Annotated in this window: 198 protein-coding genes and 6 pseudogenes (1 of these 204 running past the window's edge); 106 read left to right on the top strand and 98 right to left on the bottom strand. The window is 73.1% G+C overall.

Translation table 11 applies throughout. The features are described 5' to 3' along the window. Window positions 1-306: 306 nt before the first annotated feature. From ACZ4VF_RS14725 to ACZ4VF_RS14715, 3 genes and pseudogenes are all read right to left on the bottom strand, one after another. Window positions 307-966, bottom strand: a complete 660-nt coding sequence (locus ACZ4VF_RS14725; RefSeq protein ID WP_467926592.1) for a hypothetical protein — start codon at window positions 964-966, stop codon at window positions 307-309. Window positions 967-1,081: 115 nt separating this feature from the next. Then, a pseudogene (locus ACZ4VF_RS14720) lies at window positions 1,082-1,171 on the bottom strand (BBE domain-containing protein); the annotation flags it as partial. A 609-nt stretch (window positions 1,172-1,780) separates the two neighbouring features. Further along, window positions 1,781-2,422 carry an FAD-binding oxidoreductase gene (locus ACZ4VF_RS14715; RefSeq protein WP_467926122.1) on the bottom strand — a complete coding sequence of 214 codons (642 nt, stop codon included), beginning with the start codon at window positions 2,420-2,422 and terminating at the stop codon, window positions 1,781-1,783. A 189-nt stretch (window positions 2,423-2,611) separates the two neighbouring features. Here ACZ4VF_RS14715 and ACZ4VF_RS14710 point away from each other — a divergent pair. Continuing rightward, a pseudogene (locus ACZ4VF_RS14710) lies at window positions 2,612-2,683 on the top strand (transposase); the annotation flags it as partial. Between the two features lie 64 nt (window positions 2,684-2,747). Here ACZ4VF_RS14710 and ACZ4VF_RS14705 read toward each other — a convergent pair. Continuing rightward, a complete protein-coding gene (locus tag ACZ4VF_RS14705; RefSeq protein ID WP_467926121.1) occupies window positions 2,748-3,620 on the bottom strand; it encodes an SDR family oxidoreductase in 873 nt (290 codons plus the stop codon). A gap of 174 nt (window positions 3,621-3,794) precedes the next feature. Between ACZ4VF_RS14705 and ACZ4VF_RS14700 the strand changes: the two genes are divergently transcribed. Next, window positions 3,795-4,169, top strand: a complete 375-nt coding sequence (locus ACZ4VF_RS14700; RefSeq protein ID WP_220499035.1) for a winged helix-turn-helix transcriptional regulator — start codon at window positions 3,795-3,797, stop codon at window positions 4,167-4,169. A 336-nt stretch (window positions 4,170-4,505) separates the two neighbouring features. Here ACZ4VF_RS14700 and ACZ4VF_RS14695 read toward each other — a convergent pair whose 3' ends face one another. Next, complete coding sequence (locus tag ACZ4VF_RS14695; RefSeq protein WP_467926120.1) at window positions 4,506-5,093, bottom strand: PadR family transcriptional regulator; 588 nt, start codon at window positions 5,091-5,093, stop codon at window positions 4,506-4,508. Between the two features lie 96 nt (window positions 5,094-5,189). Here ACZ4VF_RS14695 and ACZ4VF_RS14690 point away from each other — a divergent pair, with 96 nt between their 5' ends. The 16 genes from ACZ4VF_RS14690 to ACZ4VF_RS14615 all read left to right on the top strand — a co-directional run bounded on the left by ACZ4VF_RS14690 (window position 5,190) and on the right by ACZ4VF_RS14615 (window position 22,782). Then, complete coding sequence (locus ACZ4VF_RS14690; protein ID WP_467926118.1) at window positions 5,190-6,056, top strand: SDR family NAD(P)-dependent oxidoreductase; 867 nt, start codon at window positions 5,190-5,192, stop codon at window positions 6,054-6,056. Beyond that, complete coding sequence (locus tag ACZ4VF_RS14685; RefSeq protein WP_467926117.1) at window positions 6,056-6,883, top strand: SDR family NAD(P)-dependent oxidoreductase; 828 nt, start codon at window positions 6,056-6,058, stop codon at window positions 6,881-6,883. Before ACZ4VF_RS14690 ends, ACZ4VF_RS14685 begins: the two co-directional genes overlap by 1 nt. A 205-nt stretch (window positions 6,884-7,088) precedes the next feature. After that, on the top strand, window positions 7,089-7,694 hold the full coding sequence (locus tag ACZ4VF_RS14680; protein WP_467926116.1) for a TetR/AcrR family transcriptional regulator: 606 nt from the start codon (window positions 7,089-7,091) through the stop codon (window positions 7,692-7,694). Continuing rightward, entirely contained in the window at window positions 7,688-8,008 is a 321-nt protein-coding gene (locus ACZ4VF_RS14675) for a hypothetical protein (protein WP_467926115.1), read from the top strand. Before ACZ4VF_RS14680 ends, ACZ4VF_RS14675 begins: the two co-directional genes overlap by 7 nt. Window positions 8,009-8,739: 731 nt before the next feature. Continuing rightward, entirely contained in the window at window positions 8,740-9,573 is an 834-nt protein-coding gene (locus ACZ4VF_RS14670; RefSeq protein WP_467926113.1) for a PIG-L family deacetylase, read from the top strand. A gap of 464 nt (window positions 9,574-10,037) precedes the next feature. Then, window positions 10,038-10,634, top strand: coding sequence for a hypothetical protein (locus tag ACZ4VF_RS14665; protein WP_467926112.1), 597 nt, complete (start codon window positions 10,038-10,040; stop codon window positions 10,632-10,634). A 39-nt stretch (window positions 10,635-10,673) separates the two neighbouring features. Further along, window positions 10,674-11,414, top strand: a complete 741-nt coding sequence (locus ACZ4VF_RS14660) for a YcnI family protein (protein WP_467926110.1) — start codon at window positions 10,674-10,676, stop codon at window positions 11,412-11,414. 370 nt (window positions 11,415-11,784) lie between these two features. After that, the gene (locus tag ACZ4VF_RS14655; protein ID WP_467926109.1) at window positions 11,785-12,543 is read left to right on the top strand and encodes a hypothetical protein; all 759 of its coding nucleotides are present in this window, start codon (window positions 11,785-11,787) and stop codon (window positions 12,541-12,543) included. Between the two features lie 199 nt (window positions 12,544-12,742). Further along, a complete protein-coding gene (locus tag ACZ4VF_RS14650) occupies window positions 12,743-13,381 on the top strand; it encodes a sigma-70 family RNA polymerase sigma factor (RefSeq protein ID WP_467926108.1) in 639 nt (212 codons plus the stop codon). Between the two features lie 182 nt (window positions 13,382-13,563). Next, entirely contained in the window at window positions 13,564-14,643 is a 1,080-nt protein-coding gene (locus ACZ4VF_RS14645; protein ID WP_467926106.1) for an ABC transporter substrate-binding protein, read from the top strand. 2 nt (window positions 14,644-14,645) lie between these two features. Beyond that, complete coding sequence (locus ACZ4VF_RS14640; protein ID WP_467926105.1) at window positions 14,646-15,719, top strand: FecCD family ABC transporter permease; 1,074 nt, start codon at window positions 14,646-14,648, stop codon at window positions 15,717-15,719. Continuing rightward, complete coding sequence (locus tag ACZ4VF_RS14635) at window positions 15,716-16,525, top strand: ABC transporter ATP-binding protein (protein ID WP_467926104.1); 810 nt, start codon at window positions 15,716-15,718, stop codon at window positions 16,523-16,525. Before ACZ4VF_RS14640 ends, ACZ4VF_RS14635 begins: the two co-directional genes overlap by 4 nt. Window positions 16,526-17,154: 629 nt before the next feature. Then, entirely contained in the window at window positions 17,155-18,573 is a 1,419-nt protein-coding gene (locus tag ACZ4VF_RS14630; protein WP_467926103.1) for an MFS transporter, read from the top strand. 14 nt (window positions 18,574-18,587) lie between these two features. Next, complete coding sequence (asnB, locus tag ACZ4VF_RS14625; RefSeq protein ID WP_467926101.1) at window positions 18,588-20,414, top strand: asparagine synthase (glutamine-hydrolyzing); 1,827 nt, start codon at window positions 18,588-18,590, stop codon at window positions 20,412-20,414. An 11-nt stretch (window positions 20,415-20,425) separates the two neighbouring features. Then, complete coding sequence (locus tag ACZ4VF_RS14620; RefSeq protein ID WP_467926100.1) at window positions 20,426-21,700, top strand: cytochrome P450 family protein; 1,275 nt, start codon at window positions 20,426-20,428, stop codon at window positions 21,698-21,700. Between the two features lie 149 nt (window positions 21,701-21,849). Further along, entirely contained in the window at window positions 21,850-22,782 is a 933-nt protein-coding gene (locus tag ACZ4VF_RS14615; protein ID WP_467926099.1) for an L-tyrosine/L-tryptophan isonitrile synthase family protein, read from the top strand. 139 nt (window positions 22,783-22,921) lie between these two features. Here ACZ4VF_RS14615 and ACZ4VF_RS14610 read toward each other — a convergent pair whose 3' ends face one another. The 11 genes from ACZ4VF_RS14610 to ACZ4VF_RS14560 all read right to left on the bottom strand — a co-directional run bounded on the left by ACZ4VF_RS14610 (window position 22,922) and on the right by ACZ4VF_RS14560 (window position 34,091). Continuing rightward, window positions 22,922-23,821 (bottom strand): TauD/TfdA dioxygenase family protein, encoded by a 900-nt coding sequence (locus ACZ4VF_RS14610; RefSeq protein WP_467926097.1) that lies wholly within the window; start codon window positions 23,819-23,821, stop codon window positions 22,922-22,924. 56 nt (window positions 23,822-23,877) lie between these two features. Next, the gene (locus tag ACZ4VF_RS14605; protein WP_467926096.1) at window positions 23,878-24,246 is read right to left on the bottom strand and encodes a 4Fe-4S dicluster domain-containing protein; all 369 of its coding nucleotides are present in this window, start codon (window positions 24,244-24,246) and stop codon (window positions 23,878-23,880) included. Continuing rightward, window positions 24,243-25,865, bottom strand: coding sequence for an FAD-dependent oxidoreductase (locus ACZ4VF_RS14600; RefSeq protein WP_467926095.1), 1,623 nt, complete (start codon window positions 25,863-25,865; stop codon window positions 24,243-24,245). The genes ACZ4VF_RS14605 and ACZ4VF_RS14600 overlap by 4 nt, the downstream gene beginning before the upstream one ends. Beyond that, complete coding sequence (locus tag ACZ4VF_RS14595; protein ID WP_467926093.1) at window positions 25,862-27,226, bottom strand: LLM class flavin-dependent oxidoreductase; 1,365 nt, start codon at window positions 27,224-27,226, stop codon at window positions 25,862-25,864. The genes ACZ4VF_RS14600 and ACZ4VF_RS14595 overlap by 4 nt, the downstream gene beginning before the upstream one ends. Window positions 27,227-27,337: 111 nt before the next feature. Then, window positions 27,338-28,306, bottom strand: coding sequence for an ABC transporter permease (locus ACZ4VF_RS14590; protein ID WP_467926092.1), 969 nt, complete (start codon window positions 28,304-28,306; stop codon window positions 27,338-27,340). After that, a complete protein-coding gene (locus ACZ4VF_RS14585) occupies window positions 28,303-29,151 on the bottom strand; it encodes an ABC transporter ATP-binding protein (protein WP_467926091.1) in 849 nt (282 codons plus the stop codon). The genes ACZ4VF_RS14590 and ACZ4VF_RS14585 overlap by 4 nt, the downstream gene beginning before the upstream one ends. Before the next feature lie 4 nt (window positions 29,152-29,155). Next, entirely contained in the window at window positions 29,156-30,199 is a 1,044-nt protein-coding gene (locus ACZ4VF_RS14580; RefSeq protein ID WP_467926089.1) for an ABC transporter substrate-binding protein, read from the bottom strand. Between the two features lie 483 nt (window positions 30,200-30,682). Next, on the bottom strand, window positions 30,683-31,912 hold the full coding sequence (locus ACZ4VF_RS14575; protein ID WP_467926088.1) for an acyl-CoA dehydrogenase family protein: 1,230 nt from the start codon (window positions 31,910-31,912) through the stop codon (window positions 30,683-30,685). A gap of 13 nt (window positions 31,913-31,925) precedes the next feature. After that, the gene (locus ACZ4VF_RS14570; RefSeq protein WP_467926087.1) at window positions 31,926-32,495 is read right to left on the bottom strand and encodes a winged helix-turn-helix domain-containing protein; all 570 of its coding nucleotides are present in this window, start codon (window positions 32,493-32,495) and stop codon (window positions 31,926-31,928) included. A gap of 488 nt (window positions 32,496-32,983) precedes the next feature. Then, a complete protein-coding gene (locus ACZ4VF_RS14565) occupies window positions 32,984-33,145 on the bottom strand; it encodes a hypothetical protein (RefSeq protein WP_467926086.1) in 162 nt (53 codons plus the stop codon). Between the two features lie 4 nt (window positions 33,146-33,149). Then, window positions 33,150-34,091: a LysR family transcriptional regulator gene (locus ACZ4VF_RS14560; protein ID WP_467926084.1), complete on the bottom strand. Its 942-nt coding sequence runs from the start codon at window positions 34,089-34,091 to the stop codon at window positions 33,150-33,152. Window positions 34,092-34,228: 137 nt separating this feature from the next. Between ACZ4VF_RS14560 and ACZ4VF_RS14555 the strand changes: the two genes are divergently transcribed. From ACZ4VF_RS14555 to ACZ4VF_RS14535, 5 genes are all read left to right on the top strand, one after another. Further along, window positions 34,229-34,309: a putative leader peptide gene (locus ACZ4VF_RS14555; protein ID WP_351611030.1), complete on the top strand. Its 81-nt coding sequence runs from the start codon at window positions 34,229-34,231 to the stop codon at window positions 34,307-34,309. 181 nt (window positions 34,310-34,490) lie between these two features. Further along, on the top strand, window positions 34,491-35,627 hold the full coding sequence (gene sfnG / locus ACZ4VF_RS14550; protein WP_467926083.1) for a dimethylsulfone monooxygenase SfnG: 1,137 nt from the start codon (window positions 34,491-34,493) through the stop codon (window positions 35,625-35,627). 41 nt (window positions 35,628-35,668) lie between these two features. Further along, window positions 35,669-36,226, top strand: a complete 558-nt coding sequence (gene ssuE, locus ACZ4VF_RS14545) for an NADPH-dependent FMN reductase (protein ID WP_467926082.1) — start codon at window positions 35,669-35,671, stop codon at window positions 36,224-36,226. After that, window positions 36,223-37,419 (top strand): SfnB family sulfur acquisition oxidoreductase, encoded by a 1,197-nt coding sequence (locus tag ACZ4VF_RS14540; RefSeq protein ID WP_467926080.1) that lies wholly within the window; start codon window positions 36,223-36,225, stop codon window positions 37,417-37,419. Before ssuE ends, ACZ4VF_RS14540 begins: the two co-directional genes overlap by 4 nt. Before the next feature lie 53 nt (window positions 37,420-37,472). Beyond that, window positions 37,473-38,642 carry an LLM class flavin-dependent oxidoreductase gene (locus ACZ4VF_RS14535; protein WP_467926079.1) on the top strand — a complete coding sequence of 390 codons (1,170 nt, stop codon included), beginning with the start codon at window positions 37,473-37,475 and terminating at the stop codon, window positions 38,640-38,642. Window positions 38,643-38,831: 189 nt separating this feature from the next. Here the strand turns inward: ACZ4VF_RS14535 and ACZ4VF_RS14530 are convergent, their stop codons facing one another. Beyond that, window positions 38,832-40,295 (bottom strand): PAS domain-containing protein, encoded by a 1,464-nt coding sequence (locus ACZ4VF_RS14530; RefSeq protein ID WP_467926078.1) that lies wholly within the window; start codon window positions 40,293-40,295, stop codon window positions 38,832-38,834. A gap of 383 nt (window positions 40,296-40,678) precedes the next feature. On the opposite strand from ACZ4VF_RS14530, the gene ACZ4VF_RS14525 reads away from it, so the two are divergent. The 9 genes and pseudogenes from ACZ4VF_RS14525 (at window position 40,679) to ACZ4VF_RS14485 (ending at window position 50,063) form a co-directional block, all read left to right on the top strand. Beyond that, a complete protein-coding gene (locus ACZ4VF_RS14525) occupies window positions 40,679-42,052 on the top strand; it encodes an ATP-grasp domain-containing protein (protein ID WP_467926076.1) in 1,374 nt (457 codons plus the stop codon). Further along, a complete protein-coding gene (locus ACZ4VF_RS14520) occupies window positions 42,049-44,079 on the top strand; it encodes a PEP/pyruvate-binding domain-containing protein (RefSeq protein ID WP_467926075.1) in 2,031 nt (676 codons plus the stop codon). The genes ACZ4VF_RS14525 and ACZ4VF_RS14520 overlap by 4 nt, the downstream gene beginning before the upstream one ends. Window positions 44,080-44,087: 8 nt before the next feature. Beyond that, the gene (locus ACZ4VF_RS14515) at window positions 44,088-45,464 is read left to right on the top strand and encodes an MFS transporter (RefSeq protein ID WP_467926074.1); all 1,377 of its coding nucleotides are present in this window, start codon (window positions 44,088-44,090) and stop codon (window positions 45,462-45,464) included. 483 nt (window positions 45,465-45,947) lie between these two features. Continuing rightward, window positions 45,948-46,673 (top strand): peptidylprolyl isomerase, encoded by a 726-nt coding sequence (locus tag ACZ4VF_RS14510; RefSeq protein ID WP_467926072.1) that lies wholly within the window; start codon window positions 45,948-45,950, stop codon window positions 46,671-46,673. Window positions 46,674-46,731: 58 nt separating this feature from the next. After that, a complete protein-coding gene (locus tag ACZ4VF_RS14505) occupies window positions 46,732-47,142 on the top strand; it encodes a RidA family protein (protein WP_467926071.1) in 411 nt (136 codons plus the stop codon). A 138-nt stretch (window positions 47,143-47,280) separates the two neighbouring features. Continuing rightward, window positions 47,281-47,486: pseudogene (locus tag ACZ4VF_RS14500) on the top strand (IS5/IS1182 family transposase); the annotation flags it as partial. A gap of 95 nt (window positions 47,487-47,581) precedes the next feature. Beyond that, window positions 47,582-48,004 carry a hypothetical protein gene (locus tag ACZ4VF_RS14495; RefSeq protein ID WP_467926591.1) on the top strand — a complete coding sequence of 141 codons (423 nt, stop codon included), beginning with the start codon at window positions 47,582-47,584 and terminating at the stop codon, window positions 48,002-48,004. A 406-nt stretch (window positions 48,005-48,410) separates the two neighbouring features. Continuing rightward, a complete protein-coding gene (locus ACZ4VF_RS14490; protein ID WP_467926070.1) occupies window positions 48,411-49,634 on the top strand; it encodes a PP2C family protein-serine/threonine phosphatase in 1,224 nt (407 codons plus the stop codon). Between the two features lie 27 nt (window positions 49,635-49,661). After that, window positions 49,662-50,063, top strand: coding sequence for an STAS domain-containing protein (locus ACZ4VF_RS14485; protein ID WP_467926068.1), 402 nt, complete (start codon window positions 49,662-49,664; stop codon window positions 50,061-50,063). A gap of 88 nt (window positions 50,064-50,151) precedes the next feature. On the opposite strand, the gene ACZ4VF_RS14480 is transcribed toward ACZ4VF_RS14485, so the two are convergent. From ACZ4VF_RS14480 to ACZ4VF_RS14470, 3 genes are all read right to left on the bottom strand, one after another. Continuing rightward, the gene (locus ACZ4VF_RS14480; protein ID WP_467926067.1) at window positions 50,152-52,959 is read right to left on the bottom strand and encodes a SpoIIE family protein phosphatase; all 2,808 of its coding nucleotides are present in this window, start codon (window positions 52,957-52,959) and stop codon (window positions 50,152-50,154) included. A 71-nt stretch (window positions 52,960-53,030) separates the two neighbouring features. Further along, window positions 53,031-53,720, bottom strand: coding sequence for a DUF3291 domain-containing protein (locus tag ACZ4VF_RS14475; RefSeq protein WP_467926066.1), 690 nt, complete (start codon window positions 53,718-53,720; stop codon window positions 53,031-53,033). A gap of 32 nt (window positions 53,721-53,752) precedes the next feature. Further along, window positions 53,753-54,538: a helix-turn-helix transcriptional regulator gene (locus ACZ4VF_RS14470; RefSeq protein ID WP_467926065.1), complete on the bottom strand. Its 786-nt coding sequence runs from the start codon at window positions 54,536-54,538 to the stop codon at window positions 53,753-53,755. 432 nt (window positions 54,539-54,970) lie between these two features. On the opposite strand from ACZ4VF_RS14470, the gene ACZ4VF_RS14465 reads away from it, so the two are divergent. Next, window positions 54,971-55,849: an alpha/beta fold hydrolase gene (locus tag ACZ4VF_RS14465; protein WP_467926063.1), complete on the top strand. Its 879-nt coding sequence runs from the start codon at window positions 54,971-54,973 to the stop codon at window positions 55,847-55,849. Here the strand turns inward: ACZ4VF_RS14465 and ACZ4VF_RS14460 are convergent. Then, window positions 55,836-56,237, bottom strand: a complete 402-nt coding sequence (locus ACZ4VF_RS14460; protein ID WP_467926062.1) for a hypothetical protein — start codon at window positions 56,235-56,237, stop codon at window positions 55,836-55,838. The genes ACZ4VF_RS14465 and ACZ4VF_RS14460 overlap by 14 nt on opposite strands. Before the next feature lie 275 nt (window positions 56,238-56,512). On the opposite strand from ACZ4VF_RS14460, the gene ACZ4VF_RS14455 reads away from it, so the two are divergent. From ACZ4VF_RS14455 to ACZ4VF_RS14445, 3 genes are all read left to right on the top strand, one after another. Then, complete coding sequence (locus ACZ4VF_RS14455) at window positions 56,513-56,710, top strand: hypothetical protein (protein ID WP_467926061.1); 198 nt, start codon at window positions 56,513-56,515, stop codon at window positions 56,708-56,710. A 226-nt stretch (window positions 56,711-56,936) separates the two neighbouring features. Further along, on the top strand, window positions 56,937-58,415 hold the full coding sequence (locus ACZ4VF_RS14450) for a serine/threonine-protein kinase (protein ID WP_467926060.1): 1,479 nt from the start codon (window positions 56,937-56,939) through the stop codon (window positions 58,413-58,415). A gap of 93 nt (window positions 58,416-58,508) precedes the next feature. Next, window positions 58,509-59,363: a condensation domain-containing protein gene (locus tag ACZ4VF_RS14445; protein WP_467926058.1), complete on the top strand. Its 855-nt coding sequence runs from the start codon at window positions 58,509-58,511 to the stop codon at window positions 59,361-59,363. A 111-nt stretch (window positions 59,364-59,474) separates the two neighbouring features. Here the strand turns inward: ACZ4VF_RS14445 and ACZ4VF_RS14440 are convergent, their stop codons facing one another. Then, the gene (locus tag ACZ4VF_RS14440; RefSeq protein WP_467926057.1) at window positions 59,475-60,071 is read right to left on the bottom strand and encodes a TetR/AcrR family transcriptional regulator; all 597 of its coding nucleotides are present in this window, start codon (window positions 60,069-60,071) and stop codon (window positions 59,475-59,477) included. A 104-nt stretch (window positions 60,072-60,175) separates the two neighbouring features. Between ACZ4VF_RS14440 and ACZ4VF_RS14435 the strand changes: the two genes are divergently transcribed. The 3 genes from ACZ4VF_RS14435 (at window position 60,176) to ACZ4VF_RS14425 (ending at window position 62,555) form a co-directional block, all read left to right on the top strand. Further along, window positions 60,176-60,493 (top strand): putative quinol monooxygenase, encoded by a 318-nt coding sequence (locus tag ACZ4VF_RS14435; RefSeq protein ID WP_467926574.1) that lies wholly within the window; start codon window positions 60,176-60,178, stop codon window positions 60,491-60,493. Between the two features lie 77 nt (window positions 60,494-60,570). Beyond that, window positions 60,571-61,482 carry an NADP-dependent oxidoreductase gene (locus ACZ4VF_RS14430; RefSeq protein ID WP_467926056.1) on the top strand — a complete coding sequence of 304 codons (912 nt, stop codon included), beginning with the start codon at window positions 60,571-60,573 and terminating at the stop codon, window positions 61,480-61,482. A gap of 206 nt (window positions 61,483-61,688) precedes the next feature. Then, window positions 61,689-62,555: an alpha/beta fold hydrolase gene (locus ACZ4VF_RS14425; protein WP_467926054.1), complete on the top strand. Its 867-nt coding sequence runs from the start codon at window positions 61,689-61,691 to the stop codon at window positions 62,553-62,555. Between the two features lie 67 nt (window positions 62,556-62,622). Here the strand turns inward: ACZ4VF_RS14425 and ACZ4VF_RS14420 are convergent, their stop codons facing one another. Beyond that, window positions 62,623-63,903 carry a glycoside hydrolase family 6 protein gene (locus tag ACZ4VF_RS14420; RefSeq protein WP_467926053.1) on the bottom strand — a complete coding sequence of 427 codons (1,281 nt, stop codon included), beginning with the start codon at window positions 63,901-63,903 and terminating at the stop codon, window positions 62,623-62,625. A gap of 41 nt (window positions 63,904-63,944) precedes the next feature. Beyond that, window positions 63,945-64,910 (bottom strand): glycoside hydrolase family 6 protein, encoded by a 966-nt coding sequence (locus ACZ4VF_RS14415; protein ID WP_467926052.1) that lies wholly within the window; start codon window positions 64,908-64,910, stop codon window positions 63,945-63,947. Between the two features lie 429 nt (window positions 64,911-65,339). Between ACZ4VF_RS14415 and ACZ4VF_RS14410 the strand changes: the two genes are divergently transcribed. Then, window positions 65,340-66,353: a LacI family DNA-binding transcriptional regulator gene (locus ACZ4VF_RS14410; RefSeq protein WP_467926051.1), complete on the top strand. Its 1,014-nt coding sequence runs from the start codon at window positions 65,340-65,342 to the stop codon at window positions 66,351-66,353. Window positions 66,354-66,431: 78 nt separating this feature from the next. Here ACZ4VF_RS14410 and ACZ4VF_RS14405 read toward each other — a convergent pair whose 3' ends face one another. Next, window positions 66,432-68,096, bottom strand: coding sequence for a glycoside hydrolase family 43 protein (locus tag ACZ4VF_RS14405; RefSeq protein WP_467926049.1), 1,665 nt, complete (start codon window positions 68,094-68,096; stop codon window positions 66,432-66,434). A gap of 369 nt (window positions 68,097-68,465) precedes the next feature. Here ACZ4VF_RS14405 and ACZ4VF_RS14400 point away from each other — a divergent pair, with 369 nt between their 5' ends. The 3 genes from ACZ4VF_RS14400 (at window position 68,466) to ACZ4VF_RS14390 (ending at window position 72,633) form a co-directional block, all read left to right on the top strand. After that, window positions 68,466-70,112 carry a glycoside hydrolase family 27 protein gene (locus ACZ4VF_RS14400; RefSeq protein WP_467926048.1) on the top strand — a complete coding sequence of 549 codons (1,647 nt, stop codon included), beginning with the start codon at window positions 68,466-68,468 and terminating at the stop codon, window positions 70,110-70,112. A gap of 116 nt (window positions 70,113-70,228) precedes the next feature. After that, entirely contained in the window at window positions 70,229-71,596 is a 1,368-nt protein-coding gene (locus ACZ4VF_RS14395) for a glycoside hydrolase family 43 protein (protein ID WP_467926573.1), read from the top strand. Between the two features lie 338 nt (window positions 71,597-71,934). Continuing rightward, window positions 71,935-72,633: a phosphatase PAP2 family protein gene (locus ACZ4VF_RS14390; protein WP_467926047.1), complete on the top strand. Its 699-nt coding sequence runs from the start codon at window positions 71,935-71,937 to the stop codon at window positions 72,631-72,633. A gap of 7 nt (window positions 72,634-72,640) precedes the next feature. Here ACZ4VF_RS14390 and ACZ4VF_RS14385 read toward each other — a convergent pair whose 3' ends face one another. From ACZ4VF_RS14385 to ACZ4VF_RS14285, 21 genes are all read right to left on the bottom strand, one after another. Further along, window positions 72,641-73,966, bottom strand: coding sequence for a glutamate-1-semialdehyde 2,1-aminomutase (locus ACZ4VF_RS14385; protein WP_467926045.1), 1,326 nt, complete (start codon window positions 73,964-73,966; stop codon window positions 72,641-72,643). A gap of 7 nt (window positions 73,967-73,973) precedes the next feature. Beyond that, window positions 73,974-74,525: a dTDP-4-dehydrorhamnose 3,5-epimerase family protein gene (locus tag ACZ4VF_RS14380; protein ID WP_467926044.1), complete on the bottom strand. Its 552-nt coding sequence runs from the start codon at window positions 74,523-74,525 to the stop codon at window positions 73,974-73,976. Further along, complete coding sequence (locus ACZ4VF_RS14375) at window positions 74,522-75,742, bottom strand: polysaccharide pyruvyl transferase family protein (RefSeq protein WP_467926042.1); 1,221 nt, start codon at window positions 75,740-75,742, stop codon at window positions 74,522-74,524. Before ACZ4VF_RS14375 ends, ACZ4VF_RS14380 begins: the two co-directional genes overlap by 4 nt. After that, window positions 75,739-76,686 carry a glycosyltransferase family 2 protein gene (locus ACZ4VF_RS14370; RefSeq protein ID WP_467926041.1) on the bottom strand — a complete coding sequence of 316 codons (948 nt, stop codon included), beginning with the start codon at window positions 76,684-76,686 and terminating at the stop codon, window positions 75,739-75,741. The genes ACZ4VF_RS14375 and ACZ4VF_RS14370 overlap by 4 nt, the downstream gene beginning before the upstream one ends. Further along, complete coding sequence (locus tag ACZ4VF_RS14365) at window positions 76,683-77,990, bottom strand: hypothetical protein (protein ID WP_467926040.1); 1,308 nt, start codon at window positions 77,988-77,990, stop codon at window positions 76,683-76,685. The genes ACZ4VF_RS14370 and ACZ4VF_RS14365 overlap by 4 nt, the downstream gene beginning before the upstream one ends. After that, entirely contained in the window at window positions 77,987-79,240 is a 1,254-nt protein-coding gene (locus ACZ4VF_RS14360; protein ID WP_467926571.1) for a DUF4910 domain-containing protein, read from the bottom strand. Before ACZ4VF_RS14360 ends, ACZ4VF_RS14365 begins: the two co-directional genes overlap by 4 nt. Window positions 79,241-79,281: 41 nt before the next feature. After that, window positions 79,282-80,307, bottom strand: coding sequence for an NAD-dependent epimerase/dehydratase family protein (locus ACZ4VF_RS14355; RefSeq protein WP_467926038.1), 1,026 nt, complete (start codon window positions 80,305-80,307; stop codon window positions 79,282-79,284). Window positions 80,308-80,310: 3 nt separating this feature from the next. After that, window positions 80,311-80,958, bottom strand: a complete 648-nt coding sequence (locus ACZ4VF_RS14350) for a PIG-L deacetylase family protein (RefSeq protein ID WP_467926037.1) — start codon at window positions 80,956-80,958, stop codon at window positions 80,311-80,313. After that, the gene (locus ACZ4VF_RS14345) at window positions 80,955-81,749 is read right to left on the bottom strand and encodes a sugar phosphate nucleotidyltransferase (RefSeq protein WP_467926036.1); all 795 of its coding nucleotides are present in this window, start codon (window positions 81,747-81,749) and stop codon (window positions 80,955-80,957) included. Before ACZ4VF_RS14345 ends, ACZ4VF_RS14350 begins: the two co-directional genes overlap by 4 nt. Further along, window positions 81,746-82,999, bottom strand: a complete 1,254-nt coding sequence (locus ACZ4VF_RS14340; RefSeq protein WP_467926035.1) for a class I SAM-dependent methyltransferase — start codon at window positions 82,997-82,999, stop codon at window positions 81,746-81,748. The genes ACZ4VF_RS14345 and ACZ4VF_RS14340 overlap by 4 nt, the downstream gene beginning before the upstream one ends. Continuing rightward, entirely contained in the window at window positions 82,996-84,204 is a 1,209-nt protein-coding gene (locus ACZ4VF_RS14335) for a glycosyltransferase (protein WP_467926033.1), read from the bottom strand. The genes ACZ4VF_RS14340 and ACZ4VF_RS14335 overlap by 4 nt, the downstream gene beginning before the upstream one ends. 2 nt (window positions 84,205-84,206) lie before the next feature. Next, complete coding sequence (locus ACZ4VF_RS14330; RefSeq protein ID WP_467926032.1) at window positions 84,207-85,433, bottom strand: O-antigen ligase domain-containing protein; 1,227 nt, start codon at window positions 85,431-85,433, stop codon at window positions 84,207-84,209. Between the two features lies 1 nt (window position 85,434). After that, window positions 85,435-86,979: a right-handed parallel beta-helix repeat-containing protein gene (locus tag ACZ4VF_RS14325; RefSeq protein WP_467926031.1), complete on the bottom strand. Its 1,545-nt coding sequence runs from the start codon at window positions 86,977-86,979 to the stop codon at window positions 85,435-85,437. 8 nt (window positions 86,980-86,987) lie between these two features. Further along, on the bottom strand, window positions 86,988-88,940 hold the full coding sequence (locus ACZ4VF_RS14320) for an alginate lyase family protein (protein WP_467926029.1): 1,953 nt from the start codon (window positions 88,938-88,940) through the stop codon (window positions 86,988-86,990). Continuing rightward, the gene (locus ACZ4VF_RS14315; protein WP_467926028.1) at window positions 88,937-91,138 is read right to left on the bottom strand and encodes a bi-domain-containing oxidoreductase; all 2,202 of its coding nucleotides are present in this window, start codon (window positions 91,136-91,138) and stop codon (window positions 88,937-88,939) included. Before ACZ4VF_RS14315 ends, ACZ4VF_RS14320 begins: the two co-directional genes overlap by 4 nt. A gap of 17 nt (window positions 91,139-91,155) precedes the next feature. Beyond that, window positions 91,156-93,090 (bottom strand): asparagine synthase (glutamine-hydrolyzing), encoded by a 1,935-nt coding sequence (asnB, locus tag ACZ4VF_RS14310; RefSeq protein ID WP_467926027.1) that lies wholly within the window; start codon window positions 93,088-93,090, stop codon window positions 91,156-91,158. Between the two features lie 2 nt (window positions 93,091-93,092). Beyond that, window positions 93,093-94,655: a Wzz/FepE/Etk N-terminal domain-containing protein gene (locus ACZ4VF_RS14305; protein ID WP_467926025.1), complete on the bottom strand. Its 1,563-nt coding sequence runs from the start codon at window positions 94,653-94,655 to the stop codon at window positions 93,093-93,095. Next, complete coding sequence (locus tag ACZ4VF_RS14300) at window positions 94,652-96,049, bottom strand: Wzz/FepE/Etk N-terminal domain-containing protein (protein ID WP_467926024.1); 1,398 nt, start codon at window positions 96,047-96,049, stop codon at window positions 94,652-94,654. The genes ACZ4VF_RS14305 and ACZ4VF_RS14300 overlap by 4 nt, the downstream gene beginning before the upstream one ends. Then, window positions 96,046-97,311 (bottom strand): glycosyltransferase family 4 protein, encoded by a 1,266-nt coding sequence (locus tag ACZ4VF_RS14295; protein WP_467926023.1) that lies wholly within the window; start codon window positions 97,309-97,311, stop codon window positions 96,046-96,048. The genes ACZ4VF_RS14300 and ACZ4VF_RS14295 overlap by 4 nt, the downstream gene beginning before the upstream one ends. Beyond that, complete coding sequence (locus tag ACZ4VF_RS14290; RefSeq protein WP_467926021.1) at window positions 97,301-98,617, bottom strand: nucleotide sugar dehydrogenase; 1,317 nt, start codon at window positions 98,615-98,617, stop codon at window positions 97,301-97,303. The genes ACZ4VF_RS14295 and ACZ4VF_RS14290 overlap by 11 nt, the downstream gene beginning before the upstream one ends. Window positions 98,618-98,690: 73 nt before the next feature. Beyond that, window positions 98,691-100,169, bottom strand: coding sequence for a sugar transferase (locus ACZ4VF_RS14285; RefSeq protein ID WP_467926020.1), 1,479 nt, complete (start codon window positions 100,167-100,169; stop codon window positions 98,691-98,693). Window positions 100,170-100,830: 661 nt separating this feature from the next. Here ACZ4VF_RS14285 and ACZ4VF_RS14280 point away from each other — a divergent pair. Further along, window positions 100,831-102,756, top strand: coding sequence for a flavin-containing monooxygenase (locus ACZ4VF_RS14280; RefSeq protein WP_467926019.1), 1,926 nt, complete (start codon window positions 100,831-100,833; stop codon window positions 102,754-102,756). Between the two features lie 57 nt (window positions 102,757-102,813). Here ACZ4VF_RS14280 and ACZ4VF_RS14275 read toward each other — a convergent pair whose 3' ends face one another. Beyond that, entirely contained in the window at window positions 102,814-103,824 is a 1,011-nt protein-coding gene (locus ACZ4VF_RS14275) for a hypothetical protein (protein ID WP_467926018.1), read from the bottom strand. A gap of 311 nt (window positions 103,825-104,135) precedes the next feature. On the opposite strand from ACZ4VF_RS14275, the gene ACZ4VF_RS14270 reads away from it, so the two are divergent. Both ACZ4VF_RS14270 and ACZ4VF_RS14265 read left to right on the top strand, forming a co-directional pair. After that, window positions 104,136-105,116, top strand: a complete 981-nt coding sequence (locus ACZ4VF_RS14270) for a LysR family transcriptional regulator (RefSeq protein WP_467926017.1) — start codon at window positions 104,136-104,138, stop codon at window positions 105,114-105,116. Window positions 105,117-105,319: 203 nt separating this feature from the next. Then, window positions 105,320-106,891 (top strand): M4 family metallopeptidase, encoded by a 1,572-nt coding sequence (locus ACZ4VF_RS14265; RefSeq protein WP_467926015.1) that lies wholly within the window; start codon window positions 105,320-105,322, stop codon window positions 106,889-106,891. A gap of 11 nt (window positions 106,892-106,902) precedes the next feature. Here ACZ4VF_RS14265 and ACZ4VF_RS14260 read toward each other — a convergent pair whose 3' ends face one another. Continuing rightward, the gene (locus ACZ4VF_RS14260) at window positions 106,903-107,373 is read right to left on the bottom strand and encodes a winged helix-turn-helix transcriptional regulator (protein WP_467926014.1); all 471 of its coding nucleotides are present in this window, start codon (window positions 107,371-107,373) and stop codon (window positions 106,903-106,905) included. 111 nt (window positions 107,374-107,484) lie between these two features. Between ACZ4VF_RS14260 and ACZ4VF_RS14255 the strand changes: the two genes are divergently transcribed. After that, a complete protein-coding gene (locus ACZ4VF_RS14255; protein WP_467926013.1) occupies window positions 107,485-108,750 on the top strand; it encodes an MFS transporter in 1,266 nt (421 codons plus the stop codon). Window positions 108,751-109,449: 699 nt separating this feature from the next. Beyond that, window positions 109,450-111,519 (top strand): SpoIIE family protein phosphatase, encoded by a 2,070-nt coding sequence (locus ACZ4VF_RS14250; RefSeq protein WP_467926011.1) that lies wholly within the window; start codon window positions 109,450-109,452, stop codon window positions 111,517-111,519. 280 nt (window positions 111,520-111,799) lie between these two features. On the opposite strand, the gene ACZ4VF_RS14245 is transcribed toward ACZ4VF_RS14250, so the two are convergent. Further along, the gene (locus tag ACZ4VF_RS14245; RefSeq protein WP_467926570.1) at window positions 111,800-113,860 is read right to left on the bottom strand and encodes a galactose-binding domain-containing protein; all 2,061 of its coding nucleotides are present in this window, start codon (window positions 113,858-113,860) and stop codon (window positions 111,800-111,802) included. A 238-nt stretch (window positions 113,861-114,098) separates the two neighbouring features. On the opposite strand from ACZ4VF_RS14245, the gene msrA reads away from it, so the two are divergent. Beyond that, entirely contained in the window at window positions 114,099-114,623 is a 525-nt protein-coding gene (gene msrA / locus ACZ4VF_RS14240) for a peptide-methionine (S)-S-oxide reductase MsrA (protein WP_467926010.1), read from the top strand. Window positions 114,624-114,635: 12 nt separating this feature from the next. On the opposite strand, the gene ACZ4VF_RS14235 is transcribed toward msrA, so the two are convergent. The 5 genes from ACZ4VF_RS14235 to ACZ4VF_RS14215 all read right to left on the bottom strand — a co-directional run bounded on the left by ACZ4VF_RS14235 (window position 114,636) and on the right by ACZ4VF_RS14215 (window position 120,616). Continuing rightward, entirely contained in the window at window positions 114,636-115,667 is a 1,032-nt protein-coding gene (locus ACZ4VF_RS14235) for a fatty acid desaturase family protein (RefSeq protein WP_467926008.1), read from the bottom strand. Window positions 115,668-115,999: 332 nt separating this feature from the next. Beyond that, complete coding sequence (locus tag ACZ4VF_RS14230; RefSeq protein WP_467926569.1) at window positions 116,000-117,316, bottom strand: phosphatase PAP2 family protein; 1,317 nt, start codon at window positions 117,314-117,316, stop codon at window positions 116,000-116,002. 132 nt (window positions 117,317-117,448) lie between these two features. Continuing rightward, complete coding sequence (locus tag ACZ4VF_RS14225; RefSeq protein WP_467926007.1) at window positions 117,449-118,405, bottom strand: alpha/beta fold hydrolase; 957 nt, start codon at window positions 118,403-118,405, stop codon at window positions 117,449-117,451. Window positions 118,406-118,989: 584 nt separating this feature from the next. Continuing rightward, window positions 118,990-119,145 carry a hypothetical protein gene (locus ACZ4VF_RS14220; RefSeq protein ID WP_467926006.1) on the bottom strand — a complete coding sequence of 52 codons (156 nt, stop codon included), beginning with the start codon at window positions 119,143-119,145 and terminating at the stop codon, window positions 118,990-118,992. A gap of 82 nt (window positions 119,146-119,227) precedes the next feature. Beyond that, window positions 119,228-120,616, bottom strand: coding sequence for a hypothetical protein (locus ACZ4VF_RS14215; RefSeq protein ID WP_467926004.1), 1,389 nt, complete (start codon window positions 120,614-120,616; stop codon window positions 119,228-119,230). A gap of 219 nt (window positions 120,617-120,835) precedes the next feature. Between ACZ4VF_RS14215 and ACZ4VF_RS14210 the strand changes: the two genes are divergently transcribed. The 4 genes from ACZ4VF_RS14210 to ACZ4VF_RS14195 all read left to right on the top strand — a co-directional run bounded on the left by ACZ4VF_RS14210 (window position 120,836) and on the right by ACZ4VF_RS14195 (window position 124,845). Further along, a complete protein-coding gene (locus ACZ4VF_RS14210; protein ID WP_467926003.1) occupies window positions 120,836-121,531 on the top strand; it encodes a type 1 glutamine amidotransferase domain-containing protein in 696 nt (231 codons plus the stop codon). A gap of 112 nt (window positions 121,532-121,643) precedes the next feature. After that, window positions 121,644-121,880, top strand: coding sequence for a hypothetical protein (locus ACZ4VF_RS14205; RefSeq protein WP_467926001.1), 237 nt, complete (start codon window positions 121,644-121,646; stop codon window positions 121,878-121,880). Further along, on the top strand, window positions 121,880-124,330 hold the full coding sequence (locus tag ACZ4VF_RS14200) for a heavy metal translocating P-type ATPase (RefSeq protein ID WP_467926000.1): 2,451 nt from the start codon (window positions 121,880-121,882) through the stop codon (window positions 124,328-124,330). Before ACZ4VF_RS14205 ends, ACZ4VF_RS14200 begins: the two co-directional genes overlap by 1 nt. Beyond that, complete coding sequence (locus ACZ4VF_RS14195; protein WP_467925999.1) at window positions 124,327-124,845, top strand: copper chaperone PCu(A)C; 519 nt, start codon at window positions 124,327-124,329, stop codon at window positions 124,843-124,845. Before ACZ4VF_RS14200 ends, ACZ4VF_RS14195 begins: the two co-directional genes overlap by 4 nt. A 204-nt stretch (window positions 124,846-125,049) precedes the next feature. On the opposite strand, the gene ACZ4VF_RS14190 is transcribed toward ACZ4VF_RS14195, so the two are convergent. Beyond that, window positions 125,050-126,438, bottom strand: coding sequence for an alkaline phosphatase PhoX (locus tag ACZ4VF_RS14190; RefSeq protein ID WP_467925997.1), 1,389 nt, complete (start codon window positions 126,436-126,438; stop codon window positions 125,050-125,052). Window positions 126,439-126,985: 547 nt separating this feature from the next. On the opposite strand from ACZ4VF_RS14190, the gene ACZ4VF_RS14185 reads away from it, so the two are divergent. Next, window positions 126,986-127,204: a hypothetical protein gene (locus ACZ4VF_RS14185; RefSeq protein ID WP_467925996.1), complete on the top strand. Its 219-nt coding sequence runs from the start codon at window positions 126,986-126,988 to the stop codon at window positions 127,202-127,204. Window positions 127,205-127,208: 4 nt separating this feature from the next. Here the strand turns inward: ACZ4VF_RS14185 and ACZ4VF_RS14180 are convergent, their stop codons facing one another. After that, window positions 127,209-127,916: a B3/B4 domain-containing protein gene (locus tag ACZ4VF_RS14180; protein ID WP_467925995.1), complete on the bottom strand. Its 708-nt coding sequence runs from the start codon at window positions 127,914-127,916 to the stop codon at window positions 127,209-127,211. 404 nt (window positions 127,917-128,320) lie between these two features. Beyond that, complete coding sequence (locus ACZ4VF_RS14175; RefSeq protein ID WP_467925993.1) at window positions 128,321-129,157, bottom strand: EamA family transporter; 837 nt, start codon at window positions 129,155-129,157, stop codon at window positions 128,321-128,323. A 115-nt stretch (window positions 129,158-129,272) separates the two neighbouring features. Between ACZ4VF_RS14175 and ACZ4VF_RS14170 the strand changes: the two genes are divergently transcribed. After that, window positions 129,273-129,851 carry a helix-turn-helix domain-containing protein gene (locus tag ACZ4VF_RS14170; RefSeq protein ID WP_467925991.1) on the top strand — a complete coding sequence of 193 codons (579 nt, stop codon included), beginning with the start codon at window positions 129,273-129,275 and terminating at the stop codon, window positions 129,849-129,851. Window positions 129,852-129,952: 101 nt separating this feature from the next. Here ACZ4VF_RS14170 and ACZ4VF_RS14165 read toward each other — a convergent pair whose 3' ends face one another. From ACZ4VF_RS14165 to ACZ4VF_RS14145, 5 genes and pseudogenes are all read right to left on the bottom strand, one after another. Continuing rightward, window positions 129,953-131,194, bottom strand: a complete 1,242-nt coding sequence (locus tag ACZ4VF_RS14165) for a cytochrome P450 family protein (RefSeq protein ID WP_467925989.1) — start codon at window positions 131,192-131,194, stop codon at window positions 129,953-129,955. Continuing rightward, window positions 131,191-131,451 (bottom strand): amidohydrolase family protein, encoded by a 261-nt coding sequence (locus ACZ4VF_RS14160; RefSeq protein WP_467926567.1) that lies wholly within the window; start codon window positions 131,449-131,451, stop codon window positions 131,191-131,193. Before ACZ4VF_RS14160 ends, ACZ4VF_RS14165 begins: the two co-directional genes overlap by 4 nt. 276 nt (window positions 131,452-131,727) lie before the next feature. After that, window positions 131,728-132,330: pseudogene (locus tag ACZ4VF_RS14155) on the bottom strand (amidohydrolase family protein); the annotation flags it as partial. Next, window positions 132,327-133,214 (bottom strand): NAD(P)-dependent oxidoreductase, encoded by an 888-nt coding sequence (locus ACZ4VF_RS14150; RefSeq protein ID WP_467925988.1) that lies wholly within the window; start codon window positions 133,212-133,214, stop codon window positions 132,327-132,329. The gene ACZ4VF_RS14150 and the pseudogene ACZ4VF_RS14155, both read right to left, overlap by 4 nt. Continuing rightward, window positions 133,211-133,549: an antibiotic biosynthesis monooxygenase family protein gene (locus tag ACZ4VF_RS14145; RefSeq protein WP_467925987.1), complete on the bottom strand. Its 339-nt coding sequence runs from the start codon at window positions 133,547-133,549 to the stop codon at window positions 133,211-133,213. The genes ACZ4VF_RS14150 and ACZ4VF_RS14145 overlap by 4 nt, the downstream gene beginning before the upstream one ends. Before the next feature lie 289 nt (window positions 133,550-133,838). Between ACZ4VF_RS14145 and ACZ4VF_RS14140 the strand changes: the two genes are divergently transcribed. Then, complete coding sequence (locus ACZ4VF_RS14140) at window positions 133,839-134,486, top strand: superoxide dismutase (RefSeq protein WP_467925985.1); 648 nt, start codon at window positions 133,839-133,841, stop codon at window positions 134,484-134,486. Window positions 134,487-134,626: 140 nt separating this feature from the next. Beyond that, window positions 134,627-135,004, top strand: a complete 378-nt coding sequence (locus tag ACZ4VF_RS14135) for a (2Fe-2S) ferredoxin domain-containing protein (protein ID WP_467925984.1) — start codon at window positions 134,627-134,629, stop codon at window positions 135,002-135,004. Between the two features lie 345 nt (window positions 135,005-135,349). Here the strand turns inward: ACZ4VF_RS14135 and ACZ4VF_RS14130 are convergent, their stop codons facing one another. Continuing rightward, window positions 135,350-135,928, bottom strand: a complete 579-nt coding sequence (locus ACZ4VF_RS14130; protein ID WP_467925983.1) for a histidine phosphatase family protein — start codon at window positions 135,926-135,928, stop codon at window positions 135,350-135,352. 583 nt (window positions 135,929-136,511) lie between these two features. Between ACZ4VF_RS14130 and ACZ4VF_RS14125 the strand changes: the two genes are divergently transcribed. The 3 genes from ACZ4VF_RS14125 to ACZ4VF_RS14115 all read left to right on the top strand — a co-directional run bounded on the left by ACZ4VF_RS14125 (window position 136,512) and on the right by ACZ4VF_RS14115 (window position 138,794). After that, complete coding sequence (locus tag ACZ4VF_RS14125) at window positions 136,512-136,724, top strand: hypothetical protein (protein ID WP_467925982.1); 213 nt, start codon at window positions 136,512-136,514, stop codon at window positions 136,722-136,724. A gap of 575 nt (window positions 136,725-137,299) precedes the next feature. Beyond that, a complete protein-coding gene (locus ACZ4VF_RS14120) occupies window positions 137,300-137,686 on the top strand; it encodes a DUF2267 domain-containing protein (protein ID WP_467925980.1) in 387 nt (128 codons plus the stop codon). Window positions 137,687-137,840: 154 nt separating this feature from the next. Further along, a complete protein-coding gene (locus ACZ4VF_RS14115) occupies window positions 137,841-138,794 on the top strand; it encodes a quinone oxidoreductase family protein (protein WP_467926566.1) in 954 nt (317 codons plus the stop codon). Window positions 138,795-138,802: 8 nt separating this feature from the next. Here ACZ4VF_RS14115 and ACZ4VF_RS14110 read toward each other — a convergent pair whose 3' ends face one another. Further along, window positions 138,803-139,777: a trypsin-like serine peptidase gene (locus ACZ4VF_RS14110; RefSeq protein WP_467925979.1), complete on the bottom strand. Its 975-nt coding sequence runs from the start codon at window positions 139,775-139,777 to the stop codon at window positions 138,803-138,805. Window positions 139,778-139,925: 148 nt separating this feature from the next. After that, window positions 139,926-140,825 (bottom strand): endonuclease/exonuclease/phosphatase family protein, encoded by a 900-nt coding sequence (locus tag ACZ4VF_RS14105; RefSeq protein WP_467925978.1) that lies wholly within the window; start codon window positions 140,823-140,825, stop codon window positions 139,926-139,928. A gap of 996 nt (window positions 140,826-141,821) precedes the next feature. On the opposite strand from ACZ4VF_RS14105, the gene ACZ4VF_RS14100 reads away from it, so the two are divergent. Beyond that, window positions 141,822-143,891 carry a SpoIIE family protein phosphatase gene (locus ACZ4VF_RS14100; protein ID WP_467925976.1) on the top strand — a complete coding sequence of 690 codons (2,070 nt, stop codon included), beginning with the start codon at window positions 141,822-141,824 and terminating at the stop codon, window positions 143,889-143,891. Between the two features lie 316 nt (window positions 143,892-144,207). Here the strand turns inward: ACZ4VF_RS14100 and ACZ4VF_RS14095 are convergent, their stop codons facing one another. From ACZ4VF_RS14095 to ACZ4VF_RS14085, 3 genes and pseudogenes are all read right to left on the bottom strand, one after another. Further along, on the bottom strand, window positions 144,208-145,227 hold the full coding sequence (locus tag ACZ4VF_RS14095) for a sigma-70 family RNA polymerase sigma factor (RefSeq protein ID WP_467925975.1): 1,020 nt from the start codon (window positions 145,225-145,227) through the stop codon (window positions 144,208-144,210). A 127-nt stretch (window positions 145,228-145,354) separates the two neighbouring features. Beyond that, the gene (locus ACZ4VF_RS14090; RefSeq protein ID WP_467926565.1) at window positions 145,355-146,338 is read right to left on the bottom strand and encodes a threo-3-hydroxy-L-aspartate ammonia-lyase; all 984 of its coding nucleotides are present in this window, start codon (window positions 146,336-146,338) and stop codon (window positions 145,355-145,357) included. A 159-nt stretch (window positions 146,339-146,497) separates the two neighbouring features. Next, window positions 146,498-146,713, bottom strand: a pseudogene (locus tag ACZ4VF_RS14085) (DSD1 family PLP-dependent enzyme); the annotation flags it as partial. Between the two features lie 289 nt (window positions 146,714-147,002). Here ACZ4VF_RS14085 and ACZ4VF_RS14080 point away from each other — a divergent pair. The 5 genes and pseudogenes from ACZ4VF_RS14080 to ACZ4VF_RS14060 all read left to right on the top strand — a co-directional run bounded on the left by ACZ4VF_RS14080 (window position 147,003) and on the right by ACZ4VF_RS14060 (window position 150,227). After that, on the top strand, window positions 147,003-147,878 hold the full coding sequence (locus tag ACZ4VF_RS14080) for an asparagine synthase-related protein (protein WP_467925974.1): 876 nt from the start codon (window positions 147,003-147,005) through the stop codon (window positions 147,876-147,878). Further along, on the top strand, window positions 147,835-148,146 hold the full coding sequence (locus tag ACZ4VF_RS14075; protein ID WP_467925972.1) for an asparagine synthase-related protein: 312 nt from the start codon (window positions 147,835-147,837) through the stop codon (window positions 148,144-148,146). The genes ACZ4VF_RS14080 and ACZ4VF_RS14075 overlap by 44 nt, the downstream gene beginning before the upstream one ends. Window positions 148,147-148,258: 112 nt before the next feature. Then, on the top strand, window positions 148,259-149,038 hold the full coding sequence (locus ACZ4VF_RS14070) for a thioesterase II family protein (RefSeq protein WP_467925971.1): 780 nt from the start codon (window positions 148,259-148,261) through the stop codon (window positions 149,036-149,038). Window positions 149,039-149,042: 4 nt separating this feature from the next. Continuing rightward, window positions 149,043-150,015 (top strand): annotated as a pseudogene (locus ACZ4VF_RS14065) (hypothetical protein). Further along, on the top strand, window positions 150,012-150,227 hold the full coding sequence (locus tag ACZ4VF_RS14060; RefSeq protein WP_467925969.1) for an MbtH family protein: 216 nt from the start codon (window positions 150,012-150,014) through the stop codon (window positions 150,225-150,227). The pseudogene ACZ4VF_RS14065 and the gene ACZ4VF_RS14060 overlap by 4 nt, the downstream one beginning before the upstream one ends. 60 nt (window positions 150,228-150,287) lie before the next feature. Here ACZ4VF_RS14060 and ACZ4VF_RS14055 read toward each other — a convergent pair whose 3' ends face one another. Next, the gene (locus ACZ4VF_RS14055; RefSeq protein ID WP_467925968.1) at window positions 150,288-150,788 is read right to left on the bottom strand and encodes a peptidylprolyl isomerase; all 501 of its coding nucleotides are present in this window, start codon (window positions 150,786-150,788) and stop codon (window positions 150,288-150,290) included. A gap of 115 nt (window positions 150,789-150,903) precedes the next feature. Continuing rightward, on the bottom strand, window positions 150,904-151,977 hold the full coding sequence (locus ACZ4VF_RS14050) for an NAD(+)/NADH kinase (RefSeq protein ID WP_467925966.1): 1,074 nt from the start codon (window positions 151,975-151,977) through the stop codon (window positions 150,904-150,906). A 251-nt stretch (window positions 151,978-152,228) separates the two neighbouring features. Here ACZ4VF_RS14050 and ACZ4VF_RS14045 point away from each other — a divergent pair, with 251 nt between their 5' ends. Further along, window positions 152,229-152,936 carry a DUF4232 domain-containing protein gene (locus tag ACZ4VF_RS14045; RefSeq protein ID WP_467925965.1) on the top strand — a complete coding sequence of 236 codons (708 nt, stop codon included), beginning with the start codon at window positions 152,229-152,231 and terminating at the stop codon, window positions 152,934-152,936. Between the two features lie 39 nt (window positions 152,937-152,975). Here the strand turns inward: ACZ4VF_RS14045 and ACZ4VF_RS14040 are convergent, their stop codons facing one another. Next, window positions 152,976-153,839 (bottom strand): alpha/beta fold hydrolase, encoded by an 864-nt coding sequence (locus ACZ4VF_RS14040; protein ID WP_467925963.1) that lies wholly within the window; start codon window positions 153,837-153,839, stop codon window positions 152,976-152,978. 97 nt (window positions 153,840-153,936) lie between these two features. Here ACZ4VF_RS14040 and ACZ4VF_RS14035 point away from each other — a divergent pair, with 97 nt between their 5' ends. Both ACZ4VF_RS14035 and ACZ4VF_RS14030 read left to right on the top strand, forming a co-directional pair. Beyond that, complete coding sequence (locus ACZ4VF_RS14035) at window positions 153,937-154,356, top strand: winged helix-turn-helix transcriptional regulator (protein WP_467925961.1); 420 nt, start codon at window positions 153,937-153,939, stop codon at window positions 154,354-154,356. 139 nt (window positions 154,357-154,495) lie between these two features. After that, window positions 154,496-156,310 (top strand): sigma-70 family RNA polymerase sigma factor, encoded by a 1,815-nt coding sequence (locus tag ACZ4VF_RS14030; RefSeq protein ID WP_467925960.1) that lies wholly within the window; start codon window positions 154,496-154,498, stop codon window positions 156,308-156,310. Here the strand turns inward: ACZ4VF_RS14030 and ACZ4VF_RS14025 are convergent. Further along, on the bottom strand, window positions 156,305-157,042 hold the full coding sequence (locus ACZ4VF_RS14025; RefSeq protein WP_467925959.1) for an AraC family transcriptional regulator: 738 nt from the start codon (window positions 157,040-157,042) through the stop codon (window positions 156,305-156,307). The genes ACZ4VF_RS14030 and ACZ4VF_RS14025 overlap by 6 nt on opposite strands. 54 nt (window positions 157,043-157,096) lie before the next feature. On the opposite strand from ACZ4VF_RS14025, the gene ACZ4VF_RS14020 reads away from it, so the two are divergent. Continuing rightward, window positions 157,097-158,296 (top strand): MFS transporter, encoded by a 1,200-nt coding sequence (locus tag ACZ4VF_RS14020; protein ID WP_467925957.1) that lies wholly within the window; start codon window positions 157,097-157,099, stop codon window positions 158,294-158,296. On the opposite strand, the gene ACZ4VF_RS14015 is transcribed toward ACZ4VF_RS14020, so the two are convergent. After that, window positions 158,263-159,087: a CAP domain-containing protein gene (locus ACZ4VF_RS14015; RefSeq protein ID WP_467925956.1), complete on the bottom strand. Its 825-nt coding sequence runs from the start codon at window positions 159,085-159,087 to the stop codon at window positions 158,263-158,265. The two genes, ACZ4VF_RS14020 and ACZ4VF_RS14015, sit on opposite strands and share 34 nt — an antisense overlap. 658 nt (window positions 159,088-159,745) lie before the next feature. Then, window positions 159,746-159,940 (bottom strand): DUF2795 domain-containing protein, encoded by a 195-nt coding sequence (locus tag ACZ4VF_RS14010; RefSeq protein WP_014670942.1) that lies wholly within the window; start codon window positions 159,938-159,940, stop codon window positions 159,746-159,748. A 182-nt stretch (window positions 159,941-160,122) separates the two neighbouring features. On the opposite strand from ACZ4VF_RS14010, the gene ACZ4VF_RS14005 reads away from it, so the two are divergent. Both ACZ4VF_RS14005 and ACZ4VF_RS14000 read left to right on the top strand, forming a co-directional pair. After that, the gene (locus ACZ4VF_RS14005; RefSeq protein ID WP_467925955.1) at window positions 160,123-160,287 is read left to right on the top strand and encodes a hypothetical protein; all 165 of its coding nucleotides are present in this window, start codon (window positions 160,123-160,125) and stop codon (window positions 160,285-160,287) included. 9 nt (window positions 160,288-160,296) lie between these two features. Beyond that, window positions 160,297-160,620, top strand: coding sequence for a DUF2795 domain-containing protein (locus ACZ4VF_RS14000; RefSeq protein WP_467925953.1), 324 nt, complete (start codon window positions 160,297-160,299; stop codon window positions 160,618-160,620). A gap of 146 nt (window positions 160,621-160,766) precedes the next feature. On the opposite strand, the gene ACZ4VF_RS13995 is transcribed toward ACZ4VF_RS14000, so the two are convergent. The 4 genes from ACZ4VF_RS13995 to ACZ4VF_RS13980 form a co-directional block, all read right to left on the bottom strand. After that, window positions 160,767-161,477, bottom strand: a complete 711-nt coding sequence (locus tag ACZ4VF_RS13995) for a type 1 glutamine amidotransferase domain-containing protein (RefSeq protein ID WP_467925952.1) — start codon at window positions 161,475-161,477, stop codon at window positions 160,767-160,769. 63 nt (window positions 161,478-161,540) lie between these two features. After that, entirely contained in the window at window positions 161,541-163,127 is a 1,587-nt protein-coding gene (locus tag ACZ4VF_RS13990) for a succinic semialdehyde dehydrogenase (protein WP_467925951.1), read from the bottom strand. A 7-nt stretch (window positions 163,128-163,134) separates the two neighbouring features. Continuing rightward, window positions 163,135-164,061: an acetoacetate decarboxylase family protein gene (locus ACZ4VF_RS13985; protein ID WP_467925949.1), complete on the bottom strand. Its 927-nt coding sequence runs from the start codon at window positions 164,059-164,061 to the stop codon at window positions 163,135-163,137. A gap of 104 nt (window positions 164,062-164,165) precedes the next feature. Beyond that, complete coding sequence (locus tag ACZ4VF_RS13980; protein WP_467925948.1) at window positions 164,166-164,741, bottom strand: TetR/AcrR family transcriptional regulator; 576 nt, start codon at window positions 164,739-164,741, stop codon at window positions 164,166-164,168. Between the two features lie 109 nt (window positions 164,742-164,850). On the opposite strand from ACZ4VF_RS13980, the gene ACZ4VF_RS13975 reads away from it, so the two are divergent. Further along, a complete protein-coding gene (locus ACZ4VF_RS13975; RefSeq protein WP_467925947.1) occupies window positions 164,851-165,339 on the top strand; it encodes an alpha/beta fold hydrolase in 489 nt (162 codons plus the stop codon). A gap of 224 nt (window positions 165,340-165,563) precedes the next feature. Continuing rightward, entirely contained in the window at window positions 165,564-166,484 is a 921-nt protein-coding gene (locus ACZ4VF_RS13970) for an NAD-dependent epimerase/dehydratase family protein (protein ID WP_467926564.1), read from the top strand. Here ACZ4VF_RS13970 and ACZ4VF_RS13965 read toward each other — a convergent pair. Both ACZ4VF_RS13965 and ACZ4VF_RS13960 read right to left on the bottom strand, forming a co-directional pair. Next, on the bottom strand, window positions 166,448-166,720 hold the full coding sequence (locus ACZ4VF_RS13965) for a helix-turn-helix domain-containing protein (protein WP_467925945.1): 273 nt from the start codon (window positions 166,718-166,720) through the stop codon (window positions 166,448-166,450). The two genes, ACZ4VF_RS13970 and ACZ4VF_RS13965, sit on opposite strands and share 37 nt — an antisense overlap. Window positions 166,721-167,171: 451 nt before the next feature. Further along, window positions 167,172-168,146 (bottom strand): alpha/beta hydrolase, encoded by a 975-nt coding sequence (locus tag ACZ4VF_RS13960; protein ID WP_467925944.1) that lies wholly within the window; start codon window positions 168,144-168,146, stop codon window positions 167,172-167,174. Window positions 168,147-168,726: 580 nt separating this feature from the next. Between ACZ4VF_RS13960 and ACZ4VF_RS13955 the strand changes: the two genes are divergently transcribed. From ACZ4VF_RS13955 to ACZ4VF_RS13925, 7 genes are all read left to right on the top strand, one after another. After that, window positions 168,727-170,232, top strand: a complete 1,506-nt coding sequence (locus ACZ4VF_RS13955; protein WP_467925943.1) for a purine-cytosine permease family protein — start codon at window positions 168,727-168,729, stop codon at window positions 170,230-170,232. 34 nt (window positions 170,233-170,266) lie between these two features. Beyond that, window positions 170,267-170,824, top strand: a complete 558-nt coding sequence (locus ACZ4VF_RS13950) for an isochorismatase family protein (protein ID WP_467925941.1) — start codon at window positions 170,267-170,269, stop codon at window positions 170,822-170,824. A gap of 842 nt (window positions 170,825-171,666) precedes the next feature. After that, window positions 171,667-172,059: an SseB family protein gene (locus ACZ4VF_RS13945; protein WP_467925940.1), complete on the top strand. Its 393-nt coding sequence runs from the start codon at window positions 171,667-171,669 to the stop codon at window positions 172,057-172,059. A 189-nt stretch (window positions 172,060-172,248) separates the two neighbouring features. Beyond that, window positions 172,249-173,139 carry a pyrroloquinoline quinone biosynthesis protein PqqB gene (gene pqqB / locus ACZ4VF_RS13940; protein WP_467925939.1) on the top strand — a complete coding sequence of 297 codons (891 nt, stop codon included), beginning with the start codon at window positions 172,249-172,251 and terminating at the stop codon, window positions 173,137-173,139. Window positions 173,140-173,314: 175 nt separating this feature from the next. Then, window positions 173,315-173,929, top strand: coding sequence for a DUF1326 domain-containing protein (locus ACZ4VF_RS13935; protein ID WP_467925937.1), 615 nt, complete (start codon window positions 173,315-173,317; stop codon window positions 173,927-173,929). Beyond that, window positions 173,926-174,684, top strand: a complete 759-nt coding sequence (locus tag ACZ4VF_RS13930; protein ID WP_467925936.1) for a DUF2182 domain-containing protein — start codon at window positions 173,926-173,928, stop codon at window positions 174,682-174,684. The genes ACZ4VF_RS13935 and ACZ4VF_RS13930 overlap by 4 nt, the downstream gene beginning before the upstream one ends. Before the next feature lie 427 nt (window positions 174,685-175,111). Continuing rightward, complete coding sequence (locus ACZ4VF_RS13925) at window positions 175,112-175,624, top strand: GNAT family N-acetyltransferase (RefSeq protein WP_467925935.1); 513 nt, start codon at window positions 175,112-175,114, stop codon at window positions 175,622-175,624. 64 nt (window positions 175,625-175,688) lie between these two features. On the opposite strand, the gene ACZ4VF_RS13920 is transcribed toward ACZ4VF_RS13925, so the two are convergent. Further along, the gene (locus tag ACZ4VF_RS13920; RefSeq protein ID WP_467925934.1) at window positions 175,689-176,339 is read right to left on the bottom strand and encodes an HAD family hydrolase; all 651 of its coding nucleotides are present in this window, start codon (window positions 176,337-176,339) and stop codon (window positions 175,689-175,691) included. A 237-nt stretch (window positions 176,340-176,576) separates the two neighbouring features. Between ACZ4VF_RS13920 and ACZ4VF_RS13915 the strand changes: the two genes are divergently transcribed. From ACZ4VF_RS13915 to ACZ4VF_RS13905, 3 genes are all read left to right on the top strand, one after another. Then, window positions 176,577-178,070 carry a hypothetical protein gene (locus ACZ4VF_RS13915; protein ID WP_467925932.1) on the top strand — a complete coding sequence of 498 codons (1,494 nt, stop codon included), beginning with the start codon at window positions 176,577-176,579 and terminating at the stop codon, window positions 178,068-178,070. Window positions 178,071-178,193: 123 nt separating this feature from the next. After that, window positions 178,194-179,510, top strand: a complete 1,317-nt coding sequence (locus tag ACZ4VF_RS13910; RefSeq protein WP_467925931.1) for an AAA family ATPase — start codon at window positions 178,194-178,196, stop codon at window positions 179,508-179,510. A 245-nt stretch (window positions 179,511-179,755) separates the two neighbouring features. Next, window positions 179,756-180,958 carry a vWA domain-containing protein gene (locus ACZ4VF_RS13905; protein ID WP_467926562.1) on the top strand — a complete coding sequence of 401 codons (1,203 nt, stop codon included), beginning with the start codon at window positions 179,756-179,758 and terminating at the stop codon, window positions 180,956-180,958. 410 nt (window positions 180,959-181,368) lie between these two features. Here ACZ4VF_RS13905 and ACZ4VF_RS13900 read toward each other — a convergent pair whose 3' ends face one another. From ACZ4VF_RS13900 to ACZ4VF_RS13885, 4 genes are all read right to left on the bottom strand, one after another. Beyond that, window positions 181,369-181,767, bottom strand: coding sequence for a MarR family winged helix-turn-helix transcriptional regulator (locus tag ACZ4VF_RS13900; RefSeq protein WP_467925930.1), 399 nt, complete (start codon window positions 181,765-181,767; stop codon window positions 181,369-181,371). Window positions 181,768-181,841: 74 nt separating this feature from the next. Then, entirely contained in the window at window positions 181,842-182,192 is a 351-nt protein-coding gene (locus ACZ4VF_RS13895; protein ID WP_467925928.1) for a VOC family protein, read from the bottom strand. A 178-nt stretch (window positions 182,193-182,370) separates the two neighbouring features. After that, complete coding sequence (locus ACZ4VF_RS13890) at window positions 182,371-184,680, bottom strand: ABC transporter permease (protein WP_467925927.1); 2,310 nt, start codon at window positions 184,678-184,680, stop codon at window positions 182,371-182,373. Next, complete coding sequence (locus ACZ4VF_RS13885) at window positions 184,677-185,384, bottom strand: ABC transporter ATP-binding protein (protein ID WP_467925926.1); 708 nt, start codon at window positions 185,382-185,384, stop codon at window positions 184,677-184,679. Before ACZ4VF_RS13885 ends, ACZ4VF_RS13890 begins: the two co-directional genes overlap by 4 nt. A 140-nt stretch (window positions 185,385-185,524) precedes the next feature. On the opposite strand from ACZ4VF_RS13885, the gene ACZ4VF_RS13880 reads away from it, so the two are divergent. After that, window positions 185,525-186,370 carry a sensor histidine kinase gene (locus ACZ4VF_RS13880; RefSeq protein ID WP_467925924.1) on the top strand — a complete coding sequence of 282 codons (846 nt, stop codon included), beginning with the start codon at window positions 185,525-185,527 and terminating at the stop codon, window positions 186,368-186,370. Then, window positions 186,367-187,071, top strand: a complete 705-nt coding sequence (locus ACZ4VF_RS13875; protein ID WP_467925923.1) for a response regulator — start codon at window positions 186,367-186,369, stop codon at window positions 187,069-187,071. Before ACZ4VF_RS13880 ends, ACZ4VF_RS13875 begins: the two co-directional genes overlap by 4 nt. Window positions 187,072-187,340: 269 nt before the next feature. Here the strand turns inward: ACZ4VF_RS13875 and ACZ4VF_RS13870 are convergent, their stop codons facing one another. Genes ACZ4VF_RS13870 through ACZ4VF_RS13855 form a run of 4 tightly spaced genes read right to left on the bottom strand, consistent with a single transcriptional unit; the run spans window position 187,341 to window position 191,510 of the window. Next, window positions 187,341-188,372 carry a LacI family DNA-binding transcriptional regulator gene (locus ACZ4VF_RS13870; protein WP_467925922.1) on the bottom strand — a complete coding sequence of 344 codons (1,032 nt, stop codon included), beginning with the start codon at window positions 188,370-188,372 and terminating at the stop codon, window positions 187,341-187,343. Continuing rightward, window positions 188,369-189,274: a carbohydrate ABC transporter permease gene (locus ACZ4VF_RS13865; protein ID WP_467925920.1), complete on the bottom strand. Its 906-nt coding sequence runs from the start codon at window positions 189,272-189,274 to the stop codon at window positions 188,369-188,371. The genes ACZ4VF_RS13870 and ACZ4VF_RS13865 overlap by 4 nt, the downstream gene beginning before the upstream one ends. After that, window positions 189,271-190,197 carry a carbohydrate ABC transporter permease gene (locus tag ACZ4VF_RS13860; RefSeq protein WP_467925919.1) on the bottom strand — a complete coding sequence of 309 codons (927 nt, stop codon included), beginning with the start codon at window positions 190,195-190,197 and terminating at the stop codon, window positions 189,271-189,273. Before ACZ4VF_RS13860 ends, ACZ4VF_RS13865 begins: the two co-directional genes overlap by 4 nt. Next, window positions 190,194-191,510: an ABC transporter substrate-binding protein gene (locus ACZ4VF_RS13855; protein WP_467925918.1), complete on the bottom strand. Its 1,317-nt coding sequence runs from the start codon at window positions 191,508-191,510 to the stop codon at window positions 190,194-190,196. The genes ACZ4VF_RS13860 and ACZ4VF_RS13855 overlap by 4 nt, the downstream gene beginning before the upstream one ends. A 236-nt stretch (window positions 191,511-191,746) precedes the next feature. On the opposite strand from ACZ4VF_RS13855, the gene ACZ4VF_RS13850 reads away from it, so the two are divergent. The 13 genes from ACZ4VF_RS13850 to ACZ4VF_RS13790 all read left to right on the top strand — a co-directional run bounded on the left by ACZ4VF_RS13850 (window position 191,747) and on the right by ACZ4VF_RS13790 (window position 205,830). After that, a complete protein-coding gene (locus ACZ4VF_RS13850; protein WP_467925916.1) occupies window positions 191,747-193,768 on the top strand; it encodes a beta-galactosidase in 2,022 nt (673 codons plus the stop codon). 109 nt (window positions 193,769-193,877) lie between these two features. Then, window positions 193,878-195,440 carry a glycosyl hydrolase 53 family protein gene (locus tag ACZ4VF_RS13845; protein WP_467925915.1) on the top strand — a complete coding sequence of 521 codons (1,563 nt, stop codon included), beginning with the start codon at window positions 193,878-193,880 and terminating at the stop codon, window positions 195,438-195,440. A gap of 191 nt (window positions 195,441-195,631) precedes the next feature. Further along, window positions 195,632-195,919, top strand: coding sequence for an ArsR family transcriptional regulator (locus tag ACZ4VF_RS13840; protein ID WP_467925914.1), 288 nt, complete (start codon window positions 195,632-195,634; stop codon window positions 195,917-195,919). A gap of 746 nt (window positions 195,920-196,665) precedes the next feature. Continuing rightward, the gene (locus ACZ4VF_RS13835; protein ID WP_467925912.1) at window positions 196,666-197,625 is read left to right on the top strand and encodes an SMP-30/gluconolactonase/LRE family protein; all 960 of its coding nucleotides are present in this window, start codon (window positions 196,666-196,668) and stop codon (window positions 197,623-197,625) included. A gap of 64 nt (window positions 197,626-197,689) precedes the next feature. Next, window positions 197,690-198,151: a fluoride efflux transporter CrcB gene (gene crcB, locus ACZ4VF_RS13830; RefSeq protein WP_467925911.1), complete on the top strand. Its 462-nt coding sequence runs from the start codon at window positions 197,690-197,692 to the stop codon at window positions 198,149-198,151. Continuing rightward, a complete protein-coding gene (locus tag ACZ4VF_RS13825) occupies window positions 198,148-198,558 on the top strand; it encodes a DUF190 domain-containing protein (protein ID WP_467925910.1) in 411 nt (136 codons plus the stop codon). Before crcB (ACZ4VF_RS13830) ends, ACZ4VF_RS13825 begins: the two co-directional genes overlap by 4 nt. After that, window positions 198,555-198,929: a fluoride efflux transporter CrcB gene (crcB, locus tag ACZ4VF_RS13820; RefSeq protein ID WP_467925908.1), complete on the top strand. Its 375-nt coding sequence runs from the start codon at window positions 198,555-198,557 to the stop codon at window positions 198,927-198,929. The genes ACZ4VF_RS13825 and crcB (ACZ4VF_RS13820) overlap by 4 nt, the downstream gene beginning before the upstream one ends. A 73-nt stretch (window positions 198,930-199,002) precedes the next feature. Continuing rightward, window positions 199,003-199,839, top strand: coding sequence for an undecaprenyl-diphosphate phosphatase (locus ACZ4VF_RS13815; RefSeq protein WP_467925907.1), 837 nt, complete (start codon window positions 199,003-199,005; stop codon window positions 199,837-199,839). Window positions 199,840-200,011: 172 nt separating this feature from the next. Further along, on the top strand, window positions 200,012-200,689 hold the full coding sequence (locus tag ACZ4VF_RS13810; protein WP_467926561.1) for a FadR/GntR family transcriptional regulator: 678 nt from the start codon (window positions 200,012-200,014) through the stop codon (window positions 200,687-200,689). After that, window positions 200,686-202,134 (top strand): amino acid permease, encoded by a 1,449-nt coding sequence (locus tag ACZ4VF_RS13805; RefSeq protein ID WP_467925905.1) that lies wholly within the window; start codon window positions 200,686-200,688, stop codon window positions 202,132-202,134. The genes ACZ4VF_RS13810 and ACZ4VF_RS13805 overlap by 4 nt, the downstream gene beginning before the upstream one ends. Before the next feature lie 41 nt (window positions 202,135-202,175). Beyond that, window positions 202,176-203,192 (top strand): asparaginase, encoded by a 1,017-nt coding sequence (locus ACZ4VF_RS13800; protein WP_467925904.1) that lies wholly within the window; start codon window positions 202,176-202,178, stop codon window positions 203,190-203,192. Between the two features lie 239 nt (window positions 203,193-203,431). Next, window positions 203,432-204,841 (top strand): aspartate ammonia-lyase, encoded by a 1,410-nt coding sequence (gene aspA, locus ACZ4VF_RS13795; protein ID WP_467925903.1) that lies wholly within the window; start codon window positions 203,432-203,434, stop codon window positions 204,839-204,841. 59 nt (window positions 204,842-204,900) lie between these two features. Further along, the gene (locus tag ACZ4VF_RS13790; RefSeq protein WP_467925901.1) at window positions 204,901-205,830 is read left to right on the top strand and encodes a glutaminase; all 930 of its coding nucleotides are present in this window, start codon (window positions 204,901-204,903) and stop codon (window positions 205,828-205,830) included. A 463-nt stretch (window positions 205,831-206,293) separates the two neighbouring features. On the opposite strand, the gene ACZ4VF_RS13785 is transcribed toward ACZ4VF_RS13790, so the two are convergent. Next, window positions 206,294-207,469 (bottom strand): D-alanyl-D-alanine carboxypeptidase family protein, encoded by a 1,176-nt coding sequence (locus ACZ4VF_RS13785; protein WP_467925900.1) that lies wholly within the window; start codon window positions 207,467-207,469, stop codon window positions 206,294-206,296. A gap of 122 nt (window positions 207,470-207,591) precedes the next feature. Continuing rightward, window positions 207,592-208,740 (bottom strand): transcription termination factor Rho, encoded by a 1,149-nt coding sequence (gene rho, locus ACZ4VF_RS13780; RefSeq protein WP_467925899.1) that lies wholly within the window; start codon window positions 208,738-208,740, stop codon window positions 207,592-207,594. A 457-nt stretch (window positions 208,741-209,197) separates the two neighbouring features. Between rho and ACZ4VF_RS13775 the strand changes: the two genes are divergently transcribed. From ACZ4VF_RS13775 to ACZ4VF_RS13760, 4 genes are all read left to right on the top strand, one after another. Further along, window positions 209,198-210,490: a cytochrome P450 family protein gene (locus tag ACZ4VF_RS13775; RefSeq protein WP_467925897.1), complete on the top strand. Its 1,293-nt coding sequence runs from the start codon at window positions 209,198-209,200 to the stop codon at window positions 210,488-210,490. Window positions 210,491-210,517: 27 nt separating this feature from the next. Then, the gene (locus ACZ4VF_RS13770; protein ID WP_467925896.1) at window positions 210,518-211,462 is read left to right on the top strand and encodes a collagen-like triple helix repeat-containing protein; all 945 of its coding nucleotides are present in this window, start codon (window positions 210,518-210,520) and stop codon (window positions 211,460-211,462) included. Window positions 211,463-211,579: 117 nt separating this feature from the next. Beyond that, on the top strand, window positions 211,580-212,050 hold the full coding sequence (locus ACZ4VF_RS13765) for a hypothetical protein (protein WP_467925895.1): 471 nt from the start codon (window positions 211,580-211,582) through the stop codon (window positions 212,048-212,050). 74 nt (window positions 212,051-212,124) lie between these two features. Continuing rightward, complete coding sequence (locus tag ACZ4VF_RS13760) at window positions 212,125-212,898, top strand: class I SAM-dependent methyltransferase (protein WP_467925893.1); 774 nt, start codon at window positions 212,125-212,127, stop codon at window positions 212,896-212,898. Here the strand turns inward: ACZ4VF_RS13760 and ACZ4VF_RS13755 are convergent. The 5 genes from ACZ4VF_RS13755 to ACZ4VF_RS13735 form a co-directional block, all read right to left on the bottom strand. After that, window positions 212,868-213,611, bottom strand: a complete 744-nt coding sequence (locus ACZ4VF_RS13755) for a GntR family transcriptional regulator (protein WP_467925892.1) — start codon at window positions 213,609-213,611, stop codon at window positions 212,868-212,870. The genes ACZ4VF_RS13760 and ACZ4VF_RS13755 overlap by 31 nt on opposite strands. A gap of 343 nt (window positions 213,612-213,954) precedes the next feature. After that, entirely contained in the window at window positions 213,955-214,923 is a 969-nt protein-coding gene (locus tag ACZ4VF_RS13750) for an acetylxylan esterase (protein ID WP_467925891.1), read from the bottom strand. Window positions 214,924-215,124: 201 nt separating this feature from the next. After that, window positions 215,125-215,709, bottom strand: coding sequence for an Rv1733c family protein (locus tag ACZ4VF_RS13745; protein ID WP_467925889.1), 585 nt, complete (start codon window positions 215,707-215,709; stop codon window positions 215,125-215,127). Between the two features lie 337 nt (window positions 215,710-216,046). After that, window positions 216,047-216,799: a ferredoxin reductase gene (locus ACZ4VF_RS13740; protein WP_467925888.1), complete on the bottom strand. Its 753-nt coding sequence runs from the start codon at window positions 216,797-216,799 to the stop codon at window positions 216,047-216,049. After that, window positions 216,792-217,397, bottom strand: coding sequence for a sulfite oxidase-like oxidoreductase (locus ACZ4VF_RS13735; protein WP_467925887.1), 606 nt, complete (start codon window positions 217,395-217,397; stop codon window positions 216,792-216,794). Before ACZ4VF_RS13735 ends, ACZ4VF_RS13740 begins: the two co-directional genes overlap by 8 nt. 273 nt (window positions 217,398-217,670) lie before the next feature. Between ACZ4VF_RS13735 and ACZ4VF_RS13730 the strand changes: the two genes are divergently transcribed. Continuing rightward, window positions 217,671-218,399, top strand: coding sequence for a GNAT family N-acetyltransferase (locus tag ACZ4VF_RS13730; RefSeq protein WP_467925885.1), 729 nt, complete (start codon window positions 217,671-217,673; stop codon window positions 218,397-218,399). A 148-nt stretch (window positions 218,400-218,547) separates the two neighbouring features. Here ACZ4VF_RS13730 and ACZ4VF_RS13725 read toward each other — a convergent pair whose 3' ends face one another. Then, the gene (locus ACZ4VF_RS13725) at window positions 218,548-218,946 is read right to left on the bottom strand and encodes a MarR family winged helix-turn-helix transcriptional regulator (protein ID WP_467926560.1); all 399 of its coding nucleotides are present in this window, start codon (window positions 218,944-218,946) and stop codon (window positions 218,548-218,550) included. A gap of 126 nt (window positions 218,947-219,072) precedes the next feature. Here ACZ4VF_RS13725 and ACZ4VF_RS13720 point away from each other — a divergent pair, with 126 nt between their 5' ends. Together ACZ4VF_RS13720 and ACZ4VF_RS13715 are read left to right on the top strand one after the other, a co-directional pair. Continuing rightward, window positions 219,073-220,155 (top strand): ABC-2 transporter permease, encoded by a 1,083-nt coding sequence (locus ACZ4VF_RS13720; RefSeq protein WP_467925884.1) that lies wholly within the window; start codon window positions 219,073-219,075, stop codon window positions 220,153-220,155. A 206-nt stretch (window positions 220,156-220,361) separates the two neighbouring features. Beyond that, the gene (locus ACZ4VF_RS13715; protein WP_467925882.1) at window positions 220,362-221,183 is read left to right on the top strand and encodes a putative protein N(5)-glutamine methyltransferase; all 822 of its coding nucleotides are present in this window, start codon (window positions 220,362-220,364) and stop codon (window positions 221,181-221,183) included. 242 nt (window positions 221,184-221,425) lie between these two features. Here ACZ4VF_RS13715 and ACZ4VF_RS13710 read toward each other — a convergent pair whose 3' ends face one another. Beyond that, window positions 221,426-223,280: the 3' portion of a SpoIIE family protein phosphatase gene (locus tag ACZ4VF_RS13710; protein ID WP_467925881.1), read on the bottom strand. The gene runs 224 nt beyond the window's last position; the window shows 1,855 of its 2,079 coding nt (coding positions 225-2,079); its start codon lies off the right edge, out of view; the stop codon is at window positions 221,426-221,428.

Below are 223,280 nucleotides of genomic sequence, written 5' to 3'. Positions count from 1 at the left end.
GTTTGCGTGTGCTGGGGCCCGACCACCCCGACACCCTGCGCGCCCGGGGTCATCTCGCCTGGTGGCGGGGAGAGGCGGGGGATGTGATCGGCGCCGCCACGGCGACTGCAGAGCTGCTGCAGGACCAACTGCGTGTGCTGGGGCCCGATCACCCCCACACTCTGCGCACGCGGGGCCAGCTCGCCCGGTGGCGGGGGGAGATGGGGGATGTGATCGGCGCTGCCACAGCATGTGCGGGGCTGCTTCAGGACCAACTGCGGGTACAGGGACCCAACCACGCGGACACGCTCGCCACCAGTCGGAGCCTTACCCGATGGGAGTGGGAAGCCTGCGGCTAGTGTGATGCGCCGGAAATCGGGGGCTTAAGTCTCTTGCTATTACGGGTGGCGGGGGTGACCTTGGCGAGGTAGTCGGCGAGGGATGTGAGGATCTCGTCGGCGGTCTTGGTCCAGGTGAAGGGCCTGGGGTTCTCGTTCCACGAGTCGACTTCTTCGGCAGCACGCGCAGAGCCATCACGGTGCCTTCGGCGCCGAAGGAAACCGGACCCCACAGCGGTGCCGTGGTGCTGGTCAGGTAGGTGTCGCGTAGCTCGTACGCCCGGTTCCGGTATGCCTCCACCTGTCCCTTGACCAGCAGGTCGTACAGTTCCTCGGCCATCCCTGAGAACGCCTCGACACGGATCCGGTTGAGTCGGAACACTTGATCGGTTCCGACGTAGACCGTCGGGCCTATCTGGTGCCGCGCGTCCCGGACGCTGGACGAACCGGCGAAGGTCTGCTGCTTGTAGTGCTTGTGGCCCTGCTTGTCGGTCAGGTATTGGGCGATTTCGGTGCCCGCTCCGGCGAATGCCAGCTGGCCTGCCGCTCCTGTGCGCGCGAGCAGCTGGCCGTACCAGCCAAGCTCCTTGCGGGGGATGAGGAACCCGTCCTGGATTCGTTCGCCGTGGCCGTCGACAGGTACCTTCACCGCGCCGGCGTAAGCGGGGTTCCGTTCCGACAGAACCGCGTCCGCGCTCCCTCGCCCTGTGGCCGGCCTCCCGGGCAGCAGTCCTTCGCCCGGCGCCTGCAGAGCCGAACAGCTGCTCCGGGTCGTAGGTGGTCTTGACGCGTTGCATCCTGGGGTGGTTCTCGCCGTGGTAGGCCACCTGCCATTCGGTGAGTTCGGGGCCCATTCCGTTGGTGTAGCCGCCGGTGCCGAGGTGGGGCTGCAAGGTGGCGTGGGTTTCGCGCAGCCAGTCGAGTCGGCGGTCGATGGGGGTGCGGTCGGTGAAGTGGTGCCAGTAGGGAGTGGTATTGCACGACGCCGACGGCAGCCCGGTGCGGGAAGGCGGTCGCAGCCGAGGGCCGGTCGCCGACCGCGCCACCGAGGGCGTCGACGAGCAGGCCGCTGGCCCCGCCCACACCGGTGAAATCGTGCAACTGCCCCAGAGCTGCGGCCATCTCGGTCGCGGATGCCGGACTGAGCAGCTCCCGCACGATGTGTGACTTGGCAGCGAAGGCGACCCGGGGGCCGAACGTGCCTCCGCCCCAGCGGTCGGCTTCGCAGGCGGCCCGGGTGTAGTCGCAGGGAACGATCACTCGGCCATTCTCGGGGCGGCCCACCTCAGCGGCCAGACGGTCCAGCACCGGTTCGAGGTCGGCGGGTGTGCCGATGAAGGTTCCGGTCACGGCGGGCAGTGCGGGCATGCCGGAGTCGCTGAGCTGCTCGAAGGCGCAGGTCACGTTACGTGGTGTCGCCGGGTCGGCGTTCCATGCCGTCCAGCCTTCGATGACGGCTGCGGTCATGGTGGGGGGCCAGGTGAGCATGAACCTGACGTAGGTGAGGTCGCGGATGTCCTCGGTGGCGTACTCCAGGCGGTGACCACGCCATAGTTGCCTCCGCCTCCGCCGCACAGGGCCCGGAACAGGTCGTCGTCCGGGGACGGTGAGTCGGCGCGGACGCGGCGGATGCGTCCGTCGGCGGTGACGATCTCCACTTCGCGCAGGTGATCGCAGGCCAGGCCCCATGCTCTGGTGAAGGCGCTCAGTCCGCCGCCGAGGGTGATGCCGGCCAGGCCGATGGTGGGGCACCGGCCGAGCGGCAGCCCGGCTGCGGCCGCGGCCAGCGCCAGGTGTGCCTGCCCGCCCTTGACGCCAGCGCCGAACCGTGCCCGCCCTCCGCCGACGGTGGTGGAGTTCAGGGAGCTGACGTCGAGCACGAGGCCGTGGCCGTGGCCGGTGGAGTATCCGGCGTAGCTGTGTCCGCCGGAGCGCAAGGCCAGCGGAATGCGGCCGGCCTTGGCGAAGTTCACGCGTTCGACCACGTCGTGGACGCCGGCCGGGTAGACGATCGCCTGGGGCCGGATGTCGTCGAAGCGTTGGTTGACCAGCAGCCGGGCCTGCTCGTAGGCGGCCTGCTCCGGCGTGAGCAGCACGCCCCGCATTCCGGCCTTCAGGGCCGGCCAGTCCGCATCGGACGCGCCGGAGGCGGCCGTCCGCCGGATGGCGGGGGCGTGTACCCGGGCGCTGCGCAGGGCGGACAGGGTGTGGATGTCGGTGAGTACCGGGTAGTCGAACGGGAGCGGCCGGGGGCCGACCTGGTCGGGCGGGGAGATGAAGCCGCCGTCTACCCCGAACACCTCGTCCAGCGCATCCGGCGCGGCCTACGGCAGGTCCAGTACCGCAGCGAACTCATAGACGGCTGACTCGCCGAGACCGGCCTGACGAGCAGACCCACCTGAGCAACCCGGCCGCCTCACGAGTTCGACCTCAGTGATGCAGGGCGGCCGCGAGAGCCTCGGCCAGGGTCACGGGCGGGCGGCCGATCAGGCGGCGCAAGTCGCCAGAGTCGGTGTACATCTCGCCGCGGTTCATGCCGCGGTCAGCGTCAGCGAGGACCTCCGCCAGCTCGGCGGGTAGGCCGGCGGCGGCCATTACCTGGGCGAGGTCGGCCACCGGGAGGTCGGCGTAGGTGACCTGCTTTCCGGCCGCAGCGGAGATCGCGGCGGCGAGCTCAGTCAGGGTGAAGGATTCGTCGCCGCCGAGCTCGTACACGGCGCCGGTGTGGCCTTCAGTGGTGAGGACGACCGCTGCGGCCTCGGCGTAGTCGGCGCGGGACGCGGCGCTGATCCGCCCCTCGCCCGCGGCGCCGACGACCGCGCCGTTCTGCAGGATCTGCGGCAGTTGGCTGGTGTAGTTCTCCAGGTACCAGCCGTTGCGCAGCAGCACGCTGGGGATTCCGCGGTCCCGCAGATACGCCTCGGTCTCGCCGTGCGTGGCACCGATGACGGTGGTGGCCGTGTCCGCGTGCGTCGTGCTCGTGTACGCCACTAGCGACACGCCTGCGGACGCCGCGGCGTCGATCACGCGGCGGTGGTTGGCGACCCGCTCGCCCACGGGGACCGAGGCCGAGATCAGCAGCAGCCTGTCCGCCCCCGCGAATGCCTCGGCCAGGCCGTCGGTGTCCGCGAAGTCGGCGCGGCGTACCGTGATGCCGCGGTCGGCCAAATCCTTGATCCCGGCGATGTCCCGGCCGGTCGCGATGATGTCCGCGGCCGGGGTCCCGCGCCGCAGCAGTGCCTCGACGGTGAGCCTGCCCAGCTGGCCGGTGGCTCCGGTGACGACGATCGGCATGATGGTCATTCCTTCCTTCCGCGCGTGCCTTGCACGCCTGCCGCGGTCCGTCCGCCGCGGGATGGAACACAGAATGACCTGCACACTCTCTGTTGGGGAGTAGCCACTTCTTGGTAGGGTACTTACCGCAGCGAAAGCATCGAGGTGAGCCGTATGGCTGCTGTCGAGAATGTGACCGGGCCCATGCCGTCATTCGATCCGTACGAGCGCGGCTGCCCGTCGCGGGACCTGCTCGACCAGATCGGCAGCAAGTGGGCGGTCCTCGTGCTCGGCGAACTCGGCCGGAACGGGACCTCCCGGTTCGGCCGGCTCCGGCAGGCGCTGGCGGGCGTGAGCGAGAAGATGCTCACCCAGACGCTGCGCACCCTCGAACGCGACGGGCTGGTCAGCCGGACCGTCTACCCAGAGGTGCCGCCGCACGTGGAGTATGAGCTGACCGCGCTCGGCCAGACGCTACGGGAACCGCTGAAGGCGCTCACGGAGTGGTCCGTGCTGCACATCGAAGAAGTCATCACCGCCCGCGAAGAGTACGACGACCGCACTGAGCGCACCAGGTAGTCAGCGGCGGCCAGCGGTCTGCTCATAGACGGCCGCCTCGCCGAGACCGGCCCGACCGAAACGTTGAATACCGGCCGGGCGGCGGCTAGCTGGGAGCCCTGAGAGGCGGCTGCCTGTTCCTGCGCGCTTCGCGGCTAGTCGGCAGTCACCGGGCCGCAGTGGTGCAAGCAAGACGGCTCTGCGGAGAGTGACGATCCTCGGTGCCTGTCGACATGCCCGCCGCCCATCCCGGCCGGAAAAGTCCTCGCTCTCTACCAGCGCGAGCTTCTCCGGTGCTGGTTTGGTGCTGACGGGCACCGTAGTTCGAGGGTCGACTATGGCGCGGCGGCGATGCGGTTACTGCTCCGTGTCGGTGGAAGGCGGTTCCTGCGTCGGCTGTTCCGGGCCGGGGGTCGCGGGGGTGGCCGGAGGCACGGTACGGGCCCAGTCGGCCCAGTCGGCAAGGGCCTGGTAGAGACGGACACCGGCCTCGACGGCCACGCGCGTGGATCGGGTCTGCGCGCTGTCGCCGAAGTCGCCGCGGTCCTTGGCCGCGGCGAAGGCGCGGTACTGCTCTGCCATCGCGGTGAAGAATTCCGCCTCCCGGGCGAGGTGCCGCTGCAAGTCCTCGGGCTCCATCAGCCAGAAGAAGAAGGACCGGAGCAGCGGCTGCAGCCGCACGGTGTGGTCGACCTCCCCCTCGACGAGCCAGGTCCGCACCTCGGTCAGTCCCGCGTCGGTGATGCGGTACGCCTTGCGGCCGCGCGGCCCTTCGCTCTCCACCTCGATCAGGCCGGTGTCGGCCAGGCGACCGAGTTCGGCGTAGATCTGGGGATGCTTGGCCGGCCACACGGCCCCCAGGACCTCTTGGAAACGCTGGGCCAAGTCGTAGCCGCTCGCCGGTCCTTCGGCGAGCAGACCCAGCACGCCGTGACGCAATGACATGCGGCTCCTTCCTCTCTCCTCGGACAAGCTTGACACGCACTTTGGACGTGTAGAGACTGACATGTAAGGAGCTACATGTCGAAAGAGGGGGTCGTGATGTCGGAGAATCGACGCAAGCGTGCGGTGTTCCTGACCGGGGCGGCGGGAGGCATCGGTGAAGCCCTGGTCGGAGCGCTGGTCGAGAGCGGCTACCTGGTCTTCGCCGGCGTCCGCCGCAATCGCGGCTCACTGGACGCGCTGCCGCATGTCGTGACCGTGCCGGTGGACGTCACCGATCCGGACAGCGTGGAAGACGCCGCCCGGCAGGTGGGTGATCACCCGGCCGCGGCGCGCGGGCTGCACGCGGTGATCAACAACGCGGGTGTGATCGTGCAGGGCCCGCTGGAGCTGGTGCCGGCTGCCGAGCTGCGCCGCCAGTTCGAGGTGAACACGTTCGGCCCGACGCATGTCACCCGGTCCTTCCTGCCGCTGGTGCGGTCGGGTGGCGGCCGAGTCGTCAACGTCAGCGCGCCCACCGCCCGCACCCCGCTGCCGATGCTGGCCCCGATCTCCGCGAGCAAGGCGGCCCTGCAGGCGCTGTCCGACGCCCAGCGCCTGGAACTGGCCGCCTGGAACATCCCGGTGATCGTGGTGGAGCCGGGCGCCACCGAGACCCCGATCTTCGCCTCGGCCGACGCGGCGGCGAAGGCGGCGACCGGTTCCGTGGACCCTCACCTCCTGACCCTGTACGCCCACCACCGAGCGGCGTTCGCCGAAGTGATGGCCCGCCAGAAGAACGGTCCCGTCGACCGGGTCGTCAAGGCCATCGTCACGGCCGTCGAAGCCCGCCGTCCCAAGCGTCGTTACGTGGCCGGCTCCGACGCCCGGGCCCTGGGAATGATCTCCCGGTTGCCCGCCGGACTGCGCGAGCGGCTCATCGCGAGCAGCTTCAAGCTCGGCACGATCCCCTCGGGGGCCGCCTGATGAGCAGCGGGTCGCGCACCATCGTCGTCATCGGCGCGACCTCCGGCCTGGGCCGGCAGGCCGCCCACGCCCTGGCCGCCGACGGCCACCGCCTGATTCTGGTTGGGCGCGGGCCGGACCGTGCCGCAAGCCTCGCCCGTGCACTTCCCCGCGCCCATGTGATCCGTGCGGACGTGGCGACGGCGGACGGCATCGACTCCGTGGCACGCCAGGTGCACGAGGTCACCGATGCGGTCGACACCCTGATCAACAACGCAGGTGTCATGCGGCCCCGCCGGGAGACCACCGCCGAGGGCTTTGAACTCAACTTCGCCGTCCACCACCTCGCCCCGTACTCGATGACGAGCCGGTTGCTGCCCCTCCTGCGAAGAGGAGACGGCCGGGTCGTCAACGTCAACTCCGAGGGACACCGCACTCCCATGCGAGGCGGCGGCACCGTGACCCTCGACCTCACCGACCTGCAGAGCGAACGGGACTACGACCCCTTCCTGGTCTACAGCCGTACCAAGCTGGCCAACCTGATGTTCACCTACCAACTCCACGCACGCCACCTGGAGCTGACCGTGGCAGCGCTTCACCCAGGCGTCGTACGCACCAGCCTGGGGCGGGAGTTCCCCACCGTTCAGGTACGCCTGGTCCATGCCCTGGCCCTGTCCGCACGCCGCGGCGCGGAGCCGGTGGTGCGCCTGGCGGCGGGGAGCGTGACCGCCGGTCAGTACTACGACCGCTTCACCCCGGTGGCCTCGTCACGCCCTTCCTACGACACCGCCACCGCCCGGGCGTTGTGGTCCGCCACCGAAGAGCTGCGCGGACCGTTCGGCTCCTGAGCCGGGCCGCATCGCCTCGCCCCGTGCTCGCGGTGAGTGCGGTACCGGGAGGGGCGATGCGGGTGCCCGCCCTTCGCGGGCACCCGGTCGTGGGCGACAGCGGCCGCAAAAGGCCCTCGCCGAGGGCGACCACCGAGCGCGTGCGCCGGTGCCGCAGCCCCGGGATGTGATTGCCCGGCTGACAGAAGATACGTACAGTGTCAGAATGTCAGAAACGGTGGACGCCAAGCGGGCCCGGATCGTCGCCGCGGGCCTGAGCGTTTTCGGCAGGTACGGCTACCGTCGGACCTCCATGGACCTGATCGCCCGGACAGCCGGCATGTCACGACCTGCCGTCTACCAGTACTTCAAGAACAAGCAGGAAGTGTTCCGGGCCGTCGCGCATCGCGTCTCCGCCCAGGTGACCACTGCCGCACGTGAGGCGGGCGAGAAGGCGCGAGCGCTGTCGGCCGAAGACAGGATGTACCTCGTCCTGGCCGTCAAACTGGACGTGCTCGCAGAATCCGTCCGGGCCGAGCCCCACGCCGAACTGTTCCGCGAAGCCGCGGACATCGCCGCGGACACCGTCCAGGCTTTCGAAGAGAGCTACCGCGACGTCGTCGAGGACGTCCTCCATGACTGCGCCGATGAACTCGACCTGCTCGGGCCGGTGCTGTCCGCCCGCGACACCGCAGAACTCCTGTGTGACGCCCTGGCGGGCATCGCGCAGGCCCGCCAGGCACCGGAGGTCAAGCACGCGCGTCTGCGTCACCTGGCCCAGCTCACCGCACGTGGCCTCACCCGTACTCCAGAGAATGGGTCTACATGCTGACCATGGTCCTGAGTTTCCTGGCCGGAGTCTTCGCCGCCAACGCCACCCCGCACTTCGTCAAGGGCATCACCAAGGAACGGTTCCCCACTCCGTTCGGTGACGGCCCGCTGGTCAACCTGATCGCCGGTTGGGCGATGTACGTCATCACCGTGCTCCTGGCCGTGGCGGCCCGTGCGACCGAGCGTCCAGTGCCCGCCTTCGCCGCCGCTGCCCTCGGCGTCCTCGGTATGGGCATCTTTCACGCCACCATCGGCGCCTTCGGCCGGGGCCGGACTCCTCTTGCGGATGAGGCGAGGTCAAGCTCCCGTTCGTGAGCGGCCGACCCGCCGTCGAGCTTCAGGAACCACATGGAGGGCGCGGGTGGCCGCCATCAAGCCGGCCCAGTGCCCGTGCGGCCTGCTGCTCTCCGTCCCGCTCCGACCCGCGAGGTGGGCGCCCGCGAGGCGCTGTTCGCCGGACGCATGTGTCTGAGGGCCTACGGCGCCTCGCTCCGCCATCGCACGCGTAGACGATCCGGCGTCCTCACGAGGTCGCTCGCTGCGGGTCTTCCGTGAACCCCCGTGCCGGGAGGCTCATCCGGCGGTGAACTCCGCGTCCAAAGGCGCACCGTGGCCCTGCGCACCACCAAGCGGATGGACCGGACCCAACCAGGGGCTCGCCGTACGCGACGTCCCCTTGGTCGTCCAGACTGAACGCGTCCGCTGCTCCCACCGGCAGAGCTGAGCTCCGGCGCTGACCTGGTACGCCCATGAGGCAGGCTCCCACGCCCTGGTCCCGGCCGGTTGCGTGGTCGTACCACTCGATGGTGACCCCGGTGAGGCCGGCGGCGGGGTGGTCCGGGAATGGGTCGGATCTCCAGCTCCGCTGCGGGAATGGTCTCGTCCGCCGGTGTCCGGAAGGCCGAAGCAGCCGCGCCGGGAACAGCCGGCCGACCGGCACGGTTGCATCCGCTGAGAGACCGGCGCCGCACCAGGATCCGGGCTCGAGTTCGCCGTGCGCCCGCTGCGCACTCGGACCAGACGTATTTCTGCGAAAGGATTGCTTCATGACCGACCGGCCCTTGACGCTCATGGCAGTGCACGCCCACCCCGACGACGAAGCCACCGGAACCGGAGGCGTCCTCGCGCGGTATGCGGCGGAAGGCATCCGCACGGTTCTCGTGACGTGTACCGACGGCCGCTGCGGTGACGGACCCGGAGGTGTCAAGCCGGGCGATCCCGGACACGATCCGGTGGCGGTCGCCGCGATGCGCCGACAGGAACTCGAAGCGAGCTGTGCCGTCTTGAAGGTCAGCGCTCTGGAGACGTTGGACTACGCCGACTCCGGGATGATGGGCTGGCCGAGCAACGACGCCCCAGGCTCCTTCTGGCAGACCCCCGTGCAGGAAGGCGCGGCCCGGCTCGCGGAGCTCATGCGGCATTACCGGCCTGATGTGGTCGTCACCTATGACGAGAACGGCTTCTACGGTCACCCCGACCACATCCAGGCCCACCGCATCACCATGGCGGCGCTGGAAATGACCGTGCCGGTACCGAAGGTGTACTGGACCACGATGCCCCGTTCGATGATGAAGCGATTCGGCGAGGTCATGCGCGAGTTCCATGAGGACATGCCCGAGCCGGATCCTGCCGAGGCCGCCGCGATGGCCGAGATCGGCCTCCCCGACGACGAGGTCACCACATGGGTGGACACGACCCGGTTCAGCGGTCAGAAGTTCGACGCGTTGGCCGCGCACGCCAGTCAGGGCGAGAACATCTTCTTCCTCAAGCTGGGACACGAACGGTTCGGCGAGTTGATGGGCATGGAAACCTTCGTACGTGTTCAGGACAGCACCGGCGCAGCCGTACCCGAGAACGACCTTTTCGCCGGACTGCGCTGATCCGCCCATGCCCGGCCGGAAGAGGGACCTCTCCGGCGGCTGCGGCCGGGATACCGGCGAGGTTTTCCATCGTCGGGCCGGCCGCCCTGCGCGTTCTGATGGACGGGTGCGGGATGTCCTCCACGTGTTCGTCCAGCGGCTCCGCGCATGAGGTCGCGGCCTCCGGTGTCCGGACGGAACGGACGGATCGGTGGCCGCGGGGGACTGTCTTTGGGATGCCCGGCGCGGATGCGGCGGACGCGTGACCCCGTCGCCTGCCGGGGGCGTCGAGGTGGCGGGTGTGCGCTCGTGCTTCCCGACGTGCCACCGATGCTTCGATTTCCCCGAGAGGTCCGGGAACTGAACGGCACTCGCGTCCGACTCGTAAGGAGGAGGCGGGTCGGCCAGGTGGAGCTTCGTGGGCGGTGATGCGTATGCGTGGGCCGGGGGAGGGATCGTTGGGCCGCGTGGCAGCATCGGGTGCCGTGAGCGTGTCCCTGGCGGTGCGGACCGTGCGTGCGGCGGTGTTCGCCGTGCTGTGCGTGCTGCTCGCGGCCGGAGGGCACGTCATGACCACGGGCATGGCGCCGTCGGTGTGGGTGCAGGCCGCCGGTTTCGTGCCGGTCTTCGCGGTCGGCTGTCTGCGGGGTGGCCGTGAGCGGTCGCTGGCCGCCATCGGTACGGGGATTCTGGCCGCCCAGGGCGGGTTGCATCTTGTCTTCCACGCCGCGGAGCCCCCTCACACGGCGGTGGTCGTGCATGGCATGCGGATGGTCCAAGCGCCCCATGCACTGACACCGCACGCCACCGCCGCGCATGCCGGGGCGGCCTTGCTGCTGACCTGGTGGCTGCGGCACGGTGAGGCGGCGCTGTGGTCGCTGCTGCGCTGGGCGGTCGCGTTCGTGCCGGGGCTTGCCGCCTGGTGGGAGGTGGCCGGCGGGGCGTGGCGCGCGGCCGGGCCAGGGCTGGTACGCCGGGCTGCCGGTGAGCCGTGGGCGTTGCGACAGATACGGCTGAGGTACGCCGTCCACCGGCGGGGGCCGCCGACGGGGATGTCGTACGTGCTGTCGTACGCGTTCTGACCGCAGACATCCCTTCTTCCGTACGGAGATCCCTCACCCATGTCCAGGACCCGCACCACCCTGCGCCGCGCCGGCGCCCTCACCGCCCTGACCGCCGCCGGACTCCTCGCTGCCGCGGGCGTCGCCTCCGCGCACGTCACCGTCCACCCCGACAGCTACGCCAAGGGAGCGACCGACGGCGTGCTGACCTTCCGCGTCCCCAACGAGGAAGACAACGCCTCCACCACCAGGGTCCAGGTGTTCCTGCCCACCGACCACCCCGTCCTCGGCGTGCTCGTGCACCCGCAGGACGGCTGGACCGCCAAGGTCACCACCACCAAGCTCAAGACCCCGGTCAAGACCGACGACGGCACCCTCACCGAGGCCGCCTCCGAGATCACCTTCACCGGCGGCAAGATCGGCGCGGGACAGTACGAGGACTTCGACGTCGCCTTCGGCCGGCTGCCGGACGACACCGACCAGCTGACCTTCAAGGCCCTGCAGACGTACTCCGACGGCAAGGTCGTCCGCTGGATCGAGGAGGCGCAGGGGGGACAGGAGCCGGAGAACGCGGCTCCTGTCCTGAAGCTCACTGCCAAGGGGGCGGAGGACGGCAGCGCTGCTCCGACCGCCTCGGCAGCGGCTTCGAAGGGCTCCGGGAGCGCCGAGCCGACCGCTTCCGCGAGCGACTCGGCCGCCCGCGGTCTGGGCATCGCCGGGCTGGTCGTCGGCGTGCTGGGCCTGGCCGCGGCGGCCTTTGCCCTCGTGCGCGGCCGTTCCGCCGGATCCCGGGCGGAGTAGGACATCCGCCCTGCCGACGGTAGCCGTCGGCAGGGCGGCGCTCGTCGCCGCGACCCCTGGCACACTCGTCCCTCACGTGACGCGGCGAGCCGGGGCCGGCCGGCGGGTGGTGACCGGGTGCCTTCCACGCTGTGCTTCGAACGCTGGGCGCCGGTTGAGACGATCGCGGTCGTGATCCGCCCGGGCGGCAGCGGCGGGTGATCGCCGCCTTGAGGGCGCAGAGGCCGTCACCTGGACGTCGGGGCGGAGTGCCATCGAGTTCCCGCTGGTTGGCGTGGGTTGGATCACATCCGGCGCATTGAGTACGGTCCCCCGTGGATGCCCGTACCCACGCATGACGACGGAAGCCCGGATGCGAGGATGAGGCACCATGACAGCAGGGTGGTGTGCTCGCGCGATACGGGCCGCGGTGTTCGCGGCCACGTGCGTGCTGCTCGCCGCCCTGGGCCACGTCCTGATGTCCGGCACCGACGTGCCCGCGTGGGCGCTGGCCGCCGGCGGGGCCGTGACCTGTGCCGTGGGCTGGTGTCTGGCGGGGCGTGAGCGCGGACTGCCGCTGATCGTGACGGTCATGGTCGCCGTCCAGACGGTGCTCCACGAGGCGTTCTCCTACGCCCAGTCGACGTCCGGCACATCCGGCGGGCCGGCCTCCATGGGCATGAGTGGCATGGGCTCCATGGGCAGCTCCATGGGTATGGGCTCGACGCACATGGGCTCCATGCACATGGGCTCCATGCACATGGGCTCGATGCACATGGGCTCGATGCACATGGGCTCCATGGACATGGGTGCCCTGCACGTCGACCGCACGGGCACCAGCCCCATGGATCACATGGGCCACTCCATGGACGGTGGTTCGTCGTCGTTCGGCATGCTCGCCGCCCACCTGCTCGCCGCGGTGCTGTGCGGCCTGTGGCTGGCGTACGGCGAGAAGGCCGCCTTCCGGATCCTGCGGGCGGCGGCCGGATGGCTGGCGGCGCCGCTGCGGTTGCTGTTCGCCCTGCCCTGTACGCCCGATCGCCCGCGCGTCCGCCTGCGGCGCCGCCGCTCGGACCGGGCGCCGCGTCTCCTCCTTCTCGTCCACGCGATCACCTCTCGGGGGCCGCCGGCGGGGACGGCTGTCGTCTGAAGACAGCTGGTTCCCCGAGGCTGCCCGACTCCCCGGGTGCGCCTCGGGCCACGGTCGTACGACCGCACGGGCGCTGTACGCCGGCACAGGCGTTGTAGCGCCACAGCGACGCCGTAGGGCCGTCTCTTCCCCTTTCACCGGACCGCGCGCCGCGGCGCGCCCCTGGTCCGGATCACGGTTGACCCGAGAAGGACACCAGGTGATCACCTCTGCCCTGCCCACCTCGCGCGCCAGAAGCGACCAGAACGATGAATCGATCACCGCGTGGGCGCTGGCCGCCCGCGGCGGTGACGCGGATGCGGTCGAACAGTTCGTGGGCGCCCTGCACCGGGACGTCCAGCGCTACGTCACCCACCTGTGCGGCGATCCCCAGGCTGCGGACGATCTGGCACAGGACACGTTCCTGCGCGCGCTCGGCAGCCTGCACCGCTTCGAAGGGCGTTCCTCGGCCCGGGCGTGGCTGTTGTCCATCGCCCGCCGGGCGGTGATCGACAGCTACCGGTACGCCGCCGCCCGGCCGCGCCTCGCGGACGTACCGGACTGGCAGTTGGCCGCCGAACGCGCCCAGCCGTGCGACCTGCCCGGCTTCGACGACGGCATCGCCCTGCTGGATCTGCTGGCCTCGCTGCCCGACGACCGTCGGCAGGCGTTCACCCTCACGCAGCTGCTCGGCCTGCCGTACGCGGAGGCCGCGGAGGTCAGCGACTGCCCGATCGGCACGGTCCGCTCCCGTGTGGCCCGTGCTCGCGCGACCCTGATGGATCTGCTGGACGACGAGGGCACCTCCCACGCCGTCGGGGCAGTGGGGGAGGACCGGTCCGCCGCGCCGGCGGCCTGACGCTCCGGGAGGGTGCCGGTGCCGGCTGGAAACGGCACCGGCACCCTCGTCGCCGGAGCACCGGAAGCGGTTCACCTGAGCCGGATCGCCAACCGGCCGGGAACTCGGGGCGCCTTCGCTCCGACTACTGGAGCGGGTGGCGAAGGCTCGCCCGTGTACCGAGTGGATCCGGGAGTTGTTCGATGCGTTCTCGTGTGTGGGGCGGTACCGCGGCCGTCGCGCTGGGCGGCCTGCTGGTGACGGGCTGCGGCGGCGGGGGGAAGGACACGGCGGACGGGAACGCGGGGCAGGCCGGGAAGGCGGCTTCCGGCGGCTACCCGGTGTCCGTCACCGACTGCACGGGCGCCAGGACCACCTTCTCCGGCGCCCCGAAGAGAATCGTCACCAGCAACGGGTCCAGCCTGGAGCTGTTGCTGCGCCTCGGCGCCGGCGACCAGGTGATCGGCACCGGCTTCCCGCCCGGCAAGGGCACGCTGCCCGGCACCCTCGACGCACAGGCGCAGAGGGTCAGGGTCCTCAGCCGGACCGTCATCCCGAAGGAGAAGCTGCTCGGCTCCGGCGCCGACCTCTACATCGACACCTTCGCCTCCATGGGAAGCATGGGAGGCCAAGGCATGGGGGACGCGCCGACGGCGCAGGAGTTCAAGGCCGCCGGGATCAAACACATCTACCTGAAGTCGACCGCCTGTGCTGCCCGGAGCAAGACGCCGGTGACCGACCTGTCCGCCGTCGAGGCCGACATCACCTCCCTCGGCGCGGTCACCGGAACCGGCGCGCGGGCCGAACAGCTGGTCGCCGGAATGAAGCAGAAGGTGGGCGCCGTCCAGAAGGCGGTCGGCGGTACGCCGCGGAGCGCGCGGCCGACGTACTTCTTCTTCGACTACGACGCCGGTACCAAGCAGCCCTCCGTCACCTGCAACCGCCAGGTCGCCAACGCCGTGATCACCCTGGCCGGGGCCCGCAGCGTCTTCGCCGACTGCGACGGCGACTACCAGCAGGTCGGCTGGGAGGACGTCATCGCCAAGAACCCCGACTGGATCCAGCTCGGCGTGCGCGACCGCGGCAGCGAGGCCGCGAACAAGAAGGCGTTCGACGAGGCCGAACAGTGGCTGAGGTCGAACCCCGCCACCAAGGGACTGAAGGCGGTCAAGGCAGGCCACTTCCTGCGCATCGGCTCCGAGCAGACCACCATCGCGGGAGTCGGCAACGCCGACACGGTCGAGGCCATCGCCAGGACCCTCTACCCGGGCAAGGTCGGCTGATCGTGGCCTTCACACGGGTGCGCCGGAAGGCCACGGCCGCGGAGGAGGGCGGCAGCCTGCACGCCGGTCCGCCGGCGGCGGTTCTGGCCGTGGCGCTGCTGGCCGCGCTGACGCTGGCCGTGGCCTGGGGCTCGACGTCGATCCCGCCCGGCGAGGTGTGGGGCGTGGTGTGGCGGCGGCTGTCCGGTGAGGCGCCGCGCCCCGGCACGGACGACCTCATCGTCTGGCAGCTCCGGCTCCCTCGTGCCCTGCTCGCCGCCCTCGTCGGTGCCGGCCTCGGTGTCGTCGGTACGGCGGTCCAGGCGCTGGTGCGCAACCCCCTGGCCGATCCCTACCTGTTGGGCATCTCCAACGGTGCCTCCCTCGGCGCGGTCGCCGCGATCGTCCTCGGCCTCGGCGCCGGCGGAGCACTGGGCCTGGGCCTGTCCGGCGCGGCCTTCGCCGGCGCGCTGGCGACGTTCGCGCTGGTGTGGGCGGTGGCCCGGCGCGGCGGAGGATTCGCGCCGCTGCGGCTGGTACTGGCCGGGGTCGCGATCGGCCAGTTCCTCTCCGGCTTCACCAGCTACCTCGTACTGCGGGCCGGGGACGAGCAGCAGACCCGCAGCGTCCTGTTCTGGCTCATGGGCAGCCTCGGAGGAGCGACGTGGGAACTGCTCGCGCTACCCGCAGTCGCCGTACCCGCCGCGCTGCTGTGGCTCCAGGCACGCGCCCGGGGCCTGAACGCCCTGCTGATGGGCGACGAGACGGCCGCCGGACTCGGCATCGACGTCACCCGGCTGCGCCGCGAGCTGTTCACCGTGACCAGCGTGCTGACCGCGGTCCTGGTGGCGGTCTCCGGCGCGATCGCGTTCGTCGCGTTGATGGTGCCGCACGTCTGCCGCCTGATCGTCGGCGGTGACCACCGACGCCTCCTGCCGGTCTCCGCGTTGTTCGGGGCTCTGCTGCTGGTCGTGGTCGACATCGTGTGCCGTACGGCGATGGACACGCAGGAGCTGCCGGTGGGTGTGGTCACTTCGCTGCTCGGGGCTCCGGCCCTGCTGTATCTGCTGGACCGGCGCCTGGGGAGCGGCAGTTGAGGATCGACATCGAGGACCTGCACGTCGCCTACGCCGGCCGTACGGTGCTCGCGGGCGCCCGACTCGTCGCCGCCGAGGGCGAGATCACCGGCCTGGTCGGACCGAACGGCAGCGGCAAGTCCACGCTCCTGCGCACCGTCTACCGGCACCTCAAGCCCACCGCCGGGCGGGTCCTGCTCGCCGGCACCGACCTGCGGGAGCTGACCCCGCTGCAGTCGGCGCGGCACGTGGCGGCCCTGCCGCAGGAGCGGGGGAGCGACTTCGAGCTGACCGTGCGCGAGGTGGTCGCGATGGGCCGTACGCCCTACAAGCGTGCCTTCGCCGGGGAGGACGCCGCCGACCGGGACATCGTCGCCCGCGCCCTGACCGACGTCGGCATGGCGCAGCAGGCCGGACGCCGCTTCACGGCCCTGTCCGGCGGTGAGCGCCAACGTGTCCTGCTGGCACGGGCGTTCGCACAGAACCCGGACATCCTGGTGCTGGACGAACCGACCAACCACCTCGACATCCGCCATCAGGTCGACCTGCTCGCCCTCCTGCGGGTCCGGCGCCGTACGACCCTGGTGTCGCTGCACGACCTGAATGCCGCGGCCTCCGTCTGTGACCGTCTCCACGTCCTGCACGACGGGGCGGTCGTCGCCTCCGGCCGGCCGCGGGAAGTCCTCACGCCCGCGCTGATGGCGGAGGTGTTCGGAGTGCGAGCGGCGGTCGTCGACCATCCCCTGACCGGTGACCCGCTCATCGCCTTCGACCACCGAACGCCGGCGGACGAGGGTACCTCGGAGGCCTCTTCGGCAGTCGGCTGAGCGAAGGCGGATTTCCGCCGTACGCATGCCGATTCGGTGTGCGGGGGCAGGGGAAGAGCCCTCCGCCGCACGCACCGGGCAGGGGCGCGCTCAGCGTGGTGGGGCAGGGCGGTCCGATGGCGCGGCTCCGACGCGACGTGCACGGCGGTTCCCGCCCGGCCTGGCCTTGGGTTCCCGAGCCAAGGAAGACCGGCGTGGCCGGGCGCGGACCAGCGGCGGATCCCGGCCGTTGCTCGCGGCCACCGTCGCCGTCCTCGTGGCCGGGTACGGCCGGCTGGGCTCGTCGTCGACGGAGCGTTCGGCGCGGCCGTCGGCTGTGCCGCCGGGCTGAGACTCCGCATGCTGCCGTATCCGCCGGCCGTGTCGGCCGTGTCGGGCGAGCCGGCACGCGGCGGCCGCCGTGACCGATCGCCGTGACCGGCCGCCGTGACCGGCCGCCGTGACCGGTCGCCGTGACCGGTCGCCGTGACCGCTCGCCGCGTCTGCTCGTCGCGGTCGACCGGCGCGGGCAGTTCCGGCCTGCCCGCCATGATTTCCGGACGCATCCGGGAACTCGTGTGCGATCCCTCCCGACTTGTGGGACGAGGCTGCCGCCCGGCAGCCCACCACGACCAAGAGGGGCGGCAACGGTGACAGGCCACAGTCCCGGTTCACAACAGCCCGGCCGCATACCCGTCGGCGGCGAGGACCGCTGGCTGCTCGTCGCAGTGGCCGGCCTGCTGTCGTTCGTGGCGATGCTCGACATGAACATCGTCAATGTGGCGCTGGCGGACATCGCCGACGGTCTGCACGTCTCCGCCGCCACCGCCCAGTGGGCGGTCCTGGGTTATCAACTGCCCGTGACCGCCCTGCTGTTGCCTGTCGGACGGTGGCTGGACGGGCTCGGGACGCGCTCCGCCCTGCTGGTCGCGACCGAGGGCTTCGCCCTGTGCAGCGTGCTGGCGGCCGCCGCACCCTGGGCGTCCTGGCTGATCGCCGCCCGCCTCGCGCAGGGCGCGTTCGGTGCCGTGCTCTTCGTCCTGATGCCGGTTCTCGCCCTGCGCTCGGTACGTCCGGAACTGCGCGGGCGAGCCATGAGTGTGCCCGCGACGCTGGGCCCGCTGGGCGCCGTGACCGGCCCGGCGGTGGGCGGACCGCTGCTGGACCACCTGGGCTGGCGCGCCGTATTCCTGGTCAAGATCCCGTTCTGCCTGCTCGCCCTGATCGTGGCCTGGAGGGCGATGCCGAAGGACGGGGGCCTGCGCCTGCCCGACCGGCGGTCGGCGGCGGATGCGCTGCTGGTGGGCTCCGGCGTGGCCGCCCTGCTGCTGACGCTGACCCTGGCATCCAGAAACCCGGGCCGGCTGGTGTTCGCGCTCGCCGCCCTACCGCCGTTGTGGTGGTGGCTGCGGGGACCGGGCGGCCGGCCGGTCGTCGGCGCACTGCGGACGACAGGGCTGTTCCGGGCGCATACGGCGGTGCTGGCGTTGGCGGCCGGTTTCGCGTCGATGCACTACGTCGTCGCCCTGCACCTCCAGCGCGACAACGGCGTCAGCGCCACCACGACCGGTCTGACCATGCTCGCCTTCCCGCTCGGCATGGGGCTGGCCGGACCGGCCGGCGGACGCCTCGCCGACCGGTGGGGGGCTCGGCCAGTGGCGGTCACCGGTGCCGCCGTCACCGCCGCCGGTCTGCTCCTCCTCGCTCCGCTGGAAGGTGACTGGTCGCCGGTGGACGTCGCCTGGCGGCTGGCGCTGGCCGGCCTCGGCATGGGCCTGAACGGCGGCCCCACCCAGGCCCTCGTCATGGGCGCCGCCCCACCGGACCGCACGGCGACCGTGGGTTCCTCCGTACAGCTGGCCCGCAGCCTCGGCTTCACCCTCGGGCCGGCGCTGGCCACCGCCGCCTGGGGACTGGCCGGGGGCGATGACGGCGTGACCGCCGGGCTGACCCTGGCGGCAGCCGCCGCCTGCATCGCCGTACCCCTGCTCGCCCTGCGAGGACGCAGGCCGACGGCGCTCGTGCACGAGACGTCCACCGACGCGGCTCCCGCCGCCGACCACCACTGACCGAGGAGTCTTCCATGTGCGGAATCACCGGCTGGGTGTCGTACCACCAGGACGCCCGCTCCCGGGCCGCGGTCATCGAGGCCATGACCGCCACCCTCACCCCCCGCGGCCCCGACGCCGGTGGCGTCTGGCTCGGCGAACGGGCCGCGATCGGCCACCGGCGCCTGGCCGTCATCGACCTCGAAGGCGGCGTACAGCCGATGACCGACCGCCCTGATCGGCCGACCACCGTGCTCACCTACAGCGGCGAGGTCTACAACCACCGCGCCCTGCGCGCGGAACTGCGAAGCCGGGGCCATACGTTCCGTACCCGCAGCGACACCGAAGTGGTGCTGCGGGCGTACGCCGAGTGGGGCGTGGACATGGCCGACCGCCTCGAGGGCATGTTCGCCTTCGCCGTCTGGGACGAGCGCGCCCAGCGGCTGCTGCTGGTCCGGGACCGGCTCGGCGTCAAGCCGCTGTTCTGGGCGGCCGTCGACGGCGGCCTCGCCTTCGCCTCCGAGCCCAAGGCCCTCTTCGCCCACCCGGAGATACGCCCCCGGGTGGATGCCGACGGGCTGCGGGAGGCGTACAGCCTGCTGTTCAACACCGGGCCGACGGTGTGGTCCGGGGTACGGGAGGTCGAGCCCGGGGGCCTGCTGGTCCTGGACCGTGACGGCATCCGGGAACGCCGCTACTGGCGGCTGGAGGCCGGGGCCCACGAGGACGACCAGGCCACGACCGTGGACCGGATCCGTGAGCTGGTCGGAAGCGCCGCCCGCGACCAGCTGGAGGCCGACGTCCCCCTGTGCAGCCTGCTCTCCGGAGGCATCGACTCCACCGTCCTGACCGCCCTGCTCGCCGACGAACTCCGCCTTCGCGAAGGCCCCGACGCCCGCATCCGCTCCTACGCCGTCGACTACAGCGACCAGGCCGAACACTTCACCGGCGACGTCCTGCGCACCGGCCACGACACCCCCTACGCCACCGAGGCCGGCGCCTTCATCGGCACCGACCACAGCACCGTCATCCTCGACCCGCGCGCCCTGCTCGACCCCGAGCACCGCAAGGCAGTCGTCGTGGCCCGCGACTCACCCATCGGTGTCGGTGACATGGACACCTCGCTGTACCTCCTCTTCGGCGAGATCCGCCGGCACTCCACCGTCGCCCTCTCCGGCGAAGCGGCCGACGAGGTCTTCGGCGGCTATCCCTGGTTCCACACCCCGAGGGCGCTGGCCGCCAAGACCTTCCCGTGGCTGCTGGTGACCGGCGACGAGGCCGCCATGCCCTTGAGCCCGGAACTGGATCTCCGCATCCGCGAGTTCCGCGACGACACCTACCGGTCCGCCCTGGCCGCCGTTCCGCACCTGGACGGTGAAACCCCCACCGAGCACCGGCAGCGCGAGATGCAGCACCTGTCCCTCACCCGCTGGCTGCGCCAGCTCCTGCACCGCAAGGACCGCCTCAGCATGGCGCAGGGTCTGGAGGTGCGTGTGCCGTACTGCGACCACCGCCTGGTCGAGTACGCCTTCACCGCACCCTGGTCGCTGAAGAGCTTCGACGGCCGGGAGAAGAGCCTGCTGCGGGCGACGGGTTCCGGCCTCGCTCCGGAGTCGGTGCTGCACCGCCCGAAGAACCACTACCCGGCCACCCACCACCCCGACTACAACCGCGGACTGCAGAACATGGCCCGCGACGCGCTCTCCGTCGACCAGGTGCGTGCGCTCGCCGACGAGACCCGCGTCAAACCGTGCCTGGACACCCCGCCCGACCGGCTGGAGTGGGGCCACCGCCTGCGTCTCGAACGCGTCGTCGACCTCGCTCTGTGGCTGGACCACTACCAGCCCGAACTCGCCCTCTGAGGAGCCCCGGCATGACCATCCAGGAACCCCTTCGGGCCGTCGAGCCCAAGGCCGGTCCCGAGCCTCTGCCCGACCCGGTCCCCCTGACGGGATGTCCCTACAAGGCCGACCCCTACCCCCTGTACGAGCAGATGCGCGACGCCGGCCCCGTCCACCGCGTCCTCTTCCCCAGCGGCGTCCAAGCCTGGCTCGTCACCGGCTACGACGCCGCCCACGCCGCGCTGAACGACGGCCGCCTGGGCAAGAACCACGACCGCGGCAACGACCGCTGGCGCGCCCGCGCCTCGATCATGCCCGAGCCGCAGCACTCCGAGCTCCAGGTCCACCTCCTGCACCAGGACCCGCCCGAGCACACCCGGATGCGCCGCTTCGTGACGGACGCCTTCACCCCGCGCCGCGTCGAGCAGCTCCGCCCGCGCTTCCGGGAACTGGCCGACGCCCTCGTCGACGCACTGCCGGAGCACGGCCCCGCGGACCTCGTCACCGGCTTCGCCGCCCGCTTCCCCTTCCTGGTCCTCGCCGAGGTCATCGGCCTTCCGCAGCAGCTGGCGGCCCGCTTCGACCGCGACTGGGGCAAGGTCGTCCAGCCGGTCGGCCCCACCGACCCCGGACGCCCCCTCTACGAGGCCCGCCTGCACGGGCTCCAGAGCTACATCGCCGACGTCGTCGCCCACAAACGCGACCACGGGGGCGACGACCTGCTCAGCCGCCTCGTGGTGGCCCGCGACCGCGGTGAACTGTCCCAGGCGGAACTGGACTCCATGATCTTCCAGCTCCTCGTCGCGGGCCAGGAACCGGTCACCAACCAGATCACCACCGCCCTGATCGCCCTGTTCCGCAACCCCGACCAGCTCGCCCGCCTGCGCGACGACCCGGACCTGCTGCCCCGCGCCGTCGAGGAACTCCTCCGCTACGACAGCGCCTTCGAGCTCACCACCTGGCGCTTCTTCGACAAGGACAGCGACCTGCACGGCACGGAGATCCCGGCCGGCGACTCGGTGATCGTCTCCCTGTGCGCGGCCAACCGCGACCCGCGCCGCTTCCCCGCCCCCGACGTCCTGGACTTCGACCGCTCGCCCAACCCGCACCTCGCCTTCGGCCACGGCATCCACTTCTGCCCGGGTGCCGCCCTCGCCCGCGCCGAACTCCAGATCGCCCTCGGCACCCTGCTCGCCCGCCTGCCCGGCCTGCATCCGACCATCGCGGACGAGGACATCGAGTGGATCCCGGCCGTCCTCGGCCGCGGCACGAACCACCTTCCCGTCGGCTACGACCGCCGCCTCTGACACCGACGTACCGCTGACCGGGTCCGGCCACACCAGCCGGCCCGGTCCCGGCCGACCCACGCCCACCGACCCCAGGCGCCTGGCTTCCCCTCCCGCCACGGCGCCATGTCGACGTGCCCTCGTACGCCCCCTACGCCAGGAGGAACGACATGCCGCTGCCGACCGCACCGGACACCCTGCCCACGAGCATCGCCACCGGGATCCTCGATCTGCTCCTGCCCCACCACCGCACGACCGACCCCGTCCCCGCTCCCGTGGAAGCGTTCCCGCACCAACTGCGCCGCATCTCCGCCTTCGTACGCGACGGCGCCCCCGTCGTCTTCACCCTGCCCGGCTTCCCCTGCAAGTCCCCCAACCCCGCCAAGGTCCTCAGCCACCTTCCCGACCAGGGCGAACGCCTCTCCCTGACCTTCCTGAACACCCTGTGCACCCGGATCGAGCGGATCCACCCACCCGGCGCCCGCGTGATCATCTGCTCCGACGGCCACGTCTTCGGCGACCTCATAGGAGTCCCCGACGACCACATCGACGCCTACGCCGACGACCTGCGCACACAGATCAGCCGGATGGGCCTGCACAGACTGTCCGTCTTCGACCTGCGCGACGTCCTCGGCGACCTCCCGCACGACACGAAACGCACCCGCGTCCACGAGCGCTACGCCCCCACCCTGGAGGTCCTCCGCGCCGAGACCCGCGCCGACGACCAGGCTCTCGCCCTCTACCGGGGCATCACCCGCTTCCTCGTCGAGGACACCGCCCACTGGACCGGCACCCGCTCCGCCCTCCAACGCGCGTGCAGACAACGGGCCTACGGCGTCATCCAGCGCAGCCGCGCCTGGGGCACCCTGATCGCCGAACACCACCCCCGCGCGGTACGCCTCTCCATCCATCCCCAGCCCATCGGCGCCCCGAAATTCGGCATCCGCCTCCTCGACGCCCCGGACGCGTGGACCACTCCCTGGCACTCCGCCGCCCTGCACCGCACCGACGGCAGCTGGACCCTCATGCCGCGGGCCGAAGCCGCCAAGATGGGGCGACTGGTGCAGTGGGGCGGCAGGGACAGCCACTTCGAACAGAGCTAGGTGATGCGGCTCGGCGTGTCAGGGGTTCGTCCAGGGCCATCCGCAGGTGCGCGTCATCCCGTACGGCTTCGGTCGGTGTCCCTTGCGGGCGGGCCGCCGGGCAGGTGGCGGAGTGTCCCTGCCCGGCGGCCCGTGGGGGTCAGGCCGTGGCGGGGGTGTAGTGGGCGGCGTCGTCGCCCTCGATGACGTGGCTGAGGGTGCCGTCGACACCGGCGGGGACGTCGCCCGCGACGGTCACCCGGTGCAGCAGGCGCGGCAGGTCGCCGTAGTCGTCGGGGGCGTAGTGCTGCGTGATGCGGTTGTCGAAGAGGACGAGGTCGCCCGGCGTCCAGACCACCCGCACGATGTTCTCGGGGCGGGTGACGTACGACTGGAAGATGCGCAGCAGGTCGCGGGAGTCGGACGGGCCGAGGCCGACGATGCTCTGGGCGAAACCGCCGATGAACAGCCCGCGCTCCCCGGTCTCGGGGTGGACGCGGACGACGGGGTGGGCCGTGCGGTACTTCCGGGAGACGAACCGCTTGCGGTGCTCGGCCGCCTTCTCGTTCTTCGGGGCGGCGTAGTCGTAGTCGTTGGTGTGTACGGCCCAGAGCGTGTCGGCGAGGTCCCGCAGTGGCTGGGGCAGGTCCCGGTAGGCGGCGGCCGCGTTGGCGATGAGGGTGTTTCCGCCGTACGGCGGGATCACGATGCCGCGCAGCGTGGACGCCTTCGGCGGCGTACGGACGAAGGTGACGTCGGTGTGCCAGTGGTTGGCACGGATGCCCTCGTCGCCGTCGACGGGCAGGATGTGGGGCCGGCCCTCGACGGAGGGGACGGTGGGGTGCGCGGTGGTGAGTTCGCCGAAGAGGGAGGCGAAGCGGAGCTGGCCGGCGTCGTCGAGGTTCTGGCCGCGGAAGACGAAGGCCTTGTGTTCCAGGAGGGCGGAGTTGATCTCGGTGACGACGGCGGGGTCGAGGTCGGTGGAGAGGTCCACGCCGAGGATCTCGGCGCCGATACGGCCGCCGATCCTGCGGATGTCGAAGCCGATGCCGGTGCTCATGTGCGGGGGTTCCCTTCAGGAGGTGATCAGCGGGGAGGTGATGGGCCGGGAGGCCGTCAGGAGGTGATGGGCAGGGACGGTCCCTTGGACCCCGGTGGTCCGAGGGGAGGGCCGACGGCCCGCAGTGCGCCGGGTGTGCGGCCTCGTCCCCAGCCGATCTGCCGGCGGTAACTGCCGAGCAGGCCGGTACGGTCCAGGTGCTCCTCGTCGCGGGCGGTGGAGCCGTCGGGCAGCGGGTGGGTCACGGGCGCGACGTACAGTGCGTCGGCCGGGCAGTTGGCCTCGCACTGGAAGCAGGTCTGGCAGTCGTCGCGGCGGGCGAGCACGGGGATGCCGTCCTCGCCGCGGTCGAAGACGTTGGTCGGGCAGACCTTGATGCACTTGTCGCAGGTGACGCAACGTTCCGCCGAGACCAGTTCGATCACGAGGCCACCTCCAGGGGTGCGGCTGGTGTCGCCGATGCCGGCGGGGCGGTCGTCAGCGGTTCGGTGCGGGTCCACACCCGGTCGAGGCCGCCCGTGACGATGCGGTGGTGCTGTCCGGGGTCCTGCGCGGGGAAGTCGAGCCGCTTGGCCATGCCCCGGGTCTCCGTGCGCGCAAGCGCCGAGGCGTACATCCAGCGGGCGTGCGCCGCCATCGCCGCGGCCTGCCGGGCCCGTACGGTGTCCGTGCCGCCGGCGTGCAGGGAGGCGCGCGAGTCCTCCCACACGCTGTCGAGCACCTCCAGCGAGGCAGTGAGCCGGTCGCCTCGGCGCAGGTAGTTCTTCTCGTACGGCAGCACCTCGCCCTGAACCGCGGCGATGACGTCCCGGAAGCCGTCGGCGGAGCCTGGGGTGCCGGTGGGCCGGAGCCCGGCTCCGCCCGCGGCCACCAGGCGCCTCGTACCGGCGCGGACGCCGAGTGAGCGGGCATGGCGGGCCGCACCCCGGCCGGCCCAGGTGCCGGAGGCGATGGCCCAGGCGGCGTTGTGGCTGCCGCCGCCGGTGAAGCCGCCGCAGATCGGCTCACGGGTCGCCGCGTCCCCGGCCGCGTACAGTCCGGGGACGGTGGTGGAGCAGTCGTCGCCGGTGACGCGGATGCCGCCGGTGCCGCGCACGGTGCCCTCGGCGAGGAGCGTGACGGCGAAGCGCTGGGTGAAGGGGTCGATGCCGAGCCGGTCGAAGGTGAGGAAGAAGTTGGGCTGGGCCAGCCGCATCGCCTCGCGGGCCGCCGCGTCCGCCCGGTCGAGGCGGCAGTACACCTTCTCACCGAGCAGCGCCTCCGCGATCACGGACCGGCCGCCCTGGCTGGCCGCACCCTCCAGGACCGTGCCGTCCTGGTGGTAGAAGGTCGCGAAGGAGTAGAACGCGGTCTTGGTGACGGAGGTGCCCTCGGGCGCGATGCCGTACGCGTTGGAGAACTCCATCCCGGACAGCTCCGCGCCCGCCTCGGCGGCGAACAGGGCGCCGTCCCCGGTGTTGACGTTGCAGCCGAGCGCGCCGCTGAGGAAGGCGCAGCCGCCGGTGGCCAGGACGACCGCCCCGGCGCGCACCCGGTAGGGCTGACCGGCCTGGCGCCGGTGGCCCCTGGCTCCGGCGACCGCTCCGGAGGGGTCGGTGAGCAGTTCGGTGACCGGGCTGTGGTCGAGGATGCGGGCTCCGGCGCGCTGGACGCGGATGCGCATCCTGCGCATGTACTCCGGTCCCTGCAGCCCGTTTCTGAGCTGCCTTCCGTCCGGCCCGGTGGGGAAGGGGTAGCGTCCGGCCGCTGCCAGCTCGTTCATGCCCGCGTACGTCTGGTCCAGGACCCGGGTCATCCAGCGCCGGTCGGCCAGGAACCCGCCCAGTGCCTCCCGGCTCGCCATGGCGGCCTCCCGCGCGGCGGGCTCCGGGGGGACGTACCAGACGCCGGTTCCGGCGGAGGCGGTGGCGCCGCTGGTGCCGCAGTAGCCCTTGTCGGCGACGACGACGTCCGCTCCGTCCTGGGCCGCCTTGAGCGCGGCCCAGGTGGCCGCGGGGCCGCCGCCGACCACCAGGACGTCCGTGGTGAGGTCGAGGCCGGTCATGCGGGCCGCCCTTCCGCCGCGGCCGTCACGGTGGTCGCGGTCAGCCGGTTGGCGGGGCGGGCCAGGCCGTAGTGCGCGCGCAGGGTGCGGCCGGTGTACTCGGTGCGGAACAGGCCGCGCCGTTGCAGGATCGGCACGACATGGTCGACGAAGTCCTCCAGGCCGCCCGGCAGATGGGGCGGCATGATGTTGAAGCCGTCGGCGGCACCCTGGGTGAACCACTCCTGGAGCTGGTCGGCTATCTGCTCGGGGGTGCCGGCGAACACCCGGTGACCGCGGCCGGCGCCGAGCCGGGCGATGAGCTCGCGCAGGGTGAGGCCGTCACGGCGGGCGAGTTCGGCGACGAGCGTGAAACGGCTCTTGTTGCCGTTGATGTCCCGTTCCTCGGGCAGCTCGGGCAGCGGGCCGTCCAGCGGCAGCCCGGTCAGGTCGGTGCCGAGCATCCCGGACAGCTGGGCGAGCCCGTACTCGGGCACCTGGAGATCCGTCAGCTCCTGTTCCAGCGCGCGGGCTTCCGCTTCCGTCGAGCCGATGACGGGGGCGATGCCGGGAAGCACCAGCAACTCGTCCTCGGTACGGCCGTAGGCGGCGAGCCGCGACTTGAGGTCCTTGTAGAAGGCCTGGCCCTCGGCGAGGGTCTGCTGGGCGGTGAAGACGGCCTCGGCGTACCGGGCGGCGAAGTCCTTGCCGTCCTCCGACGAGCCGGCCTGCACCAGCAGCGGGTAACCCTGCGGGCTGCGCGGTACGTTCAGGGGGCCCTGCACGGCGAAGTGCTCGCCGCGGTGGTTGATCTCCCGCACCTTGTCGGTGTCGGCGTACACGCCGCGCTCACGGTCGAGCAGGATCGCGTCGTCCTCCCAGCTGTCCCACAGCTTGGTGGCGACCTCGACGAACTCCCGTGCCCGCTCGTAGCGCAGCCGGTGCTCCAGGTGCTCGTCCTGCCCGAAGTTGCGGGCCTCGTTCACGGTGCCGGAGGTGACGATGTTCCAGCCCGCCCGGCCACCGCTGATGTGGTCCAGGGAGGCGAACTTGCGGGCCGTGTGGAAGGGCTCGTTGAAGGTGGTGGAGACGGTGGCGATCAGGCCGACGCGCTCGGTGACCGCCGCCAGGGCCGACAACAGGGTGAGCGGTTCGAAGCCGCCGAGCGCGTTGTGCCGGACCTTGCCCCACAGGGCGAGGCCGTCGGCGAGGAAGACGGAGTCGAGCAGGCCCCGCTCGGCGGTCTGCGCGAGCTGCTGGAAATAGCGGAGATCGGTGACCCGTTCGGGCTCGGTACGCGGGTGGCGCCAGGCGGCGTCGTGGTGGCCGGCGTTCATCAGGAAGGCGTTGAGATGCAGGCGTCGGGTGCTGGTCGCGGTCATGGGGTACCTCGGATCGGGCGGTGAGACGCAGGGGCGGTGAGATCCACGGGCGGGAGGGCGGGCGGGGCGGCGCGACGGGGCCGGGCGGCAGTGGGCGGGCGGGCCGCCGGGTCAGGCGCCGGCCGGTACGCGCCAGGAGCTGAGCCGCCGTTCCACGGTCACCAGGAGCTGGTTGAAGATCACGCCGATGGCGGAGATCGTGATGATGCCCGCGTACATCTGCGGGATCGCGAAGTTGAACTGGGAGGCGTTGACCAGATAGCCGAGGCCCGCCTTGGCGCCGATCATCTCGGCGGCGACCAGCACCAGGATGGACGCCGCTCCGGCCAGCCGGATGCCGGTGAACATCACGGGTACCGAGGCCGGCAGGATGACCTTCTGAAACAGCCGGAGCGCGGACAGATCCATCGACTTCGCCAGCTTCAGCAAGGTCGGGTCGACGTTGCGGACCGCGCTGATCGTGTTGAGCAGGATCGGCCAGGTGCACGCGTACACCACGATGGAGATCTTCGAGGTCTCGCCGATGCCCAGCAGCAGGACGAACACCGGCAGCAGGGCCAGGGCGGCGGTGTTGCGGAACACCTCCAGCAGCGGACCGAGGACGTCGGCGACCGGCCGGTACCAGCCGATCAGCAGGCCGAGCGGCACGGCGACGGCCACGGCGAGACCGAATCCGCTGAACGAGCGCACGAGGCTGGCGCGGGTGTTGTCGGCGAGCTGACCGTCGGCGGCCAGTCCCCACCAGGCCTGGGCGACCTCGCTGAACGGAGGCAGGAAGGTGCGGTCGACCAGACCCAGTCGCGGTGCGGTCTCCCACAGCAGGAGCAGAGCCACGATCGCAACGGACCTGGTCGCCCCCTTGACCAGCAGGTAGGGCAGTCGGCGGACCGCCCGGCGGAACCGGGTCGCCGTGGAGCGGAGCCGGCCCGCGCTCGACGGCGACGCGTCATGGGGTGCGGACACGGCGGATGTGGCCGACACCGCGGACGTGGCGGGGGAAACGGCCGGGGCGGGCTCGGTGGTGTCCGCCGAGTCCGGCGCCGTGATCTTCTCGGTGGCCGTGCCGGTCGTGGGGCTCATACGGAAGCCTCCTCCTTCTCCAACTGCTGGGCCCTGGCCACCTCGTCGTGCAGCAGCGACCAGATCTCGTGCCGGTGCCGCGCGAACTCGGGACTGGAGCGGAGGTCGTCCGTCGCCGTGCGGGAGCCGAGGGCGACGGGCACGATCCGCTTGATGCGGCCCGGGCGGGACGTCATGACGGCGACGCGCTGCCCCAGGTAGACGGCCTCGTCGATGCCGTGGGTGATGAAGACGACGGTCTTGCCGGTGCGCTGCCAGATGCGCAGCAGTTCGTCCTGCAGCGACTCCCGGGTCTGGGCGTCCAGCGCGGCGAACGGCTCGTCCATCAGGAGGACGTCGGGGTCGTAGGCGAGGCTGCGGGCGATCGCCACCCGCTGCCGCATCCCGCCGGACAGCTCGTGCGGATGGCGGTCCTCGAACCCGGTCAAGCCGACCAGCTCCAGGAACTCACGGGCGCGTCCGGCGCGTTGACGCCGGGGGACGCCTGTGGCCTCCAGGCCGAACTCGACATTGCCCTGCGCCGTGCGCCACGGCAGCAGCGCGTACTGCTGGAACACGATGCCCCGGTCCAGGCCCGGGCCGCTGACGGGCCGGCCGTCCAGCAGGATCCGTCCGGCGGTGGGCTGGGCGAGGCCGCCGAGCAGCTCCAGCAGAGTCGACTTCCCGCAGCCGCTGGGACCGACCAGGACGACGAACTCGCCGACCGCTATCTCCAGATCGATGCCGTCGAGGGCGGTGAAACGGGTGGCCTGCCGATCGCCCCTGCGGTCCCTGACGGTGAAGTCCTTCCGCACGCCCTGGAAAACGATCTTGGCCGTCGTGGACTGCGTGGTGGATTCCGGCATGGGATCAGCTCCCGCTCTTGGTCGCGGAGGAGGACTTCCGGTTGCCGTTGAACTCGTTGGTGTAGAGGTCCGACAACGTGACCTGGCCCTTCTTGATGTCACCGCGGTCGGACAGCCAGTCGACCCACAGCTGGAGTTCCTTGCCGGTGATCAGGCCGGCCTTCTCGGTGACACCGAAGGAGCGCCAGTACTTCAGGGGTGCGGGGTCCTCGTTGCGGCCGCGCTTCTTCACGATGTCCGTCATCCGGGCGATGACCTCTTCGCGCGGAGTGGAACGGGACCACTCGATGGCACGCCCCACGCCGGTGACGAAGATGCGGGCCGTGTCGGGGTTCTGCTTCAGGAACCGGTCCGTCATCACGTAGGTGCCTGCGCTGAACGAGCCGAGCAGTTGATAGTCGGTGAACAGCGGGCGGATGCCCCCGGTTGCCAGTGCCTTGTCACGCAGAATGCCGCCGAGCACGGCCACGTCGATCTGCTTCTGCCGCAGCGACTGCTCGGTGTTCACCGGAGGCACCACGAGGGGTTCGACCTTGCCGATCTCCGCCTGGGACAGGCCGCCTCGCTGCAGGTAGATGTCGAGCATGGCCTCGGCGTGGGCGCCGAGGGTGTTCATCCCGACCTTCTTGCCGAGCAGGTCCCGGGCCGAGCGGATCGGGCTGTCCTTGAGGACGAAGAAGCCGTTGTAGGCGTACTTGTCGGATCCGTAGTAGCTGATGACGGCCTTGACGGGGGCGTGGTTCGCGGCGAGTTTGACGACCGCGCCGTTGAACGCACCGCCGAAGTCGACCTGACCCGTGGCCGCGGACTGGATGTCCTGCGGACCGCTGATGGTGTTGCCGACCCACTTCAGCTTCACGTCCTCCAGATAGCCGAGATCCTCGGCCAGCTCGGGCAAGGTCACCTGACCCGCCCAGCCCTGATACCTGAGCGTCTTGGTCTGGCCCGTGCCGGAAGCGGCTCCGGCGGTCGTGCCGCAGCTCACGGCCACCGCAGAAAGACCGAGCAGGGAGAGGAACTGGCGTCGGGTCGATGCCGTAGTGGCCATGGAGAGGTCCTGTTCACGCGAATGGGGACTGAGGCGGAATCGATGGCATGGGGAAGCCGTGACCGAGAGGGTGCTCGGCAAGGGAGCGCAGACAATGCGGACGGCGAAAGGGAAAGGAGACGCGCCGGGAATGCCTGCGAGAAATCAGCCGCCTACGACGACAACGGTCGTGGTGGCCGATGGTGAAAACGGAGCGGGAGAGCGGCGCCCGTCGGTGCGTTCAGCGGCCGACGGCACAGATGGCGCTGGCCTGACGTCGCAGATCGACGTGCAGGCGCGCGGCGAGGTTCTCGGACTTGCTCACAGCCAAGAGAGTTGCAGCGGAATCCGGCCAAGTCAATGTCGCCTGCGTGGGCGTCTCGTATTCTGAACCGGCCGACATGTGAGCGAAGTGCGGCGTTCACAATCGTCCGGGTGCCGGGTTGTGCGGCGGATCGCCGAGCACGCCGAGTCCGCCGGGGAAAGCCCGGCGGACTCGCGAGGTCAGACAGGCAGGACGAACGGAGGGTGTGCTCCGTTGAGGAAATAGTCGCCGACATCGCGGAGCCGGTGAGCGACGGGCTCGTACAGGGTGTGCGTCCGGGCATTGCGCCAGAAGCGGTCGAAGCCCAGCCGCGAGGACGCGGAGCGGGTGCCGACGACGTCGAGGGCGCGGGCGGTGGACTCCTGTGCGGCCCTGGAGGCGGCGGCTTCGGCCATGGCCACGAGGACGGAGATCTCCGCGTACTCGTCGTAGGTGATGTCCTCACCGTGCACGAGGCCGTCGTGCACGGCTGCCTGTGCTTGGTCGGTGAGCGCGGACGCGGCGCGGGTGAGGACGGTGAGTTCTCCGTAGGCGGTGAGCACCTGCGGGTCCTGGGGGGAGCCGGCCGGCCAGTCCGGGTGCCAGGGTGAGTGGCCGGCCCTGCTGTAGTCACGGGCCTCGGCGAGCACTCCCTCGGCGATGCCGAGGCGGAGTTGGACGGAGAGGAGACGCCTGACCGGCGATGCCAGAGCGGTCAGGGGCGACAGGACGTCCTCGTCCGCGGACAGGGAGCCGAGCACGTCGTCGGCGGCGACCGGTACACCGTCGAACCGCAGGCTCCCGCCGGCCGCGAGCCGCTGGCCGAAAGTGTCGGCGTCGCCGTCGACCCCCACCCCGTGATGGGCGGGATCGACGACGACGGCGAGTGGTTCACCGGTGTCGGCCCGTACGGCCCGCACGGCGAGGCGGTCGGCGACCAGGACCCCGGTCGTGTAGCTCTGCCGACCGTCGAGCACGAAGCCGGTGGCACTCCTGGTCAGCGTCAGAGGCGGGTCCTGGCGGGCGAGACCACCGCCCCAACACCACTGCTCCGCCGCGGACCGCCGCTCGATCCGAGCGGCGGCAGAGGGCTCGGTGAAGAACCGGGCGCTCCACGACAGGAAGTAGTGAAAGCCGAGCAGTTGACCGATCGCACCGTCGGCGGCGGCGATCTCCCGGACGACCGCGTAGGCCGTGGGCCAGTCCGCGCCGCCTCCCTCGAGCTCTGCCGGTATGAGGAGCGTCAGCAGCCCCGACTCGCGCAGCCGTGACACCTCGTCGAACGGGGCCTTGCCTGCCTGCTCCCTGGCCACCGCGTCCGTGGCCAGGTCGTCCGCCGTCTCACGGGCCACGCGCAGCCAGTGCGCGCGGCCGGGCCCGGTCCGGTCGGAATCCGAGGCGGGGCCGGACGGCGCGGTGGCAGTGCCCATGGTGGTGGTCTCCTCAAGGTCGGCGGCACGATGCGGTGTCGGGGCTCTCTTGCCGGTCGGGCACATACCTGTAGCCCACGCGTCGTACGGTGACGATCCGATGCCGGTGCGTTGTGCCGAGCTTGCGGCGAAGGCGCGCGATGTGGACGTCCACGGTGCGGCCGTCGCCGATGTGGTCGTAGCCCCAGATGCCGGCCATCAGCTGCTCACGCGAATGCACCTGGTGCGGATGGCGCACGAGATGTGCCAGCAGCCCGAACTCCAGGAACGTGAGGTCGAGTTCGCGCCCGTCCACCTCGGCGACGCGCCGCGTGGAATCGACGCGGATGGCACTGCCTTCCGGCTGCTGCACGGCAGGCGGGTCCGTGAGGGCGACCGGTCGGATCTCCGGCCGTGGCACGTCCTTGGCGAAGAGCTCGGCGGGGTCGGTGCCCTCGGGGATGAGCACGAGGTAGCCGACGACTGGTGTGGAAGCGTCCTCCTCGGAGCCGCTCTGCGTGGTGTCGCCGACGAGGCGGAGATGGCGCAGGTCGGGAAGTGGCGCGTTCGACGGAGTGGCCTGGGCTGGAAGTGCCGTGGTCATGGCGGTCGTCCTTCAGGGGGTACGTCGGGCCGTCAGGCGCTGCGGGTGGGCCCGCGCCCGACGGCCAGGGATGAGGGAGAAGGAGCGGAACGGCACGCGCGACGTGTGACCGCGTGCCTCACACGCGACAGCAGGCGGCGCTGACGACGTGACCAAAGTCGACATGCCGACGACGAACGAGTCGCTGCTGCGTGGGGGCCATGTGCATCATCCTGCGCACCCACCGGGCGGGGCGTCAATGCTTCCCTAGTAAATCGATGGGAAATACAGGGAACGCAGAACGCAAGATCGCGGGTGGGCTCACCGGTCGCCGCCGACCGCCCGGGTGGGCCTCGGGACTGGTCGCCCTCGGCAGCCGGGCACGGAGAGCGCCCGGCTGCACTCGGAGCCTCCGCAAGGGTGTGGGCGGCAGTACGCGGGCGGAGCCACGCGGGCAGGAGCGCTCGACGCGCAACTCGTCGGCCGGCCGTACGAATCCGACGGCGCGGTCACGCCCCCGCACCGGGAGCCGTGGCCGCTCCCGGCCGAAGGCGGCGGGAGAGGTCGGCGCCCGTCGCCTTGCTCCGGCTCCCCACACCGATCCGGACCGCCAGGAGACGGGCGAGCGTGGTCCTGCCGGAGCCGGGCAGGCCGCCCATGACGATGCGCACGGGATCATCCCTGCGTCAGCCGTCGCTCCGTCAGCCGTCGACAGGAAGCCCCGTACGCCTGGGCGTTGCGCACGAAGAGCTCGTGCAGGTCGCGGACCGCCCGCGGAACGGAGCCGGAGTGGCGGCGCTGCAGTACCAGCAGTACGTCGGTCGCTTCCCCCGCGAGCGGCCGCACCGTGATCGCGCCCCGTCGTTCCAGCGGGTCGCCGACGACGCTGAAGTCCGGCAGCACCGTGGCCCCCAGCCCCTCGGCCACCATCAGCTTGCCCATCTCCGCGCCGTCGGTGGAGTACGAGAAGGACGGAGTCCGGCCGCGGAGCAGCCGGTGCACGAAGCGGTGCATCACATAGCCGGATCGCATCACGACCAGCGGCTCGGCCAGGAGACTGTCCGCGTCCACCGCATCCAGGGCCGCCAGCGGACTGTCCGGACGCACGCACACCACCGGACGGCCGCAGAGCAACTCCGTCGTCTGGAAGCCGGGCGGAACGTCGTCGCCCCGCAGGTAGTTCACCAGTCCCAGGTCGAAGGCGCCCTCCAGCAGGCCACGGTGGATGTCGGCCTGCTGCGCGCCGACCAACTCCACCTGGGTGACCGGGTGCGAGGCCCGGAACTCACGCACGGTCGGGATGACCAGCGGCACGGTGGCCGTGTTCACCGTGCCGAGCCGGACCATGCGGCTGATGCGGTGCTGGTCGCCGGCCGCGCCGCGCAGCCGGTCGACCGCGTCGAGCACGCTCATGATGTGCGGCAGCAGCTCGCGTCCCTCGTCGCTGATCTTCGCCCCGGACCGCTTGCGCTCCAACAGGTCCACGCCGAGCTCGCGCTCCAGATTGCGTACGGTCTCGCTGAGCGCCGGCTGGGACAGGTGCAGTTCCTCGGCGGCGCGCCGCAGCGAACCGAGCCGTGTGACGGCAGTGATGTATTCCAGCTGTTCGATACGCACGAACAGGAGACTGCGCCCTCCCGGGACCTGGTTCAAGGGAATCCCTGTCACAGCCTCGTGAATACCGACTCTCACCATGTGGAATCACATCCGGGCATTCTTGACCGGCCGGACTCGCTCCTGGTTCGATCGACGGCATGAAGCGACAGGACCTCACGCGGCGACTCCACGTCGACCTTGCGCGTGTCTCCAGCGCCTTCTGTCGCTGTCGGGTCTGAGCGCACCCGAGGGAAACCCTCCCACCCGCTCCCTCTGTGACTCCCTTCCGTGAATTCCGGTCCCGGCTCATTTCCGTCTCCGTCGTGACGACGGCTTCCCCTGAGACCCCGCTCCCGCGTGCCTGAATTCCGCGAAGCTCGTTCGTCCTGCCCGCGCAGCATTCTCCTGCCAGGAGTTCCCGTGCCCGCATCCCCCGCATACCCCGGATCCGATCCCGTCCGCTTCGCCTACTGGGTGCCGAACGTCAGCGGTGGCCTGGTCACCAGCACCGTCGAGCAGCGCACCGACTGGGGCTACGACTACAACCGCGACCTCGCCGTCCTCGCCGAGAACAACGGCTTCGACTACGCGCTCAGCCAGGTCCGCTACATGGCCGGCTACGGCGCCGAGTACCAGCACGAGTCCACCAGCTTCAGCCTCGCCCTGCTGCTCGCCACCCAGCGGCTGAAGGTCATCGCGGCCGTCCACCCCGGCCTGTGGCACCCGGGCGTCCTCGCCAAGCTCGGCGCCACCGCCGACCACCTGTCGAACGGCCGCTTCGCCGTCAATGTCGTCAGCGGCTGGTTCAAGGGCGAGTTCACCGCGCTGGGCGAGCCCTGGCTGGAGCACGACGAACGCTACCGGCGCTCCGAGGAGTTCATCCGCGCCCTGCGGAAGATCTGGACCGAGGACCACGCCGAGCTCGCCGGCGACTTCTACCGGTTGCGCGACTTCTCCCTCAAGCCCAAGCCGCTGAACACCCCCGGGCGTCCGCATCCGGAGATCTTCCAGGGCGGCAACTCCACCGCCGCGCGCGCCATGGCCGGCCGCGTCTCCGACTGGTACTTCTCCAACGGCAAGGACTTCGACGGCGTCACCGAGCAGATCGATGACGTCCGTGCCTCAGCCGCCCGGGCGGGCCGCACCGCACCGAAGTTCGGCCTCAACGGCTTCCTCATCGCCCGCGACACCGAGGCCGAAGCCCGCGAGACGCTCCGTGAGATCGTCGCCAAGGCCGACAAGCAGGCCGTGCACGGCTTCCGCGACGCCGTCCAGCAAGCCGGTCCGTCCACCGGCGACGGCAAGGGCATGTGGCAGGACTCGACGTTCGAGGACCTCGTCCAGTACAACGACGGCTTCCGCACCGGCCTGATCGGCACCCCCGAGCAGATCGCCGAACGGATCGTCGCCTACAAGCGGCTCGGCGTCGACCTCTTCCTCCTCGGCTTCCTGCACTACCTGGAGGAGGTCGAGTACTTCGGCAAGCGGGTGCTGCCCCTGGTGCGCGAACTGGAGGCACAAGAAGCCGCGTCCGAGCCCGCCGCCGCCCACGCCTGACCGCGGCCCGCACACGAAACGACGAACCGAAAGGTCCTCCCATGGCCACTGTCCTGTCCGTCTCCGGAAGCCCCTCCGCCACCTCCCGCACCGCTCGGCTGCTGCGCCACCTGGACGAGCGGCTCGTCGCGCAGGGGCACGAGGTGATCGCGCTGGACGTTCGTACCCTGCCTGCCGAGGCGCTGCTCGGGGCCGACTTCGCTCACCCGGCGATCGTCCGGGCCACGGCCCTGTTCGAGCAGGCGGACGGGGTGGTGATCGGTACCCCCGTCTACAAGGCCGCCTACTCCGGACTGCTGAAGTCCCTGCTCGACCTGCTCCCGCAGTACGCCCTGGCGGGCAAGACGGTCCTCCCGCTGGCCACCGGCGGCACCACCGCCCACGTCCTGGCCATCGACTACGCCCTGCGCCCGGTGCTGTCCTCCATGGGCCCGGCGCACATCACGCCGGGCTGGTTCACGCTCGACAAGGACATCACGGTGGGGGAGGACGGCACACTGACCGTCGCGCCCGGATCGGCCGAGGCCCTGGCCCAGGTCACGGACCAGTTCTCGGCCGCACTGGGCGAGCGGACGGCACTGCTGGCGGTCGCCGGATGAGCGCCGCGCACGTCATCGCGGACGACACCGAGGCCCTTGCCGTGGCCGCGGAGCTGGCCGCGGACTTCCGCAAGGGCGCCGCCGAGCGGGACGCACGGCGCAGGCTCCCGCACACGGAGCTGGAGCGGCTGTCCGCCTCCGGGCTGCTCGCCGTGACCGTGCCCGCCCGGTTCGGCGGCGCGGACGTCCGTGCGGACACGCTCGCCGAGATCTTCCGACTGCTGGCCGCCGCCGACGCCAGCCTGGCCCAGATCCCGCAGAGCCACTTCGTGTACGTCAACGTGCTGCGCCGGCAGGGCACCGACGAGCAGCAGGAGTTCTTCTTCGGCGAGGTACTGGCCGGCAAGCGGTTCGGCAACGCCCAGTCCGAGGCGGGCACCCAGCACGTCCAGGACATCCGCACCCGCCTCGCCCGGCTCCCGGACGGGTCGTACGTCCTCGACGGCGTCAAGCACTACTCCACCGGCGCGCTGTTCGCCCACTGGATCCCCGTCCTCGCCCGCACGGAGGACGACACCCTGCACGTGGCGTACGTCCCGCGCGACGCGCCCGGCGTCACGGTCGTGGACGACTGGGACGGCATGGGACAGCGCACCACCGCCAGCGGAACCGTCCGCCTGGAGTCGGTGCCCGTGCCCGCCGACCGGACCGTGCCGCACCACCTCACCTTCCGGGGCCCCCAACTCCACGGCGCGATCGCCCAGTTGCTGCACGCGGCCATCGATGCCGGCATCGCCTCCGGGGCGCTGGGCGAGGCGGTGGAGTTCGTGCGTACGAAGAGCCGCCCCTGGTTCGAGAGCGCCGCCGAGGGGCACGCGACCGCCGCGGAGGATCCGCTGCTGATCCAGCGATTCGGCGAACTGGCGATCAGGGAGCGGGCTGCCGCAGCGTTGCTCCGCGAGGCCGCCCGCGCGGTCGACGACGCCCGCGCCGACCTGACCGACGACTCGGCCGCCGAGGCCTCGATCGCGGTGGCCACCGCGAAAGTGACGGCGGCCGAGGCCGCCGTGGACGTCGCGAGCGCCCTCTTCGAGGTCTCCGGCACCCGCTCGGCCCTCGACTCCCTGGGCCTGCACCGCCATTGGCGCGACGCGCGCACCCACACCCTGCACGACCCGGCCCGCTGGAAGGTCCAGCACATCGGCCGCTACGTGCTCAACGGCACCAGACCGCCCCGGCACGGCCTCCTCTGAAGAACGCTGCCGAACGCTGCCGAACGCTGACGAACCCCGATCGGAGCCCCCACGTGTCCCTCACCTTCCACTGGTTCCTGCCCACCAACGGCGACAGCCGCCACGTCGTCGGCGGCGGCCACGGCACTCCCGCCACAGAGTCCGGGCGCGACCGGCCGCCGACGGTCGCCTACCTGAGCCAGATCGCCCGAGCCGCCGAGGACCTCGGCTTCACCGGGGTGCTCACCCCGACCGGCGCGTGGTGCGAGGACGCGTGGCTGACCACCGCCATGGTCAGCCAGAACACCGAGCGCCTGAAGTTCCTCGTCGCCTTCCGCCCCGGCTTCGTCTCGCCGACGCTCGCGGCGCAGATGGCCTCCACCTTCCAGCGGCAGACCGGCGGACGGCTCCTGCTCAACGTCGTGACCGGCGGCGAGAGCCACGAGCAGCGGGCCTACGGGGACTTCCTGGACAAGGACGCGCGGTACCGCCGTACCGGCGAGTTCCTGGAGATCGTCCGGGGGCTGTGGGAGGGCAGGACCGTCGACCTCGCCGGCGAGCACCTCCGGGTCGAGGACGCGAGGCTCGCCCGGGTGCCCGACCCGGTGCCCGAGGTGTACTTCGGGGGCTCCTCGCGGATCGCCGGAGAAATCGCCGCCAGGCATGTGGACGTCTACCTCACCTGGGGTGAGCCGCCCGCCGCCGTCGCGCAGAAGATCGCCTGGATCAGGGCGCTGGCCGCGAAGGAGGGCCGCAGCGTTCGCTTCGGCATCCGGTTGCACGTCATCACCCGCGACACCTCCGAGCAGGCCTGGGCCGAGGCGGAGCGGCTGCTGGCGGGCTTCGACGCGGAGACCGTGCGGCAGGTCCAGGCCGGGCTTGCCCGCAGCGAGTCGGAGGGACAGCAGCGGATGCTGGCCCTGCACGGGGGTGGGAGCCGGGACGGGCTGGAGATCCATCCCAACCTGTGGGCGGGCATCGGTCTGGTCCGGGGCGGGGCGGGGACCGCCCTGGTCGGCAGCCACACCGAGGTCGCCGAACGGATCAAGGAGTACGCCGCGCTGGGGATCGAGGAGTTCGTCTTCTCCGGGTATCCGCATCTGGAGGAGGCGTACTGGCTGGGCGAGGGCGTGCTGCCGAAGCTCCAGGCGCAGGGTCTGTGGCGGCACCCGTACGGGCAGCAGGCGGCCCCGGCCGCCCAGGTCCCCTTCGCCGGTGCCGGGAGCGCGCGACGCCCCGTGTGATCGCCGACGACACCGGCCCCGCGCCCACGGAGGTGCCGAGGTGCGGCGGCCTCGACCTCGCCCGCGTCACCACCCCTGGCTCCTTCGCCGACTTCGTCGTCCCGCTCCTGGGCAGTCGCGGGAGGATCGCGGTGGAGGCGAGTGAGGTCGCAGAAAGCCGCAGGTCACAGCGCCGACCGAATGAGCCGGTCAGACGGGACTGAGCGGATGCGCCGCGGTGATGGAGCGGGGCGGCCAGGAGTGCGGGGAGAGGATGCCGAGCACGTAGGCGCGCGCCACCAGCGCTGGACGGGTGGCGGCGCCCAGCAGACGCCGGAGGCGGGCGAGGTGGTAGTCGACCGTCTGCCGCGACAGGCGCAGTGCCGCGGCGACACCGGCGTTGTCGTGGCCCGCGGCCAGCAGGGCGAGTATCCGCACCTGGGCCGGCGTGAGCGCGGGATGCGGCTCGTGGCTCAGGCCCAGCCGCGTGACGACCGCCCACACGCCCGCGTCCCGCCCCCGGGCGCGGTCGACGACGCCGAGGTGGACCCACACGCGGCGCAGGCGCCGGTCCCCGTCGACGAGTACGGCACTGGACTGCGCGTTCCTGCGCCGCCCGCCGGTCAGTTCGCCCCAGACGGTGTGCAGCGCGGCGCGTTCCGGGGTCTCCGCCAGGAAGCCGTCGGCCGGAGAGCCCACCAGGTCGCGCAGCCGCAGACGCAGTAACTCGGCTGCGGCGGGGCTCGCTTCACCCACCACCCCGTCCGCGGACAGCCGTACGCAGGGCAGGCCGCTGTGGTCCCGCAGGGCACGTAGGTCCTCCTCGGCCCGGCGCCTGCGGTCCAGCGCGTGGGTGTACTCGCTGACGTCCACATAGGTGCCCGCCACACAGCGCAGGGCCCCCCAGGACACGGGGAAGCGGTATCCCGCCGCGTGGCCGGGCGAGCCGTCCGGGCGCCGGTAGGTGAGCGTGTGGCGCACGGGGTGGCCGCCGGCGAGGACCTCGTCGTCGAGCGCCAGGAACCGGGCCGCGTCGTCCGGGGCGTCGAACTCGCCGAGGTGACGGCCGACCATGCGGTCGCGAGTGGTGCCGTACAGATGGGCGTAGGCGTGGTTGGCCCACACGTAGCGCCCGGCTGCGTCGCGCACGAACATCGCCGCCGGGCTCAGGTCGGCGAACGACGCGTAGGCACCGGCCCCCGCCGGCGCGCCGCCGCCCACCTCCACCGCCATGCCCCGGCTGGCACGACGCGGGGCGTCGCCGCCCCGGACCGACCAGGTGACGTCGAAGGTGCGGCCTTCGAACCGGGTGCGGCGAGGGCCGTCACCCACCGGTGCGCCGTCACCCACCGGTGTGCCGTCACCCACCGGTGTGCCGTCACCCACCGGTGTGCCGTCACCCACCGGTGTGCCGTCACCCACCGGTGTGCCGTCAGCCGACGGTGTGCCGTCACCGGGCCGGGGCCGGGCACCCTCGCCGGGCCGTGCGCCGTCGCACCAGCGGGCGGGCGGCGGATCCCCGGCCTCCGCGGAAAGGGCTTCCAGGAAACGGTGTGCCGTGTGTGCGTCGGTGAAGGCGCCGCCCCCGCTGCGGACCCGGCCCGAGTCGGCGTCCGTCTCCCACCAGGACACCGGCAGACGGGCGAGCAGCGTCTTGAAATCGGCCTCGTCCACAGCCCAACTCCTTGAATCACGTACGGATGTGACGGTGTGTGACATCTCATGCGTGTCCCGTACATGCCGAGTCATGCGGCCGCCCGCGGCCCGCGTGGCATCCGGGCCGCCAGTCCACTCAGGCATGTGCCTGAGACGACCGCGCTCAAAGCGGCGGGAGCCGGGAAACCCGACTGCTTCGCTGGACGGGAACCGTCCCACGGCGCACACGGACGGCAGACCGTAACGGGGGCCCGTACGGCGGCCCGTACGGCAGGCGCGGAGACGGAGCCGTCGCACCGGAACCCCGCCGCCTCGCACTCGCCGCCGCGCCGCCCGGCCGTGCGTGCGTGCGTTTGAAGTGACACCAGAACAGGCCGCTCAAGAGAAGGAGTTGAAGTCCCGTGGCGAAGGTGCTGTACGTGCATGCCAAGGGTGGTCCCCCGGTCGGGTACGCCCTGCCCAGGGTGGCCGCGAGGGCCGAGGTGCACCTGCTGGCACTGAGCGAACTGCCCGCCGGCAGCGTGGCGCGCACCCGGGCGTGGTGTGCCTCGGCCGTCGCCGCCGGAGACGCGGGGGCGGACGACCTGGTCACGGCCATCACCTCGCGGGCCCGAGAGGTGGGCGCCGACGCGGTGGTCACCTTCTCGGAGTACGCGGTCGTCGCGGTCGCCGAGGCCGCCCGCCGGCTCGGGCTGCGCGGGGCCGGCCCGGCCGCGGCCCTCGCCCGCGACAAGCGGCTCATGCGCACGGCCTGGGAACGCCGGGGCATCCCCCAGCCCCGCTTCCGGCCCGTCGCCACGGTGGACCGGCTGCGAGACGCCACGCGTGAGCTGGAGTGCCCCCTGCTGCTGAAGGCGGCCTGGAGCGCCGGTTCCACCGCGCACCAGATCATCGCGGCCCCCGCCGACGCCCCGGCCGCGTGGGCGCGTTCCCACGAGGTGATGACCGAGTCGGCGCGCCTGGGATACGCCGAGCTCCATGTCGCCGGCGCCGACGAGGACTTCCTCGTCGAGGAGATCGTCACCGGCTGCGCGGGGGAGTGGTTCGAGGGACCGGGCTGGGGAGACTACGTCAGCGTCGAGGGAGTCGTCGTGCAGGGCGTCTTCCGGCCGGTCTGCGTGAGCGGCCGGATGCCGACCGTGGCGCCGTTCACCGAACGGGCCGGCATCACGCCGGCCGCCATCACCGGCGAGGCACAGGATGCGGTCGTGGCGCTGGCCCGGCGGGCCGTGGACGCGCTCGGCCTGGAGGACTGCGGCACCCACACGGAGATCAAGCTCGGGGCGGGCGGCCGGATGTGGGTGATCGAGACGGCGGCGCGCTTCGGCGGCGCGATGACCGTGCCGCAGATCGAGGAGGTCTTCGGACTCGACCTGGTCGGCCTGTTCACCGACCAGCTGCTCGGCGGCACACCCGACTGGCCGGCCAGGGCGCTGACCCCCGCGGACGCCCGGAGCGCGGCCGGCTCCCTCGTCGTCCTCGCCGTGGACGGCGCGGGCGCGCCGTGGCGGCGACGTCACCTGTGGGACTCCACCGCGGTGGTGCGCTCCGCCCCGGTCGGACCGCACAGCAGGCTACGCGTCGTGGAAGACAGCTCGCTGCCGGACGGCGCCCCCGTCCCCGTCTACGACCCGGCCGCGGGCGCCAACACCATGGCCGCGCTGTGCCTGCTGTCCGCGGACCGGCCGCAGACCGTCGTCCACGACCTCGGTGCCCTCGTGGACGCCCTGCCGGACCTCCTGCCCCTGCACGCCACGGAAGGAGCGCGGGCATGACCTCCGCCCTGGACCGCACCCACCCGGCCGGGACGGGCGCAGACCGCACCGTCGTCGGCGCCAACCTGACCCTGCCCCTGTTCCGCACCCTGTCCGGTGTGCTCGCCGGGCACCCCTACCTGAAGGTCGTGGTCGACCGGCACGTCTGCACCTGGCACCTCCTCGACACCCGCGTCCACCCCTTCCACGTCGACTACGTCGCCACCCGCATCCTCGGCATGACGGTGGACGAACTGGACGCCCGCCTGGACGCGTTCAACGCCTCCGTGTACACCGACCCCGACCGCCGCTTCCTGCTGGGCGTGCTGTCCCTGCACACCGACCGGGCGGCGGACGGCACGGAGTGCCCCTTCCTGGTCCTGGAGACCACCGAGGCCGACACCATGCACGGCGCCCTGCTGGAGGAGTTCTACCTCTACGTGCGCGGACGCGTGGACGGACGCCTCCCGCTCCTGCTGAAACCGGCCAACCACGGGCAGGAAGGGGAACTCGCCCCGATCCCCGAGACGGTCGTCCCCCGCGTCCTCAGCCACAAGCTGTTCGGCGACCGGACCCGTACCTGCCTCAACCCCGGGCAGGCCGAGGGCCGTCTGCGGCATTTCCGCACGACGGCCGCGTACGAGGCGGCCGCCTCCGAGCTCGGCTGGGCGGACATCGTCGCCATGCCCCGCCTGCCCGACGACGTGCCCAGGGTGGCCGGCTTCATCAACACCGCGCCCATCACCCCGCTGTCGCACACCAACGTGCTCGCCTCCGGCTGGGGCATCCCGAACGCCATCGTGCGCGACCTCGACGCCCTGGACGACCCGGACGCCCTCGACGGGCGGGGCGGCCTGGACGGCACCTGGGTGCGCTACCGGGTGAGCGAGGACGCCGTCACCCTGGAGCCGCTCGCCGCGCCGCCCCGGCTGACCAAGCCCGCCTGGCACCAGCAGCGCATCCGCGTCGACACACCCCTGCTCGAAGAAGCCCCGGTCCTGGCCCTGCACCGGCTGCGGCGCTCGGACCGCGAGAGCTACGGCACCAAGGCGGCCAACCTCGGGGAACTGCACCACGTCCTCGACAGCCGTACCGCCGACCTGACGGCGTTCCACGCCCGGCCCCGACCGCCGCGCCGCGACCTTCTCGGCCACCTGGCGGCCCGGCTCGGCGAGCGCGACTGTGCACGCGAACACCTCCGGGCGGCCGCCGCCCAGTACGTGGCGGACACCGTCCGCGCCCCCGAGGGCGTGGCGCTGCCCTTCCGCCTGCACCACCTGTTCCTCACCTCCTCACCCGCCCTCCAACAGGGCATCGGGAAACTGAAGATGGCCCTGGAACTCGGGGCGCTCGACATCGTCGACCCCCTGTGCCTGAACCTCCAGCAGCTCGTGCGGGCCACGCCCGTACCCCCGGACGTGGCCCGCGCCATCACCTCCGCCGTGCCGCGGCTGCTCGCGGACGGACGCCGCATGGTGGTGCGCTCCTCCTCCAACGCCGAGGACCTGCCCGGCTTCTCCGCCGCCGGTATCTACGACTCCGTGACCACCGTGCGGGGAGCGGAACAACTCATGGACGCGGTGCGGCAGGTGTGGGCGTCCCTGCTGTCACCGCGCAGCGTGCGCCTGCGCCACCAGGTCGGCATCTGCCTGGACGACACCTACATGGGCGTGATCGTCCAGGAGTACCTGCCCGCGAGCCTCGGCGGTGTCCTGGTCACCTGCAACCCCACCCGCCGCGAGGACTTCCGCAACGTGTACGTCAACTGCGCCCCGGGCTCGCCCGAACACGTCGTGGACGGCTCGGTGCTGCCCGGGCAGTACCTGTACAACACCGTCGAGGGCGGCGGGCGCACGCTCGACGTCGGCACCGCCGGCGAGGACCTGCCCGCCCCCACCCGCGCGGCGCTCGCCCGGCTGGCCCTCACCGGACGCCTGCTGCAGTCCCACTTCAGCGCCGACGACCCCGACGACGCCCTCGACATCGAGTGGCTGATGACCGGCGAAGGGGACTTCCGGCTGGTCCAGATCCGCCCCTACGCCCGGTGAGCCGTCCCATGCCCGCCCGCGCAGCGCGCCGCGCCGGCCCGGTCCCCTCCCCGGCCGCCCGCCGCGTCATCCGCCTCAACAATGCCTTCCAGTTGCTGTTCAACCTGCTGTGGTGGATGCCCGTCTTCTACGCCTACCAGCGCGACGCCGGACTGTCCGACGGCCAGATCTTCGGCATCCAGAGCATCTACTACACCGCGTTCTGCCTCTTCGAGATCCCGACCGGCGTGATCGCCGACCGCATCGGCGCCCGCAACTGCCTGCGCGCCGGCGCGGTCGTCATGACGGCCGCCAACCTGGCCCCCGTCCTCGCCCCCTCCTACACCGGATTCCTCGTGCACTTCCTCGCCATCGCGGCCGGGCGCTCCCTCGCGTCGGGCGCGGCGAGCGCCTACCTCTACGACGCGCTGCGCGCCGAAGGGGCCGACGCGCACTACCTGGGCGCCGAGGGCACCGCGCGCTCCCTCGGGCTGGCCGCCAAGGTCCTGTGCTGGCCGTTGGTCGGTCCGCTGATGACGCTGGTCCGGCCGGCCCCGTACGTCCTCAGCGCGGCCTGTGCCGCCGGGTCGCTGCTGTGCGCGCTGGCCCTGCCGCGCCTCGCCCCCCGCCCGGCCGCCGGATCCCGCGCGGGCGGACGGCGGCGCGGCACCCTCCTGCGCGACACGGGGGCCGCCCTGCGGACCCTGCGCGCCTCACCGTGGCTGCCGCTGCTCATGGTGCAGGGCGTCGCGGTGTTCACGCTCGCCCGCATATGCCAGGTCAACCTCTTCCAGCCGGTGCTCCTGGACCACGGCATCGGAGAGGGCGCGCACGGCGGCGTCCTCGCGGCCATGACGGTCGCCGAGGCCGTGGCCTCGGCCCGTCCGCGCTGGCTGAGCCGCCGGCTGTCCGCCGCCCAGTGGGTGTCCCTGCTGAGCGTGGCGCTGGCCGTGACCCTCGCCGCCACCACCCTCGGCGCACCGTGGGCCGTGGTCGCGCTGCTGTGCGCGTTCGCCGCGATCACCGGGTTCGTGTACCCGGTGCAGCGCAAGCTCGTCAACGACGCCGTCCCGGCCGACGCGCCACGCGCCACGCTGCTGTCCGTGGAGAGCATCGTGGACCGCGGGGTGTGCGCACTGGCGGCGGTCGCCGTGGGCGCGTACCTCGCGGCCGGCCGGCTCGATACCCTGCTGTGGCACAGCGCCGCGGTCACCTGCGTCCTGATCCCGGTCCTGCACCTGGCCCTGCACCGAACCCGCCGGACGGGCGAGTCCCGCACCGAACCCTCCACCGCCCGCACACCCGCCACCGGCTCCCACGTCCCCCGGCCCTCGGAGCAGCCGGCACCCCTGCCTGCCGACGAGGGCGCCGCCCAGCCGCCTCTGGAAACCCGCGGGGGCCGGTGAGTGCGTCACGGAGTGCGCGTGCGTGATGACGAGGCACCGGGCAGGACGGTGCCGGCCGCCGTGAAGAACGGGCCGCACAGGCCGTCGTACCCCGGCCCGTCCCCCGTGCGCACCGGCCACAGCGGCCGGTGCGCACGCCGGCGGCGCCACACGCCGGCCGTCGGCCCGAGGACGGCTCGCACGCGGGCGCCGCGCCGACCTGTGTCTTCGTCCGGATGCTGTCCCCGGCGTGCCGTGTGCCGTGTGCCGCACGTATGCGCTCTGCCGTACCGGAATCCGTCAGAAGTTCTCGCTCGCCACAGTGCCTCTCCACAGGACTCCGACCGGCCGACCGACGCTGCGCCGCGTCCCAACGAAGTGGCCCGCGGCCGCGGGCCGAGGCTCGGGAGGCGGATGTGGCTTGCGGGCGGGTTCTCGCCCGCCGGGCCGCGCCCTAGACTGCGACCGCTCCGCAAGCCGGCGATCTTCCAAAGGGTGGACAGGATGAACCGAGCTCTCATGACCGCATGCGCGGCAGCGGCGTTGGTCGCGTCCGGGGGCGGCACCACCGCCCACGCATCCGACGCCCCGCCGCGGACCACGCACGGTCCTTGCCAGTACACCCAGACCCCGGACGAGCCGGCGGCGCGGCCGGTTCCGCTGCCGCCCGACCCCCGGCACACCCCCGGTCACGGCACGGTCGACATGGCTGTCCCGACCAGCCAGGGCCCGCTCCCGCTGCGCCTGGACCGGGCGAAGGCGCCGTGCACGGTCCAGAGCTTCGTACACCTGGCACGGCACCGGTTCTACGACCGTACGGTGTGCCACCGTCTGACGGCGTATCCCACGCTGAAGGTCCTCCAGTGCGGCGACCCGACCGGCACCGGCGAAGGCGGGCCGGGGTACGCGTACAAGGACGAACTGCCCGTGGGCCTGCCGCCGGCACCGAGTGATCCGACCGGCGTCCGCCGCCTTTACGGGCGCGGTCTGCTGGCGATGGCCAACGCCGGTCCGAACACGAACGGTTCGCAGTTCTTCGTCGTCTACGGCGACTCCGCGCTGCGACCGAACTACACGGTGTTCGGCACGGTCGGTGCCGTCGGCCTCAAGACGCTCGACAAGATCGCGGCCGGCGGCATCGAGCCAACCACCCAGGACCCGGCGCCCGTCGACGGCACGCCCGCCCTGCGGACCGAGCTGCTCAGCGTCCGGCCGTCCTGCCGGCCCTGACGAACCGAGCCGGGAAAATGCGGTGCGTGCCGGCACCACGCCGGACAGACTCGCGGACATGACCGAGAAGATCACCCGCATCAACCCCGAGCAGCTCCATGAGACGCCCGGCTACCACCACATCACGGTGGTGGAGGCTGGGCGTACGGCCTACCTGGCGGGACAGTGCCCGCTTGACCGGAACGGTGACCTCGTCGGTGCCGGTTCCCTCGAGACGCAGGTCGACCAGGTGGTCGCGAACGCGCTCACCGCCCTGGCGGCGGCGAATGCCCAGCCGCACCACGTGGTGCGGTCCGTGATCTACGTGCGCAGCGACGAGAGGGACAGTCTCGGAGCCGCGTGGCGTCGGCTCACCGAATCTGCCCTGGGGCCGGCGTTCACCACCGCCAGCACGCTCCTGGGCGTGGCCCAGCTGGGCTTTTCCGGACAGCTCGTCGAGGTGGATCTCACCGTGGCGCTGCCTGACTGACTTCGGACGGCGTATTGAACCGAGGGGCCCGACCGGGCTTCCGCCGGACGCTGGTACGGCCTTCGTCCGATCATGTGCTCCGACCAGGGTGCACGTGAGACCGGCGAAGGCCGTGAGGGCGAGTCAGCTGCCTGATTGCCGCTGCAGGGGAAGCGTTCGCGGAAGCGCCACGCTGCCGGGACGGATTGTCGCGGTGGCAAGGGCCGCGACCACGACCACCTGCGGCGATGGCCGGCTTCCCGCGGCATCCGGCACCGCCTCACCCGGGAAAGCGGACCGTGTCCCGGCTGTCCGGCTGCCGACGGCTCCAGCGCCGTCACGAGCACGGGCCGGAACACGTCCTGCCGCGTCACACAGACATCAGCAGGCCATGCCCTGCTCACGCAACCAGTCGCATTGCGTTTCCCCCGAGGACTTCGGCCGGTCGACGCCCGGTCGCATGGTGCGCAGTTCCTCCGCCCCGGCGTTCTTCGGCCACTCCGTGGGGCTGCCCCCGCTGGACGGGACCACGCGTCGCGGCGTGGAGGGACCGGGCGCCGCGGGCCGCGAGGCGGAAGGCGTCGGGGAGGCGTCCACCGGGCTTGGCGAAGGATCCTCTTCCGGCGTCTGCCGGGACGGCGCGGGCTTGCTGCTCGGCGTGCTCGACGACGGGCTCGCGGCAGGTGAGTCCGCCCCCGGACCGCTCGTGCACGCCGTCGCACCCGCGCCGATGGCGACGACCAGCAGCGCAGCCACGAAACCGGCTGTCGCGTTGCCTGCCCGCATGGTGGTGAGCCTCCTTCGGATGACTGATCAAGGCGCCTCACTCTACGGCCGACGGCAGGCCTGCGGCGCATCGGTGCGGCAGCGGGAGCCCAGGTGAGCGCCACACTCGTCCCTCGCACGTCCTTGAGCCGACCGACGCGGCGCGCAGTCGACGGGTAGGACCCGGCCGCTGTCCCTCACGGTCACCGTGGGCACCCGCAACGATCACTGCGGCACCGATGACGTCCAGCGCTCGGCTGCCCGGGGCCGGGCCGTGCCGGAGGACCGTGCCCGTGGTCGCGGCGAACGGCGTCGAGCCGAGGCACCCCGCGCCGGTGGGGCCGTCGGGTGACGGGACGGGGGAGAAGGCGGATGTCCGCCGCGGGACCGCGCGTGCCGTTCGGGAGGGGGTACACGGGTGGTGCCCGAAGAGGGGTGATCCGAGCGGCCAGAAAGAGGAGTGAAGTGGCACGTGTGCTGATGGGGCATGCAGCTGTGCCTGCCCGGCGAGGGGGGTGCGGGTGGTGACTGACAGCGGCGCGGCGTCGCTGTTGCGGCTGATGCAGGCCAGCCATACGGCTACGCTCGAAGAGCTTCCGGGGATGGTCGCCGAGCACGCCGCCGTGGCAGGCCTGCACGACGTGGCTCTGTTCGTGGTGGACATCCGGGAGACGGTGCTGCGGCGGCTCACGGGTCAGGGGGTGGGTGCCGGAGACGGCGGGCAGGAGTTCACCGTCGCGGGGAGTCTGCCCGGTCAGGCCTACCGGCGCGTGGAACTGCTGTCCGATCCCGGACGGGAGGGGGCGGACGACCGTGCGGGCGGCCGGCGGTGGTGGGTGGCCATCACCGACGGTGTGGAGCGCCTGGGCGTGCTGCGGGCGGACACCGACACCGACGACGCATCCATCCGCCAGGCCCTGCGCGCCCTGGCTTCCATGACGGCCCTGCTGTTGCTGAGCAAGCGGTCGTACAGCGACTCCTACGCGCGTCTGGTGCGCACCGAGCCCATGAACGTGGCCGCCGAGATGCAGTGGAACCTCACCCCGCCGCCTGCCTACGCGGGCCACGACGTCACCGTCGGCGCGGTGATGGAACCCGCCTACCAGGTGGGCGGCGACGCCTTCGACTACGCGGTGGCCGGCAGCACCCTCCACCTGAGCGTCTTCGACGCCATGGGTCACGACACCACCGCCGGCATCACCGCGAACGTCGCCGTGGCCGCCTGCCGCAACGCCCGCCGGCAGGGTGCCTCGCTGGCCGGGACCAGCCGGATGGTGGAGGAGACGCTGATCGAGCAGTTCGGCACCAGCCGCTACGTCACCGGCATCCTGGCCGACCTGGACATGGCGAGCGGCCGGCTGACCTGGATCAACCGCGGTCACCACCTGCCCCTCCTGATCCGCGACAACCGCTGGACCACCGAACTGGTCTGCCCCCCGGCCGGTCCGATGGGCGCCGACCTCGCCCTGTCGGTCACCGTGGCCACCGAGCAGCTCGAACCCGGCGATCGTCTGCTGCTGTACACCGATGGCGTCGTCGAAGCACGCGGCAGGGACGGGACGGAGTTCGGCCGGGACCGGTTCGTCGACTTCATCCGCCGTCATCACTCGGGCCGGCACACCCTGCACGAGACCCTGCGCCGGCTGATGGCCGCCGTCATGGAGCACCATGACGGCAAGCTCGACGACGACGCCACCGTTCTGCTCACCGAGTGGCGCGGTGGCCATCAGCAGGAGCTGATTCCGTGACCCCGGCCCGCGCGGAAGGAAGCGGCGATGAACACCGACCCGCCCGCCCACAGCGGTCGGCGGCACCCCCTGCAGGTGCACGTCCGCCGTCTGAGCACCGACCGCCACCTCGTCAGGGTCGTGGGCGACCTCGACCTGCACACCGCCTCGGACCTCGCCGACGCCCTGCAACCCCTGGTCCTCACCGGCGGCCACAGCGTGCTCGTGGACCTGTCCGACGTCCCCTTCCTGGACTCCACCGGGCTCACCTGCCTGATCGCCGTCTACCGTACGGCCCGGAGCACCGGCGCCCGCGTGGCGCTGATCGCACCCAGTGAACGCGTGCGGCGCATGCTGGCGCTGACCGGAGCGGACCGGGTACTGCACAGCTACGCCAGCCTGGAATCCGTCCCCGACCGATGGACCGCAGGCGGTACCGGCGCGCCGTGAGCGCCGCCGCAGAGGCCCTGAGCGGCGCCGGAATCGCCGTGGCCTGCGCCTTCGGTGTCACCGGCGTCGCCGTCGGCGAGGCCCGCGGTCAGCCGAGGTCGTCGAACAGGGACAGCAGGGTCTCCTCGTCCCTCTCGGGCGCCGGCCGCTCCGGCTGGGGAATCTGTTCGGCCCACACCGTTTTGCCCTGCGGCATGTAGCGGGCACCCCAGCTCTTGGTGAACTGCGCCACGAGGAACAGGCCGCGCCCGCCCTCCTCGGTCGTGGCGGCGCGTCTGATGCGTGGAGAGGAGTTGCTGCCGTCCGAGACCTCGCAGATCAGTGAGTCGTCGCGCAGCAACCGCAGGCCCACCGGTCCCGGCCCGCCGTACCGTACGGCGTTGGTGACCAGCTCGCTGACCACGAGCCCGGTGTTGAAGTCCAGTTCCGACATGCCCCAGGCGGTGAGCTGAGCCCGTGTCAGGGCCCTGGCCCGGGCGACGGCCGCGGGGTCGGACGGGAATTCCCAGGACGCCACGCGGTCCTCGGGCAGGGCGTGCACACGGGCCAGGAGCAGGGCCACGTCGTCGTACGGGCCGCTGGACAGCAGGGTGTCCGTGACCCGGTCGCAGGTGTCCTCCAGCTCCGGACCGGCGAGTTTCAGGCAGGCCAGCAGTTGCGCGGTGCGCGCTTCGGTGTCCTCGTAGCCGCGGCTCTCCTTCAGCAGGCCGTCGGTGTACATCGTCAGCAGGCTGCCCGAGGGCAGGTCGACGGTGGCGGACTCGTACGGCTGGATCCCGCCGATCCCGAGGGGCGGGCCGGTCGGGAGGTCGATCAGCTGCGCCTCCCCGTCCGGCGTGAGCAGGGCGGGCGGCGGATGACCGGCCGTGGCCGCCGTGCACCGGCAGGACACCGGGTCGTAGACGGCGTACAGGCAGGTCGTCCCCGTCGCCGGGTCCTGTTCGCCGCTGCTGCTCCCGGCCTCCTCGTCGGGGGTGCGGCTGACCAGGTCGTCCAGGTGGGCCAGCACCTCCTCGGGCATCAGGTCCAGACCGGCCAGCGTCCGTACCGCCGTACGCAGCCGGCCCATGGTCGCCGCCGCCTGCAGCCCGTTCCCCGGCACGTCACCGACGACGAGCGCCACGCGCATGCCGGACAGCGGGATCGCGTCGAACCAGTCCCCGCCCACGCCCGACCTGGCGTCGGCGGGCAGATAACGGGAGGCGAGGCCGACGGTGCCCAGCCGGGGCAGGGCGTGCGGCAGCAGGCTGCGTTGCAGGGTGAGGGAGGCGCGGTGCTCCCGGCCGTAGCGGCGGGCGTTGTCCATGCTGATCGCGGCACGGGCCGCCAGCTCGCCCGCGAGCGTCAAATCGTCCTGCTCGTACGGCCTCGTCCTGCCGCGGCGGTAGAACCCCGCCAGGCCGAGGACGGAACCGCGTGCGGACAGCGGAGCGCCCAGGTAGGAGTGCTCGCCCGTGCCGAGGAGGCCGACGGGGTGGGTCCGGCCGGCCGGGTGCCCGGCCAGGGCGGCGGTCACCACCGAGTCCGTGACCGGCTGCCCGGTCGCCAGGCAGCGGGCCTGGGGTGTACCGGCGGGGTAGCCGGTCGGCTCGTTCACCCCGCCGGCCGGGAGGCCGCGGGAGTCCTCGCCGGCCCAGGCGGCCACCCGGCGCAGTGGTACGTCGGGACCCAGCGGCCCGGGCGGCGGCTCCTCGCCCGCCAGGACGCTTTCGACCAGGTCGACGACGACCAGGTCGGCGAAGCGCGGCACGCTGATCTCCGCCAGTTGCTCGGCGGTACGCCGCAGGTCCAGGGCGGTGCCGAGGCGGACACTCGCCTCGTTCAGCAGGGCCAGCCGTCCGCGTGCCTCGGCGGCGAGCCGGCCGACGCCCGGCTCGCCGACGAGCAGCAGCCACGCGTCGGTCCCTCCGGCGGGGTGCGGTCCCGTCGCCTCGGCGGGGCGGTCCGGGAGCGGCGCGCGCGGACCGGAGGCGGTCGCGGCAGCCGGACGCGTCGTACCCGGACCGCCGGTGTCCTGGAAAGTGACCTCGACCGCCGCCCCCTCCGCGTCGCCGTGGTGCAGCTCCCGTCGGCGCAGGACGGCCACGCGGCTGCCCGCGAGCGGCACCTCGGCGAACGTCTCACCGGGCGAGGAGATCAGCTCCACGGCACGCTCCAGCAGGATCAGGCGTTCCTGCGTGGCCAGTCGGGGCGGCGGCCCGCCGCGCCGGGACAGTTCTCCCGAGTCGAGGTCCAGCTCCGTGTGCCCGCCGCGTTCCATGGCCCGGCGGAACGATCGCGTGAGTTCGAGCTCGCGGGCCGTGCCCAGTTCGAGCAGGCGTTCCCCGATGCGCTCGGTGGCGTCCTGAAGGACCAGCGCCATGCCGGGGTGGGCCAGCTCCCTGGGCACGGAGAGGTTGACCGCGCCCCGCACGGTGCCGCCCACCGGGTCGCGCACCGGCGCGGCCATGCAGGTCAGCTCCTTGAGGTCGTGCAGAAAGTGTTCGTGGCCCACGACCACGAACGGCGCCCTGGTGCTGAGCACCATGCTGACGCTGCTGGTTCCCATGAACCGCTCGTCGACATTGGCGCCCGGCACCAGGGAGGCGGCGTCCATCAGACTCAGCCCCGCCGGGCCGCCCCACCGGTCCACGATGTGCGCCCGCGAGTCGGCCAGTGTCACGGTCACCGGCACGCCCGAGAACCGTTCGTACAGGCGGGTCAGCACCGGCACCGCGGCCCTGACCAGCCGGGAGTCGGGATCCAGGTCGCTCTCGATCGGCAGAGCCGCTCGCTCGCGGTCGACGCCGAGGGACTGTGAGCGCTGCCAGGAAGCAAGGATCTCCGGGCGCACCCCGGCGACCAGCGGTGTCCGGTCGCCCTGGTCGCTGCCCGAAGGAGTTGGGTACGACTCCATCTCTTCAGGGTAATGGGGCAAACAGGGCATTCGCTCCGGCGTGGCTGCTCGGCCCCGCCCAACCGGCAGGTTCAGACGCGCGCTTGGTCCGCGGTCGCTCGCCTGTCCGTGGCCGCCGGCCTGCCCGGGGCCGCGTGTCCGTCCGCCCTGCCCGGGGCCGCGTGTCCGTCCGCGGTCGCGTGCCTGCCCGCGGGGGCGGAGGTGGCCTGCACCGCCGTCGGGTCCGGGGCCGGTGTCGGCCGGGTGCTCGGGGTGGCGCGCTCGGGCGGCGTGGGCCGCGCCGTCCGAAGGTGCCGGGCGGCCTCGGCGGCGGTGTACGGCGAGGCGAAGGTGAAGGCGCGCGGGGACGGTCCGTGCGCCCGCAGGTCCGCCAGCCGCTCAAGGGCCTCGCCGACGGTCGGGAGGTGCCCGGCGGGGATCCACCAGAGCACCAGGTGCGCCTCGACGTGCCGCTCGAACCATTCGCGGCGCCGCCGCATGACCTCCAGGTGCCCGCTGCGGTAGGTGAAGTCCCACAGGGCCTCCTGGGTCTCCCACACCGACATGTTGACGATGACGTCCTCGCCCGCCGGGCGCAGGCCCGTGGCGTCGCCCGCCCCCTCCTCCACGAGCCGCCATACGAAGCCGGGTGCGCCGTCGGCGGCGGAGTTGACCGGGTCCAGCATCTCGACGAACGGCGCCACGCGTGGGTCGTCGAGGGGGTGCCGGAGCGTGGCGACGTTGAGCTGGGCGAGGTGGGCGGCGTGCGCGGGTGCGGTCATGGCCTCATCCCAGCATGCGCCCACTTTCTATGTCAATCATCGTTGTTTTTAGAGTTCTCGACCACCACGCAGCACTCTCCCGGCCGGGCGTCCATGCGGGCGCGGACCGAACCGTCCGCGCCGAGCAGCCCCTCCAGCAGTGCGAGGTTCATGCCGCAGACGAGGGGCGGGAAGCGTTCGGCGACGGCGTGGAAGGGGCAGTTGCGCATGCGGACGACGCGCGCGGCTGTCGCGGCCGTCCCCTCGGTGCTCTCGGCTGTCGCGGCCGACCCCTCGGTGCCCTCGGTGCCCTCGGCTGTCACGGTCGCCCGCTCGGTGTCGTCGGTGGTCCGGACGCCGTCGGCGCTCCCGGCGGGTTCCATGTGCGGCTCGTAACCGCGGGCGGCCAGCACCCGCATGGCCTCCTCCAGGCTTCCGCAGGGCGCCGCCGAGCCGCGCAGCGCCTCACCCCGGCGGCGCGCGGCCGCGCACAGCCCGGCGTCAAGCCCGGCCTGCTCCGCCGCCTCGGCGAGCAGTTCGGCGGCGGTGCGGTAGTCGCGGGCGGGCAGCGACACCGACCGTTCGGCCCGGGACCGCGTGTACACCTTGGCGGGGCGGCCGGCCCCCGGCCCCGAGCGGCCCGTCAGGCGGCGGCTGCCGCACTCCAGCAATCCGGCCTGAGCCAGCTTGTCCAGATGGTGCGCGGCGAGCGTACGCGCCACCCCGACCGCCTCGGCGGCCTCGTTGCGGCCGACCTCGCGGCCCTGTGCCGCGACGTACTCGTACAGGCGGCGCCGCACCGGGTCCTGCAGCAGTGCGATCGAGTCGATGTCCTTCACCCCGCCATTCTATGAACAATCGGAGTGGGATATAGAAGGCGGAGGCGTTCCCGCCGACGCCGGCCGGAGGACGCCCGTGGCCGGTGGCGGAGCCGCGTCGGCTCGTGAGGGTCGCGACGGGGTTCGTCGGCCACGGCCGCCCACCGCCGGCCGGACCCCTGCTGTCCGGCCGGTCCGGAACGTCCACGCGATCGCGACGCTCACCTGCCGGCGATCGCTCCACCCCCGCCCGCTGCGGCGTCCGGCCCCGCGACGACGGCTTCGTCCGTACTCACTGCACCCGCCGCCCGTCGGCCAGGGATACGACCGCAGCAGCAACGATCCGCGAACCGGAAGGAATTCGCCCGGGGTGGCCGGCCGCCCACGGCGAAGACCGTGTGCATGAAGTGTTCCGGGCAGGGGAGCCGGGAGGCCCCGGCCACAGGAGGTTTCATGTTCGACGGCTTCACGTTGGCACGCCGTGAGGGCAACGGGGTGCGGTTGCGGGTGCGTCACGGCGGCGAGGGCCCGGCCGTCCTGCTCCTGCACGGGCACCCGCGTACGCACGCCACCTGGCACCGCGTCGCGCCGTTGCTGGCCGCAGCGGGTCACACGGTCGTCTGCCCCGATCTGCGCGGATACGGAGAGTCCGACAAGCCCCCGACCGACCCGCGGCACAGCCCGTACTCCAAGCGTGCCATGGCCGGTGACTGCCTGGCGGTCATGCGCGGGCTCGGACACGACCGGTTCGCCGTCGTCGGGCACGACCGGGGCGCGTACGTGGCCACGCGCCTTGCCCTGGACCACCCCGAAGCCGTGTCCGCCGTCAGCGTGTTGGACGCCGTTCCCATCGGGGAGGCGCTACGGCGCTGTGACGCGACGTTCGCCGCCGCCTGGTGGCACTGGTTCTTCCTGGGGCAGACCGGCAAGCCCGCCGAACGCGTCATCAACGCCGACCCCGACGCCTGGTACCAGGCCAGTGCCGAGCAGATGGGGGCCGAGGCGTACGACGACTACCGCCGCGCCATTCACGACCCGGCCACCGTGCACGCCATGTGCGAGGACTACCGCGCCGGCCTCGGCATCGACCGCGAGCACGACGACGCCGACCGGCGGACCGGCCGGCGCATCGTCTGTCCCGTGCAAGTGCTGTGGGCCGTCCACGACGACATGGCCGGCCTCTACGGCGACGTGCCGGGCGTCTGGCGGGACTGGGCGGCAGGCCGGCTAGAGGGCTCCCCGGTCGACTCCGGACACCACATGGCCGAGGAGGTTCCGGAGACACTCGCCGCCGCACTGCTCGCCTTCTGGGCGGGGCCTACTTCACCTTGACCGTGACCGTGGGCGAGAAGACCTTCCCGGACCCGCTGACGCCCGCGATCCGCAGATGCTCGGTGCCCTTGGTGTTGAGCTTGGCGACCAGGGCGTATGAACTGCCCTTCCGGACCTTGGCGGTCGCCCTGAGCGAGGTCCACTTGCCGGACTTCTCGTGTTGGAGCACGAGCGGCGAGCCGACCTTCAGGCCCTTCGTGCGGCCGGTGAACGTCACTTCGTCCCCGGCCTTCACGTCGGTCTTGCCGGCCTTCACGGTGATCGAGGCCATGGCGCCCGGGGTCGGGGACGCGGCCAGGGCTCCGGCCGTCCCGCCGGAGAGCAGCGCCCCACAGAGGGCACCGGCGCCGAGCGTGCGAAGGCAGTGGTGACGGAGTACAGAGGTCATGCGCGTCTCCCGTCCTGTCGTTCGATCGACCTTCCCAGGCTGCCCCGGGGGCTCCTCTCCCGCCACTCGGTCACGCGCCCCGTCGACCGCGGGGCCCGGACAGCGGCCCGGCGGAACGGGATCCGCCGGTCGCGGTGATCGTAGGGAGATGCGCCGGGGCCCGCGCCGGACACCTTGGCACGGCGGGCGCCCCTGGTGAGACTGGCGGTCAGCCGGGTGAGCGCCTCCGAGAAGGCTCCGGCGGACCAACCTCTCCACTGCGCAAGGGAGTTCCCATGTCTTCGTGCAAGCGTGCGGCGGCCTTCGTGTTCGTGGCCACCGCGGCCTTGACCGCCCTCGGCCCGCAGGCCATGGCCGTACCCATGCCCTGGGAGACCAGCAGGACCCCCACGGTCGTCACCCACGGCACCCCCACGGCGGACGGCGGGAGCGGCACGATCACCGTGCGGTGCGCGCCTCCCTGCTACCAGTAGGCGACCGCGTCCTGGGCACCCGCGCCGGAACGGCGGTGCGGGTGCCGGCGACGTTGCGCACACCGGGAGTTCGCGAGATCCGGCGAGATCCGGCGCACCGGCAGCCTCGCCGATCGGGCCGCGGAGCGTGGCCCGGGGGTACTTCGGCACGTCAGGGGTACGCGTGTGCGGCGCCCCCTCGCAGGCGCACCCGTGGGCAGCACCCGGACAAGCAGTGGGAGATCAGATGAGGCTCCGCCAGTCGGCTCTGGCGCCGTTCCGGTGCTCCGCACCCGTGTTGGGCGGCCGTTACCGCCTGGACGCGGTCATCGGCTCGGGCGGCGCCGGCGAGGTCCACCGCGGCTTCGACCTGCGTCTGCGACGACCGGTGGCCGTCAAGGTCTTCCACGCCGGGGCCGGTGGCGACGGGGAGGACGGCTTCCACCACGAGGCGGTCGTCCTCGCCCGGTTGCAGCACCCGGGCCTCGTCACCGTCTACGACGCCGGCCGGCACGACGGACGTGCCTACCTGGTGATGGAACTCATCGAGGGCCCCACGTTGAAGGCGCGCATCGCCGAGGGCCCCCTGGTGCCCGGGGAGACCGCCGCCCTCGGGGCCGGCCTCGCGCGTGCCCTGGCCCACGCGCACGACGCGGGGATCGTTCACCGCGACGTGAAACCGTCGAACATCATCCTGGACACGTCCGGTCGCCCCCACCTCACCGACTTCGGCATCTCCCGGATGCTGGACGCCACCACCCGCACCGCCACCGGCACCCTCGTCGGCACGGCCGCCTACCTGTCTCCCGAGCAGGTGCTCGGCCGGCCCGTCGGCCCGGCCGCCGACGTCTACGCCCTCGGGCTGGTGCTCCTCGAATGCCTCACGAGCCGACTCGAATACGACGGTGCTCCCCTGGAGGCCGCGATCGCGCGGCTCCACCGGCGGCCCGAACCGCCCGCGTCCCTCCCGCGGGAGTTCGCGGCCCTGCTGGGGGACATGACCGCGCTGGAAGCGCAGGTCCGCCCGTCGGCCGACGACTGCGTCCGGGCTCTGGCCGCCCTCGCCGAGCCGAACGGTCCCAGGCCCGTCCCGCACCCGGCCGGCATCACGAGCCTGCTGCCCGAGCAGGTACCGGCGCGGGTCGACCGGACACACCAGCAGGCGCCGCGCGCCGCCGGTACGGCCGCGCCGAAGGCCCCGTCCGCGCGCGGACGCCACCGGGTGGCCGGTGCGGCCGCCGTGCTGGCGGCCGCCGTGGCCGCCACCGTCGCCGTGTCCGACGGCCCCGCGCACCACGCGGCGGCACGGGCGGTGAGCAGCCCCTCCGCGAAAGCCGGCACCACGGACGCGTCCGCTCCCGGCGACGAGGCCGGGTCCGCCCCTGCCGAGCCCACCGCACGCGACGTTCCCGCCGGGCGGCTTCACGCCCCCGGTGCCGGCCCGGCCCCCGGTCGAGCGTCGAGCTCCGCCTCCGCTGTGCCGGGCCCGGAGCGGACGACCGGCACGGCCGCCCACGGCGGCACACGGCCACACGCACACGACGGTGCACCGGGTGCGTCGGACAGCGGGGTCGCGCGAACGTCCGGAACGGCGGCGCGGGGCAAGAAGGGAGCGGGCCCCTCCGGTAACTCCTCCGGCAAGCGGCCCCTCAAGTCCCGGAAGGCCCAAGAGGTCCGGCAGAAGACGGTCCGGGAGAAGGCGGCCCGGAAGAAGGACGCGGACTGAGCGTGCGTGCCGTCGGGCTCGCCGGCGGCCGGCAGTGCGTGCCCGCACGCCCCGTGCGTGTCAGGGGCACCGGGATCCCGGGCAGAGCCGCCGGTGTGGTTCCGTGCGCCGGGGCCTCGCCGTCCTGAACGGCCCGCCGCCCGCTGGGAGGTCGCCCACTGGGACAAGACCCTGGCCGGTCTGCCGGAGCGCATCCCCCTGCCCGCCGACCGCGTGGAGCGGGCGCCGTCCGGGCGCCCGGCGCACCCCGCTGGCGACACGGTCGCCTTCACCGTCCCCGCGGACGTGCACCGGAGGCTGCTGGAGGTGGCCGCGCAGGAGCGGGCCAGTCTGTTCCTGGTGGCGCACGCCGGGCCGGCCGCGCTGCTCACCCGTCTCGGTGCCGGTACGGACATCCCCATCGGCACGGCGGTCTCCGACCGTGCCGATGGGGAGCTGGACGGCCTCGTCGGCTTCTTCGTGAACACGCTCGTCCTGCGCACCGACACCTCGGGAGAGCCGACCTTCCGTGAGCCGCTCGGGCGGGTCACGGAGGCCGACCTGGCCGCCTTCGCCCACCAGGACGTGCCCTTCGACCTGGTCGTGGAGACGCAGGGGCCACGGCGGGCGGCGAGCGGGCGGGCCGTGTTCGGCCGGTCCCCGTTCCAGGTGATGCTGGTGCTCACCCCGGCCCTCCCCGAACGGCTGGAGCTGCCGGGCGTGTCCGCCACGGTGGACCTGGCCGGCCGGGGCTCCGCCGGCTTCGACCTGACCTTCGGCCTGTTCGAACGGCGGGACGCCGACGGCACCTGCCGCGGCCTCGACGGCGTCGAGTACCGGACCGACCTGTTCGACCGGTCCACCGTCGAGTCCCTCCGCAGCCGCTGGACACGGCTGCTGCGCACGGTCGCCGCCACCCCGGACGTCCCGCTCCACGACATCGACGTGTCGGCGCCGCAGGACGGCTGAGGGGAACGGGAACCGGATCGGTCGAACGACGCCCGGCCGCAGTGCGATCCCGGAGCCGCCCGTCCGCAGTCGAACGGGCCGCTCCGCGCGGACGACATCCGCCCCGGACCGTCACGTCCGTTCGGGGGTGCTGCCCGCCGGCCGCGCACCGGCGAGCCAGCGGGTGACCAGGAGGTCGAGGTCGGTGTCGGTGACGGGCCGGCGGCCGAGGAAGCGCTGGAACATGACGGGGCCGACGAGTTGGGCGAAGTCGGCGGTGGTTATCCGCGTGCCGGAGGGTTCGAGGAGCCGGTTGAGGGCCTGGTGGCGGTCTTCGCTGATCCCCGCGAGGGCGTGGGCGGCTTCGGGGTCGCGGTCGGCCTGGGCGGCCAGGGCCATCAGCGCGCCGGTGGTGGCGGGGTCGTCGAGTCCGTGCCGCAGGCTCTTCAGGTACGCGGTGATGACGGCCTGTGGGTCACTGCCGGGCTCGGGGTACAGGGAGCCGTCGCCGGATTCGAGCATCACGTCGACCAGCAGTGCTTCGCGGGTGGGCCAGTGCCGGTAGAGGGTCTGGCGGGTGACCTGTCCGCGCTCGGCGAGCAGTGAGTAGGTCAGTGCCGTGGGCCCGACGTCCGCGAGCAGCTCGCGGGCGACGGTGAGCACTCGGTCGCGGGTGCGGCGGACCCGGGGGTTGGAGAGGTCGGGCCGGGAAGGGGAGGCGTCAGTCACACGACAATCATACGAGGTGTATGTTTAACTCGATTCATACAGGTTGTGTGATTGTCGGCGGCTCCGGCCGCCTCGACAGAGCAAGGGAGACCCTCGTGGCCGTCATGGTCGATCCGGACGCCGGCACCTTCACCGTGCTGGTGTCCTTCACCGTCCCCGCCGAGCGCCGGGAGGAGCTGGTGGAGACGATCCGCACCTTCGTGGAGAAGGAGGTGCGCCACCGGCCGGGTTTCGTCTCCTCCACCGTCCACACCAGTCAGGACGGCACCAGGGTGATCAACTACGCGCAGTGGGCGAGCCGTGAGGCGTTCGAGGCCTTCCAGGCCGACGCCGGTGCCATGAGCCGCCGCGGAGTGATCCCCGAGTTCCAGCGCGACGGCCAGCCCTACGACATCGCCTTCCAGGTCACCGCCGCAGCCTGAGGCCGCCCCACCGGGCCGGCACGTCCCGGCGCGTTCGTTCCTCTCTCCGTACCACCGTTGTCCGCAAGGAGACCCCCATGCCCACCGCTGTCACCTTCGACCGCTACGGCGGTCCCGAGGTCCTCACCCTCACCGAGGTCGCCCTGCCCGAGCCCGCGCCCGGCGAGGTCCGGGTCAAGGTCAGGGCCGCGGGGATCAATCCCCTGGACAACAAGATCCGCCGGGGTGAGCTGGCCGGCCTCTTCCCCGTCGACTTCCCCGTCGTGCCGGGCGTGGACGCCGCGGGCGTCGTCGACGCCGTCGGATCCGACGTCGGCGGCTTCGCCGTGGGCGACGCGGTCTTCGGCGTCACACCGGCGGGCTCCTACGCCGAGTACGCGCTGATGCCCGCCCCCGTGGCCAAGCCGGCCGCACTGTCCTGGGAGGTCGCGGCCGCGCTGCCCACCGTGGGGGAGACCGCCTTCCGCGCGCTGAAGCACCTCGGCCTCGACTCCGGGCAGACCCTGCTCGTCCATGGCGCCGCCGGCAGCGTCGGCGCGATCGCCGTGCAGCTCGCCGCCGCCCGTGACATCACCGTCGTCGGCACCGCGGGGGCCGGCGATCTCGACCGTGTCAGCGGCCTCGGCGCGACGGCGGTCACGTACGGGCCGGGCTGGGCGGAGCGGGTGCGCGCGGCGACCCCGCAGGGCGTGGACGCGGTGTTCGACACCTCCGGCGCCGGTGTCCTGCCCGAGTCCGTGGAGCTGGCCGGCGGACCCGATCGCGTCATCACGATCGCCGACATGGACGCCGCTCGGTACGGGGTGCGCTTCACCGGCGCGGATCCCGCCGACCGCGCCCCAGAGGCGCTGCCCGAACTCGCCGGCCTCGCCGCCTGTGGACGTCTCACCGTCGAGGTCTGGCGCACCTACCCCCTGAGCGAGGCGGCCCGGGCCCAGGACGACATCGACCACCGCCGCAACCGCGGCAAGATCATCCTTCTTCCCTGACCGTTCGCCGGCCCGGCGGATGTGCCCGCCGCCCGGGGCGGGCGAGGGACAGGCCGCTCCGGACACGCCGGCCGGTCACCTCCGCCCGCAGGCGGCGCACACCCTGCCCCCGCCGGCCGGGTCGGTCCACCCGTCAACCCGGACCACGTTCCCGCCCACGTTCCGCCCCCCGGTGGCCGACCGGGCCCATGCAAGGACAGCACCCCATGACCACGCCCCCCTACACCGAGCCCGCCCTCGAAGGATTCGAGCACCATCACGCCGAGGTCAACGGCACCCGCCTGCACTACGTGACAGGAGGCAGCGGCGAACCGCTGGTCCTGCTGCCGGGCTGGCCCCAGACCTGGTGGCAGTTCCACAAGATCATGCCCGCGCTGGCCGAGCGGTACCGGGTCGTCGCCGTCGACTACCGAGGCATGGGCGGCTCCGCGAAGCCCGCCGGCGGGTACGACAAGAAGACGATGGCCCGCGACATCTACGAGCTCCTCCGCCACCTGGGCCATGAGCGGGCCCACATCGCGGGCGAGGACATCGGCGCCATGGTCGCCTACGCCTTCGCCGCCAACCACCCAGAGGCCACCATCAAGCTGGCCCTCTGGGAGGTCGGCCACCCCGGCGACGTCTTCAACGAACTCCGCATGCTGCCCCAGCCCGGCCGGCCCCACCTGTGGTGGTTCGCCTTCAACCAGGTCGAAGAGCTCCCCGAACAGCTCCTCCAAGGCCGCTACCGCCTCCTGATCGACTACCTCATCGGTCTGGAGGCCCTCGATCCGGACGCGATCGACGAGGCCAGCCGCACCCTCTACGCCGCCGCGTACGAGCAGCCCGGCGCGGTCCGCGCCTCCAACGCCTGGTACCAGACCTTCGGCCAGGACATCGAGGACGCCCGCACCTACGCCCCGCTGAGCATGCCGGTCCTGGCCCTGGGCGGCATGAACTTCGCCTTCGTCCCCGCCCTGCTGGAGGGCAAGGCCACCGACGTGCGCTACGTGGAACTCAAGGGCGTCGGCCACTACATCTCCCAGGAGAGGCCCGAGGAACTGACCGGCGAGCTGCTGACGTTCTTCGGCTGAGCCGACCCACGCGGGCCGACGGCTGAACGGCCGCTCCGGGCATCGCAGGTGCACACGGACACCGGGCTCAGCGGTTGAACGTCAGGCGTGGTGCGGCGTTGCGGGCCAGGGCGTGGGCCTGGTCGGGCCACCAGGCGCCGGCCGGCGGGTCGACGATGCCGTACTCCGGGTCGATCGTGCCGCCGGTGTTCCGTGTGCAGCTGCCGTCGGACTCACCGGGAACCTTGATCCACAGGTAGGCGTCGACGAGGGGGACGCCGGTGTCGGCGGTGGGGCGCGGACCGAGGCCGCGGCCCGGCGCGTTGCACCAGGCCTCCGGATCGCCGCTGTACTTGCCCGGCTTCGGGGTCCAGGCGCCCAGGCCGTTGCGGCTGGTGTCGATCACGAAGTGCCGCAGCCGGCCGGCGGGCGGGGTGCCCACGTTCTGGTCGAACCAGGCGTCGGTCCACCGCCAGGTGGCGGGGTCGGCGGAGGAGACGCTGTTGCCGGGGGTGCCGTCGTTGGGGGCGGCGGACGAGTAGTACTGACTGGCGCACCTCTCGGTGTGGCCGCGTGCCTGCTCGGGTCCCTCGGTGGCGTACCACATGCACTTGGCGATCCAGGTGCCGTACCTGGCGTTGTGCTCGGTCGGGTGGGTGTTGGACACGTTCAGGGCGAAGCCGTCGCCGTACTCGGCCCCGGCGTCCAGCAGCCGCCGCGCCATGTCGCCGACGGAGCGCCACTGGACGTTGCCCGAGTCCAGGTAGACCGCGGTGCGCGGTCTGGCCTTCAGGGTCCTGACCGCGTAGGCGAGGTCGGCGACGCGGGCGGCCGTGAGTTCGCCGGTCGGGTCGGTGGAGGGTCCGCAGTCCTTGGGGAGCAGGGCCACGCCGTCGGGTTCGACGACGACCACCGCCCTGCGGTCGCCGATGCCGGCCGCGAAGGCGTCGATCCACTGTCGGTAGGCGGCGGAGTTCGTCGCTCCGCCGCTGGAGTACTGCGTGCAGTCCCGGCCCGGGACGTTGTACGCGACGAGGACGGGCGTCCGGTTCACGGCCCCGGCCCGGCGGACGAGTCGGTCCACCTTGACGCGCACCTCGGCGGGCGTCCCCTCGGTGAACCACTCGGCCTGCGGCCAGCTGGCGAGCCTGGCCATGTTCGTGGCGTTCTCGACGTTACCGTTCCCGAAGTCGACGAGCGCCTGCTTCGCGGCCTTGCTGTGCGGGTCCGCGTAGAACTTCGTGGCCGGGGTGATCCCGCCCCGTGCCGGTGCGGAGTGTGCCTGTGCCTGTGCCGTGGTGAGGGCGGCGCACGCGGTGAGCGCCGCGACGACGCAGGCCGCGCGGCCTCGGAAGCTGCGTGTTCTCAAGGGTTGCTCCTCGGAGTCGGTGGGGAAGGGTGCGCTGCCCGTCAGTAGCCGTAGATCATCTTGTAGGCGACCTCCGGCAGGAACTGGCCCGCCGAGGAGCCGGCTCCCACGCCGCAGTTGCCGTCGGACTCGCCCGGGGTCTTGATCCACAGGAGCATCTCGGCGCCTCCGCCGAGCCGGGTGGGCGTACCGATGCGACGGCCGGAGGGGTTGCACCACTGCCCGTTGGAGCCGTTGCCGTTGCGGCTGGTGTCCACGACGAACGGCTTGGTGTAGCCGTAGCGGGCCTGGAGTTCGCGGTTGACGGCGTTGCCGTAGGCGGTGTTCTCGGCCGTGGAGAAGTAGTTGGAGATGTTGAGCGAGAACCCGTGGGCCTGCCGGAGGCCTGCCTCGTGCAGCCGCTGGGCCATGGTCGCCGCGCCGGCCCAGCCCGGGTTGCCGGCGTCGAGGTACACCCAGGTGTTGGGCGCCTGGCGGTTGAACTGGGACAGGGCCCCGGTGAGCATGCTCTGGCGTTCGGCGATCTGGGCCGGGGTCATGCAGCCGTAGTCCCCGAGGGAGTCCGGTTCGAGGACGACGACGGCCGGGCGGCCCGCGATCCCGCCGGCGAACTGGGCGATCCAGGTCGCGTAGGCGGACGGCGAGGCGGCTCCGCCCGCGGAGTGCCCGCCGCAGTAGTCGCGGTTGTAGATGTTGTAGGCGACCAGGACGGGCAGTTTGTCCCGGGAGTCCGCGGCTCCCGCGTACGCCCCCGTGGCGGTGCCGATGGTGCCGCTCCAGGAGCCGAACCAGCGGGCCGCCGGGGTGCCCGCGATCGAGGCGGCGATCGCGGGGGCCCGGCCGTCGCCCGGGTTGGCGGCGACCCACCGCTGCGCGCTGGAGTCGGGATCCACGTAGAAGCCGTTGGTCAGGGTGGTCGGGTCGGCGGCGTGGGCGGACGGTGCGAAGGCGAGCGCGAGCGGCAGGGCGCAGAACGCTGCGAGGAGCGTGCGGACTCGGCGGCGCATGACGGTACCTCGTTTTCCGGGCGGGGACGCGTCACGCGCTCTCGTCCCGAGCGTGCGACGCACTGGGGAAGTGCGGTGGTATGACGTCCCGTTGCGTCGGCGGTCTCTGCGCCGGGACGGCACACCCGAGGGCCGGCAGAGCTCTGGGAGCGCTCCCATTTGGAAGCGGTTCCAGGCGTCGGAGGGCCTTCCGGGTGTGGTCGGTATCGTGTGGCGGGCCGTCAGAGCTGTCAAGGGGCGGCGTACGACGACCCGTTCGCCGCGTAGCGCGTACGGGGCCCGTTTTTCCGGGAAGGAAACTGGAAGCGCTCCCAGTTCCTGAGCCGCCGGGGCCGCGTTCCGGCTGCCGTCCCGCGCCGGACGGGTGGCGGGGGCGCGGGAGGGGATGAGACGCTTCCCGTCCGGCCGAGGGGGAAAGGCTCATGGCCCATGACAGAAGACGCCGCGCGTCGGCATCCGAGGCTCGACGAGGTGGCCGGTCTGGCAGGCGTGTCCCGTTCCGTGGCCTCACGTGCCCTCAACAACGCCCCGCACGTCAGCCGCGCCAAGCGGGAGGCGGTCGAACGGGCCGCCCGGCAACTCGGATACGTCCCCGACCCGACCGCCCGCGCACTGGCCACGCGCCAGACCGGCGCTGCCGCCCTCGTCGTCTCGGGAGAGGATCCCTCGATCTTCGCGGACCCGTTCTTCGCCCAGGTGATCGTCGGTGCCTCGGCCGCCCTGGAGGAGGCCGGCCTGCACCTGATGCTGTGTCTGGCCGCCACCGACAGGGGCCGCGAGCGGGTGGAGCGACTCCTGCTGTCCAGGGGGGCCGACGGTGTGATGCTGATGGCGCTGCGTGAGGACGATCCGCTGGCGCGGATGGCCGAGGCGGCGGCGGTACCCGTCGTGTTCGGCGGACGCCCGGTCGGTCTCGTGCCCCGGTGGTACGTGGACGTCGACAACGCCGGCGGGGCGCGTGAGGCGACCGAGTACCTGATCTCGCTCGGCCGGACCCGCGTGGCCACGATCTGCGGGCGGCTGGACACCGAGGCCGGGCGCGCCCGTTACCGCGGCTACCGGGACGCCATGCTCGCGGCCGGGCTCGACCCGGTCCCACCGCGGGAGGGGGACTTCACCGAGCCGAGCGGGGCCGCCGCCATGGCCGCACTGCTGGCGCACCACCCCGACGTGGACGGGGTGTTCGCCGCCAACGACAACATGGGGGCGGGAGCGCTGCGCACGTTGCGGGAGGCCGGCCGGACGGTCCCCGCCGATGTCGCCCTGGTGGGCTTCGACGACCTGACCGTCGCCCGGATCGCCGACCCGCCGCTCACCACCGTCCACCAGCCCGTCACGGCTCTCGGACGGGAGATGGCGCGGATGCTCGTCGCGCTGATCGACGGACAGGACCCCACCCCGCTGATCCTCCCCACCCGTCTCGTCCCCCGCTCCAGCGCCTGACGGCGGTGCCCCGGACCCCGCGCTCCGGTGTGCCGTCGGGGCCGGACGCGGGCGGTCGGCGCGGGGGGCCGGGTCGGTTCAGGGCACGGACAGTTCGAACCGTGTGACGCGGACCGCGCCGCCGAGTGCCTGGGTGGCGTGATTGAAGAGGGCGAAGCGGTATCCCATGAAGAACCGCCAGTCGTTGCCCATGGTGAAGGCGGGCCCCAGGCGGGTGAAGGTGACGCCGTCGGTGCTGAAGGAGAAGGTGCCGGGCCGTGGCGCGCCGGGGCGGATGTCCGCGGTCGCGCGCAGCCAGATCCGGCCGCCGGAGACGGGCGCGCTCGCGGCCTCGGTGCCGGTGCCGGTGGTGTTCCAGTTGCCGTCCATGGTCAGTCCGGTGACCATCACGACCCGCGTCGCGCCGCCGTCGCGTTTGAGGCCGATCCACGCCGAGGAGTCACGCAGCAGGGCGAGCCCGGCCCGGTCGCCGTCCCGCATCGCGGAGTGGTCGAGCTGGACCGTGGCGGTGGAGGTGGGGCCCTGGATGCGGTGCGTGAGGGTGTTGCGGGCCCAGTAGAGGTCGTTGGTGACGGTCGCGGTCCGCAGCGTCAGGCCGTTGCCGGCCGACCACTTGGTGCCGTCCGGGTTGTGGTTCCACTCCCACCGCGGGCTCAGGACCGTACGGTCGAAGGTGTCGACGCCGGTCATGGGGGTGACCTGGCGGGGTGGGGCAGGCACGGCCGGGGTGGGATAGGAGGTGCCCCAGGCGCCGTTCACCAGCGTCACGACGGGCCAGCCGTCCGGGGTCCAGGTGACCGGGGCGAGGACAGGCATCCGGCCGCCGGGGTACGCGTCGACGAAGGCCATGTAGTACCAGGCGCCGCTCGCCGTCTGCACCAGTCCGCCCTGGTGCGGGACGCCGCCACCGGGGATCGGTCCGCGCAGGTCGAGGAGGACCTGCCGCATCGTGTACGGGCCGAAGGGGCCGCCGGACGACTGCAGGATGTACTGGCCGTTCGCGGGGCGGGTCAGGAAGATGTAGTACCGGCCGTTGATCTTGTAGAAGCGGGAGCCTTCGAGGGTGCCGACGCTCGCGGGCGCCGTGAAGACCTGCTGGGTGCGGACCTGGCCGGTGCCGTCGGGGGAGAGCTGGGCCACGCTGATGGTGGTGTTCCCGTACGCCACGTACAGGGTGTCGTCGCTGTCGACGAGCAGCCCGGCGTCGTAGTAGGGCGTGCCGATCGTCGTCAGCCTGTTCCACGGCCCCTCGACGGCGGTGGCGGTGTAGACGTGGGTCCGGGCGAAGTCGATCTGGCCGAGCCAGTAGAACGTCCTGTTGCTCGGCCGGTAGGCCAGCGACGACGCCCAGACTCCCCTGACGTAGCCGCGGGCCCCGTTGAGGTCGTACTTGGCGCCGAAGTCGAGCACGGGCACCGAGTGGCCGGCGATCTCCCAGTTCACCAGGTCGTACGAGCGCAGGACGGGGGCGCCCGGTGAGTAGTGCATGGTCGAGGCCGAGGCGTAGTAGGTGTTTCCGACGCGGATGACGTCGATGTCCGCGAAGTCCTGCCAGATCACCGGGTTCGTGTACGACGCGGCCGCGCCGGGGGCCGGCGCCCGGGTGGGGACGGAGGCGGCGGCCCGGGCCACCCCGGCCGGGGGGAGGAGGGCGCCGGCGGCCAGGCCGGTGAGGGCGGCCAGCGTGCGGCGACGGGAAAGCGACTGAAGAGGCTGGAATTGATGCGTCCATGACATGTCCATCGAGCGGCGTTCCCCTCGAGTCGTGGGGTGTGCGGGAGTGGCGCCAGCGGTTCGCTATATCGAACGTGTATCGAAATACCGAGCCTTCTGGATGATAGGGAGCCGTCGGCACCCGTCAACCCCCCTCGCATGCTTCGGATGACGCATCGAAACATTCGAACGCGATCCGGCGCCGCTCGCGGCGGTGGCGGACGGCGACGGGTGACGGCGCCCTCCCGCCGAGAGTGCTGTTGACATGTTCGGCGACGTGTCTACTATCCGTGGCACTCCGTGTTTCCGAATGGCTACCGAAATTTCGAACCGCCGCCCAACCGCCGCCCATCCTCTCTGAATGTCATGGGCAGGACATGACTGTGAAGGAGCCCCTTGGTGCTCAGACGATCAGGCGGGCGACTGCTCCGCCTCCTCGCGGCCGCCGCGCTGACGGTCGCCGCCTCCGTGACGGCCTCCGCCCAGTCCACCGCCTCGGCCGCCCCGGGCAGCCCGGCGCTCACCCCGCCCCTGGGCTGGAACAGCTGGAACAGCTTCGGGTGCGGGGTCACCGAGACCCGGGTCCGTGAGGCCGCCGACGCGATGGTGTCCTCGGGCATGCGGGACGCCGGCTACCGCTACGTGGTCGTCGACGACTGCTGGTTCGACCCGCAGCGGGACGCGGCGGGCAACCTGCGGGCCGATCCGGCCAAGTTCCCGAGCGGCATGAAGGCGCTCGGTGACTACATCCACGGCAAGGGCCTGAAGTTCGGCATCTACCAGGTGCCGGGCGAGCGCACCTGTGCGCAGGCCACCGGCGGTTACCCGGGATCCACCGGCAGCAGGGGCCACGAGACCCAGGACGCCGCCACCTTCGCCTCGTGGGGCGTCGACTACCTGAAGTACGACTGGTGTTCCTCCAGCGGAACCCGTGACGAGCAGGTCGCACGGTTCACCCTCATGCGCGACGCCCTGCGCGCCACCGGGCGGCCGATCGTCTACAGCATCAACCCCAACAGCCTGCACGCCATCACCGGTGCCAGCTTCAACTGGGGCGAGGTCGCCGACCTGTGGCGGACCACCGAGGACCTGCTGGACATCTGGCAGAACGGCAACACCAACAGCTATCCGATGGGCGTCGGCAACGTCCTGGACGTCACCGCTCCGCTGGCGGCGCAGTCCGGCCCGGGACACTGGAACGACCCCGACATGCTGGTCGTCGGCCGTCCCGGCCTGACCCTGACCGAGTCCCGCTCGCACTTCGCCCTGTGGGCCCTGCTGGGCGCCCCGCTCATGGCCGGCAACGACATCCGCACCATGTCCGCCGACGTGAGCGCGATCCTGCGCAACCCCCGGCTGCTGGCGGTCGACCAGGACGCACTGGGCGCGGGCGGACGCAGGGTGCGCGACGACGGCGCCACCGAGGTGTTCGCCAAGCCCCTGTCGGACGGCTCGGTCGCGGTGGGCCTGTTCAACCGGGGCGGCGGCGCCACGACGGTCACCACGACGGCCGCCCAAGTGGGGCTGTCCGGCAGCTCGTTCACCCTCACGGACCTGTGGACCGGCGGCACGTCGCGCACGTCCGGACAGATCTCCGCCGAGGTCCCCGCGCACGGCACGGCCGTGTTCCGGGTGACCGGTGGCACCCCGCTGACCGCCACCACCTCGCGTCTGAGGGGCGGCGCGTCCGGCCGCTGCGCGGACGTGGACAACGCCTCCACCGCCGCCGGGGCCACCGTACTGCTCTGGGACTGCCACACGGCCGCCAACCAGCTGTGGACCACGTGGGCGGGCGGCGAGATCCGCGTCTACGGCGACAAGTGCCTCGACGCCTACGACCAGGGCACCGCCAACGGCACCCGGGTCGTCACCTGGCCCTGCAACGGCCAGGACAACCAGAAGTGGACCATCGGCTCCGACGGGTCGATCCGCAACGTCCACGCCGGACTGTGCCTCGACACCGAGGGGGCCGGCACCGCCGACGGGACGCGGCTGGTCCTGTCGGCCTGCAACGGCCGGGCCGGCCAGAAGTGGAGCCGCGCATGAGGGACACACCGGACGGCGGCGCACCCCCGGGCCGGCGCCACCAGGAAGCCCCGAGGACCGGGGCCCGCCCGTCACCCGCCCGCCACAGGAGGTTCGTCCGGGCGGCCACCTGGACCGTGAGCCTGCTGCTGGCGTTCGCCGTCCTCCCCGCCGCGGTGCGGCCCACGGCGGCCAGGGCCGACAACCCGATCGTGCAGCACGTCTACACCGCGGACCCGGCACCGCTGGTGTACGACGGGCGGGTCTACCTCTACACCGGCCACGACGAGGACGGTTCCACCTACTTCACCATGAAGGACTGGCGGGTGTGGTCCTCCGCCGACATGGTCAACTGGACCGACCACGGCTCACCGCTCGCTCTGACCACCTTCGCCTGGGCGTCGTCCGACGCGTGGGCGGGGCAGGCCGTGCAGCGCAACGGCCGGTTCTACTGGTACGTGCCCGTGAAGAACCGGGCCACCGGCCGGATGGCCATAGGCGTGGCGGTCTCGGACAGCCCCACCGGCCCGTTCCGGGACGCCCTGGGCCATCCGCTGGTCGAGAACGGCGAGATCGACCCGACCGTCTTCATCGACGACGACGGCCAGGCCTACCTGTACTGGGGCAACCCGAACCTGTGGTACGTCAGGCTGAACGCCGACATGACCTCCTACGCGGGCGGCCCCACCCGGATCCCGCTCACCACCGCGGGGTTCGGCACCCGCACCGGCGACCCCGACCGTCCCACGCTCTACGAGGAAGGCCCCTGGGTCTACCGGCGCAACGGCCTGTACTACCTGGTGTTCGCGGCCAGGTGCTGCTCGGAGTTCATCGCCTACTCCACGGCGCCCGGCCCGACCGGCCCCTGGACCTACCGCGGGACGGTCATGCCCACCCAGGGCGGCAGCTTCACCAACCATCCGGGGATCGTCGACTTCAAGGGCGGTTCGTACTTCTTCTACCACAACGGCGCACTGCCGGGAGGCGGTGGCTTCACCCGCTCGGTCGCGGTGGAGAGGTTCTCCTACCAGGCCGACGGCACGATCCCGGCGATCGGCATGACGAACACCGGCGCTCCCCAGGTCGGCACGCTCGACCCGTACGTACGCCAGGAGGCGGAGACGATCGCCTGGGGGTCCGGGATCGAGACCGAACCGGCCGGTGAAGGCGGAATGAACGTCGGCTGGATCGACAACGGCGACTTCGTCAAGGTCAAAGGCGTGGTCTTCGGAGCGGGCGCGACCTCCTTCACCGCCCGCGTGTCCTCCGGCGGTGCGGGCGGCACGGTCGAACTGCGCCTGGGCTCACCGAGCGGGACGCTCGTGGGCCGGTGCGGTGTGCCGAACACCGGGGGCTGGCAGGCCTGGACGTCCGTGACCTGCCCGGTCAGCGGTGCCACCGGAACCCAGGACCTCTTCCTGCGGTTCACCGGCGGCAGCGGCTACCTGCTCAACATGGACTGGTGGCGGTTCACCCCCCGCGCCACCGTGGCCGCACCGCGGTGACCCGGTGCGAGAACAGGGGTCCTTCACCCGAAGCACACGAGCGGGTTCCGGTGTCACCGCGCGGCTCCGGTACGGAAAGGCCAGCCCGACCACCGCGCGGTGATTGTTGGTTAGGGTGGCGGTCGATGGCCGACTCCCGTGCCCTTGGCGGGGTGACGGACGGGCCGGGGCGAGTGCGGGGCCGCGACGGCCGACGGTTCCTGCGCGGGGCGGGCCGGACGTCGGCCCCGACGGGAGGGCGCGGTGCATCGCATCTGCCGGATGGTCCGAGACGGTGTACGGCGGGAGACGGGCGCGCTCAGCGGCCCGCCCACGGGCCGACCCGCCATGGTGGGCGCGTGAGCGGCCGGCCGGCGTCCGCGGCGCTGCCCCGGCCGGTGCGCGCGTGGCTCGGGCTGGTCGCGGTCCTCGCCGCGCTGGTGGTCGTCGTGCTCGGGGTGGTGTACGCCGGCCGCGGCGGGCCCGGCAGAGCGGACCGGTGGATCGTCCCGCCGACGGCGGACAGCGTGCGGCCGCCGTGGCGGCGCGTCGCCCTGGCCATGGACTTCCTGGGGGAACCCGGCGGAGCGCTGATGCTGGTCGCGGCCGTCGTGACGGGCTGCCTGCTGCTCCGGCGGCCTCGCGCGGCGGTGCTCGCCGTCGCCGGCGCCGCCACGGCCGTGGGGACGGCGACGCTGCTCAAGCACCTGGTGGGACGCACCATCCACGGCGAGGGCAACCTCTCGTATCCGAGCGGCCACACCGCCTTCCTCACCGCGCTCGCCCTCGCCGTGGCGCTGCCCGAGGCCGGCCGGCTCGGCCTCGGCAGGGCGGCCGGCACCTCACTCGTGCTCACCGCGGCGCTGGCGGCCGGCGCCGCCATGGGCTGGGCGCAGGTCGCCCTGGGCGCGCACTACCCGACCGACGCCCTCGGCGGCTGGTGCACCGCGCTGGTGGTGACACCGGCGACCGCGTGGCTGGTCGACCGGACGGCCGACCGGGTGACCGGCCGGCCCGGCGGTCGGAGGGTAAACACCGCTTCCTCCGGCCGCCGTTGACGGCACGTCACGCCAGGCGGCGGAACACCGGCTTCACCGGGCGTCCGCCCAGCCAGGGAGTCGGGTCGCCGGCGTCCAGCGCCTTCCGGTACACCGCGCACGCCTCGGCCACCACGTCGACGGTGTGATCGATGTCGGCGTCGCTGAGCGCGCTGCTCACTACGAACGACGGGGCCAGGACCCCGCCCATGAGGAGCCGGCGCAGGAACAGGGTGCGGTACTCCTGCGACGGCTGCCCGCGTTCGTCGAGGGTGGCGAACACCAGGTTGCTGGGCCGGCCCCGGACGACGACGTGCTCACCGACGCCCATGGCGGCCGCGGCGCCGCGGACACCGGCGGCCAACCGCTCGCCGAGGGCGTGCAGCCGCGCGGTGACGCCCTCCTCGGTGTAGGTGGTGAGCACGGCCGTCGCGGCCGCCAGGGAGTGCGTCTCCGCACCGTGCGTCGTGGACAGCAGGAACACCCGGTCGCCGGAGTGACGCAGCCCGCCCCGCTCCATCAGCTCCCGGCGCCCCGCCAGCGCGGAGACGGCGCATCCGTTGCCCAGCGCCTTGCCGAACGTGGAGAGGTCGGGGACGACGCCGTACAGGCCCTGGGCGCCCGCCTCGGACCAGCGGAAGCCGGTGATCATCTCGTCGAAGACCAGGACGCAGCCGTGCCGGTCGGCCAGCTCGCGCAGACCGGCGAGGTACCCGGGTGGCGGCTCGGTGTGGGTGGCGGGTTCCAGGACCAGGCAGGCGACCTCGCCCTCGTACCGGGTGAGCAGGTCCTCCGTGGCGGCCAGGTCCCCGTAGGGGAACGACACGGTCAGCTCGGTGGTAGCCGCCGGAACGCCGGCCGACATCGGCGTGGTGCCGATGAACCAGTCGTCGACGGAGAAGAACGGATGGTCGGCGCAGAGGGCCACCCGCGGCCGCCCGGTGACGGCGCGGGCCAGGCGCACCGCGGCGGTGGTGGCGTCGGAGCCGTTCTTCGCGAACTTCACCATCTCGGCGGTGGGCACCGTGGCCAGGAAGCGTTCCGCCGCCTGAAGCTCCACGACGGAGGGCCGGACGAAGTTGCCGCCGCGGTCGAGTTCGCGGCGCACCGCCTCGGTCACGCGGGGGTGGGCGTGGCCGAGACTGACCGACCGCAGGCCGGACCCGTACTCGACGTAGCGGTTGCCGTCGATGTCCCACACGTGGGCACCGCGGCCGTGGCTGATCACCGGGGCGAGGTTCTCGGGGTACTGGTCGTCGCCCTTGGCGTAGGTGTGGGCGCCCCCGGGGATCAGGGTGTGCAGTCGTTCGTTCGCCGCCCGCGAGCGGGGCAGGTGGAACTCTCCAGTGTCCAAGCCGACTTCATCCTTCCTGGTGCTTCAGGACCTCGGCGAGGCTCGGCGCCTCCCGGTCCCGCTGGGACATCGAGGTGACCGGCAGCGGCCAGGGCACGGCCAGCTCCGGGTCGTCGTGGGCGATCGTCACGTCCTCGGCCGGGTCGTGCGGGCGGTCGATCCGGTACGAGGTGTCGGCGGTCCCGGTCAGCGCCTGGAAGCCGTGCGCGCACCCCGCCGGGATGTACAGGGTCGCCTGCGTCTCGCCGGACAGTTCGAAGAAGGCCCGGCCCAGGTAGGTCGGCGAGTCCGGCCGCAGGTCCACGACGACGTCGAAGATCCTCCCGTACGAGCACCGCACCAGCTTGGCCTCGCCCGCCCCGGAGCGCAGGTGCAGCCCGCGCAGCACGCCCCGCACCGAACGGGACACGCTGTCCTGGACGAAGGCGTGCGGGTCGAGGCCCACCGAGCGGAGCACGTCGGCGTCGAAGGTGCGGCAGAAGAAGCCGCGTTCGTCGGCGTACGGCGTCGGCTCGAAGAGGTACGCGCCCGCGATCTCCGGGACTCCGGTCGCCTTCATGGTGCCTCCCGCGGGGCGTGGGTGTGGTCGGCCGCCGGGAACACGGCGGCGGTCAGGGCGGTGAACTGCTGCTCCAGGTGCCGGACGGCCGCCTGGTTCCGCTCGGCGAGCACCTTCCGCAGCTCGGCCGACCGCCGCTCCAGCGAACGGAACTGTCCGAGCAGCCGGTCGGCGTCGACCTCGCGCGCCGGGTGGCGGTACTCGCCCAGCCCCATCCGGTCCATCAGGGCGTCGCTCTTCGCCGCATAGCACAGGGCGAGCACGGGAGTGCCGGTCTTCAGCGCGCAGATCAGGTTGTGGTAGCGGACCGCCACGACGGTGTCCGCAGCAGCCATCTCCTTCATCAGGTCGGCCAGTGAGGCCGGCTCGGCGGCGGTGACCAGCGGCGAGTCCACCGCGTCGAGGATCGCGGCGACCACCGAGGCGTCGCACTCGTCGCCGGTGAGCAGCCGGACCGGCCTGCCCTCCTCGACCAGCGCGCGCACGAACCGGATCGTCCCGTCGAGATAGCGGCGGTGGATCTCCTCGGCCCGGGCACGGTCGTCGTTGCCGCCGTGGAAGTCCATGACGCCGACGCAGACCGGACCCGGAGCCCCGGAAGGCGCGCTCACCTCCGGGGTGGGCAGGCAGAACGCGAGGTCCGGGTAGACCTCGTCGCGCGCAGTGTCCACGCCCATCGCCCGCATCGCGTCACGGGACTGGGCGTCCCGGTACGACCGGTACGCGGCCAGCCGCGCCGACCAGCGCACCAGGGCCCGGGTGGGCCGGTCGCGGATCGGCGCGGCGCCGACGCTGACCAGCGCCACCCGGGTGCCGAAGACCCGGCCGGCCGCGCAGAGCAGGAACAGCGCGTACGGGAACCCCCAGGGCCGCAGCGGCAGCGTGGCCTCCAGCACGCCCATGCCCGGCACGATCACCACGTCGTGCCGGCGCACCCAGGCGGCGGTGCGGAAGACGTCGACGAATTTGCCGAGCCCCTTCACCGCGATCGCACCCGCCCGTGACGCGGTCCGGTACTCCCCTCGGTACCAGTGCAGCCGTGTCGCGGGGATCCCGAACCGGGCCTCGACCACCTCGGGTCCGCCGCACAGCGCGTCCACGACCGCCTCCGGGTGCTCGGCGCGCAGGTACCCCAGCACGGCCTCCAGCGACCCGTCGTTGCCGAGGTTGCCGGAGCCGAGCAGGCCGAACACCCCCACCCGTGTCACCCGCTTCACGCCCGCCGCCCTTCACGGCCGGCGACGAGGGCGTCGACGGAGACGCCGAGCAGGGACGGGTCGACCGGGGCGCGGTCCTCGACCCGCTCGCCGGCGCCCGGCCGGGCCCGGCTGGTCATCCACGCGGCCAGGTGGCGGTAGCAGGCGCGCCGGTCGGCCGCGGACAGCGGCGCCCGCCGGACCGCCGCGACGAAGCCCCAGACGTACTCGGCGAGCAGCCGGGGCGTCGGGTGCAGGGGGCCGGCCCGGCGCGGGTCCAGGTTGACGCACCGGGAGCGCTTGGAGGGGTTCGCACGCTCCGCCCGGGCGGGGTGGTCGCGGCGGAAGTACAGCAGCTCCGGCACCTGGTGGAAGCGCCCGTGCAGGGCGATCTCGGCGACGAACGTGCGGTCCGCGTGGTGGTAGCTGTCCAGCGGCTTCACCCGGCGCAGCACGTCGGCCCGGATCACCCCGTAGAAGTCGTCGCCGCCGGGCTCGAACAGCATGCTGCGGAACCGCTCCGGGGCGCGCGGCGAGTCGGTGGCGAGCGTGTACGTGTACGGGACCTTCACCTGGCCGTCGCCGTCGACGACCGCCTGGTCGGCGTGCGCGAGGATCACCTCCGGCCGCTCGTCCAGCGCCTCGACGCAGCGCCGCAGCAGATCGCGGGCGTACAGGTCGTCGTGCGAGGCCCACTTGAACAGCTCGCCTCGGCACTCGGTGAACACGTAGTTGTGGTTCGGCGTGGCACCGACGTTCCGGGGCAGCCGGATGTACCGGATACGGGAGTCCTGCGCGGCGTACTTGCGGCAGATGTCCTCGGTCCCGTCGGTCGAGGCGTTGTCGGAGACGACCAGCTCGAAGTCCTCGTAGGTCTGGCCGAGCAGCGCGTCGAGCGACTCGGCCAGGTACTCCTCGCCGTTGTAGACGGGCAGGCCGATGCTCAGCCTGGGGCGGTCGGTCATGGGGTCCTCACTTCGGGAACGGAGTCGTGGTGGCGCTCGCGCAGGGCGGACCGCAGGTGCAGCCACCACACGGCCGAGCCGCCGACGGTCGCGGCGGCGACGCCCCAGGCCGAACCGACGGTGCCGGCGACGGCCGCCCCGCCGAGCCCGCCGCCGACGTAGCACGCGGACGCGAACAGCTGGGAGCGCAGGCTGCGCCGGGCCGCGCCGAGCGCGCGCAGCCCGGCCGCCGCACCGGTGCCGAGGCCCGCGCCCGCGACGCCGAGGGTCACCGGCACGATGAGCTGTGCGGCGGAGTGCCACACCCCGCCCAGCACCAGCGCGCCGAGCCGGTCCGGCAACAACAGCAGCGCGCCGCCCCACAGCAGCGCGCCGGCGGCCTGCCCGCCGCCCAGCAGGAGACAGAACGAGCCGAGGCGGTGCGGGCTCCGCCGCAGCACCCGGGCCGCTTCGGGGACGGTGACCAGCGACAGGCCCATCAGCACGGCGAGGAACGGGCCGAGCAGCAGCTCGGCGCCCCGCACCGCGCCCACCGCGCCGACCCCGGCGATCGCGCCGAGCCCGTACGCCCGCAGCTGACTCGCGCCGCTGAGGCAGGTGTTCTCGACCAGGTACCGGGAGCCGAGGTCGCGCTGCTCGCGGAGCCACCCGCGCGCCCCGGTCAGCCGGGGCCGGATGCCGGACTGGAGGTAGCCGTAACCCGCGGCCACCGTGGCGGACACCCCCCAGGCGAGCACGAAGGCGGCCACGCTGCCGACGCGGGCCGCCAGGACCATGGCCGGGACGAGCGCGACGCCCCACACCACGTCGTTGACGAACGCCTTCCGCCCGGCGCCGGCGGCGAAGAACGAGAACCGCCAGGCGTCCTGGAGCAGCAGCCCCGGCAGCATGACGCCGAGGCAGGCGAACGCGGGCCCCACACGGCCGCCGAGGGCCGGCCCGGCCACCAGACACACCGCGCCGACGGCGGCACCGACACCGAGTGCGGTACCCGACGAGCGGGCCACCGCCCCGCGCCAGGACGCCTCCGGCACGCCGCTGAAGCGCACCACGAGCGGATCGGTGGCCAGCCCGCGGGAGACGTTGAGCACCACGCCGTAGGTCACCCAGGCCAGGCTGAACACGCCGAACGCGGTCACCCCCAGCGAGCGGGCCACGTAGATGCCCACCGCGAAGTTGGACATGCTGGAGGCCGCCTGGTCGGCCAGTCCCCAGGACAGCCGGCCGACGAGGGCCCGCTTGGCGGATCCGGCCGGTGGTGCCGTCGTCCGCGGATCCTCCCCCTCGGCGGTCGTCGGCGTCATGCCTTGATCAGCCCGGCGTCGTGCAGGGCGTCGGCCGCGGCGGCGACGGTGTCGAACGGCAGCCCGGAGCGCTCGGCGACGTCCAGCAGGCTGTGCTCGCCGTCGGAGAGGCTGAGCACCCAGAGCATGGCCATCTGGGCCTGCTTGGCGTCGCTACGCCCGCCGAGCGAGTCGTACAACCCCCTCCGGCCCAGCTGCGGTTCGCCGTAGGGGCTGAGGTTGACGTACCGCCGGTTGCGGTCGAGCACGGCGAACGCCTCCCGGCACAGGGCGAGCGTGTCCGCCATCGCGCGGGGGGAGACGAAGTCCAGGTTGTCCGCCGAGGTGTGGTACTCCGGATAGCCCGCGTACGGGGTCCGGCTGAGCGAGCCCACGCCGAGATCGAACCCGGGGGAGCAGAACTGCCGCTCGTCGTAGCCGTACGGCGTGAACTCGGTGATGTGGTGCGGCCGTCCCGAGGTCTCCAGCACGTGCCGCATCACCCGGTCGATCTCCGCGTCGCCGCGCCGGCTCTGCTTGTACGTCAGCCGGCCCGGGTCGCCGGCGCAGGCCAGCACCAGCCCGTGCTTGACCCGCTCCACCCGCTCCGCGTTGCGGGCCAGCCAGGTGATCGCCCCGATGGTGCCGGGCGCGAAGACGAACCGGTAGGTGTGGTACGGCCGCCGCTCCGCCAGCGCCCGGGCCAGGAACGTCGCCACCGCGATGCCGGCCAGGTTGTCGTTGGCCAGCGACGGGTGGCAGACGTGGCAGGAGACGATGACCTCGTCGGGGACCTGGCCGGGGACCACGTGCTCGGCGTAGGTGAGGTGGCCGTCTTCGAGCGTGGAGTCGACGCGCACCTCGTACTCGCCCTCCGGCAGCGCGTCCAGGGTCTCCTGGGCCAGGCAGAACCCCCACTCCGGCGTGTAGTAGCTGGTGCGGTACGGCACCCAGGCCGGGTGGTCCGGCAGGGTGTGCAGGTGCGCGCGCAGCTCGGACAGGGGCATGGTCGCCGACACCGGCACGCTGTAGCCGAGCACGTGCAGGTTGGACGCGGCGAAGTCGACCACCCGGTTGCCGGCGCTGTCGGCGATGTACGCGTCCCGGATGTTCCACTCCCGCGGCACCGTCCAGTCGAGCACCTGCGTCCCGGTCGGCACCTCGTGCACCTGGAGCGGGACGTACTCGCCGACGATGTCCAAGGTGGCGCGCACCCCGTCGCCGGTGATGCTCCGGCACAGCGGGTACAACCGCTCCACCAGCGTGTACATCTCCTCGCCGGGCGTGGCCGCCGGCTGCTCGCCGGCCGCGCTCACCGGCGCCACCGCAGGGTGTCGTCGACGGTGCCGGCCCCGGACGCCGCGCGCAGCACCGCGAGGCGGGTGAAGCGCTGCTCGAAGTCGTCCCTGGTCAGCCCGAACGTCCGGTACGCGTCGGCGAGTTCCAGGGCGCCCCGCTTCACCGTCCACTCACACTCGAAACCGGGCACCGCGGCGCGGAACCGGGAGAAGTCCACCCGGTACGACCGCGGATCGGCGCCCGTCTCCCCGGTGATCACCACCTTCGCGCCGGACACCGCCTCGGAGACCTGCCCGGCGATCTCGGCGACCGTGACGTTGTTGGCCTCGCTGCCGATGTTGAACGCCCGGTCGTGCACCGCCTCCCGCGGCGCGGTCAGCGCGGCCGTGAAGGCCCGTGCGATGTCGGCGGCGTGCACCAGCGGGCGCCAGGGGGTGCCGTCGGAGAGCACCAGCACCTCACCGGACAGCAGCGCGTGGCCCACCAGGTTGTTCAGCACGATGTCGGCGCGCAGCCGGGGCGAGTAGCCGAAGGCGGTGGCGTTGCGCATGAACACCGGGCTGAAGTCCCCGTCGGCCAGCGCGTGCAGGTCGTCCTCCACCCGCACCTTCGACTCCGCGTACGGCGTCACCGGGCGCAGCGGGGCGTCCTCACCCACCAGGTCCTCGCCGCCGGCGGCGCCGTACACCGAGCAGGTCGACGCGTACAGGAAGCGCCCGACCCCGGCGTCGCGCGCCAGCCGGGCGAGCCGCACGGACGCGTGGTGGTTGATGTCGTAGGTGAGTTCCGGGGCCAGCGAGCCCAGCGGGTCGTTGGAGAGCGCGGCCAGGTGGATCACGGCGTCCACCCCGGTCACGTGCTCGGCCGTGACATCGCGCAGGTCCACCCGGTGCCCCGGCGGGTCCGCGGGCGTCGGGCCGAGGACGCAGTCGGCGAACAGGCCGGCGTCGAGGCCGACGACCTCGTGCCCGGCGGCCGTGAGGACCGGGGCCATGACGGTTCCCAGGTAGCCCTGGTGTCCGGTGAGCAGTACGCGCAAGGTTCAACCCCCCAGGTTGAGCGTGAGTTTGCTGACGTCGAACGCCTCGGCGTAGCGCTCGTGGCATTCGATGCCGCGGATCCGGGCGAGGCCGAGGAAGGCCTCCCGGTCGTACCAGGGCCGGTGCCGCTGCGAGGGGTAGTGCTCCTGCAGCAGCCGCACCTTCCGTTCGGCGGTCTCCGGCGAAAGCGGCTGGTACGCCGCCGGGCGGCCGAGGTCGCCGTCCCACTTGACGATCTCGTAGCCGAGCACGAGGTGGTCGCGGAAGGCGGTGGGCACCAGCCGCGCCAGGCCGCGGTGGTCCTGGTGCGCGTCGTCGGCGCGCGGGGCGAGGACCAGCTCCGGGTCGGTCTGCGCGCGCAGTTCCTCGACCGCGGCCTTGGCCTCCTCCCAGTGCGCGGGCAGCCGGCCGTCCGGCAGCTTGTGCACGGTCAGCCGTAGGTCCGCGCCCGGGCAGAAGGCGGCGAGCGCGGCCCGCTCCTCCTGCTCCCGCTCGCTGCCGCCGCCGGAGAGCACCAGCGCGTCGACGCGCAGGCCCGGCCGCGCGAGGCACAGCGTCAGCAGGGTGCCGCCGGCGCCGATGGCGATGTCGTCGCAGTGCGCGCCCACCGCCACGATCCGGTCCGGGCGCCCGGCCCCCAGCCGGATCACGCGCCCACCCCGGCGGCGTCGTGCTCCCACACGGCCCAGGGGCGGTCGCCCCGGGCGTAGGCGGCGTCGAGCGCGGCGCGCTCCTTCACGGTGTCGGTCGGCTTCCAGAAGCCGCGGTGCCGGTGCGCCACCAGCCGTCCGTGCTTGGCCAGCCGGGCGCATCCGTCGGCGACCAGGTCCCCGCCCTCCGGGATGTGGTCGAAGACCTCCTGCCGGAGCACGAAATAGCCGCCGTTCTCCCACAGCGGCAGCTCGCTCACCGCGGTGATGCCGCCCACCAGGCCGTCCTCGCCCAGCTCCACGCAGTGGAACGACGACTGCGGCGGCACCACCATCATCGACGCGCCCGCGTCGCGCTGCGCGAACCGGTCGATCATCTCCGGCAGCGGTGCGTCGGTGAGGACGTCGGCGTAGTTGGCGAGGAACATCTCCTCGCCGTCGAGGTGGTGCCGCACCCGGCGCAGCCGCTCCCCGATCGGCGACTCGATGCCGGTCTGCGCGAACGTGATCGTCCAGTCCGAGATGTCGGTGGACAGCAGCTCGGTGCGTCCGCCGCGCAGCACGAAGTCGTTGGACGCCGTCTCCTCGTAGTTGAGGAAGAAGTCCTTGATGTGGTGCGCGCCGTAGCCGAGGCACAGGATGAACTCCTTGTGCCCGAAGTGCGCGTAGTAGCGCATGACGTGCCAGATCAGCGGCCTGGGGCCGACCATCGCCATCGGCTTGGGCACGTCGTCCGCGGCGCCGTTGCGCATCCGCATCCCGTAACCGCCGCAGAACAGGACGACCTTCATGCTGTGACCCCTCTCGCGACGCGGCCCTCGACAATGCTCAGTTCCGGGATGGGGAAGACCAGCCGGCCACCCCAGTCGTGCACGAAGGACAGCTGCTCGACCAGTTCGGCCCGCAGGTTCCACGGCAGCACCAGCACGTAGTCCGGCCTGTCGGCGGCGATCCGCTCGGGCGGCAGGATCGGGATGCGGGTGCCGGGGGTGAACCTGCCGTGCTTGTAGGGGTTGCGGTCGACCGTGTACGCGAGCAGGTCGGGCCGGATGCCGCAGTGGTTGAGCAGGGTGTTGCCCTTGCCCGGGGCGCCGTAGCCGACGACCGTCTCGCCGCGCTCGGCCGCCTCGATGAGGAACTTGAGCAGGTCCCGGCGCACCTTGGCCACCCGGGCGGAGAACTCGGTGTACCCGGACAGCTCCTGCAGCCCGGCCGCCTTCTCCCGGTCCAGCACGTCGGCCACCCGCGACGTCCGCTCGCCCGCCGCCTCGGCCGGCCGCGCCCACAGCCGGATGGAGCCGCCGTGCGTGGGCAGCAACTCGACGTCCACGAGCGCGAGTCCGCCGCTCTCCAGGGCCCGGATCGCGGACGCGACCGTGTAGTACTGGAAGTGCTCGTGGTAGATCGTGTCGTACTGGTTCTCCTCGATCAGCGTCAGCAGGTGCTGCACCTCGATGGAGACCCAGCCGTCGTCGGCGACCAGGGCGCGCAGCCCCCGCGTGAACCCGACCACGTCGGGGATGTGCGCGTACACGTTGTTGGCGACGACCAGGTCCGCCGGGCCGTGCTCGGCGCGGACGGCCGCTCCGGTGTCCGGGCTCAGGAACTCCGTCAGCGTGGGCACACCCGCGTCCCGCGCCGCGGCACCGACGTTCACCGACGGCTCGATGCCCAGGCAGCGGATCCCCCGGTCCACCACGTGCCGGAGCAGGTACCCGTCGTTGCTGGCGACCTCGACCACGAAGGCGTCGGGGCCCAGACCCAGCCGCTGTACGGCGCCGTCGACGAACGCGCGCGCGTGCTCCACCCAGGAGGTCGAGTACGAGGAGAAGTACGCGTACTCCTTGAACGTCTCCTCCGGCGTGATCAGCGGCGGGATCTGCGCCAGCCAGCAGTCGGTGCAGACCCGCAGGTGCAGCGGGTACGCCGGCTCCGGCTGGTCCAGTCGGTCCGCGGCGAGAAAGCTCTCGCACGGTGGTGTCGCCCCCAGGTCGACGACGCTCGCCAGCGCCGCCGAGCCGCAGAGTCGGCATCGTGTCATGTACTGCCCCCCAATGGTTCCGTCCGTCCCGCGATCGCGGTGCGGTACTCCTCCAGCAGGCGCTCCAGGCCGACGGCCGGGCTGAAACCCTGCTCGTAACGGCGCCGGGCCGCCTGGCCCATCTCCCGGCCCAGGGCCGGTTCGGCCGCGATCCGGCGTATGCAGGACGCGAGCGAGGCGGATTCGCCCGGCCGGTGCAGCAGCCCGGTCACGCCGTCCTCGACGAGTTCGACGAAGGCGCCGTGACCGGCGGCGACGGCCGGGACCCCGGCCGCCATCGCCTCCACGACCACCAGGCCGAACGCCTCCAGCCACGTCGAGGGAGCCACCACGGCGACCGAGCGCGCGATGACCTCGCGGCACTCCGCCGGGTCCAGCAGACCGACGGGGCGCACGTCGGCCCGGCCCGCCGCCCAGGCGGCCACCTCCCGTTCCAGCGGCCCCGCGCCGGCGATCACGAGCGGCACGCCCACCCCGCCGCCCGCCGCGATCTCGTCCCACGCGGCCATGAGCAGGCGTACGCCCTTGGCCTCCGCGAGGCGGCCGAGATAGAGCAGGTGCTCTCCCTCGCCGGCACGGCACGTGCCCGGATCCGGCACGAAGTTGTGTTTCACCGCCAGCCGCTCGGCCGGCATGCCGGCCCGCACCAGGACGTTGCGCTGCGCCGCGGAGATGCACAGGAACCGCTCGACACCGGACCACCACCGCCGCCGGTTCACCGACAGGCTGACCGCGAGCGGCACCGTCGCGAGGCGGGAGCCCCGGTAGCAGCCGTGCCGGACGGCGGGCAGCGGTGTGGCCCCGACGCACTCGGTGCACGGCCGGCCGTCCCGCTGCAGCGTGCCCGGCGGGCAGATCTGGGTGTAGTTGTGCAGCGTGGCGACGGCGGGCACGCCGGCGTCGGCGCAGGCGGCGAGGACCGCGGGCGACAGGAGCGGGAAGACGTTGTGGACGTGGACGACGTCGGGCCGCCCGGTGCGCAGCCGGTCGGCGAGTTCCGTGCGGACCGCCGGGTTCCACGGCACCAGGAACGGTAGCGCCGCCTTCCCCGGCAGGGAGCGGGCGGCGATGTCGTCGCTGCGCCGCTCGAACACCTCGACCCGGTGGCCGGCCGCGCGCAGCAGCTCCACCTCCTGGTCGACGACCTTGTTCTCGCCGCTCGGCTGCGCCGAGGCGTAGCGGTTGTGCACCACGAGGACGTGCATGCTCAGGTCACCTCCGATCTCTGGGCCCAGCGCGGCACGCGCCGTCGGGGAACGCCGGGCGCCGCCGGGGGAGCGGCGGCAGGCGTCGCCAGCAGCGAGGCGGCCACGGCCAGGTGCAGCAGGTACGGCGAGGCGTCGCCCAGCCCGGCCTCGGTGTACGACGCGATCGCGCAGTAGCTGATCAGGAAGATCGCGCAGGCCCTCGACAGCGACGGTGGCCGCAGCAGGGCGACGCCGCCCAGCACCACGAGGACCGCCGCCACGAGGGCGACGCCGGTCAGCCCCTGCTCGTGGTAGACGGCCAGCCAGCTGTTGTCGATCGGCAGCCCCCCGAACGACTTGTCGCCCAGGCCCGTGCCGAACAGCCGTTCCGAGGGGGTCCGGGGCGCTGCCAGCAGGGCGTCCCAGACCTTGGCCCGGCCGGTGAGGCTGGAGAAGTTCTCCTTGCTCTGCCCGCGCAGGAACCAGGCCTGCAGCAGGGAGCCGAGCGCGACCGCGGCCACGGTGGCGCACAGCACCGCCCAGGCGAAGAACCGGCGGGCGGCGGCGCTGGTCAGGACGAGCGAGCCGATCGCCAGCGCCAGCCCGATGAGCAGGCCCAGCGTGGCCGTGCGGGTATGGGTCAGCGCGAGCAGGACGAGCGACGGCACGATGACCACAGCCGCGCTGGTCCGGTCGGTCCTGCGGCCCAGGACGAGGAGCACGGTGAGGCCTGTGATCACCGCCGCGTACTGTCCGATCTGCGGCGGGGTGAGCGGCCACAACGCGCCGACCAGCCGCCCGCCGTAGAGGTCGGGCAGCGCCGCGCCCGGGGAGACGACCAGGCCGGCGGCCACCGACCCGAGCACCGCGAAGTACATCCGGACGTGGTGCCGCACGAACGTCAGGCCGCCGTCCCACCAGCGGCTGAGCAGCCACAGCGTGCCGACGAAGAGGGCCAGCCGGGCACAGCGGAACAGCGCGCCGAACCCCGACTCCAGGTGCGCGCTGGAGATCACGCTCGGCACCAGCAGCAGGGTGAGCAGGAAGACGTAGGCGCCGGGCCGGATGCGCAGCCGGAGGTTGACCGTGAGCGCCAGCGCGAACGCGGCGACCAGCGCGCCCATGGTGACCATCTGGATGAGGGAGCGGGGCAGCGGGACGATGGTCTTCGCCCCGGCGGAGCCGAGCGTGTTGAGGACCAGCAGCCCCCACACGATCCCGACCGTCCTCGGTGTCTCCCCGCGCATCTCAACCACCGGCCCGGGGGTCGAAGGAGCTGCCCGTGTCCTGCCGGTACGGCGTGCCCTGCCACTGCGCGTAGTCCAGCGTCCGGCTCGGGTCGTGGGCGACGAACACCCACGGTCCGACGTAGACGTTGTCGTGCCAGCGGTTGTGCTGCCCGCGGGTGATCGCCTCGGCCACCCGCTCGCCCTGGTACGGCGACCAGTCCGGGTAGGTGCCGTAGTTGGCCAGCACCGCCATCCGGTCGCACCGCACCGTGCAGCCGACGACGGACTTGTCCAGCACGAAGCGGTTGCCGTGGATGTCCACCCGCTGGGTCTTCCACCGGCAGTCGGCGTAGAGCGGTGCGGTGGCGATCGCCGGCTGCCGGCAGCGGCCGGTGTGCTTCACCAGCAGGGTGCAGTCACCGGAGGAGGTGTTGGCCGGGCTGTTGCAGAACCGGTCGGCGTTCTCCCACAGGGTGATCCCGGACCAGTTGTTCTCCAGCACGTTCCCGTAGATCTCGATCCTGTCGGTGCGGGCGCGGATCCGTGGTTCGCCGCCGGACTCGGACAGGTAGACCGTCGCGAACGGGAAGGTGTCGCCGCGGTCGGCCGCCTTGCGGCCCTCGACCCAGTTGTTCCGCCGGATCGTGTTCTTCCGGATGACCGCGTTGTAGCTGGTCTCGTAGATCAGCGCGGCACCGTCGTTGGCCTCCAGCACGTTGTCCTCGATGCGGAAGTCGTTGTTGTTGGTGTCCGCCCACAGCCCGGCGCCCCGGTTGTCGTGCACCCAGTTGCCGCGCACGTCGGCCCCGTCGACGGCCCAGAACTTCACGCCCGCGGTGCAGCCGCAGCCCGGCCGCCGCCGCTCCCAGTCACCGGTGTTGTTGCCCGTGATCTCGTTGTCCTCGACCACCAGGCCGCGCAGGGGACCGCCGGACTTGTACGCGTTCATGCCGTACTGGCCGTTGTCGCGCAGGCAGTTGGCGCGGACCCGCTGCCGGGCGCCGGCCATCAGCCCGGCGCCGGCGTTGTTCTGGATCGTCGTGTGCTCGATCACCCACCCGTCGGCCGAGTCGTGGTTGACCACGCCCTCGTTCTGCGGCGCGACGAAACCCTGCACGGTCAGGTAGCGGACGGTGACGTCGCGGGCGGTGCCGCCGAACGCGTACTGGTTCTTCCTCCGGCCGTCGAGGACGGCGCCCGGCGCCCCGAGGTAGCGGTCGCCCTCCTTGGGGACGATCTGGGCGTAGCGGTCCGGGTCGAGCCTGTGCCTGCCCGGCCGGAGCCAGAACGTGGTGTGCGGGGGGCGGCTCCTGGTCTTCGCCGCGAGGTCGCCGACGACCGCGGGGTCCACCGTCACCGCGCCCGCCGGCGCCTTCGCCGGCCCGGCCGCGGGTTCGGCGCACACCCGGGCCACGGAGCGGGCCGCGGACGTGGACGGCGCGGTGGTCGGCGTGGCGGCCGGCTTCGCCCGGGGTCCCGGTGTGTTCTCGCAGCCGGTCGCCACCAGCAGGGCCAGCGCCAGCGGTACCGCCGCCGACGCCCAGTGCCGCCTCTTGGTCCCCACGCGCCCCCCTAGCCGCGGAACCCGAGCACGGTGGTGAATCCCTCCGCGCCGTCGGTGAAACCGGTGCCGACCAGCGTGGTGGCGGGTTCCCTGCGCCCGAAACCGGCCGAGTACCAGCCCAGCGGAGGATCCGTCTCACCGCGATGCGCCCGCCAGGACAGCTGCGCGGGCAGGTCGAGCACCGCGGAGCGGTCCTCGCCGTTCCGGGTCCAGGTGAGGACGGCCCGGTGGCCCGTCAGCTCCGCGGTGATCGCCGGCCCCAGGTGGAACGCCAGACGTGCGGCCCGGCGCGGTCCGCGCACCTCGTCCACCACGCGCAGCTCCCGGCGCGCGGCCGTCAGCTCCACCCGGCGGCGGTGCACGGAGCCCGGATAGCCGTCGTGCTCGGCGCACCAGCGGGCCACGTCCTCGCCGGACGTGTCCACGGCCAGGACGCGGCTCGTGGCGTGCCGGGTCCACAGGAACGGGCCGCCGGAGACGGACTGGTCGGCGCCGTCCAGCTGCAGGGTGTTGTGGCCGAGGGTCGACCGGAAGTACCGCCGCCACTCGGGCTGCCCGTGGTAGCAGTACGTTCCCGGGTCGGCGAGCACGTCCACCCCGTCGTGCCGGACCTCCAGGGACAGCGCGTCCGCGTGGGCGTGCGCGGCGATGGACAGGAAGCCGTGCGGGCCGCCGTCGCAGCGGCACCAGATCTCTCCCGGCCCCCGCAGGATGGTCATGCCCGCGTCGGGGAAGTGCGCCGGCCGGTCCGCCGGGCGGGACACGGCCGGCTCCCTACGGTCGACGAGCCCGGCCAGCAGTGCGGTGCGCACATCGCTGCCGGTCACCCGCGGCCACCAGGCGAGCCGGCCGAACACGGCGTCCCCGGTGGACAGCAGCGAGGCCCACCGGTCGGTGCCCGCGCCGTCCACGACCAGCCCGTACCCGTCGTCCGCGTCCCCCTGGCGCGGCGGCCGCAGCCGGTCGTCCACCACGGCCGCGAGCGCGTCGGTCATCCGCAGCAGCACCAGCCGTACCGTCGCGGGGACCGGCACGCCCGCCGCGTCCGCCTCGGCCAGCGCGGCCAGGCCGAGTTCCAGCACCAGCCCGTGGTACTCCGAGGCCAGCTCCCGGTTCAGTCCGGAGAGGAAGGTGTTGCTTCGCAGCTGCCGCTCCAGCGACCGCAGCGCGTCCGCGCGCCAGCGCGCCGAGGCGGGGAACCACCCGAACGCGCAGGCCGCGGCGAACTGCCCGGCGGCCTCGGCGATGACGTGGTTGTTCGCCGACGACCCCCGGCTGGGGAAGGCGGCCAGCCAGCGCTGGTGGTGCCAGATCTGGCGGTGGGCCACCGGGTTGTCCTCGAACAGCGCGGCCGCGCCCGGCCAGCCGTCGAGCAGCCGGCGGACCCACACCCACGACAGCAGACGGATCCCCAGCTCGATGCCGCTGACCCAGTGCACCCCGCGCAGCGGCGCGTTGGCCGCCCACCACGACCGCAGGTGCGCGGCCACACGCTCCGCGTACCGCTCGTCCCCGGTGACCGCGTAGGCCGCGGCGAGCACCGTGAGGTACTGGTGCCGGGACAGCTCCCAGATCTGCTTGATGTCCCCGGCCGCCTCCTCGTCCCGGTACGGCACGTCGAAGGCGTAGCCCTGCGGAGCCCGGCGCCCGGTCTTCGGGTCGTACCACCAGTCCGGGTCGGCCAGGTCGTCGCGGACCACCCCGAAGTACTCGGCCTGCCCGGCCATCAGCCGGTCCGCCTCGGCCACGAGACGCTTCGCGGCGTCCGGCGGGACCGTGGCGAGCGTCCCCGCCGGCAGTACGGCGGTGAACCGGGCGCCCGTCACGGCCGGGCAGACCGGCGGCGCCGACCGCCACCGCCGCCTGCGCACCGCGTCGACCGTCCGGCCGACGACCTCGCCCGGCCCCATCCGGGACAGCCGCCGCAGGTACCAGCCCGCACTCCCCGAGCTCACCGTCATCGCGTCCCCGCCAACGTCACCGGCGCACCGGTGGCCAGTCCGGTCCGCACGGCGAGGGTGGCCGCCGTGGTGGCGACCAGCGACCGCAGCGGCACCGGCATCGGCCCGCCCGACCGCACGGCCTTGACGAACGCGGCCAGTTCGGCGTTCTGGCCCTTGTCCCGGGCCTTGGGCAGCCGCGAACTGACCCACCGCTTGCGGCCGGCGGTGCTCTCGAAGTACAGCGAGGCACGGACGAAGTCGTCGAGCCGGAGCACCCTGCCGTCCGCGATGAGGTCCAGCGTCTCCTTGGGGAAGCCGGGCGAACCGGTGGTGACGTAGCTGACGGTGGCGGTGGACCCGTCCGGGTAGCGCAGCACCACCTGCAGGTCCTCGTTGCCGGACGTGGCGGTCGCGTACACCGAGACCGGGTCGGCCTCCAGCAGCCAGCTCGCCGTGTCGATGAAGTGCCCGCCCTCACCGGCGAACCGCGAGCCCTCCGTGCCCTGCCGGAGGTACCAGCTGCCGTGGTCGAGGCGGCCCGCGTTGACCAGGTAGCGCAGGCTCGCCGGACCGGTCCGGGCGCCGAAGCGCTGCTTCGCCTCCTGCAGCAGCGGTGCGAACCGGCGGTTGAAGCCCACCTGCAGCCGGTCGTTGCCGGACTCCTCCACCGCCGCGAGCACGCCCGCCAGCTCGTCCTCGGTGAGCGCCAGCGGCTTCTCCACGAACACCGCCTTGCCGGCCAGCAGCGCCTGCCGGGTCAGTTCGGCGTGCGAGCTGTGCCGGGTGACCACGAACACCGCGTCGACGGACTTGTCGCCGAGCACCGCGTCGAGATCGGTGGTCGCCGCGGCGAAGCCGAACTTCCGCTGCGCGTTGGCCCCGGACAGCGACGTCGTGGTGACGACCGTGGACAGCTCGACGCCGTCGCGCCCTGCCAGGTGCGGCAGCAGCATCGAACTCGCGTAGTTCCCGGCGCCGACGAACGCCAGCCTGACCGGAGTCCTCGCGGCCCGGACCGGACCGCGCCCCACGTCCACGACGGGCACGCCCACGACGGGCACGGCCACTTCGGGGGCCGCCGCCTGCGCCGTGTGCGCGCGGTAGCGGAACAGCACGGCCACGGCCTTCAGGTCGCCGTCCTTCAGAGCGCGGTACGTCTCCACGGCGTCGTCGAACTCGGCGACGTGCGAGACCAGGGGCTGCACGTCCACGCGGCCACGGGCGAGGAGATCGAGGAAGCACGCCAGGTTGCGGCGCTCCGTCCAGCGCACGTAGCCGATCGGATAGTCACGGCCCTCCAGCTCGTACTCGGGGTCGTAGCGCCCGGGGCCGTAACTGCGGGAGAAACGGACGTCGAGTTCCTTCTCGTAGTACGCGTTCCACGGCAGGTCCAGGCGGCACTTGCCGATGTCGACGACCCGGCCGCGGTCCCGGCACAGCCGGGCGGCCAGCTCGACCGGCTGGTTGCTGCCGCCGCCGGCCACCAGGTACACCTGGTCCACGCCGTGCCCGGCGGTGAGTTCGGCGACGGCGCTCTCCACCGCGGCGGACTCCGGATCGCCGCAGGCCTCGGCGCCCAGGCGTTCGGCCAGCTCGCAGCGCACCGGATCGGGGTCGACGCCCACGACGCGGACCCCCGAGGCGGCCAGGAGCTGCACCACCAGCTGCCCGATCAGACCGAGGCCGATGACCAGCGCGACCTCGCCGAGCTGTGGCGCACCCTGCCGGACGCCCTGCAACGCGATCGACCCGACGGTGCCGAAGGCCGCGTGCGACGGCGCGAGACCGTCCGGCACCGGGGCGTAGAGGTTCTTCGGCACCCAGTTCAACTCGGCGTGCAGCGCGTGCTCGTTGCCGGCGCAGGCCACGAGGTCACCGACCGCCACGTCGTCGATCCCGGCGCCGACCTCCTCGACCACCCCGCACAGCGAGTAGCCCAGCGGTGTGTACGAGTCCAGCTTGCCCATCACCTTGCGGTAGGTGGCGGGCACCCCGTTGGTGGCCACGCTCTGCATGACCTTGGCCACCTGGTCCGGACGGGAGCGGGCCTTGCCCAGCATCGACATGCCGGCCTCGGAGACCTTCATCAGCTCGGTCCCGGTGGAGATCAGAGAATAGGCGGTTCGGACCAGCACACCGCCCGGCTTGCACCCCGGCACCGGCACGTCGAGCACCGCCAGCTCGCCGCTCTTGTAGTTCTGTACGACCTGTTTCACCCGAAGTCCTCTTGTCTCTACACCGTCGACGGCGAGTTCTGGCCGGACCCGGAGGTCGCGTCGCGATACCAGTACTCGAGGGTCAGCACATGCCACAGATGCTTGGAGAAGTCCCGCTGCCCGGCGGCGTCCTCGGCGACGAGCCGCGCCAGCGCGTCGCGGCGCAGGAAACCGGAACGGACCAGCAGCCCGTCGTTGACCACCTCGCGCACCAGCGGTGCCAGATCCCGGCTCATCCAGGCCCGCAGCGGGGCGCTGAACAGGCCCTTGGGCCGGTAGACGATCTCCCGGGGCAGGACCGAGGCGGCCGCCTCCTTGAGGACGGCCTTGCCCTGCCGTCCGGCGATCTTGCGGTCGCCGGGCACGGCGAACGCCGCCCTGACCACCTCGACGTCCACGTACGGCACCCGCACCTCGGTCGAGGCGGCCATGCTGGAGCGGTCCGTGTAGGCGAGGTTGAGGCCCGGCAGGAACATCCGGGCGTCGCCCAGGCACATGCGGTTGACGAAGTCGTCGAGGTCGTTGTCCTCGTAGACGTCCGCGTGCTCGGTCAGTACGTCCTCGACCGCCGGGGCCAGGTCCGGATCGACCAGGGCGAGCAGCTCCTGACGGTCGTACAGGGTGTAACTGCGCCGGAACGCCGTCTCCTCCGGCAGATCGGCGAAGGAGAGGAACCGCTTCGCGAACCGCACCGACCGGAACCCCCGGCGTGACGTGGCGACCGGCAGCCGGTCCACGGCCGCGGACACCCCGCGCCGCAGGGGCCGTGGGACGCGCTGGTAGCGCAGCGCGAGCAGGTTGGCCAGGTGCTTGCGGTACCCGGCGAACAGTTCGTCGGCGCCCATCCCCGAGAGCATCACCTTGACGCCGGCCTCCCGGGCGGCCGAGCAGATCAGGAACGTGTTGATCGCGGCCGGATCACCGATCGGCTCGTCCAGGTGGTACGTCATCCGCGGCAGCAGGTCGAGCACGTCGGGCGCGATCTCGATCTCGTGCAGGTCCACGCCGAACCGCTCGGCCACCTGCCGGGCGTAGCGCAGGTCGTCCGGCATCGCCTCGAACCTGGCGTCCTCGGCGCGGAACCCGATCGTGTAGGCGGAGATCCCGGGCCGGTCGCGGGCCGCCAGCGCGGTCAGATAGCTGGAGTCGAGGCCGCCGGAGAGGAAGGTCGCCACGGGCACGTCGGACAGCAGGTGCCGCCGCGTGGACTCCTCCACGACGGCGGCCAGGTCCGGCCGCTCGCCGGCCCGGGCCCGCTCCCGGCCCTCGGCGGCGACGTCCTTCAGGTGCCAGAACCGGCCGCGCTCCACCCTGCCGTCGGGCCGGCACCTCAGCCAGCTCCCCGGCGGCAGCTTCTCCGCCTCGCGGAACGCGCACCGCGAGTCCGGCACCCAGTAGTACAGCAGCGAGGCCACCAGTGCCGCGTGGTCCACCTCCAGCGACCCGCCGGTCACGGCGGCCAGCGCCTTCAGCTCGGAGGCGAACACCAGCCCCTCGCCGCGCCGGAGCAGGAACAGCGGCTTGATGCCGAGCTGGTCGCGGGCGAGCACCAGCTCACCGGTCCGCTCGTCGAAGATCCCGAAGGCGAACATGCCGCGCAGCCGGGACAGGCAGTCGGTGCCCCAGCGCCGCCAGGCCTCCAGCAGCACCTCGCTGTCGGAGGTGCCGCGGAAGCGCACCCCGGCGGCCGCGAGCTGGGCGCGCAGCTCCGGCGCGTTGTACAGCTCGCCGTTGTACGTCAGGACGAGACCGTCCGAGACCATCGGCTGGGCGCCGGTGTCGGACAGGTCGATGATGGCCAGCCGGCGGTGCCCCAGGTGCACTTCGCCGTCACCGGCGGGGTGGCTGTACCGGCCCGCCCCGTCCGGCCCGCGGTGGGCGAGGGTGTCGGTGAGCCGGTCGGTCACGGCCTTCCCGTCCGGCCAGCGGTACGTGCCTGCGATGCCACACATGTCTACCGCGCCTCCTGGTCGCTGTCCGGGACCCGTCCCGCCCACATCGGCAGCCGCTCCGTCTGCCGCCGGCCCTCTCCCGCTGCCTGGACGGCGTGGGAGGTGCCCCCGCCGTTCTGCCGGGGGAGCCGCTCGCCGTGGCCCCGCAGCGCGATGTGCAGCCCGTCCCACAGCGTGCCGTCGGTCCGGTCCCGCGGATCGGGGTCGATCAGCACCACACCGGTCACCGGGATCCGCTGGTCCACGAGCTGCCGCGCCACGGTGTGCAGCCACGCGGCGCTGCCGTGCCCGGCGCGTACGACGAGCACGGTCCGGGTGCCGAGGTACCGCAGGTCGGTCCACGCCGTGCCGGGCGCGACCGAGCCGACACCGAGCCGGAGCCCCTCGCGCGGCAGGGCCTCGGCGTCCTCCTCGCCGACCACGGGCGGGTCGCCCGGCTTCCGGCGGCGGCCCGCGAGCTGCCGTCCGGGCAGGCCGTCGACGACGACCACGGGCCCCTCCGCCGCCAGCGCCCTGGCGACACCCAGGGCGAGCGCGCTCGTGCTGCGCGCGCAGCCCAGTTCCAGCAGCGACACCGGTTCCGCGGAGCCGCGCACGGTCCGGGCCAGGGACGCGGTGAGCCGCTCGCGTGCCGCCCGGGTCCTGCGGCGCTGCCACCGTCCGGCCGGACGGCGGGGTGTGCGGGGGAGCTCCGCGATGACCGAGGCGCCGAGGTTCGCGGCGATCTCCCGGCGCAGCACGGGGCGGTCCGCCACCACCGCGCCGACCGCGGCCACCGCGAGCCCCAGGACGAGCCCGAGGACGAGCCCGATCACGGCGTCGGTGGCAGCGGCCCTGGGCAGGGACCGCCGTACCGGGCGCGGGGCGTCCACGATCTGCGTGCCGGCGACGAGCTGGGGCGTGCCCATCCGCGCCTCCTCGGCGCGCTGGTCGAAGTCGGCGATCCGCGCGGTGAGTTCGGCCCGGCGGGCGAAGAGCGACTCCATGCTCGCCGACGCCTTCGGGCCGCTCTCCGGCGGTCCGTCCCCTATCTCCTTGTTGACCTGGGCGAGTTCCTTGCGCATGCGGTCACGCTGGTCGAGCAGCGCCTCGGACTCGGCCTTCGCCGTCTCCCGCATCCGCCGCACGTGGTCCGCGACGAACGCGTCGGCCAGCGCCCTGGCCCGGGCCACCGCCTCCGCCTCGCTGGCGCCCGTCACGTCGATCTGCAGCAGGTTGTTGGTCAGGCCGGTACCGCGGTAGTCCCGCATGAAGTCCTCGGGGTCCTCGGGGGACTTGAGGGACCGCAGGGCCTCGCCGGCGATCCGCGTGGTGTGCAGCAGCGCGGCATCGGTACGGATCAGCGTGCCGGTGTCGTTCGGCTGGTCCTCCTTGTGCGCGACCAGCACCTTGGTCGTCGCGGCCGGCGGAGGCGGCATCAGGACCGCCACCGCGGCCCCGAGCAGCAGCCCCAGCAGCGCCAGGGAGCACCACAGACGGCGGCGTCGGCGTACGGCCACCACCAGCGCCTGCAGATCCAGCAGCGGAGCGGCGGCCGACGGCTCCGGTGTCCCGCTCGTCGTCATGCCGAGCCTCCCGTCGCCCGTCCGTGCCCCGCGAGTGCCAGAGCGCCCTCGTCCGCGGGGCGTCCGGCGGACCGCGCCGGACGGCCCCGGGCCGCGCCGGCGACGACGACGCCGACGACCTCGTGCCCCGCGTCCGCACACGCCTCGGCGATACCGGCCAGCTCCCCGGTGGTGCAGCCGCCCGCGCTGAGCACCACCAGGGCACCGGACTCGGTGTCCCGGTCCGGCACCAGCGGTCGGACCACCGAGACCTCCACCGCCCGCAGCGCGGGGCACCCCCTGCTCGACGAGGCCGGGGAGAGGTCGTCCTCGGCCTCGGCGACCAGCCGTCCCGCGGCCCGGCGGGCGATCTCGTCGCCGTCCGGTACGACGACCAGCAGCCGCCGCGAGCCCGGCAGCCGGTCCCGGAGGCGGGCACACACCCGCCGGTAGCGGATCCGCCTGCCGGCCTCGCCGCCGGACGGCTGCGGGTCCGGTACGTCCCACCGGGTGTCGAGGCCCAGCAGCCGGCGGATCCAGGCCCGCGCGCCACGGCTCTCCGGGCGCCCCCCGGGCCCGTCACCGGGTACGTCGACGGTGCCCAGCAGCGCCGAGCCGAGCGCCGCGGCGATCTCCGGCGCGGTGCGCGGCCGGCGGCTCATCCGCGCGGCGGCGAGATGGCCGATGACCGCGAGCAGCAGGAACAGCACCGCCCCGGCGACGACGAACTGCGTCCTCGTCGGTGCCGCCTCCCCGGTCGGCCGGGCCGCCGGCCCCATGACGACCATGGTGGCCCTGTCGGCCGCCGGGCCGGCCTCGTCCAGCTTCTTCACGGCGTCCTGCAGAGCGGTCCGCAGCTTCTCCAGCTCGGTGCGGGCCTGCACGCTCTCCACGGTCTGTCCCGGATCGGCCGCCTCGGCCAGGTCGGTGATGCGGCGGCTGGTCTGCGCCACCATCTTGCGCAGCGCGTCGGGCCCGTCCGCCGATCCGGTGTCGGTGCCGTCGCCCGCGAGCCGCGCGGCGAAGGCGACGAACTGCTGCGCCACCTGGTCGGAGAGCCGCTGCGCACGCTCCGGGGTGTCGGCCGTGCCCGAGATCCTGATGATGTTCCCGTCGGCGGCCTTGGCGCTCACCCGGTCCTGGAGCTCCCTGCCGCCGACCCCGGGCCAGCGGAGTGCGGCGGCCGCGCGGTCCACCACCACCGAACTGGTGGCGATCTCCGCCTGGGTCAGCAGCTCGCGCTCCTCCCACTGCCCCGGCAGCAGTACCGACGCCGACGTCGTGTACCGGGGCGGGAACAGCAGGGAGGTGCCGTAGCCGACGAGCGCGCCCACCACCGCGAGGACGGCGAGCAGCCGCCAGCGACGGCGGAGTATCCGCCCGATCGTGACCAGGCGTATCGTGTCGTCGCTCAACGCCGCGGCCTCTTCCCTGCCCGGCCCGGGGCGCCCGCCGCCACCGGAGCGTGGCCACGGCAGGCGGCGGCGTAGGCGGCGAGCAGCGACGCCTGCGAGTTGCGCCAGGAGAGCGGCCCGCCGATCCGCTCCTGACCGGTCTTGCCCATCCAGGCCCGCTTCTCCGGATCGTCCAGCAGCACCGCTATGAGCCGGGCGAACGCGGCCTCGTCGTCGGCGGGGGCGTAGAGGGCGGCGTCACCGGCGGAGACCCGCGCCTCCTTCAGGTCGAACGAGACGATCGGCCGGCCCATCACCATGTACTCCAGGACCTTGTTCATGGTCGACACGTCGTTGAGCGGATTGCGGGGGTCGGGGGAGAGGCACACGTCCGCGGTGGACAGGTAGCGCACCAGGTCGGCGTCCGGGACGCGCCCGGTGAACTGCACCTGCTCCGAGAGCCCGAGCCGCCGGGACAGCTCCACCATCGCGTCGAAGGTGTCGCCGGCGCCCACGAACACCGCGTGCCAGTCGGTCCTTCCGAGGTCGTCGCGCAGCTTCGCGAGGGCCCGCAAGGCGTAGTCGACGCCGTCCTGCGGGCCCATGACGCCGAGGTAGCACAGCAGATGGGGCTTGCCGCGCTTCAGTTCGGGTTCGGGCGGCACGGGGTGGAACCGGTCGGTGTCGGGCGCGCTGCGCACCACGAAGACGTCCTCCGGCCGCCGCCCGCCGCGGCGCAGCGCGACGTCCCGGTAGCTCTCGTTCGTGGTGAGCACGACGTCCGCGGCCCGGTAGGTCCGCCGTTCCAGCGCGCACACGGCGCGGTAGAGCAGGTCCTCGCCGCGCCCGAACCGGGAGAGGTACAGCTCGGGTACCAGGTCGTGCTGGTCGAACACGAACCGCGCGCCGCGCCGCTTGAGCCACAGGGCCGGCAGGAACAGCAGGTCGGGCGGGTTGCAGGCGTGGACCACGTCGACCGGGCCGACCTTCCGGGCCAGCCGGACGGTGTGCCACAGCGCCGCCCCGTACTCCCGCAGGTAGCCGGCCGGTCCTCCGGTGGCCGCGCGCAACGGGTAGCGGTGGATGCGCACCCCGTCGATCTCTGCCTCCGGCTCGGTGTCCCGCTTGGTCCCCCGGGGGCAGATGACGTGCACCTCCCAGCCCGCGTCCCGCAGCGTCGTGCACTCCTGCCACACCCGCCGGTCGAACGGCACCGACAGGTTCTCCACCAGGATCAGCGCCCGTCGGCCCGACCCGTCACCGCTCACCGCGTCACCAGGCAAGGCCCACGTACCCCGGTTCGGCCCGGCGCGCCTCGGCGTCGGGGAGGCGGACGAGGTCGACGAGCACCGGTCCGTCGCCCTGGGGCAGCGCCGACAGCACGGCCGGGTCCCTGGTTCCGACCAGGCACACCTCGGCGTGGTCCAGCACCTCCGCGACGGAGTCCGCGAGGAGCTGCGCGAGGTGCGGCAGCCGGTTCTCGATGTACTCGCGGTTCGCGCCGATCAGCCGGGAGAGGTTCACGTTGGCGTCGTAGATCCGCAGGTCGTACCCCTTGCCGAAGAGCCGCTCCGCCAGCTCGACGAGCGGGCTCTCGCGGAGGTCGTCGGTGCCGGGTTTGAAGGAGAGCCCGAACATGCCTATCCGGCGTCTGCCGGTGCGCTCGACCAGGTCCACCGCGCGCTGCAGGTGGTCGGAGTTGGAGGGCAGGACGTGGGCGAGGATGGGCACCGAGACGTCGGCCCGCTGTGCCGCGTGGACCAGGCTGCGCAGGTCCTTGGGCAGGCAGGAGCCGCCGAAGGCGAAGCCGGGCCGCAGGTAGGCGGGGCTGATGTTGAGCTTGCGGTCGGCCAGGAACACGTCCATCACCTGGTGCGAGTCCACCCCGAGGGCCTGGCACACCGCGCCCAGCTCGTTCGCGAAACCGATCTTGAGGCCGTGGAAGGCGTTGTCCGCGTACTTGATCGCCTCGGCCGTCGGGACCGGCACCCGGAACACCTCGCCCGGCAGGCCGTCGTACAGCGCCGTCACCGCGTCGCCGCTCGCCGTGTCCAGCTCGCCGATGACGGTCTTGGGCGGATCGAAGAAGTCCCGCACGCTGGTGCCCTCGCGCAGGAACTCCGGGTTGACCGCGATCCCGATGTCCACTCCGGCCGTACCGCCGACGTACTTCTCCAGGATCGGCACCAGCAGGTTCAGGCAGGTGCCCGGGAGCATGGTGCTGCGGAAGACGACGGTGTGCCGCCCGCCCCGCTCGGCCAGCGCCGCGCCGATCTCCTCGGTGACCCGCTCCAGGTACGTGGTGCACAGGCTGCCGTTGGGCTCCGACGGCGTCCCCACGCAGACCAGCGAGATGTCGCTGCCCCTGATCGCCTCGCGGACGTCGCCGGTGGCGCGCAGCGCCCCGGCCGCCACGACCTCGGCGGTGAGTTCGCCGATCCGCTCCTCGACCACCGGGGCCCTGCCGTCGTTGACCAGGTCGACCTTCACCGGGTTCACGTCCACCCCGATGACCTCGTGACCCATGCTGGCCAGGCACGCGGCCGACACGCAGCCCACGTAGCCGAGCCCGAAAACACTGACTCTCATGATCCGTTCCTCCCCCCAGGCAGGCCGTCCGGCCTGCGGTTCGCGCGCCGGGCCGGACGACGGCCCCCTCGCATCAGTAGGCGCCCTGCCCGTAGAGCACCGCACGCAGCGTCTTCCACAAGATCACTGTGTCCAGGGCGAGCGACCAGTCCTCCACGTACCGCAGGTCCAGCCGGACCGCCTCCTCCCACGACAGGTCGCTGCGTCCGCTGATCTGCCACAGCCCGGTGAGTCCGGGCTTGACCAGCAGCCGTCGCCGGATGTCCGGGTCGTACGCGGCGCACTCCTCCGGCAGCGGCGGCCGCGGGCCGACGAGCGACATGGATCCGGTGAGCACGTTGAAGAGCTGCGGCAGTTCGTCGAGCGAGTACCGGCGCAGCACCGCTCCCACCCGGGTCACCCGCGGGTCCCGGCGCATCTTGAACAGCGGGCCGGCGCCCTCGTTGCGGTGGGCCAGCTGGGCGCGTGCCCGGTCCGCCCCGACGACCATGGTGCGGAACTTGTACATGGTGAACTCGTGTCCGTCCTTGCCGACCCGGCGCTGCCGGTAGAACGCCCCGCCCCTGCCGCCCGCCACCACGAGCAGCCCGACGAACACCATCAGCGGCGCGAACAGCACCAGCAGGACCGCCGCACCCATCCGGTCGACGACCCCCTTGACCACCCGGCGGCCCCCGGTGAAGGCCGGCATGCTGACCCGCAGCAGCGGGATACCGAGCACCGCGTCGACGTGCAGCCGCGGGCCGGCCACCTCCATCAGCACGGGGGCCACGACCATCTCGGCGTCGCTGCCCTCGAGGTTCCAGGCCAGCCGTTGCAGCCGGTCCGGTGACCAGTGCGGGTCCGGTGTGACCGCGACGACCCGGTAGCCGTCGCGGCGGACGTGGTGGGCGACGTCCGCCAGCCGTCCGACGATCGGTACGCCGTCCAGTTCGTCACCGTCGAAACCGGGACCGTCCGTCGTGCAGACCGCGTCCACGCGCCAGCCGAGGTGCGGGAACTTGCGGGTCCGGATGATCAGATCGCGCACGGTGGCCGTACTTCCGGCGGCGAGCACCGGCCTCAGGCACCGTCCTTCCTTCCGGTGTCCGTGCAGCCACAGACGCAGCAGATACCGCGCGGTCATGGTGACGAGCGCGATGGCCGGGATGGCCACGAAGATCCAGAGTTTGATGTTGCGTGAGGTGAGAGCGATCCCGCCGAGTGCCAGTACGACGGTCGCCGTGAACAGTGCGCGTCCGAGCCGCCGGAATTCCTCGGCGCCCTGGCCGAGTACGGCCGGAGCCCACGACCGGCTCACCGCGAGCGCCCCCAGCACCAGCAGTTCGGTGCCGAATGCGAGAATCCCCCACTTCTCGTGCCAGTTGGCCGCGTCCCGGGCCCCGAAGAAATTGCCGATCGCCGCCACCACGAACGCGGTGGCCACGGTGTCGCTGATGATCACGGTACGGCGGTACCGCTGCTCCCACTCGATCGCGGGCCGGCTGATTGCCCCGTCCGCCAGACGCTCGCGCGCCGACGGAACAGGGCGGACAAGTCCCCCTTGCCGCACAGAACCCCCCCAGGTCCCAGTGGTTCGACGTGTTCGCCCAACACTGTTCCTCCCCATCGGGAGGCCCCCGCCTCCCGTACCGCTCCTCCTTTCGGGAGGCGCCCTCCGCGCATGCCGTCCCGGCTATTGCGGAGTTATTCGAACAACCCTTCCCGGCGGCAGCGGATTCGCGTGTCCTGCCGGATGCCGAGGTGTTCGAAAACCCTTCGAATCCCCGGGTGCTCCCCACACCCGAGGTTCCCTTTCGAGCTCCAGGAATCGATCATCCGGCCCCGGGAGCGCGACTGCCGGCTATCCGGAACGCCGGACCTGAAGATCGTTATTGGTTGCCTTGTGTCCGAACGGCTGAAGCACGGTCAATCTAGACCATCGGAACCGGTATGGAGAGGGGATGTGTGGAATTTGTGCTCAGGCTTGGGAAGCGCTCCTCGGATCGACGCCCTTCCGAAGATGAATTCGCGCCAGCGCACGCCCGCGGTTGGCCTGTACGTGACCGTCGTGCTCATCTGCCGCGCGTGACGGCGCGATCGGTCACTCTTCAACAACCCTGCGCGGCAAGAGAGTTAAGGTAGTGGCTGGTGTGTCCACGACAGCCAGGTGAGGGGCGTCGCCATGATGCCGGCCGGCCAGGCGATGAGCTCGTACCGAGAGGAACGACTTGATGGCGACACGTGAAGAGCCCCGCGAGGAGTTGCTCGACGCGAGCGACGCGACCATCGAGGACGCCGTCCGGTACGCCGACCCGATGGTGCTGCGGGGCCTGCTGTACCAGCTGACCGGGGACGAGGAGGTCACCGCGACGCAGGTGACGACCGTACCGGCGGGCGCCCTCGCCATGCGGGTCCTCCACCGGGACGCGGACATCGCGCTGCTCCGCGGGAAGGCGGCGCTGTTCCTGAAGGCGTACCGCGACGCGGGAGCCGGTGCCGTCGGGCCCGGACCGGCCGAGCGCCTGCCGGTCAGCCTGACGCTCGCGGCCGGCCAGGACATCCCCGACGAGGACATGGGGCTGTGGCTGGAGGACCTCGCCCTGGACCCGTGGGCCCGCTCCCTGCGGTGGCAGGAGCCGCCGCCCCGGGAGCGGCTGGACGACTTCCACGTCACGGTGATCGGCGCCGGCCTCGGAGGCCTCAACGCCGCCGTCCAGCTCAAGCGGGCGGGTATCGCCCACACCGTCATCGAGAAGAACTCCGGTGTCGGCGGCACATGGTGGGAGAACCGCTACCCGGGCTGCCGCGTCGACTCCCCGAGCCGCGCGTACACCCACCTGTACGGCGTCGACTTCGGCTACCCGTACCCCTTCTGCCCGGCGGAGAAGAACGCCGAGTACCTGGACTGGGTCGCCGACGAGTTCGACGTGCGCACCGGCATCGTGTTCGACACGGAGGTGCGCGCGATGGACTGGGACGAGGACTCCGGGACATGGGCGATCCACGTCACCGGCCCGCGGGGGCAGTACACGGTCCGCTCGAACGCGGTCATCTCCGCCGTGGGTTTCCTGAACCGGCCGCACATCCCCCGGATCGAGGGGGCCGAGGAGTTCGACGGACCGTCCTGGCACACGGCCCGGTGGCCCCGGGATGCCGACCTGGCCGGCAAGCGGATCGCGGTCATCGGAACGGGCTGCACGGGCTACCAGCTCATCCCCGAGCTGGCCCTGGAGGCCGGACACGTCACCGTCTTCCAGCGCACTCCGCAGTGGCTGTTCGGCGTGCCCGGCTACCGCTCGCCCTTCCCCGAGCAGGTCACCTGGCTCGACCGGAACATGCCGTACCACACCAACTTCATGCGCTTCCGGGCGACGTACGCGACCGAGGCGCTGGCGAGCGTGACCGAGATCGACCCCGGCTTCGACGATCCGCACTCCCTGAGCGCCGCGAACAAGGCGGCCCGGGACAACGCCCTGGCCTTCCTGAGAAGCAAACTGGGCGATCCCCGGCTCGTGGAGAGGATGACGCCCCCGCACCCCGTGCTCTCGGCGCGACCGGTCCTGGTGGACCCCGAGTACAGCGTGCTCGACGCCATCCAGCGGGACGACGTCACGCTCGTCACGGACGGCATCCGCCGGATCGGCCGCACGGGGATCGAGACACAGGACGGCACCCGGCACGAGCTGGACGCGATCGTCTACGCGACCGGCTTCCGCGCCAGGGACTACCTGTTCCCGATGAAGATCACCGGACGCGGCGGGCTGACGCTGGACGAGCTGTGGAGCGAGGACGGGGCACGGGCCTACAAGGGCTGCATGATGCCGGGCTTCCCGAACCTGTGGACCGTCTACGGCCCGAACACCAGCAGCATGCTCAACATCCCCACCTACCACGAACTGATCACCGTCCACGCCCTCGAATGCATCGAGCGCCTGGTGCGCGACGGCAGGAAGGCGATCACGGTGCGGGAGGAGCCGTACCGGCGGTTCAACGAGGAGGTCGACCGGCGCAACCTCACCAAGACCTGGAGCGACCCGCGCGCCCGCACCTACTACTGGACGGAGGCGGGCCGCACGGCGACCCAGTGCCCCTTCTCGGCCGGCGAGGTGTGGCGCTTCCTGCGTCACGTGGACTTCGCGGACCTGGAGATCCGCTGAGCCCGGTGGGCGGCCGCCACATCCTCGCCGTGCGGTCGTACGTCCGGCGCCGCTCGGTCAGAGGTCGCTGTCCGCGGAGCCCTCGCCGTCCAGGCCGCTCGTGTCGATGTCGGGCTCGCCCATCGCCGCGCCGCCGAAGAAGCCCTGCGCCATCTCGCCCAGGTCCAGCTTCCTGGCGCCGGCCGGAGCGGTGGGCCTGGTGCCCTCGCTCATCCGCAGGGTCAGGCCCAGCTTCTTGACCTTGGCGTCCTCGGCCAGCTTGGCGAGGTCCACGTCCACCTCGGTCAGCTCACCGTTCTTGAGCGTGAAGTCCGCCGTCACCTTCTTGTTGGGGGCGTCCTTCAGATCCTTGTCCGTCGGCAGCTCCATGCCGGGCGGCAGGTCCTTCGCCAGGGGGCGGATCTCGCGGAACAGCTGGGTGACGAGCGAGCGGAAGGGGGCCGTGGCGGTGACGTGCTCGGTGCCGTCCTCGCCGCCGGCGGTCTTGAACGTGACCTCGCGGGCCACGACCTTGCGCAGGGCCTCGGAGAGCTTCTTCTGCGTCTTGGCGTCGAAGGACGGCCCGGGAGCGGGAGCGCCGCCGGTCTCCTTGCCCTTGCCGCGGGCCTTCTCCATGTCCTTGGTGCCGAACTTCACCCACTTGCCCTCGAGGACGTCCTTGAACGCCCCGGCCTCCGGGGGCAGGTCGTCGGCGGAGGGGAGGGGGGTGCCGGTCGCCTTGCCGACGGTGTCCATGTCGGCGCGGACGTAGACGACGTCGCCGATCACCCGGTACTCGACGAGGTCGCCGTCCGGGCTGCTGACCTTCATGGCCATGCCGACGAAATCCTTGTCGCCGGAGTCCTCGATCGGCTTCTTCGACTGCACGGTCAGGGTGACCTTCGCGCCGCTGAGCAGGTCGGCGGCCTCGTCCGGGATCTCCTCGCCGGGCTTGGGGTCGGACTTGGCGTCCAGCGCCTTCAGGGACGCGGCGTCGGTGTCCAGGTCCAGCTCGAAGGAGATCTGCTTCTTCTTGCCGAGCTTGTCGAAGGCCTGGTCGAGCTTCTTGCCGGCGGAGAGCTGCTCCACCGTTCCGCAGGCGGCGGACCCCGCGAGGACGACGCCGACGACGGCGGCGGCGGACAGGGTCTTGTGTATGGCGCTGATGATGGTCTCCTGGTGGGTCCGATCACTACATGATCGATCACAAGACTCACGACCCGCCCGGATGGTTGCCCCGGCGGAGAGAAACGGTTCCCGCGCCCGCGCCCAGGTTTTACCGTCCCGTGGTTGTCGCGCCGAACGGGCCCGTCGGAGTCTTGGTCACCATGCCGTCGGGCAGCTGGTTCTGCTGGTCACGGGGGGGCAGGGGCTGCCCCCGCGCTGAGCGGGGATGGTTCATGCACCTGGAGTTCCGGCATCTGCGTGTCCTGCTCACGGTCGCCGAGGCCGGCAGCATCCGGAGGGCGGCCGCGCGGCTGCAGCTCTCGCAGCCGGCCATGAGCGCCCAGCTGAAGCGGATCGAACAGGAGCTGGGCGGCCCGCTCTTCGTCCGCGGCGCCGACGGGGTGAAACCCAACGAGAACGGGCAGTACGTGCTGCGCTGTGCCCGCGACCTCGTCGCGGGCTTCGACCGGCTGCGCGCGCACGCGCGGTCGGCGGCCGAGGCGGAGCGACGGGCCGCCGCCCCGCTGCGGGCGGGCGGAACCGCCGGCCCCCTGGTGTCCCTGCTGCTCACCGCCCTCTTCGAACTCGTCCCGGAACGCCGGCTCACCATCGACGCCCGCCGTTCCGTGCACACCCTGGTCAAATCGCTGGGCCTGTCGAAGTGCGACATCGCGGTGTTCGGCGAGTTCCCGGGATTCCCCCTCCCGGTCGGCGAGTCGGTGGTGACCCGCACCCTGCTGCGCGAACCGGTCTTCGTCCTGCTCGCCGAGGACCACCCGCTGGCCCGCCAGGAGACGGTCGCCCTCCATGAACTGGCGGACGAGGACTGGGTGATGCCGGAGGCCGACGAGAGCGGTGTGCACGCGTACCTCCACCTCACCTGCCAGTCGGCGGGTTTCACCCCGCGCATCGCCCATGTGACGCCGGACCTGTCCGTGGCGCAGATCCTGGTCGCCGGCCGGCGCGCCGTCTGCGGCGTGTGGCCGACCGCCGACGTCTCCGCGCAGGGCACCGTTCAACGGCCGCTGGTGGACGTCCCGTTCCACCGGCGGCTGGTGCTGGCCTGGAACAGGGAATCGTTTCCGCTGGAGCTGGCCGACGCGGCGTGCGAGCGTCTGCTGGCCGGCTATCTGTCGCTGGTGCGGCAGCGGCCGCAGTATCTGGCCTGGTGGGAGGGCGGGGGAGAGGAGTTCGCCCTCGGCGGGGGCGGCTGACGGGACGGGCCGCGGCCCCCGTGCCCTATAGCTCCGGGGTTGTATCCCAGATGGGATCACGTCAGGAACATGTCACCTGGTGAACACTTCGCGTCAACGTCCACGGGACGTCGTCACCCCACGACGAGCGAAGGAATCTCCCCGTCATGCCCCGTCCTCATCGTCCTCTTCGTCCTGCTCATCCTCTTCTTGCCCTTTCCGCGATGGTCGCCGCCGGCGTCATCACCACGGGTGCGCTGGCCGTACCCGCCTACTCCCAGCCCCACGCGGCACGGAGCGGAACCTCCGTCCGCGACACGGCGATATCCCAGGCCAAGGCGAACGTGACCCGGCACGCCGACACCTTCGGGTTCGGCGCGGGCCAGGCGCTCAAGGTGAAGGACGTCGTGATCGACGCCGACGGCACCCAGCACGTCCGCTTCGAGCGGACGTACCGCGGACTCCCCGTCGTCGGCGGCGACTTCGTCGTCCACCAGAAGGCCGACGGCTCGCTCAAGGGATCCACCCGCGCCAAGGCCCACAAGGTGGCGCTCGCCTCCGTCACCCCCGCCGTCGACGCCAAGGGCACCGCCGCCAGAGCCCTGAAGCGTGCGCACGGGCTGGTGCGCAACGCCAGGTCCACCCCCGAGCTGATCGTGTGGGCCGCCGACGGCACCCCGCGCCTGGCCTGGCGCACCACCGTGCAGGGCCTCGGCGACAAGGGCCAGCCGCACGGTGAGGTCTTCGTCACCGACGCCGCCACCGGTGCGGCGATCGAGAACTACGACGCCGAGCGCGAGTCGACCGGCACCGGCCACTCCGAGTACACCGGTGACGTCACCCTCGACACCACCCAGCGGGCCGACGGCACCTTCACCCTGACCGACCCGGTGCGCGGTCACGTCACCAAGGACGCGCACAACGCCTCGTCCTCGTCCCTGAGCGCCTCCTCCGGGACCGCCTTCACCGACGCCGACAACGTCTGGGGCGACGGCAGGAAGTTCTCCACCGACCGCGCCACCGCCGCCGTCGACGCGCACGCCAACACCGCGAAGACGTTCGACTACTACAAGACGACCTTCGGCCGCAACGGCATCAAGAACGACGGCCGCGGCGCCACCGTCTTCGTCCACGTGGGCACCAACTGGGACAACGCCCAATGGTCGGACTCCTGCTTCTGCATGATGACCGGTGACGGCAACGGCAGCACCGACCCCGAGCAGGTCGACCTCGACACCATGGGCCACGAGATGACCCACGGCGTCACCTCGGCCACCGCCAACCTGCGCTACAGCGGCGAGTCCGGCGGCCTGAACGAGGCCACCAGCGACATCCTCGGCACCATGGTCGAGTGGTACGCCCACAACCCGGTGGACACCCCCGACTACCTCTTCAGCGACCAGTCCACCCCGCCGTGGCTGCGCCGCTTCGACAAGCCGTCCCTGGACGGCGGTTCCGCCGACTGCTGGTCGAAGTCGGTCGGCCGGCTCGACGTGCACTACTCCTCGGGCGTCGGCAACCACTGGTTCTACCTCGCGAGCGAGGGCAGCGGCGCCAAGACCATCAACGGCGTCTCCTACAACAGCCCCACCTGCAACGGCTCCACCGTCACCGGCATCGGCAACCAGAAGGCCTCCGCCATCTGGTACCGGGCGCTGACCGTCTACATGACCTCCACCACGGACTACAAGGGCGCCCGCACCGCGACCCTGAACGCGGCGAAGGACCTCTACGGCGCCACCGGCCCCGAGTACACCACCGTGGCCGCGGCCTGGAGCGCCGTCGGCGTCTCCTGACCCCGCCCCGGTCAGCCGGCCGCGCCCGCCTCCGTCTCGTGGACCTTCTCCACGACGGTGTCTTCCGGCCCCACCGGCCGTCCGTCCGCCGCCCGGATCCGCACCGGGGGCAACGGGCGGCCGGTCCGGCGGTCCAGCAGGCGGGAATGGTCCTCTCCGGGGGCGAAGCACTGCTCCTCGCCCCACTGGCGCAGGGCGACGATCACCGGGAACAGGGCGCGGCCCTTGTCCGTGAGGAGGTACTCGCGGTGGGCCCCGCCGTCCGGTGCGGGCACGCCGCGCAGCACCCCGGCCTCCTCCAGCGCGCGCAGCCGTGCCGCCAGGATGTTCTTGGCGATGCCGAGGCTGCGCCGGAACTCGCCGAACCGGCGGCTGCCGTCGAAGGCGTCCCGCACGATCAGCAGGGACCACCAGTCGCCGATCGCGTTCACCGACCGCGCCACGGGACAGGGGTCGGCGTCGAAACGGGTGCGGGCGACCATCCGCGGCTCCTCTCCTCCGGCGCCCTCTCCAGGCGCGGTTGCAACATGCTACCGCGCACGGTTACGGTCGTGGAGGTAGCAAGTTGCAACCAAGGGGAGGGGTGTGTCGGTGTGGCGATCCAGTGCCCGGACACGGTCGGCGGGTGCGGCGGGACGGCGGGCCACGGGGCACGCGTCGACGCGCCGGCGCCGGACGCGTCACCGCCCGCCCGGCTCCTTACCCTGCTCGCCCTCGCCTGCGGCAGTTCCGTCGCCACCGTCTACTTCGCCCAGCCCCTGCTGGTGACCCTCGGCGAGCGGTTCGCGCTCGGCGCGGGACTGCTCGGCGCGATCGTCACCGTCACCCAACTCGGCTACGCGGCCGGCCTGCTGACGCTCGTGCCGCTCGGCGACCTGCTCGGCCACCGGAGCCTGGTCACCGCCCAACTCGGGCTGCTGGCACTCGCCCTGCTGGCCGCGGGGCTGGCGCCGGGCGCCGTGGCGCTGTTCGGCGCGCTCGCCCTGGTCGGGCTGCTCGCCGTCGTCGCCCAGACGATGGTCGCGGCCGCCGCCGCCCTGAGCCCGCCCGCCCGGCGCGGCCGCGCCGTCGGAACGGTCACCGGCGGCATCGTCACCGGCATCCTGCTGGCCCGCGCCGCCGCCGGCGTCCTCGCCGACCTGGCCGGCTGGCGGGCGGTCTACCTGACGTCCGCGGGCGTCACCGCCGTCCTCGCCGTACTGCTGCGCCGCGCGCTGCCGCCGGGCGCGCCGGCCGCGGGGGTGCGCGAGGTGTCGTACGGCCGGCTCGTGGCCTCGACCGTCACCCTGTTCGCCCGCCACCCGCTGCTGCGGATCCGGGGCGCCCTCGCCCTGCTGGTGTTCGCGGCCTTCAGCACGCTGTGGAGCGGGGTGGCGCAGCCGCTGAGCGGGCCGCCGTGGTCGCTGTCGCACACCGCGATCGGTGCGTTCGGGCTCGCCGGAGCGGCCGGGGCCGTCGCGGCCCGGGCGGCCGGGCGCTGGAACGACCGGGGGCTCGCCCAGCGCACGACCGGCGCAGGCCTCGCCCTGCTGGCGCTGTCCTGGCTCCCCATCGCCCTGACCCGGCAGTCGCTGTGGGCGCTCGCGGCCGGCGCCGTCCTGCTGGACTTCGCCGTGCAGGCCGTCCACGTCACCAACCAGACCCTGATCCACGCCGTCCGGCCCGACGCGGGCAGCAGGATCATCGGCGGCTACATGGTCTTCTACTCGGCGGGCAGCGGCCTCGGCGGCCTCGGCTCCTCCCTGGCCTACGCGGTGGCGGGCTGGCCGGCCGTGTCGGCCCTCGGCGCGTCCTTCAGCCTCGCCGCCCTGCTCCTGTGGGCGACGACCCGTCGGAGATCGGCGATCGACACTCGGTGACCGGTGACCGGTGACCGGTGACCGGTGACGTCCGGTGCCGGGCGGTCGGTCACCGGCCGCGGGCCCCCAGGTACGCCTCCCGGTCGGCGGAAGGGCTCCACGTCGCGGCGCCCGCGCTGTAGCCCGCCGAGGAGAGGTGGACGGGTGCGGCGACGGCGGTTCCGGGGCGGTGGCCGCCTGGTGCGCCTGCTGTCGGTGCGTGCGCTGGAACGCGGACGGGTCGCCGGCGCCGATGCTTCCGCCTCCGGGTTGTCGGCGGTACGACCCCCATCGCGGCCACGGCCAGGGCGCGCACCGGCGAGGGCGCACATCGCCGTCCGCCGGTGCCGCCGAGCAGGGCGGCACCCGCCCGGCCGGCAGCGCTACGGCGTCCACGTGGAGGCCCTCGCTCACCGTGCCCGGGTCCCAGGCGCCCAGCTCCGCGTCGCCCCCGCCGGCCGTCACAGTCCCGGGGCGTACCGCCCGTCCCGGGTTCAGTCGGCGGACCCCGCGGACCGCGCTTGAGTCGAGGAGCACACCCCGCCTGACCAGGGGTCCCAGCGCCGGCACCGTGCGGAGCATCCGGAATGTTTCGAAAGCCCGAAGTGTCCACCAGTCGGACCAGGTGTTGTGCCGTCCGGGTCTGGGACGACCATGGATGGGGAGAACGCCCGCCGGTACCGCACGAGCCATGGCGCCGAGCGGGAGGGAGGATGAGGCATGGGCACGACGGACTCCTCCCGGGCAGGCGACGCCCGGCCGGTGGCAGGCTCGGCCGCGCCGCCCAGTGGGCTGCTCGATCTGCTGAGCGTCGCCGCGGTGGTGCTGAACACGAGCGGACAGGTCGTCTTCTGGAGCACGAAGGCCGAGGAACTGTTCGGCTACACCGCGACCGAGGCGCTCGGTCGGTACGCGGCTCCGCTGACCATCCACGAGGAGCACCGGGACGAAGTGATCAAGCTGTTCGCCGAGGTCATGGAATCCGGCACCGACTGGGCCGGGGCCTTCCCGATCCGGCACAAGGACGGCAGCACCCGCCTGGTGGAGTTCCGCAACATGCGGCTGCTGGACGACCTCGGCGACACCTACGTCCTCGGCCTCGCCGCGGACCAGGCGGCGGTGGAGCGGGTTGAGCGGGACGCCGCCCTGGCCATGCGCCTGGTGTCCCAGTCCCCGATCGGCCTCGCGATCCTCGACCCGCAGCTGCGCTACCTCGCCGTGAACCCCGCCCTCGAACGCATCACAGGCCAGGGCGCCGCCGACCGTCTCGGCCGGCCGGTCGGCGAGGTCCTCACCTACCTGGACACGGATCCGGAGGCACGGCTGCGCCGGGTCCTGGAGACGGGCGAGTCGGTCGTGGACCGGGACATCGTCTGCCATCCCCCCATCGACCCGGACCACGAACACGCCTGGTCGGTCTCGTACTACCGGCTGGAGGACTCCGGCGGGCGTGTGCTGGGCCTGGCCTACTCCGTCATCGACGTCACCGAGCGCCACCAGGCCGCAGCCGAGGCGGCGCAGGCCCGGCAGCGGCTGGCACTGATCGCCAGGGCGTCCGCGTCCGTGGGGACCACCCTCGACCTGGAGACGACGGCGTGCGAGCTGGCCGAGGTCGTCGTGCCGGCCCTCGCCGACGTGGCGGCCGTGGACGTCCTCGACAGCGCCCTCGACGGCCGGACCGCGTCGAACGACGGACCCGCCCGGTTCCGCGCCCTCGCCATCAGCGCCTCCCACGCCACCGAGGCGGTCCGCGCCGCCGACCCGCCGGGGGAACTCGCCACCTACGACAGCGACCGACTGATCACCCAGTGCGTGCGCACCCGCCAACCGGTCCTGCTGCCCCACACCAGTCGCGAGGACCTGGACCGCATCGCCCGCCACGGCGAGGCCGCCGCTCATCTCGCGGCGGCCGGTGTGCACTCGTACCTGGCCGTGCCCCTGCTCGCCCGGGGCGAGGTCCTCGGCGCCCTCGACCTCAAACGCACCCGCAACCGGGCGCCGTTCGACGACGACGACCTGTTCCTCGCCTGGGAGCTGGCCGCGCGCGCCGCGGTGTGCATCGACAACGCCCGCGGATACCAGGCCCAGCGCCATGCGGCCCTCACACTCCAGCGCAGTCTGCTGCCCGAACCCCCGTCGCACGTGCCGGGCCTGGAGGTCGCCTGCCGCTACCAGCCGGCCGGGGTGACGAGCGAGATCGGCGGCGACTGGTACGACGCCATTCCGCTCCGGGGCGACAAGACGGCGCTGGTCGTCGGGGACGTCATGGGCAGCGGTATCACGGCCGCCGCCACGATGGGCCAACTCCGCAGCGCCGCCAGGGCGTTCGCCGAACTCGCCCTGCCCCCGGCGGAGGCCCTGGGCCACCTGGACCATCTGACCGAAGGGATCGAGCAGGCCATCACCACCTGCATCTACTGCGTCTACGACCCCGGTCGCGGCGAGTGCGAGATCTGCCTCGCCGGTCATCTGCCGCCGGCCCTGATGCGACCCGGCCGCCCGGCCCGCCTTCTGGACCTGCCCACCGGAGCACCGCTCGGTGTCGGCGGGGTCCCCTTCGAGGCCACCACCATCCCCTTCGGCCCCGGCGACGAGCTGGTCCTCTACACGGACGGCCTGGTCGAGACCCGGAGCGAGCCCATCGACGCCCGCCTGCACACTCTGCTCGACGCGCTCACCGCGACGCGGGGCCGCGATCTGCAGGACAGCTGCGACCGCATCCTGAGGCGGCTCCGGCCGCCCGGCGGAGACGACGACGTGGCCCTGCTCATCGCCCGGGCCCTGCCCTGAGCGGGCCGCTCGACCGGACGCGCCCGAGGCACCGGGCGTCTTCGACGCTGCCGCGGCCCGGCGGCCGAGCAACGGCTTCACCTTCCTGCTGCTCCGCGGCAGCCCAAGCGCCTCGCCGCCGACCCGGCGGTGTCCGCCGCCCCGGGGCCCGGACGGCACCGGCCAGAAGGACACCGCCGGCGAGGGTGCGCCGCCCCGTGTCCCAAAGGCCGTCACGGCCGCCGTCCCGAGACCCGGCGGTGCCGCCCGAGTGTCGCGGCGGCACCGCCGGGCCCGTGCGTCAGTCGCTGTGGACGCCGACCTCGTAGAGCGAGTAACCCCACTGGGTGCCACGCCGCGTGCCCGCGACGCGGACGTAGCGCGCCGGTGTCCCGGCGAAGCGCGCGGTGTCGAGACCGCCGTCGCCCTCGGTGGTCGACCAGACCGTCCGCCAGTCCGTGCCGTCCGTGGAGAGCTGGATGCCGTACGCCTTCCCGTACGCCCGCTCCCAGTCGAGCGTGACCCGGCCGACCCGGTGGGTGGCGCCCAGGTCGATCCGCAGCCACTGGTCGTCGCTCCACCCGCTGGCCCAGCGGGTGTCCCGGCTGCCGTCGACGGCGCGACCGGGGGCGTAGCTGGTGAACGGGTTCCACCACTCCGCCGAACTGGCCGTGGCGGCCGCCCCCCGGGCGAGATCGGCACCCGCCTCGTGCCGCTCGGTCGCCCCCCAGGTGTCGAGGTAGGACTCGGCGCCCCGGAACAGGTCCTTCACCACGTCCTGGCCGCCGACGCGCCGGATGTCCTCGATCCAGTCCGGGACGAGGCCGTAGTGCGCGGCCCCGTCGGTGTTCAGGTCCCAGGTGCGCTCACCGGTGGTCACCCGGTCGATGACGGAACCGCCGTCGACGCTGCGGAAGGGGTAGACGACCTTGTTCGGCGCGTCCGCGCCCCGGGGTCCCGGCCAGCCACCGACGCCGTTCATGTCCGTGCCGTACCCGTAGCCGACGCCGTACTTGTCCCGCAGCGCCTTCGTGCGGTTCGCCTCGGCGACGAAGCCCTCCGAGCCGTTCATGTACTGGGCGACGAAACCGCCGAGCCCGTAGACCCGGTCGGTCCAGTTCATGTCCATCCAGCTGTGCGAGGAGATCACGCCCGGGTAGGACGCGGAGTCGAGGATGTCGAGCGCGCGGCCGACGGCCTTGACGCTCATGTGGTCGATCTCCAGCATCATCTTGCGCTTCATCATGCCCCGCACGGCGTACTCGCCGAGGTCGGTGAGCCCCCGCACGTTGCACCGCGCGCCCGCGTCGTACGAGGGGACGCTCACGCCCGCCGGGAGCTTCGCCTCGGCCCCGGGTGCCGCGGCCGAGCCGATGGGGTTGTCGGCCTGCGGCCCCGCGCACTGCTCCGTCTTCCAGAAGGTGCCGGTCGACAGGAACTGCCCGACGTTGATGGCCGTTCCGAGGCTGCCGGAGTCGAAACGCACCCCGCACAGCGCGTTGTCGAACTTGTGGCACAGGAACATGCTGCGCACGCCCAGCGCGTACAGCTCGTCCAGGCCGGCGTCGATGTCCTTGCGGTCGCACTGCGGGACGTCCAGGATCTGCTTGCAGCCGAAGGGCTCGGAGGTCTCCACGCCCAGCACGACCGCCAGCTTGCCCTGCCGGACGACCTCGCGGGCCTGGGCGCTGTCGGTGACGATCCGGAACCAGCCCTTGCCCGGACCGCCGTACATCCGGTCGACGTAGGCCTGGAGGTCGTAAGTGAGCTTCGCCTGGAGCCGGATGGACGTCATCTCGTCGCAGCCGCGGTCCTTGAAGAAGTACACCGAGCAGATGACGCCGTTGGTGACCAGGTCGTTGACGAGCACCCGCTGGCCGCCGCGCCAGGCCCGTTCCACCCACGCGTAGTAGTTCTGCTGGTGGGTCAGCGAGTCGTGCGCCGGCCAGTCCTTGAAGGTGGGCCAGCCGACCGGGTCGTGCCTGCCGTCACCGCCCTTGGTGATGAAGTCGAACACGGCCAGCGAGCCGTCGGGGTAGTGCTCGGGGCAGTCCTTGAGCGCGTCGGCGATCCCGGCCTCGGAGAAGACCTTGCCGCAGATGAGCCGGCCGCCGAAGGCCTCGTTGGCGAACAGGTGGTCGTGGGCGTCCACGAACCCGCGCACCTCGCCCCGGTCGTCCGTCCCCGTGAAGGGCTCGCCGGTGACGCCGATCCCGGAGTCCGGTGACGGCCGTGCGCCCGGGACCCACCAGTCGTTCCCGGCCGCCGAACTCGGAGTGGGGCCGAGCACGGCGGCCAGGACGAGGAGGAGCAGCGAGACTACGGTGACGTCTGTGCGTCGGCGGTACGGGCGGCTGGTCATGGCCACGGCCCACGTCCCTCGGTCGACGGGAAACCCATTTGTCATGTCTGCGTAAACTGTGCGCCATGAGGATGGGTGGTGCCGCCGTCCGAGTCAATACTCGGGCCGCGGGGGCGGCCGCGGGTATGCTGCCCGGCCCGCTCTCCGGTCACTCGTCCGTAGTAATAAGCTGGAGGGACGTGAGAACCGTACGCAGACGACCGCGCCGGACAACGGCTCGAGGGTGAGGGAGCGACCGATGACATCGGAAACCGAGCGGGCCGTACTCGCGGGCGGTTGTTTCTGGGGGATGCAGGACCTGATCCGCAGGCAGCCGGGCGTGGTGTCCACCCGCGTCGGGTACAGCGGCGGCGACACGCCGAACGCCACCTACCGCGACCACGGCGACCACGCCGAGGCCATCGAGATCCTCTTCGATCCCGCGGCCACGAGCTACCGCGACATCCTGGAGTTCTTCTTCCAGATCCACGACCCGACGACGAAGGACCGCCAGGGCAACGACATCGGGCGCAGCTACCGCTCCGCCATCTTCTACGCCGACGAGGAGCAGCACCGCGTCGCCCTGGACACCATCGCGGACGTCGAGGCGAGCGGTCTGTGGCCGGGCAAGGTGGTCACCGAGGTCGAGCCCGTGGGCGACTTCTGGGAGGCCGAGCCGGAGCACCAGGACTACCTGGAGCGCTACCCCGACGGCTACACCTGCCACTTCCCGCGCCCCGGCTGGAAGCTGCCGCGCCGGACCTCGTCGTCCCCGGCGAGCTGAGCCGCTCCCCGCTCACGCCCTGCGCCGCCGCCTGATCGGCTCCCCCACGCGGTGCAGGTGCGTCAGCGCCTCGCGGTAGGACCGGATCAGTCCGGTCTCGTGGTACGGCACCCCGATCTCGGCGCAGTACCGCCGCACCACGACCCGCGCCCGGCGCAGATGGACCGTGGGCATGCTCGGGAACAGATGGTGCTCGATCTGGTAGTTGAGCCCGCCCAGCATCACGTCGGTGAGCCGGCCGCCGCGCACGTTGCGGGAGGTCAGGACCTGGCGGCGCAGGAAGTCGAGCCGCTGGTCACCGGTGAGCGTCGGCATGCCCTTGTGGTTGGGGGCGAAGGTGCAGCCCAGGTAGACACCGAACAGGCACTGGTTCACGGCGAGGAACGCCACCGCCTTGCCCGGCGGGAGCACCAGGAACAGCGCGGAGAGCACGGCGGCGAAGTGCAGCACGAGCAGCGCGCCCTCCAGCAGCCGGTTCTTCATGAACGGTGAGCGCAGCGCCCGCACGCTCGCGACGTGCAGGTTGAAGCCCTCCAGGGTCAGCAACGGGAAGAACAGCAGCGCCTGGTGGCCCCCGAGCAGGCGGGCCAGGCCCCGGCTGGCCCGGGCCTGCTCCGCGGACCACACCAGGATGTCCGGGGCGACGTCCGGATCGAGTTCCTCGTGGTTGGGGTGCGCGTGGTGGCGGGTGTGCTTGTTCATCCACCATCCGTAGCTCATGCCGACACCGAGGTTGCCGAACAGCCGCCCCGCGATCTCGCCGTGCCGGCGTCGCCGGAAGACCTGACCGTGCGCCAGGTCGTGCGCCACCAGGGCGACCTGCCCGAACACCAGGGCGAGGAAGGCGGCCACGGCCAGTTGCCACCAGGTGTCGCCCAGGGCGAGGAAGGCCGCCCAGCCGGCGGCGAAGGAACCGGTCACCAGAGCGAGCCGCACCGTGTAGTAGCCGGGGCGCCGCCGCAGCAGGCCGGCCTCGGTGATCCGGCGGGCCAGCCCGGCGAAGTCGCTGCCGGTCGCGACGGGGGCGTCGGAAGAGATCGTCATGCCGAGAATTCTGGGGACGGCCGTGCGCCCCGAAGAAGCCTGCCAGCCACCGTGTGCGCACGAGGCCCGCCCCACCCCCGGACGGGGGTTTTCCCCCGGGCGCGTCCGTGACCTCGGCCGCGGCGGGCCGCCCGCACCCCCTCCGGGGGGAGTGACCTGGACCACATCTCCAGGTCTTCCACCCCGCCCGGCGGAGGCGTAGGTTCCGTAGCACCCCGCGACGGCGCCCTCGGTGGCGCTGGTCCGCCGGTCCCGGGGCGGCGGACCAGCGGGGGCCAAATCTGCACAGAGGCGCATGGACGCGGGGCTCGGCGCGGGTGCGCCGAGCAGGCTCACACCGGTTCGGGCTGCGGTTCCGGTTGCAGGGCCGGCGCGGTCTTCGGTTCCCACAGCCGGGTGGTGCGCAGGTAGGCGTGGATCACCGAGGCCACCGCGAGCACGAGGAGCGGCCCGAAGAGCCACGCGTGCTGGGCCATCTGCATCGGCAGGTAGCGGTACGCCACCAGGAGCGCGGTGAAGACCGTCGCGCCGTGGGCGACCAGCTGGATACCCGACCGGTCCCAGCCGCGGGCGAGCGAGCGCAGCGCCGCCTCGATCGTGAGCGTGAACACCACACCGGCCAGGATGTCCGCGCCGTAGTGGTAGCCGAAGCCCAGGGTCGCGCCGAGGGTGGCGATCAGCCAGAACGTGCCGGCGAACCGCAGGGCGCGCGGCCCCTTGCGGGAGTGGATGAAGATCGCGGTGGCCCACGCCGTGTGCAGGCTGGGCATGCAGTTGCGCGGGGTGATCCCGTCGAACGGCATGGCGTGCGGGACGGTGACCGGCGACGGTGTGTCCGGCCACAGGGCGGCCACCGCCCAGTGCCCGCCGTCGGCGCCGTACGCGAAGATCGGTCCCACCACCGGGAAGATCATGTAGATGCCGGGCCCGAGCAGGCCGATCACCAGGAAGGTGCGCACCAGGTGGTGGTCCGGGAAGCGGCGCTCGACGGCCACATGACGCAGCTGGTACAGCGCGACGACCACCGCGGCCACCGCCAGCTGGATGTAGACGTAGTCGAGGACGTGCGCGCCGACCGTGCCGGTGGCCTCGACCAGCCGGCCCACCAGCCAGGAGGGGTTGCCCAGCGCGTGGTCGGCGGTGGCCACGTACTGGTCGAGCACCGCCGGGCGGGTCTTCGACGTGATGAGCAGCCAGGTGTCGCCGGTCTTGCGGCCGGCCACCAGCAGCAGGCCCAGCCCGACGCCCTTCAGCAGCAGGACGCGTTCCCGGCCGGTGCGGCGCGTGAGCGCGATCACCGCGTAGCCGAGGAGCACCCACAACGCGCCGTTGCCGAAGGGATGGCCGCTGTGCGGCGGCGTCTTGGCGTCGACCGCCCAGCGCACCAGGAAGAAGACGATGTCGATGCCGACCGCGATCCCGGCCGCGATGAACCGCTCCCGCCAGGTGAGCACCACCATCATCAACGCCATGCTGGCGTACAGCAGCGGACCCGACTTGGGGGCGAACACCACCTCCTTCGCCTGGTTGGTGATCGGCCCCGGCATGCCGTAGTGGCGCGCGGCGATCTCCAGCGCGATGAGGAAACCCAGGGTCACCACTGCCGCGACGGCCCACAGAACGGTCCGTGGGCGGCGCCACACCGCGATATCGGTTGTGTCGTTTATTCGCGAAAACGCCCGCGATGGTCTATTTATCAATTGTTTTGGCCGTTTTGTCGGTTGTAAGCAAACAGGTCACTCTTCGTGTGCGTTCGCTGATGTTATCGGAGGGCTACGGACCTAGGCCCTGAGGAAGTCGATGAGGGCTTCGTTCACCTCGCGCGGGCGTTCCTGCTGGGTCCAGTGCCCGCAGCCCTCCAGCTTCAGGGGCGCCCGCCACAGGTTGGGCATCAGCTCGGGCAGCCTCGCGATGAGTTCCGGGGTGCCGGGGAAGGCGGGGACGAGATCGCGGTCGCCGTAGACGTACAGGGCCCGCGGAGTGACGACGGCACCGTGCCAGGCGGCGGTCAGCTCCCAGTTGCGGTCGAGGTTGCGGTACCAGTTGAGAGCCCCGGTGAAGCCCTGCGAGAAGCTCTCGGTGAGCGCGTCCAGGTCGTCCTCGGTGAACCACTCCGGCAGCACCTTGGGGTCCGGCATGGTCGCGAGCCAGCCGCGCTCGGGGTCGACCAGCGGCTGCCGGCCCGAGCCGGCGTCGGGAGCGTCCCCGGAGGCCCAGTAGAAGAACTTCCGCAACGTGGTGCGCGTGTCCCTCGCGAACTCGGCGTCCGCGACGCCCGGGCGGTTGAAGTAGTTCCAGTAGAACCGGCCGTCGAACCGCTCCTCCATGGCGGCCAGCGGCGGCCGGCTCCCGCGGAACGGCGGCGGCACGCTCAGACCGGCCACCCCGAGCACCATGTCCGGCCGCAGCAGCGCCGTGTGCCAGGCGACCGGCGCACCCCAGTCGTGCCCGACGACGTACGCCTTCTCCTCGCCGAGCGCGTGGACCAGCCCGACGACATCACCCACCAGGTGGAGGATCGTGTACGCGTCGACGGCCTCGGGGTGGTCGCTCCGCCCGTACCCGCGCTGGTCGGGGGCGACCACGCGGAAGCCCGCGTCGGCCAGCGGGCCGAACTGGTGGTGCCAGGAGTGCCAGGACTCGGGGAAGCCGTGCAGCAGCACCACCAGGGGGCCGCTGCCCTGCTCGGCGATGTGCAGCCGGATGCCGTTCACGTCCACGATGCGATGCTCGACCATGGGCTGAGCGTACGCGCGGTGATCTCCGGACGGCCGGTGGACGCCGCGGACGTGGCGTTTCTCCGCGGCCAGGCGCCTGACGCGGACTCGGCGGCCCTGCCGGTCCCGGTCGCCGTCCGCCACTGGCGCCGGAACCGGCCGGTGCGCATCAACGGGTGGCCGTCGCCGGACGGTTCCGCCGCCGGCGGGTGCGGACGGGCGAGGAGGCGGGAGCGCCCGCTCGCCGTGGGGTGTGGGCCGTGGGCGTACAGCGGTCGGCCGCTGTCCGTCCCCTGCTAGCACCAGGCGGTCCGCCCCGGCGCCCGGACCGCGTCCCCCAGCGGTCGGCGAGCTGGGCGGCGATCCCCAGCCCAGCGGGGCTGGGACAGGAGACCGCGGTCGCGGATCACGCGCAGCCGGCTCGGTGGAGTGCCGCAGCGGATGGCGTCGGTGACCAGCTCGCTGACGATCGGCTCCGTCGTGAACACCGGCTCGTGCGGGCGCCAGACCGCCGGCCGGCACTCGGCGAGCCCGCGTGCCGTCCCCAGGACCGCCGGGCCCCCGGGTGGCGCCCACTCGGCGAGAGGGCCCTCGTCCGGCACGTGCTACGCGCCCGCAACGGGACGGCACGCGGGCTCGCCCTGGCCGGGCACCAGGGTGTGCACCACGCCGTCGGCGAGCCCGGGCAGGGCACGGTCGGGCCGGGAGAGGAGGCGCAGCGGGGTGCCGCGCGCGTCCGGGGGCCGCTTCCCCGGGGACACCGGGTTCTCCTCGCGACCCCCGCGGCTGGGCCGGACGGCGGCCATCGGGGTGAGCCGGGCGGGTGGCCCGTGCCGGCGCGGGTCATCGCGGGGGCCGCCCATCGCGGTCCGGGAGCAGCAGCACCGTGTTGGAGACGGCCCCCGCCGCGGTGTTCACGGGCTGTGCCGCGGAGTGCCCCACCGGACCGGGGTGGCGGACGTGGGCACCCGCGACACGGCCCTCCACGAGGAACGGCGAGAGGACGAACGGCACCTGGGCGGCGGCCCGGTCTCCGTCGCGGCTCCGGAACCGCATCGCCGTCCCGTCGGGCACGAGCCGGCGCTGGACGACGACCGTCTCCTTGGCGGACCGCCGCGTCAGCAGGTCGAGCCATTCCCGGTCCGTGACCCCGTTGCCGGCGACGAAGCCCGCGCCCCCGTGGCCGCACGAGGGCTTGACGACGAGGCCGGCCCTCTCCCGCACGGCCCGGTCCAGGACGCGCCGGCGCCGCTCGGCGGACTGCCGGGGGCCCAGCCACGCCGTCCACGGCACGTGCCGCAGGACCAGCGCGCGGTCCGCGGGCTCGTACAGGTCCACGTCCTCGTGCATCCAGGCCAGCACCTGCTTCGCGCTGAGCAGGCACGAGGCCTCCGGGACGAACAGCCGCACGGTGCCGGCCAGGACCGCGGCGCGCAGGACACCGAGGGCTCGGCCGTCCGCCGGCACCCGGCCGGCGAACTGGTTGAAGACCCCGTCGACCCGGCCCCCGCCCACCCACAGCCCGCCGGCGCCGCCGTGCACCTCGGACAGGTCCGCGACGCACACGTCCAGACCCGCCGCCCGGGCGGCCTCCGCGGCCGGCCGGAGATAGCGGCGCAGGGCCGGGGTGCCGTCCAGCTTCGCCGCGAGCCCCGAGTCCGCCCGCCAGGTCGGGACGAGCACCCGGCGGCGCGTGCCGTCCGGCCCGGCCACGGCCCGGGCCAGCGCGTCCGCCCGGGCCCGCAGGGTCGACGGGGGTTCGGCGAGGGCGGCGTCCGGCCGGCTGCGGGCGAATGCCGCCCCCCGCTCCTCCAGGCCCGGCACCCCGTAGATGTTCGGCCCGATGTTCAGCTCCACGAACCACGGCGTACCGCCCACCAGCAGCGCGTCGGGCCGGGCCATGCGCAGCAGGGCCGCGGCGGACAGCGGCTGCGACGGGTCCAGGAGCGGCAGCACGGGACGGTCGTCCAACGCCCCGCACAGCTCGCCGGCGGTCCCGGCCCGGCGTTCGCACGCGAGGAGAGCGCACCGGAGCACGTCCGCCGCGAGCGCGCCGAACCGGTGGTAGTCCGCCGCGGGGAACACCAGCGGACGCAGCGCCGCCCAGTGGCTCGGCGACGCGTCGAGGACCCACGGGCCGGCCTCGTCGCCGCACCGCAGCAGCGCCGAGCGGGTCACGCCCGGCAGCCGGGGCCACACGTCACGCAGGATCACTCCCGAACCGCACTCCACGTCTGCCTCCCTCGGACGGGACGGCGCCGCGCGGCCGCGCTCCCTTCGACGGTAGGCCGTCGCCTGCCGCCCCTCATCCCGGGCCCGTGCGCGGGGGCCTCACGTGACCCATAGGAAGTCCTATGCCGGACATTCGTTTCCTCATTGGAAAAGCCATGTCGGATCGCCGTACGTTCGAGGAGATCGCCGCTCCGACGAGACCCCTGGGAAGAAAACAGCATGTCGAAGATCCTCTTCGTGATGACCGGCGCCGACCACTGGACGCTGGCCGACGGCACCGAACACCCCACCGGCTTCTGGGCCGAGGAGGCCGTCACCCCCTACGAGGCGTTCAAGGAGGCCGGACACGAGATCGTCGTCGCCACCCCCGGCGGCGTCGTCCCCACCGTCGACAAGGGAAGCCTCACCGCCGAGGTCAACGGCGGCCAGGAGAACGCCGACAGGATCGCGGCCCGGCTCGCCGCCATGAGCGAGCTGCGGCACCCGGTCCGGCTGGAGGACGTCGACCTCGACTCCTACGCCGCCGTCTTCTACCCCGGCGGCCACGGCCCCATGGAGGACCTCGCCGTCGACACCACCTCCGGCGGTCTGCTGATCGACGCCCTCGCCGCCGGCAAGCCGCTCGGCGTGGTCTGCCACGCCTCCGCCGCGCTGCTCGCCGCCACCCGCGAGGACGGCACCAACGCCTTCGCCGGCTACGAGGTCGCCGCGTTCACCAACGCCGAGGAGACCCAGGCAGGCCTCGCCGACAAGGCCGTCTGGCTGCTGCAGGACCGTCTCACCGAGGCGGGCGTGCGGGTGCGGGCCGGCGAGCCCTGGGCGCCCCACGTGGTGATCGACCGCACCCTGGTCACCGGCCAGAACCCCGCCTCCTCCGCCCCGGTCGCCACCGAACTGCTCAAGCGGCTCGGCTGAGCCGTGACACGCACCACACCCCTCGCCCGGAACTCGTCCCCGGAACGCGCCGACTCCTGAAGCGGTACGGCCTGATCCGGCCGATGCCGTACGACGTGATCGGGGACCGGTGATGGACGAGTCGCACGAAGCCTCCTCCGGCGTGGGCGCGCCGTGGCGGAAGGTGCTGCCTCCGGCCGCCCTGTGCGGCTTCCTCCTGCTGCTCGCGCTGATGGGCGCGGTGGCGTACGCCGCCGGGACGGCCGCCGGGCCCGTGGCACCCGGAATGCAGGACACCGGCACCCACCGGGGCGGCGGTGCGGGCGGCGGGACCGCGGACATGGGCGGCATGCACGGGGGAGACCGCTGATGGGTACCGAGCCCGTCGCGGCGGACCTGACGACCACCGACCTCATCGTGGGCGGCATGACCTGCGCGGCCTGCGTCAGACGCGTGGAGAGGAAGCTGGGCAGACTCGACGGGGTCACTGCCGGCGTCAACCTGGCCACCGGGCTTGCCCGGGTGAGCCATCCCCCGGGGATCGGTCCCGGGGAACTCGTCGCCGCGGTCGAGCAGGCCGGCTACACGGCCGCCCTGTCCCGGCCGCCCGGACAGCGGCGGCGCGACGAGGAGGCCGCGGAGACCGGGGAGGAGACCGCGGGGACCGGGGAGGAGGCCGGGGAAGACCGGACGGAACGGGTACGGCTGCTGGTCACGGCGCTGCTCGCCGTGCCCGTGCTCGTGCTGTCGATGGTGCCCGCGCTCCAGTTCCGGAACTGGCAGTGGCTGTGCTTCGCCCTGGCCGCCCCGGTCGCGGTGTGGGGCGCGTGGCCGTTCCACGCGCGGGCGGTGCGCGGGGTGCGCCACACGGCGGCCACCATGGACACGCTGGTCTCCCTGGGCGTCGTCGCCTCCTTCTCCTGGTCGGCGTACGCCCTCTTCCTCGGCGGTGCCGGGGCTCCGGGCATGCGGATGCCGTTCAGCCTGGCGCCCACCGCCTCGGACGGCGCCGCCCACCTCTACCTCGAGGCGGCCGTCGGTGTCCCGCTGTTCGTACGGGCGGGACGCTTCCTGGAGGCCAGGGCCAGGCGCGGAACCGGAGAAGCCCTCAGGTCGCTGGCGCGCCTGACCGTCAAGGAGGTGTCGGTACGCCAGGACGGGACCGAACACCTCGTCCCCGTCGAGCGGTTGGCCGTCGGGCAGGTCTTCGTCGTCCGCCCCGGAGAGCGCGTGGCCACCGACGGCGAGGTGGTGGAGGGGCGCTCCGCGGTGGACCTGTCCCTGGTCACCGGAGAGAGCGAGCCCGTCGAGGTGCGGCCGGGCGCCACGGTGGTCGGCGGCGCCGTCAACGCCGGCGGACTGCTCGCCGTCCGGGCCACCGCGGTGGGCGCCGACACCCGGCTCGCCCGCATCGCCCGGCTGGTGACCGACGCCCAGGCCGGGAAGGCGAAGGCGCAACGGCTGGCCGACTCGGTGGCCGGTGTCTTCGTCCCGGTCGTCCTGGCCCTGGCCGTCACCACCCTCGGGTTCTGGCTCGGCGCCGGAGCCGACGCGCAGGCCGCCGTCACCGCGAGCGTGGCCGTCCTCGTCGTCGCCTGCCCGTGCGCGCTCGGCCTCGCCACCCCGACCGCGCTGATGGCCGCCACCGGACGCGGCGCACGGCTCGGCGTCCTGGTACGCGGACCACGGGCGCTGGAGGGACTGCGGCACATCGACACCGTCGTCCTCGACAAGACCGGCACGCTCACCTCCGGGCGGATGACCGTCGCCCGGATCACCGTCACGGCGGACGGACTCGGACGGGACACGGTCCTGCGGCTGGCCGGAGCGGTGGAACAGGGTTCGGAGCACCCTCTCGGCCGGGCCGTCGCCGCCCACGCCCGACAGTCCCTGCCCGAACGGCCCTTGCCGGACGTGCGCGACTTCACCGCGGAGCCGGGAGCAGGGGTGCGCGGCCGGGTCGAGGGGCATTGGGTGGAAGTGGTGGCGCCGGACGCGGCGTCGGCCGACGGGGGCTCGGCCCCTGAGGAGTCGGCGGGCGGCGAGGTGCCGGGCGGTGCGGTGCCGGGCGAGACGTTGCCGGAGACCGCGCTGTCGGGTGGGGAGGTGCCGGGCGGTGCGGTGTCGCGTGACGGGGTGCCGGGCGGTGGCGCGTTGCCGCCGGTTCTGCGTGACGCGCTGGCCGCGGCGGAGGCCGCCGCCCACACCCCGGTTCTCGTACGGGTCGACGGCAGGGCAGAGGCCCTGATCGCGGTGGGAGACGTCGTACGAGCCGGAAGCTACCGGGCCGTGGACCGGCTGCGGCGCCTCGGCGTGCGTCCGGTGCTGGCCACCGGTGACCGGGAAGGACCCGCCCGGGCCGTCGCGGCCGCCCTGCGCATCGAGGAGGTGCACGCCCGCCACACCCCCGAGGACAAGGCCCGCCTCGTCCGCGGCCTTCGGGAACAGGGCCGCAGGGTCGCGGTCGTCGGCGACGGCGTGAACGACGCCGCCGCCCTCGCCGCGGCCGACCTCGGCATCGCCATGGGCAGCGGCACGGACGTCGCCATCGGGGCCGCCGACGTCACCCTCGTACGCGGCGACATCGAGGCCCTGGCGGACGCCGTCCGGCTGGCCAGGCGCACCCTGCGCACCATCCGCGCCAACCTCGCCTGGGCCTTCGGCTACAACCTCGTGACCGTGCCGCCGGCCATGGTCGGCCTGCTCGCCCCCATGCCGGCCGCGGCCGCGATGTCGGTGAGTTCCCTGCTGGTGGTCGGCAACAGCCTGCGGCTGCGCGCCTGGCAGCCGTCGCCCGTCTCCAGGAGGACCCGCCGATGACCACGAACCCGCGGCGGCCGGCCCGCCGTCGCCTGGCGGACGCCCTGGGCGCCGCGCTCGCCCCCGTGGCCGCGTTCAGCCTCGCCGTCGCCGGCCTCACCCTCTGGGTCACCGCCGGACAGGCGGGCAGCCCGCCCCGGATCCAGGTGGCTCCCGGACGTGTCTTCCTGCCCTACGGCGGTACGGCGGAGACCGCCGCGTTCTTCTCGCTCCTCAACTCCGGCGGCGCCGACGACCGGTTGGTCGAGGTGACGTCCACCGCGACCGACGGCGAGATCGCCCTCGGCCGCCACCGCATGTCCGGCAGCGGGGCCGCCTACCGGCAGCGCGTGGACTCGGTGTCCGTCCCGGCCGGCGGCGCGGTCCTCATGTCACCGGCCGGCGTCGACGTGACGCTCCGGGCGGGGAAGGGGTGGAAGGCCGGGGACGTCGTGCCGTTCACCCTGCGTTTCGAGCACAGCGGGACGATCAGGACGACGGCCGTTCTGATCCGCCCGGCCGACAGCGGCTCCTGAGACACCATCGGCCCGGCGGACAGCGGCTCCGGTGGCACCGTCCGCGACCGCCCCCGCCACACCAGCGAACCCGTCACCTGCACCCTTCCGGGCTACCCGGGCAACTCCCCGAACCCCGCCGAGGTCCTCGGCCGCGCGCCCGGGCCGCCCGGCTCGCCGCCCGGTGCCGCGGGACGGCGGGCCGAGCCATGTCGAGCGGGAGCGCTATCCCCGCCAGGGCCCGGTCACGGCGAACGTGGTGCCGGGCGTGTAGCAGTTGACGTACATCGTCCCGCCGCCGGGGGAGAAGGTGACCCCGGCGAACTCGCCCCACTCCGGTGCGGCCGGGGCCGCGCCGGACGCGGCGGCTGGTGCGAGGACCTGCCGGTTGCGGGCCATCGCGTACACCTCGCCGGTGCGCGTCACGCCGAAGACGTGCTGTGCGCCGTTGCCGTCCTCGCACACCATCAGGCCGCCGCTCGGGGCGAGGCAGATGTTGTCCGGGGACTCGCCGGGCAGTTGCACGTCCGTGGCCGGGCCGAAGACGACGACCAGCGTCAGGCGGCGCCGCCGCGGGTCGTAGCGCCAGATCTGGCCGTAGTGGTCGGCCGCCGAGCCCTCCGCGCTGCGGGCGAAGGACGACACGAAGTACACGCAGGAGCCGCCCCAGTAACAGCCCTCCAGCTTCTGCGCGTGCGTGATGCCCCGCGGACCGTAGTCCTGCAGACGGGTGGGGGTGGCGGCGGCCAGCGGGTCGGGCACGTCCACCCACTCCACGCCGTCGAAGCGCGTGCCGGTCTCCTGGACCGTGGACAGGTCCGGTACGCCGGGCACCCGCATCGCCTGCAGCCGGCCGCCCGCGCGCAGCGAACCGACGCCGCCGAGCGGCTTGTCCGGGAGGAAGCGGTAGAACAGGCCGAACGGCTTGAGGAAGGCGTCCTCCGTCTCGTACACGACGCCGCTGCGCGGGTCGACCGCGATCGCCTCGTGCTGGAAGCGGCCCATCGCGGTCAGCGGGACGGCGCCGGTGCGGTGCGGGTCGGTGGGGTGGACCTCGAAGACGAAGCCGTGGTCCTTGGTGTAGCCGTTGGTGCCCGCCCTGTCCTCGGTCTCCTCGCAGGTCAGCCAGGTGCCCCACGGGGTGCGGCCCCCCGCGCAGTTGACGGCCGTACCGGCGATGGCGACCCGCTCGGACAGCACGCGGTCGCCCGCGTCGAGCGTCAGGGCCGTACAGCCGCCCTTGCCCGCCGGGTCGTAGGTGAGACCGCCGACGGTCGGTACCGGGATCCGCGCGGTGACGCGGTTCTCGTGGTTGCGGACGAGGTGCGTACGGCCGGCTCTGCCCGCGAAGGCGGCCATGCCGTCGTGGTTCGAGGGGACGGGGCCCTCCCCGGAGCGGAGCTGGTCGCCCTCGCGGGAGAGCACGGTGTAGCGGAAACCTTTCGGCAGATCGAGCAGTCCGTTCGGATCGGGGACGAGCGGGCCGTAGCCGGTGTGGCCCGTGCCCTGTGCGGCGGCGGTGCCCGCGAAGAGCTCGGACAGGGCTCCGGTGAAGGCGATGCCCGCTCCCAGGGCACTCGCCCGGGCCAGGACCTGACGGCGTGTTGCAGACATGCGGCAGCAACCTTCCTGCTGGCGGACAGGAACTGTGACCCCGCTGTGTCTATCACCTGGTCCGGGTCACGGGAACCACGCGCGTGGCCCGTGTCCCCGCCGGTCCGCGCCGACCCGCCGCACCTGGGCGACGCCAGACGCACCGGGCCGGGAGACGCGCCGTGGGGGAGTGGACGGAGCCGCGTGCCCGGCCTCCCTTCCCGCCGCGCGGCGCACGGCGCGGCGCCGTGCCCTCGTCACGCTCGACGCGGTGCCTCACCGCGCACGCCTCATGCCCCTGTCCGCGGCGAGCGCCGGACGGCCTCGCCCCCGCTCTTCCCCCGGCCCAGGCTGGGTATTCGGGGGTGCCCCGGCGGACGTCCGCCGCCGGGCCCTCCCGGCACCCGAACCACCGCTGCGACCAGGGGACCCCATGAACCCGACGCCCCCGCCCACCGCCACCGGCCGCGACGCCGGAGGAACGCCGCCGGCCCTGCCCGGCGTCGCGGGCGGCCGGATGCGGGTACGCGTGTAGCGCCCCGCGGGCAGCGACGACGACCTGCCGGTCGTGCTGTACCTGCACGGTCTCGGCTGGATGCCGACCGACGCGTACGCGCACCGGCACCTGGTGACGGACCTCGTCCTCGGCGCAGACGCCGCCGTGGTCGCCTGCCTCGTCGTCCTCACCACCCCCTCGCCCGCCCTCCGCCGCCGCCGGGCCGGGAGCGGGGTGTGGTCCGGGGCCCGGCAGGACAGCGCACCGCAGGGGGCGAGGGAGCGCGGGTGAACGCTCAGACGGTGACCCGGGGCCGCGCCGGGTCGAGGTGGTGCACGTCGGTGCGCGCCGCGTGCGGGGCGAGCAGGCTGCGGAGTTCCTCCGCCGCGGCCTTCAGGAGTCCGCCGTCGCGGTCGGCGCGCAGGGTTTCGAGGAGGAAGACCACGCGGGTGGAGTCCTCCGTGACGCGGGTGCGGTGGGCGTCGCGGTGGTTCCAGTGGCGGGTCAGCACGCCGGTGGTGTCCGCGTACACGACCTCGCCGGGCCTGGGGTGCTCGACGGTGCCGGGTTCGCCGAGCGGGGTGAAGGACTCGGTGCCGTCCGCGTGCCGGATGTCGACGTCGCCGGTGACCCGGTCCAGGTCGAAGGCGCCGGCGGGCAATCCGTGCCGGACGGAGACGGCGTTGTAGGAGTCGACGGCCGGGTTGATGCGGGGCAGGCTCCCCTTCTTCGCCATCCGGCGGCCCAGGGCGTCGACGCTGGGCCGGACGCGGCGGGGGTTGGTGCCGAAGGAGCGGTAGGCGGCGTGCCAGGCCTCGATGCGGGGGTCGGTCTCGTCGGCGGGCCGCCAGCCGCCGTCGGCGAGCCGCCGCTCCAGCTCTTCCAGCGCGGCCTCGGTGCGCGGCCAGGGTGCGTGGCCGCGCAGGCCGGAGGCGGTGACGAGGGCGACGAGGGTGCCGGGGAAGGCGTCCGCGACGGCGGGGGCGAGGCGGAAGGCGGGCATGGCGGTGTTCCGTTCCTGGCGGATGGGCGGATGGGCGGATGGGCGGATGGGCGGGTGGGCGGATGGGCGTCGAGGCGGGCGGATGGACGTTGAGGTGGGCGATGGGCGATGGGCGATGGGCGATGGGCGATGGGCGTCGAGGGGGCGGATGGGCGTTGAGGTGGGCGGACGGGCGTCGGGCTTGGCGGACGGCCGCCGGGATGGGCGGACGGGCGTCGGGCTTGGCGGACGGCCGCCGGGCAGGGCGGAGGGGCGTCGGGCTTGGCGGACGGCCGCCGGGATGGGGGGCGTCGGGATGGGCGGACGGGCGTCGGGCTTGGCGGACGGCCGCCGGGAGGGGCGGAGGGGCGTCGAGAGTGGGCGAAGCAGGGTTCGCTGCTCGGCGACCGTGCGGAGTCGCCGGTTCAGGTGAGGGCGAGGAGGCTGACGGCGACCGCGGCCGTGCCCAGGCCGACGAGCTGGGCGCGGTGGACGCGTTCGGCGAGCACACCGCGGGCGAGCAGGACCGTGCCGGCCGGGTACAGGGCGGTGACCACGGCCACGACCGTGAGGTCCCCGCTCCGCGCGGCCAGCAGGAACAGCAGGTTCGCCACCGAGTCCAGCACGCCCGCCGTGGCGGACAGCGCGTACGCCGGCCGCTCGGGGCCGAGCCCGCGGCGCAGCAGCCCGGCCGCGGCCAGGGTGACGGCCGAGGAGACCGCACGGCCGGTGATCAGCGGCGCGATGCCGCTGCCGGACGGGGCCTGGTGCAGGCAGACCAGCTGGAGCGCGATGGCGGCGCCCGCGCCGAGCGCCAGCAGCAGTGCCGTCCCCGAGGGGCGCGTCGCACCGGCCCCGTGTCCGGCGCTGATCAGCACCACCGCCACCAGTGCCAGCGGCAGGCCGGCCAGCCCGGCAGCGCCCAGGTGTTCGCCCTGCAGCAGCCCGACACCGACCGGCAGCGCGGCGGAGACCAGCGCGGTCACGGGCGACAGCACGTTCATCGGGCCGATCGCCAGCGTGCGGTAGAGCAGGGCGAACGCGGCGGCCGAGGCGACTCCGGAGGCCGCACCCCAGGCCAGGGCACCGGTGCCGAACGAGGCGCCGAGGAACGGCCACAGCAGCAGCTCGACCCCGAGCGAGGCCGGAGCCGCGACCATCACCGTCCGCAGCACATGGGCCTTGCGGGCGCCGAGGCCGCCGAGGAAGTCGGCGCATCCGTAGGCGAGGGAGCTGCCCAGAGCCAGCAGCAGAGCGATCACGGTACATCCCTTACAATCAGTGGAACGACCAGACCGTACAACGAAACGACCGCCCTGTGTCAACCGAACGACCGCCCGGTGCACTGTGATGGTCCCCTCGCGAGGAAGTGATCGGATGGCCGAGACGGCCGCAGCCCTCCAGGCGCTCGCGCGCAACGTCCGGGCGGCCCGCACCCGCGCCGGTCTGTCCCTGGACGAACTCGGCCGGCGCGCCCAGGTCAGCAAGGGTGCCCTGGTCGGGCTGGAGAAGGCCCAGGGCAACCCCAACTTCGCCACCCTGGTTCGGCTGGCCGACACCCTGGGCGTCTCGGTGTCCGCGCTGCTGGAGGGTCCCGCCGAGGGCCGCGTCCGTGTCGTCTCCGCCGAGGCGGTCCCGCCCCTGTGGACCGGGGCGCGGGGCAGCGAGGCCCGGCTCATGCTGACGACCTCCGGCCCGGCTCCCGTCGAGGTGTGGCGCTGGCGGCTGGAACCGGGGGAGGAGTACCCCAGCCACCCCCACCAGTCCGGGGTCGTGGAGACCGTCAGCGTCACCGCCGGCCGGATGACCCTCGTCGTCGACGGCACCGAGCACACCGTGGAGGCCGGCCAGACCGCCACCTTCGACGCCGACGCCCCGCACACCTACCGCGGCGCCGGCACCGGGACCTGCCACCTGGTCATGACGGTCCACCTGCCGCCCGGCGCGACAGGGTGAGGGCGGCCGGTCACGGCGGGCGGGGAGCAGGGCCCGCGGCGGCCGCACACCGCGCACCGCCCGGCCGAGCGGGGCGGCCGGGCGGTGCGGGGCGCTCTGGTTCAGCCCTCCGGTTCGAGGACCACCGGTAGTTCCGCGAGGCCGCGGAAAGCGGGGAACGGCACCTCCAGCCACCGGGGACCCTCGCCGGAACCGGCCAGGGTCATCCGGGGGAACCGGTCGAACAGGCGGGTGAGCGCCAGCTGCGTCTCCAGCCGGGCCAGCGGGGCGCCCAGGCAGTAGTGGCCGCCGTGCCCGAAGCCCAGGTGGGCGTCCTGCGCGTTGCCCGGTCGCCTCACGTTCAGCTCGTCCGGCGCGTCGAACTTCTGCGGATCGCGGTTGGCCGAGCTGATCGCGATCTGGACCAGGGCGCCCTTGGGGATCAGGGTCCCGCTGTACTCCACGTCCTCGGTCGCGTAGCGGAACGTCGCGCTCTCCACCGAGCCGTCGTAGCGCACCAGTTCCTCGACCGCGGCCCGCGTCAGGTCCGGGTTCTCCCGTACGGCGCGGAGCTGCTCGGGGTGGGACAGCAGGTGGTGGACGGCGTTGCCGATGAGGTAGGCGGTCGTCTTGTGGCCGGCGAACATCAGCAGGAACGCCGTGGAGACCAGCTCGTTCTCGGTGAGCGCGTCGTCGTTGTCCCGGACCGCGATCAGCGCGCTCAGCAGATCGTCCCCGGGGTGCTGCCGCTTGGCGCCGATGAGGGCCGTGAAGTACGCGTGCAGGTCCTCCTCCGCCTGCTGCTGGGCCCGCTTGGCCTCCTCGCCGAAACCGGTCTGCGCCACCGTGGTGGACAGCTGCTGCATCCGCGGCCGGTCCTCGGCCGGCACGCCGAGCAGGTCGCAGATCACGGCGATCGGCAGCGGGAACGCGAACGCGGGCAGCAGGTCGACGGGCTCCCGGGCGGGGCACGCGTCCAGCAGGTTCCGGACGATCTCCTCGATCCGTGGCCGCAGTGCCTCCACGCGCCGCGGTGTGAACGCGGAGTTGACCATCCGGCGCAGCCGGGTGTGCTTCGGCGCGTCGGAGTTGAGCATGTTGTCGTCGAGCGCGACGGACGAGTCACCGAAGATCCTCCGGTACGCGTCCATCGCCCCGTACATGTCCTTGCTCAGCCGGGGATCCGCGAGGGCGGCCCGCGCGTCGTCGTACCGGGTGATCAGGTACGTCTCGTTGCCGTGCGGCGGTGTCATGGGGCAGACCGGCGCCGCCGCGCGCAAATGGGCGTAGAACGCGTGCGGATCGCGCCGGAACTCCGGGGTGCACCGCTCGGCCGCGGCGACGGCCTCGTGCGTGGTGGTCACGGACGACTCCTGAGGTCGAAGAGGGCTTGGGCGTTGCCGCCGAGGATGAGCTGCTGCGAGGCCGCGTCGACCGGGAGCTTCTCGACCATGTGGACGAAGTCCTCCAGCGGCGCCGCCATCGGCGGAGAGTCGGTGCCGAACAACATCCGCTCCGGACCCAGCACCTCGGCGTTCAGGGCCAGGTGCGCCGGGCTGAACGGGCTCGTGTCGACGTACATGCGCCGCAGGGCCGCGGCCGGGTCGGCGGACGGCCGCACACCCTCCTCCGCCGCGGCCTCGCCGGCCCCCGGCGAAGCGGCGTCCGCCCCGGGCCGGCCGGAGGGCGGGGGGGGGGGGGGGGGGGGGGGGGGGGGGGGGGGGGGGGGGGGGGGGGGGGGGGGGGGGGGGGGGTCGCCCCCCCCCCCCCCCCCCCCCCCCCCCCCCCCCCCCCCCCCCCCCCCCTCCCCCCGCCCCCCCCCCCCCCCCCCCCCCCCCCCCCCCCCCCCCGCCGCCGTCTGCAGGCGCTCCGGCAGCAGCGCCATCGCGCCGCCGCCGGTCGCGCCGATCAGCCGCAGGCCGGGGTACTTGTCCAGCCATCCCGCGAACGCGATCATGGCCATGCCCAGGGTGACATCGCCGAAGCGGCCGATCTGCTCCACGAAACCGGTCCGGTCCACCCGCTCCGTGCCCACCGGTTCGGCCGGAGCGTGCACCAGGACCGGCACCCCCGCCTCCGCGGCCAGCGCGAAGAAGGAGTCGGCGCGCTGCGAGCCGAGCAGTTCCCCGTGCACGCTCGACGTGGTGATCAGACCGACGAAGGCGGGGTCCGCCAGGGTCTCCCGCACCCCTTCGAGGTGGTCGTCGTCGCCGAACGGGTTGGCGTACACGTAACCGCGCAACTGGTCCGGGAACCTGCGGATCAGCCCCGACATCCAGGCGTGGAAGGCGTGCAGCCGGTCGCGCGGCTGGGCGTAGTTGTCCACGCCCGGCACGCGCGCCATCGCGCCGGCCCCGACGGGGCTGCCGATGAGGGTGAGGTCGATCCCGGCCTCGGCGCGCGCGGCGAGCATGCCGTCCACGTCGGTCAGGCTCGGCGGCATGGGGAAACGTTTCGCCGCCTCGGGTGGGGAGAGGTGCCCGTGGATGTCGATGATCACGTGTCGGTTCCCGGTTTCGGTGCGAGGGCGCGGGTGACCGCGGCACAGTCCTGGTCGCCCAGTCCCTGCTCGGTGGCACGGACATGGGTCTCCGCCGCGGCGTTCGCGAGCGGCAGGGTCAGGCCGACCGCTGCCGCCTGCTTGGAAGCGAGCATGAGGTCTTTCGCCATCAGCCGCAGCCGGAAGTCCGGCTCGTCGAACCGTCCGGAGGCCAGCCGCCGGGACTTGAACGCCATCACCGGCGAGGCGAATCCGCTGCCCGCGATGGTCCTCAGGACCAGCTGCCGGTCGAGGCCGCAGGCGTCCGCCAGTTCGGTGGCCTCGGCCAGCGCCTGCACCTCGATGCCCATCAGCAGGTTGAGGAGCAGTTTCATCCGCATGCCGGAACCGAGTGCGCCCAGATGGACCACTTCCTTGCCCAGCGTCTCGAGCAACGGGCGGGCGGTGTCGAACGCCCGTTGCTCACCGCCGGCGAAGAGCCGCAGCTCCCCGTCGCGTGCGTGGTCGCGGTTGCCGAGCATCCCGACGTCCAGGACCGCGGGGAGTTCGCCGGCGATCTGGACGACCTCCTCGGGGGCGACGGTGCTGGCGCAGACGAGGACGCCCGGGTAGGGGCCCTCGGCCAGGACGCCGCCCGGTCCGTGCAGCACGGCGCCGAGCGCCTGTCCGTCGGCCACGACGCAGAGGGCGGCGCTCGTGCCCGCGACGGCGTCGGTGGGGTTGGCGGCCACATGGGCGCCCGCCCGGGCGAGCGGGGCGGCGCGCTCCGGGGTACGGTTCCAGACCCGGACCTGTATCCCCTGGTCGAGGAGGCGACCGGCCAGTCCGGCGCCCATCGTGCCCAGACCGAGGACGGCCACGGGGCCGTGCACGGGGGGCGTCACGAGGCCACCCCCTTGGTCTCCTTGACGACGCGGAACCGCATCGACTGCCGCTGGTCGACCCACTGGCGCAGCGGGGCGACCAGTTCCTGGTGCTCGGCGCTCTGCTGCCAGGCGAAGAAGTCCTCCGCCGACCGCCATTCGCTGGTGATCACCCACTGGCGGGAGTCGTCCACGGGCTCGCCGAGCCGTTCGACGATGTGACCGGGGGTGCCGGCCACGGACTTGCGCAGGTGCTCGTACAGGTCGAGGAAGCCCTGCTCGCCGCCCTCGATCACGCGGACCGCGAAGACGACGTTCAGCTTCTCGGCCATCTGGCCCTTGTCGTTGGTGCCCACTGTCTCCTCCTGTGGTGAGAGCCGGAAGGACACGACACCAACGGACTCATGTCGCTCGTACGGCCGCAACTCCGAACGGGGCACGACCCAATGGGGACAAGGGATGCACGGTCCGTCATTACTCGTTTCGGGTGACCGCTCCCGGTCCCTCGTGCGGGTGATCCACGCCCGTGTCGGGTGTCCGAGGGGGACACGGGGACCTAGGACCAAGGGCTGATCGGCAATCAGGGATTCTTGCTGTTAACGTGCACCTGCAAGTGATTCGCAATAATCTCGGAGGACGTCGGACATGGCGCTGTACACGCTCCCGGAGCTTCCCTACGACTACTCGGCGCTGGCACCGGTCATCAGCCCGGAGATCATCGAGCTGCACCACGACAAGCACCACGCGGCCTATGTGAAGGGCGCGAACGACACCCTGGACCAGCTCGCCGAGGCGCGCGAGAAGGAGGCCTGGGGCTCGGTCAACGGGCTGGAGAAGAACCTGGCCTTCCACCTCTCCGGGCACATCCTGCACAGCATCTACTGGCAGAACATGACCGGTCCCAAGGACGGCGGCGGCGAGCCCCTCGCCACCGACGGCGTGGGCGAGCTGGCCGAGGCGATCAAGGAGTCCTTCGGCTCCTTCGCCGCCTTCAAGACCCAGCTGTCCAAGGCCGCCGCCACCACGCAGGGTTCGGGCTGGGGCGTGCTCGCCTACGAACCGCTCAGCGGGCGCCTGATCGTGGAGCAGGTCTACGACCACCAGGGCAACGTCGGCCAGGGGTCCACCCCGGTCCTGGTCTTCGACGCCTGGGAGCACGCCTTCTACCTCCAGTACCGCAACCAGAAGGTGGACTTCATCGAGGCGATGTGGCAGGTCGTCAACTGGCAGGACGTCGCCCGCCGTTACGAGGCCGCCAAGTCCCGCGCGAACGTGCTGCTGCTCGCGCCGTGACGCGGTAGCCCCTTCGCAGGGCGGGGCCGGGGGCCGGGGTGTCACCGGGGATGACATGATGACCGCGACGCGAGGAGACGGCGGGCGGATCTCCGGGACTCTTCCGGAACTCCCGGCTCTCCGGGGAGGGATGGGCGGGCGTGCCCAAGAGGCCGACGAAACAGACATCGGGGGCACCGGTGCCCTGCCGGGTCGTCGTGTGCCGGGACTGCTGCTGCGGCAGCCCGAAGGTGACCGGCGACCACGCGGCGCAGACCGCGCGGCTGCGCGCGGAGGTGCCCGTGCGCATCTCCGACTGCCTCGACGTGTGCGACCAGGCCAACGTCATCGTCGTACAGCCCTCCACGGCCGGCCGGGCCGCCGGCGCGCGGCCCGTCTGGCTGGGGCTCGTCAACGACGCCGACGCGACCGAGGACATCGTCACCTGGGTGCGTGCCGGCGGCCCGGGCGTGGCGCCGCAGCCGGCCATCCTCGACCTCTACACCTTCAAGCCCCCGCGGCGGCGCGCCGAGCCCTGAGCCCCACCGGTCACGCCCGCCCGCCGCGGAGTTCGGTCCGTCCGGTTCCCCGCCACCCCGCTGTGGCGGTTTCGCCGGTCGGTGCCGGCCGTCCTGTGGTGCTCAACCGGGCTCGGACGCGGCGAGTTCGCCGACTGGCCGCCGAACCCGGGGCCGGCCGCGAGGAGGCGAGCGGTCGGCTCCGCGCGGCCGTGTCCCTCACCCCGGAGGCCCGAGCCGCCCGGGCGGGGGTCCTCGCCCAGCGGGCGAACGCACCGGACGGAAGCTCGGCGGGACGGCGGCAGTGGTGGCCGCGCGCGCCGTGGTGGCGCTGTTCCGCCGGTACCGGAACCAGGCCTCCGGCGCCTAACCGGCCCCCGACAGCGGGCGGCCGAGCCGCAGGTTCCACCGCCCGGCCCGGCCGCTGAGCCCGGTCACCGTCAGCGGTGGCACGTCCAGGCGCCAGAACACCCCGGCGGGCAGGTCGAGCGCCGCCACGACCGCGGCGCGCACCACCTCCGGCTCGACCACGGCGAGCGTACGGCCCTCCACGGCCTGCGCGTCGGCCAGCCAGCGCGCGACCCGTCCGCACAGGTCCTGGACGGACTCGCCGCCGTGCGGTGCGCAGCCGGGGTCGGTGAGCCAGCGGCCCACCGCCTCGGGTTCGGCGGCCCCCACCTCGTCCAGGGTGCGGCCTCGCCAGCGGCCCACGTCGAGCCCCGCGAGCTCCGGCGCCGGCGCGGCCTCCAGGCCCAGGGCCGCAGCCGTCTCGGTACAGCGCGCGCTGGGGGAGACCAGCACTCGGGCGGCCGCGGAGGGCAGCGACCCGGCCGCCGCGCGGGCCAGCGCCGCGCCGCCCTCGTCGAGCGAGCCGCCGTCGTCGAAGCGGGCCTGCCGCAGCGACCCGCTCGGTGCGGGCGAGACGAACAGGACTCGGCTGGTCACGGGGTCGCTCCTGTCACGGACGGGGCACCGGCGGCGGAAGTCCGGTAGCCCGGAAGTCCGGCGGGGATCAGGGAGTGGCGGGACCGGCCTCCCCTGGCACCCGCCCTCGCGAACCTAGCATCCGGGCTCTGCGTGAGGAGGGGGCACCACCCGCGTGAGGAGGGGGCACCACCCGCACCCTGCGCCGCACAAGGCAGGCCGGTCTGCGCGTCCGTGACCTCGCCGGTGCCGGCGTCGAGGGTGACTGCGGGCCGGGTGCCCGGGTGCCCGGAAGCCGGTGAGGCCGGCGGGCCAGGCGGCCTGCTCGGGGTCCGCCGTCCTCGCCGTCCGGCCGGACGGCGAGGAAAGGTCCCCCCTGCTCCCGCCACTCCGCCGCTCCCGGCCCGGCGCCCGCGACGCCGACGCGGGCGTCCAGGCCGGACGTCACGCGTCCCGGTCGGCGGCGCACGTCCGCCCGTCACCCGGCCCCCGTGGGTTTACGGTGGTGCTGAGGGCTCTGTTCGGCCGTCGAGCGCAGCCCGGACATCCGGCTGGACATCCGCCTCCGCCGGACCGTACCGCTCCTGCTCGTCCGGGGGGTGCCATGAGAATCGAAATGATCCAGAGGGCCGCCGACGTGCTCTTCGACGTGCCGGACGACACGCACGAGGAGATCATCACGCTCATCGACGCGGTCACCCGGGACTCCCGGACCCGCGCACCGGACCTGGCGGCCGCGTTCGGGGAGTGGTGCTGGCTGGTGTACACGGTCCACGGCGACGTCATCGAGGTGCTGGACGTCGGCTGCGCCCGCTGACCCCGGCCCGCGCGCTGGCCTCGTCCCGGAGCACGCGGCTCCGGGAACCCGGTGCCGCACCCGCGGGAGTGGGGGTGGTCGGGTTCGGCTCGCCCTCCGGCACCGCGCTCGCCGCGGACACCCGGGACGGCGTACCGCGGACGACGGACGTGCCGTCCGCGCACACCGGCGGGCAGGAGGATCCGCCGCACCGGGCGCTGCCGGAAGGGCGCGCGCCGATCGGCCCGGGTACAGCTCCGGCGCCCGTACGGCGGGTCGCCATCCACGTGCCCACCGCCCGGGCCCGGCGCCACGACGCCTTCCGCCACCTCGACCGCGCCCACGCGCTCACCCCGCTCCACCCGTGGCCGAGGAGAGCCGGAGGAGCAGACCCGGCCCACGGGCGTGTGAGGTACGGGGGTGCCCCGCGGTACGGCCCGGCGTAGGAGCCGCCGACGCCCCGCCCCGCCACACGCGCGGCCGTCTCGGGGCACCGGCGGCTCCCCCCGCCGTTTCTCCACGCCTCCCGTGGGGCACCCGGAGCCGGAACCGGGGGGACACGGGCCGCGCGGCGGACGTGACGGCAGGAGGGCACCGTGAAGCTGGCGGAATTTCTGGCTCAGGTCCGGGACCGCGGGGAGTACCGCAGTCAGGAGGAGGCCGAGGACATCAGCACCGCGGTGCTGGGTGTGCTCGCGGCACGGATCACCCCGGAGGAGGCCGACGAACTGGCGGCGCAGCTGCCCGCCCCGCTCGACGACGTGCTCCACGGGGAACACGAGGGGCCGCTGTCCCTCGGCCGTGAGGAGTTCCTGCGGCGCGTGGCCCAGCGGACGGGCGCCCGCCCGCGGACCGCGGAGTGGGACGCCAGCGCGGTGCTGTCCACCGTCGCCGACGCGGTGCCCGGCGACGAGGTCGACCACCTGCTGTCCCAGCTGCCGGGCTCCTACGCCGACCTGTTCGGCCGGCCGGAGGCGGGCTGACGCGTGGCCTGGATCGGGCCCGGGACCGGGTCCGCGGGACCGCGGCAAGCGGTAGGTTACGTGTGATCACCCTCAAGCAGCCCGGATCCGGGGCCGGTTCGGCGGCCGGACCGGTGCGCACGATCGATGCGGGAGGCGGCGGCCCTTGCGTGCCATGCGGTTCGAGCGGTTCGGCGGTCCGGAGGTCCTGGAGGAGGTCGAGGCGCCGGACCCGGTCGCGGGGCCGGGCGAGACGCTGGTCGAGGTGGAGGCCGCGGGCGTCAACTTCGGCGACATCAAGGACATCGCCGGTGAACTGACCGAGGGCCCCCACGCGATGCGGGGTCCCCTGCCGCGCGTCCCCGGCATGGAGGTCGTCGGCCGGACCGCCGACGGCCGGCGCGTCCTCGGTTATGTCCGCCAGGGCGGCTATGCCTCGAAAACCGTCGTCGCCGACCGGGACCTCGCCCCGCTGCCGCACGGAGTGGGCGCGGGGGAGGCCCTCGCGCTGCTCGTGCAGGGCCTGACCGCCTGGCACCTGCTGAGGTCGGTGGCGCGCCTGCGGGCGGGGGAGAGCGTCGTGGTCCACGCCGCGGCGGGCGGGACCGGCAGCCTGGTGGTGCAGCTGGCCCGCGAGTTCGGGGCGGGCCGGATCATCGCCACGGCGTCGTCCGAGGAGAAGCGGGCCGTCGCCCTGGAACTCGGCGCCGACGTCGCCGTCGACGGTGCGGCGGAGGGCTACCGGGAGCGTGTCCTGGACGCCAACCGGGGCCGGCCGGTCGACATCGTCCTGGACGCCGTGGGAGGACCCGTGCTCGACGCCGCCCTGGACACGCTCGGCTTCCTGGGGCGGCTGGTCACCTACGGGTCCTCGTCCCGGCAGCCCGCCACCCCCGTGCCGCCGGCCCGCCTCGCCGTGCGGAACGCCGCCGTCGCCGGCTTCTGGGTGACTCCGCTCCTCGCGCGGACCGGGGCGGGCGGTGCGGCACTGGAGGAGCTGATCGACCTCACCGCACGGCACCGCCTCCGGCCGCTGGTCGGCTCGGAGTACGACCTGGGAAGCGCCGCCGCCGCCCACGCCGACCTCCTGGGCCGCCGTACGAAGGGCAAGCTCGTCCTGCTTCCCTGAGCCTTCCCCTAGGCGGCCTGGGCCTTGTCGTACAGGGCCTTGACCACGTCACCGAAGTACGGCCCGAACATCCGGTTCGGCAGGAAGGCGTAGCCGAAGCTGTTCACGGAGACCTGCAGACCGGTGCCGGACGCCTCGGTGAAGCCGGTGAACCAGGGTCCGCCGCTGGAGCCGCCCGTCATGTTGCAGCCCAGGCTGTGGTCCTGTGAGAACAGGAAGTCCTTCGAGCTGGTGCCGCTGCAGTAGACGAGCTTCGTGCCGTCGTACGGCGACGCCGCCGGGAATCCGAAGGAGTACATCGGCTTGGTGTAGCCGCCGTTGAACTGGACGCCCTGGGCGCCGACGACCGAGGCGAGGGTCCTGCCGTTCAGGGGGCTGACGACCGCGGCCCCGACGTCGTAGTTGATGTCCTCGCTCGCCTCCCACTGCGGGGTGGTGAGCGTCGTGGCCGCGGTCCACTGGCCGTACGGCGCGTTGCCGTTGTCGTAGCCGGGGACGAAGACCCAGTTGGTGTGCCAGCTGCCCTGGTACTTCACGCAGTGCCCGGCCGTGATGACCGTGCTGGCGTTCTGGCTGGTCACGGCGTTGCCGGTGCAGGAGGCGGTGCGCCCCTGGAAGGTGAAGAACACCCGGCCGGAGGTCGCCGCCACGGCGCCGCCGCCGGTCCACGGGCCACCGGCCTGCGGGAAGGAGGCGAGGGCGGCACGCGTGGGCATCACGGTGGTCGAAGGTCCGTGCGGCCCGGGGGACTTGAGCCGCTGGGCCGCCTTTCCGCTCAGCAGCAGGTCGAGGGGGGTGGCGCCGCGCATGCGCTCGGCGGTCCAGAAGGCGCGGGCCGTGTGCTGTGCGGCCGCCGAGGCGGTGCGGGCCGGGACCGACGGCGCGGAAGGTGCCGCGCCGGCGGCCCCGGCCTGGACGAGGCCGCCGGCGAACAGGGCTCCGACGGCCAACAGAATGCCCGCGGCGGTGCGATGGCGTCTCACGCAGGTCTCCTTCTGCCGTGCCCCGACCGGTCGGGTCCGGGCAGGGTGGGGGAACGAAGAACGGTGCGGATGGACGTGCGTGAGGCAGAGTGCCACGCGAGACTCGAATTGTCAGGAGCACGTAAAAGCCGAATCCGCGGGACGCGGGTCAGTGGCCGCGCCGGCGCAGCAGGAGGCCGGCGACGACCGGGCGGTGGTCCGAGGCGGTGGTCGCCCGCGTCCGCGCACCGGTGACGACGACGTCCGGGGAGACGGTCACGAGGTCGATCCGCCGGACCGGGTCGGCCGCCGGGTAGGTCCTGCCACCGTCCGGCGCGGCATCGGCCAACGCACCCCACAGCCTGCCCAGTTCGGGAGCCGCCGGCTCGGCGTTGAAGTCCCCGAGGAGGACCTTCGGGCCCGCGTCCTCGGCCAGGACCGCCAGCATGTCGTCGACCTGGGCCCGCCGCACGGAGGGATCCGCACGGTAGTCCAGGTGGGTCGTGTACACGTGCACGGCGGCGCCCCGGGCCCGGACCGTCACCTCGGCGAAGCCCGGTGCGGGTGCCGGCACCGGATCCGGGGTCTGCGTGGACAGCCGGGTGATCTCGTGGTTCTGCGCGTCCCGCACCGGATACCGGCTCAGCACGGCGACCCCGAACTGCCGCCGTTCGCCGCCCGCCGTCGTGGGAGGGAGGTCGTAGATCGGTGCGAAGAAGACCCGCATGCGCAGCCGTACGGCCAGCTCCCGGGCCTCGTCGGCGAAGTCGCTCCGGGCACCCCAGTGCACGTCGACCTCCTGGAGGCCCACCACGTCGGCGCCGAGGGCCCGGATCGCCGCCGCCGTGCGATCGAGGTCGAAGACGCCGTCCTCGCCGGCTCCGGCATGGATGTTGTAGGTCGCCACGCGCAGCGGGACGCGTGCCGCGGCCGGCTGGGTGCCGGCCGCCCTGCCGGCCGCCGAGGCGCCCGGTGCCGGGGCGCCCGCCACTGCCGCGCCGAGGGCGGCGGCGACGGCGAGCACGGCGGTGAGTACACGGCGGGCGGAACGTCGGGGTGTGCGGTCCACTGAATCCTCCTGCGGTGGTCCGGTGGGTGTACGGGGTCTCAACGCGCGGGTGGCGGCGCCGGGTTGGCCTGGTGCGTGAAGCCGGTGCAGGGGGAGTCCGTGCGGACGGGTGCGGCCGGCCGCACGCCGGAACGGGCCGTCGGGACGGGGATCCCGGCTGCCGCGATCTCCGGCGCGACCGGCGGACGGGCGGGGGGACCGGGCCGGGCGGACCGTCCGGGGCCGCCCGGGGTATCTCCGGTGGCGATGCGCGGAGCGCCCCCGGCACCAGGCCGCCGGGCCGCAGCCCTCCGGCTCCGGCCCGGCGCGCGAGCGCCACGGCCTCTGCGGGGGCGGTGACGGGTCCGCACCCTGTCCGGCGGTGGGTGGAGCGCGTCCGCAGCACGGTGGGGCTGCCGTCGGGGAGGGGCAGGGCGCAGGGGGCGAGAGGAAGACCAGCACCGTCCGGGCCCGCACGAGGGGCAGGTCGTCCGGCCCACCGCGGCGCTCCCCCCACCGCAGACGCCGCAGTACCGCCTCTCGCCCCGGAAGGCGGAGCCGGACGGCGTCCACTCGCCCCGCCGCCCCCCGCGACCGGCGCCTCGGCCGACCGGGTCGTGGTGCCGTCCCGCGGCCGGCGGGCCTCCCGGACGGCTTCGGCCGCCTCCTGCCGTCGCTCCGCCGCCCCCGCCCCGCCGTACCTCGCCGACCATCGGCTCCCCTGCCGTACGCCTGCCCCGTCCCGGCATCATGCCCGGCGGGAGAACCGGTCGACCACCGAGGCGTCGAGTTCCGGACGCGCTCCCGACCGGCGGGCGGCCGGCCGAGCCGTGCCGGTTTCGGGGTACACGCGGGGTAGGGATCAGGCGGCCGGCGGGCGGGTGTCGCGAGGCACGCCGCCGTGAACACGGTGACTATGAAGGGACACGGTGGCGGCGAAGAGGGGCGCCGTCGAAGGGACGCGGGTGAGGCGCCGACGCGACGCGTCCTCCCACCGGGTGGGAGAGGAGCACGGGGATGGGTACGACGGACACCTCGCGTCCCGGCCGGGGCCGCCCCCTGGCCGGTGCCGGCACGTCACCCACCGGCCTGCTCGACCTGCTGAGCGTCGCCGCGGTGGTGCTGGACACCAACGGCCGCGTCGTGTTCTGGAGCCCCCAGGCGGAGGAACTGTTCGGCTACACCGCCGAGGAGGCGCTCGGCCGGTTCGCGGTGCAGCTGCTGGTCGACGAGGACCACCGTGACGAGGTCATCGCGCTGTTCGCCGAGGTCATGGGGTCCGGCACCGACTGGGCCGGGGCCTTCCCCATCCGGCACAAGGACGGCGGCACCCGGCTGGTCGAGTTCCGCAACATGCGACTGCTCGACGACCTCGGCGACACCTACGCCCTGGGTCTGGCCGTCGACCAGGCGACCGTGGCCCGCGTCGAGCGGGGCGTCGCCCTCTCCGCGCGACTGGTCACCCAGTCCCCGATCGGCCTGGCCATCCTCGATCCCGGCCTGCGCTACCTGACCGTGAACCCGGCGCTGGAACGCATCCACGGCCGCTCCGCCGCCGAACACCTCGGCCGGCGGGTCCGTGACGTCCTGCCCTACCTGGACGCCGAGGACTTCGAGAGCCGGCTGCGCCGGGTCCTGGAGACCGGAGAGCCGGTGACCGACCGGCACGTCGTCGGCCGTCCCACCCCCGATCCGCACCGCGAGCACGCCTGGTCGGTGTCGATGCACCGGCTCGAGGACGGTGCCGGCCGGGTGCTCGGCGTGGCCACGTCCGTCATCGACATCACGGAGCGCCACGAGGCGACCATCGAGGCGACCCGGGCCCGGAACCGGCTCGCCCTGATCGCGGGTGCCTCCGCCGCCATCGGTTCGACACTGGACGTGGAGCAGACGGCGCACGAGCTCGTCGGCGTCGTCGTACCGGACCTGGCCGACGTCGCCACCGTCCACGTCCTCGACAGCATCCTGCGCGGACGCACCCCCTCGGTCGCCGGCCCCGCCCGTTTCCGCGCCGTCGCCGTCGCCGCGGCCCACGCCCCCGAGGCGCACGTCACCGACCCGCCCGGAGAACTCGTCCGCTACGAGAGCGACCGCCTGCTCACCCGCTGCGTGCGCACCCGCCGGCCGGTACGGGTCGCCGAGGCCACCCGCGACGACCTGCGGCGCATCACCCGCAGCAGCGAGGCCGCCGCGCTCCTGGAGAGCACGGGCGTGCACTCGTACCTCGCCGTCCCGCTGCTGGCCCGCGGCGAGGTCCTGGGCGCCCTCAGCCCCGGACGCACCGGCACCCCCGCGTCCTTCGACGAGGACGACACACTCCTCGCCTGCGAGCTGGCCGGCCGTGCCGCGATGTGCATCGACAACGCCCGCTGGTACCAGAGCGCCCGCAACACCGCCCTCACCCTCCAGCGCCGGCTGCTCCCGCAGCTGCCGTCCCGGCTGCCGGGCCTGGCGATCGCCAGCCGCTATCTGCCTGCCGGAGCCGCCGGCGAGATCGGCGGTGACTGGTTCGACGCCGTGCGGCTGTCCGGGGACAGCAGCGCCCTCGTCGTCGGGGACGTGATGGGCAGCGGCGTCAACGCCGCCGCCAGCATGGGCCAGCTGCGCAGCGCGACCCGCGCGTTCGCCGGGCTGGACCTCGACCCGGCGCAGGTGCTCCGGCAGCTCGACCGCCTGACCGAGGACGTCGAGCACACCATCGCCACGTGCGCCTACTGCCGCTACGACCCCGAGCGGGGCCGGTGCCGCATCAGCCTCGCCGGTCATCTGCCCCCGGCCCTCGTCCGGTCCGGCCGGCCGGCGCAGCTGCTCGACCTGCCCTCCGGGGTGCCGCTGGGGGTGGGTGGTACGGCCTTCGAGACGACGGAGTTCCCCTTCCTCCCCGGCGACCAGCTCGCCCTCTACACCGACGGGCTGGTGGAGACCCGCTGCGACCCGATCGACGCCCGCCTCGGCACCCTCCTCGACGCCCTGACCGCCACCGCCGGCCGGGATCTCGGGGAGACGTGCGACCGGGTCCTGGAGACGCTCCGGCCGCCCGGGGGCGACGACGACGTCGCGCTGCTGGTGGCGCGGGTCGAGCCGTGAGGCGTGCCGGAGCCGCCCCCGGCGGCCCGTGCCGTCAGCGCTGGTACACCCCGACGACGGTGCCGCCGGCCGGCTGCCGCCGGTCGAGTACGGCGTGGGCGTCCTCGGCGCTCACCCCATCCGCGAGGCAGACCGGTTCCGGGAGGGCGGAGAGCCGGAGGAGGCGGCGGTGTGCGTCGTCACCACCGCATTCGGATCACGGCATGATCCCGCGCCGCCGCGCTCCGGGACGCGGACGCCGTCCTTCGGCTCGGCCGCCGGGTACCGTACCGGCCACACCCCGGAGCATCCCGCGCGCAGCCGGGCCCACGACCGGTCAGCCGGCCCATTCCAGCAGGCGCTCGCCGGTCTCGGGGGCCCGCAGCCGGCCGAGGGACTCCTTCTCCAGCCGGCGGACGCGCTCCCGGGTCAGCCCCACCTGGTCGGCCACCTGCTGCAGCGTGCGGGGCTGCCCGTCGTGCAGGCCGTAGCGCAGGCTGAGGATCATGGCCTCGCGGGGTGGCAGCAGGCCCAGGGCGTCCCTCAGGTCCTCGGCGAGCGCCCGGTACTCGGCCACCGCGGAGGCCTGGAGCACGTCGGCGGCGGGGATGAGGTCGCCCACGACGGTCTCCCCGGCGTCGTCCACGGGTGTGTCCAGGCTCAGCGTCTGCCGCCCGACCCGGCGCAGCCAGGCCACCCGGCCCTCGTCGAAGCCGCTCTCCCGGGCGACCTCGTCGTCCGTGGGCTCATGGCCGAGGCGCAGCTGGAGCCGCCGTTCCGCCTTCGCGAGCTTCTGCAGCTCCTCCACGACGTGCATGGGCAGCCGTACCGTACGGGCGTGCTGGGCCAGACCCCGTTCGATCGCCTGGCGGATCCACCAGGTGGCGTAGGTGGAGAACTTGAAACCCTTGGTGTGGTCGAACTTCTCCACGGCCCGGATCAGCCCCAGGTTGCCCTCCTGGATCACGTCGAGCAGGGGCACGCCCCGGTGCGCGTGCCGTTTGGCGATCGACACCACCAGCCGCAGGTTGGCCCGGATCATGTGGTCCTTGGCGTGAAAGCCGTCCCGTACGACCGCGTCCAGCGTCCGGCGCCGTTCCGGCGGCAGGCGCCGCTCGCCGGCCTCGGCCCGCTCCAGTTCCCCGGCGGCGTGCACCCCGGCCTCCATGCACCGCGCCAGCCGCACCTCGTCCTCGGCGGTGAGCAGCGGGGTCGCGGCGATCTGGGCGAGGTACTGGCCCAGCAGGTCCGGGTCCTCGCCGGTCTCGTGGACCCTGCTGCGCGGGCGTGCCGAGCGGGTGGCGGCTCGGCGGCGTTCCCGGGGATCCGCAACGGCGGTTCGTACCGGCGCAGACATGGTTCCGGCCCTCCGTCTCCTGACGAGCGCTACGCGTCGTCTCTCCGTCTCCGGTGGAGTGCCGGGTACCCGGGCGGGACGACGTGACACCGCCGCCCCCTCCGCCCCGGCTCCCGTCCCGCCCGCGTCACTCCCGCCCGGGCCGCTGCGTGAGGGCGGTGAAGCGGTCGGCGTCGATGTTGCCGCCGGAGGCGATGACGCCGATCCGCCGCGGCGGCTCTCCGACGCGTCCGGCCAGCAGCGCGGCCAGCGGAGTGGCGCCGCTGGGTTCCAGGACGGTCTTCAGCCGTTCGAACGCGAAGCGCATCGCGGTGACGATCTCGGCGTCGCTGACGAGCGCGACGGAGTCGACCAGGCGCTGGTTGATGGGGAAGGTGATCTCGCCGGGGGTGTCCAGGGCCTGGCCGTCGGCGATGGTGCGGGGGACCGGGACGGTCACGCGTGCCCCGGCCTCCAGGGAGCGCTTGGTGTCGTCACCCGCCTCCGGTTCGACGCCGATGACACGGATCCCGGGGTGCAGTGCCGTCGCGGCGGTCGCGCTGCCGGCGATGAGCCCGCCGCCTCCCACGGGCACCAGGAGGGCGTCCAACGGGCCGGTCTCCTCCAGGAGTTCCAGCGCGGCCGTGCCCTGGCCGGCGATGACGTCGGGGTGGTCGTAGGGCGGGATCAGGGTCAGCCCGCGCTCCTCGGCCAGGGCGTGCGCGAGCGCGGCGCGGTCCTCGGTGTAGCGGTCGTAGGTGACGACCTCCGCTCCGTATCCGACGGTCGCCGCCACCTTGGAACGCGGCGCGTCCTCCGGCATCACGATGACGGCCGTGGTGCCCAGTTCCCGGGCGGCCAGCGCGGTGGCCTGGGCGTGGTTCCCGGACGAGTAGGCCGCGATGCCCTTCGCCCGCTGCTCGGCGGTCAGCCGGGCGACGGCGTTGTAGGCACCGCGGAACTTGAAGGCACCCATCCGCTGGTGGTTCTCGGCCTTGATGAACACCTCCGCGCCGACCAGGGAGTTCAGGGTGCGGGAGGTGAGGACCGGCGTGCGGTGGGCGATGCCCTGGAGACGGGCGGCGGCCTCTTGGACGTCGGCGAACGAAACGGGCGGTGCGGCGGTGGCCATGGGGGTCCTCGGGTTGTCGACGGGTGCGGGAAGGAACGGCAGACGGCTCATCAGCCGGTGACGCGCGGCCAGTATGCCGTGATCTTCGGGGCGGACGCCGCCGGTGGCACAGGCGTGGTTGGGCACGACGCGCAGCCGGGTGCCGATGGGCAGTTCGGGCAGGACGGCTCCGTTCCGTGCGGTGAGCGTCCCGTGCTCCTGGCTGGCCGCCGTCATGACCACGTCCGGGATCAGCGCGCCGTTCAGGTCGGTGACGAGGCCGTAGCCCTGGTCCCGCGGCTGGGCAGAGGTGCCGCGGTCGCGGGACATCGCCGTCCATCCACCGTCGGTGACGACCGAGCCGTACTCGGGGCGGTGACCGATGACGGTGACCACGACCGGCACACCCCGAGGCCGGCCATCACCAGGTCGAAGAAGACGTGGTTGCCGGCGCGCAGTTCGGTGACCCCGGTGAGATCGTCCGCCGCGTGCGCGGTGGGGGTGGAGCCGACACTGACGGTGGGCACGGGCAGGCCGGCCGCGCGCAGCCGCTCGGCCACGGCGACCGCGGCGTCCCGCTCGTTCCGCGCCGCCGTGCGCCGCCCCCGGGGGTGTGGCAGTGGTACGACTCGCCCGCGTGGGTCGTACGCCGTCCAGGCAGCCCGCGTCGTGCAGGATCCGGGCGATGCCGGGGAGTCCGGGGGCGTCGGGCCTGAGGCCGCCGCGGTGGCCGTCGATCACCCCGTTCGCCGACCTGTCGGAGGTACGCCCCGGACAGCTGGTGCGGATCACCGAGGGCGGCCTGACCCGGACCCGGTACTGGCAGCTCACCGCGCACGAGCACACCGACGACCTGGACACCACCATCGCCACCGTGCGCGAGCTGCTGGAGGACATCGTCGCCCGCCGGCTCGTCGCGGACGTCCCGGTCGCCACCCTGCTGTCCGGCGGCCTCGACTCCCCGGCCATCACCGCGCCGGCCCAGCGCGCCCTGGCCGCGGAGGGACGCGGTCCGGTGCGCTCGTACGCGCCCTATGTCCGGGACTGCGCCGCCCGCGTGGGCTCCGACCACCGCGAAGTGCTGCTCGACAGCACCGAGCTGGCCGACCCGGGGATCCGCGCGGCGATCCTCGGCGCCACCGACCTGCCGCCCGCCTACTGGGGCGACCTGTGGCCGTCGCTCTACCTGCTGTGCCGGGAGATCCGCAAGCGGGCGACCGTGGTGCTGTCCGGCGAGTCCGCCGACGAACTGTTCGGCGGCTACCGCTGGTACCGGCGCCCGGAGGCGGTCGACGCCCCGGCCTTCCCCTGGCTCACCCCCGGCTCGGCGCGCATCTTCGGCGGCAACTCGCTCATCGACCAGGGCCTGCTGGAGAAGCCGGACCTGGAGGGCTACCGCCGGGAGCGCTACGCCGAGGCCCTCGCCGAGGTGCCCGTGCTGCCGGGGGAGTCCGGGGTCGACCGGCGCATGAGCGAGGTGACGTACCTGAACAGCCGTGCTGGACCGCAAGGACCGCATGAGCATGGCCGTCGGCCTCGAAGTCCGCGTGCCGTTGTGTGATCATCGCCTCATGGACTACGTCTTCAACGTGCCGTGGGCGATGAAGTCGTTCGACGGCCGGGAGAAGAGCCTGCTGCGCGCCGAGTTGCGCGAGGTGCCGGCCGAACCGGACTCCCCGGTGCTGCCGCTGCTCAACACCGCCAGGGTCGACCGGGTCCTCGGCCGCGAGCCGGACGACTTCAGCATGCCGCACGACCGCGGCGGCATCGAGATGGCGCTCTGGCTCAACCGCTGGCTCACCTCCTACGACGTGACGGTGACCGTCTGACCCGCGGGGGGCGCCGCCCGCACGCGCCGGGCGGCGCCCCCGCGCCGACCTCCCTTCCGCACCAGCCTCTTCCGCACACAGCAAGAACCACACGTTCCACCAAGGGGGACACATGGCCGACCGGTCCAGCGCAGAGCACCAGCTGTGGCTGCGCAGTTTCCACCAGCCGACACCGGGTGCGCCGCGGCTGCTGTGCCTGCCGCACGCCGGCGGATCCGCGAGCTTCTACTTCCCCGTCTCCAAGGCGCTGTCGCCCGCGGTGGACGTGCTCACGGTGCAGTACCCCGGCCGCCAGGACCGCCACACGGAACCTCCGGCGCAGTCCGTCCAGGAGCTGGCGCACGGGGTGTTCCGCGCGCTGGACGAGCGGGACGACACGCCCCTCGCCCTGTTCGGGCACAGCATGGGTGCCATGGTCGGCTTCGAGCTGGCACGGCTGCTCGAGACCGCCGGGCGGCCCCCGGCGGTGTTCTTCGTCTCCGGGCGCCGGGGGCCCTCCGTCGAGCGGGCCGAGAACGTCCACCAGGGCGACGACGCGCGGCTCATCGAGGAGGTCGCCAAGCTGGACGGCACCGACGCTGCCCTGCTCCAGGACGAGGAGATGCTGCGTATGATCCTGCCCGCGCTGCGGGCCGACTACCGCGTGGTGGAGACCTATCGGCGCACCGTCGGGCCGCGGCTGAGCTGCCCCTTCGTCGTGCTGACGGGCGATGCCGACCCCCGGGTGACCCCCGACGAGGCCCGGACGTGGTCCCAGGAGACCGACGGCCCGTTCGAACTCCACGTGTACCCCGGGGCCCACTTCTACCTGGTGGGGCAGCAGCAGGCCGTACTGGACCGGATCCGGACCACGCTGCGGCGGCTGGTCCCCGGCACCCGAGCGGCGGTCTGATCCGATGCACGGGATCCTCGGCGCCGTCCTGTCGGGCGAGGCCGTCTCCGCCGACTTCGCGGCCCTGCCGCTGCCCGAGTCGTACCGTGCGATCACCGTCCACAAGTACGAGACGGACATGTTCGCCGGCATGACCACCCGCGACAAGGACCCGCGCAAGTCGCCGCACGTCGACGAGGTCCCGGTGCCCGGACTGGGGCCGGGTGAGGCCCTGGTGGCGGTGATGGCCTCCTCGGTGAACTACAGCGCACTGCCTGTCGGTGGAACTGAAGTCCGCCGAGGGCCGTCCAGCCAGCTGATGCCCAAGCCGCGCCACCTCACCTGGGAGGAGGCCGCCGCGCCCGGCCTGGTCGACTCCACCGCCCACCGGCAGCTCGTCTATCGCAACGGTGCCGGATGAAACAGGGTGACAACGTCCTGATCTGGGGAACGAGCGGCGGACTCGGCCCGTACGCGACGCAGTTGGCGCTGGCCGGCGGTGCCTTCCCGGTCTGTGTGGTCTCCTCGCCGCAGAAGGCGGAGATCTGCCGGAGCATGGGCGCCGAGGCCGTCATCGACCGCGACGCCGAGGGCTACCGGTTCTGGAAGGAGGCCGCACCCAGGACCCGCGCGAGTGGAAGCGGTTCGGCGAGCGCATCCGGGACCACGAGTACGACAACCGCTACCTGTGGATGTCCCTGAAGAAGATCATCGGCTCCCACTTCGCCAACTACCGCGAGGCCTGGGAGGCCAACCGGCTGGTCGCCAAGGGCAGGATCCACCCCACGCTGTCGAAGGTGTACCCGCTGGAGGAGACCGGCCAGGCCGCCCACGACGTGCACGCCAACGTGCACCAGGGCAAGGTCGGCGTGCTGTGCCTCGCGCCCGCGGAGGGCCTGGGCGTGCGGGACGAGGAGACGCGCGCGCGGCACGTCGACGCCATCAACCGCTTCCGGCCGGCCGCACCGGCCGCCCCCACGAGAGGAACGACGTCATGAGCAACCCGTTCGACACCGAGGACGGCCGCTTCTTCGTGGTCGTCAACGACGACGGCCGGCACGCCCTGTGGCCGGCCTTCGCCGAGATCCCGGCCGGCTGGACGGTGGTTCACGGCGAGGCCGACAAGGCGGCCTGCCTGGAGTACGTCAGCACGCACTGGACCGACATGCGGCCCCACCGGCTGGCCGAGGCCATGGCGGCGCGGGACTGACGGGTCCGGCACCGCTGGGCGGGCGGCACCGGTGGTCCGGTGCCGCCCCGGCGGTGTGCGTCAGCCGATGACCTTGGCGGACTCGATGACCACGGGCTCCGTCGGGACGTCCTGGTGGCCGGCCCGGCTGCCCGTCTTGACACCCTTGATGGAGTCGACGACGTCCTGGCCCTCGGTGACCTTGCCGAACACGGCGTAACCCCAGCCGGTCGGCGTCTTCGCCGAGTAGTTGAGGAAGGCGTTGTCCGAAACGTTGATGAAGAACTGGGCCGTCGCCGAGTGCGGGTCGTTCGTCCGCGCCATCGCCACGGTGTAGTTGTCGTTCTTCAGCCCGTTGTCGGCCTCGTTCTGGATCGGGCCCTGGGTGGGCTTCTGGGACATGTCCGGGGTGAAACCGCCGCCCTGGATCATGAAGCCGCTGATCACGCGGTGGAAAATCGTGCCGTCGTAGTGGCCACTGCGCACGTACGACAGGAAGTTCTCGGCGGTCTTCGGCGCCTGGGCGTCGTTGATCTCCAGTACGATCCGGCCGAAGTTGGTGTTCAGTTCGACGGTCGACATCAAAATTCTCCTTAATTCGGTGGGGCTGGCCCACGCCTACGGTACGGAATATACGACCACAGGGCACACGCGCCCTGCCGCGGCGCCCCGGGGTTCGAACGGCCATCCGGGTGTCTCAGAACGGCCGGGGAGCGTCCCCCGGGCCCGGGGGAAGGGCCAGGTGGGCGAGGTCGTCCGGCGGGGGCGTGCTCACCGGCCACAGCGGAGCGGCCTGCCCGTCGGCGAGCGCGGCCGGCGCGTCCGTGAGGTTCATGCGCTCGCGCAGCCGGCCGTAGAAGTCCGTGGGACCGAGCCGGACCGCCTTCAGCCGGCGCGGGGCGGCGTACACGCCGATCCAGTCGCCGGGGCTCAGCACCCCGCGCAACTGGCCGTCGATGCTGACAGCGGCCTGGCCCGACCGTTCCAGCACGCGCAGCGCGACGGGCTCGTCCGGCGCCGCCACCACGGAACGGTTGAACACCATGTGCGGTGCGACCGGCGTGAACACCAGGCCCTCCGCGCGGGGCGAGACCACCGGACCGCCCGCGGCGAAGCTGTACGCCGTGGAGCCCGTGGGCGTGGCCACCAGCAGTGCGTCGGCCGAGTAACACGCCAGGAGCCGGCCCGCGAGATAGACCGCGACCGACACCTGCCGGTCCCGGGCCAGCTTCTCCACGACCACGTCGTTCAGCGCGGTGACGTTCAGGGCGACCCCCCAGTCACCGCCGGCCTCGCACTCCGTGCGCACCCGCGGTGGCGGCAGCATGGGCCCGCGGCCGTACCGCAGCAGCGCCTCCATCCGCGCGGGCACCTCCAGCCGGCACGACGCCCGCAGAGTCAGCAGCATCCGGCTCTCGACGTCGATCCGCTCCTCCCGCACGGCGTCCAGCGCGGCCCGTACCGCGGTGGCGGGGACCTCCGTGAGGAAGCCGACCCGGCCGAGGTCCACCCCGAGCACCAGGGCGTCGTTCTCGGCCGCCAGGCGGGCGCCGCGCAGGAACGTGCCGTCACCGCCCAGGGTGACGACGAGGTCCGGGTCGCCCGCGCTGTCCATCTCCTCGCGGGCACTGTGCCGGGCGCCCTCCCGCCAGACGTCGATGTCCGCGCACCCCACCGCGTGCTCGGCGCACCACGCGCGCACGGCCCGCGCGGCGGCCACCGCCTCGGCACGCCCGCCGTGCACGACCAGGCCGACACGGTTCACCGTCATACCCGCACACCCGCCTCCCAGTCGGCTCCTCCGAGCGCCATCCTCGCCGCGGACCGCGCCGGCCCGGCGCGCGCCACGCCGCCCGGAGGCCGCCGCGCCGCCTTCCGTGCGTGTCCGGCCCCTGGTTTGTCACCGGCGTGTCACAACGGCCGTACCAGGGAACCCGGGCCCCCGGCGCCCGGTCTGTGCCGGTGAGCGCCGGCGCCCCGCCGGTCGCTCTGACCACAGACCACGGACAACCGGGGGATCCCATGCATCACCGACACACCAGCCGCGTCACCGTGGCGGCCCTGGCCGCCGTCGCCGCCACCCTGTCGCTGACGGCCTTCCAGTCGGCGAACGGCACGGCGGCGAGCGCGGCCCCGGCCCCGAAGGCGCCCGCCGCCACCGTGGCGGCCGCCCCGGCCGCCCAGGCCACCGTGGCCGCGTACTCCACCGGGTCGGCCGAGGCCGCCCGGTTCGCGGCCGCCGCGCCCGCCCGCGTCTCCCTGGCCGCCCACACCGCCTCCCGTACCACGCCGGCCTGCACGGCCAAGGCGCTGAAGGTGTCGGCGTGGCAGTCCGCCGTTCGGCCGGTGGGCACGGGCACCGGGGCCGCGGTCGTCCAGTTCAAGAACGTCTCCTCGGCGGCGTGCGTCCTGCGCGGCCACCCGACGGTGGCCGGGGCGGGCAACGGCTCGCCGCAGCGGTCCGTCCCGCTGAAGGTGACCCCCAAGGGCACCCCGGCCACCGTGCGCCTCGCACCGGGCGGCAAGGCCTGGCTGAAGCTGACCTTCGTACAGGTGCAGGGCGAGGGGGACGGTTACTGCGTCTCCGGCGCGACCCCGTCCATCTTCCCGACCATGGTGGTCGGCCTGCCGGGTGCGGGCAAGCACCAGGTCACCATGGACGACGGCTGGCTCGCCGAGTGCGACAACAAGGTCACCGCGACGGCGGTGTCTTCGGTGAAGCCCGCCTGACCCAAAGCCGCCTGCCCGTTCCGCGCCGGGGAGCCGGGCTCAGTCCCGGCCGTCCCCGGCGAGGAACGGCTCCAGCAGCTCCAGCAGCGCCTCCGGGCGGTCCAACGGGACGATGTGCCCGCAGTCCGGGATCACCCGTCCCGTCAGCCGGTCGGCGTGCGGGCGCAGTTGGCGTTCCAGCGCACGGCCGGCCGGATGGGCGCCGATCGTGAGCGCGGGCACGGTGAGGCGGGCGCCGGCCGCCGCCTCCCGGATCTGCCGGGCGGTGGCCGGCAGGGCCCGGTACGGCCCGAACGCGGCGCGCAGCGCCCCGCGTCCGCCGTAGGCGCGGACGAACTCGGCCCGGACGTCCGGCCGTACCCCCCGCCCGAGGGTGCCGCGCTCCAGGAACCAGCCGACGTACGCCGCCTCGTGCCCCGCGAGCACGGTCTCCGCGAGGCCTGGTTCGGCGTGGAAGCCGAACCACCACGGCGGCCCAGCCGCCAGGAACTCCTCGGCGCCCGGCAGGTCGCCCAGGAGCGACTCCATCAGCACCAGCCGCCGTACCAGTCCCGGCCGCCGCATGGCCAGCAGGAACGCGGGCGGGGCACCGAGGTCGGTGCCGACCACGGCGGCCGGGCCGGCGTCGAGCGCCTCCAGCAGGGCCTCGGCGTCGGCGGCGAGCGTCCCGGCGTCGTACCCGCCGGCCGGCCGGTCGCTGTCCCCGAACCCCCGCATATCCGGTGCGATCACCCGGTACCGGCGGGCCAGCGGGCCGATGACCTCGGTCCACAGCCGCCAGGTGTGCGGGAAACCGTGCAGCAGCAGGACGGCCGGTCCCTGCCCGGACGTGGCGACGTTGAGCCCGACGCCGTTGACGGTGACCCGGCGCAGCCGCACGCCGGGGGAGGGGGTGACGGTCATGGGCGATCCCTTGGGTAACCGATGGTGACAAGGGAACCGTAGGTAACTACCCTCGGGCTCACCAGACCGCACTTTCCCGTCAGTTGGTGAGCTTCAGGTGACCTCCCAGGCCGAGGACGGTCCCGCCGCGCGCGGCGACCTGTTCGACCCCGCGTGCCCGACCCGCCGGTTGCTCGACCGGATCGGTACGAAGTGGACGTCGATGGCGGTGAAGGTGCTGGCGGAGGCGGCCCCGGGCGAGGTGCGCTTCGCCGAGCTGCTGCGCCGGATCCCCGGCGTCTCGCAGAAGATGCTGTCCGTCACCCTGCGCGGCCTGGTGCGGGACGGCCTGGCCGCCCGCCGGGTGGAGCCCTCCGTACCGCCCGCCGTGTACTACCGGCTCACCGCACTCGGCCTGTCGCTCGACACCGTCCTCGCGGCCGTCCGGGACTGGGCCGAGGAACACATGGCCGAGGTGGACCGGGCGAACGCACGGGACGGCGGGGCCGAGGACCCGCCGGGATCCGCCACGGTGTGATCTTCTCCCTTGCGGCCGGGGCACCGCTGCTGTGAGTCTCCCGTCGAACGATTTTCCGAAGAACTGTTATCGGCACCGCACCCGTCGGTCTCCCAGGTAACGGACAGCATCGTTCGGCGTCGAGGACAGGGAAGCTCTGATGAGGACACAGCACACGGCGGACACGGCGGCACTGGTGAACGCCGCCCGGGCGGGGGACCCGGCGGCCCAGGACGCCCTGGTCAGTGCGTATCTCCCGCTGGTCTACAACATCGTGGGGCGGGCCCTGCACGGTTCGGTCGACGTCGACGACGTGGTCCAGGAGACCATGCTCCGGGCCCTGGGCTCGCTCGGTGACCTGCGCACCCCGGAGAGTTTCCGCTCCTGGCTCGTGGCCATCGCCATGAACCGGGTCCGGGCGCACTGGCAGGACCGGCAACTCGCCCCGGACGCCGTGGAGGAGACCGGCGACGTCGCCGATCCGGGCGCCGACTTCGTGGACCTGACCATCGTCCGGCTCCAGTTGTCCGGCCAGCGCCAGGAGACCGCGCGCGCCACCCGCTGGCTGGAGCCGGACGACCGGGAGGTGCTGTCGCTGTGGTGGCTGGAGTGCGCCGGTGAGCTGACCCGGGCCGAGGTCGCCGCGGCCCTCACGGTGTCTGCGCAGCACACCGCGGTCCGGGTGCAGCGGATGAAGGCCCGGCTGGAGGCGGCCCGGGTGGTGGTACGGGCGCTCGACGCGCGGCCGGTCTGCGAGGAGCTGCGCGCGACGCTGGCCTCCTGGGACGGCCGGCCCTCCGCCCTGTGGCGCAAGCGAATAGCCCGGCACGCCCGGGAGTGCGCGCGCTGCGGCGGACTGTGGAGCGGTCTGCTGCCCGCGGAGGGGCTGCTGGCCGGACTCGCCCTCGTCGCGGTGCCGTCGGCGCTGCTGACGGCGACCCGGTCCGCCGTGCCCGGCCTGACGTCCGCCGCCTCGACCGCACCGCTCCCTCAGGTCACCGCGTCCGCCGCCCACGGGCCGGCGGACGCGGGCACCGCCGCATGGGACCAGGGCCCGGCGCAGGGCACGACCGCAACCGGCCCGCACACCGACGCAACAGCCCCGAGCGCCACCGGAACCGACCCGGGCGACCTCGCGGCGGATTCCGGCACCCGCGGAGCGGACCCGGGCGCCGCCGGCGGTGACGCCGGCGCACCGGTCGGGCTGCGCGCCTCGCGCCGCCGCGGCAGCGGCCGCGGCGAGGCGCGGCGACGGAGGCGGACACGGCGCCGGGCCGTCGGAAGCGCCGTGGTGGCGGCCTGTGTGGCGGGCGGCGGCCTCTGGTACTTCGGCACCGGCTCCGGGCCGGGCACCAAGGAGGCGACCACCGCGCACACGGCGGGCGCCCCCGTCGTGGAGCTCGCCGAACCCAGCGCCGCCGCGACCTCGTCCTCACCCTCGGCGTCCGCGTCGCCCTCCCCCTCGCACTCGAAGAAGCCGCACGCCTCCAGGAGTCCCCGCCCGGCGCGCACCAGCAGCGCTCCGAAGACCCGGCCGAGCACGCCGAGCACTCCGCGCGCCTCCCGTACCCCGCAGGCGCAGCCGGCGCCCACGGGCACCGTGGCGCAGGTCGTCGCCCTGGTGAACAAGGAGCGGGCCGCCGCCGGCTGCGGCCCGGTCACCGAGGACGGGCAACTGGACCGGGCCGCCCAGGGCCACTCCGACGACATGGCCGCCCGCGGCTTCTTCGACCACACCAACCCGGACGGCGACGGACCCGGCGAGCGCATCACCGCGGCCGGTTACCGCTGGTCGACCTACGGCGAGAACATCGCGAGGGGGCAGCAGACCCCGCAGGCGGTGATGGACTCGTGGATGAACAGCCCCGGCCACCGCGCCAACATCCTCAACTGCTCGTTCAAGAACATCGGCGTGGGCGTCCACGACGGCTCCGGCGGACCGTGGTGGACCCAGGCCTTCGGCGCGAAGCTATGAGCCGCTGCCCGGCGTGTGCCCGAAGGCGCGCCGGAAGACGTCGATGAACGCGCTGGCCGAGGACCACCCGCACCGGTGCGCCACCGTCGTCACCGGCGTCCCCTCGGCCAGCAGCACCAGCGCGTGGTGCAGCCGCAGCTGGGTGCGCCACTGCGGGAACGTCATGCCGAGGTCGCGGCGGAACAGCCGGGACAGGGTACGGTCGCTCGCCCCGACCTGACGCCCCAGCTCCGCCAGCGTGCGGCCGTCGGCCGGATCGGCGCGCAGGACGTCGCACACGGAGCGCAGCACGGGGGACGCGGGCGTCGGCAGATGCAGCGGACGCCGGGGCGAGGCGCGCAACCGGTCCAGCAACACCGCACGCAGCCGCGCCCGTTCGGGGCTGCCGTCGTCCGGGGCGCTGGTGTGGGCGACGATCAGCTCGCGCAGCAGCGGTTCCACGGCGAGCACGGTCGGCGCGTGGAGGCCGAGCGGGTTCTCGCCCGCGGACAGCCCCACCAGGTGCAGTTCGAGCGTGCCGTGCGCCTGGTGGGCGTGCACGGTGCCGGCCGGCACCCACAGGGCGCGGGTGGCCGGGGCGACCCAGGAACCGGCGTCGGTGGTGACGGCCACCACGCCCCGGCCCGCGTACACGATCTGGTGGTCGTCGTGCTGGTGGGCGTCTATCGCCGCGCCGGACGCCAGCCGTTGGGTGCGGGTGGGGGCCACCGGCTCATGGCGGATCTCCGTCATCACCTGGCAGGTTATCGAAAGCGCGACAGCCCCGCGGGGCCGGAGCATGACCGGGTGCGAAGGAAAGCATCGATCACCCTGCTGTCCGTCGGGCACGCCTGCGTCGACGTCTACCAGGGAGCCGTGGCGTCCCTGATCCCGTTCCTCGTCGCCGAGCGCTCCTACGGCTACGCCGAGGCCGCGGGCGTCGTCCTGGCCGCCTCCCTGCTGTCCTCCGTGGCGCAGCCGCTGTTCGGCGCGCTCACCGACCGCCGGCCCGTTCCCTGGCTGCTGCCGGCCGGCACCCTTCTGGCCGGGCTGGGCATCGCGCTGAGCGGAACCAGCGGTTCGTACGCGCTGACGCTGGTCTGCGTGGCGGTGTCCGGCGCCGGCGTGGCCGCCTACCACCCCGAGTCGGCGCGCGTGGCCCGGCTGGCCGGCGGGGCCGGTCACAGCGCCATGGGCTGGTTCTCCCTCGGCGGCAACGCCGGCTTCGCCCTGGCCCCGCTGCTGGTGACCGCCGTCGTGGGCACGGGCGGACTCGCCTGGACGCCGCTGCTGGTGCTGCCCGCGCTCCTCGGCGCGGCCCTGAACCTGACCGCCCTGCGCGCGACCGAGCAACGGCGGCACCTCACCCGCACGGCGCCGGCGTACGGCACCGACGACAGGGCGTCCTTCCTGAGACTGTCCCTGGCCGTGGTGTGCCGCTCCGTCGTCTTCACCGGACTGAGCAGCTTCCTCTCCCTGTACGCGGCGCAGCGCACGGGCGGGGGCGCGACGGCCGGTACGGCCGCGCTGTGCGTGCTCTACCTGGGCGGCGCGGCCGGTTCCGTGCTGGGCGGCCGGCTCGCCGGGCGCCGGGACCGCGTGACGGTGTGCCGCTGGTCGTACCTGCTCTCGGTCGCGGCGGTCGCCGGCGTCGTCCTCGTCCCCGGCCCCGCCCTGTACCTGTGCGTGGCCCTGACCTCAGCCGGTCTGTACGTGCCGTTCTCCCTCCAGGTCACCCTCGGCCAGGACTACCTGCCCTCGCGGGTCGGCACCGCCGGGGGCGTCACGCTCGGCCTGACCGTCAGCGTCGGCGGACTGGCGAGCCCCCTCATCGGCCGGCTCGCCGACGCGACGTCCCTGCGGACCGCGCTGGCCCCGCTGGTCCTGATGCCGGCGCTCAGCTGGCTGGCGCTGCGCACCCTGCCCGAACCGGCGGGTCCCGGCGGCCGGGACGACGCGCCGGCCGCCGGCACTCAGCGTGCCGTGCCGAAGTCCTGGGTCCAGTAGCTGCCGGGCTGCGCGAGGCCGACGCCGATCTCCTTGAACCCGCAGTTGAGGATGTTGGCCCGGTGGCCCGGGCTGGCCATCCAGCCCGCCATGACCTGCTCCGCCGTGCCGTAGCCGTAGGCGACGTTCTCGCCGTAGCTGCTCCAGGTGTAGCCGGCGGCGGTGATGCGGGCGCCCGGGTCCGACCCGTCGGACCCGGTGTGCGACATGTTCTGGTGGGACGCCATGTCCTCGCTGTGCGCCTGCGCGGCCTTGGTCAGCGCCGGGTCGAGGGTCAGTGCCTGACAACCGGCCTTCGCGCGCTCGGAGTTCACCAGCCGCAGGATCTCGGCGGAGACGCCGGACGCCGTGGCGGCGGGCTCCGGGGTGCCCGGCGCCGCGGGGGCGGAGGCGGAGGCGGAGGGGGAGGGGGAAGAGGACGCGGTAGGGGTGGCCTGCGGAACGCCGGGGGCGGTGGTCCGATGGGGGTGGTGGACCGTGGCCTTCTTCCCGGCGGTGGGGTGGGCGCTCGGCGGGGGCGCGGTCCGGGGCGTGGACGGCGCGGTGGTCCCGGGCGCACCGGTGTCGTACGCGGTGCCGCCGGGGGTGTCGTACACGTTGCTGTGGTGATGCCCGGGGGTGTACTGCCACTGCCCCACGGGTGTGCTCGTCACGACGGCCTGTGCCGGGTCCTGCGTACCGTACGGCCACTCGGCACAGGCCAGGGCGACGGACGGCACGCCCACGGCGCCGACGGCTGCTGCGGCGACGACTATTCGCCGGTAGTGCTTCGTTTTGCGGTGCTGGCCCATACGTCAACCTCACTCGGTGATCGCCGAGGGCTCATTGTTGGGACGGCGTCACAGGCAGCGCAAAGTGCCGCGTCTACTATCTCGCGTCGTAGACGCACGGGGGTCTTGTCAGGCGGGCCAGGAGATGCCGACTTCGCGATCGCGATGTTTGCGACGTTGCTGTCGAGGCGTCAGGAACAGGCGGGCGGCGAGGAATGCGGGACGCTTCCGCGCGGCCGGTTCGAGGTCCTCGTGACCGCACCCGCCAGTCACGGCAAGACGGACAAATCCCATTTGTCGTGGAGGCCGTGTCTACTATACGCCCCGCTTAGTGGCCGCCTTCGCTGTGAGGGATGTCACTGCCGCCAGGTCGTCGGCCCGGCGGGACCGACTGCTGCCGATGATCGCCCCGTCCGTGTCGTGTCCCTCGCGCATCGCGGCCTGGGAACGCGGAAAGCCCCCGGCGTTCACAGGGGGGCGGCGGGGGAGAGGAGGGAAGGGCGTCGGAGGGGGCGGAGGCGTCGGCTCCTTCATGGGCCGCAGACCCCGCGCGGGTCGGCACGGCGGCCGGGGGCAGACCGGCCGGACCGGGAGCGGGGCCCCCTCCCGGACGGCGTACGCACCGCGCGGCGGCCGGAGCAGAAGCTCTCCGGCCGCCGCGCACCCTGTGCGCCGGCCGTCACTCGTTCTGGAAGACGGCCTTGCTGACCTCGGCGGGGTTCTCGAACTTCTTCTTGCCGAGGTGAGAGATCCGCTCGGTGATCTCCTTGGGCGCGTGGTTGTTCTCGGCGACCTTCCGAAGCTGGTCGGAAGTGGCCGGGTAGTCCGCGCCCGACAGGGCTTTCTGCAGGTCAGGTGGGGTGATACCCGCCATGGCTCCTCCAGGCGGTGAGTTGGTGCACGATCATCGGGCCGGCGCCGCATGCTGCGCCGGACTGCTCAGGTACCCATCCTGCGGAGGCGGATTCAGACATTCTGGGCGTGATGGGTTCCGTGCCGCACGGGTACCCGGGGCTCCGGACAGCGCGCCGCGCGTGAGAGGACCGGGAGCATCCGATGAGCGAGACCACCCCATCCCAGGCCGAGGGCGAACCGGAGCCGGGCACCCCCGAGGCCGAACAGCCGCCGCGCACCACGCCGTCCCAGGCGGAGGGAGCGGACGTCGGTGACGAGGACGACGGGAACCCGGATGACGGCACCGGCGAGAGCGGCGACGCGTAAGGAGGCGTGATGAGCAGGGCACGCACCAGCGTCCCCGAGGTGCTGGACGCGGTGAAGGACGTGACCTACCCGGCGGACAAGGACCGGCTGGTCTCGGCCGCGCGACGGGCGGGAGCCTCCGAGGAGGTCGTCGAGGCCCTGCGCGGCATGCCCGCCGAGGACTACACCGACCGCGAGGGCGTGGCGAGGTCGGTCCGTGTGGACCCGGACTCCGACCTCGGCGCCGACGCCACCCGGCGAGGCGAACCGGCACGGCACCACGGCAGACCGGGACTCTCCCTGCACCTCAGGGAGGAGCCCAAGAACCCGATCATGGAGGAGTTCGACCGCTGACCGGACGGACAGGGTCCGTCCCGGAGCCGCCCGCGTGCGCTTCGAGCCGCGCCGTGACCGACGCGGTGACCCGGGACGGGTGGGCGCGACGGCGTTCGGCGGCGTCCCTCCGGGGCCCTTCCGTCACGGAAGGGCTGCGTCTCGACCTAGCCTCGCTTCTTCGACGCGTTGGCCTCGATGGCTTCGACGACCTTCTTCGCCGTGGCCTTGGCCGAGCCCGGGTTCTGGCCGGTGACGAGATTGCCGTCGGTGACGACGTAGGAGACGAACGGCAGTGTCGCCTTCTCGTAGAGCGCGCCGCGCCGCTTGGCCGTCTCCTCGGCGTTGTAGGGGACCAGCTTGTCGACGCGGGCGAGGACCTCCTCGGTCCAGGCGAATCCCGTCATCTTGCGGCCGGCGATGAGGTGGGAGCCGTCGGAGAGCCGGGTGTTGAGCAGGCCGCAGTAGCCGTGGCAGACCGAGGAGACGATACCGCCGCGCTCGTGGATCTCACGGGTGATGCGCTGCAGGCCCTCGCTGTCGGGGAAGTCGTACATCACCCCGTGACCGCCGGTGAAGTAGATCGCGTCGTAGTCTGATGGGTCGATCTGATCCGGGCTCGCCGTGTTCCGGAGCATCGCCATCTTCCCGGGGTCGGTGCGCCAAGCCCTGGCGGTCCTGTCGTAGTTCGGGAACTTCAGCGCACGCGGCTCGAGAGGCACCGCGCCGCCGGCCGGGCTGACGAGCGTCTGCTCGTAGCCGTGTTCCTCGAAGACGTGCCAGGCGTGCGTGAGCTCGGACAACCACAGGCCAGTGGTGTGGGAAGGGTCGTCGTAGTGGCCGACGTTCGTGACGACGGCGAGGACGCGCTTGGTCATGGCTGATCTTCCTTCATGCGGACCGGGACGGCGAGGTGGCGGGCCGTCGTGGCTGGTGGTCGGTCAGCGGACGCCCAGGGCACGCAGCGTCCTGAACGTCCCGGTCAGGATCCGCGCCCACTGCTCGTACTTCACCCCGCGGGGCGGGGTGAAGCCCTGGAGGCGCTGGTGGGCGACGGTCTGGGCTTCGGTGTACTTGAGCAGCCCGTCGGCGCCGTGACGACGGCCGAGGCCCGAGTCCCCCATGCCGCCCATGGGGGCGTCGATACTGCCCCAGGCGGCGGCGAACCCCTCGTTGACGTTGACGGTGCCGGCGTGCAGCCGTCCCGCCACCTTGCGGGCCTCGGCGCCGTCGCGGCCCCAGACGCTCGCGTTGAGGCCGTACGGCGTGGCGTTGGCCATCGCCACCGCCTCGTCGACCGTCCGGTAGCGGTGGATCGACACCACTGGGCCGAACGTCTCGTGGTCGAACAGCGTCATCTCCGGGGTCACGTCGGCGAGGATCGTCGGCTCGTAGAACAGTGGCCCGAGGTCGGGCCGGGCCTTTCCTCCGGCCAGTACGGTCGCGCCTTTCGACACCGCGTCCTCGACGTGCGAGCTCACGGTCTCGAGCTGCGAGGGAGTGGTCAGCGAGCCCATGTCCACGGAGAAGTCGTAGGCCGCACCCAGGCGCATGGACCGGACGCGTTCGACGAACGCGGTGACGAACGCGTCGTGGATCTCCTCGGCGACGTAGAGCCGCTCGATGGACACGCACAGCTGCCCGGCCGAGGGGAAACAAGCGGCGACCGCGCCGGCGGCCGCCTTCCCGATGTCGGCGTCGGCGAGGACGACCATGGCGTTCTTGCCGCCGAGCTCCAGGGACGCGCCGATCAGCCGCTCACCCGCGTTGCGCGCGATCCGGCGCCCGCTGGCGGTGGAGCCGGTGAACATCATGTAGTCCCCGCCGGCCATGAGCGCGTCTCCGATGGAGCTGCCGCGGCCGACCACCATCTGCCAGACGTCGGTCGGCAGTCCGGCCTCGTGCATCAGGGCCAGCGCCCACAGCGCGGTCAGGGCGGTCTGGGTGTCGGGCTTCTGTACGACGGCGTTGCCGGCCATCAGGGCCGGGATGGCGTCGCCGGCGGCCATGCTGAGCGGGTAGTTCCAGGGCGAGATGACGGTGACCACGCCCTTGGGGTGGCGCAGCTCGGTGGTGTGGGTCAGCACCGGAATCGCGCCCTTGCGGCGCTTCGGTGCGAGCAGCCGCCGTGCGCTGCGCGCGTAGTAGCGGGCGGTGATCGCGATGTCGCTCACCTCGAGGAACGCGTCGCGACGGGTCTTGCCGCTCTCGGCCTGCATCAGGTCGAGGGCTTCCTCCTGCCGCTGGAGGACGAGGTCGTGGAAGCGCAGCATGATGCGCTTGCGGTCGGCCACGGGCGTGGCTGCCCAGCCGGCCTGGGCAGCGCGTGCCCGGGCGAAGGCGTCCTCGACGTCGTCGGGGGTGGAGACCGGCAGGTCCGCGAGCGGTGCGCCGGTGTACGGCGAGGTCGTGGCGAGCCGCTGGGCGCGAGCACCGGCGGCCACCAGGGCGGCCAGGCGGGCGAGTCGGGCCGGCGTCAGCGAGGTCGGGAGGGCGGCCTCGACGTGGCCGGTGTTCGTGGTGGTCATCTCGTCCTCAGCTCCGGTCCTGGATGGAGGTGGGCACGGGCATGTGCAGCGCCAGCTGGCCTTCGGTGGTGACGTCGAGCCGGATCGTCCGGATCGGCTTCAGCGAGCGGAGGTCGTCACTCGTCCGGCCCTCACCGAGCTGCAGGTCCAGGCCGCGGGGGAACCGGGTGGTTCCCGAGGAGAGCACGTTGATCTGGCTGGTCGTGGAGTGCCAGGCGCCGTCGATCGTGGTGTAGGAGGTCAGGGTCGAGACGTGTGCGCCGGTGGGCCGGGCGGTCTGCTTCGGGGTGGGAGCCGACAGGGCGAGGTCAAGGCCGCCCTGGCCGTTGGCGACCCTGACGGAGGTGCGCTCGGTGTCGATGTCGACGTCGAGCTCGGTGACCCACTTGGGGAACCCGTAGCCGTCGTGGCCGCGCACCTGAGCGATCTCGGTGTTGACCGGCAGCGAGAGTACGTAGGAGTGCAGGGAGTCGTTCTTGAGCCCGGTGACCAGGTCGAGCAGGCCCAGCCCACCGTGCCGGGCCGGCTTCACGGCGATGCCGACCGCGGCCTCGGTGTAGAAGTCGATGTCGCACACGTCGTAGCGGAAGGCCATCACGGAGACGATCCCGAGCCCCGGGGCGATCTCGAGCGGGTCCAGCTCCCGGGGCAGGCGGGCCCGGATCGCCTTGGCCGGCGCGAGCATCGTGAGCCGGGTCGTGGAGATGCGGTAGTAGAAGTTCGGCGTCAGCGTGCGCCCGATGCGGGAATCCACGCGGCTCTTCGGCATCCGGCGGAAGAAGTCGACGCTGCTGACGCGCGGGTCCCGCTCGACCTCGTCGAGGTCGGTGTCCATGCGGAACCGGTCATAGAGGCCGCCTTCGGGGACGGTGACGAGACGCCCTCCGAGATCGACCTCTACGGTCCGGTCGGTCGGCTTGCCGGTCGGTGCCATGGACTCTCCTCCAATGTAAGCGGCGCTAACACCGAGGATCGCACGGGATGTGAGCACCGTCAACAACGGGGGATGTGAGGCACGCGACGGGCGGGCGGCGCGCGTCAGGAGCCGACCGACGTGATGGCGAGGAACGCGCTGCGCACCCGGTCGGCGACCTCCTCGTCCGACGTGGCCTGCAGCTTGCCGTCGAGGTACAGGCAGGCCAGCCCGTGGGCGAGCCCCCAGCCGGCCGAGGCCAGGGCCGAGGCGTCCGTCTCGGGGAAGACGCGGTCGAGCGCGTCGGCCAGCAGCTCGTGCAGGGCCTCGGCGGCCTTGACCCGCTCGTCGTCGGCGTCATCGCACGGCTTGCCGAACATCACGCGGAACAGAGCCGGGCGCCGCAGCGCGAAGGTGACGTAGGCGACGGCGAACTCGGCCAGGTCCGGGAGCGAGGCGGGCAGGTCGCGCCCGCCGCCCAGGTCGGCCAGCAGGTCCCGGAAACCTTCGGCGGCGAGCGCGGACTCCAGGGCGTCGCGGTCCTTGAAGTGGCGATACGGCGCGGTCGGCGACACGCCGGCCCGGCGCGCGACGGCGCGCAGCGAGAAGGCTTCGCCGCCCTCCAGCATCTCCATCGCGGTCGACAGCAGCGCCGCCCGCAGGTCGCCGTGATGGTAGCCACTCTTCTCTGAAGTTGACATCGCTTACTTCGCCCTCCTATGCTGTGTTAGCACCGTAAACATAGCGCATGTCCGGAGGAACCGAGACCCGATGCGTCCTTCACCGTGATCACCTCGCAGACGGCGACCCATGCCGGACGTTGAGAAGGGTGGCACCAGCACACCGGTCGTTCTCATCCCGCCGGCGACGGCCAGCGGCTCCGGCTGCCACCGGCCGCTGGTCGCCGAGTCCGAGCGCCACGGGCGGCAAGCCCGAGCGCCGCGCCGGCGAGGGTTCGAGCGCGGCGAACCTCGAGCGAGCCGACGCGGGGACCGGGCCCACCGCGACGGGACCGACGACATCGCACAAGCCGTCGCCGTAGTGCGTGCGGAGCCACCCGCGCGGCCGGTGCTCCTTCTCGGTCACAGCCTCGGAGGACGGCTCGTATCCGGACACGAGCTCACCCGTCCGACGACCAACGCGGTGATCACGGTCGCCGGCGCGGTCCCGCGCGATCGGCACGTCGCCCATGGGGGCCTGCACATCGCTGCCATGGCGGCACTGGTGGGCCCGGCGATGACGGAGGTGTTCGGTACCTCCCGAAGCCGGCGTGCGGCGGTCCCGGGGCGCGCACCCTGATGCGGGAACGGGCCCGCACGGGGCTCACCGGCCGCCGCCGTACGTGGTCGACCAGCCGATCACCACACCGGCCCCAGGTGTCCGGAGGCTCGACCCACGACCACATCGGCCGGGTCCGCACCCCGGCCACGGTGGCCGACCCCGTCGTCACGTGGTGGCACGACGCTGCTCGCAGTCGAGTCGTCGTCGGCACCCGCACCATCCACCTCAAGGAGACCAGACCCATGCAGACCGTTCTCGGCGCCGGCGGACCGATCGCGGACGAGCTCGTGAACGAGCTCCACCGCAACCACACCAAGGACATTCGCCTCGTCAGCCGCAAGCCCTCGAGGGTGAACGACACCGATGAGCTCGTGGCCGCGGACCTCACCGACGCCGACGCCACCAGCCGTGCCGTCACGGGCAGTGACATCGCCTACCTCACCGTCGGCCTGCCCCTGGACTCGGAGCTGTGGGAACGGCAGTTCCCCGTCATCATGCGCAACGTCATCGACGCCTGCGCCGAACACGGCACGAAGCTCGTCTTCTTCGACAACACCTACATGTATCCCGGAACGTCGGCGCCCCAGACCGAGTCGACAGCATTCGCACCGGGCGGCCGCAAGGGGCGGGTCCGCGGAGAGCTCGCCACCATGCTGCTTGAGGCCATGCAGACCGGACGGGTCGAAGCCCTGATCGGCCGCGCGCCCGAGTTCTACGGACCGGGCCGGACGAAGAGCTACACGAACTCGTTGGTGTTCGAGCGGATCAAGGCGGACAAGCGGCCGTTCGTCCCGGTCGACGCCCATGCCAAGCGTTCCCTGATCTGGACCCCCGACGCGAGCCGCGCTCTCGCCCTGCTCGGCAACACGCCGGATGCCTACGGCCGGACGTGGCACCTGCCGGTCGACCCGGACCTGCAGTCCTACGCCCAGCTCGTCGAGATCGCCGGGGAGGTCACCGGCCGCAGGATCGGCTACACGGTGCTGCCGATGCTCGCCTTCCGTTTCGGGCGCCGCTTCGTCAAGCCGCTCGACGAGATGTACGAGCTGCTCGCCCGCTACCGCGACGACAACGTCTTCGACAGCTCGAAGTTCGCGGCCCGCTTTCCCGACTTCCAGGTCACGAGCTACCGGGAGGGAGTGGAGCGGATTCTCGCCGGCTGACCCGTCGGCGGGTCCTCCTGGCGGCTGACTCGTGCCGCGATGCCGAACCGGCTCCGGTACTCCGACGGCGTGGCGCCCGTGGCGCGCTGGAAGAGCCGACGGAAGTGCCGACGGAAGTGCGACACGTCCAGGTAGCCGACGCCGCGGGAGATCCGGGCGACCGGCTCGGTGGTCAGCTCCAGCACCTCGCGTGCCTTCGCGATGCGCGCCGCCTGGATCGCCGGCGCACACGGCACAGAGAGTGGTGCCCTCGGACCGGCGTCCGACGAGCCGATCGGTGAGCTCACCGACCGACGTCATCAGCTCGGGCACGACGAGGCTCGGCGGGATGACGACGTGGCCGAGCCGGTGCGCGAGCTCGGGATGGTGTCCGAGGCGCAGACCATGACCGGTCCGTCGTCGGTGGCGGACACCGCCCAGGTGCTGACCCGGATCACGCTCGGAGGGTCGGCCGGCTCCACGGCGTACCCGCCGGCGACACGGAAGACGTCCCGGAGGCCATGGATCGCCGACACCCGGCAGTCGTCGTACTCCAGCAGGCCGATACCTCACCGACGACCCGCGCTTCGGTCTCGTCGACGTGTGGACCTGTCGCGCTCGGGCTCATCGTGTCTCCTCCAGGTCCGTGGTCGGCGCAGCGATGGGCGGCAGACCTGTCGAGCCTGCCGCCCATGTTCCTGGCTGCGGTCACTCCTGGTGGAGAGCGTCCCGCAGCGCGTCGACGGACAGCTTCCGTGCGACGTTGGTGGCCGGGGTGTCCCGCAGGCTGTCCAACAGCATGAAGTCGTGGACTGTCCCGCTGACGCGGACGGCCGTCACCTCGACGCCGGCCTCACGGAGCTTGTTGGCGTAGAGCTCGCCCCCGTCCCGCAGAACGTCGGCCTCCGCCGTGATGACGAGGGCGGGCGGCAGTCCCTTGAGGTCCTCGAGGGTCGCCCGTAGCGGCGAGGCGTACTTCTCCTCGCGCTTGGTCTCGTCGGTCGTGTACGCGTCCCAGAACCACTTCATCCCGTCGCGGGTGAGGTAGTAGTGCTCCGCGAACTGGTGGTAGGACTGCGTGTCGAAGTCCGGCCCGGTCACGGGATAGAGCAGGATCTGCGCTTTGAGCGCGAGCCCGCCGCGGTCCTCGTTCATCTGCGCGAAGACCGTGGACATGCATCCGCCGACCGACTCGCCGGCGACGGCGACGCGGGAGGTGTCGAGGCCGTGGTCGGCGCCGTTCTCCTGCAGCCACTGGCCGACGGCGTAGTTCTGCTCGACCTGCGTGGGGTACCCCTTCTCGGGCGCCCAGTCGTAGACCGGGAAGACGCCCGCGGCACCGGCCCCGATGGTGAGCTCGCGGAAGAGGCGGTCGTGGGTCTTGTCGTCGCCGAAGACCCACCCAGCGCCGTGGATGTAGAAGACCACGGGCAGAGCGCCCGTGGCGCCCTTGGGCCTGATGATGCGGGTGCGGACGGTGCCCCACTCGTCGGCGTCGACGTCGACCCACTCCTCGTCGACGGCCGGGCGCTCGACGCCCTCGCCGCTCTGCAGGTCGCTGAGGATCTTGCGCCCCTCCTCGGGCGGAAGCTCGTAGATCCGCGGGTGGGGGTCGGTGTCCTCGGCGAGCTTCTTGGCCTCGGGCTCCAGGTACGGCGTGGTGGGGGCCGGAAGGTCAGTCATCGCTGATCCTTTCCTCGAATGCCGGTCGCTTGTCTCATCGACGCTACGGACGGTCCGCATCCAGGCCGGGTGCCGCGAACGACTCCCTTCGAGATGATCGCGACACCCGTTCCGAGGTGCGGCCTGAGGAGCGAACGATCGGGCGAGCCGAGAACAGGACCCCCCAGAGTGCGGCCCGACGGGTGCTCCGACCCTCGGCAAGCCCCGGTCGCAGCGCGAAGCGGCTCCGCCCATGGGCGCTGCTGGTGAATGGACCTGGCGCACCTCCGGCGGAAGGCTCCTCTTCCCACAGGATCCGCCTGGCCGGCTTTGATCGCAGTCGGTGATGCGGGTGGGAGTGTCGTGCCGCATACGCACTGAGCGGGACCGGCAGGGCCGCGCTGGATCCGATGGAGAAGTCGCGTTCGTCGACGCCGTACTCGGTGTCGACGGTGGCCATCGCTCATGGAGGTAGGACATAGGGAGATGTGGCCACGGAATCCGGGATCCCCCACGAAGGCCCGCCTTGACGCCCCCTGGGGGCCGTCCTAGCGTGATCGTCAACGGACTGGTCCGGACAGGTAGGGCAGGTAACCCGGCGATGACCCAACCGCACGACCCGCTCGGCGGCGGAGCCGCGGGCCGTCCCCTCCAGGTGGAGACGCACGGGCTGGACGTGATCGCGGACGCGGAGCGCCGGGGCACGCCGCGCTCCCTGTTCTGGCCCTGGTTCGGGGCCAACGTCTCCGTCCTCGGCCTCGGCTACGGCGCCTTCGCGCTCGGCTTCGGCATCTCCTTCTGGCAGGCCCTCGCCGCCGGGGTGCTCGGCATCGCCGTCTCGTTCCTGCTGTGCGGTTTCATGGCGGTCGCCGGAAAGCGGGGCTCGGCCCCCACCATGGTCCTCAGCCGGGCCGCCTACGGCGTGCGCGGCAACCGGCTGCCGTCCGTCATCTCCTGGATGCTCACCGTCGGCTGGGAGACCGTCCTGACCGCGCTCGCCACGATGGCCACCGCCACCGTCTTCAGCAGCCTCGGCTGGGGCGGAGGCACCGAGACCAAGGCGGTCGCCCTGCTCGTGGTCGCCGCGCTGACCGTCGTCGGCGGGGTCATGGGCTTCGACCTGATCATGCGACTGCAGACCTGGATCACCCTGATCACGGGCGTCCTCACGGTCCTCTACGTCGCCCTCGTCGCCGACCACATCCACTGGCCCACGGTCGACGCGATCCCGGCCGGGTCCGCCCAGGAGTTCATCGGCGCGCTCGTGTTCATGATGACCGGCTTCGGCCTGGGCTGGATCAACGCCGCCGCCGACTACTCCCGCTATCTCCCCCGCGGCTCCTCCAGCCGGGGAGTGATCGGCTGGACCGCCTTCGGCGCCTCACTGGCCCCCTTGGTCCTGCTCGTCTTCGGCCTGCTGCTGGCCGGTTCCTCCGCGGACCTGAGCAAGGCGATCGCGGCCGACCCGATCGGTGCCCTGACCACCCTCCTGCCGACCTCGTTCCTGGTGCCGTTCGCCGTGGTCGCCGTCCTCGGCCTGGTCGGCGGCGCGGTCCTCGACATCTACTCCTCCGGCCTGGCCCTGCTCTCGGCCGGCCTGCGGGTGCCCCGCTACCTGGCCGCGCTCTTCGACGGGGTGCTGATGATCGCCGGCGCGATCTACATCGTGTTCTTCGCCGACAACTTCCTCGGTCAGTTCATGGGTTTCCTCACCACCCTCGGCGTGCCCATCGCCGCCTGGGCCGGCGTCATGCTCGCCGACCTGGCGTTGCGCCGCCGCGACTACGACGACGGCGACCTGTTCCGCCCGCACGGCCGCTACGGCGACGTCCCCCTCGGCCCGCTGGTCCTCACCCTCGCCGCCACGGCCGTCGGCTGGGGCCTGGTCACCAACACCGCCGCGCGGTGGCTGACCTGGCAGGGCTATCTGCTGGAGCCCCTCGGACTCGGCGGGAGGACCGGCGCCTGGGCCTACGCCAACCTGGGTGTCCTGGTCGCCCTGGCCCTCGCCTTCCTCGGCACCCTGCTGCCGGGCCGGGGCCGGGTCCGCGCCCAGGAGGCCCAGGCGCCGAGCCCGGCGCTCGACGCGGAGGTACTGCACCCGTGAGCGCCGCCGCCGCACCGGGGGAGGTGCTCCGGACATGACCGCGAGCGCCGGCCACCTCGCCGTGATCGACATGCAGCGTGTCTTCGCCGACCCGGAGAGTCCCTGGGCCGCCCCCCGGTACGCCGACGCGGCAGCCGGCGTACTGGCCCTGTTGCCTGCCTTCGCCGGCCGTGTCACCTTCACCCGCTTCCTGGCCCCCGCACGGCCGGCCGGCGCCTGGCGCGCCTACTACGACCAGTTCCCCTTCGCCCGCCGGCCCGCCGACGCCGGCCTCTGGGCCCTCACCGACGAGTTCGCCGGTCTCGCCGACCACGTCCTGGACACCACCACCTTCGGCAAGTGGAGCCCTGACCTCGCCGCACGGCTCGGCCCGGACGGCCGCCTGGTCCTGGCCGGCGTCAGCACCGACTGCTGTGTGCTGTCCACCGCCCTGGCCGCCGCCGACGCGGGCACCGAGGTCCTGGTCGTGGCCGACGCCTGTGCCGGCGCCGACGACGACTCCCACCTCAGGGCCCTGCAGGTGATGGAGCTGTACCGGCCGCTGGTCCGGGTCACCACCATCGCCGACCTGCTCGCGGCGCCCGGACCGTGACCGGCGTCCCGCTCCAGGCCGCAGCCAGCCCGGCCGGCTCCCGGTCCGGGAGATCCGTACCGGCGGTGCGCCCGGCCTCGGGATCATCGCGGGGTGCACGCGCGCGGTGACTGACGTGCCGACGGCCCGCGACCGTCGTCCGCACCGCCTTCCCACGGGGCCTCCCGCCGATCGCCACCTCAGGGCCTTGCAGGTGCCGGAGCTGTACGGGCCGCTGGTCGCGGCGCCCTGACGCTGAGCGGCGTCCCGCTCCAGGCCGCAGCCAGCCCGGCCGGCTCCCGGTCCGGGAGATCCGTACCGGCGGTGCGCCCGGCCTTGGGATCATCGCGGGGTGCACGCGCGCGGTGACCGACGTGCCGACGGCCCGCGACCGTCGTCCGCACCGCCTCCCCACGGGACTTCCCGCCGATCGCCACCTCAGGGCCTTGCAGGTGCCGGAGCTGTACGGGCCGCTGGTCGCGGCGCCCCGACGGTGAGCGGCGTCCCGCTCCAGGCGGCAGCCAGCCCGGCCGGCTCCCGGTCCGGGAGATCCGTACCGGCGGTGCGCCCGGCCCGCCCGGTCGACCCGCGACCGTCGTCCGCACCGCCTCCCCACCGGGCCTCCCGCCGATCCCAGCCTCAGGGCCTTGCAGGTGCCGGAGCTGTACGGGCCGCTGGTCGCGGCGCCCCGACGGTGAGCGGCGTCCCGCTCTAGGCCGCAGCCAGCCCGCACCGCCTGCCCACCGGACCTCCCGCCGATCCCCACGCATGCCCGGCACCCCACCGGGTACGCGACGCGGAGCACGCCCGGGCGGCAGCCTGCCCGGACGGCCCGTACGACCACCGCTACCTGGGGACCAGCCATGGAGACACCCGCACACGAGGACCTGCCGACGCCCGCCCAGCAGGCGCTGGACGCCCTCGCAGTGAACGCCGAGGACCAGGCCGCACTGGACACCCTCGCCCACAGTGACGTACTCGTCCCGGTACCGGACGACGCGGCGGACGGCGCCGACGCCACGACGGTGGCGCTGCCCGTCCTGGAACAGCCCGGCGGCGACCCGGTCGTCCCGGTGTTCACGTCCGAGGGCGAGATGGCCGGCCTGCTGCCGTTCGTCTCGCGCTACCGCCTGATCCCGCTCGGCGCCCTCGCCGCGCAGTGGCCCGAGGAGGACCTCTCCCTCGCCATCGACGGCAGCTCCGCCCACGCGCTGACCCTCACCTCACAGGGAGTACGCACCCTGCTGGCCCGCTGATACGAGCCCCGGAGAGGACAGGGACCGCGCGGGCGGCCCCCACGCCGCCCGGCCCCGCGGACGCGACCCGGAGACCCCTACGCCGAAGGACGGCCGGAACTTCCCCCTGCCGCCGGTGGTCACCAGCCCCCGGAAAGGGAAGATCCCAGCGGGAGACAGGTCCGGGCGAACGCGAAGGAGCCGATGGTCGTGAGGGTCGTCCTGCTGGGCACCGCCGCCGGGGGCGGCTTCCCGCAGTGGAACTGCGCCTGCGCGCTCTGCACCGCCGCCCGGTACGGCAGACTGCCTCCCCGGAGCCAGGAGTGCGCCGCCGTCACCGGCAACGGCCGGGACTGGTGGCTGCTGAACGCCTCGCCCGACCTGCGGACCCAGCTCGCCGCCACGGCACCGCTGTGGCCCGGCCCCGGTCCCCGGGAGACCCCGCTGCGCGGAGCGCTGCTCACCGACGCCGAGGCCGACCACGTGGCCGGTCTGGCCGAACTGCGCGGAGCGGCGGGGCTGAAGGTCTACGCCGCGCCGCCGGTGCGAGCCGTCCTCGCCCCCGCCCGTGCCGCACTCGGCCGCTACGCGCCCTGGGAGTGGGCCGACAGCCTGGCCGACGGCGGGTTCGTGCTGGCCGGCGGTCTCGTCGTGACGGCCCATCCGGTGGGTGTGAAGATCCCGAAGTACGTACCGGCGCCGGAGCCCGCGGCCACGGAGCCGTGGGTGACGGCGTACCGCGTCGAGGACCTGGCCAGCGGGGGAGTACTGGTCTACGCGCCCTGCGTCGGCGCCTGGAGCCCCGTCCTGGACGAGCTGTGCGCCGACGCCGACTGCGTGCTGCTGGACGGCACGTTCTTCGCCGCCGACGAGATGGGGACGGCGGTGCGCTCCGGCGCCGGGCAGGCCGCCATGGGCCATCTCCCGGTCAGCGGGCCGGACGGCTCCCTCGCCGCGCTGGCCCGGCACCCCGGCGCGCGCCGGATCTACACCCACCTCAACAACACCAACCCGCTGCTGGACCCGGCCTCCTCCGCACGCGCGCACGTGGCCGAGCACGGCGCCGAGGTCCTGCCGGACGGCGCCGAGCTGGTGCTCTAGCGGGCCCGAGCCCTCCTGGTTTCCGCCCCGGTTGCGGTGAGCCGGGGCCACCGTCCTCCGCACTGCGCGCCGGGGAGTACCGGGAATAGCCTGGAGGAGAGCGGCACCGGCGCGGGACGGACCCTCCCGACGCTGTCCCTTCGCCGCGGGGGGACACGCAACAGGGAGAGGAACCATGCCCTGGAACCTGAACGGCACGTACCTGGAAAGCTGTAACTGCGACACCGTGTGCCCCTGCACCACCTCCGGCCTGACCGCGCCGGCCGACCACGAGCGCTGCCAGGTGACCCTGGCCTTCCACGTGGACGACGGAAACGTCGACGGCGTGGACGTGTCCGACCGCAGCGTCGCCGTCTTCGTCGACGCCCCCCGGGTGATGGCCGACGGCGGCTGGCAGGTGGCGCTGTACGTCGACGCCTCGGCCGACGACGGCCAGGCGGAAGCGCTGGGCAAGGTGTTCTCCGGCCAGGCCGGCGGGCCGATGGCGGCGCTCGCACCGCTCATCGGCGAGGTCCTCGGCGTGGAGCGGACCCCCATCGACTACCGCGACGACGGCCGTCGCCACGCCGTGCGGATCGGTGACGCCATCGACATCGAGATCGAGGACCAGGTCGCCCCGCAGTACGGCGACGACGGTCCCGTGATGAGCCTGACCGGCATGTTCCACCCGGCGAGCAGCACTCTGACGATCGCCCGCTCCACCCGGGCGACGGGCAACGGCGTGTACGGCCGGTCCTGGGACTTCACCGGCGGCAACGGCCACTCGGCGCCCTTCACATGGTCCGCGTGAGCGGCGGCCCGGCCCTCGCCCGCCACCGGACGGCTCCCGCCGGGCTGCTGCTCGTCGCGGCGGCCGCCGCCTGGGGCTGGCTGGTGACGCGCTGGGGCGGTACGGAGGCCATGCCCGGCACCATGGGCCTGGATCCGCCCCTGTTCCTGGGCATGTGGACGCTGATGATCGCCGCGATGATGCTGCCCGCCACGGCGCCCGTCGCCGCCCTGTACGCACGCACCATCACCGCGCACCGCGCCTCGCGCATGGCCGTGTTCACGGCCGCCTACGTGCTCGTCTGGGCCGCGGCGGGGCTGCCCGCGTACGCGCTGTCCGCAGGCCTGGGCCGGGCGGCGAGCCTTCCCCCGGGGGCGGGGACCTGGGTGGCCGCGGCCGTGTTCGCGGTCGGCGGCGTCTACCAGCTCACCCCGCTCAAGGACCGCTGCCTGGCGAAATGCCGGTCCCCACTCGGGATGATGCTGCGCTACGCCTCGTATCCGGGGCCCTCACGCGATCTGCGCGCCGGTGCCCACCACGGGGCGTTCTGCCTGGGCTGCTGCTGGTCGCTGATGGCGCTGCTCGCGGTGTTCGGCGTCATGAACCTGTGGGCCATGGTGGTCCTGACCGCCGTGATCACCGTCGAGAAGCTGGCTCCGGCCGGGCACGTGGTGGCCCGGGGCGTGGGAATCGCCTCGATCGCCCTGGCCGTCGCCGTCTTCTGGGCCCCCGGCCTGGCCCCGGGCCTCACAGGCGGCGGTTCGGCCGGGATGTGACCCGTCCTCGCGGCGGCCGGGTGACAACCCGGCGGTTTCCGCTGAAGGGCCGGGGCCGGCGCTGCCGCACGTCGCTCGCGCCACACGAGCCCGTCGCACCCGCCGAGGCCCGTGGTCATGGCCCTCGGCACGATCCGGCGCGATCCGGCGCGATCCGGCGCGATCCGACACGAGGGAGAGGACGCGCCGCCGCCCAACGCGGTCGAAGGGCTGCCGTACACGCTCCCCGAGGAAGGCGATGTCGTCGACGCCCCGGGGCCTGTCGCCACCCTCGGCGACACGCGGCCCCACGCGCCGTACTCCTCACCGGGCCGGGCGCTCCACGTGGTGGTGGCGCGGCAGGCCGGTGACGGTGCGCCCGGACAGGCGGGCCGCGTTGCGGTGCTTCTCCCGTTGACACCGCCGGACGCGATGCGAAGATCGGCCCGTGAACGACATACGCTTCCGTACGGCTGCCGACGCCGACCTCTCCACCCTCGTACGCCTGCGCGACGATGCCGCCCGCTGGATGAACTCCCGGGGCCCCACCGGCCAGTGGCAGCCCGGTGAACTGGGGGAGGACCACTTCCGCCGGGTCATGGAGCACGGGGAGGTCTGGGTCGCGGAAGCCGACGGCCGTACGGTCGGGGCCTGGGAACTGTGGTGGGAGGACCCCGACGCCTGGGGCCCGCAGCCCCCGACGGCCGGCTACGTGCATCGCCTGATGGTGGACCGTTCCGCCGTCCCGCCGGGAACGGGACGACGGCTGCTGCGGGCCGCGGAGCGGCGTGTGGCCGAGGCGGGCCGCACCCTGACGCGCCTCGACTGCCTGGCGGGCAACGATCGTCTGACCGCGTACTACCTCGGCGCCGGCTACCGGGTCGTCGGCCACAAGGAGGGCAAACCCCAGCCCGGCGGCGCGGCCAAGTCGTTCACGCTGCTCGAAAAGCCCGTCCCGTGAGCCGGCCGGGCAGGCGGCCGGCAGGCGGCCCTCCCCTTCCCACGAGAGACGCCGCGGGCCTGCGTCACATCTCGCGCAGCAGCACGGGCAACTCGCGCATGTCGTGGAAGACGACGGTGTCCGGGCCTTCGAGACGTTCGGCCGGGGTGAGCCCGCCGGCGTAGCCGAGGGCGCGCATGCCGGCGGCGCGCGCGGCCAGGACTCCGGGGCGGCTGTCCTCGACCACCACACACGCGGCCGGGGCGACGCCCATCCGCTCGGCGGCGTACAGGAACAGGTCGGGAGCCGGCTTGCCGCGCGCCACTTCCGTGGAACTGTGGATCCGGCCCTCGAAACGCTCGTACAGGCCGGTGCGGCCCAGGGTGTGGCGCATCTTCTCGTGCGTGCCGCCGGACGCCACACAGGTCGGCAGCGTGATCCCGTCCAGCGCATCCGGCAGACCCGCGACCGGCGTCAGACCGGCGTCCACGGCGACACGGTGCGGCCGCTCGAACCGCTCCGCCCAGACCGCGGCCGCCGCCGGCCCGAGCCGCTCGGTGACCTGCTCGCGGATGGCGGCGTGCGAACGCCCGATGAACCGGGCCACCACTTCGTCCTCGGTGAGCGGCCAGCCCAGTTCGGCACCGAGAGCCACCTGGACCCGGACGGCAATGCGCTCGCTGTCGACGAGAACCCCGTCGCAGTCGAATATCACCAGTTCGATCGGCTTGATCATCCCCGTAGCGTAGAGCGCCGCCGAACACCCCGGGCCGAGGGTGAGTTGGGCGTCCGCTTCACGCGGGGTGCCGCGGTGCGTCGTGCCGGCCGGGCCGGTGATCCGCCGCGGCCGCCGCTCCGGAAGGGGGCGGTCGTCAAACGGGAGACAGATCGTCCGCGCTGTGGTTACCATGCCGGGGATGAAGAACTTCTCCTCATGCGGATTGGGGGAATCGTTCGTGCAAGGTGAGTGCTGATGGCACATCACCCCGCGAACGGGATTCCGCCCCGCCTCCTGATGTGGCAGCGCGTCCGTGAGTACGCCGTGCCACCGTCCATGATCGAAATCGCCACCGCACGGCGTGCCGTCGGTGACTGGGCCGGTGCCTGCGCCGCCGCCCGGATCGACGTCGATCTCGATCTCCGCGCCGTGCGCAACCGCCACGGCACCGATGTCACCCACCACCTGCGCGCGGACCTGCGTCGGCTGGCGCCCGACCTGCTCCGCTGGCACATGCCCCGGATCCTGCCGGACGGACGGCTGAGGCCCGGCCTCACCGTTTCCCTGGCCAGGTACCGGAGTTCGGACGGCACGACCCCCCAACTGGTGGTGCGGACCCCGCCCGCCCGGGCGGATGCCGGTCAGCGGATGTCCCTGGCCCTCTGGGACGGACCCGGCGACGGCGCCGCCGCGCACCATCCTCACCCGCATCCGGACCGGCGTTTCCGCCTCGACCTGCACCGGCACCTGTGGGACCGGGAGCGGAGCGGTGAACTGGCGCTCAGATGCGGTGCGGAAGCGACACCGGTGACGGCGCTCTCCGCACGGTCCCTTCTCACCGGCCGCCCTGCCCTCCCCGGTCCGGCCCGCGGAGCCATCGCGCGGGACGCCTCGTGGGCGGTGCGGAACTGGGCCGCCGAGGCCGAGTTGCTGCTGCGGGCCGAGGGACGCCCACGCGGGGCGTTCGCCGTGCGGCTGGGTGCGCGAAACCGCGCCGTCCTCGAACTCGTCGCCCCCGACGACAGTCACGTCCCGGTACTGCGGCCACTGCGCGAGACGTTGCCGCAGCAGGAGGCCGCCGCGCTTCCGGTACTGCCGGAGGCCGCGGCCAGGACCCTTCCGGATCTGGAACTCCTGCGGGCCGGGCTGGTCCCGGCCGAGCGGCTGCACCCTCTCGTCGCCGGGGCACTGGCCGGGTTCGCCACGGCACCCGTGGGCCGCCCGGCCCCGGAACCCGGTGATCCACACCGGGTGGAATGCCGGGGCGAGGTCCACCGGATCGCGCTGCGGGACGGGGTGCTGACGGCGATCGACCACGACCCGGTCGAACTGCGCCGCGAGGACCTGCTCGTTGCGCTCGGCGGTCCGGCGTTGCCCTGCCTGCGGGCGATCGACCTGGTCCACCGCAGCCCGGAGGCCCTGCCCGCCGTTCGGGAGCGGCTCCGCCACGGTGACATCACCGGGGCGCTGACCGTGGTCGAGGGGTTGCTCGGCCGGGGGGCGGTGCTGCGCGACGGGCCGCTCCGGGAGGCGCTGGAATCGGCCGCCGCCCGCCGTGTCGACCACGGACTCTTCCGCGCCGGCCTGGTCGCCGAACACCCCGCCGCCGATGCGGGAGAGGACCGGAACGCCACGGGCGGCCGGCACCCGGAGGTGGACCACCGCCCCCGGCTCGACCGCCGGGCACCCGCCGAGATGCACCGCAAACAGACCAGCCGGGCCCGGCCCCGCACCGGCCTGCACCGCTGACCCACGGGCCTGTCGGCCCGCGAACCACTTCCTCATGAGCGACGCCTGCCGCGCGCCGCGCACCACACGACATCAGGGACGGCCCGGCCCGCTCCCTCACCTCCCCCTACCCAGGTGATGACCATGACCTCCAGCACTCTCCTGTCCGAACCCGCGCCCGCCCCGGCCGCCGACGAGCCCGCGCCCGCACACGGCCCCGCGGACGCGTCCGGAACCGGCGCCCAGCTCGCCCTCGCCGACGACCTGCTGGGCCTGCTGCGGACGACCACCACGGAACCGCGCCCCGACGAGCAGCTCGAAGCACTCACCCTGGCCGTCGCGGCCGACCTGCCCGTGCTGCTCTGGGGCGAGCCCGGCATCGGCAAGACCGCGGCCCTGACCCAGCTCGCCGCCTCCCTGGACCTGCCGCTCACGACCGTCATCGCCAGCGTCCACGAGCCGTCCGACTTCTCCGGACTGCCCATCGTCGGCGACGACCCGGCGGCGCAGGGGGTGCCGATGGCCCCGCCGCAGTGGGCCGTGGAAATCGTCCGCGCCGGGCGGGGGCTCCTCTTCCTCGACGAACTCTCCACCGCCACCCCGGCCGTCCAGGCCGCACTGCTCCGGGTCGTCCTGGAGCGGAAGGTCGGTGCGCTGCAACTGCCGCCCGGCGTACGGATCGTGGCCGCCGCCAACCCGCGCGCCTCGGCGGCGGACGGGTGGGAGCTGAGCCCGCCCCTGGCCAACCGGTTCGTGCACCTGAACTGGGTGCACGACCAGGAGGTGGTGGTGCGCGGCCTGGGCGGCGTCTGGCCCCGGGCGCAGCTGCCCCGGCTCGTGCCGGAGCGGCTGCCGGAAGCGGTGGCCTACGCCCGGCGTGCGGTCTGCGGCTTCCTGAAGGCCCGGCCGACCCTGATCCACCGGCTGCCCAGCACCGAGACGCGGCGCGGCAGCGCCTGGCCCTCGCCCCGCAGCTGGGAGGCGGCCATGACCCTGCTGGCCTTCGGCACGGCCGCCTCGGTCTCCCAGGAGGTGCTGGCGTCGCTGGTGCGGGGCGCGGTGGGGGACGGGCCGGGGCTCGAACTCCTCGCCCACCTGGACCGTATGGACCTGCCCGACCCCGAATCACTCCTGGCCGAGCCCGCCACCGCCGAACTGCCGGCGCGGGGCGACCTGCGGCAGGCGGCGCTGGAGGCGGTGGTGGCGGCCGTCGGGGCACGGCCGTCGAAGGAGCGCTGGGAGGCGGGATGGGCGGTCATGGTCCGCGCCCTGGAAACCGGCGCCCCTGACCTCCTGGTCGCCCCGGCGGCAGTGCTCGCCTCGCTGCGACGCGACGACTGGAAGACACCGGAGGCGGTGGAGCGGCTCGCCGGCGTGATCGGCCTCGCCCGGCGCGCGGCCGAGTCCGTGGAGCGGGTCGCCGCGCGCGGCGCCGGACGAGCCACGGGGGCGCAGCGATGACGGAGGCTTCCGGGCGAGCGGTGCGGGGCGCGCCGGTGGCGGGGGCCGTCGGGCGAGCGGCGGGGGGTACGCCGGTGGCGGGGGCTTCCGGGCGGGTGACGGGGGCTCCGGTCACGGGAGCTTCCGGAGGTCCGCGTCCGGTGCCGCGCCCCATGCCCCCGCCGTCGCGCCCGGTGCGGGTCACCCCGCCGGGGCGGGCGGCCGGCCTCGGCGGGCCGGACGCCCAGGCGGGGCTGCCGCTGGACCTGGACAAACTGCTGGCCGCCCGGCTGCACGCGGTGAAGGTGCGTCCGTACTTGGCCGGCGCGCTCTTCGCGCTGCACGTGGTGGAGGACCGGTCGGTGCCCACCATGGCGGTCGACGCGCACTGGCGCTGCTACGTTTCCCCCGGTTTCGTGTCGCGGACGTCCATGGAGGACCTCGCGGGCATTTGGGTGCACGAGGTCGCGCACCTGATCCGTGACCACCACGGGCGGAGCGAGCGGTACGCCCGGGAGAGCGGCGAACACGGTCCCGGCGAGCGCCTGCGGCGGAACATCGCCGCGGACTTCGAGATCAACGACGACATCTACGGCGACGGTCTGCCCGTACCCTTCGGCGCGGTGCGCCCGTCGCTGCTGCGGCTGCCCGACGGACTGCTGATGGAGGAGTACCTGAGGACGGCGTCGATGTCCGGGACGGCCGCCGACCTGGCCTGGCTGGACTGCGGCAGTGGTGCCGACGGGCAGCCCCGGCCGTGGGAACTGGGACCCGACGGCGCGCATGGGCTGAGCAGACAGCAGCGCGACGCGGTCCGCTTCCGGGTCGCCGAGGCCGTCAAGGGCCGGCCGGGTGACGCGCCCGAGGGGTGGCGCCGCTGGGCGGACGAGGTGTTCCATCCGCCGCAGCCGTGGCGGCAGCTGCTGGGTGCGGCGGTCCGCTCCGCGGCGGCCGTCCCGGGAGTGGGTGACAACCACAGCTACCGGCGTCCGTCGCGGCGTTCGGCCGGCCTTCCCGGGGTGCTGCTGCCCAGCCTGCGCCGTACGCCGCCCCGGGTCTGCGTCGTGATCGACACCTCGGGGTCGGTGAGCGACGCCGAGCTGGGCAGCGCGCTGCTGGAGGTGGCGGCGATATCCCGGGCGGTGGGAGGGCGGCGAGACCTGATCTCGGTGATCTCCTGCGACGCGGCGGCCGGCATCGCGGTCCCGCTCTGCCGAGCCGAGAGCATCGAACTGATCGGCGGCGGGGGAACGGACCTGCGCTCGGGGTTCGCCCGTGCGCTGCACGCCGGGCCGCGGCCGGACGTGATCGTCGCCCTCACCGACGGTCAGACGCCCTGGCCCTCCGCACAGCCGCCCTGCCGCACCGTCGTCGGCCTCTTCCCCCGCCCGGGCCGCCCCGCGGAGAACGACCCCGACTACATCCCGGACACCCCACCTCCCTGGGCACGGGTCGTCGTCATCGGCTGAGCGGGCGAGCCCTCCCTCGCCCGCGCCGGACACCGGCCGGAAGCGGGCGGCGGACCAGGCGGACGAGGACGCGCCGGCCCCGGAACGTGTGACCGGGGCCTGTCCCACGGGCGGGCCTGCCGGGACGGCACACCAGGACCTGCCCGATGCCTGGGCCGGGCGAACGGCTGTCACCAGCCATGACGTGCTGCGCAGCCGGACCGTGCCGTGCTGTGCAGCCGGACCCTGCCGTCCGCCGTCAGGGCGCGGCGGGCGCGGACCCGTGGGGTCGCGCCGGCCTGCTTCGTCAGTGGCGGCCGGGGCCCGGCCCCAGCGGGGACTCGGTCCGGCGGCGACGGCTCGACCTCGCCCCCTGGGCGCCGGTCAACGACACCCGGCAACCGGCGGTCACATGATCCGAAGGAAGCGCCCTAACCCTCCTGGCCCGCCAGCGCGCGTCGCAGCACCGCCCGCTGCACCGGCAGCACCTCGGCGTGCAGAGCCCGGCCCTTGGCGGTGAGCGCGACCCACACCCCGCGCCGGTCCTCCGCGCACACCGAACGCTCCACCAGGCCGTCCTTCTCCAGCCGGCCGATCAGCCGGGACAGCGCGCTCTGGCTCAGGTGGACCCGGCCGACCAGGTTCTGCACCCGGCACTGATCGCCCTGCCCGGGTGATTCCGCCGCCAGGATGTCCAGTACCTCGAAGTCGCTCGCACCCAGTCCGTGCGGATGGAGGGCGCGGTCGATCTCGCACATCGTGCGCGCGTGGACGGCGAGGATGTCCCGCCAGCGTTCTTCGAGCCGGGTGTCGGCGGTCGTGACTGCCATGACCGCACCGTAGCACCGATCCAGCCAATCGTTGTGTGTGCAACTAGTGCTCGGTGCAGCCGTTCGCCCGGGGTTCAGGCCCCCGGGTCCTGCAGCAGCCCCACGAGGTTGCCGTCGGCGTCCTTCACGGAGGCGATCAGCCGGCCGCCACCGACGTCCTGCGCGTCCTGGAGCAGCTCGGCACCCGCCGCCAGCAGCGTCGCGAGCCGCTCCCGCAGGTCCGTCACGTGCCAGTACGGCACCGGGCCGGTCAGGCCCTTGGCGTGCCCGTTCGGGTCGAGGCCGACGTCCTGGCCGGCGGCCTTGTAACCGACGTAGTAGGGCTCGTCCGCGTACGGCTCGACACCCAGCAACGCGCCGAACAGGGCCTTGGCACGCTCCAGGTCCTTCACCGGGTAGATGATCGTCTGCAGGCCGGCAGCCATGGTGCTCACTCCTTGTGAGAGGCGGGGACCCGACGGGCTCCCCGTCGGTGCTCCCACGCTAGGACGCGGAGCCCCACGACGGCTTCTCCGATCCTGACCGGTCCGCGATCCCCGCCTCTCAGGGACGGTCCGCGACTCCCGCCTCTAGGAGACGGTGATCGCGGCCGGTCAGGAGTCCTCACTCGTTGCGCAGCACCTCGGCGACGGTCAGCCGGGCCGCCCGGCGGGCCGGGACCAGGGCGCCCAGGACGGCGATGCCCACGCCCGCGAACGCCAGGACGGCCAGCAGGGGCGCGTGCCAGACGTCCGTCATGTACCGGGGCAGCGTGATGTCGACCCCGGCCGCCATCCGCGGGACCACCACCCGGTGCGCGACGATGCCCAGCGGGACGCCCAGCAGCGACCCCAGCGCGCCGAGCACGCCCATCGACGTCACCGTCATCACCGTCACCTGGCGCGGGGTCATGCCGATCGACTTCAGCATGCCGAGGTCGCGACGCCGGTCATGGGTGTTGAGGACGGCGGTGTTGAACACGCCGAGCGAGGCGACCAGGGCCAGCATCAGGGTGAGCCCGGTCGCCGAGCCCACGATGGTGCCGGTGACGTTGTTCGAACCGCTCAGCTGGACGGACAGCCCCGGATCGGCTGCCTCGGCAGCACGGGCGTACGCCTTCTGGTCCGTGCCCTCGGCCAGCAGGACGTGGTAGGCGATGGGCTCCACCCGCGGCATCAGGGCGGTGACCGTCCGCCAGTCGCCGACGACCAGCCGGTCGTCGGTGTCCATCGTCTCGCCGACCACGGTCACCTGCTCCTCGCGGCCGCCGCTGCGCAGCCGCAGCCGGTCCCCGAGGCGTACTCCGTTGCGGCGCAGGAACGGCGTCCCGGCCACAACCTCCCCGGTCCGGCGCATCCACCGGCCCCTGGTGAGCACGCTGTCCAGGGACGGCCCCCCGCGCCGGCCCTCGAACATGACCACCTGCGTGCTGCCGGCCAGCACCGCGTCGTCGTCCGACCGCGCCGTCACGTGCCTGGCGCCCGGCAACGAGCCCAGCAGCGCCTCCAGTTCACGGTCGCCGTGCACCGGCCGCACCTCCTTGCCGTGCCGGAAGGCGCCGACGTAGACGGTGACGTCGTAGGTGTGGGCGCCGCCGTTCCCGAAGCTGTCGAGCGTCGCCGCCAGTCCGGTCGCGAAGGTCACCGTCGTCACGCCCAGGACCACGGCGGCCAGCGTGAGCGCGCTGCGCGCGGGACGGGCGAACGGGAGCCCCGCGCCGAGGCTCACCGACCGGGGCAGCCGCGCACTCGCCAGGCGCCGCTGAAGGCGGAGCGCCCGGCCGGACCGGGGCGCACTGCCCGCGCTGATGGCCCGCGCCGCCGACAGCCGTCGCGCCCGCAGCGAGGGACCGAGCGCGGCGAGCACGCAGACCAGGGGCATACCGAGCAGGGCGAGCAGGTTCACCCAGGGCGCGATGCCCAGGCTGTCGTGCAGCACGCCCGAGGCCGGCCCGGTGAACACGAAGTCCAGGAACGGCTCCGCCAGCAGGTTGCCCACGAGTGCGCCGAGCGCACAACCGAGGGAGGCCGGAACGGAGATCATCATCAGGTAGACGCCCAGCACCTGCCCCGGCGTGAAGCCCAGTGCCTTCAGGATGCCGATGTGCCGGAACCCGGAGACCACGGCCCCGCCGACCACGCCTGCGACGATCAGCACCGCCACCAGGATGCCGAGGACCCCGAACGCCATCAGATACGGCGCGTACGCGCGCGCGTTGCTGCCGATCCGGTGCTTGAGCGCCAGGTACGTCTGGGAGCCGGCGAGCGCACCCCGAGGCAGTCCCCCGGTCACCCGGGACATGCCGGTGCGCAGGGCGCTCTCCGTCGACGCGTCCCGGAAGCGGAACAGCATCTGCCGGCCGGTCGGGTGCAGCGCCCCGATCTGGTCCGGGGTGACCCAGGCGTCCGCCGTGTGGCTCAGGTCGAAGGCGAACCCGACGATGGTGAGCTTCGGACCCGACGGCACCCGCAACGTCCTGCCGAGGTCGTCGGCGGTCCAGTCGCGCGGCCGGTTCAGGACCATCTCGCCCGGCCGGGTCGGCCAGCGGCCCGCCCACAGGTCCACCCGGTCCACCGGGCCGCCCGGAGCGGAGCGTCCCACCACCGTGATCTGGCCGCCGAGACCGAAGTCCGCCGCCCCGCGCGGAACCTCCAGGGTCGCCTGCCGGAACGGCCCCGCCACCGCCTCCACCCCCGGCTGCCGGGCCGCGCGCGCCAGCCGGGCGTCCGACACCTCGCCGCTGTCGAAGGCGGCCACGACATGCGGCCCGTGCAACTGCTCGAAGGCGCGGTCGAACGGCGCCGACGCCGCGTCGACCAGCCCCAGCGCCACCACGAGCGACCCCGTCGAGACCAGCGTGACCAGCCAGATCACCAGCGTCTGCAGGCGCCGCCTGCGGACGGCCGCGCGCGCGGCCCGCCACACCGCCCTCATACCGACGGCTCCAGGGTGTGCTCGCCGGTCACCCGGCCGTCGGCCACCAGCACCAGACGGCTCGCGCAGCGCTGCGCGAGCCGCTCGTCGTGCGTGACCATCACCAGGGTCTGGCCGATCTGGTTCAGGTCGATCAGCAGGTCCATCACCTGCTCCCCGGCCCGGCTGTCCAGCGCGCCCGTCGGTTCGTCGGCCAGCAGCAGCGCGGGCCGGTTCATCAACGCCCGCGCCACCGCGACACGTTGCCGCTCGCCGCCGCTGAGCACCGCCGGATAGGCGTGGCGCCGGGCGGCGATGCCCAGCTCCTCGAACAGCTCCAGCGCGCGCCGCCGGGCCTGCCGGGCCGGCGTTCCCGTCAACTGGGCGGCCAGCGCCACGTTGTCCAGGGCCGACAGGTCGTCGATGAGGTTGAAGAACTGGAAGATCATGCCGATCCGGCGCCGCCGGTACAGTGCCAGGCCCTTCTCGCTCAACTCCCCGACGTCCTCGCCGTGGACGACGACCCGGCCGGCCGACGGCCGGTCCAGCCCCGCGATCATGTTGAGCAGCGTGGACTTGCCGCACCCCGACGGGCCCATCACCGCGACCGCCTCCCCGGCCCGTATCTCCAGCGACACCCCGTCGAGCGCGACCGTCTCGCCGTACTCCTTGCGCACCCCGTCGAGCCGTACGACGGTGTCTGCCGTTCTCACCTCAGTGACCATGGGCAGGACGCTAGACGCGGGCCCGCACCCCGCACATCCCTCCCCGGACGGCAGCCGGCCGCGGGACTCATCCTGGGGATGCAGGACGCTGAATCCCCAGGTCGATGCGGATGTCAGAGCCGTCTGCGAGAGTGAGGGCCATGGGGGAGTACGACATGCTGACGGCGGCGCTCGCGGTGGCGTGCGCGGCCGTCCTGGGGCTGACCGCGGCGCTGGTGCGCACCCGGCGCCGCTGGCAGGCGGCGGTGGGGGAGCGGGGCTGGCTGCTGGAACGGGAGCGGGAGAGCGCCGCCGAGGCCGCGGTCACGGCCGAACGCGACCGGATCGCCCGGGAGTTGCACGACATCGTCAGCCACAACGTCAGCCTGATGGTCGTCCAGGCGAGCGCCGCCCGGGAGGTGCTCGGCACCATGCCGGACGAGGCGGCGACGGCACTGCGGGCCGTCGAGGACGCGGGCCGGGGCGCGATGACCGACCTCAGACACCTGCTGGGCCTGCTGGCACCCGCGCAGGACGGCACGGACGACGACCCGGGGCCGGGCGCCGAGCCGGTGTCCGCACCGCTCGCCCCGCAGCCCGGCCTGGACCGGCTGGGCCCGCTGGTGGACCGGATATCGTTCGCCGGGCTGCCCGTCGAGGTCCGTGTCTCCGGCGAGCCGCGCCCGCTGCCGCAGGGCATCGACGCGACCGCCTACCGCATCGTCCAGGAAGCCCTGACCAACGCGCTCCGGCACGGCGCCGGCGGCAGGGCCGAGGTGACCGTGCGCTACGCCGAACACGCCCTGCGCGTGGAGATCCTCAACACCGGCCCCAGCGTGCTCACCGGCTCCGCACCGCCCGGCGCGAGACCGCCCGGCGGGGGCACCGGTCGTGGCCTGCTCGGCCTGCGCGAGCGGGTCGCCGTCTACGGCGGTGATCTCGACGCCCGCCGCAGACTGGGCGGCGGCTTCCGCGTACGGGCCCGCATACCCCTGGACCGGCCGTGACCGCGGACGTGCCCGAGCGGGCGCCCCGGGTCCTGATCGCCGACGACCAGACGCTGATCCGGACCGGCTTCCGGCTGATCCTCAACGCCCGGGGCATCGAGGTGGCCGGCGAGGCGGCCGACGGCGCCGAGGCGGTCGCCGCGGTCCGCCGGCTGAGGCCGGACGTCGTCCTCATGGACATCCGCATGCCGGTCATGGACGGCCTGGAGGCCACCCGGCACATCCTGGCCGGGGCACCCGACTGCCGGGTGCTCATGCTGACCACCTTCGACCTGGACCGGTACGTGTACACGGCCCTGTCGATGGGGGCCAGCGGCTTCCTGCTCAAGGACGTCACCCCGGAGCACCTGGCGGCGGCCGTACGGCTCGTCGGCACCGGCGACGCCCTGCTGGCACCGCAGATCACCCGGCGCCTGGTGGAGCGGTACGCGGCCGAGGCGGAGGGGCACACCGCCACCGCCGTGCCCGAGGGACTGGCCGCCCTGACACCCCGCGAGCGGCAGGTGCTGACACTGATGGGCCGCGGTCTGTCCAACGGCGAACTGGCCGCCGAGCTGACCCTGAGCGAGGCCACGGTCAAGTCCCACGTGGCCCGCATCTTCGCCAAGCTCGGCCTGCGCGACCGCGCCCAGGCGGTGGTCCTCGCCTACGAGACCGGGCTGGTACGCCCGGGCGGGCGGGGCGGCGGCCAGGGGAACTGAGCGGCCGCGGACGGGTCCGGTCGCCGCGTGCCCGGAACCGCGTCCGCGACGACGTGCACGCGCGGCCCGGCGATCATGGACGACCGCCGTCCCCGGACGGCGCCCCCAGCGGGGACGGACCTACGGCGCCCCCAGCGGGGACGGACCTACGGCGCCCTCAGCGGGGACGGACCTACGGCGCCCTCAGCGGGGAAGGACCTCCGGCGAGCCCTGCGGCGCCACGTCCCGGCCCGGGTGCGGAGAGGCGCACCGGGCCGAGGCCTCCGGCGTCAGGTCGAGGCGCGCCTGACCAGCTCCGTCGGGAGGATCACCGCGGCCGGGTCCTCGCCGCCCATCTGCGCCAGCAGCACCCGCACCATCTCGTTGCTGATCCGGTCCCACGGCTGCCGGATCGTGGTGAGTTCCGGGGTGGCGGCGGTCGCCGCCGGGGAGTCGTCGAAACCGCCGACGGCGATGTCCTCCGGCACCCGCTTCCCGGCCCGGTGCAGGGCCGCCAGCACCCCCTGCGCCATCAGGTCGGAGGCGACGAACACGGCGTCCATGTCGGGGGCCTGCGCCAGCAGGCGCTCCGCGCCCGCCTCACCGCTGGCCCGGCTGTAGTCGCCGGAGACGACGAGCCGCTCGTCGGCCGCGACGCCCGCCTCGGCGAGCACCTCCCGGTACCCGGCGAGCCGCTCCACACCGCCCGGGGTGTCCAGCGGGCCGGTGACCACGCCGATCCGGCGCCGGCCCAGCGACAGCAGGTGCCGGACCATGTCCCGGGCGCCGTCCCGGTCGTCGGCCGCCACGTAACTCACCTTCGAGCCGAGCCCGATCGGCTTGCCGCAGGCCACCAGCGGCACCCCCGCCTCCCGCAGCTCCTCGGCGACCGGATCACCGGAGTGGCTGGAGACCAGCAGGACCCCGTCGACGTGCCCCGCGGTGATGTACCGCGTGATGCGCCGCCGTTCGTCCTCGGTGCCCGCCAGCATCAGCAGCAGCGGGATGTCGTGCGCGGCCAGCGCCTGGGTGCAGCCGCGCAGCAGGACGTTGAAGTTGGGGTCCTCGAAGAACCGCTCCTGCGGCTCGGTCAGCAGGAAGCCCACCGAGTCGGACCGGCCCGTGATCAGCGAACGGGCGTGCCGGTTCACGACGTACCCGGTCCTGCGGATGGCGGCGTTGACCGCCTCCTGGGCGGCGGGGCTGACGTAGTGGCCGCCGTTGAGCACGCGCGAGACGGTGCCGCGCGAGACACCCGCCTCGCGCGCCACGTCATGGATCGTCGGCGGTCTGCGCCGGCCCCCCGTTTGGCTCATGGTCATGACTTTACGGCCCCGGACAGCAGATCGAGGCTCCAGAAGCGCTGGACGACCAGGAAGAGGGCGATCAGCGGGAGCACCGCGAGGAAGGCACCCGTGATCACCAGGGTGTACAGCGCGGGCGTGTTCGCGCCCTGCTCCAGCAGCGTGTACAGGCCGAGCGTGAGCGGGAACCTCTCGTCGTCGCTGAGCATGATGTACGGCAGCAGGAAGTTGTTCCAGATCGCGACGAACTGGAACAGGAACACCGTGACCATGCCGGGGATCATCATCGGCAGCGCGATCCGGGTGAAGATCCGCCACTCGCTCGCCCCGTCCATCCGTCCCGCCTCCACCACGTCGGCCGGCACGGCGGCGGCCGCGTAGATCCGGGCGAGGTAGACCCCGTACGGGGAGAGGATCTGGGGCAGCAGCACGGACAGGTAGGAGTCCGTGAGGTCGGCCTTCGCCAGCAGCAGGTACTGCGGGATCGCGAGGATCACCGGGGGCATCAGCACGCCCGCGAGCAGGACGTTGAACATCGTCTCGCGGCCCCTGAAGCGGTACGTCGCGAGCGCGTAGCCGCTGAACGCGGACACGGCGGCGGACAGCAGCGCGCCGAGACCGGCGTACAGGGCCGAGTTGCCCATCCACGTCCAGTAGACGCCGCCCCGGTAGGCGTCGAGGTCCCTGAGGTTGTCGGCGAAGCCGGTGCCGGGCAGGAAGGTGAACGTCGAGAACAGCTCGTGCCCGGACTTCGTCGAGGCGATCACCACCCAGGCGACCGGGAGCAGCGTGTAGACCGCGCCCAGCAGCAGCGTGACGGTGGGGATCCAGGCGATCCGGCGGCGCGGTGGCGGACCCTGCGCCGTACCGGGGGTGGTGCCGGCGGCCGGGGCGGCCTTGCGGACGGCGAGGGTGCTCATCCCGCTGCCTCCTGCTTGTTCCGTCGGTTCGCGGCCCGCAGGAAGCCGAACGACAGCAGCAGCGTGACGACGGCGATCAGCGTCGCCTCGGCCGCCGCCGCGTAGATGTCGTTGCGGCCGAAGGCGTCCTGGTACACCTTCATCAGCGGACTCCAGGTCGTGTTGACCGAGTTGGTGAGCGGCTTCAGGGTGGTCGGCTCGTTGAACACCTGGAGCGTCGCGATGATCGAGAAGAAGAACGTCAGCACGAGCGACGGCGCCACCATCGGGATCTTGATCCGCAGCGCGATCTGCAGCGGGGTGGCGCCGTCCAGCTTCGCCGCCTCGTACACCTCGGCCGGGATCGACCTGAGCGAGGTGTAGATGACGATCATGTTGAACCCGGTGCCGCCCCAGACCGCGATGTTCGACAGGGCGAGGTAGAGCGGACCGCCGTCGAGAAGGTCCGGCTGCGGCAGGCCCAGCCTGTCGAGCACGAAGTAGAAGGGGCTGACGTCCGGCAGGTAGAGGAAGCCCCACAGCAGCGCGGCCACCACACCGGGGACGGCGTACGGCAGGAAGACCGCGAGCCGGGTGAACGGGGCGAGCCGCACCTTGTCGGAGTCGAGCATCAGCGCGAACAGCAGCGCCAGGCCGAGCATCACCGGTACGACGATGCAGCCGTAGCCGAGCACGCGCAGCGCGCCGTCCAGCAGTTCGCTGTCCCGGAAGGCCCCGGTGTAGTTCCCGAGACCGGCCCACACCTCCTTCCGGGCGCCCGGGCCCAGGCCGAGCCCGGAGACGCGCACCTTGCGGAAGCTGAGCCAGACCGCGTAGCCGATGGGCAGCGCGAAGAAGAGGGCGAACAGGATCGTGGCGGGGAGGAGGAAGCCGTACGGGGCCCCCTTGACCCCGTACGACCTCCGGCGTGTGGAGCCGCTCACCGGGAGACCTCGAAGCCCTGCTTCTTCATGTCGGCGACCGTGTCGTCCTGCATCGTCTTCAGGGCGGCGGTGAAGTCCGACTTGTTCTTGGCGGCGGCGCCGAAGGCGTCCTTGAAGGACGTGTAGGCGACGTTGACGTTCGGCCCCCACGCGGACGGCGCGGTGGTCTTCGCGATGTCGGCGGCCCGGGTGTAGAAGTCCGCCTGGTGGGAGAAGTACGCGGGCGGGTTGGAGAAGGCGCCGCTGAGCTGGGCGGAGGTGGAGGCCGGGTAGATACCGCCCTCCTTCGCCAGCGCGTTGAGGGCGTCGTGGTCGGTGTTCAGCCAGGCCGCGAACGTGGCGGCGGCCTCCTTGTGCGCGGAGTCGGTGGTGACCGCCGTGGAGGAGCCGCCCCAGCTGCCGGTGACGTCACGGTCCAGCGACCACTGGGGGAGCGGGGCCATGGCCCACTTGCCCTTGGTGTCCGGCGCCGCCGTGTTCAGCGTGCCGGGCGCCCACACGGCGCTGACCCAGGCGATCTGCTTGCCCGTGTTCAACGCCTTGTTCCAGGACGGGGTGTACATCGGCTGGTTGTCGATGACACCTTCCTTGACCAGGCCGCCCCAGAACCTGGCGACCTTCCGGGTGGCCGCGTCGTCGATGCCGACCTTCCACTTGTCGCCGGAGGTGGTCCACCACTTGGCGCCGGCCTGCTGGGCGAGCCCCGCGAAGAGTCCGGAGTCGTTGGCGGAGAAGGTGGTCAGGTCCTTGTCCGGCGCCTTCTGCTTCAGCAGGCGGGCGGTCTCGGCGAACTGCTCCCAGGTGGCGGGGACCTTCAGGCCGTACTTCTTGAACAGGTCCTCGCGGTAGTAGAACATCATCGGGCCGATGTCCTGCGGCACCGCGTAGACCGCGTCCGTGCCGAGCGTGGTCTGCTGCCACACGCCCTCGGCGAACTTGCCCTTGACGTCGCCGACCTCCCCGGAGATGTCGGCGAGGGCGTCGTTGCTGACCAGCGTCGGCAGCGCCTGGTACTCGGCCTGCACCAGGTCCGGGGCCTTCTTCGCCTTGTGCGCGGTGAGGATCTTGGTGACCAGCGTGTCGCCGGACGCCTGCTTCTTCACCGTGACGGTGATCCGTTCCTTCTTCCCCGGCCCCTGGTTCCACAGGTCCACGACCTTGTCCATGCCGGGTGTCCAGGTCCAGTACGTCAGCGAGACGGGACCCGACTCGGCCTTGCTGTCGTCCTCGGAACCGCAGGCGACGAGGGCGGTCGCGCCGAGGGACACGGCGACGGCGGTTGTCACGAGGCGACGGCGCTTCGTGTGCGGCATGGTTTCTCCCCTGACCTGGGCCCCCGCCCGCTGCGGGGACCTGCCATGCAGATGTGCACGTTCACATGACCGGTGTGCTCACGGCGGGAGAACCCCTGTCATGCTTCTGTGAGCGTTCACAGTAGAGAAACATCCCGGACACTTGTCAATGGTTGTTGCTGTGCGGTTATGTTGGGCTTGCACCGCCGATCCTGTGTGTGCACGTTCCCAAATGATCGATCTCCCGGGAGTCATCCATGCCGGACACCAGCCCCAGGGGCCTCACCAGACTCGCCTTCGGCGGGGACTACAACCCCGAGCAGTGGCCGGAATCCGTCTGGCAGGAGGACGTCCGGCTGATGCGGGAGGCCGGCGTCACCATGGTGAGCGTCGGGATCTTCTCCTGGGCGCTGCTGGAACCGGCGGCCGGCGCCTACGACTTCGGCTGGCTGGACCGGGTGCTGGACCTGCTGCACGACAACGGCATCCGGGTCGACCTCGGCACCCCCACCGTCGTACCGCCCGCCTGGTTCTACCGCGCGCACCCGGACGCGCTGCCGGTCACCGCCGAGGGCGTGCGCTACGAGTTCGGCTCCCGCGGCGCGATCTGCCACAGCAACGCCGACTACCGCGCCGCCGCCGCGAACATCACCACGAGACTCGCCGAGCGCTACGGCGACCACCCGGCGCTCGCCATGTGGCACGTCCACAACGAGTACGGCGTTCCCGTGTCGGCCTGCTACTGCGAGTCCTGCGCGGACCACTTCCGCCGCTGGCTCGCGGACACCTACGGCAGCGTGGAGGCCGTCAACGACGCCTGGGGCACCGCCTTCTGGGGGCAGCGCTACACCGACATCGCGCAGATCAACCCGCCCCGGGTCACCCCGACCGTCGGCAACCCGGGCCAGGTCCTCGACTACAAGCGGTTCGCCGACGCCACCATCCGGGAGAACTTCCGCGCCGAGCGTGACATCCTGCACCGCCTCTCACCGGGCGTGCCGGTGACCACCAACTTCATGACCGCCCTGAGCCAGTGCGACTCCATGGACTACTGGGCGTGGGGCCGCGAGGTCGACCTGGTGACCAACGACCACTACCTGATCACCGACGGCCGCCGCACCCACGTCAACCTCGCCATGGCCGCCGACCTCACCCGTTCGGTCGCCGGCGGCGCCCCCTGGCTGCTGCTGGAGCACTCCACCTCGGGCGTCAACTGGCAGCCCCGCAACCCCGCGAAGGCCCCGGGGCAGATGGCACGCAACTCCCTCGCCCACGTGGCGCGCGGCTCCGAGGGCGCGATGTTCTTCCAGTGGCGCCAGTCCCGGCGCGGCGCCGAGAAGTTCCACTCGGCGATGCTGCCGCACGGCGGCACCGGCACCCGCGTCTGGCGCGAGGTGACCGAGCTCGGTGCCGCGGTGGAGGCGCTGGGCGGGATCCGGGGGACCCGTACCGAGGCCGACGTGGCGATGCTGTGGGACTGGCAGTCCTGGTGGGCCCAGAACCTGTCCTGGCGCCCCAGCGAGGACCACGACCCGCGCGAGCGCGCCGACTCCTTCTACGAGGCCCTCTACGACCGCCACCTCACCGTCGACTTCGCCCACCCGGAAGCCGATCTGTCGCGGTACCCGCTGGTCGTCGTGCCGGCCCTGTACCTGATGACCGAGGCCGCCGGGAACAACGTCCGGGAGTACGTCGGGAACGGCGGCACGCTCGTGGTGTCGTACTTCTCCGGGATCGTGGACGAGCACGACGCTGTCCACGAGGGTGCCTACCCGGGTGTGCTGCGCGATGTCCTGGGGCTCACGGTGGAGGAGTTCTCACCGCTGCTCAAGGGCGAGCGGGTCCGTCTGAACGGCCCGGACGGCTCCGGCCCGACCGGGGACGTGTGGACGGAGTTCGTCGTCCCGCGCGGCGCCGAGACCGTGTGGACGTACGCCGACGGGCTCGCCGCGGGCCGCCCGGCCGTCACCCGCCACCGGTACGGACACGGTACCGCCTGGTACGTCTCCACCCGCCTGCACGCCCAGGACCTGGACGCGGTCCTCGGCCGGGCGGCCGGCGACGCCGGCCTCGCCCCGCGCGCCGACCTGCCCCGCGACGTCGAGGTCGTGCGCCGCCGCGGCGAGTCGGGCAGCTACCTCTTCGTCATCAACCACACCGCCGGCGACACCAAAGTGCCGCTGGACGCGCCCGGCACGGAGCTGCTGACGGGCGAACGCGCCGCGGGCCGCCTCGCGGTCCCGGCGGGGGCCGTCCGGGTCGTACGACTCGACGGCTGAGCCGGCTCCCCTCCGCCCGCGCGTGCCACGAGAGCCGCGGGCGGAGGGGCTCTCCTCCAGCCCCACTGGAGGACACCCCTCCCCAGTTACGTCGAAGGGACGACGGACGATGAAGTTCCATCCCAGACGCACCATCAGGGCCCTGCTGCCGCCGCTCGCGGCCGGGCTCGCCCTCGCCGCCCTGCCCGCCCAGACCGCCCACGCCGCGAGCACCCTCGCCAACGGCGGCTTCGAGTCCGACGGCACGGGCTCGGCCGCCCCCGCGGGCTGGTCCGAGTACGGCGACACCGGCGCCTCGTACACGGAGTCCGGCGGCCACAGCGGCGGTTACCGCCTCAGCCACTACTCCTCCTCCGCGTACAAGGTGGAGACGTACCAGTACCTGTCCGGGCTGGCGAACGGGACCTACACGCTCACGGCGTGGGTCCGTTCCAGCGGAGGACAGAACGCTGCCTACATGGCGCTCAGGAACTGCGGGAGCGCGGAGCAGCGCACGGACCTGCCCATATCGTCCAGTGGGTGGATCCGAATCGTCACGTCGGTCAAGGTGACCAACAACCAGTGCACCATCAGCGTCAACAGTGACGCGAATGCCGGCAACTGGATCAATGTTGACGATCTGAGCTTCACGTCCGGTACGACCGGCACCTCCGTCCACGGCGCCGACATCTCCTCCCTGGCCAAGAGCGAGGCCAAGGGCGGGGTGTACCGCACGAGTTCGGGCACCTCCGGCGACGCCCTCGCCATCCTCAAGTCGTCCGGCATGAACTACGCGCGCGTGAAGGTCTGGGTGAACCCGGCCGACGGCTTCAACGACAAGGCGCACGTCCTCGCCCTGGCCAAGCGCGTCAAGGCACAGGGCATGAAGCTCCTGGTCGACTTCCACTACTCGGACACCTGGGCCGACCCGGGCGCCCAGACCAAGCCGGCCGCGTGGGCGGGCCACACCTACAGCCAGCTGAAGACGGACGTGTACAACCACACGTACGACGTGTTGAACGCCCTGAAGGCTCAGGGCACCACCGCCGACATGGTCCAGGTGGGCAACGAGATCAACGGCGGCATGCTGTGGTCCGAGGGATCCACGGACCACTGGAGCCAGCTCGCCGGATTGATCAACTCGGGCTACGGTGCCGTCAAGGCGGTCAACCCGTCCACCGTCGTCGCGCTGCACCTGGCGAAGGGCGGGGACAAGGCCGGCACCGAATGGTGGTTCGACAACGCGGTCGCGAACGGGGTGAAGTTCGACGCGATCGGCCTGTCGTACTACGGCTACTGGCACGGCCCGTTGTCCGACTTCCAGACCACCCTGGACGACGCGGCCTCCCGCTACGGCAAGCCGGTGTTCGTCGCCGAGACGGCCTACCCCTTCCGTCTGGACAGCGACGACTCGCTCACCAACCAGATCGACACCATCGGCGAGCTGGTCTCCGGCTACCCGGCGACCGTGGCCGGCCAGACCAAGTGGATGAACGACGTGGCGAGCATCGTGGAGGCCGTCCCGAACGGCCGTGGCCTCGGCGTCTTCTACTGGGAGGCGACCTGGACCGCCGTCAGCGGCAACGGCTGGGACCCGGCGGACGCCGGCTCCGGCAACGGCTGGGAGAACCAGGCCCTGTTCGGCTACGACGACAGGGCGCTCTCCTCGATGACGTGGTTCAGCCACCGCTGAGCCGTGCGTGACGGGGCCCGGCCGCACCCGCGGCCGGGCCCCGCCGTGTGTGCGGGGCCGATGGGAACCCTCCTCGGCCGCACGGCCGTGCGGTACCGGACAACGGCCGCCGAGTCCCGGACGGGACGGCGTCCCGGGGGCCACAGTGGGAAGACTGCGTACGAGGAGGCCGGGAGCGGGAGGGCGGACGGATGACGGAGACTCCCTCGGGCCGGATGCGGCAGACCATCCTGGAGTGGCTCAAGGATCCGCCGGCGCACTTCCCCGCGACGGGCCGCAGCGGCTCCGCCGAGACCGGCGTCACCGCGCGGGCCGTCGCCGCCAAGCTGGGCGTGCCCTGCCGGACCGCCCGTTCCCACCTGGACCTCCTCACCCGCCTCGGCCTCCTGCGCACCCACCGGATGCGCTGCCGCACCTACTACCGGCGCGACGAGATCCGCATCGCCGAGGTGGCCCGTCTGTTCGAGAAGGGCTGGTGAGGGCGGCGGCCGCGGGAAGCCGCCGCCAGGAGACGGCGGGGACGCGGGGGCGGCGGGGGACGGGGGCGCAGCACACCGTAGGACGGCTGACGGCAACGGATGGCAGGGGGCATGGACGCACGGCGGGAAGCGGCCAGGACCGGGGACCGCGGGGGCGGCGGCGGATGCAGGGGACCGCGGGGGGCAGGCGAAGACCCGGGGGAGGCGGCCGGGACTGTGGGGGTGGCTGCTGATGGCAGGGATGGCGGGGATGGCGGGGCAGGCGTGGGCGGTGCGGGCGGCAGGATGTGGAGGCCGGCGGCGGCAGTGGATGCAGGGGGGCGGCGGGGCAGGCGAGGGCCCGAGTCGGCGGCCGGATTGCCGTGGGCGGCTGCTGATGGCGGGGCAGGCGGGGGCGGTGCGGGCGGCAGGACGTGGAGGCCGGCAGCGGCAGTGGATGCAGGGGGGCGGCGGGGGCAGGCGAAGACCCGAGTCGACCGGGACTGCGGGGGCGGCTGCTGATGGCGGGGACCGCGGGGCAGGCGGGGATGGTGCGGGCGGCGGGACGTGGAGGCCGGCAGCGGCAGTGGATGCAGGGGGGCGGCGGGGGCAGGCGAAGACCCGAGTCGGCGGCCGGATTGCTGGCGGCTGCTGATTGCAGGGATGGCAGGGACCGCAGGGCAGGCGGGGACGGTGCGGGCGGCAGGATGCCCGGCAGCGGATGACAGGGGGGACGGCAGGAGTCCCCGACGGAGGAGGGACCACGCATGGACCGACCCACGGCACTCGTGCCGCTCCACTACGTCGCCCTGGGCGCCCGCGGCCCCGAGGACGTCGTCGCCGACCCGCACGGGCGCGTGCTGACCGGCGTCGCGGACGGGCGCATCCTCCGCGTCCACCACCTCGGCGACCCGCGCACCGCCCGCGTGGAGGTGCTGGCCGAGACGGGAGGCCGTCCCCTCGGGCTGGAACTGCTGCCGGACGGCGACCTGCTGGTGTGCGACGCGGAACGCGGCCTCCTGCGCGTGGGCACGGACGACGGCACCGTCCGCGTCCTCGCCGACTCCCTGGCGGGGGAGCCGCTCCGCTTCTGCAGCAACGCCGTCGCCCTGCCCGACGGCGCCGTGTACGTCACCGTCTCCAGCCGCCGCTACCCGCTGAGCCGGTGGATCGGCGACATCGTCGAGCACACCGGCACCGGGCTCCTGCTGCGGCTCGCCCCCGAGGGCGGGGAGCCCGAGGTCGTGCTGGACGGGCTCCAGTTCGCCAACGGGCTCGCCCCGAGCGCCGACGGCTCCTGCCTGGTGATCGCCGAGACCGGCTCCTGCCGCCTGACCCGTTACCGGCTCACCGGCCCCCGCGCCGGCCGGGCCGAACCCTTCGCCGAGCTGCCCGGGATGCCCGACAACCTCTGGCGCGAGGGCCCCGGCGGTCTCCTATGGGCCGCCCTGGCCAGCCCCCGCGTCCCCCCGCTGGACCTGCTGCACCGCACCCCGCCGGCCGTCCGCCGCACCTCTGCCCGGGCCGCCGTACGCGCGCCGTACCGTCCGAGCGGGACCGTAGGCGTCGTCGCCGTGGACGACCGGGGCCGCATCGTCCACCACCTCGTCCGCCGGCGCTCCGGCTTCCGCATGGTCACCAGCGTGTGTGCCGTCGGCGACCACCTGGTGCTCGGCAGCCTCCAGGAGCCGGGAGTGGCGGTCTGCGCCCGGCCCGGCGCCGACTGAGGCGGCGGTACGCTGGTCCCGGCCTTGATCCCGTCGGGCGGAGGCCGCAGAGGAGACGTACCAGATGACAGCCCCGGAGACGGAGACCCGCGGCGTCCGCCCCGCGCCGGCGCGACGGCCCGAGTGGCGTGCGCAGGCGCCCGTCGTCGCCGTCGTGGCGGCTGGCGGCGCGCTCGGCGCGGTGGCCCGCTACGCGCTCACGCTCGCCTGGCCGACGCCCCCCGGCGGCTTCCCCTGGGCGACGTTCTGGACCAACGTCTCCGGCTGCGCCGCCATGGGCGTGCTCATGGTGCTGGTCACCGAGGTGTGGGCGGCCCACCGGCTGCTGCGGCCGTTCCTCGGCACCGGGGTCCTCGGCGGTTTCACCACCTTCTCCACCTACGCGGTCGACACGCGGGGGCTGGTCGACGCCGGCCGCCCGGCGCTGGGCCTCGCCTATCTCGCCGCGACGCTCCTGGCGGCCCTCGCGGCGGTGTGGCTCGCCTCCGTCGCCGCCCGCGGGCTGCTCACCGGGAGGCAGCGATGACCACCCTCACCCGCCCCGCCCTCCGGCTCACCGTGTACACGGGCGAGAACGACACCTGGCACCACCGGCCCCTCTACTCCGAGATCGTCCACCGCGCGCACGCCGCCGGACTCGCCGGGGCCAGCGTCTTCCGGGGCATCGAGGGCTACGGCGCCTCCTCCCGCATCCACACCTCCCGCCTGCTGTCCCTGAGCGAGGACCTGCCGGTCGCGGTGGTCGTCGTGGACACCGTGGAGCGGGTGCGGGCCTTCCTGCCGCAGCTGGCCGAACTCGTCGGCGAGCGCCTCGTCACCCTGGAGGAGTGCGAGGTCGTCCTCGCCCGGTCCGGGGCGACCGGGGGGACCCCGGGCGCGGGCCACACACCGGACCCGGACGGAACGGACGGGGAAGGTAAGAAGTCGTTGTGAACTGGCTGCTGGTCGTCGCGGGAGCCGTCGTGGGCGCGCCCGTGCGCTATCTCACGGACCGTGCCGTGCAGGCCCGCCACGACTCGCTCTTCCCTTGGGGCACCTTCGTGGTGAACGTGGTGGGCTGCCTGGTCCTCGGGCTGCTCACCGGCGCCGTCTCCGCCGGGGCCGCCGGGCCCCATCTGCGCCTCCTGGTGGGCACCGGGCTGTGCGGTGCGCTGACGACGTACTCGACCTTCTCCTACGAGACCCTGCGGCTGACCGAGGCGGGCTCCGGCATCTACGCTGCCCTGAACGTCGTGGCAAGCGTGTCGGCCGGGCTCGCGGCAGCCTTTACCGGGGTCTCACTCGCCGGCGCCCTGTGGGCCTGACGGCTTGCCACCCGGCCGGGCACAACAATTACTGTCTACAGCACTGTCGACCAACTCCTCAGAACTGGATCCCATGAGCGCCATCTCCGTCGGTCAGGCCGTCGTCCTCGGAGTAGTAGAGGGGGTGACCGAGTTCCTCCCCGTGTCCTCCACCGGCCACCTCAAGATCGCCGAGGGGCTCATGGACATCCCCGTCGACGACAAGTCCGTCGTCGGGTTCTCCGCCGTCATCCAGGTCGGTGCCATCGCCGCCGTGCTCGTGTACTTCTTCAAGGACATCCGGCGGATCGTCACCGCATGGTTCCGCGGTCTGGCCAACCGCGAGGAGCGCTACCACCACGACTACAAGTTCGCCTGGTGGGTGATCGCCGCCACCGTGCCGATCGTCGTGGTGGGCCTGGCCGCGAAGCCCCTGATCGACGGCCCGCTCGCCTCGCTGTGGGTGGTCGCCGGATCGCTGATCGTCGGCTCGGGCGTGATGTGGGCCGCCGACCAGATGGGCCGGCACAAGCGCGGTGAGGACGACACGTCCTTCAAGGACGCGATGTGGGTCGGCTGCTCCCAGATCCTCGCCCTGCTCTTCCCCGGCTTCTCCCGCTCCGGCGCCACCATGTCCACCGCGCTCATCCTGGACCTGGACCGCGTCGCCGCCACCCGGCTCTCCTTCTTCCTCGGCATCCCCGCCCTGACGGGCGCGGGCCTGTACGAGCTGAAGGACGCCCTCGGCGCGGGCGTCGGCGCCGCCCCGCTGGCCGTCGGCACCGTCGTCTCGTTCGTCGTCGCCTACGCCTCCATCGCCTGGCTGCTCAAGTTCGTCGCCAAGCACTCCTTCAACGCCTTCGTGATCTACCGGATCGCCGTCGGTGCCCTCCTTCTCGGCCTGCTGGCCACGGGCACGCTCGGCAGCTGAACCGACGTCGCTGATCACCCACGGGGTGCGGATGCCTGCATTCAGGCGCCGCACCCCGTGAATGTCTCCTTACCGGATGTCTTGACAGCCCTGGCCGGCAACCCGCAGGATCGCTCCTGTGAACCTGTCAGACAGCCAGACAGGTGGTCTCGTTCCCCGGCGCGTCAGCGCCATGGAAGCGGTGCTCGACCACCTCCGCGGCGCCATCGAGCGCGGGCGGTACGCCATCGGCGACAAGCTGCCCTCCGAGGCCGAGCTGTGCCGCACCCTCGAGGTGTCCCGGCCCGTGCTGCGCGAGGCACTGCGCGCCCTGCAGACGATGGGCCTCACGGTCTCCCGGACCGGCAAGGGCACCTTCGTCGTCGCGAACACCGTCGAGGACCCCACCTTCGGCGACTACGCGGCCAGCGACCTGCTGGAGGTCCGCCGCCACATCGAGATCCCGGTCGCCGGGTACGCGGCCCTGCGCCGTACCCCGGAGAACCTGGACCACCTGGCCCACCTGCTCGACCGCATGGAGCGGGAGACGGACACCACCGCCTGGGTCGCGATGGACACCCTCTTCCACCTCGCCGTGGCCGAGGCCGCCCAGAACCCGGTCTTCCGCCGGGTCATCGAGGAGATCCGTGACGCACTGGCGCGTCAGTCGGCCTTCCTCAACGAGCTGGGCGGGCGCCGCGAGCAGTCCAACCGCGAGCACCGGGCGATCGTGGAGGCGCTGGTCGACGGTTCCGAGCACGACGCGGTGGAGGCCATGAGCCACCATCTGGACCGCGTCGAGACGACTCTCACCGACATCGTCCGTCCCCAGCGGACGGACTCCCCAACGGAAGGCGGACCCGAGGCGTGAGCGAGCAGCACCTCAAAGACGAGACGCGCCCCTCGTCCGGCCATGTCGACGCCGGAGACGCCGGCTACAGCAAAGGCCTGAAGCACCGGCACGTCAACATGATCGCCATCGGCGGCGCCATCGGCACCGGCCTCTTCCTCGGCGCGGGCGGCCGGCTCGCCGACGCCGGGCCCTCCCTCTTCATCGCGTACGCCGTCTGCGGCGTCTTCGCGTTCCTGGTCGTCCGCGCCCTCGGCGAGCTCGTCCTGTACCGCCCCTCCTCCGGCGCCTTCGTGTCGTACGCCCGGGAGTTCCTGGGCGAGAAGGGCGCCTACACCGCGGGCTGGATGTACTTCCTCAACTGGGCCACCACCGGGATCGCCGACATCACGGCGGTCGCCACCTACACCCACTACTGGGGCCTGTTCTCCGACATCCCGCAATGGTTGATCGCATTGATCGCCCTCGCCGTCGTGTTGACCGTCAACCTGATCTCCGTCAAGATCTTTGGCGAACTGGAGTTCTGGTTCGCGATCGTCAAGGTCGGCGCGCTCGTCGTCTTCCTGTGCATCGGCATATTCCTGCTGGTCACACAGCACCCGGTCGACGGCCACCAGCCCGGTCCGTCCCTGATCACCGACAACGGCGGCGTCTTCCCCAACGGCCTGCTGCCCATGCTGCTGATCATCCAGGGCGTCGTCTTCGCCTACGCCTCCGTCGAGCTGGTCGGCGTCGCCGCCGGCGAGACCGAGAACCCCGAGAAGATCATGCCGAAGGCGATCAACTCGATCATGTGGCGCGTGGGCCTGTTCTACGTCGGCTCGGTCGTCCTGCTGTCGATGCTGCTCCCGTGGAACAAGTACTCCGCCGGTGAGAGCCCCTTCGTCACCGTCCTGTCCCACATCGGCGTTCCGGCGGCCGGCGGCGTGATGAACCTGGTCGTCCTGACCGCGGCCATGTCGTCCCTGAACTCCGGCCTGTACTCCACCGGCCGCATCCTGCGCTCGATGGCGATGAGCGGCTCCGCCCCGAAGTTCACCGCCCGGATGAGCCGCAGCCAGGTCCCGTACGGCGGGATCCTGCTCACCAGCGGTATCTGTGTCCTCGGCGTGGGCCTGAACTACGTGGTGCCCGCGGACGCGTTCGAGATCGTCCTCAACTTCGCGGCGATCGGCATCCTCGCGACCTGGGGCATGATCATGGTCTGCCACCTGCTCTTCTGGCGGAAGGCCCGCAGCGGCGAGACGGCCCGGCCGTCGTACCGCCTGCCGGGCTCCCCCTGGACCGAGATCGTGACGCTGGCGTTCCTCGCCTCCGTCCTGGTCCTCATGTACGCCGACGGCGGCGCCGGACGCACCACCGTGCTCTGTCTGCCGCTGATCGTCGCAGCGCTGGTCGCAGGCTGGTACGCCATCCGCGCCCGCGCGACCCGCACGACCCGCACGTCCACCGGCGCCGACGCGTGACCCGCGTTCCGGCCGACCCCGACCCCACACCTCAGGCAGTGATGTACAGCAGTTCCCCCGCCGACGCACCCGTCGTCCGCGAACCCCTCCACGCCCCCGTCGCCCACCTCGTCCGAGGCGGGGTCGTCGAGGGCATCCACTACGGCTCCGTCGTCGTCCTCGGCGCCGACGGCCAGGTGCAGTTCCAGCTCGGCGACATCGAGGCGGCCTTCCACCCCCGCTCGGCGGTCAAGCCCGTGCAGGCCGTGGCCATGCTGCGGGCCGGGCTCCCGCTCGACGGCGAACTGCTCTCGCTGGCCGCCGCGAGCCACTCCGGCGAGGAGCGCCACCTCGCCGGCACCCGGCGCATCCTCGAACTCGCCGGACTCACCGAGGACGACCTGCGCAACGTGCCCGACATGCCGTTCGACCCGGGCGTACGGGACGCCTGGATCCGCGAGGGCCGACTGCCCTCCCGCCTCGCCCAGAACTGCTCCGGCAAGCACGCGGCCATGCTCTGGACCGCCCGGCTCAACGGCTGGTCCCTGGAGGACTACCTGGACCCGGCGCACCCGCTCCAGCAGGCCGTCGCCGCGACCGTCGAGGACCTGACCGGCCAGCGCGTCGCCCGGGTCACCGTGGACGGCTGCGGCGCCCCGCTGTTCTCCATCTCCCTGCACGGCCTCGCCCGCGCCCTCGCGCGGATCACCACGGCCGCGCCCGGCACCCCCGAGGCCCGGGTCGCCGACGCGATGCGCGAGCACGCCGAGATGGCCTCCGGTGCCGGCCGGGATGTCGCCGCGCTCATGCGGGCCGTGCCCGGGCTGCTCGCCAAGGACGGCTTCGAGGGCGTGCAGGTCGCCGCGCTGCCCGACGGCCGGGCCGTCGCGGTCAAGATCGCCGACGGGGCGAACCGCGCCCGTGTTCCGGTCGCCGCGGCCGCGCTGGCGCGCGCCGGTGTGGACCCGGCCCTGCTGACCGAGTTCGCGGGGGAGCCGCTGCTCGGGGGCGGGGAGCCGGTGGGATGCGTGCGGCCCGTGCGCGCTCTGGACCCCGTTCCGGCCACCGCCTGCGCCTAGGGCCTCACTTCCGGATCGTGCCGGGGTCGGCCGATGGTCACCGTCGCCCGGAGCCGGCCCGATCCGGAAGAGGAGCCCTGGTTCCGCCGAGTCCCGAAGGGGACCGCGGGCCGGCGCCGGCCCGCGGTCCCCTTCGGCGGCCGGTCGCGCCCCCGCGGCGGTAGCCACATGTCAACAACGCCCCGTACCCCCTTCGGGGCGCTCGCACCCAACCCCTCGGAAAGAGGACCTGAACCCTCATGACCGCCGCCACCCGCAGCGAACACGACCTGCTCGGCGACCGCGACGTCCCCGCCGACGCGTACTGGGGCATCCACACCCTGCGCGCGACGGAGAACTTCCCCATCACCGGCACCCCGATCTCCGCCTACCCGCACCTGATCGACGCCCTGGCCGCCGTGAAGGAGGCCGCCGCGCTGGCCAACGAGGAACTCGGGCTGCTGGCGCCGGAGAAGGCCGCCGCGATCGTCGCCGCCTGCCGCGAGATCCGCTCCGGCTCCCTGCACGACCAGTTCGTCGTGGACGTCATCCAGGGCGGTGCCGGCACCTCCACGAACATGAACGCCAACGAGGTCGTGGCGAACCGCGCGCTGGAGCTGATGGGCCACGCCAAGGGGCAGTACACGCATCTGCACCCCAACGAGGACGTCAACCTGAGCCAGTCGACCAACGACGTCTACCCGACGGCCGTCAAGGTCGCGACGGTCTTCGCCGTACGCGGGCTGCTCAGGTCGATGGCCGTACTGCAGGACGCCTTCGCCCGCAAGGCCGTCGAGTTCCGTGACGTGCTCAAGATGGGCCGTACGCAGTTGCAGGACGCCGTGCCGATGACGCTCGGCCAGGAGTTCTCCGCGTTCGCCGTCATGATCGAGGAGGACCGCAGCCGTCTCGCCGAGGCCGTCGAGCTGATCCATGAGATCAACCTGGGTGCCACGGCCATCGGCACCGGCCTCAACGCCCCCGCCGGCTACGCCGAGGCCGCCCGCCGCCACCTCTCCAGCCTCACCGGCCTGCACCTGGTCACCGCCGCCAACCTGGTCGAGGCCACCCAGGACTGCGGCGCCTTCGTCCAGATGTCCGGTGTCCTCAAGCGGATCGCGGTCAAGCTCTCCAAGAGCTGCAACGACCTGCGGCTGCTGTCCTCCGGCCCGCGCGCGGGTCTCGGCGAGATCAACCTGCCGCCGGTGCAGGCCGGTTCGTCGATCATGCCGGGCAAGGTCAACCCGGTCATCCCCGAGGTGGTCAACCAGGTCGCCTTCGAGGTGATCGGCAACGACGTCGCCATCACCATGGCCGCCGAGGCCGGGCAGCTCCAGCTCAACGCCTTCGAGCCGATCATCCTGCACTCCCTGTCGGAGTCGATCACGCACCTGGAGAGCGCCTGCCGCACGCTGGCCGAGCGCTGCGTGTCCGGCATCACCGCCAACACCGAGCGGCTGCGGGCCACCGTGGAGAACTCCATCGGCCTGGTCACCGCGCTCAACCCGCACATCGGCTACACGGCGGCGACCGACATCGCCAAGGAAGCCCTCGTCACCGGCCGGGGCGTCGCGGAACTGGTGCTGGAGAAGGGTCTGCTGCCCGCCGGGAAACTGGCCGACCTGCTGCGTCCCGAGGTCGTCGCCGGCAGCGGAGCGCCGGCCGCCTGACCTGCGGCGACGCGAGCACGATGAGGCTCCGGGAGCCGACGGGAGGCACAATAGTGATCATGACAACGACGTCGTCCCTCCCCTTCCTGCCGGTCCTGGAGCGCATCGCCGAGGAGATCAGCCGCACGCCCGGGCGCGGCCGGGCCGCCGACTACATCCCGGCGCTCGCCGCCTGCGACCCCCGCAGCTTCGGCATGGCCGTCGCCGAGCTGGACGGGACGGTGTACGGCGTGGGGGACTGGCGGCAGCCGTTCTCCACGCAGTCGATCACCAAGGTGTTCACGCTCGCCCTGGACCTGGCCCGGGAGGGCGACGAACTCTGGGAGCACGTGGGCCGGGAACCCTCCGGCAACCCGTTCAACTCCCTGGTCCAGCTGGAGTACGAGAACGGCATCCCGCGGAACCCCTTCATCAACGCGGGTGCCCTCGTCGTCACCGACCGCCTGCAGACCCGTACCGGAGACGCGGCCGGCGAGCTGCTGGCCTTCCTGCGTGCCGAGAGCGGCAACCCGGAGCTGGACTTCGACAAGGACGTCGCCGCCTCCGAGACCGCGCACGGCGACCGCAACGCAGCCCTCGCCCATTTCATGGCGTCCTACGGCAACATCGACAACGAGGTGCCGGTCCTGCTCGACCAGTACTTCCGGCAGTGCTCCATCGCGGCGTCCTGCGCCGACCTGGCCCTCGCCACCGGCTTCCTCGCCCGGCACGGCATCCGCGCCGACGGCAGCCGGCTGCTCAGCCGCAGCCAGGCCAAGCAGGTCAACGCGGTCATGCTGACCTGCGGCACCTACGACGCGGCCGGCGACTTCGCCTACCGCGTCGGCCTGCCCGGCAAGAGCGGGGTCGGCGGCGGGATCATCGCCGTCGTACCGGGCCGGTGCACGCTGTGCGTCTGGAGCCCAGGCCTGGACGAACGCGGGAACTCCGTGGCCGGTGTGGCGGCCCTGGACCGGTTCACCACGCTCACCGGACTGTCGGTGTTCTGAGCAGGCCCCGCCGTCCGGCCAACCGACGCGCGCGCGGTGCGCGACCGGCTCCACCGCGACGGACTCACCGTTCTCGCTACCGCTAAGCCCGGCGGGGTCGTCGAGCGGCAGCGACGGGTGGTTGACCACCGGGGCGATCACGGCCGGCTCCAGCGCCATGGTGAGGGCGAAGTCACCGGTGAAGCACAGGCCGATGGCGCCCATCCCCGGCCCGCCGCACGCGGTGTGGGCCTGGCGTGCCGGACCGCGCGGCCAGACCGTCACCGGGCTGGTGCCGCCCCCGGCGAAGGCGCGGAGCTCCGCGCTGGCACGGGCCCTGCGGCGGATCGCGGCCGCCCCGCACGCGGTGCCGTGCACCAGTGGGGCGTGGCCGCGGGCCGGCGACGCCTCCGGCCCGGCCGGGTTCCTCGGCGGCGACCTCCGCCCGTGGGTCGTACCGGGCCCGCTGCTCGGCCTGCCCCGGTCAGCCGCGGGACGACCGGCCCCCCTTGGACCGCAGCGCCAGCGCCACGGCCCCCACGCCGAGCCCGGTGAGCCCCGCGACGACGGCGGTGCCGGACCAGTCCGAGTCCTCTTCCGGCGCCGGAGCCACGGCCGCCGCCACCGGGGTGGCGGACGCCGTCGTACGGGAGGGCGGACGCAGCCCGTCCAGCGAGCCGACCGGGTCGACCCGCCCGGCCGCCGCGAAACCCCAGTCGAGCAGGGCCCGGGCCTCCTCGTACACGGTCAGTCCGCCACCCGCCTGAGGGTTGAGGACGCTCACCACGAGGGTGCGCCCGTCCCGGTGCGCCGCGGCAACCAGGGTGTTGCCCGCGTTGCTGGTGTAGCCGTTCTTGATCCCGATGATCCCGGGGTACGGCGCCACACCGTCCTCACCGGTCAGCAGCCGGTTGGTGTTCTCGATGGGGTACGTCGACCCGTCACCGGGGAAGGGGGCCTGAACGGTGGCGCAGTACTGGGCGAAGTCGGGGTTGCCCAGCCCCGCCCGCCCGAACACCGCCAGGTCGAAGGCGGAGGACACCTGGCCGGGGGCGTCGTAGCCGTCCGGGGAGATCACGTGGGTGTCGAGGGCGCCGAGCGAGCGGGCCTTGTCCTGCATCCGGTGGACCGTGGTCTGCCAGCCGCCGCCCAGCTGGGCGAGAACGTGCACGGCGTCGTTCCCGGAGCTGAGGAAGACCCCGCGCCACAGATCCGCCACCGTGTAGGTGTGCCCCTCCTCGACGCCGACCAGGCTGCTGCCCTCGCCGACGTCCTCGAGTTCCTCGTACCGCACGGTGTGCTGCAGCCCGCTGGGCAGCGCCGGCAGGACGGTGAGCGCGAAGAGGGTCTTCAGAGTGCTGGCGGGCGGCAGTTCGCGGTGCGCGTCGCTCGCGGCCAGCACCTCGCCGCTGTCCGCGTCGGCGACGAGCCAGGAGAGCGCCGACACGTCCGGCAGCGGGGGCGTGTCCCGGTGCGGCCGGACCTGGACGCCGGAGCGGTAGAGCAGGGACGGCGCGGGCACCGCCGCCCTGGGGCCCGGCGGGAGGGGCTCTCCGGCCCGGGGTCCGGCGACGGCGGCGGCCGGCGTGAGCGCCAGCAGGCCCGCCACACAGAGGGAGCAGACCGACACAGCCGCGCGAGAAGAGAATCCGGTGACCATACGATCAACGTACGAAGATGCTCCGCGTGCACCACGCGGCCCGGGCCGTTCGGGTTCACGGGCAACCCGGATGCCGCACCCGGCGCTCCCTCGGCGGTCCCGCGGCCGTCCCGTGGCGGGGCTCAGCCGGCCGGCAGGGTGGGGAGGATCCGCCGGAGGAACGTGGCGTTGTCGGACGTGGCGCGCAGCCGTTCCAGCAGGGTCTCCAGGGCGGACGGCCCGGCCTCCCGCGAGCGCAGGGCACGGCGCAGGCCGCGTACGGCCGTCAACTCGGCCGGGGTGAGGAGGAGTTCCTCCCGCCGGGTGCCGCTGCCGTCGATGTCCACGGCGGGGAAGACCCGGCGGCCGGCGAGTTCCCGGTCCAGGCGCAGCTCCATGTTGCCCGTGCTCTTCAGCTCCTCGAAGAAGTAGCCGTCGGCGCGGGAGCCGGTGTCGACCAGGGCCGTGGCGAGGATGGTGAGCGAGCCGCCCTCCTCGGCCTGGCGCGCGGCGCCGAAGAACCGCTTGGGTCCGAGCAGCGCGCCGGCGTCGACACCACCGCTCAGGGTCCGGCCGCCGGCGGCGGAGGCGTTGTTGTGGGCCCGGCACAGCCGGGTCAGCGAGTCCAGCAGGACGACGACGTCCTCACCCGCCTCGACCAGGCGTTTGGCCCGCTCCACGACGAGGTCGGCGAGGGCGATGTGCTCCTTGGGCGACCGGTCGAAGGTGGAGGCGTACACCTCGCCGCGCACCGAGCGGCGCATCTCGGTGACCTCCTCGGGCCGCTCGTCCAGCAGCAGGACCATCAGCCGGCACTCGGGGTGGTTGCCGGCCACGGCGGCGGCGAGCTGCTGGAGCAGTACGGTCTTGCCGCTCTTCGGCGGGGCCACGAGGAGGCCGCGCTGGCCCTTGCCGACCGGTGCGAGCAGGTCGGTGAGGCGTCCGGCCAGGCCGGAGCCGGGGTGCTCCAGGCGGAGGCGGCGGTGCGGGTGGACCGGGGTGAGGTCGCGGAAGTGCCGCCGGGAGTGCGGCTCCCCGGGGGCGCGCCCGTTGACGCGCGCGACGTCGCTCAGGGTGCGCTGGGCGCCCCGGACGCCCTCGACCAGGTCGCCCTTGCGCAGCCCGTGGCGGCGGATCAGCGCCGGCGCGACCTGCGGATCGCCGGGGGAGGGAAGGAGGTGCGCGGCCCTCAGGTGCCCCTTCCCGTGCGCGTCGATGTCGAGGACTCCCGTGACGAGCGGAGCGGACGGGGCGTGCGGGGCCTCGGGAGGGTGTTCGAGTGTGGTGGTCATGGAAGGAGGTCCTTTCACGGACGGAGAAGAGACGCGCTGTGAGGAGGGGGGTGAGGCCGCGAGCGGGAGGCGTCTGCGACTGCCTCCGGGCGGCGGGAACGGCACCCCGGGTACGGCGGTGGCCGCCTGCCTGAGGTGGTGCTGGGAAGCTGACGCGCCGGGGGCCGGACATCCGGAGAACGGCGGGCGGATCAGCGTGAAGGAGAGAAACAGGCACCGGCGCCCATGACGGGCGTGCACAAGTGCTGACGGCACCGTACCACTCGGTGGTGTGCCGCGTCCGTGATGCACTCAACGAACCGTCCGATCGGGGTATTCCCGGGACGGGATGCCCGCCGTTCCCCGGGCGGATGTCCGCAGGGTGCGGGGCGGACGCCCACCGGTCCCGGGGCGGACGCCCGCCGGTCGCGGGGTGGGATGATCGGGTGCCCTGTCAGGGAAACGTCAGGAGGATCCGGTGGACCCGTCTTCCGCCCGCACCCCGTACCGCCTCGACCCCGCCGGCGGCTGCCCGCACGCCGTCAACGCACGGCTGCTGGCGCGCGGCGCCGTGGCCCCGGTCGAACTGCCCGGCGGGATCGAGGGCATGGCCGTCCTGGGGCATGCGGCGTTGCAGGAGTTCCTGCAACACCCCGACGTGGCCAAGAACGCCCGTCACTTCACGGCCCTGCGCGAGGGAAGGATCGCCGAGGGCTGGCCGCTGCTGACCTTCGCCACCGTGCCCGGCATGACCACCGCCGACGGGGACGACCACCGGCGGCTGCGCTCCCTGGCCGCCCGCGCCTTCACCCCACGCCGCGTGGCCGAACTGCGGCCCCGCGTCGAGGAACTGACCGACACACTGCTCGACGGCCTGGCGCGCGCGGCCGCCGCGGGCGACGGCGTCGCCGACCTGCGGCGGCACTTCGCCCTCCCGCTGCCGATGGGCGTGATCTGCGAACTCCTGGGCGTGGACGTCGGGTTCCGGGACCGGCTGCACCGGCTCGGCAGCCAGGTCGTGGCCACGGACACCGGACCCGAGGAGGCCGTCGCCGCGAACCGTGAACTCGTCGCCGTCCTCACCGAGATCGCCACGGCGAAGGCGGAACGGCCCGGCGACGACCTCACCAGCGCGCTCATCGCCGCCCGGGACGAGGGCGGCGACCGGCTCGGGCAGCACGAGCTGATCGGCACCCTGCTGTTGATGATCATCGCGGGCCACGAGACCACACTCAATCTGATCACCAACGCCGTACGCGCCCTGTGCGCCCACCCCGAGCAGCTCGGCCTGGTGCATGCGGGCGAGGCGAGCTGGGCGGACGTGGTGGAGGAGACGCTGCGCTGGGACGCGCCGGTCAGCTACTTCCCGTTCCGCTACCCGGTGCGGGACCTGACCGTCGCCGGCACGCCCATACCCGCCGGCACCCCGGTGCTCGCCGGTTACTCCGCGGCCGGCCGTGACCCGGCGGCGCACGGACCGGACGCCGACCGCTTCGACCTCACCCGCCCCGCCCGGCCCGGCGCCGTGCGCCACCTGTCCCTCGGCCACGGTGCCCACTACTGCCTGGGCGCACCCCTGGCCCGGCTGGAGGCCACGGTCGCGCTGGAGCGGCTGTTCACCCGCTTCCCGGCGCTCGAACTAGCCGTGAGGGAAGAGGAGTTGGCGCCGCACGCGGGGTTCGTCGGCAACAGTGTACGGAGCCTTCCGGTACGGCTCGCGGCGAAGCAGAAGTCCGCGAACCGTAACGATCCCGGACGTCGCGGGACTTGACCGTACACGCTGCACTATCTTCGCGACATGTCCACGCCACCGCAGTCCCCGCAGCCGGCCGACCAGCCCGCGCACCATCCGCAGCCGCCCGCGCCACAGCCGGCCGTGCCGCCGCAGCCGACGGCCTACCCGTACCCGAACCCGCAGTCACCCCCGCCGGGAGCCTTCCACGCCCAGCCCACGCTGGTCGGCCACCCCGCGCCGGGGCAGCCGGGGCCGGTGGGACAGCCGGGACTGCCAGGTCAGCCGGGACTGCCAGGTCAGCCGGGGCTGCCGCAGCCGGGGAACCCCTACGCGCAGTCGCCCTACGGGCCCGTGCCGCCCGTACCCCCGGCCGGTCGCGGTGGAGGTGCCGGACGGGCGGTGCTGTGGGCGGCCGTCGGAGCGGTCGTGGCGTCCGCCGCCTGGGCGGCCGGTGTCCTCCTCGTCGGAGGAAAGGGCGACAGCGCGGACCTGCGCGGCTACGCGGCACCCTCCAACCTGTGCTCCGGCGCCGACTACTCCTCCTTCAAGAACGAGTACACCGAGAACGACTCCTCGCCGACCCACAACGCGCTCAAGGACGCAACGCTGGACGAGAGTTACTGCAGCCTGAGCCTGAAGAAACCCGGCTCGTCGTACGCGGACGCCTACCTGACCCTCCAGCTGGACCTGCACAAGAAGACCGAGCCCGGACCGGAGTTCACCGCCACCTGGAAGAACTACGCGGAGAGCCACACGGGTTATGACGTCGACCCGGTCGAGGGCATCGGCGACGAGGCCTACCTGGTCAGCCAGGACACCACCAACGGTTCCTCCAGCGGGTCCCGTTACGCGACGCTCGCCGTCCGCGACGGCTGGGTGACGTACACGATGAGCTTCAGCACCTACCTCACCTCCTACGACCAGGACAAGGACCCGCCCGCGCTCACCGACGTCACCGACTGGCTGAAGACCGACGCGAAGGCCACGCTGCGCCGGCTCCGGGCCTGAGCCGCGCGGCTCGGCGGCGCCCTGTGCCGTAACCCGCCGTACCGGCCGGTCGCCCGTGGGGGTGGTGTCGCCCGGCGGCACGCTCCGTGAGCCGGGCCGGTGCGGCACAGTGGGCGGGTGCCTCGCCGACTTCTCCCGCTGCTGGCGGCGGCGCTGATGGGCCTCGCCGGCTGCACCACCGTCAGCTCCGCCCCCGACGCCGCCCGCCCCCGGCAGTCCCACGCGCCCGACACGGCCGCGCGCCCCTCGGTCCTCCAGGAGCCGCTGAGGGAGCCGCCGGGGAAGGCGGCGCTGGTCCGCACCGGCCACGCCCACCGGAGCCGGCCCGGCCCGGTGGCCGCGCCGAGGCGGACCCCCGGCCCCGGCCGCGCGCCGGCGCCCGCTCCGCCGTCCCGGGCCGCCGCGGCCGCCGCCCCGCCGCCCCGCCACCCCCGCCCGGAGCGCAGGCCCCCCGTGCGACGCCCGGCCCCGCGTCCCCGCCCGGCTCCACGGCGGCCCCCCGTGGACCGCATGCGCGAGCTGTGCCGCCAGGCGGACGGTGTCGCCGCGCCGGGAATCGTGAAGATGTGCCACGACACCTTCGGCTGAGGAGCGCGGCCGGGGCCGGTACGGCGGGCTCGCCGCCCCTGCCGCCGCACCGGCGCCCCGCATAGGCTGGCGCCATGTTCGGTCCCGAAGGCCCCACGCTCCGCGAACTCGCCGTGCAGGCGCTGTCGTCCGTCGAGCACGGGTACGACCTGCTCGCACCGAAGTTCGACCACACTCCCTTCCGGACACCCGACGGCGTGCTCGACTCCGTGGCCCAGGCGCTGGAGCCGCTCGGCCCCTTCGAGAACGGGCTCGACCTGTGCTGCGGAACCGGCGCCGGGACACGGGTGCTGACCGCACTGTGCCGCCGCGGGGTCACGGGGATCGACTTCAGCGCCGGCATGCTCGACATCGCCCGGCGCCGGGTGCCGCCCGCGGACGGGCCCGGGATCACCTGGGTCCGCGGTGACGCCCGGGCCCTGCCGTTCACGGCCGCCTTCGATCTCGTCGTCTCCTTCGGGGCGTTCGGCCACTTCCTGCCGCGGGAACTGCCCGGGCTGTTCACCCAGGTCCACTCGGTGCTGCGGCCGGGCGGCCGGTTCGCGTTCCCGGTGTTCGCGCCGCCCCGCCCGGCCCACCGCGGCTTCTGGCTGCTGCTGGGTTTCGACGCCGTGATGCGGGTGCGCAACGCACTGTGGCGTCCGCCGTTCGTCATGTACTACCGGGCCTTCCGGCTCGGCACCGTGCTGGGCGAGCTGGAGCGCGCCGGCCTGACGGTCGAGCTGGGCGTCCTGCCCGGGTACGGGCGGAGGGCCGACGGCAGCCCGCGCGCCCGGCTGGTGGTGGCCCGTCGGGCCGACGCCCCGCCCCGCGGGGGTCAGCCGGCCGCGGGGAGCGTGAACTCGTAGACCAGCGCGTCCTGTTCGGCGTTCACCACCAGATCGGTGATCTCCAGCGGGCGGGCGTACTGGTCGTGGACGCGCCGGGTCACCCGTACCGAGGAGGCGTCGCCGACCTGGGTGATGGCGTCCCTGTGGTGCAGGGCCAATCCGGCCTTGCGCATCCAGTCGTAGGCCCGTCGCAGCTGCGCGGGCGTCGCCCCGTCGGCCCGGTCCCGGTACCGGGCCAGCTCCGCCACCTCGGCCAGCACCACCGCCGAGAACGAGGTCACCGCCGTCCGCAGCGAACGGCCGTCCGGTGTCACCGACAGGTAGCGGTGGACCAGGGTCGGCCGGTGCGGGGCCAGACCCAGGGCCCGGGCGTGCTCCGGCGGCGGCGCCTCCCAGGTCACCGTGGCCCGGTCGACCGCACACGGGTCCGCCGACCGGGCGCCCACCGGAAAGGTGAGCGACTCCGGTGCCTCGACCGGCCGGCCGGGCAGCGTGGCGTGGCTGCCCCGCCGGTCGGTGGCGACCAGGCCGCTGCGGCGCAGCACCTCCAGTGCCTGGCGGACGGTCTCCCGGCTGACCCCGTAGCGCGCGGCCAGGTGCCGCTCGCCGGGCAGCCGTTCACCCGGCGGAACGGTGCCGTCGCGCAGGTCGTCGAGCAGCAGCGCGGCGATCCGCCCGTACAGGGGCCGGACGTCGCTGGGCGGGGGATCGTTCGGGGTGGTGCGGGCCATGCCGCGCCCTCCTGTCGGTGACAAGACGTAGTCGTTCGGGCTCGTTGCGCGACCACAATTAGCATTGGTCTAAACCACGGGGGAAGAGTGGTCTACTGGTTCGACCGAAATCCGCCCCGCACGCGCGGCGGCCACCGGGTCCCCCGGCATCCGCTCCCAGGGGTGCGGAGAAGGGCGCGGGCCGGTGCGGTGGTCCCCGGACGACCGGCGATGCGGATGACCGAAAGCCCGCGGACGCACGGGACCCCGGGACCGCTCCGGAGCGGAGCGGTCCCCCGATGCGGGGTCCGACGGGTGCTCGTGCGCGGATCCGTCGGCGCGCGCCCGCCGTCTCGTGGGAGCCTCAGGCGTACGACCGCAGCCAGCGCACCTGCGCCGCCTCCTGGAACGGGCCGCCGCCCTCGTGGTCGTTGAAGTCGTACACCTCGATCGTCTTGTCCTCGTGCGCCCACGCGTTGAACGCCGCGAACACGGTCGACGGCGGGCAGGTCTGGTCCTCCAGGGCCGCGGAGAACAGGGCCGGTGCCCGGCCGCGGGCCGCGAAGTGCACCCCGTCGAAGTAGGAGAGCGTACGCAGCACGTCGGCCGTGCGGCCGCGGTGCGTCTGGAGGAACAGGCCCACCTCCCGGTACGGGTGACGGTCCGTCAGGGTGATGGCGCGCGGGAAGTCGCAGAGGAACGGTACGTCAGGGGCGACCGCCACCACGTCCGGGACCAGCGCGCCGACGGCCAGGGCGATGCCGCCGCCCTGGCTGCCACCGATGAGCGCGGTCCGCGCCGGGTCGGCCAGCGGATGGGAGCGCGCCGCCTCGACCGCGCGGACGGCGTCCGCGAACACCCGGCGGTAGTAGTAGTTCTCCGGCGCGTCGATGCCGCGTGTCAGGTACCCGGGGTACGCGGGCGCCGCGCCCACCGGGTCCGGCGTGCCACCCCCGCCGCCCCAGCCGCTGCCCTGTCCGCGGGTGTCCATGGTGAAGTGCGCCCGGCCCGTCGACGCCCACAGCAGGTTCTCGTGCGGCAGGCCGCGCCCGCCGCCGTACCCGATGAACTCCACGACCAGCGGCAGCGGTTCGGCGGTCCCGGCCGGCAGGCGCAGCCAGCCCTTGACGGGGTGGCCGCCGAACCCGGCGAACGTCACGTCGTACACCTCGACCGTGGACAGTCCGGTCTCCACCGGCTCGAACCGCGCGTCCAGGTCGTGTGCGCGGGTCTCCTGCAGCGTCTTGTCCCAGAAGGCGTCGAAATCCTCCGGTGCCGAGGACTCGCTGCGGTACGCGCGGAGTTCGTCGAGAGGAAGATCGAACAGAGCCATCGACAACCGCCTTGAGGAAGGGAGCCAGAGTCGACTCACCGTACGTGGGTGGTCGGATGACTCGCCAGGGTCCAGCGGGGACGTGGCTCGCTTCGACCGCTCCGTGACGCGGGCTCAAGATGCTGGTCCGGCGGTGAGTAAGCGCTTGCTCCGGGGGGGTGGGTGGCCCGTCACCGCATCGGTGGCCGGGTCATCCGTCCGTCACGTTCGCGGCCGGGTCCAGCGCGGGCCCGTCCGGGACCACTCCCGCTCCCACTCGGCCAGCCGGTGGCGCAGGGCGATCCGGCGCTCGACCGCGTGGGCGAGGACCACCACGGCCGCCGTGCCGCCCGCCGCGCACAGCCCGATGGTGACCGCGTGCTGCCGGACGGCGGCGTCGTCCGGTGGCGGGGCGACGTTGCGGCCCCGCGAGTCGAACCACACCGGGACCGGCTCCCCGGCCCGCGTCCCCGCCGGCACCCGGGCCCACGCCGTCCGGACGCCCTTGCCCGGCTCGGTCCAGCGGACCTGGGTGCGGTAGGGGGTGCGGCGGTCGCTCTGCACCTCGGACACCCGCTCGGGCACGCCGCCGACCACCACGGCCCGCACCTGGTGGCGTTCGGCCCGCTGGGCCGCGGCCAGCGCCCGGGCCTGGTCGTGCGCGTGCAGGCCCGCGGCCACACCGATCAGGGGCGCGACCACGAACAGCAGGACGGCGACCACCAGCACCGTCCATGCCTCGAAGACGTCCGACCGGCGCCGCAGCGGATTGCGCCGCCAGCGCCAGCCACGCACCCGGGTACGCATGTCCACCTCCTCGCCACCGCCGGAGCCGGAGAGCCGAGGAGCCGGTCTCCGGCCCACCGCCCCCACCGCTCACGTGCGCGAGCGTCCACATCGGTCTCGTACCCCGTTCGGCGCACCTCGCGCAGGCCGCGAACCGCGAGTTCCGGCCCAAATGGCGCACGGATCGTGCCATGCGCCCCACGATCCCCCGGCGTACCGCGCCGCGCGACCCGGACGGTCGACCCACCGGCCCCACCCGGGCCACGGGGTGGCCGTCTCGGCCGGGTCACAGCGTTGCCGCCTGAGCCGGGCCCGGGCCCCAGGGGCTCAGCCTCGGCCGGCCCTCAGGGGGTCAGTCTCAGCCGAACCGCTCGATCCGGATCCGCTCCACCGGCTGGCCGGCCGCGACCAGCAGCCGGGACGCGTGCTCGGCGAACGCGTTGGACCCGCACACATAGGCCTCCCATCCATGGGTGGGCTGCTCGGCCAGGAGCGGCGCCACATGTGCGGCCGTCATACGTCCCACCGGAACCCCGGGCGGAGCGCTGCGCGTGAACACGGGCGTCGTCTCCGCGCCCAGCTCGGCCGCGTAGATCAGTTCCTCGGGACTGCGCGCCGACACCAGCATCCGCAGCGGGACGGCCAGGCCGCGCGCCCGGTGGTGCCGCACCATCGACATCAGCGGTACGACGCCGGAGCCGGCCCCGAGCAGCAGGGCCGGCCGGTCGCCCGGCCAGGCGAAGAAGCCGCTGAGCGGACCGCGCACCTCGACCGTGTCACCGGGCCGGGCCACGGTGTGGAACCAGCCGGAGACCTCGCCGTCCGGCACCCGGTCCAGGGTCAGCTCGATGTGGCCGGAGTCGTCCGGTGCGGACGCGATCGAGTAGTGGCGCTGGGCCACGTAACCGTCGGCGGCGGTCAGCCGCAGCATCAGGTGCTGGCCCGGCAGGTGTCCCGCCCAGCCCGGCACCGCCAGCCGGAACGTCGCCGCGCGCGGCGTCTCGTGCCGGATCTCCGTCAGGGTGGCGGTCTGCCACACGGCTGCGGCCTGCTCGCTCACGGCGATCCGGCCGGGCACCGCGAACCGCGTCAGGGGAGTCGTCTCAGTCACCGGAGTACCGCTGCTCCTCCCAGGGGTTGCCGCGCGCGTGATAGCCGTTGCGCTCCCAGAAGCCCGGCTCGTCGTGGTCCAGGAGCGTGATCCCCGCGATCCACTTGGCGCTCTTCCAGAAGTACAGGTGGGGCACCACCAGCCGCGCCGGGCCGCCGTGCTCCGGCGGCAGCGGTGCGCCGTCGTACTCCCAGACGATCCAGGCCCGCCCGCCGGTGAGGTCGGCGAGCGGCAGGTTGGCGGTGTAGCCGGTGTGGGAGCGGGCCAGCGCATGGGTGGCGGTCCCGTGGGGCCGCACCACGTCGAAGAACGCGTCCAGCGAGACACCGCCGAACCGCACGCCGAACTTCGACCAGCCGGTCACGCAGTGGATGTCGCCCGAGTACGCCGACGCCGGCAGCGCGTGCGCGGTGTCCCAGTCCCAGGTGTGCGGCCGGTCGACCAGGCCGTCGATGCGGAAGGACCAGTCGGCGGGCGCGAGGTCCGGGGTGACCTCGGCGGACAGGACGGGCCAGTCGTCGCGCGCGTCGTACTGCCCGGGCGGCAGTCCCGGGTTGTGGACGCGCGGACGGCCCGAGAAGCCTCGCGTGACGTTCATGGTTCAACCGTACGCTGTCGCTCCGGGTGCTCCGGCCCTGGTGGACGTCCCCCTTGTTGCCGCCGTGTGAACGCGTTGCGGCCGTATGAACTCTGCGCCGGGCGGGGAATACCGGCCCCGCGCCGCTCCTTGGCGATCGGTGCCGGCGGCTGCGGTGCGCCGGTGACAGCACGAGGGAAGCGAGGGAACGAGGATGCCCCAGGCGTACGCCTTCACAGTCTTCACGTCGGTGGCCGAGGCGGCCGGCGTGACCGTTGTGGCCGAGGTGACCGGATGAGCGCCCCGCCCGGCCGGCACGTCCTCGACAACCCGGCCCTCGCCGCCCTGACCGGTCCGCACGCCCACTTCGCCGAGCGGCGCGGGCGGGTGCTGCGCTACCCGGTCGACGTCTCGCCGTGGCTGGCGCTGCCCGACGAACCGGAGGAGCGGGACTGGGAGGACCTCGCCGCGCTGGCCGGCCCGCACGCCGAGATAGCGCTGCCCGGATTCCGCGGGGAGGTCCCTCGGGGCTGGGAGGTCACCGCCCGGGTCGAGGGCGTGCAGTTCGTGGACGACGGGCTCGCCGCGGCGCCGGACGCGGAGGCGGTCCGGCTCGGCCCGGCGGACGTGCCCGAGATGCTCGACCTGGTGGCCCGCACCCGGCCGGGGCCGTTCCTGCCGCGCACGGTGGAACTCGGCACGTACCTGGGCTTCCGCCGTGACGGCGCGCTGGTCGCCATGGCGGGGGAGCGGCTGCACCCGCCGGGGTGGACCGAGATCAGCGCGGTCTGCACCGATCCCGCGTTCCGCGGCGAGGGCCTGGCCACCCGGCTGATCCTCGCCGTGGCGCACGGCATCCGCGAGCGCGGGGAGACACCCTTCCTGCACACCGGCGCCGGGAACACCACCGCCATCCGCCTGTACGAGTCCCTCGGTTTCCGGCTGCGCCGCCGTACGGCGTTCCTCGCGGCCCGGGCGCCGCGGCGCCCGGCGGACGACCGCGCGGCGGTGGCGGTGCCGTGACCCGCCGGCCGTGCCCTGACCCGTAGGAGTTGCCGTGACCCGGCAGCCGTGCCCTGACTCCTAGCGCTGCCGTGACCCGCCGGCCGTGCCCCCCATGGCGTGCCCCGGCGCCGCCGCGCACGGCCGGGGCACGGCATGGGGCACCGTCTCAGGCCGGGTCCGGGTCGCCCTGTCCCGCGTTGTACCGCTCCAGGTACGCCGCGAAGCGGACCAGGTCCTCCTCCGGCCAGCCCGTGAGCCGCTCCCGGAACGCGGCTCGGCGGCTGCGGGTGACCTGGGCCAGGATCTCCTGGCCGGCGTCCGTCAGGTGCAGCACCTGGACCCGGTGGTCCTCCGGGTCCAGCCGGCGCTCGATCAGCCCGGCCCGCTCCAGGGCGGCCACCTGGCGGCTCACCGTGGACTTGTCCAGGGCGTAGTGAGCCGCCAGGTCCGTCGCCCGGCAGCCGCCTCGCTCCTCCAGATGGCCGAGCAGGGTGTAGGACACCAGGGACAGTTCGGGGTGCATGCGGCCCGCCGAGGCGCGGGCCCGGCGGGCGAAGATGGTCATCTCGCGCTGGATCGTCTCCACGGCCGACTCCGCTGCGCTCACGGGAATACCTCCTCCGGCGTTCTAGTTGTATAGTACAACTTGAACATGAAGTTGTATAAGCCAACCTTTGGAGGGCCGCGCGCGATGAGGTCACCGGCACTGCGCCATGTGCTCACGCACCTGATCACCCCGCTGCTGATGTGCATCGGCATGGGGCTCGCGTACATGGGGGCGTTCGTCACCCCCGAGCCGAACCACCTGCCGGTCGCCGTCGTCGGCACCGCCCCGAAGGCCAAGGTCTTCGCCCAGACGGTCAAGGACGGCGCGGGGGACAGGCTCGACGTCCGGACGGTCGCCACCCGCGCGGACGCCGTCGACCTGCTCCGGTCCCGCGAGGTGACCGGCGCCTACGTGCCGAGTGCCAAGGCTCCCGAACTGCTGGTGGCCAGCGCCGCCTCCGACATGGGCGCCACGGCCGTGGAGAAGGTCTTCACCCCGGTCGCCGCCCAGGCCGGCGTCCCGCTGAAGGTCACCGACGTCGCCCGGCCCGTGGCCGACGACCCCACCGGCCAGGGCTTGTTCTTCCTGCTGATCGCGGTCAGCATCGGTTCCTACGCCTCGGTCGCCGCTCTCGGCGCCGCGGGTGCCGCCCTGGCGATGCGCGTCCGGGCCCTGCTCGCGCTCGGCGTCTCCGCCGTGGTCAGCGGCATCGGCGCGCTGCTCGCCGGGCCGGTGTTCCACCTCGCCCACCACGACCTCGCGGGTGTCTGGGGCATGGCCTGGCTGTACTCGGCGGGCATCCTCCTCATCGGCGTCGGCCTGCACACCTTCCTGAAGCGGTGGACCACGCTGACCATGATGGTGCTGTTCGTGATGCTGAACTTCACCAGCTCGGGCGGTTTGTTCCGGCCCGAACTGCAGAACGGGTTCTTCGGCACTCTGCACGCCTTCTGGAACGGCGCCGGTTTCGTCGAGGGCGTCCGCAGCCTGCTCTACTTCGGTGACGACGGCCTCGCCCGTACGGTGTGGACCCTGGTCGCCTGGCTGCTGGCCGGCCTCGCGGTGACCGCCGTCGCGGGCCTGTACGAACGCGCCCGCCGCGCCCGGCAGGACAGCGAGGCGCAGGCCGCGCGGGAGCCGGCCCGGAAGGCCGGGGGAGCGGCCGAGCAGGAGGCCGAGGAAGCCGAGGATGCCGAGGAAGAGATCGAGGAGACCGTCGGCGTCTGAACCCCGCGTCCCCGTGGGCCCGTCGGGGGCCGTGGGGTAAGGTGGCCGTCCGGTCGCGGACGTGCGCGGCCCCGGGGACGAGGAGGTGAGACCCATTACCGCTGTGTCGGCTGGGGTGCTCTCTCCTCGTGACGGCGCGGTACACCGGCAGCGGTGACCGCGGGAGCGCCCTGAAGGCTTCGCGCTCCCGAAAGGTCCCGGCTTCCATGCCCACTCCCGCACCGTTCCCTCCGCTCTCCCCGCTCTCCCCGCTCTCCCGCCCCTCCCCGGCCGCCGTCGTCTCCGCGTTGCGTGCCGCCGGGTGCGTCTTCGCCGAGGACGAGGCCGAGTTGATCCTCGCCACCGCGCGCACCCCCGAGGAGGCGGCCGGCATGGTGGACCGGCGTGCCGCCGGGCTGCCGCTCGAACACGTCCTGGGATGGGCCGAGTTCCACGGTGTGCGCGTCACCGTGGAGCCCGGGGTGTTCGTGCCCCGCCGCCGTACCGAGTTCCTGGTCGATCAGGCGCTGGCCGCCGCACCGGACGCCGCCGTGGTCGTGGACCTGTGCTGCGGTTCCGGCGCGCTCGGCGCGGCCCTCGCCGCAGCCCTGGACGGTGCCGAGGTGCACGCCGCCGACATCGACCCGGCCGCCGTCCGCTGTGCCCGCCGCAACCTCGCCGCCTGCGGCGGCCGGGCCCACCGGGGCGACCTGTACGACGCCCTGCCCGCCGGCCTGCGCGGCCGGGTGGACGTCGTGACGGCCAACGTGCCCTACGTCCCCACCGCCGAAGTCGCCCTGCTGCCCGCGGAGGCCCGCGACCACGAGCCGCTGGCCGCGCTGGACGGAGGGCCCGACGGACTCGACGTGATGCGCCGGGTGGCCGCCGGGGCCCCCGCCTGGCTCGCTCCCGGCGGCCTCCTGCTGACCGAGACCAGCGCACGCCAGGCACCGGCCGCCGTGGAGGCCTTCGCCGACGCGGGCCTGACGGCCCGTCTGGCGGTGAGCGAGGACCGGTACGCGCACGTGGTGATCGGCGTACTTCCCTAGCCTCCCCCGCCGCCGAACGGGCGGGCCCGCCGAGGTCCGGCCGCGGTACGGCTCCGGTGCGCGTCCGGGCGCCGTACCCGGCGCCGCGGGACACCCGTTCCCCGGGCGCCACCGCCGTGCGCGCCGTGACGTGGTCCGGCCGCAGGGTGCCGTACCGGCGGGTGGACCGGCCCACCGCCCATCGCGTCCTTCCGACCGGCAGGGGGGCGGCCCGTGCGAGGTGCCGCGGGCCGTACGGGCCGCTACGGCAGCTGCTGCGCCCGGGCGATGAGGAGGGCCACGTCGTCGTGGTTGTCCGGGTGGTGCAGCGTGCGCAGGAGGAGGTCGCAGGCCTCCTCCAGCGGACGGCCCGGGTCGTCCAGCAGGGACAGCAGCGTGGCCAGCCGCTCGTCCAGCGAGTGGCAGCGGGTCTCCACCAGGCCGTCGGTGTAGAAGACCAGCTCGTCGCCCGGCTCGAAGTCGACCGTGACGGTGGAGAAGCCGACCCCGCCCACTCCCAGCGGCACGCCCGTGGGCAGGTCCAGCAGCTCCGCCGGGCGGCCCGGCCGTACCCGGGCCGGCGGCAGATGGCCGGCGTTGGCGATCCGGCACTGGCGCAGATGCGGGTCGTGGACCGCGTAGACGCAGGTGGCGATGGAGTGGTCCAGCGCCGAGGTCGTCTTGTCCAGGTGCTCCAGCAGGCGGGCCGGGTCCAGGTCGAGAGCGGCCAGGGTGGTCGTCGCGGTGCGCAGCCGGCCCATCGTGGCGGCCGCGCTGATCCCGCTGCCCATCACGTCACCGACGACGAGCGCGGTCTTGCCGCCTTCCAGCGGGATGACGTCGAACCAGTCCCCGCCGACCTCGATGGTGGCCCCCGCCGGCTGGTAGCGGGAGGCCACCTCCAGGCCGCTGGTGACCGGAGGGTGACTGGGCAGCAGGCTGCGCTGCAGGGTGAGGGCGGTGTCGCGGGCGTTCTGGTACCAGCGCGCGTTGTCGATCTGCACGGCCGCGCGGGCGGCCAGCTCCCGGGCCAGCAGGACGTCGTCCTCGTCGAAGGGCGCCGGATTGCGGGTGCGTTTGAGGTCGAGCGCGCCCAGCACCTCGCCGCGCGCGATCAGCGGCACCGCCAGGTACGAGTGCAGGCCCGCCCGGCCGAGCAGGACGGCCGCCTCGGGGGAGCGGGCGATGCGCGGCAGGTCCTCGTCCTTGACGTGCGGCACCAGCACCGCCTCGCCGGTGCGCACGCACTCGGTGACCAGGCGGTCGGGCGCGTACCGGGCGATCTGGCCGGGCGGGTCGGCGGCGCGCACGGCGTCGGTGCCGTCCGCCGGACGCACCGCGAGCGCCCGGATCACGGCGGCCTCCGACGGGCCCAGGGTGCTCTGCCGGCCGTCGACCACCGCGTCCAGCAGGTCCACGGCCGCGACGTCGGCCAGCTCCGGCACGGCGACGTCGGCCAGCTCGCACGCGGTGCGGTCCAGTTCGAGCGTGGTCCCGATCCGGGCGGAGGCGTCCGCGATGACCGCGAGCCGGCGCCGCGCGGCCTCCGCCTCGACGGACGCCCGGTGCTGCTCGGTGATGTCGACCATCGACACCGCCACGCCCAGCACCGTTCCCGTCGTGTCCTCCAGCCGGTACAGCGAGTGCGCCCAGGTGTGGTCCTCGTCCGGGTCGGCGGGGGTGCGGCCGACCAGCGTCTCGTCGATGAGGGGCACCCCGGTCTCCAGCACCCGCCGGGCGGCGGCCTCCACGGGGGACGCGGCCAGCGCCGGCAGCACCTCGCGGAGCGTCCGCCCCACGTGCTCGGCGGCCGGCACCCCGTTGATCCTCTCCAGGGCCGGGTTGACCGACACGAACCGCAGCCCGGTGTCGAGCACGGCGTACCCGATCGGTGACTGCTGCACCATCCGCTCGGACAGCGCCACGTCCTGCTCCAGCCGCCGTACGGTCGACTGGTCGGCGGCGAGCCCGAGCGCGTACACGTCACCGCGGTCGTCCAGCAGCCGCATGTTGCGGAACTCCACCAGACGGGTGCTGCCGTCCTTGTGCCGGACCGGGAAGCCGCCCGCCCAGCTCTGCCCGGTGCGCATCACGTCGGCGAAGAGCTTGCCGACCAGC

This window comes from Streptomyces sp. NPDC029151 (assembly GCF_055564315.1).
The sequence above is the reverse complement of the archived record's forward strand: the minus strand, read 5'-3'. Positions and strand labels throughout refer to the sequence as shown.

Bases quoted from the DNA above. Each gene is read 5' to 3' on its own strand.
- ACZ4VF_RS14715 (WP_467926122.1), bottom strand. From the start codon at position 2,422: ATGCGGGGCGTGCTGCTCACGCCGGAGCAGGCCGCCTACGAGCAGGCC.
- ACZ4VF_RS14705 (WP_467926121.1), bottom strand. From the start codon at position 3,620: ATGACCATCATGCCGATCGTCGTCACCGGAGCCACCGGCCAGCTGGGC.
- ACZ4VF_RS14700 (WP_220499035.1), top strand. From the start codon at position 3,795: ATGCCGTCATTCGATCCGTACGAGCGCGGCTGCCCGTCGCGGGACCTG.
- ACZ4VF_RS14695 (WP_467926120.1), bottom strand. From the start codon at position 5,093: ATGTCATTGCGTCACGGCGTGCTGGGTCTGCTCGCCGAAGGACCGGCG.
- ACZ4VF_RS14690 (WP_467926118.1), top strand. From the start codon at position 5,190: ATGTCGGAGAATCGACGCAAGCGTGCGGTGTTCCTGACCGGGGCGGCG.
- ACZ4VF_RS14685 (WP_467926117.1), top strand. From the start codon at position 6,056: ATGAGCAGCGGGTCGCGCACCATCGTCGTCATCGGCGCGACCTCCGGC.
- ACZ4VF_RS14680 (WP_467926116.1), top strand. From the start codon at position 7,089: ATGTCAGAAACGGTGGACGCCAAGCGGGCCCGGATCGTCGCCGCGGGC.
- ACZ4VF_RS14675 (WP_467926115.1), top strand. From the start codon at position 7,688: ATGCTGACCATGGTCCTGAGTTTCCTGGCCGGAGTCTTCGCCGCCAAC.
- ACZ4VF_RS14670 (WP_467926113.1), top strand. From the start codon at position 8,740: ATGACCGACCGGCCCTTGACGCTCATGGCAGTGCACGCCCACCCCGAC.
- ACZ4VF_RS14660 (WP_467926110.1), top strand. From the start codon at position 10,674: ATGTCCAGGACCCGCACCACCCTGCGCCGCGCCGGCGCCCTCACCGCC.
- ACZ4VF_RS14655 (WP_467926109.1), top strand. From the start codon at position 11,785: ATGACAGCAGGGTGGTGTGCTCGCGCGATACGGGCCGCGGTGTTCGCG.
- ACZ4VF_RS14645 (WP_467926106.1), top strand. From the start codon at position 13,564: ATGCGTTCTCGTGTGTGGGGCGGTACCGCGGCCGTCGCGCTGGGCGGC.
- asnB (WP_467926101.1), top strand. From the start codon at position 18,588: ATGTGCGGAATCACCGGCTGGGTGTCGTACCACCAGGACGCCCGCTCC.
- ACZ4VF_RS14620 (WP_467926100.1), top strand. From the start codon at position 20,426: ATGACCATCCAGGAACCCCTTCGGGCCGTCGAGCCCAAGGCCGGTCCC.
- ACZ4VF_RS14615 (WP_467926099.1), top strand. From the start codon at position 21,850: ATGCCGCTGCCGACCGCACCGGACACCCTGCCCACGAGCATCGCCACC.
- ACZ4VF_RS14610 (WP_467926097.1), bottom strand. From the start codon at position 23,821: ATGAGCACCGGCATCGGCTTCGACATCCGCAGGATCGGCGGCCGTATC.
- ACZ4VF_RS14600 (WP_467926095.1), bottom strand. From the start codon at position 25,865: ATGACCGGCCTCGACCTCACCACGGACGTCCTGGTGGTCGGCGGCGGC.
- ACZ4VF_RS14595 (WP_467926093.1), bottom strand. From the start codon at position 27,226: ATGACCGCGACCAGCACCCGACGCCTGCATCTCAACGCCTTCCTGATG.
- ACZ4VF_RS14590 (WP_467926092.1), bottom strand. From the start codon at position 28,306: ATGAGCCCCACGACCGGCACGGCCACCGAGAAGATCACGGCGCCGGAC.
- ACZ4VF_RS14585 (WP_467926091.1), bottom strand. From the start codon at position 29,151: ATGCCGGAATCCACCACGCAGTCCACGACGGCCAAGATCGTTTTCCAG.
- ACZ4VF_RS14580 (WP_467926089.1), bottom strand. From the start codon at position 30,199: ATGGCCACTACGGCATCGACCCGACGCCAGTTCCTCTCCCTGCTCGGT.
- ACZ4VF_RS14575 (WP_467926088.1), bottom strand. From the start codon at position 31,912: ATGGGCACTGCCACCGCGCCGTCCGGCCCCGCCTCGGATTCCGACCGG.
- ACZ4VF_RS14570 (WP_467926087.1), bottom strand. From the start codon at position 32,495: ATGACCACGGCACTTCCAGCCCAGGCCACTCCGTCGAACGCGCCACTT.
- ACZ4VF_RS14555 (WP_351611030.1), top strand. From the start codon at position 34,229: ATGAAGCGACAGGACCTCACGCGGCGACTCCACGTCGACCTTGCGCGT.
- ssuE (WP_467926082.1), top strand. From the start codon at position 35,669: ATGGCCACTGTCCTGTCCGTCTCCGGAAGCCCCTCCGCCACCTCCCGC.
- ACZ4VF_RS14540 (WP_467926080.1), top strand. From the start codon at position 36,223: ATGAGCGCCGCGCACGTCATCGCGGACGACACCGAGGCCCTTGCCGTG.
- ACZ4VF_RS14520 (WP_467926075.1), top strand. From the start codon at position 42,049: ATGACCTCCGCCCTGGACCGCACCCACCCGGCCGGGACGGGCGCAGAC.
- ACZ4VF_RS14515 (WP_467926074.1), top strand. From the start codon at position 44,088: ATGCCCGCCCGCGCAGCGCGCCGCGCCGGCCCGGTCCCCTCCCCGGCC.
- ACZ4VF_RS14510 (WP_467926072.1), top strand. From the start codon at position 45,948: ATGAACCGAGCTCTCATGACCGCATGCGCGGCAGCGGCGTTGGTCGCG.
- ACZ4VF_RS14505 (WP_467926071.1), top strand. From the start codon at position 46,732: ATGACCGAGAAGATCACCCGCATCAACCCCGAGCAGCTCCATGAGACG.
- ACZ4VF_RS14495 (WP_467926591.1), top strand. From the start codon at position 47,582: ATGGTGCGCAGTTCCTCCGCCCCGGCGTTCTTCGGCCACTCCGTGGGG.
- ACZ4VF_RS14485 (WP_467926068.1), top strand. From the start codon at position 49,662: ATGAACACCGACCCGCCCGCCCACAGCGGTCGGCGGCACCCCCTGCAG.
- ACZ4VF_RS14480 (WP_467926067.1), bottom strand. From the start codon at position 52,959: ATGGAGTCGTACCCAACTCCTTCGGGCAGCGACCAGGGCGACCGGACA.
- ACZ4VF_RS14475 (WP_467926066.1), bottom strand. From the start codon at position 53,720: ATGACCGCACCCGCGCACGCCGCCCACCTCGCCCAGCTCAACGTCGCC.
- ACZ4VF_RS14465 (WP_467926063.1), top strand. From the start codon at position 54,971: ATGTTCGACGGCTTCACGTTGGCACGCCGTGAGGGCAACGGGGTGCGG.
- ACZ4VF_RS14460 (WP_467926062.1), bottom strand. From the start codon at position 56,237: ATGACCTCTGTACTCCGTCACCACTGCCTTCGCACGCTCGGCGCCGGT.
- ACZ4VF_RS14455 (WP_467926061.1), top strand. From the start codon at position 56,513: ATGTCTTCGTGCAAGCGTGCGGCGGCCTTCGTGTTCGTGGCCACCGCG.
- ACZ4VF_RS14450 (WP_467926060.1), top strand. From the start codon at position 56,937: ATGAGGCTCCGCCAGTCGGCTCTGGCGCCGTTCCGGTGCTCCGCACCC.
- ACZ4VF_RS14435 (WP_467926574.1), top strand. From the start codon at position 60,176: ATGGTCGATCCGGACGCCGGCACCTTCACCGTGCTGGTGTCCTTCACC.
- ACZ4VF_RS14430 (WP_467926056.1), top strand. From the start codon at position 60,571: ATGCCCACCGCTGTCACCTTCGACCGCTACGGCGGTCCCGAGGTCCTC.
- ACZ4VF_RS14425 (WP_467926054.1), top strand. From the start codon at position 61,689: ATGACCACGCCCCCCTACACCGAGCCCGCCCTCGAAGGATTCGAGCAC.
- ACZ4VF_RS14415 (WP_467926052.1), bottom strand. From the start codon at position 64,910: ATGCGCCGCCGAGTCCGCACGCTCCTCGCAGCGTTCTGCGCCCTGCCG.
- ACZ4VF_RS14410 (WP_467926051.1), top strand. From the start codon at position 65,340: ATGACAGAAGACGCCGCGCGTCGGCATCCGAGGCTCGACGAGGTGGCC.
- ACZ4VF_RS14405 (WP_467926049.1), bottom strand. From the start codon at position 68,096: ATGGACATGTCATGGACGCATCAATTCCAGCCTCTTCAGTCGCTTTCC.
- ACZ4VF_RS14380 (WP_467926044.1), bottom strand. From the start codon at position 74,525: ATGAAGGCGACCGGAGTCCCGGAGATCGCGGGCGCGTACCTCTTCGAG.
- ACZ4VF_RS14370 (WP_467926041.1), bottom strand. From the start codon at position 76,686: ATGACCGACCGCCCCAGGCTGAGCATCGGCCTGCCCGTCTACAACGGC.
- ACZ4VF_RS14365 (WP_467926040.1), bottom strand. From the start codon at position 77,990: ATGACGCCGACGACCGCCGAGGGGGAGGATCCGCGGACGACGGCACCA.
- ACZ4VF_RS14360 (WP_467926571.1), bottom strand. From the start codon at position 79,240: ATGTACACGCTGGTGGAGCGGTTGTACCCGCTGTGCCGGAGCATCACC.
- ACZ4VF_RS14345 (WP_467926036.1), bottom strand. From the start codon at position 81,749: ATGAAGGTCGTCCTGTTCTGCGGCGGTTACGGGATGCGGATGCGCAAC.
- ACZ4VF_RS14340 (WP_467926035.1), bottom strand. From the start codon at position 82,999: ATGACACGATGCCGACTCTGCGGCTCGGCGGCGCTGGCGAGCGTCGTC.
- ACZ4VF_RS14335 (WP_467926033.1), bottom strand. From the start codon at position 84,204: ATGCACGTCCTCGTGGTGCACAACCGCTACGCCTCGGCGCAGCCGAGC.
- ACZ4VF_RS14330 (WP_467926032.1), bottom strand. From the start codon at position 85,433: ATGCGCGGGGAGACACCGAGGACGGTCGGGATCGTGTGGGGGCTGCTG.
- ACZ4VF_RS14320 (WP_467926029.1), bottom strand. From the start codon at position 88,940: ATGACGGTGAGCTCGGGGAGTGCGGGCTGGTACCTGCGGCGGCTGTCC.
- asnB (WP_467926027.1), bottom strand. From the start codon at position 93,090: ATGTGTGGCATCGCAGGCACGTACCGCTGGCCGGACGGGAAGGCCGTG.
- ACZ4VF_RS14305 (WP_467926025.1), bottom strand. From the start codon at position 94,655: ATGACGACGAGCGGGACACCGGAGCCGTCGGCCGCCGCTCCGCTGCTG.
- ACZ4VF_RS14290 (WP_467926021.1), bottom strand. From the start codon at position 98,617: ATGAGAGTCAGTGTTTTCGGGCTCGGCTACGTGGGCTGCGTGTCGGCC.
- ACZ4VF_RS14280 (WP_467926019.1), top strand. From the start codon at position 100,831: ATGGCGACACGTGAAGAGCCCCGCGAGGAGTTGCTCGACGCGAGCGAC.
- ACZ4VF_RS14270 (WP_467926017.1), top strand. From the start codon at position 104,136: ATGCACCTGGAGTTCCGGCATCTGCGTGTCCTGCTCACGGTCGCCGAG.
- ACZ4VF_RS14265 (WP_467926015.1), top strand. From the start codon at position 105,320: ATGGTCGCCGCCGGCGTCATCACCACGGGTGCGCTGGCCGTACCCGCC.
- ACZ4VF_RS14260 (WP_467926014.1), bottom strand. From the start codon at position 107,373: ATGGTCGCCCGCACCCGTTTCGACGCCGACCCCTGTCCCGTGGCGCGG.
- ACZ4VF_RS14250 (WP_467926011.1), top strand. From the start codon at position 109,450: ATGGGCACGACGGACTCCTCCCGGGCAGGCGACGCCCGGCCGGTGGCA.
- ACZ4VF_RS14245 (WP_467926570.1), bottom strand. From the start codon at position 113,860: ATGACCAGCCGCCCGTACCGCCGACGCACAGACGTCACCGTAGTCTCG.
- msrA (WP_467926010.1), top strand. From the start codon at position 114,099: ATGACATCGGAAACCGAGCGGGCCGTACTCGCGGGCGGTTGTTTCTGG.
- ACZ4VF_RS14235 (WP_467926008.1), bottom strand. From the start codon at position 115,667: ATGACGATCTCTTCCGACGCCCCCGTCGCGACCGGCAGCGACTTCGCC.
- ACZ4VF_RS14225 (WP_467926007.1), bottom strand. From the start codon at position 118,405: ATGGTCGAGCATCGCATCGTGGACGTGAACGGCATCCGGCTGCACATC.
- ACZ4VF_RS14210 (WP_467926003.1), top strand. From the start codon at position 120,836: ATGTCGAAGATCCTCTTCGTGATGACCGGCGCCGACCACTGGACGCTG.
- ACZ4VF_RS14205 (WP_467926001.1), top strand. From the start codon at position 121,644: ATGGACGAGTCGCACGAAGCCTCCTCCGGCGTGGGCGCGCCGTGGCGG.
- ACZ4VF_RS14200 (WP_467926000.1), top strand. From the start codon at position 121,880: ATGGGTACCGAGCCCGTCGCGGCGGACCTGACGACCACCGACCTCATC.
- ACZ4VF_RS14195 (WP_467925999.1), top strand. From the start codon at position 124,327: ATGACCACGAACCCGCGGCGGCCGGCCCGCCGTCGCCTGGCGGACGCC.
- ACZ4VF_RS14190 (WP_467925997.1), bottom strand. From the start codon at position 126,438: ATGTCTGCAACACGCCGTCAGGTCCTGGCCCGGGCGAGTGCCCTGGGA.
- ACZ4VF_RS14180 (WP_467925995.1), bottom strand. From the start codon at position 127,916: ATGCCCGCCTTCCGCCTCGCCCCCGCCGTCGCGGACGCCTTCCCCGGC.
- ACZ4VF_RS14170 (WP_467925991.1), top strand. From the start codon at position 129,273: ATGGCCGAGACGGCCGCAGCCCTCCAGGCGCTCGCGCGCAACGTCCGG.
- ACZ4VF_RS14140 (WP_467925985.1), top strand. From the start codon at position 133,839: ATGGCGCTGTACACGCTCCCGGAGCTTCCCTACGACTACTCGGCGCTG.
- ACZ4VF_RS14125 (WP_467925982.1), top strand. From the start codon at position 136,512: ATGAGAATCGAAATGATCCAGAGGGCCGCCGACGTGCTCTTCGACGTG.
- ACZ4VF_RS14115 (WP_467926566.1), top strand. From the start codon at position 137,841: ATGCGGTTCGAGCGGTTCGGCGGTCCGGAGGTCCTGGAGGAGGTCGAG.
- ACZ4VF_RS14100 (WP_467925976.1), top strand. From the start codon at position 141,822: ATGGGTACGACGGACACCTCGCGTCCCGGCCGGGGCCGCCCCCTGGCC.
- ACZ4VF_RS14095 (WP_467925975.1), bottom strand. From the start codon at position 145,227: ATGTCTGCGCCGGTACGAACCGCCGTTGCGGATCCCCGGGAACGCCGC.
- ACZ4VF_RS14090 (WP_467926565.1), bottom strand. From the start codon at position 146,338: ATGGCCACCGCCGCACCGCCCGTTTCGTTCGCCGACGTCCAAGAGGCC.
- ACZ4VF_RS14080 (WP_467925974.1), top strand. From the start codon at position 147,003: ATGCCGGGGAGTCCGGGGGCGTCGGGCCTGAGGCCGCCGCGGTGGCCG.
- ACZ4VF_RS14075 (WP_467925972.1), top strand. From the start codon at position 147,835: ATGAGCATGGCCGTCGGCCTCGAAGTCCGCGTGCCGTTGTGTGATCAT.
- ACZ4VF_RS14070 (WP_467925971.1), top strand. From the start codon at position 148,259: ATGGCCGACCGGTCCAGCGCAGAGCACCAGCTGTGGCTGCGCAGTTTC.
- ACZ4VF_RS14060 (WP_467925969.1), top strand. From the start codon at position 150,012: ATGAGCAACCCGTTCGACACCGAGGACGGCCGCTTCTTCGTGGTCGTC.
- ACZ4VF_RS14055 (WP_467925968.1), bottom strand. From the start codon at position 150,788: ATGTCGACCGTCGAACTGAACACCAACTTCGGCCGGATCGTACTGGAG.
- ACZ4VF_RS14050 (WP_467925966.1), bottom strand. From the start codon at position 151,977: ATGACGGTGAACCGTGTCGGCCTGGTCGTGCACGGCGGGCGTGCCGAG.
- ACZ4VF_RS14045 (WP_467925965.1), top strand. From the start codon at position 152,229: ATGCATCACCGACACACCAGCCGCGTCACCGTGGCGGCCCTGGCCGCC.
- ACZ4VF_RS14040 (WP_467925963.1), bottom strand. From the start codon at position 153,839: ATGACCGTCACCCCCTCCCCCGGCGTGCGGCTGCGCCGGGTCACCGTC.
- ACZ4VF_RS14030 (WP_467925960.1), top strand. From the start codon at position 154,496: ATGAGGACACAGCACACGGCGGACACGGCGGCACTGGTGAACGCCGCC.
- ACZ4VF_RS14025 (WP_467925959.1), bottom strand. From the start codon at position 157,042: ATGACGGAGATCCGCCATGAGCCGGTGGCCCCCACCCGCACCCAACGG.
- ACZ4VF_RS14015 (WP_467925956.1), bottom strand. From the start codon at position 159,087: ATGGGCCAGCACCGCAAAACGAAGCACTACCGGCGAATAGTCGTCGCC.
- ACZ4VF_RS14010 (WP_014670942.1), bottom strand. From the start codon at position 159,940: ATGGCGGGTATCACCCCACCTGACCTGCAGAAAGCCCTGTCGGGCGCG.
- ACZ4VF_RS14005 (WP_467925955.1), top strand. From the start codon at position 160,123: ATGAGCGAGACCACCCCATCCCAGGCCGAGGGCGAACCGGAGCCGGGC.
- ACZ4VF_RS14000 (WP_467925953.1), top strand. From the start codon at position 160,297: ATGAGCAGGGCACGCACCAGCGTCCCCGAGGTGCTGGACGCGGTGAAG.
- ACZ4VF_RS13995 (WP_467925952.1), bottom strand. From the start codon at position 161,477: ATGACCAAGCGCGTCCTCGCCGTCGTCACGAACGTCGGCCACTACGAC.
- ACZ4VF_RS13990 (WP_467925951.1), bottom strand. From the start codon at position 163,127: ATGACCACCACGAACACCGGCCACGTCGAGGCCGCCCTCCCGACCTCG.
- ACZ4VF_RS13985 (WP_467925949.1), bottom strand. From the start codon at position 164,061: ATGGCACCGACCGGCAAGCCGACCGACCGGACCGTAGAGGTCGATCTC.
- ACZ4VF_RS13980 (WP_467925948.1), bottom strand. From the start codon at position 164,741: ATGTCAACTTCAGAGAAGAGTGGCTACCATCACGGCGACCTGCGGGCG.
- ACZ4VF_RS13975 (WP_467925947.1), top strand. From the start codon at position 164,851: ATGCCGGACGTTGAGAAGGGTGGCACCAGCACACCGGTCGTTCTCATC.
- ACZ4VF_RS13970 (WP_467926564.1), top strand. From the start codon at position 165,564: ATGCAGACCGTTCTCGGCGCCGGCGGACCGATCGCGGACGAGCTCGTG.
- ACZ4VF_RS13960 (WP_467925944.1), bottom strand. From the start codon at position 168,146: ATGACTGACCTTCCGGCCCCCACCACGCCGTACCTGGAGCCCGAGGCC.
- ACZ4VF_RS13955 (WP_467925943.1), top strand. From the start codon at position 168,727: ATGACCCAACCGCACGACCCGCTCGGCGGCGGAGCCGCGGGCCGTCCC.
- ACZ4VF_RS13950 (WP_467925941.1), top strand. From the start codon at position 170,267: ATGACCGCGAGCGCCGGCCACCTCGCCGTGATCGACATGCAGCGTGTC.
- ACZ4VF_RS13945 (WP_467925940.1), top strand. From the start codon at position 171,667: ATGGAGACACCCGCACACGAGGACCTGCCGACGCCCGCCCAGCAGGCG.
- ACZ4VF_RS13935 (WP_467925937.1), top strand. From the start codon at position 173,315: ATGCCCTGGAACCTGAACGGCACGTACCTGGAAAGCTGTAACTGCGAC.
- ACZ4VF_RS13920 (WP_467925934.1), bottom strand. From the start codon at position 176,339: ATGATCAAGCCGATCGAACTGGTGATATTCGACTGCGACGGGGTTCTC.
- ACZ4VF_RS13915 (WP_467925932.1), top strand. From the start codon at position 176,577: ATGGCACATCACCCCGCGAACGGGATTCCGCCCCGCCTCCTGATGTGG.
- ACZ4VF_RS13910 (WP_467925931.1), top strand. From the start codon at position 178,194: ATGACCTCCAGCACTCTCCTGTCCGAACCCGCGCCCGCCCCGGCCGCC.
- ACZ4VF_RS13900 (WP_467925930.1), bottom strand. From the start codon at position 181,767: ATGGCAGTCACGACCGCCGACACCCGGCTCGAAGAACGCTGGCGGGAC.
- ACZ4VF_RS13895 (WP_467925928.1), bottom strand. From the start codon at position 182,192: ATGGCTGCCGGCCTGCAGACGATCATCTACCCGGTGAAGGACCTGGAG.
- ACZ4VF_RS13890 (WP_467925927.1), bottom strand. From the start codon at position 184,680: ATGAGGGCGGTGTGGCGGGCCGCGCGCGCGGCCGTCCGCAGGCGGCGC.
- ACZ4VF_RS13885 (WP_467925926.1), bottom strand. From the start codon at position 185,384: ATGGTCACTGAGGTGAGAACGGCAGACACCGTCGTACGGCTCGACGGG.
- ACZ4VF_RS13880 (WP_467925924.1), top strand. From the start codon at position 185,525: ATGGGGGAGTACGACATGCTGACGGCGGCGCTCGCGGTGGCGTGCGCG.
- ACZ4VF_RS13870 (WP_467925922.1), bottom strand. From the start codon at position 188,372: ATGACCATGAGCCAAACGGGGGGCCGGCGCAGACCGCCGACGATCCAT.
- ACZ4VF_RS13865 (WP_467925920.1), bottom strand. From the start codon at position 189,274: ATGAGCACCCTCGCCGTCCGCAAGGCCGCCCCGGCCGCCGGCACCACC.
- ACZ4VF_RS13855 (WP_467925918.1), bottom strand. From the start codon at position 191,510: ATGCCGCACACGAAGCGCCGTCGCCTCGTGACAACCGCCGTCGCCGTG.
- ACZ4VF_RS13850 (WP_467925916.1), top strand. From the start codon at position 191,747: ATGCCGGACACCAGCCCCAGGGGCCTCACCAGACTCGCCTTCGGCGGG.
- ACZ4VF_RS13845 (WP_467925915.1), top strand. From the start codon at position 193,878: ATGAAGTTCCATCCCAGACGCACCATCAGGGCCCTGCTGCCGCCGCTC.
- ACZ4VF_RS13840 (WP_467925914.1), top strand. From the start codon at position 195,632: ATGACGGAGACTCCCTCGGGCCGGATGCGGCAGACCATCCTGGAGTGG.
- ACZ4VF_RS13835 (WP_467925912.1), top strand. From the start codon at position 196,666: ATGGACCGACCCACGGCACTCGTGCCGCTCCACTACGTCGCCCTGGGC.
- crcB (WP_467925911.1), top strand. From the start codon at position 197,690: ATGACAGCCCCGGAGACGGAGACCCGCGGCGTCCGCCCCGCGCCGGCG.
- ACZ4VF_RS13825 (WP_467925910.1), top strand. From the start codon at position 198,148: ATGACCACCCTCACCCGCCCCGCCCTCCGGCTCACCGTGTACACGGGC.
- ACZ4VF_RS13815 (WP_467925907.1), top strand. From the start codon at position 199,003: ATGAGCGCCATCTCCGTCGGTCAGGCCGTCGTCCTCGGAGTAGTAGAG.
- ACZ4VF_RS13810 (WP_467926561.1), top strand. From the start codon at position 200,012: ATGGAAGCGGTGCTCGACCACCTCCGCGGCGCCATCGAGCGCGGGCGG.
- ACZ4VF_RS13800 (WP_467925904.1), top strand. From the start codon at position 202,176: ATGTACAGCAGTTCCCCCGCCGACGCACCCGTCGTCCGCGAACCCCTC.
- aspA (WP_467925903.1), top strand. From the start codon at position 203,432: ATGACCGCCGCCACCCGCAGCGAACACGACCTGCTCGGCGACCGCGAC.
- ACZ4VF_RS13790 (WP_467925901.1), top strand. From the start codon at position 204,901: ATGACAACGACGTCGTCCCTCCCCTTCCTGCCGGTCCTGGAGCGCATC.
- ACZ4VF_RS13785 (WP_467925900.1), bottom strand. From the start codon at position 207,469: ATGGTCACCGGATTCTCTTCTCGCGCGGCTGTGTCGGTCTGCTCCCTC.
- rho (WP_467925899.1), bottom strand. From the start codon at position 208,740: ATGACCACCACACTCGAACACCCTCCCGAGGCCCCGCACGCCCCGTCC.
- ACZ4VF_RS13770 (WP_467925896.1), top strand. From the start codon at position 210,518: ATGTCCACGCCACCGCAGTCCCCGCAGCCGGCCGACCAGCCCGCGCAC.
- ACZ4VF_RS13760 (WP_467925893.1), top strand. From the start codon at position 212,125: ATGTTCGGTCCCGAAGGCCCCACGCTCCGCGAACTCGCCGTGCAGGCG.
- ACZ4VF_RS13755 (WP_467925892.1), bottom strand. From the start codon at position 213,611: ATGGCCCGCACCACCCCGAACGATCCCCCGCCCAGCGACGTCCGGCCC.
- ACZ4VF_RS13750 (WP_467925891.1), bottom strand. From the start codon at position 214,923: ATGGCTCTGTTCGATCTTCCTCTCGACGAACTCCGCGCGTACCGCAGC.
- ACZ4VF_RS13745 (WP_467925889.1), bottom strand. From the start codon at position 215,709: ATGCGTACCCGGGTGCGTGGCTGGCGCTGGCGGCGCAATCCGCTGCGG.
- ACZ4VF_RS13735 (WP_467925887.1), bottom strand. From the start codon at position 217,397: ATGAACGTCACGCGAGGCTTCTCGGGCCGTCCGCGCGTCCACAACCCG.
- ACZ4VF_RS13730 (WP_467925885.1), top strand. From the start codon at position 217,671: ATGAGCGCCCCGCCCGGCCGGCACGTCCTCGACAACCCGGCCCTCGCC.
- ACZ4VF_RS13725 (WP_467926560.1), bottom strand. From the start codon at position 218,946: ATGACCATCTTCGCCCGCCGGGCCCGCGCCTCGGCGGGCCGCATGCAC.
- ACZ4VF_RS13720 (WP_467925884.1), top strand. From the start codon at position 219,073: ATGAGGTCACCGGCACTGCGCCATGTGCTCACGCACCTGATCACCCCG.
- ACZ4VF_RS13715 (WP_467925882.1), top strand. From the start codon at position 220,362: ATGCCCACTCCCGCACCGTTCCCTCCGCTCTCCCCGCTCTCCCCGCTC.